Raw genomic sequence first — 230,686 nt, forward strand, 5'->3', positions numbered from 1 at the left:
CCGGCCGAGTTCAAGGCGGTCGAGTTCTACGCCTCGCACGAGGCGCTGCTGCTCGACTACGAGTCGTCCCTGACCCGCACCGACTCGCGCACCGGCCAGCTCTACGACACCTCGGGCCACATGGTCTGGGTCGGTGAGCGCACCCGGCAGATGGACGGCGCGCACATCGAGTTCGCCTCGAAGATCCGCAACCCCATCGGGATCAAGCTCGGCCCGACGACCACCGTCGACGAGGCGCTCGGCTACATCGACCGCCTCGACCCCGACCGCGAGCCCGGCCGGCTGACCTTCATCGTCCGCATGGGCGCCGACAAGGTCCGCGACAAGCTCCCCGAGCTCGTCGAGAAGGTCACCGCCTCCGGTGCCACGGTGGTGTGGGTGACCGACCCGATGCACGGGAACACCTTCGAGGCCGCCTCCGGGCACAAGACGCGCCGCTTCGACGACGTCCTGGACGAGGTCAAGGGCTTCTTCGAGGTGCACAAGGAACTCGGCACGCATCCGGGCGGCATCCACGTGGAGCTCACCGGTGACGATGTCACCGAGTGCGTCGGCGGTGGCCACGAGATCTTCGTGGACGACCTGCACCAGCGCTACGAGACGGCCTGCGACCCGCGTCTCAACCGCAGCCAGTCGCTCGACCTGGCCTTCCTCGTCGCCGAGATGTACCGCGATCAGTAGGAATCACCTTGTGTGACGCCCGTGGGGCACGGATCCATGTGATCCGTGCCCCACGGCCGTACCGGGGCTTTTACGGGAGAGGGGTCCCGGGTAAGGTTAGGTTAGCCTCACCGAGACTTCGGGACGGCGCAGCGATCGACCCGTCGGGAGGTGAACCGCATGTACGTCTGCTCCTGCTTCGGCATCACGGAGGACCAGGTCAAGCAGCATGCGGACGGCGGAGCGTGCACACCCCGCCAGATCGCCTCCGCCTGCAAGGCCGGTACCGACTGCGGCGGCTGCGTCCGCAGGATCCAGGCACTGCTCGGCCGGGGGGACTGCCCGCGCCGTGACCTCGTCGAGGGGCGTACGACGCCGACGGGCGCCCCGGCCGGTGCGCCCGTCGCCACCTTCGCCGCCGCGCCGGACGGCAGGCTCTCCGACGCCGCCTGAGGGCCCTCGCGGCCGCATCCGCGGCCCGCGCACGCAGCCCCGGCCGGATCAGCTCTCGGGCTGCTCGATCAGCTGGGCGATGTAGAGCGGCTCGCCGAGCTTCTCGACGAGTTCCAGCTGGGTGTCGAGATAGTCGATGTGGTGCTCCTCGTCCTCCAGGATGGACTCGAAGATGTTCGCCGAGGTGATGTCCCCCTTGCCGCGCATGACCTCGATTCCCCGCTTGAGGCGGTCGATCGCCTCCACCTCGACCTGGCGGTCGGCCTGGAACATCTCGGTGACCGTCTGGCCGACCCGCACGTGGAAGAGCCGCTGATAGTTGGGCAGCCCGTCGAGGAACAGGATCCGGTCGGTGAGAATCTCCGCGTGCTTCATCTCGTCGAACGACTCGGCCCGGGTGTACTTGGCGAGCTTCGTCCAGCCGAAGTTGTCCTGCATCTTCGCGTGCAGGAAGTACTGATTGATGGCAGTCAATTCGGCGGTCAGCTGTTCGTTCAGGAACTCGAGGACCTCGGGGTCGCCCTGCATCGCAGAGGCTCCTTCCACCGTGAACGGGGTACGTGTGCGCGCATCCTCGCATCGCGCCACGCAGCCGTCCAGTAAGTGCACGCTTAGTACGAGTTGCCCGAATCCGCTCTCCCCTGGTCATGACCACCCCTGCCTGTCTGTCACCATGGAGGCATGGGTCATCCGGAAAGCCGGGAACGCGGCACAGCAGAGCAGTCCGGGCTTCCGCCGGGTCAGCGGCTGCAGCGCGGCTGGCCGGTCACCCATTACGGGCCCGTGCCCAAATTCAAGCCCGACCGCTGGGAGTTCCGGGTCTTCGGGGCGACGGCCGACGGGGACAAGCACTGCTGGAATCATCAGCAATTCTCCGCGCTGCCCTTCTCGTCCGTCGAGGCGGATCTCCACTGCGTGACCAAATTCAGCATGCTCGGAGCTGAATGGGGCGGAATCCTGGCCCGCGAGATCGTGGAACTCGCTCCCCCCGCGCCTCAGGTCACCCACGTCATGGTCTGGGCGGAATACGGGTTCAGCTCGAATCTGCGGCTGGCGGACTTCACATCCGACCGAACGCTGTTCGCCACGCACAAGGACGGCGAACTGCTCACCGCGGAACACGGATTTCCGTTGCGTCTCGTGGTGCCGCACCTGTACGCCTGGAAGGGCCCCAAGTGGGTCCGCGGCATCGAGTACATGACCGCCGACCGCCGCGGGTTCTGGGAAGAGCGCGGCTACCACAACATCGGCGACCCGTGGAGCGAGCAGCGCTACTCCTACCAGGAGGAGCCAGGGGACGGCCCCGAGCTCTGACGCCCCCGCACGAGGCGCTTGCCGGGTTCACCCCGGGCGTTCCCGCCGGTCAGCGGGCGTCCCGGAGGTCCTTCAGCCGCGCCACGTCCGCCGCGTGACCTTCCTTGCCGCCGGGCGTCTCGATGATCAGCGGTACGCCCTCGGTCGCCGGGTGTGAGAACAGCTGACGGAACGGCTCGGCGCCTATGTGACCCGCGCCGATGTTCTCGTGCCGGTCCTTGTGCGCCCCCACCACGTCCTTGGAGTCGTTGGCGTGGATCAGCTTCAGCCGGCCCTCACCCACCGTCTCCACCAGCAGATCCAGGGTCTGGCGCATTCCGGTGGGACCGGTCAGGTCGTGCCCCGCCGCGTAGATGTGGCAGGTGTCCAGGCAGATCCCCAGCTTGGGGTGGGAGTCCAGGGCCTCGAAGTACGGGCCGAAGTCCCACGTCCGTGAACAGAGCGACGAGCCCTGGCCGGCGGTCGACTCCAGGAGAAGGAACGGGTCGTCGTCATGGGTCAGCTCGTCCAGCAGTGGAAGCATGTGCGTACGCACCTGGGCGAGGGCATCGGCACGCGGGCGCCCGCCGGTCGCGGACCCGGTGTGCACCACCACACCCAGGGCGCCGATCTCCCTGGCCCGCCGCAGCGAGTGACGCAGGGAAAGCACCGACCGCTCGACCGTGGCCTCCGTGTGCGAACCGAAGTTGATCAGGTACGGAGCGTGGACGTACGCGGGAACGGACTCGGCGGCGCACTCGGCACGGAACAGCTCGTCCTGCGCCGGGTTCCCGGGCGGAGTGGCCCAGCCGCGGGGGTTGGCGACGAAGACCTGCACGGTCTCGGCGGCCAGCTCGCGTGCGTAGCCGAGGCCGACCTTGGCGAGTCCGCCGGCCACGGGCACGTGACCGCCTACGGGATTGCGCATGTGCTGTCAGTCCTCGGTGCTTCTCAGAGGGTCTTGGTCCTGATGGTGATCGTGGAGCCTTCGGCGGCCTTCTCCCCGCCCTCCACCGACTGGCTCCCGACCGTGTCGCTGAACGAGAGGAGCGGGCGGTCGACCTTGACCTCGAACCCCGCCTCTTCCAGTGTGCTCCGCGCCTCGTCTACGTCCTTGCCCGTGACGTCGGGGACCGCGAGCATGCGCGGCCCCTTGGAGACCGTCAGTTCCACGGTGTCGCCCTCCGCTGCCTCCGCGCCGCTGCCGGGCGTCTGCCGCGCGATCTCGCCCTCGGCCTCGGGGGCGTGGACCCGCTCGGGCAGGACCTTCGCCTCGAGACCCGCCTCGTCCAGGGCGGCCTCGGCCTCCTCGACGCCGAGGCCCGTGACGTCGGGGACGTCGACGGGGCTGCCCTTGCTGACCACCAGCGCGACCGCGGAGTCGGGGCGCCGTTCCGTGCCCATGGCCGGGTCGGTGCGGATCACCTCACCCCGGCCGATCTCCTCGCTGAACTCCCGGGTCACCATCCCGGGCGCCAGCCCCGCCTTCTTCAGGTCGCGCCGGGCGTCACCGAGCGAGAGGCCCTCGACGTCGGGCACCTTCACGATCTCCGGGCCACGCGAGATCACGAGCTTCACCGCGTCGTTGTTCCGGATCCGCTCGCCCGAGCCGGGATCGCTGCTGACCACCTTGCCGCGCTCGATCGTGTCGCTGTAGGCACGCTGGACCCCCTTGAGGTCCAGCCCGGCGTCCGAGAGCCGCTGTTCCGCCGCACTCTGGGTCTGGCCCAGGAGGGAGGGGACCCGGGTGAACTGCCCCGAGTTGATGTACCAGACGCCCGCGCCGGCTCCCAGCACGAGCAGCAGCGCGACAAGCGCGGCGTACACCCCGCGACGGCCTCCACCGGCGAAGGGCATCCCACGCCGGACGCGTCCCTGGTCCGGCGCCACGGCAGGGGGCATCTCCAGGCGGCTGGTGTGGTGGGCGGTGCCCTGACCGGCCGGTATCACCCGGGGGATCACGCTCGTACGGTCCTCGCCGGCGTCGCGCGTCTCCGCGAGGGCCTGCGGGGGCATCGCGTCCAGCTGTTCCTCGGTGAGCGCGCCGCGCGCCTCGCGGGACAGCGCGAGGAGGGCCACCGCGTCGTGCGGACGCCCCTCGGGGTCGCGCGCGGTGGCCGCCGCCACCAGCTCGTCCAGGCCGGCGGCCAGGCCGGGGACGGCGAGCGACGGGGGCGGGACGTCCTCGTTGAGGTGCTGGTAGATGACCTGGGCGGCGGTGTCACCGGAGTGCGGCTTGCCTCCCGTGAGCATCTCGTACAGCACCACACCGCAGGCGTACACGTCGGAGCGGGTGTCGGCGGTGCCCTGCTCGATCTGCTCCGGGGCGAGGTAGGAGACCGTCCCCAGGAGCGAGCCGGTGGTGTCCGTGGCGGTGCCCACGGCGCGTACGAGGCCGAAGTCGGCGACCTTCACCCGGCCGTCGTCCCCTATCAGGACGTTCTCCGGTTTCATGTCGCGGTGGACGAAGCCCGCCCGGTGCGCGGCGCCGAGCGCGGCGAGGACCGGCTCCAGGATGTCCAGCGCGGCCCTGGGCTGCAGAGCGCCCCGCTCGCGCAGCACGTCGCGCAGGGTGCACCCCGCGACGTACTCCATCGCCAGGTAGACGTACGCGCCCTGGGCGCCCTGGTCGAACACGCCCACCACGTTCGGGTGGGCGAGCCGGGCGACGGACTTGGCCTCACGGATGAAGCGCTCGACGAACGCGGCATCGGTCGCGAGCGCCGGGTGCATCACCTTGAGGGCCAGCACACGGTCCAGGCGGGTGTCCACGGCCCGGTAGACCGTGGCCATACCGCCGACGGCGATGCGTGCGTCGATGCGATAGCGGCCGTCGAGCAGCTGCCCGACAAGGGGGTCCTGGAGGGTCGTGTCCACGGAGCGAGTCTACGAGCTGCCACGGACACCACGGATGGGCCAGGGGTCCCGGGCAGCCGTTCTGGAGCCGAGCCGTGACAGGGGCATGCACGTGTCGTGACCGGCGGGCCCCCGCGCGCGGGGATCCTCAGAAGGCGGGGCGCTCCGGATCCAGCACGGCCCGGCCGCCGACGGGGGAGGAGGCCTCGGCGAAGTGGCGGCGCGGGATGCGCCCCGCCCGGTACGCCAGGCGCCCGCCCTCCACGGCGTGCCGCATCGCCGCGGCCATCAGCTCCGGTTCCTGCGCCCGGGTCACCGCCGAGGCGAGCATCACGGCGGCGCAGCCCAGCTCCATCGCCAGGGCCGCGTCCGACGCGGTGCCCGCCCCGGCGTCCAGGATCACCGGGACCTCGGCCTGTTCGACGATCAGCTGGAAGTTGTGCGGATTGCGGATGCCGAGGCCCGAGCCGATGGGGGAGCCGAGCGGCATGATCGCCGCGCACCCCACGTCCTGGAGTCTGCGGGCCAGGACGGGGTCGTCGTTGGTGTACGGCAGGACGGTGAAGCCGTCGTCGGCCAGTGTCTCCGCAGCGTCCAGCAGCTCGATCGGATCGGGCAGCAGGGTCCGCTCGTCGGCGACCACCTCGAGCTTGATCCAGTCGGTGCCGAGCGCCTCCCTGGCCAGCCGGGCGGTGAGTACCGCTTCCCCCGCGGTGAAGCAGCCCGCGGTGTTGGGCAGGACCCGGATGGAGAGGCGCTCCAGCACGGAGAGGACGGACCCCTGCACGGTGGGGTCGAGCCGGCGCATGGCGACGGTCGTCAGCTCGGTGCCGGAGGCGATCAGGGAGCGCTCCAGCACGTCGAGGCTCGGCGCCCCGCCCGTTCCCATGATGAGCCGCGACGTGAACGTGGTGGAGCCGAGAGCGAGGAGATCGCCGGACATGGTCAGCCTCCCTGGACCGCGGTGAGCACCTCGACGCGGTCGCCCTCCGCGAGCGCGGTGGCGGCCCACGCGCCGCGCGGGACGACCGCCTCGTTGACCGCGGCGGCGACACCGGAGTGAGCCGAGGTCAGCGTCGCGACCAGGGCGTCCAGCGCGGTGCCCGCGGGGACGGTGCGGGGTTCCCCGTTGACGGAGATCGAGACCGGGACGGTGACGGGTGCGACGGCCGGGACGGCTGTGGCGCTGGGATCGTGCGAGGGCTGTGTCATGCGGGCTGCTCCTGCGGCGCGAGGGCTTCGGGGGATGCGGTCAGGGGGGAACGGCCGAAACGGTGCGGGGCGAAGGGGCGGCCCACCTCGGGCAGCTCGCCCGTGGTCAGCACATGGGCCATCACGTCGCCGGTCACGGGCGTCAGCAGCACCCCGTTGCGGTGGTGCCCGGTGGCGAGATGCAGTCCGGGCATCACGGTGGGGCCCAGCAGCGGCGCGTTGTCGGGCGAGCAGGGCCGCAGCCCGGCCCGCGTCTCCTTCAGCGGGAGTTCGGTGATGCCGGGCACCAGCTCATGGGCGTCACGCAGCAGCTCGTAGACACCTCCCGCGGTCACGGTGGTGTCCCAGCCCATCTCCTCGGTGGTGGCGCCGATCACCAGTTCACCGTCGGCACGCGGCACGAGGTAGACCTGGCTGCCGCGGACGACGGCCCGGACCGTCCTGCTGAGGAAGGGGGCGTACGCCGGAGGCACGGTCAGCCGGAGCACCTGCCCCTTGACCGGACGCACCGGCGGCACGACCGGATCGGGCAGTCCGGCGAGCCGGCCGCTGAGGCTCCCGCCGGCGAGCACGACCTGGCCGGCGGCCAGCTCCGTACCGTCCGCGAGGACCGCGCCGGTCGCACGGCCCCCCGTGGAGGAGAGGCGCTGCGCCCAGGCCCGGTGGAAGATCACCCCGGCCCTCTCGCAGGCCGTGACCAGGGCCGAGGCGAGTCTCCTCGGGTCCACCTGATGGTCGCCGTCGACCCGCAGCCCGCCGCGCACACCGGGCGCGAGCATCGGCTCCATACGCCGGCACTCGCGGCCGCTGAGCCACTCCGACTCCAGCCCCGAACGTTCCTGCAGGGCGTGCAGCTCCCGAAGATGGGCCCGGTCGTCGGAGTCCAGGGCCACCGCCAGCGTGCCGCAGGCGCGGAAGCCGGTCTGCTGCCCGCTCGCCTCCTCCAGCTCGGCCACGAACGCCGGATAGCGCGCCGCTGAGGCAAGACTCAGACCGAGCAGCATCTGCTCGCCGTAGTGGAGTTCGGTGACGGCGGCGAGCATCCCGGCGGCGACCTGCGCGGCGCCGCCGCCGGGTTCCGGGTCGGCCAGCGCGGTGCGCAGACCGCGCTGGGCCGACCGCCACGCGGTCACCAGGCCGATGATGCCGCCGCCGATGACCAGGACGTCGGAACGTCGTGCGGAGATGTGCATGGGCGTCCAGCCCCTCCCTTCGCCGGCATGACCCGGATCAGGTTCGTACGGTCGGAGGCCGGCCAGCCTCCCTCTCAGCCCGGTGCGTCCGGACTCCCGCGAGTGCCTTACGGTGGCCAGCCTAGACCCCACCGCCCGAAGCCAGTAAGGGAGCAGTACCCGTGGCCCGTTCACTCGACGGACTCGTCCTCTCGCCCGTCGCCGACCAGGCCCCGGGGCAGGTCGGCACCCGGACCCGCTTCACCTATCACGAGCGGGACGGCCGTATATGGGCCGAGTACGCGGGCGGTGACGTCGTCCGCGGACACCTCGTCGGCACCCGGCACGCCGACGTACTGGACTTCCGCTACGTCCAGTTGAAGCAGGACGGCACGACGTCCTGCGGGCACTGCGTCTCGACGGTCACGGACCTGCCCGACGGCCGGGTGCGCCTCGACGAGACGTGGGAGTGGGAGTCCCAGGAGGGCCGCGGGACGAGCGTGGTCGAGGAGCTCGCGAGCTGACGTCGTGTCAGGTGGCTAGGGTGGACGGGTGAGCGAGCAGACACAGGACCCGGCGGCGGGAGCCCCGCCACGCGACGTCGTGATCGTCGGCGCGGGCATGGCCGGCGTGCAGACGGCGGTGGCCCTGCGCGAACAGGGCTTCACCGGCGCCGTCACCCTCATCGGGGCCGAACCGCACCAGCCCTACGACCGGCCGCCCCTGTCCAAGGCGGTGCTGCTCGGCAAGGCCGAGGACTCCGCCTTCGACATCGACTTCGAGGCCCTCGACATCACCCTGCGCCTGGGGCTCGACGTGACCGGCCTGCGCGCGGCCGACCACGAGCTGGACACCCCCGAGGGCCCTGTCGCCTACGGCGCCCTCGTCCTCGCCACCGGGGCGGAACCCGTGGTACTGCCCGGCTCCGAAGGTGTGCCCGGCGTGCATCTCCTGCGCACCCTCGACGACGCCGCCCGGCTGCGGCCCGTCCTGGAGCGGCAGCACGACGTGGTGATCGTCGGAGCGGGCTGGATCGGTGCCGAGTTCGCCACCGCGGCGCGCGCGGCCGGCTGTGCGGTGACCGTCGTCGAGGCCGCCGACCGGCCCCTCGCCGGCTCCATGCCCGCCGAGGTCGCCGCCCCGATGGCCGCCTGGTACGCCGAGAGCGGAGCCGAACTCCTCACCGGGGCACGGGTCGCACGCGTGGAGCCGGGGGCCGTCCACCTCACGGACGGCCGGACCGTGCCCGCGGGGGCGGTCGTCGTCGGCATCGGCGCGCGGCCCGCCACGCGCTGGCTGACGGACTCCGGCATCGCCCTCGGGCCGGACGGCTCGGTCACCGCGGACAGCTCGCTGCGCACCTCGCTGCCCGACGTCCACGCGGTGGGCGACTGCGCATCGTTCCCTTCCGCCCGTTACGGGACCCGGCTGCTCGTGCACCACTGGGACAACGCGCTCCAGGGCCCCCGGGCGGTCGCCGCCGCCCTCGCCGACGGGGTGGCCAGGACGTACGACCCGGTGCCCTACTTCTGGTCCGAGCAGTTCGGCCGCTTCGTGCAGTACGCCGGGCACCACGCCGACGCCGACACCCTGCTGTGGCGGGGCGACCCCGCGGACCCGTCCTGGACGGTCTGCTGGCTGCGCGGGGGAGTCCTGGTCGCGGTGCTGGCCGTCAGCAGGCCGCGCGATCTGGCGCAGGGACGCAGGCTCGTCGAGGCCGGGGCCCGGATCGATCCCGTGAAGGCGGCCGACTCCTCCGTACCGCTGAAATCGGCGGCGCTCCCGGAGTAGGCGCGGCCTCGTACGCCCGGCCCGGGTACCAGCTGTCGGTCCGGGATGGCAGGCTTGTCCTTGTGACCGAGATTGACGCAAAGATCGATGCTCTCGTCCCTGCCTGGCTCCACCTTCCCGACATCGCGGAAATGCTCGATGTCGAGGTGACGCGCGTGCGGCAGCTGGTCAAGGAAGGCCAGCTCATCGCCGTACGCCGTGGTGAGAACCGGACGCTCCAGGTGCCTGCCGCCTTCATCGACGGCACCAAGGTGGTCAAGGGTCTCGCCGGGACCCTGACGCTCCTGAGGGACGACGGCTACAACGACGAAGAGATGCTGGAGTGGCTCTTCACCCCCGACCCGACCCTGCCCGGAACGCCGGCGCAGGCCCTGAGCGAGAATCGCGGTACGGAGGTGAAGCGCCGGGCCCAGGCGCTCGCCGTCTGACCGGGCGACCGTGAGTGGGGTGCGGGCCGCGACACACGCGGCCCGCACTCCGCCGTTACCGGCTCGTCCGTCCATCGACGTACCAGTGATCCATCGACGCACCGACGGGGGAATCCATCATGTCCACGCCTCGCTCCCAGCTCTCCGGCGCCCGGCTCTACCTGTGCACGGACGCCCGGAAGCGGCAGGGGGATCTCCCCGAGTTCCTCGACGCGGTGCTGTCCAGCGGGGTCGACATCGTCCAGTTGCGTGACAAGGGCATGGAGGCGGCCGAGGAGCTGGACCACCTGGCGGTGTTCGCCGACGCCTGCAAGCGCCACGGCGCTCTCCTCGCGGTGAACGACAGGGCGGACGTCGCCCACGCCATCGGCTCCGACGTACTGCACCTCGGGCAGGGTGACCTGCCGGTGCCCGCCGCCCGCGCCGTCCTGGGCGGCGGGACCGTGATCGGGCGCTCCACCCACGCGGAGGCCGAGGTCGACGCCGCCGTCGCCGAGGCGGGCGTCGACTACTTCTGCACGGGTCCCTGCTGGCCCACGCCGACCAAGCCCGGCCGGCACGCCCCGGGCCTGGGCCTCGTGCGTTACGCGGCCTCGCTCGGCACGACACGGCCGTGGTTCGCCATCGGCGGAATCGATGCCGGCAACCTGGACGAGGTCCTGGACGCCGGAGCGCGCCGCGTCGTCGTCGTGCGCGCCATCACCGAGGCGGCCGATCCGGCGGCGGCCGCCGAAGCCCTCGCACGGCGCATCAGGGAGCGCTCCAGTTGAACCGGAGGCCCGCCTTCCAGCGGGGCGGGTGACGGGCGAAGGGCAGATGTCCGAGGGGTGGACAAAATCCACCTCATTCCGGACAAATTCCTGTCTCTGGTTGGGGTACCGCCAGGCCCTGGTTAACCTCCCGGTATGGCCCTTGGTACACCTTCCACCAGGACGGATCACGCGCGCACCGTGCGTGAGCTCCTCGCGACCGGCGAGATGTCCTACTCGTTCGAGTTCTGGGCGCCCAAGACCGAGAAGGGCGAGCGGAACCTCTGGAACGCCCTGCGCCGGGTAGAGGCGGTGGGACCGAGCTTCGTCTCCGTGACGTACGGGGCCGGTGGTTCGACCCGTGCCGGGACCGTGCGGGCGACCCAGCAGATCGCCGCGGACTCCACGCTCACCCCGGTCGCCCACCTCACCGCGGTCGACCACTCGATCGCCGAACTGCGCAACATGGTGGGCCAGTACGCCGACGCCGGAATCCGCAACATCCTCGCGGTGCGCGGGGACCCGCCCGGCGACCCGGGGGGCGAGTGGGTCGAGCATCCGCAGGGCGTGCGGTACGCCGCGGATCTCGTGAGGCTCATCAAGGAGGCCGGGGACTTCTGCGTCGGCGTCGCCGCTTTCCCCGAAATGCATCCGCGCTCGTCCGACTGGGACTCCGACGTCAGGCATTTCGTCGACAAGTGCAGGGCCGGTGCCGACTACGCGATCACCCAGATGTTCTTCCATCCGGAGAGCTATCTCCAGATGCGTGACCGTGTGGTCGCCGCCGGTTGCGATACCCCGGTCATTCCCGAGGTGATGCCGCTCACCAACGTGAAACAACTGGAACGATTCGCCCAGCTCAGCAACGCCTCCCTGCCGTCCTCACTGAAAGAACGCATCCTCGCCGCGAAGGACGACCCGGCGGCTGTACGCTCCATTGGCATCGAGTTCGCCACGGAGTTCTGCGCGAAGCTGATCTCCGAGGGTGTCCCGGGGCTGCACTTCATCACGCTCAACAACTCGACGGCGACACTCGAGATCTACGAGAATCTCGGACTGCACAAGCAGTCCTGACCGGCCGTACCCGCCACCAACCGGGGCGGTGGCCGCAGGAGGGGGCGGGCGTGGGCTGGACGGTCCTCTACATCGCATTCGGCATAGTGGCGCTGTGGCTGCTGGGCGAGGTGCTGCTGCAGTACAAGGCGCGGCTGCGCTGGCGCCTGCTCGCCTTCGCGGGCTTCCTCGGTGTCGTCCTGGGTGTGCTCATCCCCTCCGTGCCGGTGATCGCCCTCGGGGCCATCGCCTTCGCGACCGGGCAGACCTATGTGACGCTCTCCTTCCGGCGCGGTTTCTCGACCGGATGGGCCATAGGCGGCAGCCCGGGCGAGAGCCGCCGCCGTCGCGGCGGGGCCGCCCAGGGCGGCGCGAAGCCCACCCTCGAGGTCTCCGGTCTGGAGTACGAAGGCACCCCGGAGCCGCAGGCGGCCCCGTCGGCGGTCTACGAGCCGCAGCCGATGCCGGACGACACCGGGCAGTACGGCGTCTACACCGACGAGCCGCGGACCGGCGGTGACCGGCAGAACCAGCACGGGCAGGACCAGCACGGCGCGCAGCCGCAGTACGCCGCCTACGACCCGTACAACGGCTACGAGCAGCCCGCCCAGGACCCGTATACCCAGGGCGGCTACGAGAGCCAGGACACCTCCCAGGGCCAGGGCACCTACGCGGGGCAGTACGACTACGGCACGGACCAGGCGGGCTACGCGGCCTACTCCGATCCGTACATCGGAACGGGCGGTGCCGCGGGAACCGGGCAGTACCCCTCGTACGACTCCTACGGCGGCGACGGCTACGACTCCTACGGCAACGCGCAGCAGCCGGCCGATCCCTATGCCGAGCAGTACGCCTCCGACACCCCGCCGGGGGGCGTGTGGGTCCCGCAGCAGCGTGAGCGTGAGCAGTACCCCCCGCTGCCTCCCGAGGCCCCCGCGCAGCCCGCCCCGTACGGGAACGGCTACGACACCGGCCAGAACGAGCAGTACCGCTACTGACCCGGCGACCGGCCGGCGCCGGACAGGCCGCGGCTCATCGGGAGCCGCGGAAGTCGTCGCCCTCCACCACGAGGCCCGCGACCAGGGCCCCCGACATCCCGGCGTGCGCCAGTCCGCCGCCGGGGTGGGACCAGCCGCCGGCCGTGTACAGGCCCGGCAGTGGGGTGCGGTTCGCGGTGTGCAGGAAGGCGCCTCCCGCTCCGGCCAGGGCCGGGGCGGGCACCGAGCCTCCCTCGGCGCCGGTGTCGGCCCAGGTCTCGGCGGGCGTGCGGATCTCGCGGTGGAGTATCCGCTCGCGCAGACCGGGGACCGCTCCGGCTGCCTGGCCGATCACCGAGTCCGCGAAGTGTTCGCGCAGCGCCGCGTCCGTCCAGTCGACGGGACCGTGCGGGGCCACCGTCACCATCAGGGTCACCGCCTCGTGCTCCTCGTCAGGGCGGGTGGACGGATCGTCGGGCCGCAGGACCGTCACCGTGGGCCGCTCGGCCGTCCGGCCGCCGAACACCGCCTCCTGCTCCGCGACGGGGTCCCCGGTGTGCACCACGGTCCGGTGCGCGGCACCGGACTCGCGGGCGCCGCGCAACGACAGCAGGACGAGGAAGCGGCCGGGCACCGGGGTCTCCGGGATCGCGCTGCGCGCCTCCTCCAGCCCCGGCACGAGCCCGGGCCCGGGCTGCGCGCCCAGGACGACATGGGCGGCCTCCTCGCTCCTGCCGTCGGCCAGCTCGACCCCCGCCGCCCTGCCGTCCTTCTCGGCGACCCGGACGGCTTCGGCGCCGAAGACGAACTCCACCTTGCGGGCCAGGCACCGCTCGTACACCGCGTCGGCCAGGGCCCGCATGCCACCGGCGACGTACCAGCTGCCGAAGGTCTCCTCCATGTACGGGAGGAGAGCGGCGGCGGCCGGGGCACGGCGGGGGTCGAGCCCGTACGACAGGGCATAGCCGTCGAGCAGCGCGGCCAGCCGGGGGTCCGTCAGCTCCCAGGCGCCGATCTCCGCCACCGTCCCCGCCACCAGGGGGGACCGCAGCAGCCTGCGCCGGCGGACCGAGGGGTAGGGGTCGCGGCCCAGCACCTTCGGGTCCTCGCGCAGCGGTTCCTCCAGCAGAGGCCTGCGCGACCGTTCCCACGCCGTCCCGGCCCGGTCCAGGAAATCCCCCCAGCGGGCCCCGGCCCCGCCCCCGAGCGCCTTGTCCAGCGCGCCGACGACCCCGGCCCTGGAGGCGTTGGGCAGCGACACCGCGGTGCCGTCGGCGAAGACGTGACGGCTCGCGGGATCCACCTGGGTGAGCGTGACGCACCGCTCCAGCGGTTCCTTGCCCGTCTTCACGAACAGGTCGCGGTAGACCGCGGGCAGGTGCAGCAGCCCGGGGCCGGTGTCGAAGACGAAGCCGTCACGGGCATACCGGCCGAGCGAGCCGCCGTAGGTCTTCGACCGCTCGTACACCGTCACCCGGTGGCCTGCCACGGAGAGCCGGGCTGCCGCCGCCATCGCGCCCACCCCGGCGCCGATCACCGCAATTCGTGCCATGTCACTGACCCTACGGGGTACCACCGACACGTCACCCAGGAGGCCGGTGCCAGCCCTCTTCCGCCGGACGCCTCTCCTCGCGGCGCTGCGCCCTGCGCCGCAGGAACCGGCGGATGCGGGAGGTGAGGAACACCAGTATCACCAGGCCGAGCAGGAGCAGGACCGCGGCGACTACGGCCGCGGCCACGGGGTTGAAGACCGCGAAGGTGATGATCCCGGCGACGCCCAGATCCTCGGCGAGGCTGACCCCGATGTTGCTGAAGGGTTCGGGCGAGGTGTTGACCGCCATCCTGGTGCCCGCCTTCACCAGGTGGCTCATCAGCGCCGTCGAGCCGCCGACGGCTCCGGCCGCGACTTCAGGCAGCGACCCGCTCTCACCGGCCAGCAGGGCCGCGACGACCGCCCCGGCCACGGGCCGCACCACCGTGTGCACCGTGTCCCAGGCCGAGTCCACGTACGGGATCTTGTCGGCGACCGCCTCGCAGAGGAAGAGCACCGCGGCGGCCACGAGCACATCGGTGCGCTGCAGCGACTCGGGCACCTCGTCGCTGAGACCGGTCGCGCCGAAGAGGCCGAGGAGGAGGATCACCGCGTAGGCGTTGATCCCGCTGGCCCAGCCACTTGTGAACACCAGGGGGAGTACGGACACGGACGCGATCGTAGCCAGCCGGACCGGCGCACGGGTGGGCCCTGCCACACAGGGCTGAGTATCCCTACCTAGGCGTCGAGATGAGTAGGGATGCGGATGGGCTCCCACCTGCGCAGACGGAAGAGTGGTGACCACGGAAGGGGCGCGGCGCCCGGACCGCCGGCACGGGGCGGCGGAACGGCACCGCACCCCGGACGCAACGGGGGCACACGGCGCGGAGCTCCGGGACCACGGGGGAACGGGGGACGGGGTCACGGGGGAGAGCTTCGCGGCGGTACGGGACGCCGGTCCGGCGGAATTCGGGGGGATCGAATTCCACCGGGCCGGCGTTCTCGCGTGGCCAGGGGCCCTGGTGGCCTGTCGGCTTCCGGGGCCTCGGTGTGCCCGCTACCGGGCCTCGGCGCCCGCTTCGGCTCAGTGCCCGCTGACGCGGCCGTGCAGCAGCAGGGACAAGGCGGAATGCACGTCGTCGATCGTCCGCTCCGGCTGGAACGCCTGCCAGTCGAGCGCCGCCACGAGCACCATGCCCACCAGGGCCGCGGCCGTCAGCTGGATGTCGATCTCCTCGCTGAGCTCCCCGCCGGCCACGCCCTCCCTGAGCACCCCCTCGACGACGGCGACCGCCTCCTGACGCAGCACCAGGAGGGTCGACTGCCAGGCGCGGTTGGTGCGCCAGAGCTCCGCGACGTACAGCTGCGTGAAAGCCGGGTAGCGGTCGATGAAGACCAGGCCCGCCCGGATCATCGCGTCCAGCGCCTCCACCCGGGTGCCGCCGCGGGCGTCCGTCCCCTCGGCGGCGATGCGCAGCGACTGGGTGAGCAGCCCGACGCCGTGGCGCAGCAGCTCCTCGAAGAGCTCGGTCTTGCTCTTGAAGTTGTAGTAGACCGTGCCCTTGGCGACCCCGGCCCGCTCGGCGATCTCGTCCACCGTGGTCGCCGAGAAGCCCTTTTCCGCGATGAGGGTGACCGCCGCCTCGTAGAGCTTCTGCCGGGTGGCCTGGCGGCGCGTGGTGCTACTGCTGTCCATGCCCCTGATTCTCACAGGTGCGGGCGCGGTCACAGACTCAGCTCCGGGTGGAGCCGGTCCAGGGTCCACACCTGTTTGCGGCGGGCGGAGAGGGCGGTCAGCGCCAGCGCGCCCGCCGTGAAGGCCAGCAGCACGGCGCAGCCCTGCCAGACCGGGCCGAGCCCGCCGCCGGTGATCAGCCGCCGCAGCCCCTCCACGACATAGGTCATCGGCAGGAAGGGGTGGATCGCCCCAAAGAACCAGGGACTGGTCTGGACGGGGTACGTGCCGCCGGCCGAGGTCAGCTGGAGCATCAGCACGGCGAGCACCAGGATCCGCCCCGCCGCGCCGAAGCGGGCGTTGAGCCACTGCACGATCGCGGCGAAGCAGCACGTGACCAGGGCCAGGAAGGCGAGCGTCCCGGCGGCGTGCGTCATCTGCAGACCGAGCCGCCAGTGCAGCACCGCCATCAGGGCGGCCACCTGGAGCAGGCCGATCGCGGCGACCGGCAGCCAGCCCGCGAAGGCGATGCGCCAGGCCGGAGCCCCGGCCGAGAGCGCCCGCCGGTTGAGCGGCTGGATGAGCATGTACGCCACCATCGCGCCCACCCAGAGGGAGAGCGGGATGAAGTAAGGGGCGAACCCGGTCCCGTAGTTGGGCGCCGCGTGCAGCGATGACGAGGCCAGCCGTACCGGGTCGGCCATCACACCGGTACGGGCGTCGCGGTCCTCCTCGTCGTAGTCGGGGATCTTCCCGACCCCGTCGTTCAGCCCCTGGGCGAGCGTCGCCGAACCGTCGCCCAGCCGGTACAGCCCGCTCTTCAGGCTCGTGGCGCCCGTCTTCAGCTTCTTCACTCCGGCGTCCAGATCTCCGGCGCCCGTTCTGGCGGTGCCCAGTCCGGTGTGGAGCGTGCCGGCACCCGTGGCGACCTTGTGCGCGCCGGTGTTGAGCTTGTCGATCCTCGCGACGGCGGACTCCAGGTCCGTGTCCAGGTGCGGTGAGCGCTTCGCGAGGGCGTCGGCCTGCTTCTCCAGAGTGGCCAGCTGCGTGCGCAGCTTGGTGAGATCGCCCTTCTGGTTCGTGACCAGGGCGTTCACGTCGTCGGCCACCGCGGCGACGTCCGCCGCCGCCGTCACCGCGCGCTTCAGCTGCGGGCAGACCCCGGGGTCGGGGACCGGCTGCTCCTCACAGCGCGTGCGGTGGACCTCGGAGAGCTCGTCGGAGGCCGTGTGGGCGGCGGCCGAGGCGGTGGGGGCCGCCGCGACCAGCAGGTCGAGGTTGTCCCGTACGGCCTTCGACGAGTCGGCGACCAGGCGTGCCGCGTCGCCGATGGCCTTGCCGTTGTCCTTCAGGAAGGGGCGTACGTCGGCTGCGGCCTTGCCGGCCTTGTCGGCGAGGAGCTGGGTGCCGTCGGCTACCTGCCGGGATCCCGTGGCCAGTTCGGCGGCGCCCTTGTCGAGCCGGGCGACGCCCTTGGAGAGTTTCCCGCTGCCCGCCTTGGCGTCCTTGAGGCCCTCCGCGAGTTCCTTGGAACCCTTCTTCGCCTTCTCGACACCGCTCCGGAGGTCGTCCGCCCCCTCGGCCGCCTTCGCGGTGGCGTCGTGCAGGCCGGAGAAGTTGATGAAGATCCGGTCCAGGAAGCCGCGCGAGGCCTTGGAAGAGGCGGCGCTGCGGACCTCGGCGAACACCGTCCTGGAGATCTGGCCGACGATGTAGTTGTTGGCGTCGTTCGTACGGACCTGGAGGGCGCCGGTCTCCGGGGTGTCCCCGGCGCTGGACGCGATCCGCTCGCTGAAGTCCGGCGGCATGGTCAGGGAGAGGTAGTACGTCCCGTCCTCGACGCCCCGTTCGGCCTCGGCGGAGCCGACCTCGTGCCAGTCGAAGACCCGGGAGTCGAGGAGCCTGCCGGAGATCTCGTCCCCGGCCGCGAGGTGCTCCCCGCCCGTGTCCGTGCCCTTGTCGTCGTTGACCAGCGCGACGGGGATGCGGTCGAGCCGCCCGTACGGGTCCCAGAACGACCAGAGGTACAGGGCTCCGTACAACAGCGGCAGCAGGAGCAGTGCGACGAGTGCGGCACGCGGCATCCGGCCCCTGCCGAACCTTCGCAGCTCAAGCGCGGCCAGCTTCGGCGATCGCATCGGCCGTCTCCTTCTCCGTGGTCGTGCGGCCGGCGGGGCCGGGGGCCCCGGCCGCCGGGCGGGTGTGGACCGTCAGGGTGTCCTCGGGTGCTTCGCTGCACACGGCCAGCACGGTGGTCCCGGCGGCGGCGAGGGCGCGCAGCAGCTCCCAGGCCTGCGAGCGTTCGGTGGGAGAGAGCTTGAGGTCGGTGTCGTCCACCGCGAGGAGCCGGGGGCGGCCCGTCAGCGCGAGGGCGACGGAAAGGCGCAGCGCCTCCAGGCGCTCCAGGTCGCGCACGGAGGTCCGTTCGGCCTTGGGGAGCGCCGCGAGGTCCAGCCCGGCGGCCTCCAGAGCGGTGTCGACCGTGGCCCGCGACGTGGCGGCGCGCGCGGCACGGGAGCGCAGCAGGGCGCGCGGCGAGGCGCCGAAACGCCGCTGCAGCAGGGCCCGTTCCCGCAGGTGCTCCGCGACGGTGAGGGAGGGGTCCAGCTCGCTGACCCCGGGAACCGGGCCGAGCGCGCTGAACCGGCGTACGGCCGCCAGCCGCCCCGGCAGACGCTCGCCGCCCACCTCGGCGTGGCCCGACGTGGCACGCATCCGGCCGGTGAGCGCGAGCAGCAGGCAGGTGCGGCCCGAGCCGGAGGGCCCCTCGACCGCAACGAGTGTTCCGGGAGCGGCGGAGAACCCGACCCCCTGGAAGGCCCAGCCGCGAGGTCCCTTCAGTCCGAAGTCCTCGGCGCTCACTGCCGCCCCGTGCGGGCCGTCCACGACCCCACCCCCCATTTTTTTGCACTGACCAGTCAGTGCAAAAAACTAGCCCGAACTTGTGCGCGAAGCAAAGTGGCAGGTCAGAGGGTGGTTCTGAGGGATTGTCAGTGGGGGGCGTCACGATGGATACAGACGGCCACAAAGCCGTCACACGACGACAGGAGGTTCGTCATGGCCAGCTCGTCCGCAGCCGCCGCCCCGCGGCGCCGCGCAGGCAGCCCTGCCCCCTCACTGACCGGTCCGGCAACCGACGTCCACCCCGTGCTGCGCCGCACCACGGCACCGCCCGCCGCCCTCGATCTCCTCGCCCAGGCCCACACCGGCCTGGAGGAGGCCGCCGAACTCGCCGTGCCCAACGAGCGCTACGCCACCGCGCACCTCGCCGCGCTGCGCACCGCCGCCGCCGTCCTCGCCGCCCGCGGCCGGCCCGAGACCGGCCGCCGCGGCAGGGAGCGGATCCGCAGCGCCTGGGAGGTGCTGCCGGACATCGCTCCCGAACTGACCGAATGGAGCGCCCTCTTCGCCTCCGGCGCGGGGCGCAGGGCCCGTGCGGAGGCCGGCATACCCGGCGCCGCCACCAGCCGGGACGCCGACGATCTGCTGCGCGACGTCGCCGTGTTCCTGCGACTGGTCGAGCGGCTGCTGGTCCTCCAGCCCGTGCTGCCGCAGCCCCGGAGGGAGGGGGCGGGCCGGCTGCGGGACAGGGAGTGACCGTCGGGGCGGTGCGAGGCAATAGGGTGGAGAGGACCCGTACCACCTGCACCGTTCACGCTCCGCCGTCCGTGGCGGCACCGCGCCGAGGAGTCAATCGCCGTGTCGGACCAGCTGCGCCCCCGCGCCTCCCTCCGTACCGCCGTGGTCTGGGAGGTTCTCAAGGACGCTCTCGAGCGCCGGGTCAAGGCGACCGGCAGGGAAACCCTGGACGTGCTGGACACGGGCGGTGGCACCGGCAATTTCGCGGTGCCCGTCGCCCGGCTCGGCCACCGGGTCACCGTGGTCGACCCCAGCCCCAACGCCCTTTTCGCGCTGGAGCGCCGTGCCGACGAGGCCGGGGTCGCCGAGCGGGTGCGTGGCGTCCAGGGCGACATCCTCGGCCTCTTCGACGTGGTGGAGCGCGACGGCTACGACGCGGTCCTCTGCCACGGCGTCCTGGAGTACGTGGACGAACCCGCCGAGGGCGTGCGGAACGCGGTCGACGCGCTCCGCCCCTCCGGCGCGCTCAGCCTGCTCGGTGCCGGCGTCGGCGGCGCCGTCCTGGCGCGGGCGCTCGCCGGACACTTCGCGGAGGCCAGGCAGGCGCTGACGGACCCGGCGGGCCGGTGGGGCGGCGGCGACCCCGTGCCCCGCAGGTTCACCGCCGGCCAGCTGACGGAACTGGTCACCGACGCGGGCGTCGAGGTGGGCGCCGTGCACGGTGTGCGGGTCTTCGCCGACCTCGTTCCCGGCGTGCTCGTGGACACCGAGCCGGGTGCCATGGAGGAGCTTCTCAAGCTGGAGGCGGCCGTAGCCGAACAGCCTGCCTTCCACGCCGTGGCGACCCAGCTGCACGTTCTGGGAGAAAAGCGCGCCTAGGCCGTGACGGGGAGCCCGCACGGGCGTGGACACGGAGTGACCGGAGCACGGCTGATCAGCAACGCAGCTGCAGACGGAGTACTGCCCAGAACACCCGATCGGGCCGCGAGCCCCGTATGATCGGGTGACACCATCCGGCATGACGGATCGGAGGTCGGGGAATCTACGCCTCAGCAGCCGAGCCGACATGGCGGTCCGGACTGGCTATGGCTAGAGGGCGGGTTTCACGGGGGCGAATCCCTGCCTATCCTGGAAGGGCCGCATACCGGTCGCCCCCGCGGCCGACGACGAGGAGGACTCCGTGCCGCTCTCGGAGCACGAGCAGCGAATGCTCGAGCAGATGGAGCGAGCGCTGTACGCCGAAGATCCCAAGTTCGCTACAGCGCTTGAGGGAAGCGGGCTGCGCAGGTACACCCGGCGACGGGTCTACCAGGCGGTGGCCGGCTTTCTGGTGGGTATCGCGCTCCTCATGGCCGGAATGGTTTTCCAGCAGACCTGGGTCAGCGTGGCGGGATTCCTCGTCATGCTGGGCTGCGCCGTGCTGGCGGTCACCGGGTGGCGCAAGGCGCCCAAGCCCGGTGAGCAGCAGCCGGCCGGGAGTGCGAGCGGGGGTGGAGGCGAACGCCGACACCCCAGGCAGCGCCGGTCGATGATGAACCGGATCGAAGAGCGGTGGCAGCGCCGCCGCGACGAACAGGGCCAGTGAGCGTTCCGCGTCCCGGCCGGTGGACACCCCCCGGCCCGTGACGCGGCGCGCGCACACCGAGAACTTGACGCTGGACCCCACGTGAGGGGCGGTCGCACTGTGCGACCGCCCCTCACGCGTTGCCGGCACACGGCCGGTACAGGACGGGACGGGACCGGCCGGTACGGGGCACCGAACCGGCATCGGCCGGGTTCCGCCGGGCTCACCGGGCCGATCCCGGGCTCACCGGGCGCTCCGGTATCACCGGGATGGATCCTCCAGGCGCCCCCGGCTCACGAGGCTCACGGGGATCAGCCGGGATCGGCTGGGCGCACCGGAATCCCCTGGCTCACCGGGCTCGGCCGTAGGAGCCGGGCGCCGGTCGCCCGGACTTCTTGCGCCCGGGGCCCGAATCGGGGGCCGGCGTGACCGGCGGCCGGCTGGGAGCCGGTGAGGCGGTGAGCCGGGGAAAGCTCGGGCGCCGGAGAGGCCGGCAGCGGGCCGAGGGCCCCGGGAGCGTGGGGGTGGGTGAGCGCGGGATCGGGCCCGCCTGTGCAGGCCCGATCCCGGCGTCAGCCCTGCTGCCGCGACAGCCTGCGCAGGCGCGCCGCCCAGCCGGCACGTCCCAGCCGGTCCGACCACCTCCGGCCGAGCTCCGCCCGACCCTCCGAAATCGCCCAGATCACCCGAACGGCGGAACGGGGGGCGAGCGTCGCACGCACCCTGCCCCAGCGGCCGGCCGAGGCCCACAGACCCGCCCGTACCTCGCGCACGTCCTGCGCCGACCCGGCGACCGCGCGGGGCTCGGGTGCGTACAGCACCTGCTCCACCGAACCCGCCAGCCGGTGGGCCGCCGAGGCCGCCGCTCCGTCGAGGCCACCCAGCCGTACGACACGGGCCGCGGCTTTGCGAGGGGTCTGCGACTCGTCGGGGACGATGCCGTGGTCCCAGGCCGTGTCGGTCAGCTCCTGCCAGGCCGCCATCACCCGTGCGGCGGCATCCGCGGAGGTGCGGCCGGAGGAGCCGAGCCGCCCGGGACCGGCCGCCGCTCCGTCGAGGCCACCCAGCCCTACGGCACCGTCCGCGGCCTGGCCCGGCCGTGCGGTGGCATCAGCGGACGTACGGCCGAAGGAGCCCAGCCGCCGGCTGCGCGCCCGCAGTCGCCAGAGCATCGGCAGCAACGGGAGCGTCAGCACCGCCAGGGCGCCCAGCACCCACAGGACCACCTCACCGACCGGTGTCCCCGGATCGGCCGAATCCGCCGCACCGGGAACCGGGGCCACACCGCACTGACCCTGCCGGCGCTCCTGCGCCGGGCACGACTCCGACGCGGAGGGAGCAGCCGTGGGCGCCACGGAGGCGCCGTCCGTGGGCACCGCGGGATCGCTCGGGTCCTGGGAGGGGACGTCCGGCCGGGTGTACGCCGGGGTGCTTCCGCGGGACGGGGTCGGCTCGAAGCGCGTCCACCCCACGCCCTCGAAGTACAGCTCGGGCCAGGCGTGCGCGTCCCGCAGCCCCACCGACACCGACCCGTCGGCCTGGACCGTGCCGGGCGTGAAGCCCACCGCGACCCGGGCCGGAATCCCAAGGGTCCTGGCCATCGCGGCCATCGTGGAGGAGAAGTGGACGCAGAAGCCCTCCTTCTCCTTCAGGAACCGCTCGATCGCCGTCGTGCCGGTCCCCGAGGTCACCGTCGTGTCGTAACGGAAGCCGCCCCCGGAGGCGAACCAGTCCTGCAGTTTCACGGCCCGCTCGTAGTCGTTGGCCGCGCCCTCCGTGACCTGGTCGGCCGTTTCCTCGACCACGTCGGGGAGCGACGCGGGGAGGCGGGTGTACTCACGGACCAGTTCCGAACGCGGTGCCATCGCCCCGCCCAGCTGCGAGGCCGTGGGCTCCACCACCAGACTGCTGACCTCGTAGCGGGCACCGCCCGTCGTCTGGCCGTCGTCACCGACGAGGGTGCGCCCCTCGGGTTCGTACCGCCAGCGGCCCTGGACGTCCACCTCGCTCGCCGGGTAGGGGAGAGGCAGATACGTCTGCTGGTACGAACGCGAGGCCGAGATGTTCGTCCGGATCTCGGTGACGGCGACATCCGTGCCCAGTCCGGCCGGCTGAGGCAGCCGGTCCGGCACATCCCTCAGCCGGCGGGTCGACGGCCTCCACTCGCCGCCGCTGAACTGGTCCAGCGCGAGGATGCGCAGATAGAAGTCCTGCGGGCTCACGGAGTTGGTGCGATACGTCATCACCTCCCGGTTCTCCGGCTGGTTGAGGTTGTTCTGGAGGGAGACCAGCGGATTCACCGCCGAGATCGTCCCTCCGCCCCCACCCCGGCCCGTCCCGCCGCCCGTGCCGCCCAGGAGCCCGCCGTCCAGCGCGGGAAGGGCGGCGGGGACGGCAAGCGCGATGCCCAGCGCCACCGCGCCGATACGCCGTCCCGTGCGGACGGGGGCGAGGGCCCGTCCTGAGCCCTCCAGGCCGGCGGCCAGACCGTTCGACGTGCGGGACACACCGCCGAAGACGCGCCCCCACTGGGACAGCCGGTCCCGGCCCTCGGCCAGCAGGAGCAGCAGGTACCCGCACGCCGCGAGCGTGAACCACAGCCACCCCGCGCCGCCCTCGGAGAGCCCGGCCGCCACCGAGTAGAGGGCGAGCAACGGCAGGCCGGCCGGTGCGGCCGTGCGGAAGGTCACCGCAAGGACGTCCACGGCGAGCCCGATGAGCAGCACCCCGCCGATCAGCATCAGACGGATGCCGTCCGTCGCAGGTGCGGGGGTGGCGTACCTGCTGACGTCGTCGGCGCCCGCGGTCAGCAGGTCGGCGAGGCGCTGGACCGCCTGCGGACCGGGCAGCAGGCCGAACAGGGCGTGCTCCCTGGCGAACGCCACCGTGAGCGTCAGGAGGGTGACGACCACCTGGAGGGAGACCGTCAGTATCCGCGCGAGGCGCATCCGGCGGGCGAGCGCGCCCACACCGGTCTGGACGGCCAGCAGGAAACCGGCCTGCAGCACCCACTTCGACGTCTCGACCAGGGGCAGCAGCGCCCCCGCCGCCAGCATCGTGGCCACGAAGGCGCACAGCGCCAGTCGGCTACGACCACTCATGACCATCCCCCGGAGAGCCCTGTCGTCGATCCGGCGCCGGAGCGCTCCTGGCCGGCCTGCTGCCAGAGCCGGGAGAGCTCGGCCCCGGGCGGCACCGGCACCGCTGTCCATCCCGCTTCCCTCAGCACCCGCAGGCGCTCGGCAGCCCGCGCCGCCGGAGCGGCGGCCCTGCCGCGCGCCCAGTCGTCGCCGTCGAGCACGAACGCGACGGCCCCGCGGCTGCGCTGCCGCATCCTGGCCGCCACGGCCATCTGCTCCTCGTCGAGATCGCCGAAGAACGCCACCAGCAGCCCTTCGTTGCTCCCCCGGAGCACGTCGTAGGCGCGGGAGATGCTTCCCCCGTCGGAGTGGTCGGCGACCGCAAGGGTGTCCATCATCAGGCCGGCCGAATCCGCGGAATCCTGGGTCGATCCCGCATAGCCCTCGGCGGTCTCGCCGGGCACGGTGCTCCCGTCGTCCGTGAGCAGCCGCACCGCGAAGCCGCGCTCCAGCATGTGGAGCAGCGCGGAGGCCGCCCCGGCCACGGCCCATTCGAAGGCCGACCCGGGCCCGGCGCCCTGATAGGCGATCCTCCGGGTGTCCAGGAGCACCGTGCACCTGGCCCGTTGCGGCTGTTCCTCCCGGCGCACCATCAGCTCGCCGTAGCGCGCGGTGGACCGCCAGTGGACCCGCCGCAGGTCGTCACCGTGACGGTAGCCGCGTGGAATGGTGTCGTCCTCGCCCGCCAGCGCCAGCGAACGCTGCCTCCCGTCGCCGTACCCGGAGGCTTCCCCGGCCAGCCGCAGCGCCGGAAGCGGCTCGGTACGGGGGACGACGACGAGGGTGTCGTAGGCGCTGAAGGAACGCGTGAGCTCGCACATGCCGAAGGGATCGCTGAGCCGCAGCTGGAGCGGCCCCAGGGGATAGCGCCCGCGCAGATCGGACCGTACCCGGTAGGACACCTCCCGGACGCCGCCCGCCTCCACCCGGTCCAGCACGAACCGGGGCCGGGGGCCCAGCACGTAGGGAACACGGTCCTGGAGCATCAGCAGGCCCGTGGGCAACCGCGAGACGTTCTCCATCCGCAGATGGACCCGCGACTCCGACCCCGCCGGCACCCGGGACGGGGACAGCCGCCGGCTGCCCGCCACCCGGTAGCGGGTGCGGTGGAGCACGATGACGCAGACCAGCGGGAGCACCGCGAGCAGCAGACCGACCCGCAGCAGATCACCCTGGCCGAGGACGTACGCGCAGACGGCCGCCGCCACCCCGGCGGCGAGGAACGACCGGCCCCGGGTAGTCAGCCCGCTCAGAGCCGCCCGCAGGCTTCCCTTGTCGTCGGCGTCGTCCACAGGGCCGGGCCCACCGGCCGTCATCACAGCCGCCGGGCGCCGGGCTGCGGGCCGTACACCGGGCCGCCGGTCCGGTGCTGGGCCGGGGCGGCAGCGCCGCCCGAGGTCGGCACCGGGGTGCGCTGGAGGATGTCGAGCACGACCTGCTCGGAGGTACGGCGGTTGAGCTGCGCCTGCGCCGTGGGCAGCAGGCGGTGCGCGAGCACCGCGACCGCGAGGGCCTGGACGTCGTCCGGCAGGGCGTAGTCACGCCCGGCGAGCGCCGCCGAGGCCTTGGCCGCACGCAGGAGATGGAGGGTCGCGCGCGGGGACGCCCCGAGTCTGAGATCCGGATGCCGGCGGGTGGCGCCCACCAGCTCCACCGCGTACCGCCGGACGGACTCGGCCACGTGGACCATGCGCACCGCCTCGATCAGCTTCACGATGTCGTGGGCGTGGGCCACCGGCTGCAGGTCGTCCAGCGGTGAGGCGCCGCCGTGCACGTCGAGCATCTGCAGTTCGGCCTCCGCGCTCGGGTACCCGATCGAGACACGGGCCATGAACCGGTCGCGCTGAGCCTCGGGCAGTGGATACGTGCCCTCCATCTCGACCGGGTTCTGCGTGGCGACGACCATGAAGGGATCGGGCAGCTCATAGGTCTGGCCGTCGATCGTGACCTGCCGTTCCTCCATCGACTCCAGCAGCGCCGACTGGGTCTTGGGCGAGGCACGGTTGATCTCGTCGCCGATAACGATCTGGGCGAAGATCGCGCCGGGCTTGAACTCGAAGTCACGCCGCTGCTGATCGAAGATCGACACCCCGGTGATGTCGGAGGGCAGCAGATCCGGTGTGAACTGGATGCGCCGCACCGAGCAGTCGATGGACCGTGCCAGCGCCTTGGCCAGCATCGTCTTGCCGACCCCGGGCACGTCCTCGATGAGGAGGTGCCCCTCGGCGAGCAGCACGGTCAGCGAGAGCCGTACGACCTCAGGCTTGCCCTCGATCACACCCTCGACCGACCTGCGCACCCGCTCCGCTGTCGTGGTCAGATCTGTGAGGCTCGCTCGATCGTCATAGGTCGTCACCCGGCCCTCCTCGGCCCCTTGTGCACGGGCCGACGCACAGAGCCGCCCGGCCCGCTCCGAAATACGGACACTCTCCGGAGGACCCGGAGAGATGTCACACCCGCATTCTTGTTGCCGTTACCGCTTCGTGTCACTCGCCTGTGGACAACTGGGGGCGATATGCCGGATGTGGTCCGTATGTCGGGGGACTTCAGGAGGCGGGGAGGATCTCCCGCAGCTTGCCGGTGGTCACGTCGAAGACGAATCCGCGGACGTCGTCCGTGTGCAGGAGGAAGGGCGACGTGCGCACGCGCTGCATCGACTGCCGGACGTCCTGGTCGGCGTCCGAGTAGGCCTCCACCGCCCAGGCCGGGCGCTGCCCGACCTCCAGCTCCAGCTCCTGCCTGAAGTCCTCGGTGAGGGACTCCATGCCGCAGTTGGTGTGGTGGATGAGGATGACGCTGCGGGTGCCGAGCGCGCGCTGACTGATGGTCAGCGATCGCAGGACGTCGTCGGTGACCACACCGCCCGCGTTGCGGATGGTGTGACAGTCGCCCAGCTCCAGGCCCAGCGCCCGGTGGAGGTCGAGGCGGGCGTCCATGCACGCGACCACGGCGACCTTCAGTACGGGTCGCGCGTCCATGCCCGGGTCGGTGAATGCCTCCGCGTAACGCGTGTTCAGGTCGACCAGACGGTCGGTGACTGTTTCTCCGGAGGGGGCGCCGGAGGGGGCGGCGGAACCGGTCTCGGCGGAAGACTGTGCAGAAGTCGACATAACCATGACGTTATCCTTCGCGATTGCTCCCGTCGGGCTGTGGAAGGGGACAAAGAACGTCAACGTGGGTTGTTGTGAGGTAACCCACAAGCCTCACACCCGGAGGGCCGACCGGGTGAGGTTCGCCGTATCGCTCAGGCGGTACGACGCGCTGCGCCGTTCGTTGATCGGGAATGGATCGGATGGCAGGGTGGACTAAAGTGACGCGAAGTTACCGACACGCCTGCACATTCCGCATTTTTTTACTTCGAGTTCCTGTGATGTGCGGCGTACATGCGGCCCGGCCCTCTCCCGCTCGTGGTCGGCCGGCGCCCCTTCCCCGGCGCCGGCGGACCTCCCCTTCCGAGCGGGCGGGGACCAGACCGCACGTGCGGCCATCACGGGACAGAGCCTGAGAGGGCGCATTGAGCCAGACCCGACACGTCCCGGTGATGCTCCAGCGATGCCTGGACCTGCTGGCCCCGGCTCTGGAGGCGACAGGCCCGCGGCCCCCCGTCGTCGTGGACTGCACCCTGGGGCTCGGCGGGCACAGCGAGGCCATGCTCGCCGCCTTCCCCGACGTCCGGCTCGTCGCCCTGGACCGCGACAAGGAGGCGCTGCGCCTCTCGGGTGAGCGCCTCGCGCCGTACGGCGACCGGGCCACTCTGGTGCACGCCGTCTACGACGAACTGCCCGAGGTCCTCGAAAGGCTCGGCATCCCCAAGGTCCAGGGCGTGCTGTTCGACCTCGGTGTCTCCTCGATGCAACTGGACGAGGCCGACCGCGGCTTCGCCTACGCCCAGGACGCGCCGCTCGACATGCGCATGGACCAGACGACCGGCATCGGCGCCGCCGAAGTCCTCAACACCTACCCGCCGGGTGAACTCGTGCGGATCCTGCGCGCCTACGGCGAGGAGAAGCAGGCCAAGCGCATCGTGTCGGCCATCGTGCGTGAGCGCGCGAAGGAACCCTTCACCAACAGCGCCCGTCTCGTCGAGCTCATCCGCGACTCCCTGCCGCAGGCCGCCAAGCGCACCGGAGGAAATCCGGCCAAGCGCACCTTCCAGGCCCTGCGCATCGAGGTCAACGGCGAACTGACCGTCCTGGAGCGGGCCATTCCGGCCGCGGTGGGCAGTCTCGCCGTGGGTGGCCGGATCGCCGTCCTCTCCTACCATTCGCTGGAGGACCGTCTCGTCAAGCAGGTCTTCGCCGCAGGCGCCGCCAACACGGCGCCGCCCGGCCTGCCCGTGGTCCCCGAGCGCTACCAGCCCCGGCTGAAGCTGCTCACCCGGGGCGCCGAACTCCCCACGGAGGAGGAGGTCGCCGAGAACCGGCGAGCCGCTCCCGCCAGGCTGCGCGGCGCCCAGCGGATCCGCGAGGAGGAGCGATGAGCGCCCCCCGCCCGCCCGGCCGGACGCCGGTGAGGACGGTGGCGACGCCGTGACCGGGACGGCCGAGCAGATGAAGGGGCGGGCCGGCCGCCTCGCACGGCTGATGCCGTCGGGGCCGAGCACCGCTGCCCGTACCCCCTTCGTCCTGCTGGTCGTGCTGCTGCTCGCCGGTGGCCTGATCTCGCTCCTCCTGCTGAACTCGGCACTCAACGAAGGATCGTTCAGGCTCAGCGAGCTGGAGCGGGAGACGACCGAGCTCACCGACGAACAGCAGGCTCTCCAGCGCGACGTGGACAGCTACTCCGAGCCCGACGCGCTGGAGCGCCGCGCCAGGGAGCTCGGCATGGTGCCCGGCGGCAGCCCCGCCTTCCTGAACCCGGACGGCACCGTCAGCGGTGTGCCGGAGCGCGCCACCGCCGCACCGTCACCCACCGCGGTCCCCGAACCGGAGGCGAGCACGGCCGGGCCCTCCTCGGCCTCCCCGTCCGGGTCCGCCTCGCCGGCCTCCGCCGCGTCCACCCCGGCGTCCTCCGCGACCATCACCCCCTCGCCCTCGACATCGCCCTCGACCAGCCCCGGCAGGTGACGCAGTGCCGTCCAAGGAACCGCCGCGCCGTCGCGTACCCGGCCCCGCGCGCCCCCGTAACGCGGCGAGCGGATCGGGACGGCCCCGGCCCGCCGGCCGTCCGGCACCGCGGCGGCCTGCCGCCGCCCGGAAGCGGCGCGGCGGATCCCCGCAGTCCATCCGCCTGGGCAGCCCCCGCCCCCGGCTCCGCCTGATCAGCCTCTGCCTGACGCTGGTGATGCTGGCGTTCGTGGTACGGCTCCTCCAGGTCCAGGCCGTCGACGCGGCCACGTACGCCGCGAAGGCCGAGAAGAACCGCTACCTGGAGTACACGATCGCGGCCGAACGCGGCGAGATCACCGACCGCAGCGGTATCGCCCTGGCCACCAGCGTCGACGCGCACGACATCACGGCCGACCCGAAGCTGTTCACTCCCGAGGACAGCAAGGCACCGGACGCCCCGCAGCAGGCGGCGGCGCTGCTCGCCCCGATCCTCGGCAAGGACGAGGCGGAGCTCGCGAAGAAGCTCTCGACCCCCAAGAGCCGCTACACGGTGCTGGCGCGCCGCCAGACCCCGCAGGTCTGGAAGCAGATCAAGGACCTCAAGTCCGTCTTCGCGGAGAAGGCCGCCGAGGACAAGGCCGCCGGGGGCCCCGGGGCCAACGTGCTGGCCGGAGTCCTCCAGGAGCCCACCACCAAGCGGGTCTACCCGAACGGCGGCCTCGCCGCCGGGATACTGGGCTTCGTCAACGCGGAGGGCAAGGGCGGCGGCGGCCTGGAAGCACAGCTGAACGGGCAGCTCCAGGGCGAGGACGGCAAGATCCGGTACGCGCAGGCCGGCGGCCGTCCCGTCCCCACGGCCGGCTCCACGGAGATCCCGGCCGTCGCGGGCACCGACGTCGAGCTGACGATCGACCGCGACATCCAGTGGGCGGCCCAGCGCGCCATCGCCGACCAGGTCGAGAAGTCCGAGGCGGACCGCGGCTACGTGGTCGTGCAGAACACCAGGACCGGCGAGGTCCTGGCCATGGCCAACGCCCCCGGCTACGACCCCAACGATCTCACACGGAGCGACACGGCGGCCCTGGGCAACGCGGCGCTCCAGGACGTGTACGAACCGGGCTCCACCAGCAAGGTCATGTCGATGGCCGCCGTGCTGGAGGAAGGGGCCGCGACGCCCGGGACGCACGTCACCGTGCCCAACCGGCTGCACCGCGGCGACCGGCTCTTCCGGGACGACATCGACCACCCCACCTGGTACCTCACGCTCAACGGCGTACTCGCCAAATCGAGCAACATCGGCACCATCCTGGCCACCGGCCAGCTCGGTAAGACCCAGGCGGAGGCCAACAAGGTCCTGCACTCCTACCTGCGCAAATTCGGCATCGGCAGCACCACGGGGCTCGACTACCCGGGCGAGTCGCCCGGCATCCTCGCCAAGCCGCAGGACTGGTCGACCTCGCAGCAGTACACGATCCCGTTCGGCCAGGGCCTCTCGCTCAACGCCATGCAGGCCGCTTCGGTCTACCAGACGATCGCCAACGGCGGGGTCCGGATCGAGCCGACCCTGGTCCGCGGCACCAAGGACGCGGACGGCAACTACAGCGCGTCCGAAGCCCCCGAACGCACCCGGGTGGTCAGCGAGAAGACCGCCAAGACCCTGGCGAAGATGCTGGAGTCGGTCGTGGACGACCGGGAGGGCACCGGGACCAAGGCCCACATCCAGGGCTACCGGGTCGCGGGCAAGACGGGCACGGCCAACCGCGTCGACCCCGTACGCGGTGTCTACAAGGGCTACACCGCCTCCTTCGCCGGTTTCGCGCCCGCGGACGATCCGCAGATCGCCGTCTACTGCGCCATCCAGAACCCCACCAAGGGCAGCTACTTCGGCGGACAGATCTGCGGCCCGATCTACAAGAAGGTCATGGAGTTCGCCCTCAAGACCCTCCAGACCCCTCCCTCCGGCAGCGCTCCCGCCCGGCTGCCGGTGTCCTTCAAGCCCGGCGAGTGACTCGGGGGAACCCTCAGTGACGACCATCACCCCTGATCCCGGGAACCGGAACGAGAAGTACCGCAACCCCGGCCCCTCACTTCGCGAGAGGCCGGGTCCGCCCGGTACGCTCACCGCCGTGCCCCACCCTGATCAGTGCCAAACCACTCAGAAGGACGCGCCTGTGAACTACCCGGGAGCGCCCCGACCGGACCGGCTCACGCCGACCTCCCTCGGAGAGCTGGCAGCCCGGCTCGGCGCAGGACCGCAGGACGCCGGTGAGGTCACCGGCATCACCCACGACTCGCGGGCCGTACGCCCCGGGGACGTGTACGCGGCCCTGCCCGGTGCCCGCTTCCACGGCGCGGACTTCGCCGCACAGGCCGCCGGCCTCGGCGCGGCCGCGATCCTCACGGACCCGGCGGGCGCCGAGCGCGCCGCCGCCACCGGCCTCCCGGTCCTCGTGACGGAGAACCCGCGCGGCCGGATGGGAGACCTCGCGGCGGAGATCTACGGACGGCCCGGCGCCGGCCTCCTCCAGATCGGCATCACCGGAACGTCCGGCAAGACCACGACGGCCTACCTCGTCGAGGGCGGCCTGCGCGGTGCCGGACGCAGCACCGGGCTGATCGGCACCGTCGAGATGCGGATCGGCGACGAGCGCATCAAGTCGGAGCGCACCACCCCCGAAGCCACCGACCTCCAGGCCCTGTTCGCCGTCATGCGCGAACGCGGCGTCGAGGCGGTCGCCATGGAGGTCTCCAGCCACGCCCTGGTGCTCGGCCGGGTCGACGGCTGCGTCTTCGACGTGGCCGTCTTCAACAACCTCAGCCCGGAGCACATGGAGTTCCACTCCGGGATGGAGGACTACTTCCAGGCCAAGGCGCAGCTGTTCACGCCGGAGCGCAGCAAGCTCGGTGTGGTCAACTTCGACGACGAGTACGGCCGCAGGCTGGTCGAGGAAGCGTCCGTCCCGGTCGTCACGTTCTCCGCGGAGGGTCACCCCGACGCCGAGTGGCGGGCCGAGGGTGTCGAGGTCGGTCCCCAGGACAGCACCTTCACCGTGGTCGGCCCCAAGGGCGAGCGGATCACCGCGAAGGCCCCCCTGCCGGGCCCCTTCAACGTGGCCAACACCCTCGCGGCGATCGTCACCCTGGCCGTCGCGGGTGTCGACCCGCAGACAGCCGCCGACGGCGTCGCGGCCGTCCCCGGCGTCCCCGGACGGCTGGAACGCGTCGACGCGGGACAGCCGTACCTCGCGGTCGTCGACTACGCGCACAAGACCGACGCCGTGGAATCCGTCCTGCGCTCCCTGCAGAAGGTCACCGAGGGCCGGGTGCACATCGTGCTCGGCTGCGGCGGTGACCGTGACACGACGAAGCGCGGCCCGATGGGCGCCGCCGCGGCCCGGCTCGCCGACACCGCCGTACTGACCTCGGACAACCCCCGCTCCGAGGACCCCCTCGCGATCCTCGCCGCCATGCTGTCCGGCGCGGCCGAGGTACCCGTCCACGAGCGCGGCGACGTGCTCGTCGACGCGGACCGGGCCGCGGCCATCGCCGCCGCGGTCGCCCGGGCCGAGCCCGGCGACACCGTGCTGGTGGCCGGAAAGGGACACGAGCAGGGCCAGGACGTCCACGGAGTGGTCCGCGCCTTCGACGACCGGAAGGTCCTGCGCGAGGCCATCGAGCGTTCCCTGGGGCGTGCGAGCACCGGGCACACCTCTCACGACCGCGTACACACCCACGAGAACAACAGTCAGGGATGACCAAGTGATCGCCCTTTCCCTCGCCGAGATCGCCGGAATCGTCGGCGGGCAGCCGTACGACGTACCGGACCAGTCCGTCACCGTCACCGGCCCCGTCGTCATCGACTCCCGGGAGGTGCGGCAGGGCTCCCTGTTCGCCGCGTTCGCGGGTGAACGGGTCGACGGCCACGACTACGCGCAGGGCGCCGTCGAGGCGGGTGCGACAGCGGTGCTGGCCGCCCGCCCCGTCGGTGTCCCGGCGATCGTCGTGGACGACGTCGTGGCGGCCCTCGGCGCCCTGGCACGCGCCGTCGTCGAGCGCCTCGGCACCGCTGTCGTCGCGCTCACCGGATCGGCGGGCAAGACGTCCACGAAGGACCTCATCGCCCAGCTGCTGGAGCGCAAGGCACCCACCGTCTGGACGCCGGGTTCCCTCAACAACGAGATCGGCCTGCCCCTCACCGCGCTGCGGGCGACGGCGGAAACCCGCCACCTGGTGCTGGAGATGGGGGCGCGCGGTATCGGCCACATCCACTACCTCGCCAACCTGACGCCACCGAGCATCGGGCTGGTCCTCAACGTGGGCAGCGCCCACATCGGGGAGTTCGGCAGCCGAGAGGCGATCGCCCAGGCCAAGGGTGAGCTCGTCGAGGTCCTCCCGGAGGACGGCGCGGCGATCCTCAACGCCGACGACCCGCTCGTGCGGGCGATGGCGTCCCGCACAAAAGCCCGGGTGCTGCTCTTCGGAGAGGCCCCGGATGCGGACGTACGGGGAGAGAACGTGCGGCTCACGGACGACGGCCGCCCCGCTTTCACGCTCCACACACCCACCGGGTGCAGCGACGTGACCTTGCGCCTGTACGGTGAGCACCACGTGTCGAACGCGCTCGCCGCGGCCGCCGTCGCCCATGAGTTGGGCATGTCCGTGACTGAGATCGCCGATGCGCTCTCCGGGGCGGGCACCCTCTCCCGCTGGCGCATGGAGGTCACCGAGCGTCCGGACGGTGTGACGGTCGTCAATGACGCCTACAACGCGAACCCCGAATCCATGAAGGCCGCACTCCGTGCGCTGGCCGCCATGGGCAAGGCCCGACGGGCAGCCGGGGGGCGCACGTGGGCGGTGCTCGGTCAGATGGCCGAGCTCGGCGACTCGTCGCTCGCCGAGCACGACGCGGTCGGACGGCTCGCCGTCCGGCTCAACGTCAGCAAGCTCGTCGCTGTCGGGGGAAGAGAAGCCTCCTGGCTGCAACTGGGCGCATATAACGAGGGTTCGTGGGGTGAGGAGTCGGTGCACGTGTCCGACGCACAGGCGGCCGTCGACCTGTTGCGCAGTGAACTGCGCCCGGGAGACGTCGTGCTGGTGAAGGCGTCCCGGTCGGTCGGCCTGGAGAAGGTCGCCCTGGCACTGCTGGAGACGACCGAGGGCGAGGTCGCCGTCCGATGAGGCAGATCCTCTTCGCGGGGGCCATAGGGCTCTTCCTGACCCTGGTCGGCACTCCGCTGCTGATCAAACTTCTGGCCCGCAAGGGCTACGGGCAGTTCATCCGGGACGACGGCCCGCGTACCCACGGCAGTAAAAAGGGCACGCCCACCATGGGCGGTATCGCCTTCATCCTGGCGACGATCATCGCGTACGTCCTGGCGAAGGTGATCACCGGCGAGGAGATGCGCTTCTCCGGCGTCCTCGTCCTGTTCCTGATGGCCGGGATGGGCCTCGTCGGCTTCCTCGACGACTACATCAAGATCGTCAAGCAGCGCTCCCTGGGCCTCCGGGCCAAGGCGAAGATGGCCGGCCAGCTGATCGTCGGCATCGCGTTCGCCGTGCTCTCGCTGCAGTTCGCCGACATCAGGGGTAACACCCCGGCGTCCACCCGGCTCTCCTTCGTCGAGGACTTCGGCTGGTCCATCGGACCGGTGCTGTTCGTCGTCTGGGCGCTGTTCATGATCCTCGCCATGTCCAACGGCGTGAACCTGACGGACGGTCTGGACGGCCTGGCCACCGGCGCGTCGGTGATGGTCTTCGGCGCGTACACCTTCATCGGGCTGTGGCAGTTCCAGGAGTCGTGCGCCAACGCGACCACCCTGACCAACCCCCAGGCGTGTTTCGAGGTACGCGACCCACTCGACCTCGCGGTCGTCGCCTCCGCGCTGATGGGCGCCTGCTTCGGCTTCCTGTGGTGGAACACCTCACCCGCGAAGATCTTCATGGGTGACACCGGTTCGCTCGCGCTCGGCGGCGCGCTCGCCGGTCTCGCGATCTGCTCACGCACCGAGTTCCTGATGGCCATCCTCGGCGGCCTCTTCGTGATGATCACCATGTCCGTGGTCATCCAGGTCGGTTCGTTCAAGATGACCGGCAAGCGGGTCTTCCGGATGGCACCGCTGCAGCACCACTTCGAACTCAAGGGCTGGTCCGAAGTCCTTGTCGTGGTCCGTTTCTGGATCATCCAGGGCATGTGCGTGATCGTCGGACTCGGCCTCTTCTACGCGGGATGGGCAGCCAAGAAGTGAGCAACGTGGACTGGCAGGGCAAGCACGTCACGGTCGCCGGGCTCGGGGTGAGCGGAATCCCCGCCGCCCGCGCCCTGCACGAGCGGGGGGCCCTCGTCACCGTCGTCAACGACGGCGACGACGAGCGCTCGCGCGCCCAGGCCGCGGAGCTGGAGGCGGACGGGATCACCGTGCGCCTCGGCGACGGGGCGACCCTGCCCGAGTCCACCGAGCTCGTCGTCACGGCTCCCGGATGGAAGCCGGACAAGCCCCTCTTCCTGGCAGCCGCCGAGGCGGGCGTCCCCGTGTGGGGCGACGTCGAGCTCGCCTGGCGGCTGCGGGGCCCCGACGCCGCACCCTGGCTCGCGGTCACCGGCACCAACGGCAAGACAACGACCGTGCGGATGCTCGCCTCGATCCTGGAGGCGGCGGGACTGCGCACGGCCGCGGTCGGCAACATCGGGGTCTCGCTGCTGGACGCCGTGCTCGGCGACGAGACGTACGACGTGCTCGCCGTCGAGCTCTCCAGCTACCAGCTGCACTGGGCCCCCTCCCTGCGCGCCCACTCCGGGGCCGTGCTCAACCTGGCCCCCGACCACCTCGACTGGCACGGTTCCATGGCCGGTTACGCCGCCGACAAGGGGCGGATCTACGAGGGCAACACCGTCGCCTGCGTCTACAACGCGCAGGACGGCGCCACGGAGGAGCTCGTACGCGAGGCCGACGTCGAGGAGGGCTGCCGGGCGATCGGCTTCACCCTCGGCGCGCCCGCGCCCTCGCAGCTCGGAGTGGTCGACGGCATCCTGGTCGACCGCGCCTTCGTGGCCGACCGGCAGAAGAACGCCCAGGAGCTCGCGGAGGTCGGCGACGTCGATCCGCCGGCCCCGCACAACATCGCCAACGCCCTGGCCGCCGCGGCGCTCGCCCGCGCCTTCGGTGTGCCGCCGGCCGCCGTGCGCGACGGGCTGCGCGCCTTCCGCCCGGACGCGCACCGCATCGAGCACATCGCCGACGTCGGCGGAGTCACGTACATCGACGACTCCAAGGCCACCAACACGCACGCCGCCGAGGCCTCCCTCGCGGCGTACGAGCCGATCGTGTGGATCGCCGGAGGCCTCGCCAAGGGCGCCACCTTCGACGAGCTCGTCAGCGGGGCCGCGAAGCGGCTGAGGGGCGTCGTGCTGATGGGCGCCGACCGGGCGCTGATCCGCGAAGCCCTGGCGCGACACGCCCCCGAGGTACCGGTGGTCGACCTCGAGCGGACCGACACTGGTGCGATGTCCGAGGCGGTCCGCGAAGCGGCCGCACTGGCAGAGCCCGGTGACACCGTTCTGCTGGCCCCGGCCTGTGCCTCGATGGACATGTTCGTCAACTACAACAAGCGGGGCGAGGCGTTCGCGGACGCGGTCCGCGGACTCTCCGGCGAGAGCGCCTGACGCTCCCGGCCTCAGCGGCGTACGGTCCCGGTGACCGGGAACGGTGACTGGGAACGGCTACCGGGAACGGTGTCCGGCCCCTGGCGGACGGCGTGCGGCACCGCCGGGGGCCCGGCGCCGGACCCCGGGCACGAGCAGTGGAGGGGACAGCGACAATGCCGGCCGACGAGAGCGCAGCCGCGCGTGGAGCCGACCGCTCACGGGCGGCCTCGGCCATCAGCGGCGCGCTCACTCCGCCCCTGTTCGCCGGACCGCTGCCCGCGGGTGCGGGAGCCGTCCCGGGGCTCGCCCTGCGGAGCCGGCCCGCGGCGGGGCCCAGGCGGCCCTCCACGCCGCGCGGAGGCGGAGCGCCGAGGGCCGGAGGAGGGCAGCGGCCCCGGCCGCGCCGGGGCGCCGGGGTGCGGCGGACCTACGAGCGTGCACGACGGGCCTGGGACCGGCCTCTGACCGCGTACTACCTGATTCTCGGGTCGAGCCTGCTGATCACCGTGCTGGGCCTCGTGATGGTCTACTCCGCCTCGATGATCAAGGCGCTGGAACTCGCCCGGCCCAGCACCTACTTCTTCCGCAAGCAGTTCATCGCGGCTGTCATCGGGGCCGCGCTGATGCTGCTGGCCTCCCGGATGCCGGTCAAACTCCACCGGGCGCTGGCCTACCCGCTGCTCATGGGCACGGTCTTCCTGATGGTCCTGGTACAGGTGCCGGGGATAGGGATGTCGGTCAACGGCAACCAGAACTGGATCTATCTGGGCGGCCCCTTCCAGCTCCAGCCGAGCGAGTTCGGCAAGCTGGCCCTCATCCTGTGGGGCGCGGACCTGCTCGCCCGCAAACAGGACAAGCGGCTGCTGACGCAGTGGAAACACATGCTCGTGCCGCTCGTGCCGGTCGCCTTCATGCTGCTCGGGCTGATCATGCTCGGCGGGGACATGGGGACCGCGATCATCCTCACAGCGATCCTCTTCGGGCTGCTCTGGCTGGCCGGCGCCCCCACCCGGCTCTTCGCCGGCGTACTCGCCTTCGCCGGTCTCATCGGTTTCGTCCTCATCAAGACCAGCCCCAACCGGATGTCCAGGCTCGCCTGCATCGGCGCCTCGGAACCCGGCCCCGGGGACTCGTGCTGGCAGGCGGTGCACGGAATCTACGCTCTCGCGTCCGGCGGATGGTTCGGTTCCGGGCTCGGCGCGAGTGTGGAAAAATGGGGGCAACTACCTGAACCGCACACCGACTTCATCTTCGCCATCACCGGGGAGGAACTGGGTCTGGCGGGGACGCTGTCGGTACTGGCCCTCTTCGCGGCTCTAGGCTATGCGGGTATCCGCGTGGCCGGACGCACGGAGGACCCCTTCGTGAGGTACGCAGCCGGAGGCGTGACCACCTGGATCACGGCGCAGGCCGTGATCAACATCGGTGCGGTGCTCGGCCTGTTGCCGATCGCCGGTGTCCCGCTTCCGCTGTTCTCCTACGGGGGTTCGGCCCTGCTGCCGACCATGTTCGCTGTCGGGCTCATGATCGCCTTCGCGCGAGAGGACCCTGCGGCGAGAGCGGCCCTGGCCATGCGGAGGCCCGGGGTCAGATGGAAGACGATGAGACGGCGCGTCACGAAGCGTCCGTCCGGAGAGCGGTGAATTTCGGTGCATGTCGTACTCGCCGGCGGGGGGACCGCCGGGCACATCGAGCCCGCGCTTGCCCTCGCAGACGCCCTGCGGAGGCAGGACCCGACCGTGGGAATCACTGCCCTCGGCACGGAACGCGGACTCGAGACCAGGCTCGTACCCGAGCGGGGGTACGACCTGGCACTGATCCCCGCCGTACCGCTGCCGCGCAAGCCCACACCCGAGCTGATCACCGTCCCGGGGCGGCTGCGCGGCACCATCAAGGCCGCCGAGCAGATCCTGGAGCGCACCAAGGCGGACTGCGTGGTCGGCTTCGGCGGCTACGTCGCGCTGCCCGGCTATCTCGCGGCCAAGCGCGCCGGTGTCCCCATCGTCGTCCATGAGGCCAACGCCCGCCCGGGCCTGGCCAACAAGATCGGATCGCGCTACGCCCACGGCGTAGCCGTCTCCACCCCGGACAGCAAGCTGCGCGGCGCCCGCTACATCGGCATCCCGCTGCGCCGCACCATCGCCACCCTCGACCGGGCCCGGGTCCGCCCCGAGGCGCGCGCCGCCTTCGGTCTCGACCCGAACCTGCCCACGCTGCTCGTCTCGGGCGGCTCGCAGGGCGCACGTCACCTCAACGAGGTGGTCACGCGGATCGCACCGCTGCTCCAGCGGTCCGGGATCCAGATCCTGCACGTGGTCGGCCCGAAGAACGAATTGCCGCGCATCGACAACATGCCCGGGATGCCGCCCTACATCCCGGTACCGTACGTGGACCGGATGGACCTCGCGTACGCCGCGGCCGACATGATGCTCTGCCGCGCGGGCGCGATGACCGTCGCCGAACTCTCCGCCGTCGGGCTCCCCGCCGCCTACGTCCCGCTGCCCATCGGCAACGGCGAACAGCGGCTCAACGCCCAGCCGGTGGTCAACGCCGGCGGCGGCCTGCTGGTGGACGACGCGGCGCTCACCCCGGAATGGGTGCAGGGCAACGTCCTTCCGGTGCTCTCGGATCCGCACCGGCTGTACGAGATGTCCCGTGCCGCCGCGGAGTTCGGGCGACGGGACGCCGACGACCTCCTCGTCGGCATGGTGTACGAGGCGATTGCCGCACGCCGCCAGGCGTGAGGCGGTGCGGACCCGGGGCGGGAGCCCCGGGTCCGGCGAAGGAGCGAGCGTGGCCGGACCGACGACTGCCCAGCGCGGTGACGCCGAACGGGCCGACACCCCGGCACGCCCTCCGCACATCGGCCCGCAGAAGAGCCGGCTGACCGGGCGCATCCGCCTGATCCTGGCCGCGGCCGGTCTGGTGCTGACCGCCGCGGCCACGGTCTGGGTGCTCTACGGCTCGTCCTGGCTGCGCCTGGAGCAGGTGACGATCACCGGCACGGGTGTCCTGACCCGGACCGAGGTGGAGGCGGCCGCGGAAGCCCCGGTCGGCGACCCGCTGATCTCCGTGGACACCGGTGCGATCGCGGACCGGTTGCGCCAGAAGTTGCCTCGTATCGACTCCGTGGATGTCGTACGGTCATGGCCGCACGGAATCGGCCTTAAAGTGACGGAACGAAAGCCCGTCCTGCTGGTCGAAAAGGGCGAAAAGTTCATTGAAGTGGACGCGAAGGGCGTGCGCTTCGCAACCGTGGACAAAGCGCCCCCGCATGTGCCGCTGCTGGAACTGACGCCGGATCGGTCGGCCAGTCTGCGCCGCTTCGGCAGTGACCGGCTGGTACGGGAAGCCGTTCGCATCGCGGGCGACATTCCGGGGAAGGTGGCCAGGGAGACCGAGTCGGTGCGGGTCACCTCGTACGACTCCGCCGTTCTCGAACTGACCCGGGGTCGCACGGTGATGTGGGGGAGCAGCGAGGAGGGGCCCGTGAAGGCGCGGGTACTCACCGCTCTCATGAAAGCGTCTCCCAAAGCGGGACACTTCGACGTGAGTGCACCCACCGCCCCTGCGGCGTCGAAGAGTTGACGCACGTTTGGCCTGGCCAGCCCCCTGGTTGGTCAGCGCTACGGGTGATCACATAGGGTGAAAAGAAAAACGGGAGGTTCGGCGTGTTCGTTGAACGCGCGCCACTTGTCGACTTAGTGTCCTGTTCGGAAGAGTCCATGAAGCAGACACACTGGTAACCCTAAACTTCAAGGTTAGGGTTTGGGTCGGCGTTCGGACCGACCCAATCGGCATCCGTCGTCGCGGCGGGACTACCGCGAAGCGACGACACGTAACTCGAGGCGAGAGGCCTTCGACGTGGCAGCACCGCAGAACTACCTCGCAGTCATCAAGGTCATCGGTGTCGGCGGCGGTGGTGTCAATGCCATCAACCGAATGATCGAGGTCGGCCTCAAGGGCGTCGAGTTCATCGCGATCAACACCGATGCGCAGGCACTGTTGATGAGCGACGCCGACGTCAAGCTCGACGTCGGCCGTGAACTCACCCGTGGCCTCGGAGCCGGGGCGAACCCGGCCGTCGGTCGCAAGGCGGCAGAGGACCACCGTGAGGAGATCGAGGAGGTCCTCAAGGGGGCCGACATGGTCTTCGTCACCGCCGGAGAAGGCGGCGGCACCGGCACCGGCGGCGCACCCGTCGTCGCCAACATCGCCCGCTCGCTGGGCGCCCTGACGATCGGTGTGGTCACCCGCCCGTTCACCTTCGAGGGCCGGCGGCGCGCGAACCAGGCGGAGGACGGCATCGCCGAGCTCCGCGAAGAGGTCGACACCCTCATCGTCATTCCCAACGACCGGCTGCTGTCCATCTCGGACCGCCAGGTCAGCGTGCTCGACGCCTTCAAGTCGGCCGACCAGGTGCTGCTCTCGGGTGTCCAGGGCATCACCGACCTCATCACGACCCCGGGTCTGATCAACCTCGACTTCGCCGACGTCAAGTCGGTCATGTCCGAGGCCGGATCGGCGCTCATGGGCATCGGCTCCGCCCGCGGCGACGACCGCGCGGTGGCGGCGGCGGAGATGGCGATCTCCTCGCCGCTCCTGGAGGCGTCCATCGACGGTGCCCGCGGTGTCCTGCTCTCCATCTCCGGTGGCAGCGACCTCGGTCTCTTCGAGATCAACGAGGCCGCGCAGCTGGTGAGCGAGGCGGCCCACCCCGAGGCGAACATCATCTTCGGCGCGGTCATCGACGACGCGCTCGGCGACGAGGTCCGGGTCACGGTCATCGCGGCGGGCTTCGACGGCGGACAGCCGCCGGCCCGCCGGGAGAACGTCCTCGGGGCAGGCGCCGGCAAGCGCGAGGAGCCGGCTCCGCCGGCCCGGCCCGCGGAGCCGGTGCGTCAGACGGGCGGGCTGGGCTCCGTGCCCCCGCGCGAGGAGCCGCAGACGCCGGCCGAGCCGGCGCCCGTGGTGAACGAGACCTCGCTGCCGCCGGTCTCCCCGCCGCACGTCCCGACGGCCCGTCCCTACCAGGACAGCCAGGCCGAAGAGCTGGACGTACCGGACTTCTTGAAGTGATAGGTCCGCAGCACGCGGCCCAGGCCGCGGAGTCTTCGGCGGGCGGCGCCCATTTCGCTTTCACCGACAGGTGGGGCGGAGTGAGCGCCGTTCCGTTCGAGGAGCTCAACCTCGGCGGCGCGGTCGGCGACGACCCCGCCGCTGTCGTCACGAACCGGGCCCGCGCGGCAGGGGCCCTCGGCCTCGACCCGGCGCGGGTCGTCTGGATGAACCAGGTGCACGGGCGTGACGTGGCCGTGGTCGAGGGTCCCTGGGGCGGCGCCTCGGAGGTCCCCGCCGTGGACGCCGTGGTGACCGCCCGGCGGGGACTTCCGCTCGCGGTCCTCACCGCCGACTGCACACCCGTACTTCTGGCCGATCCGGTGGCCGGGGTCGTCGCCGCCGCTCACGCGGGCAGGCCCGGCCTGGTCGCGGGAGTCGTCCCGGCCGCGGTCGAGGCCATGACCGCGCTCGGCGCCGAACCGGCCAGGATCGTCGCGCACACCGGCCCCGCGGTCTGCGGCCGGTGCTACGAGGTGCCGGAGCAGATGCGCGCCGAGGTCGCACGGGCCGTCCCGGCGTCGTGGTCGGAGACCAGCTGGGGAACCCCGGCGGTCGACGTCACGGCCGGGGTGCACGCCCAGCTCGACGCGCTCGGCGTCGTCGACCGGCACCGTTCGCCGTTCTGCACCCTGGAATCGGGCGATCACTTCTCGTACCGCCGCGACCGCACCACGGGTCGGCTCGCCGGATATGTCTGGTTGGACTGATGGACATGACGGATCGCAGGACTCAACTCGCCACGAATCTGGCACGGGTGGAGGAACGTATCGCTTCCGCCTGTGCTGCGGCCGGCCGCAAGCGGGAAGAGGTGACGCTCATCGTCGTCACCAAGACCTACCCCGCGAGCGACGTGCGCATTCTGCATGAACTCGGTGTGCGTCAGGTCGCGGAGAACCGCGATCAGGACGCGGCGCCAAAAGCCGCCGCATGTGCGGATCTGTCCCTCACATGGCACTTTGTCGGTCAGTTGCAGACCAACAAGGTCCGCTCCGTGGCCGGTTATGCCGGTGTGGTGCAGTCGGTGGACCGCGTGAAGCTGGTCACCGCACTCTCCGCGGCGGCGGTGCGGGGCGAGCGCGAACTCGGCTGCCTCATCCAGGTGGCGCTCGATGCCGGGAGCGGTGAGCGCGGAGACCGGGGCGGTGTCGCACCCGACGCGATCGGCGAGTTGGCCGACGCCGTCGAGGCCGCGCCGGGGCTGAGACTCGACGGCCTCATGACCGTCGCCCCTCTCGCGGGCCCTTACGCCGGCCGGCAACGGGCGGCGTTCGACCGGCTGATGGAATTCTCATCCCGCCTGCGCGGGAACCATCCGGCTGCGAACATGGTCTCTGCTGGGATGAGCGCGGATCTCGAGGACGCGGTTGCGGCCGGAGCGACACATGTACGCGTCGGTACGGCGGTACTCGGAGTCCGACCCCGGCTCGGGTAACGTCGCGAAGCAAGTCGGACCACAGCAGAAAATATGGTCATTCCCGCTCCTCGCGGGCAGGCCGGAGTGGATCTCGGGCACTTGGTGACACGAATGCCGATCCACCACAGAGCGGAGGACTCGGAGCATGGCCGGCGCGATGCGCAAGATGGCGGTCTACCTCGGCCTCGTGGAGGACGATGGGTACGACGGTCCGGGGTTCGACCCCGACGACGAATTCGAACCCGAGCCGGAGCCCGAGCGTGACCGGCGCCGGCACCAGCCCGCCCACCAGGTGGAGCGGGAAAGGGACGAACCGGTACGAGCGGTGCAGCCCCCCGCGCCCCGCGAGCCGGTTCAGCTCCCGGCGGAAAGCGGACGACCCGCCCGAATCGCACCCGTGGCATCCATCACACCTGACCGCCCGAACATGGAGAAGAACGCACCGGTGATCATGCCCAAGGTCGTGTCCGAGCGGGAGCCCTACCGGATCACCACGCTGCACCCCAGGACCTACAACGAGGCCCGTACCATCGGGGAACACTTCCGTGAGGGCACTCCGGTGATCATGAACCTCACGGAGATGGACGACACGGACGCGAAGCGACTTGTCGACTTTGCCGCGGGACTCGTCTTCGGTCTCCATGGCAGCATTGAGCGCGTGACGCAGAAGGTGTTCCTGTTGTCGCCTGCTAACGTCGATGTCACGGCGGAGGACAAGGCCCGCATCGCAGAGGGCGGGTTCTTCAACCAGAGCTGAGAACACCGGGAACGAACCCGGCCGGTAGGCCGGGCAACGAGAGCCAGGGGAGAGGGAAGCGCGGGACATGGGCGTCGCACTGGATGTGGTCTATATCGCGCTGATGTGTTTCCTCATCGTGCTGATCTTCCGGCTGGTCATGGACTATGTCTTCCAGTTCGCACGTTCATGGCAGCCAGGTAAGGCGATGGTGATCGTTCTCGAGGGCACTTACACTGTCACCGATCCACCGCTGAAGCTTCTGCGGCGGTTCATACCGCCGTTGCGTCTCGGGGGCGTGGCACTTGACCTGTCCTTCTTCGTTCTGATGATCCTCGTCTACATACTGCTCAGCCTCGTGGGCAACTTTGCGAGCAGCGTGTGAACGATACGGTCTTGCCGACTGCCGACGACTACGTAGAGGTGAAGAAGAGATGCCGCTGACCCCCGAGGACGTGCGGAACAAGCAGTTCACGACCGTCCGCCTCCGAGAAGGCTATGACGAGGACGAGGTCGATGCCTTCCTCGACGAGGTCGAATCGGAACTGACCCGTCTGCTCCGTGAGAACGAGGACCTGCGCGCCAAGCTGGCCGCCGCCACGCGTGCGGCCGCGCAGAACCAGCAGCAGCAGGGCATGCGTAAACCCCCGGAACAGCAGGACCGGCCGGGTGCCCCGGTGCCCGCCGCCATATCTGGTCCGCCGGTGCAGCAGCAGCCCCCGCAGATGGGTCCCCCCCAGCTGCCCGGTGGCGCTCCGCAGCTGCCTGCCGGTCCCAGCGGCCATGGTCCCCAGGGCGGCCACGGTCCCGGTCCGCAGGGCCCGCACGGCCCCGGCCCGATGCAGGGCGGTCCCATGGGTGGCCCGATGGGCGGTCCCATGGGTGGCCACGCTCCGCAGCAGCAGATGCAGCAGCAGCAGATGCAGCAGATGCAGCAGCCCGGTCAGGGCCCTGGTGGCGACAGCGCCGCCCGTGTCCTCTCCCTCGCCCAGCAGACCGCCGACCAGGCGATCGCGGAGGCCCGTTCCGAGGCCAACAAGATCGTCGGCGAGGCGCGCAGCCGTGCCGAGGGCCTCGAGCGTGACGCCCGTGCCAAGGCCGACGCCCTGGAGCGGGACGCGCAGGAGAAGCACCGCGTGGCGATGGGCTCGCTCGAGTCGGCCCGCGCGACGCTGGAGCGCAAGGTCGAGGACCTGCGTGGCTTCGAGCGCGAGTACCGGACCCGTCTGAAGTCCTACCTGGAGAGCCAGCTGCGTCAGCTGGAGACCCAGGCCGACGACTCGCTGGCGCCGCCGCGTACCCCCGCCGCCGCTTCGCTGCCGCCGTCGCCTTCGCTGGCTCCGGCCGGCGCGGGTGCGATGGGGCACACCATGGGCGGCAACCACGGTGGTCACGGCAGCCCGCAGATGGGCAGTGGCAACCAGTCGATGGGCGGTGGCCCGTCGTACGGCGGCGGCCAGCAGCAGATGTCGCCCGCGATGACGCAGCCGATGGCGCCGGTGAGGCCGCAGGCCCCGCAGCCGATGCAGCAGGCTCCGTCGCCGATGCGCGGCTTCCTGATCGACGAGGACGACAACTGAGCGGTGCGCGCTCGCTGAGCGCGTAGCCGTCGGCAGGCTGAGGGCCGGGCCCCGGGGATCTCCCCGGGGCCCGGCCCTTTGCATGGGCACAGCCAGGGGCGGGTGGGGTGCCCGCAGCGGTGCTCTGCGTGGGCCCCAGGGGCGGTGGGTGCACGACGGTCGCGGAGGGGGGTTGTCCTGGGAGCGCCGACCGGAGGTGGGCGGGCCGGAACGGCGAAGGGGCCCGGCCGGGACGAGGTGTCCGGCCGGGCCCCTTCGGGCGTGATCCCGCTTACCGCTCCGTCTTGCGGAGGCGGAACGTGAGGGACAGACCCTCGTCCTCGAACGGCGTGCCGTACGTGTCGTCCGCCTCACCCTGCGCGTAGTCCAGGGCCAGGACCTCGTCCGCGATCAGCGACGCGTGGGCGGTGAGGGCCTCGGCCGTCTCGGGGGACGCCGAAGTCCAGCGGACCGCGATCCGGTCCGCCACGTCCAGGCCGCTGTTCTTGCGGGCCTCCTGGATCAGCCGGATCGCGTCGCGGGCAAGCCCCGCCGCCCGCAGCTCCGGGGTGATCTCCAGGTCCAGGGCGACCGTCGCGCCGGAGTCGGACGCCACCGACCAGCCTTCGCGGGGGGTCTCCGTGATGATGACCTCGTCCGGGGCGAGGGTGATCCGCTCCCCGTCCACCTCGACCGACGCGGTGCCCTCGCGCAGCGCCAGGGACAGCGCGGCGGCGTCGGCGTTCGCGACGGCCTTGGCCACTGCCTGCACGCCCTTGCCGAAGCGCTTGCCCAGCGCGCGGAAGTTCGCCTTGGCCGTGGTGTCCACGAGTGATCCGCCGACCTCGGAGAGCGAGGCGAGGGAGGAGACGTTCAGCTCCTCAGTGATCTGGGCGCGCAGCTCCGGGCCGAGCGACTCGAAGCCGGAGGCTGCCACCAGGGCCCGCGAGAGGGGCTGGCGGGTCTTGACCCCGGACTCGGCACGTGTGGCGCGTCCGAGCTCGACCAGACGCCGTACGAGCGCCATCTGCGAGGACAGGGCCGGGTCGATGGACGCCGGGTCCGCCGTCGGCCACGACGACAGGTGCACCGACTCGGGGGCGTCGGGGCTGACCGGGACGATCAGGTCCTGCCAGACCCGCTCGGTGATGAACGGGGTCAGCGGGGCCATCAGGCGCGTGACCGTCTCCACGACCTCGTGCAGGGTGCGCAGGGCGGCCTTGTCGCCCTGCCAGAAGCGGCGGCGCGAGCGGCGCACGTACCAGTTGGACAGGTCGTCGACGAACGCCGAGAGCAGCTTGCCGGCGCGCTGCGTGTCGTAGCCCTCCAGCGCCGTCGTGACCTCGTTCACCAGGGTGCCCAGTTCGCCCAGGAGCCAGCGGTCGAGGACCGTGCGCTCGACGGGCGCCGGATCGGCCGCGGAGGGCGCCCAGTTCGACGTACGGGCGTACAGGGCCTGGAACGCCACCGTGTTCCAGTAGGTGAGGAGCGTCTTGCGGACGACCTCCTGGATCGTGCCGTGGCCCACGCGGCGCGCCGCCCACGGGGAACCGCCCGCCGCCATGAACCAGCGGACGGCGTCGGCGCCGTGCTGGTCCATCAGCGGGATCGGCTGGAGGATGTTGCCCAGGTGCTTGGACATCTTCCTGCCGTCCTCGGCGAGGATGTGGCCGAGGCACACCACGTTCTCGTAACTCGACTTGTCGAAGACGAGCGTGCCCACGGCCATCAGCGTGTAGAACCAGCCGCGGGTCTGGTCGATGGCCTCCGAGATGAACTGCGCCGGGTAGCGGCTCTCGAAGATCTCCTTGTTCTTGTACGGGTAACCCCACTGCGCGAACGGCATCGAACCCGAGTCGTACCAGGCGTCGATGACCTCCGGGACGCGGTACGCCTCCAACTGGCAGTTCTCGTGCGAGCAGGTGAACGTGATCTCGTCGATGAACGGGCGGTGCGGGTCCAGGTCCGACTGGTCGCGGCCGGTGAGCTCGGAGAGCTCGGCACGGGAACCGACACAGGTCAGGTGATCGTCCTCGCAGCGCCAGATCGGCAGCGGGGTGCCCCAGTAGCGGTTTCGGGACAGCGCCCAGTCGACGTTGTTGTTCAGCCAGTCGCCGAAGCGGCCGTTCTTCACGGACTCCGGGAACCAGTTGGTCTTCTCGTTCTCCTGGAGCAGCCGCTCCTTGACCGCCGTCGTGCGGATGTACCAGGACGGCTGCGCGTAGTACAGCAGGGCCGTGTGGCAGCGCCAGCAGTGCGGGTAGCTGTGCTCGTACGGGACGTGGCGGAAGAGCTTGCCCCGCGCCGCCAGGTCCTCGGTGAGCGCCTCGTCGGCCTTCTTGAAGAAGACGCCGCCGACCAGCGGGAGGTCCTCCTCGAAGGTGCCGTCCGGGCGGACCGGGTTCACCACCGGGAGGCCGTACGCCTTGCAGACCAGGAGGTCGTCGGCGCCGAACGCGGGGGACTGGTGGACCAGACCCGTACCGTCCTCCGTCGTGACGTACTCGGCGTTGACGACGAAGTGCGCCTCGCTCGGGAACTCGACCAGCTGGAAGGGGCGTTCGTACGTCCAGCGCTCCATGTCGCGGCCGGTGAAGGTCTCGCCGGTGAGCTCCCAGCCCTCGCCGAGCGCCTTCTCGACCAGCGGCTGCGCGACGACCAGCTTCTCCGAGCCGTCCGTCGTGACGACGTAGGTCACGTCGGGGTGCGCGGCGACGGCGGTGTTGGAGACCAGGGTCCAGGGCGTCGTCGTCCACACGAGCAGCGCGGCCTCGCCGGCCAGCGGGCCGCTCGTCAGGGGGAAGCGCACGAAGACCGAGGGGTCGACGACCGTCTCGTACCCCTGGGCGAGCTCGTGGTCCGACAGGCCGGTGCCGCAGCGGGGGCACCAGGGGGCGACACGGTGGTCCTGGACCAGCAGGTCCTTGTTGAAGATCTCCTTCAGCGACCACCACACGGAGTCCACGTACTCCGGGTCCATCGTGCGGTAGGCGTCGTCCAGGTCGACCCAGTACCCCATGCGGGTCGTGAGCTCGGTGAACGCGTCGGTGTGGCGGGTGACGGACTCGCGGCACTTCGCGTTGAACTCCGCGATGCCGTACGCCTCGATGTCCTTCTTGCCGTTGAAGCCCAGCTCCTTCTCCACCGCGAGCTCGACCGGCAGGCCGTGGCAGTCCCAGCCGGCCTTGCGGCCCACGTGGTAGCCCTGCATGGTCCGGAAGCGCGGGAAGACGTCCTTGAAGACGCGGGCCTCGATGTGGTGGGCGCCGGGCATGCCGTTGGCGGTCGGCGGGCCCTCGTAGAAGACCCACTCGGGGCGGCCCTCGGACTGCTCGAGGCTCTTGGCGAACACCTTGCTGTCCCGCCAGAAGTCGAGCACGGCGTGCTCGAGGGCGGGCAGGTCGACCTGGGCGGGTACCTGGCGGTACTGCGGCGATGTCATGTGCGGGCTTCCTCCGGCGGACGTCTTCCACTTCCGTCGGAGGGACGAGAGCCGCATCAGCTCCCGCGGTACCACCCTCCTTGGCCCCGGGCATGCGCCCGTGGCCCCCTCATTGGGGTCGCGATGCCGGGTCTAGTGGCCTTGTCCCCGTGGAACCCACGGTCCAGGGCGTTCTTCCGGCGGCTCCGGGGTGATCTTCACGGCGCGCTCGCCCCCGGGCTTCCACCGTCCCCGGGTCGCTGCGGGCTGCGTACGACGCTACTCGTCCCATCCATGCCTCTCGCTGCGGCCAGTGTACGGGCCCGTACGGGCGACGGCCGACCGGTTTGTTCGCGGGGCGGGGCTTGACCCGAATGGCCAGTCGGGACGGACGGAGTCCCGGAGAGCACGCCGAGGCGGATTACGGCGCGGGGAGCTGGGCACAACGGTTGCAGGCGCGCCACTGCCCGGCCGCGGGGAGGGGCGAACCGGCGGCGTGCCCCGTTGCCGCGAGGCTGGGGTCGATTTATCGTCCCAGCACGATTCGCGTGCAAGATCACAATATGTGAAGGGGCCGCGGCCATGGTGGCGAAGAAGACCGCCGCATCGAGAACGGCGTCCGAAGCATCCACGGCTGCGGCTGCCGAGGAGAAGGCCCACGAAGCGGCCGAGGAGCCCGGCCAGGAGACGGCTCGGGAGAAGCCGGCGAAGAAGGCGGCGAAGAAAGCGGCGAAGAAGACCGTGGCCAGGAAGAGCACGGCGAAGAAGAGCACGGCCGGAACCGACGCAGCCGAGAAGGCTTCGAGGAAGGCCACGGGGGCGGCTCAGGCCGCCGAGCAGACAGGAGCCCACACGGTGGTAGCCAAGAAGAGCGCCGCACGGTCCACGGCTGTCGGAGAGGGCACCGCGACCGCGGTGCCCCCCGCCCGGGTCGCCGCGGCGACCGCGCCGGGAGACCTCGCCGTCAGGCCCGGGGAGGACCCCTGGACCGCGGAGGAGGTCGAGGAGGCGCGGACCGAGCTGACCGGCGAGGTCACACGGCTGCGGGCCGAGCTGGAGGCGTCCGGAGAGGCGCTGGCGGGCCTGATGCGCGACTCCGGCGACGGGGCGGGCCACGACGACGCGGACACCGGTACGAAGAACATCACCCGCGAGCACGAGCTGTCCCTCGCGGCCCACGCCCAGGAGACGCTGGACCAGACCGAGCGCGCGCTCGCCCGGCTCGACGCGGGGACGTACGGGCTCTGCGAGGTCTGCGGCAAGCCGATCGGCAAGGCCAGGATGCAGGCGTTCCCCAGGGCCACGCTCTGCGTGGAGGACAAGCAGAAGCAGGAGCGCCGGGGGTAGGGCTTCCCGGCCGGGCCGCGCCGGGGCACGGGTGCCCCGGCGCCGCACCTCCCGTCCGTGCGGGCCCGTCCCGGCGGACCGGGGCCGGAGGCCCCCGATCGCCCGGGTGTGTCGTACCCTCGTCCTCAGTCAGGCACCTAGGTTGAGGGACTCACGTGGCAGAGGCGGAGCGCATCATCGGTACGCCGGACATCCCCGATGCCGAGGGGGCTGACGGAGCGGAGCCCCAGCAGCCCGCAGGAGGGTCGTCCCTGGTCGACGGCGACGGCGACGGCACGGACAGCGGCCGGGGCAGGAAGAAGGTCCTGGTCCTCCTCGTGGTGGCCGTCCTGGCCTATCTGCTGGACCTGGGCAGCAAGATGCTCGTGGTCGCGAAGCTGGAGCACGAGGAGCCGATCGAGATCATCGGCGACTGGCTGAAGTTCGACGCGATCCGCAACGCGGGTGCCGCCTTCGGGATCGGCGAGGCGTTCACCGTGATCTTCACGGTCATCGCGGCCGTCGTGATCGTCGTCATCATCCGGCTGGCCCGCAAGCTCTACAGCCTGCCCTGGGCCATCGCGCTCGGACTGCTGCTCGGCGGAGCGCTCGGCAACCTCACCGACCGCATCTTCCGCGCGCCGGGCGTCTTCGAGGGCGCGGTGGTCGACTTCATCGCCCCCAAGCACTTCGCCGTCTTCAACCTCGCCGACTCCGCGATCGTGTGCGGCGGAATCCTCATCGTGATCCTCTCCTTCAGGGGCCTGGACCCCGACGGCACCGTGCACAAGGACTAGCGGGCGCAAGGCATACTCGACAGGTGAGTACGTATCCCGAGGTCCGCACCCTGCCCGTACCCGAAGGCCTGGAGGGCGAGCGCGTCGACGCCGCCATCTCCCGTATGTTCGGTTTCTCCCGCACCAAGGCCGCAGAGCTCGCGGCCGCCGGGAAGGTCCAGGTGGACGGTGCGCTCGCCGGGAAGTCCGAGCGGGTGCACGGCGGTGCCTGGCTGGAAGTGGAGATGCCGCAGGCACCTGCTCCGGTCCAGATCGTCGCCGAACCCGTCGAAGGCATGGAGATCGTCCATGACGACGACGACATCGTCGTCATCATGAAGCCGGTCGGTGTCGCCGCCCACCCCAGCCCCGGCTGGACCGGCACGACCGTCATCGGCGGCCTCGCCGCGGCCGGCTACCGCATCTCGACGTCCGGCGCCGCCGAGCGCCAGGGCATCGTGCACCGGCTGGACGTCGGCACCTCCGGCCTCATGGTCGTTGCGAAGTCCGAGCGGGCCTACACGCTGCTCAAGGCCCAGTTCCGCGACCGGGTCGTCGTGAAGAAGTACCACGCGCTGGTGCAGGGCCACCCCGACCCGATGAGCGGCACCATCGACGCCCCCATCGGCCGTCACCCGCAGCACGACTACAAGTGGGCCGTCACCGCAGAGGGCAAGCCCTCCGTGACGCACTACGACCTCATCGAGGCCTACCGCGCGGCCAGCCTGCTCGACATCAAGCTGGAGACCGGGCGCACCCACCAGATCCGGGTGCACATGTCCGCCCACCGGCACCCCTGCGTCGGCGACCTGACCTACGGCGCCGACCCCACCATGGCCAAGCGGCTCGGCCTGACCCGGCAGTGGCTGCACGCGGTCCGGCTCGGCTTCGAGCACCCCTCCGACGGCAGCTGGGTGGAATTCGAGAGCAGCTACCCGGAGGACCTGCGCCGGGCCCTCGACACGATCGCGGCGGAGAGCCAGTGACCGCCGCGACGGCCCCGTACAGCACGCGCAGGGCCCTCGCCGAGACCGACCTCGCGGCCTGCTTCCAGGTCCGCAAGGACGTGTTCGTCGGCGAGCAGCAGGTGCCCGAGGAGATCGAGTACGACGCTCACGACGCGACGGCGGTGCACGTCCTCGCCGTGGCGGCGGACGGCTCCGCGCTGGGTACGGGACGGCTGCTGCACGGTGAGGCCGCGGCGGGGAAGACCGGTGGGGACCACACCGTCGGATCGCTCGGCCGGCTCGCGGTGACCCGCGCGGCCCGTGGCCTGGGTGTCGGGGCGGCACTGGTCCGCGCCATCGAGGACGAGGCCCGCGCGCTGGGCCTGGCCGCCGTGGACCTGCACGCGCAGACACACGCGCTCGGCTTCTACGAGCGGCTCGGCTACACGGCGTACGGCCCCGAGTTCCCGGACGCCGGCATGCCGCACCGCGCCATGCGCCGCACGCTCTGACCACGGCCCGCACGGGGGGTGCCACAGGTCCGCCGGTACCGCGTGGCACGCTGGGAGGCCTGACCGGCTGATCGACGGGCCGTCGGGCCCGGCCCGCTGCGGAAGGCACCACGTGGACCAGATGGCACTCCTGCTCCTGCTTCTCCTGGGAGCGGTGGTCACGGTGCCGCTGGGGGAGCGGCTGCGCCTCCCCGCGCCGGTGCTGATGACACTCGCCGGGGTCGCCATGGCCTTCGTGAGCTTCGTCCCGGACGTGGACATCCCGCCGGAGATCATCCTGCCCGCGCTGCTGCCGCCGCTGCTCTACGCCTCGGTGCAGCGCACCTCCTGGCGCCAGTTCGCGGCCAACAAGCGGCCGATCTTCCTGCTGGCGGTCGCCCTCGTCTTCGTCACGACCGCGGCCGTGGCCACGGTCGCGAACGCGATGGTGCCGGGTCTGCCCATCGCCGCCGCCGTGGCCCTGGGCGCGCTGGTCGCCCCGCCCGACCCGGTCGCGGCCACGGCGGTCGCGGGCTCGGTCGGACTGCCGCGCAGGCTCGTGTCGATCCTGGAGGGGGAGGGGCTGTTCAACGACGTCACGGCCATCGTGCTGTACCACGTGGCCATCGCCGCCGCCGTCAGCGGCACCTTCTCGCTCCCCCAGGCGTTCGGCCTCCTCGTCCTGTCCGCGGTCGTCGCGGTGGCCGTGGGCCTGGTGATCGGCTGGCTGACCATCAAACTGATGGGGCTGCTGGGCGACGCCACCCTCCAGGTCGGCCTGACGCTTCTGGTGCCCTTCGTCAGCTACGTCCTCGCCGAGGAGCTGATGGGCTCCGGCGTACTCGCCGTCCTCACCACCGCGCTCTTCCTCGCCGAGCACACCGCGGACGCCGACGACGTCCTGGGGCGGCTCACCGGCCGGTCGTTCTGGGAGATCGTCGACACCCTGGTGACCGGTGTCGCCTTCGGCCTCATCGGGCTGGAACTCCACAGCGTCTTCGGCACCGCCGACGGACGTGAGCTGCGTCTCGTCGGGTGGGGGCTGGCGATCGTCGCGGTCGTCGTCGGCGTACGGCTGCTGTGGCTGCTGCCGGCCACCTGGCTCGCCAAGCGGCTGCACACCCGGCGCGACTACAACGAGGAGATCCCCACCAGTTGGCGCGAGACCGTCGTCATGTGGTGGGCGGGGATGCGCGGGGTGGCCTCGGTGGCACTGGCCCTGGCGATCCCGCTGGAGACGGACGACGGGAAACCCTTCCCCGGACGGGACGAGATCATCTTCGTCGCGTTCGCCGTGATCATGGCCACGCTGGTGTTCCAGGGCCTGACCCTGCCGTGGCTCGTGCGGAAGCTCGGCGTCCGGGCGGACACGGAGGCGGAACAGGCCCTGGAACGGGAACTCGCGATCCGGGCGGCGAAGGCGGCCAAGCACCGGCTCAAGGAGATCGAGGACGCCGAGGACCTCCCCGAGGAGGTGCTGGAGCGCCTCCAGCGCGCGGCGTACGACATCGGGGCGCGGATCAGCCCCGACATGGTGGACGACGAGCGGCGTGAGGCGTACGCCCGGCGCGCCGAGCGCTTCAAGGCGTTCGCCCGGGTGCAGCGTGAGCTGCTGTCGGCCGCCCGTCACGAGGTGCTGTCGGCGCGCAGCGAGCCCGGCTCGGACCCGGAGGTCGTCGACCGGGTGCTGCGCTACCTCGACATACGCAGTCTGCGCTGAGGCCGCTGGGCCACGGCGGTTCAGCCGCGCCCGGTGCGGGGGGCCTTCTCCGGGGTCGGCACGTGGCCGTTGACGGGCCGGCCGGCGTCCGCACCCGTCAGCTCCCGCCAGTGGTCGCCCGGCGGCAGAGCGGCGGGCGAGGTCACCACCCGGGGCAGCGCGTACGGATGGTTGTCCCGGAGCCAGCCGATCATCTGCTCGCGCACGGCGCAGCGCACCGTCCAGATGTCGTCCGCGTCCTTCGCGGTGACCACCGCCCGCACCTCGATGGTGGTGGGGGTGGTGTCGGTGACGGCCAGGGACCAGTCCCGGCCGTCCCAGGCGCCGCAGTCGCCGAGGATGTCCCGCAGCCGTTCGCGCATCGCCCTGATGGGCGCCGAGTGGTCGAGCTGGAAGAAGACCGTGCCCGTCATCTGGGCCCCGCCGCGCGACCAGTTCTCGAACGGCCTGCTGGTGAAGTAGGACACCGGCATAGTGATCCGCCTCTCGTCCCAGGTCCGCACCGCGAGGAAGGTCAGGGTGATCTCCTCCACCGTGCCCCACTCCCCGTCCACGACGACGGTGTCGCCGATGCGCACCATGTCGCCGAAGGCGATCTGGAACCCGGCGAAGAGGTTCCCGAGCGTCGACTGGGCGGCGACACCGGCCACGATCCCGAGCACACCGGCCGAGGCGAGCATCGAGGTGCCGACCGTGCGCATGGCGGGGAAGGTGAGCAGCATCGCGGCGACGGCGACCGTCGCGACCACCGCGGTGACCACGCGCTGGATCAGCGTGACCTGGGTCCGGACCCGGCGCACGCGGGCGGGATCACGGGTGGAGGTGGCGTAGCGGGCGTACGAGGACTGGACGACGGTTGCGGCGACGCGGATCACGAGCCAGGCCGACGCCGCGATGAGCACCAGGGTCAGGACCTGGCCGATCGCCGCCCGGTGGTCCCGCACCACTTCGAGCCGGAGCTGTCCGAAGCTGGCCCGCAGCAGGGCGGTGCAGAGCACGACCTGCAGGGGTGGCCGGCAGCGGCGGAGCAGACCCCAGACCGGGGTCTCGTGATGGCGGCTGTCGGCGCGCCGGAGCAGCTGGTCGACCAGCCAGCCCACGGCCAGCGTGATCGCCAGGGATCCGCCCACGACCAGGAGCGGTCGCAGTGTGTTCTCCATTCCGTCGTCCTCCAAGCATCAAGGCACAGCTGGCACCATGGGCCTCATGAACATCATGCTTTTCCACTCGACCTTTGGTCTGCGGCCCGCTGTGCACGCGGCTGCCGACCGGCTGCGTGCGGCCGGGCACGAGGTGCGCGTGCCCGATCTCTTCGAGGGGCACACCTTTGACACCGTCGAGGAGGGAATGGCCTTCAAGGACCAGGTGGGCAAGGACGAACTGCTCAAGCGCGCCGTGCTTGCCGCCGCGCCCTACTCCGACCAGGGCCTCGTCTACGCAGGGTTCTCCTTCGGGGCGTCGGTGGCGCAGACCCTCGCCCTCGGGGACGCGAAGGCGCGCGGGCTGCTGCTGCTCCACGGCACCTCGGACATCGCGGAGAACGCGACGGTGGACGAACTGCCCGTGCAACTGCACGTGGCCGACCCCGACCCGTTCGAGTCGCACGACTGGCTGAACAGCTGGTACCTCCAGATGCAGCGCACGGGCGCGGACGTCGAGGTCTACCGCTATCCGGGCGCCGGACACCTGTACACCGACGCGGACCTCCCTGATTTCGACCAGGCCGCAGCCGACCTGACGTGGAAGGTCTCCCTCGGCTTCCTCGCCACGCTGTGACCACGGACGGGGGCCGCGCACCTCGGTGCGCGGCCCCCGTGGTCGTACTGCCGGGTCAGCCTGCCCGGTAGGCGGTCCAGCTGTCGCTCATGCGCTGCACCTGGCCCGCGGTGAACTGGTACATGCACGCGTCGTAGGTGTAGTCCATGAAGTTGTGGACGGGGTCCGCGCCGGCCTTGCTGGTGCAGGTGTCACGGCCGGTGGGGCACTCGTAGGCAGGGCTCTTCTCGGCCGGGGTGTCGCTGACGTAGTCGCCGTTGCCGTTACAGCCGCCCTGGAAGGTGTGGTAGAGCCCCAGCCAGTGGCCGACCTCGTGGGTGGCCGTGTCCCCCTCGTCGTAGTGGGTCGCCGCGCCGCCCGGCAGCGAGGTGTCGAGGACCACCACGCCGTCCATCGACGGGTTCGAGCGGTAGGAGCTCGGGAAGGTGGCCCAGCCCAGGAGGCCGCCGCCGAGGTTGGCGGTGTAGACGTTGAGCGCGCCGGCACCGCCCTTGCGCAACGCGGTCTTCATCGCCTTCTCGGCGCTCGACCCCGAGCTCAGGTTGTACCAGGCGGCGTTGTCCGTGTAGTCCGTGGCGGCGAGGGTGAAGCGGAAGCCGGAGTCGGTGTTCCCGGTGCCCTGACCGGCGTACGCGGCGTTGAGCACGGCGAGCTGGTTGTTGATCTGCGTCGCGGTGAGCTTGCCCGTCGTCCCGGAGTGGATCACGTGGAAGTAGACCGGGACGGTCGCTCCCGCGGCGAGCGCGGAGCCGGTCACTCTTCGGTCCGCCAGTCTCTCCTTCAGGTCCGCGTCCATGGCCTTGGCCTTGGCCGCGCTGACCTCGTTGGGCTCGGCGGCGTGGCCCGACCCGCCGGGGTGGGTCTCTCGCGCCGTCGCGCTCGTGGTGGTGGCGCACTCCTGCGAGGCCGGGGCAGCCGCCACGGCGCTCCCGGGGGCGGCGGAGAGCGGAGCCAGGGCCAGGGTTCCGGCCAGGACGGCGATGCTCAGGGCGGGGCGGCGCAGACGGTCTGATATGCGTACAAGAGCGCGCACGGTGACTCCTCGCGGACATGTGGGGGAGGTGGTTCCTCACCCGCCGCCGGGAGGTTACGTGCCCATGTCAGGTCCTGATGAGGATCGATCAGGCCCAATCAATGCTGGTGCGTATGAGGACAATGCCGAGAAAAACTTCGGCCGATCTCGGGGTTTGAGAAGAAAATGTCATGAGCAGTGCGAAATCGGCGGGCGATGTGTCCAGGTTCGGAAACGTGGACACACCGCCCTGCGTGACGGGCAGTCACCGTGGTCCCGGAGCGATCGATGGCCGGAACTGATCGGTCAGCGCACGGGTGCGTCGGCCCGTTCCGTCTTCTGCGTGCCGCTGAGTGTCCGGTACGAGCGGACCCAGGAGGAGGTCGCGTCCCTGCTCGTCTTGTCGGACACCGTGTAGTAGTCCATCTGGGAGCGCTCGGCCGTCACGTCCAGGACTCCGTAGCCGTGCGAGTCCATGTCCACCCACTTCACATGGCGGTTGGCGGCCTTGACCGCCGCCGCGGCGACCACCGAGACGGTGCGGGGAGCGACCCGAAGGATGTCGTCCAGATTGTCCGAGGTCACCGACGTCACCACGAACTCGGTAGCCGCCGACGCGGACAGCGGGTACGTCGCCGCCTTCACGGGGACGTCGTTGGCCCACGCCATGTGGATGTCGCCGGTCAGGAAGACCGTGTCGGTGATGCCCCGGTCCCGCAGATGGGAGATCAGCTCCTTGCGGTCGTCGGTGTAGCCGTCCCACTGGTCGACGTTGACCGCCAGTCCTTCCCCGGGGAGCCCCAGCAGCTCCGCGAGGGGCGCCAGCAGTTCGGCCGGGAGCGCGCCGAAGGCGACCGGCGAGATCATCACCGAGGTGCCCACCAGCTTCCAGCGGGCATCGGACGCCGCAAGTCCGGCCTTCAGCCAGTCCAGCTGTGCCCGGCCCGTGACCGAACGCTCCGGGTCGTCGACCGCTCCGTCGCCGATCGACGCCTGCTCGGAACGGAAGCTGCGGAGGTCGAGCAGGTGCAGCTCGGCCAGTCGGCCGAAGCTCAGGCGCCGGTAGACGGTGCCCTCGGTCGACGCCCGGACCGGCATCCACTCGAAGTACGCCTGCTTCGCGGCGGCCACCCGGGCGGCCCAGTCGCCCTCGGCACCGGGCGTGTGGTTCTCGGCTCCCCCCGACCAGGCGTCGTTGGCGAACTCGTGGTCGTCCCAGATCGCGATCACCGGATGCGTGGCGTGCAGGGCCTGGAGGTCGGTGTCCGTCTTGTACGTGGCGTGCCGGAGGCGGTAGTCGGCGAGTGTGGTGATCTCGTGGAGCGGGGCATGGGGGCGTACGACGGTGTCCTGCGTCGGGTAACTGCCTGACGCGTACTCGTAGATGTAGTCACCCAGGTGCAGCACGGCGTCCAGATCGGCGCGGGCCGCGAGATGGCGGTACGGGGAGAACCAGCCGGCCTCCCAGTTGGCACAGGACACCACGCCGAACCGGACCCCGGGGACGGCGGCCCCGGCGGCGGGCGCCGTGCGGGTGCGGCCGACGGGGGAGAGGGCGCTCCGGCCGCCCTCCGTACCGCCGGGTTCGGGTGCCGCCGAGAAGCGGTACCAGTACGTCGTGGCCGGGCGCAGTCCACGGACGTCGGCCTTGACCGTGTGGTCGGCTTCGGCCCGGGCGACGGCCGTGCCCCGGGCCACGACCCGGGAGAAGGCCTTGTCCTCGGCCACCTCCCAGACCACCGGCACCGGGGCGCCGATGCCCGAGCCGGGTACCGCGTCCGGTGAGGGGGTGAGGCGGGTCCACAGGAGGATGCCGTCGGGCAGCGGGTCGCCGGAGGCGACGCCGTGCAGGAAGGCCGGGCCGTCGGCGGCGCGGGCGGTGGTCGCGGCGAGCACGGGCACGGCGACCGCGGTGGCGGCGGCGGCCTTGACGACCGTGCGGCGGCTGGGTGCGGCGGAGAGGTGTCGTCTGGTCACGGCCGATCACCCTACTGGCGGGTAAAGCGAACAGGCGGGCGAACAAGGGAAGTTCGCCCGCCTGATGGCCGGATGTCGCCAGGAGTTACGTCCGTCGTCGCGGTCCGGCCGTGAGTTCTCCTGCCGGACCGCAGACGGCCATGCGCCCTCCCCGGCCGCCGCGGGTCCGTGCGCCGGACCCGCGGCCCCGCAGGAGTGGGTCAGCCCTTCAGGGCCTTGGTGATCGCCTTGTCGAACTCCGCCACGGTCATGGGGGCGTTCTCGCTGCCCTCGGCGGTCAGGGTCTTGCCGTCCATCTTCAGGGTCGGCGTGCCCTGCACCCCGCTCTTGTCGAAGGCCTTGGACATCTTGATCGCCCAGGCGTCGTACGTGCCGTCCTCGACGTCCTTCTGGAAGGCGTTGTTGCCCTTCAGCGCGTCCACCGAGTCCGCCACCTCGATCAGATAGCTGTCCTTGGCGAACTTGTCGTTCGCCTCCTCGGGGTGGTACTTCGCGGAGTACAGCGCGGCCTTGTAGTCCAGGAAGGCCTCCGGGCTCACGTTCAGCGCGGCGCCCAGCGCGCTCAGGGCGTTCTTCGAGCCCTCACCGCTGTCCGAGTTGTCGATGAAGGTCGCGCCCACGTACTTGATCTTGTACTTGCCGGCCTCGACGTCCTTGGCCACGGTCTCGCCGACCGTCTGCTCGAACGTGGCGCAGATCGGGCAGCGCGAGTCCTCGTACAGCTCCAGGGTCTTCTTGGCGCTCGACTCGCCGATCACCACGGTCGTGCCGTCGTCACCCGAGGTGTTCTTCGGCGCGGTGACGTTCTTCGCGTCCGCCGCCGCCTCCCAGGCGGAGGGCTTGTTCAGCTGCATCACGCCGTAGCTGACGCCGCCGGCGATCGCCAGCACGGCCACGACCGAGACGCCTACGACGATCTGCTTGCGTGCCTTGTCCTTCTTGGCCTGGCGCTCGCGCTCCTCGCGCAGCCGCTCGCGGGCGGCGGACTTGCTGGCCTGGCTGTTGCGCTTGCTCATGGGTGCTCCGTAATGCGTGGGACGGCTCAGGGGATTTCCGCGTACTCAGGCAGAGGTACAGGCCGGGAGCGGCGGGCCCCTGCGGCCCACGGAGTGCACCAGGAACCGGGCCGGGGCGAGCGGGTGCGGCCGCCCCGCGCGGCGGGCGCCGGACCGCGTCCCGCGCCGGGGTGCCGCCGCCACGGCGAACGCGGTCAGCAGCGGACGGAAGGCGAAGGCCGCGGCCGCGGCCAGCAGTCCCGCCAGCGCCGCCTCGCCGCGCCGCAGCCAGGCCGCGGCGAGCAGGCCGACCGTCACGTGCGCGGCCAGCAGCAGCCACGGCACAGCGGGCCCCGGTGTGGCGAGCATCGCGGCGGCGTGGTCGCCCGAGGCGGTCACCCCGGCCAGCGGGGTGCCCACCGCGGCCACACCGGAGAGCCTGTCCGCCGTACCGGCGTCGCCACCGCAGAGCACGTCCACGCCCACGGAGCGCAGCGGCCCGGCGATCGGGCCGCCCGCCGCCCCGTAACAGAGGTGCTGGCCTGTGGTGAACACCGTGTCGGCGGCCAGCTCCAGCGGGACGAGCAGCCCGGCGATCGCCCCGAATCCGCGTTCCCGGCCCGCCAGCGCGAACGCCACGGCGAAGACGGCGCCGGCCAGCAGACCGATCGCCGTCAGCGGCAGCGGGACCCGGGAGAGCAGCACATGGGAGGCGGAGGAGAGCGTGACGACGAGCGCGGTGAACAGCGCCGCGCGTACCGCTCTGATCTGCGTCCCTGATACGTCCATCGCCGGAGAGTGTGTCATGTGAACCTGTAAACGGTCCCTAAGGATGTACGACGGCCCTCACAGGCCCGGGATGCGGCCGTTGCGGAAGAGGTCGACGAAGATCTGGTGATCGGCGCGGGACCGGGCGCCGTAGCTGTGTGCGAAGTCGACCAGCAGCTCCCCGAAGCCCTCCTCGTCGGCGGCGATGGCCGCGTCGATGGCGCGCTCCGTGGAGAACGGCACCAGGGAGTGCCCGCTCTCGTCGTCCGCCGCCGAGTGCATCGTGGCCGTGGCCCGGCCGAGGTCGGCGACGACCGCCGCGATCTCCTCCGGCTCGTCGATGTCGGACCAGTTCAGGTCCACCGCGTACGGGGAGACCTCGGCGACCAGCTGACCGGCCCCGTCCAGCTCGGTCCAGCCCAGCCACGGGTCGGCGTGCGCCTGCAGGGCCCGCTGGGAGATCACCGTGCGGTGGCCCTCGTGCTGGAAGTAGTCCCGCACCGCCGCGTCGGTGATGTGCCGGGAGACGGCGGGCGTCTGCGCCTGCTTGAGGTAGATCACCACGTCGTTCTCCAGGGCGTCGCTGTTGCCCTCCAGGAGGATGTTGTACGACGGCAGGCCGGCCGACCCGATGCCGATGCCCCGGCGGCCGACGACGTCCTTCACCCGGTAGGAGTCGGGCCGGGTCAGGCTCGACTCCGGCAAGGTCTCCAGATAGCCGTCGAACGCGGCGAGCACCTTGTAGCGCGTCGCGGCGTCGAGGTCGATCGCACCGCCGTCCGCGGTGAACCTGCGCTCGAAGTCCCGGATCTCCGTCATCGAGTCCAGCAGCCCGAACCGGGTCAGCGCACGGGCGTCACGCAGCGCGCCGAGCAGCGGACCCTCCGCCGTGTCCAGCGTGAAGGGCGGCACCTCGTCGTTCTTGGCGCCCGTCGCCAGGGCGTGGATGCGCTCCCGGTACGCGGCGGCGTAGACCCGGACGAGTTCGGAGATCTGCTCGTCGCTCAGCGCCTTCGCGTAACCGATCAGGGCCACGGAGGCGGCGAAGCGCTTGAGGTCCCAGGTGAAGGGGCCGACGTAGGCCTCGTCGAAGTCGTTGACGTTGAAGACGAGCCGGCCGTTGGCGTCCATGTACGTGCCGAAGTTCTCGGCGTGCAGGTCGCCGTGGATCCACACCCTGCTCGTGCGCTCGTCCAGGTAGGCGCCGCCGTGCCGCTCGCGGTCCATGTCGGCGTAGAAGAGGCCCGCCGAGCCCCGGTAGAAGGCGAAGGCCGAGCCCGCCATCTTGCGGAACTTCACCCGGAACGCCGCGGGGTCGGCCGCCAGGAGCTGCCCGAACGCGGTGTGGAAAACGGCGAGGATCTGCTCCCCGCGCTGCTCCGCGCCGGTCTGCGTGTCCGACATCGCTGGGTGCCTCCTGGTACATGGCGTTCATGACAAAAGGGACGGGCGTCCCCGGTCTTCCAACGCGCGACCGTACCCCGGAGTGCCCGTCGTCCGTCACCTCGGCGACGTAGACTTCCACGCTGTCCCCCCAACCCGTCATCGCCCGTCCGTCACCCGGCCACCACCCCTCGCCGAGACGCCTCGCGCCACACTTTCACCGAATTCCGGAGGCACAGCGCCGTGAGCAAGCCGCCCTTCACGCACCTGCACGTCCACACCCAGTACTCGCTGCTGGACGGTGCCGCGCGGCTCAAGGACATGTTCGAGGCGGCCAACGACATGGGCATGTCGCACATCGCGATGACCGACCACGGCAACCTCCACGGCGCCTACGACTTCTTCCACTCGGCCAAGAAGGCGGGGGTGACGCCGATCATCGGGATCGAGGCGTACGTCGCCCCCGAGTCCCGCAAGCACAAGCGGAAGATCCAGTGGGGCCAGCCGCACCAGAAGCGGGACGACGTCTCGGGTTCGGGTGGCTACACCCACAAGACGATCTGGGCGGCGAACAGCACGGGGCTGCACAACCTCTTCAGGCTCTCCTCGGACGCGTACGCCGAGGGCTGGCTGCAGAAGTGGCCGCGCATGGACAAGGAGACCATCTCCCAGTGGTCCGAAGGCCTGATCGCCTCCACCGGGTGCCCCTCGGGCGAGGTGCAGACCCGGCTGAGGCTCGGCCAGTTCGACGAGGCCGTCCAGGCGGCCTCCGACTACAAGGACATCTTCGGCGAGGGCAGGTACTTCCTGGAGCTGATGGACCACGGCATCGAGATCGAGCGCCGGGTCCGTGACGGGCTCCTCGAAATCGGCAAGAAGCTGAACATCCCCCCGCTGGTGACGAACGACTCCCACTACACCTACGCCCACGAGGCGACCGCGCACGACGCCCTGCTCTGCATCCAGACCGGCAAGAACCTCTCCGACCCGGACCGCTTCCGCTTCGACGGGACGGGCTACTACCTCAAGACGACGGAGGAGATGTACGCCGTCGACTCCTCCGACGCCTGGCAGGAGGGGTGCGCCAACACCCTCCTGGTCGCGCAGCAGATCGACACCACCGGCATGTTCGAGAAGCGCGACCTGATGCCGAAGTTCGACATCCCGGAAGGCTTCACCGAGGTCACCTGGTTCCAGGAGGAGGTCCGCGCCGGGATGGAGCGCCGCTATCCCGGCGGCGTCCCCGAGGACCGGCAGAAGCAGGCCGAGTACGAGATGGACATCATCATCCAGATGGGGTTCCCGGGGTACTTCCTCGTCGTCGCCGACTTCATCATGTGGGCCAAGAACAACGGCATCGCGGTGGGCCCCGGCCGTGGGTCCGCCGCCGGATCGATCGTCGCGTACGCCATGGGCATCACCGACCTCGACCCGATCACCCACGGGCTGATCTTCGAGCGCTTCCTCAACCCCGAGCGCGTCTCCATGCCCGATGTCGACATCGACTTCGACGAGCGCAGGCGCGTCGAGGTGATCCGGTACGTGACGGAGAAGTACGGCGCCGACAAGGTCGCCATGATCGGTACCTACGGCAAGATCAAGGCCAAGAACGCCATCAAGGACTCCGCCCGTGTCCTGGGATACCCCTACGCGATGGGCGACCGCCTCACCAAGGCCATGCCCGCCGACGTGCTCGGCAAGGGCATCGACCTCAGCGGCATCACCGACCCGAAGCACCCCCGCTACAGCGAGGCGGGCGAGATCCGGGGGATGTACGAGAACGAGCCGGACGTCCGGAAGGTCATCGACACCGCCAAGGGCGTGGAGGGCCTCGTCCGGCAGATGGGCGTGCACGCCGCCGGCGTGATCATGTCCAGCGAACCCATCGTCGACCACGCCCCGGTATGGGTGCGGCACACCGACGGCGTCACGATCACGCAGTGGGACTACCCCCAGTGCGAGTCGCTCGGCCTGCTGAAGATGGACTTCCTCGGTCTGCGCAACCTGACGATCATGGACGACGCCATCAAGATGGTGAAGGCCAACAAGGGCGTCGAACTGGAGATGCTCGCCCTCCCGCTGGACGACCCCAAGACCTACGAGCTGCTCTGCCGCGGTGACACGCTCGGCGTGTTCCAGTTCGACGGCGGCCCCATGCGCTCGCTGCTGCGCCAGATGCAGCCCGACAACTTCGAGGACATCTCCGCCGTCTCGGCCCTCTACCGGCCGGGCCCGATGGGCATGAACTCGCACACGAACTACGCGGAGCGCAAGAACGGCCGCCAGGAGATCACCCCGATCCACCCGGAGCTGGAGGAGCCGCTCAAGGAGACGCTCGGCCTGACCTACGGCCTCATCGTCTACCAGGAGCAGGTCCAGAAGGCCGCCCAGATCATCGCCGGGTACTCGCTCGGCGAGGCCGACATCCTGCGCCGCGTGATGGGCAAGAAGAAGCCGGAGGAGCTGGCGAAGAACTTCGTCCTCTTCCAGGCGGGCGCCAAGAAGAACGGCTATTCCGACCAGGCCATCCAGGCGCTCTGGGACGTGCTGGTGCCCTTCGCCGGATACGCCTTCAACAAGGCGCACTCCTCGGCGTACGGCCTGGTCACCTACTGGACCGCCTACCTCAAGGCCAACTACCCCGCCGAGTACATGGCCGCCCTGCTGACCTCCGTCAAGGACGACAAGGACAAGTCGGCCGTCTACCTCAACGAGTGCCGGCGCATGGGCATCAAGGTGCTCCCGCCGAACGTCAACGAGTCCGAGTCGAACTTCGCCGCCCAGGGCGACGACGTGATCCTCTTCGGGCTCACCGCCGTCCGCAACGTCGGGCAGAACGTGGTCGACTCGATCATCAGGTGCCGCAAGGCGAAGGGGAAGTACTCCTCGTTCCCGGACTTCCTCGACAAGGTGGAAGCGGTCGTCTGCAACAAGCGCACCATCGAATCGCTCATCAAGGCCGGCGCCTTCGACGAGATGGGACACACCCGCAAGGGGCTCGTCGCCCACCACGAGCCGATGATCGACAACGTGGTGCAGGTCAAGCGCAAGGAGGCCGAGGGGCAGTTCGACCTCTTCGGCGGCATGGGCGACGAGGCGAGCGACGAGCCGGGCTTCGGCCTCGACGTGGAGTTCTCCGACATCGAGTGGGAGAAGTCCTACCTGCTCGCGCAGGAGCGCGAGATGCTCGGCCTCTACGTCTCCGACCACCCGCTCTTCGGCCTGGAACACGTCCTGTCCGACAAGTCGGACGCGGCGATCTCCCAGCTCACCGGTGGTGAGCACGCCGACGGCGCCATCGTCACCGTGGGCGGCATCATCTCCGGCCTCCAGCGCAAGATGACCAAGCAGGGCAACGCCTGGGCCATCGCGACCGTCGAGGACCTCGCGGGCTCCATCGAATGCATGTTCTTCCCGGCGACCTATCAGCTGGTCTCGACCCAGCTCGTCGAGGACACGGTCGTCTTCGTCAAGGGACGCCTCGACAAGCGCGAGGACGTGCCGCGCCTGGTCGCCATGGAGATGCAGGTCCCCGACATCTCCAACGCCGGGTCCAACGCACCCGTCGTCCTGACCATCCCCACGGTGCGGGTCACCCCGCCCATGGTCAGCAGGCTCGGCGAGGTCCTGAACAACCACCGCGGCGACACCGAGGTGCGCATCAGGCTCCAGGGGCCGCGCAAGACCACCGTGCTCCGGCTCGACCGGCACCGCGTCAAGCCCGACCCGGCCCTCTTCGGTGACCTGAAGGTGCTGCTCGGCCCGTCCTGCCTGGCCGGCTGACAGCCCGTCCTCCCCCCCCGGAACCGCGAGAGGGGCGCCCCGCCGACGGCGGGGCGCCCCTCTCGGCCTGTCGGCCCGGCGGGCCGTCAGTTGTGGCCGAAACGCTTCTGGTGCTTGCGGGCGACGTCGGCCGGGCTGCCCTGAGCCTGTGACTGGGGCTGCGTCTGCGACTCGTACGCCGTCGACTTGGCCTCCTCCGCGCCGCGCTCGGCTGCGGACGCGCGCTCGTGCTGGCTCTGCTTGCGATTCTTGTTCTTCGCCATGGTGATACCTCCTGTGGAGAGATCCGGGGGGTCCAGAACCGCTGTCAGACTCACATATCACCACAAAGGCCGCATGTTGGATCATTACCCAGTGTAGTAGGGGAGGTATCATGCGCCGTTTTCCGGATCCGCCACGCCGATGATCGAGTTCCGGACCTTAACCCCCCTGCCGTCGGGCAGACTCGAAGGAAACCCTGAGTGAGCGAACCCCGGTTCCCCGGGTGAGCGGGTCCACCCCCCATGTCCGGACCCGCTGACTCCGCTCCCGACTCCTGGAAGAGGGTGGAACGCGTGGACCGTTGCGTCGTCCTGGTGGACGCCGGCTACCTCCTGGGCGCAGCCGCGAGTCTGCTGGCCGGAGAGCCCGCCCGTTCCCGCATCACCGTGGACCACGCGGCCCTGATCCAGGGCCTGCGCGAGCGCGCCGAGGCAGACACGGAACAGCCTCTCCTGCGCATCTACTGGTTCGACGGCGCCCCCGACCGTGTACCGCAGCCCGAGCACCGCAGGCTGCGGGTCATGCCCCGGGTGACGGTTCGACTGGGCGCGCTCACCCGCAGTGACGGCCGATGGGCGCAGAAGGGCGTCGACGCGGCCATGCACGCCGAACTCACCGAACTGGCCAGGAACCGCGCCTGCTCCGACGTGGTGCTCGTGACCGGTGACGGCGATCTGCTGCCCGGCCTCATGTCCGCCAAGGAGCACGGCGTCGCCGTCCACCTCTGGGCGGTCCAGGCCGCCGACGGCGACTACAACCAGTCCGAGGACCTGGTGGCCGAGGCCGACGAACGACGGGTGCTCGACCGGGCCTGGATCACCAAGGCCGTACGGGCCAAGGAGACGGGCGGCGTGTGCGCGCCCTCGCCCGTCCCGCGCCCGGAGATCGCCGCGATCCTCTCCGCGCCGCTGCCCGAGGCGGCCCTCGCCGCCTCCGCCGAGCGCGCCTCGGAGGCCCAGGCCGCCGCGGCGCGCAACGGCACCGCCGCACCGGCCGGTGACACCGTGCGGCACCCCCAGCCCTCGCCGGGGCACAGGGGCGTCCCCACACCGAAGGACCTGGCCGCTTTGCGCGCCCCTGGCGACCGGGCCGCGCAGGCCCCCGCACCGCCGCCCGCGCCCAACGCCACCCTGCGCTGGTCCTCCGACAAGGGCTGGGTGGAGCGCGGCGGACCGCTCGGCGAGCCCGCCGAGACCGCGTCGCTGCCCACCCTCGCCCAGCTCACGAGCGCCGAGCAGCGGTGGGCGGACCGGGAGGAGGACATCACCACCGTCGGCGGCGACCCCTTCGAGGTCGGCCAGGTGTTCGCCCGGCGCTGGATGGAACGGCTGCCGGAGACCGTCCACCTGCAGAAACTGTCCACGATGTACCCCCGCATCCCGCACCGCATCGACGGCGAACTGCTGAGGTACGCGGCGCGCTTCGGCCTGCTCGCGCACAAGGACGACCAGATCGACGAGCACGACCGCTATGCCATCAGGGCGGGGTTCTGGCGTGAGATCGACGTACGGGCCGCCGCCGAGCACGCCCCCGCGGGGGAGTGAGCGGGGCGCCTCAGCCATGCCCCGGACGCAATACGGGGCATCCGACCCCGTACTCTCGTACCTCGTGAGTACGGGCACAGCACAGGCACAGACCGGGACCGGGACCGTGTGCGCGGTGCGTGATCTGGTCAAGACCTACCCCGCCGTCCGCGGCCGACGCGGCCGGCCCGCCACCCCCGAGGTGCGCGCCACTGACGGGGTCGGCCTCGACGTCCGGCGCGGCGAGATCTTCGGGCTGCTCGGACCCAACGGCGCGGGCAAGTCCACGCTCGTGCGCCAGCTCACCGGTCTGATGCGCCCCGACTCCGGAAGCGTCGAGGTGCTGGGACACGATCTCGTACGCCACCCCGAGCGGGCCTCCCGGCTCATCGGGTACCTCGGGCAGGAGTCCACCGCCCTCGACGAACTGACCGTGTCGCTCGCCGCCGAGACCACCGGGCGCCTCCGGGGCCTGCCCGTGCGGGCTGCGCGGGCCGCCCGCGACGAGGTGCTGGAGGAGCTGGGGCTCACCGACCTCGCCGGGCGCCCGCTGAAGAGACTGTCGGGCGGTCAGCGCAGGCTGGCCTGCTTCGCCGCCGCCCTGGTGGGGGAGCGTCCCGTCCTGGTGCTGGACGAGCCGACGACCGGGATGGACCCCGTCGCCCGCCGCTCCGTCTGGTCCGCCGTCGACCGCCGGCGGGCCGAGCACGGAGTGACGGTGCTGCTCGTGACCCACAACGTCATCGAGGCCGAGACGGTCCTCGACCGGGTCGCCGTCATGGAGCGCGGCAAGGTCATCGCCTGTGACACCCCGGCCGGGCTCAAGGAACGGGTCGCGGGCGAGGTCCGGGTCGAGCTGGTGTGGCGCGAGCGCGCGCCGCTGGACGTTCCCGAGGTCGCCGCGCTGCGCGCCTCCGCACAGGAGTCCGGGCGCCGTTGGGTGCTGCGGCTCGGTGCCGACGAGGCGCGGGCCGCGGTCGCCGCCGTGACCGGTGGGGCCGCGTTCTCCTCGCTGGACGACTTCACGCTGGCCACTCCCAGCCTGGAGGACGTCTATCTGGCGCTCGGCGGGGACGCGGCCCGGGCCACCGAGGGGCTGGTCAAGGCGTGATCATGAACGTGAAGGTGAACGTGTCGGAGTCGGACGGGAGCTGTGCCAGGTGACGAGCATCGTTCCCACGGAGCCGGCGCGGGTGTCCGGCACGAAACCGCGGACCCCCGCGGTACGGACCGGCCGGCCCGCCCGCACCGCCCCGGCCCCCCTCGCGCCCCGCGCCAAGCTGCTGCCCTCGATGGCCGCCGTGTACCGGGCGCAGCTGTCCCGCGCACGGGTCGCCCGGATCCCGCTGCTGTTCGTCGCGACCTTCCAGTCCGTCGGCATCATGGTGCTGATGCGCGGCGTCGTCGACGGCGGCGCGGAGGCGCGGGCCGTCGTCGCCGGGTCCAGCGTGCTGGTCGTGGCCTTCGTCGCGCTCAATCTGCTCGCCCAGTACTTCGGCCAGCTCCGGGCCGGAGGCGGGCTCGACCACTACGCCACGCTGCCGGTGCCGCCGGCCGCCGTCGTGCTGGGCGCGGCGGGGGCGTACGCCTCGTTCACCGTGCCCGGCACGATCGTCACGGCCGTGGCGGGCAGCGCCCTGTTCGGACTGCCGATGACGCACCTCTGGGTCCTGGTCGCGGTCATCCCGCTCTCCGGGGCCGCGCTCTCCGGGCTCGGCGCCGCGCTCGGCCTGCTGGCACCTAGGCAGGAAATGGCGACGCTGCTCGGGCAGCTGGGCATGTCGGCGGCGCTGCTGCTGGGTGTGCTCCCGGCCGAGCGGCTCCCCGGCCCCGTGGGGTGGGCGCGCGACCTGCTCCCCTCGACGTACGGCGTCGAGGCGCTGTCCCGCTCCTTCGGCGCCCACCCCGACTGGGCGGTCGTCGCCCTCGACCTCGCGGTGTGCGCGGCGGTCGGTGTGCTGTCGCTGGCGGTCGCCACATGGGCGTACCGCCGTGCGGCGGTCCGGTGAGGCGGTACCCGGACACGCCTGGCACGATGGCACCGTGACCGCACCGTTGACGCCGCCGCACCAGCCTCAGCCGAACGACCCCTGGCAGGGCCCGCCCGCGGGCTCGCACGCCGTGCCCGGCGATCAGCCGGGCGCGGACGAGCGGCGCGTGGAACTCCGGCAGGGCGCGGCGATCGCCGCCCTGCTGACGGTGGCGGGTGTGGGCCTCGGACTCCTCTGGCTGTGGCTCGCGCCGAGGGTGCCGCTCGTCTCCGACGACACGGCGGTCTTCCTCAAGAACAGCGAAGGCGAGGAGGCCATCGGCGCCGACGGCACCTTCGTGCTGCTCGCTCTGGCCTTCGGACTCGTCTCGGGCCTCGCCGTCTTCCTGTACCGCAGGCGCGGGGGCATCCCGCTGGTGGTCGGACTCGCTCTGGGCGGCCTGCTCGGTTCGCTGCTGGCGTGGGGGATCGGGACCTGGTTCGGACCCACGTCGGACGTGGTGGCCCACGCCAAGGAGGTCGGCAAGGGAGTCACGTTCGACGCACCGCTGGAGCTGCACGCGGTGGGGGCGGGGATGCTCGCCTGGCCCGTCGCGGCGATGATCGTGCACTTGGGGCTGACGGCCCTGTTCGGGCCGCGGGACCCCGAGCCGGAGTGGGGCATGCCGTACGGGGAGCCGTACGCGTCGCACCCCTCGCCGTCCGCCGCGGGGCCGGAGCGGCAGCAGGAACCGCGGCCGGCGGCGGAGAACGGCGGAGCGCCGGGGGAGTGGCCGAAGCGCCCGTAGCGGCGCACACCGGCCGGTCCCACGTCCTCCCCCGCGCGGCCGGTCGGGCCGGGCGGTCAGCGGTCAGGCGCGGCCGATCGGGGCCAGGGTGGCGGTCGTCAGGGCGGTGAGGTCCTCCGGGGACAGTTCGACCTCCAGGCCGCGGCGGCCCGCCGAGACACAGATCGTCGGATGGGAGCCTGCCGACGCGTCCAGCACCGTGCGCAGTCGCTTGCGCTGGCCCAACGGGGAGATTCCGCCCCGCACGTAGCCCGTGGTGCGCTCCGCGGCGGCCGGGTCCGCCATGGCGGCCCGCTTGCCGCCGACCGCCGATGCCAGCGCCTTCAGGTCCAGCGATCCCGCGACCGGCACGACCGCGACGACCAGTTCGCCGTCGACGTCGGCGACCAGGGTCTTGAACACCCGGTCCGGTGAGACGCCGAGGGCCTCGGCGGCCTCCTCGCCGTAGGACGGCGAGGACGGGTCGTGCTCGTAGGAGTGGACGGTGAACGCGGTGCCCGCCGTGGTCAGGGCGACCGTGGCCGGGGTGCCGCCGGGCTGCTGTTTCCTGGACTTCTTCGCCACCTGGCTCGTCCTCGGGTCAGTTGGGGTGCGTGGGGCCGCGGGTCAGGTCGGTCGCCGGCAGCGACGGGAGATGCCGGATCACGGCGGTCTCCTTGCGCAGAAGGGCGAGTTCCTCGCGCAGACGGGTCGCCGTGTCCGGTGCCTGGAGCAGCCGCTGCTTCGACGGGACGTCGAGCACGGCGGCCGCGGCCACCAGGTACGAGACGACGGACGGGTCGTCCGGCAGGTCCGAACTCGTCGTCAGCGAACGCTCGCTGGCCCCGGCCAGCCGCTTCTGGTAGCTGCGGAAGGCCCGCAGGACACCCTCGGCGAGAGCCCCCGCCTCGTCCGGTGGCGACGTCTGGTCCTCGGCCTTCCCCGGGTCCTCGGGCAGTTCCTCGACCTCGGCCGTCAGGAACGGGCCGCTCGCGTCGACGGAGAGGAGCCGGACGCGCGTGGTGCCCGTCGCCAGGACCTCGTAGCTGCCGTCGGCCCGCTCACGGATCTTCGCCGCGTCCGCGACGCAGCCGACCCGGTGGAAGGTCTGGATCGGATCGGGGCCGAAGCCGTCGGCCGGGGCCCGTTCGGCAGGAGGCGCGGTGGCGACCGTGTCCGGCATCCCGGTGGCCGTCGGTGCGGTCTCGCGGCCGTCGCGGATCGCGACCACCACGAAGCGGCGCGGTTCGTCCTCGTCGATCTCGATCAGCTCGCGCATCATGGCGCGATAGCGCTCCTCGAAGACGTTGAGCGGCAGCACGAGGCCGGGGAACAGCACCGCGTTCAGCGGGAAGAGGGGCAGGCGAGCGGTGGTCACAGCGGTCAAGCCTAATGGTCACGGCGCCCGGCGCGCTCCGGCCTCCCGCGCAGCGGCGTGGAAGAGGCCACCCGGAGCCGGGCGGTGGCCCGCGCATCGAGGAAACCGCCGAGTGCCTCCCCGGTCACGTGCGCCCAGGGGAAGGAGGTGGCGTACGGCCCGATCAGCCGGAACTGCTCCAGGGCGTCGGCCGAGCGGCCCCGCGCGACCAGGACGTAGGCGAGCAGGTTGCGGACCTCGGCGGGCCAGGGGTCACCGGCAGGAAAGGCCGCCGAGAGCCCGATCGCGAGGTCGGCGGCGTCGTCGATCCGGTCCCGCTGCACCGAGGTCGCCCGCGCGAGGGCCCTCTCGTCCCGCAGCAGGGCGTAGGCCGCGCGTACGGGGAGCGCCTGCACCAGGGAATCCCCGGCGGCGTCCTCGGCCGCCCGCTCGGCGAAGTCGAAGCATTCGCCGTGCGAGCCGTACCACTGCGCCGAGAGGTACCGGAGCGCGGCGACATGGCTGCCGTAGTGGTGCGGGGAGCGGCGGACGGCCTGCTCCCAGAGCGTCTCGAAGACCGTGTGCGGGGCGTGGGTGCCCCGGGCGTGGTCGAGTGCCAGCCGCCACGGCACCGGGTCACGGGGGTCCGCCTCGGCAGCCGCCGTGATCAGCGGGCCGACATCGCGCAGCAGCTCGGCGTGCGCGGGGGACTCCCAGGCGCGGCGCACCGCCAGGGCCGCCTTCACCAGCAGCGCGTCCGGGTCGCGCGGGGACGCGGCCAGCCAGCCGGTGAGCCAGCCGTCGCGGCTGCGGGCGAAGGCGACCAGCCTGCCCAGGCAGCGGTCGCGGCTCTCCCAGTCGGTGGCGTCCCGGGTCGTGGCCATGAGCTTGGCGGCCGGCTCGAAGTCCCCCAGGGCGGCCGCGACCAGTGCCGGGGAGAGCCGCTCGTCGGGGGCGTCGAGCAGCACCGCGTCGTCCGACGGCAGCCCGGCGGACAGCCCGGGGCCGTAACGGAAAGCGCGCGCGGAAGTCAGCAGGGCGCGGAGGAAAGCCATGGTGCAGACCATTGAAAAGCCCTGGTGGGGGCGGCGCCAGAGGGGCACTGTGAAGCTTCTGTAGCGAGTGGAAGGGTTGCCCTGGGCGAGGTCAAGAAAGAGCAAAGGAAGCGCTCGCGGGCGGCCGGAATCAGACCTTCCCGTCGACGGGAACCGCCCGCCCTGCCGGGCCTCGACCGGCCTTTCGAGCCAGTGGTGGCCCGGGCTCCGCGCCGAGGAGGGAGCCCTCCCGTTCAGCTGCGGCGCAGCAGCCGCGAGGCACCCGCCGCCACCGTCGTGGCCAGTATCCACCCGAGCAGGACCAGCGCCGCCGCCGTCCACTGCCAGCCGCCCTCCAGCAGCCAGTAGCCGTCCTGACCGAGATTGATCACCGGCACCAGCAGATCCAGGGCGTACAGCGCCGGGTTCCACTGCGGATGCTCGTTCCCCTTGATCGACTCCGGGTGGTACTGCGAGAACGCCACCGCCCCCGCCGCCCACAGCACCGCCATCCACACCAGGGCACGCCCCGGCCGGTAGCCGTACGCCACCGTCCAGTCCTGGAGATAGCCCCAGATCCTGCCCGCGGGCGGCAGGGTCTCGCGCCGGCGCCGCTGCTTGGCCAGCAGCACCTCGCGGGCGTCCGCGTCCTCCCCGCAGCTGCGGAGCACCGTCGCGAGGCGCTCGTACGGCTCGGGGACGTACTCCGGGGTCGCGGCCAGCACCCACTCCAGGCGCCGGGACAGCGGGAAGTGACCGTAGGGCACGAGGTTCTCGTAGACGAAGCCGCCCATCGCCAGGCCGCCCGGCCCCGGCCAGCTGGTCGACACGTCGATCAGCGTGACGACCTTCGCGCCGTTCAGCACGACCCGGCCGTCCTGGGGGCGCTCCGCGTTGAAGCGGAGCTCCGGCGTGACGATCCGGCGCAGCGACAGCTCCTCACGGCCGGCCAGGACGAATCGGGCCTTGTGCAGGTCCACCGCGTCACCGAAGCGCCCGTCGTCGAGCCGCACCGCGCCCCGGCACTCGAAGACCTGCGCACGCGTCCCGCGCGCCGGACCACCGCCACGGGCGATGCCGAACGGGGGGGTGGTGCCCTGGTTCCCCGTGTCGATGCTCACCCAGGCCTCCGTCATGTACAGCGTGCGCTCCACGCTGAGCTGCGGGGCGTTCAGCGCCCGCCGCCCGTCCGAGGCGCGCAGCCGGCTCCCGCGCAGGCTCAGCGAACCCCCGACCTTCGCCCCGCGCAGGCTCAGCTCGCCACGCGTCTCGATCATCTCGGCCTGCAGGTCCTGGGCGACCGACATCCCGTCGCCGACGAAGGCGCGCCCGCGTCTGTCGGGTCCGACGCCGAGCTGGTTGATCAGCAGATCCGTCCCGATCTGGGCGTCCGTCAACCGGATGCCGCGCTCGATCCGGCAGCGCGGCAGATGCAGGTCGCCCTCCGTGTGCAGCCGGGCCGCGTCCAGCCGCGGCACCGCGCAGCCCACCAGCCGGAGCGTCGTGAAATAGCACTCGGGCAGCACCACCTCCTGCTCGAAGCGGCAGCCGGTCAGCTCCACGTACGGCGAGACACGGCCGCCCGCCAGATCCAGCTTCCCCGTGATGCGTACGCCCCGGAGCTTCAGGGCCGCCACCCGCCCCGGCCGGGCCGGCGGCCCGCTCAGCAGCAGCCGTGCCACCGTCCTGGCCCCGACGCTGCGCTCCGGCCCCCAGATGTGCGGCGCGAAGGGATCGTCGCGCACCGGGTCGTGGGACCGCAGATCGTACGTCGTGCCGTTCCGGAAGGCCTGCCACATCCCCAGCTCCGCCGCGCTGAGCCCGTCGGGGATCTCGCCGTCGTGCGGTTCGGTCATTGCCTCACCTCCGCCCGCGCGGTCCGCCCGCGCTTCGTACAGTCGTTCTTCCCTCTGTGTGACCGTGTGAAAGCTAACGGTCAGCAGTGACAGCCGGGGCATGTATCAGCCAGTGATACGGGCGACCGGGCGCCGGAACCGGTCTGAGAGAATTGCGGTGTGATCTCTCGAATCGATCTGCGCGGCACCGCCCTCCCCGAGGGCGGCGACCTGCGCGACCTGCTGCCCCGTGCCGAGTTCGACGTGGAAGCCGCCCTGGAGACGGTGCGGCCCATCTGCGAGGACGTACGCCATCGTGGCTCCGCGGCAGTGATCGAGTGGGGAGAGAAATTCGACGGTGTGCGGGTCGAGTCGCTCCGGGTCCCCGCCGACGCGATCGCCGGGGCGCTGGAGCGCCTCGACCCCGCCGTGCGGGCGGCGCTCGAGGAGTCGATCCGCCGCGCCCGTCTCGTCCACCGCGAACAGCGCCGCGCCACCCACACCACCCAGGTCGTCCCCGGCGGCACGGTCACCGAGAAGTGGGTGCCCGTCGAGCGCGTCGGGCTCTACGTCCCCGGCGGACGCTCGGTCTACCCCTCGTCCGTCGTGATGAACGTCGTCCCGGCCCAGGAGGCGGGCGTCGAGGGCATCGCTGTCGCCTCCCCGCCGCAGAAGGAGTTCGGCGGCCTGCCGCACCCCACGATCCTCGCCGCCTGCGCCCTCCTCGGCGTCGACGAGGTGTACGCGGCGGGCGGCTCCCAGGCCGTCGCGATGTTCGCGTACGGCACCGAGGACTGCCTGCCCGTGAACCTCGTCACGGGCCCCGGCAACATCTACGTCGCCGCGGCCAAGCGCCTCCTCAAGGGCCGCGTCGGCATCGACGCCGAGGCGGGACCCACCGAGATCGCCATCCTCGCCGACGCGAGCGCCGACCCGGTGCACGTCGCCGCCGACCTGATCAGCCAGGCCGAGCACGACCCCATGGCCGCGGCCGTCCTCGTCACCGACTCCGAGGAGCTCGCCGCCGCCACCGAGGCCGAGCTGAAGCCGCAGGTCGCCGCGACCAAGCACGTCGCCGACCGGATCGAGCCCGCGCTCGCCGGGCGCCAGTCCGCGATCGTCCTGGTCAACGACCTGGAGGACGGCCTCAAGGTCGTCGACGCGTACGCCGCCGAGCACCTGGAGATCCAGACGGAGAACGCCGCCGCCGTCGCCGACCGGGTCCGCAACGCCGGAGCCGTCTTCGTCGGCCCCTGGTCGCCCGTCTCCCTCGGCGACTACTGCGCCGGCTCCAACCACGTCCTGCCCACCGGCGGCTGCGCCTGCCACTCCTCGGGCCTGTCCGTGCAGTCCTTCCTGCGCGGCATCCACATCGTCGACTACACCCGCGACGCCCTCGCCGAGGTCACCCACCACGTGGTCACCCTCGCCGAGGCGGAGGACCTCCCCGCGCACGGCGCCGCACTCAAGGCCAGGTTCGGCTGGAAGGTTCCGCAGGCGTGACGAACAGCAGCACCACCCCGAACGCGTGGGACGCGCTCCCGATCCGCGACGAGCTCCGCGGCCAGTCCCCGTACGGAGCGCCCCAGCTCGACGTCCCGGTCCGGCTGAACACCAACGAGAACCCCTACCCGCTGCCCGACGCGCTCGTCGACCGCATCGCGGAGCGGGTCCGCGAGGCCGCCCGCGACCTCAACCGCTACCCCGACCGTGACGCGGTGGAGCTCCGCACCGAGCTCGCCCGCTACCTCACCCGCACCGCGGGGCACGAGGTCGGCCCCGAGAACCTCTGGGCCGCCAACGGCTCCAACGAGGTCCTCCAGCAGCTCCTGCAGACCTTCGGCGGGCCCGGGCGCACCGCGATCGGCTTCGAGCCCTCCTACTCCATGCACGCCCTCATCGCACGCGGCACCGGCACCGGCTGGATCTCCGGACCGCGCAACGAGGACTTCACCATCGACGTGGAGGCCGCGAAGAAGGCCGTCGCCGAGCACCGGCCCGAGGTCGTCTTCATCACCTCGCCCAACAACCCCACCGGCACCGCAGTGGACGCCGAAACCGTCGTGGAGCTCTACGACGCCGCCCAGGCCGCCCGGCCGTCGATGGTCGTCGTCGACGAGGCGTACGGCGAGTTCAGTCACCACCCCTCGCTGCTCCCGCTCATCGAGGGCCGCCCCCACCTGGTGCTCTCCCGCACCATGTCCAAGGCCTTCGGCGCCGCCGGCCTGCGCCTCGGCTATCTCGCCGCGGCTCCTGCCGTCGTCGACGCGGTCCAGCTGGTGCGCCTGCCGTACCACCTCTCCTCCGTCACCCAGGCGACCGCGCTCGCCGCCCTGGAGCACACCGATACCCTTCTCGGGTACGTCGCGCAGCTCAAGAGCGAGCGCGACCGGCTGGTGGAAGGACTGCGGGAGCTCGGCTTCGCCGTCACCGACTCGGACGCCAACTTCGTCCAGTTCGGGCGCTTCGCCGACAGCCACACCGCCTGGCGGCAGATCCTCGACAGGGGCGTCCTGGTCCGGGACAACGGCGTACCGGGATGGCTGCGGGTATCCGCGGGAACCCCGGCAGAGAACGACGCGTTCCTCGATGCGGTGCGCGAACTGAAGAAGGAGCACGACGCATGACTCGCGAGGCCCGCGTAGGAAGAGTGGAGCGGACCACCAAGGAGACCTCCGTTCTCGTCGAGATCAACCTCGACGGCACCGGCAAGGTGGACGTCTCGACCGGGGTCGGTTTCTACGACCACATGCTCGACCAGCTCGGCCGCCACGGGCTCTTCGACCTCACGGTCAAGACCGAGGGCGACCTGCACATCGACTCGCACCACACCATCGAGGACACCGCCCTCGCGCTCGGCGCCGCCTTCAAGCAGGCGCTCGGCGACAAGGTCGGGATCTACCGTTTCGGCAACTGCACCGTCCCGCTGGACGAGTCGCTCGCCCAGGTCACCGTCGACCTCTCCGGCCGCCCCTACCTGGTGCACACCGAGCCGGAGAAGATGGCGCCGATGATCGGCGAGTACGACACGACGATGACCCGCCACATCCTGGAGTCCTTCGTCGCCCAGGCGCAGATCGCCCTGCACGTCCACGTCCCGTACGGCCGCAACGCCCACCACATCGTGGAGTGCCAGTTCAAGGCACTGGCCCGCGCCCTGCGGTACGCCAGTGAGCACGACCCGCGCGCAGCCGGGATCCTCCCGTCCACGAAGGGCGCCCTGTGACCGGCCTCAACACCGTTCTGATCGTCGTCGGCCTCTTCCTGGCCGGCGGCGTCTACTCCTTCTGGAAGCAGGGCATGCCCAAGGGCGTCGTCGTGCTCCTCGGGATCGGCTCCGTGATGTGCCTGGTGGCGGGCGTCATGCGGATCCAGGGACTCTGGGACTGAGGTGGCACTGTGAGTGACAAGAAAAAGATCGTCGTCTTCGACTACGGCTTCGGCAACGTGCGTTCGGCCGAGCGGGCACTCGCCCATGTCGGCGGGGACGTGGAGATCACCCGCGACTTCGACACCGCGATGAACGCCGACGGGCTGCTCGTGCCCGGCGTCGGCGCCTTCTCCGCCTGCATGGCCGGGCTGAAGCAGGCCCGCGGCGACTGGATCGTCGGCCGTCGGCTCTCCGGCGGCCGCCCCGTCCTGGGCATCTGCGTCGGGATGCAGATCCTGTTCGAGCGCGGCATCGAGCACGGCGTCGAGACGGAGGGCCTCGACGAGTGGCCCGGCACCGTCGGACCGCTGAAGGCCGACGTCGTCCCGCACATGGGCTGGAACACCGTCGAGGCCCCCGAGGGCTCCCAGCTCTTCGCGGGCCTGGACGCCGACGCCCGCTACTACTTCGTGCACTCCTACGCGGCGCACGACTGGTCCCTCGAAGTGACCAACGCCAAGATCCGTGCCCCCAAGGTCACCTGGGCCGCGCACGGAGAGCGGTTCGTGGCCGCCGTCGAGAACGGCGCGCTGTGGGCCACCCAGTTCCACCCCGAGAAGTCCGGCGATGCCGGCGCCCAGCTGCTGACCAACTGGATCGAGACGCTGTAATGCCGAAGCTTGAACTGCTCCCCGCCGTAGACGTCCGCGACGGCCAGGCCGTCCGCCTCGTCCACGGCGAATCCGGCTCCGAGACCTCCTACGGCTCCCCGCTGGAAGCGGCCCTCGCCTGGCAGAGCGCCGGCGCCGAGTGGCTCCACCTCGTCGACCTGGACGCCGCCTTCGGCACCGGCGACAACCGCGCGCTGATCGCCGAGGTGGCCGGTGCCATGGACATCAAGGTCGAGCTCTCCGGCGGCATCCGCGACGACGCCTCCCTGGAGGCCGCCCTCGCCACCGGCTGCCGCCGCGTCAACCTCGGCACCGCCGCGCTGGAAACCCCCGAGTGGGTCGCCAAGGTCATCGCCGAGCACGGCGACAAGATCGCCGTCGGCCTCGACGTCCGGGGCACCACCCTGCGCGGCCGCGGCTGGACCCGCGACGGCGGCGACCTCTACGAGACGCTCGCCCGCCTCGACTCCGAGGGCTGCGCCCGCTACGTCGTCACCGACATCGCCAAGGACGGCACGCTGGAGGGCCCCAACCTCGCCCTCCTGCGCGACGTCTGCGCCGCCACCGACCGCCCGGTCGTCGCCTCCGGCGGTGTCTCCTCGCTCGCCGACCTGCGCGCGATCTCCCTGCTCGTCCCCGAAGGCGTCGAGGGAGCCATCGTCGGCAAGGCGCTGTACGCGAAGGCGTTCACCCTCGAAGAGGCCCTCAAGGCGGTCGCCGCATGACGGACTCCGTACGCCGTGTCTCCTCGGGGGCGCCGTGGGAGGAGAAGTTCGGCTACTCCCGCGCCGTGGAACTGCCGAGCGGCCTCGTCCTGGTCTCCGGCTGCACGTCGGTGGTCAACGGCCAGGTCTCCGCGGGCAGTCCGTACGAGCAGGCCGTCGCCTCCTTCCAGGTCGCCTTCGACGCGCTGAAGCAGGTCGGGCTCGGCCGTGAGGACGTCGTCCGCACCCGGATGTACATCACGCACGCACGCGACGTCGACGACGTGGGCCGCGCCCACAAGGAGCTCTTCGACGACGTGCGCCCCGCCGCCTCCATGATCATCGTCTCCGGTTTCGTCGACCCCTCCCTGGTCGTCGAGGTCGAGGTCGAGGCCTACCGGGCAGGTGCGCGATGACGCTCGCCGTACGGGTCATCCCCTGCCTGGACGTGGACAACGGCCGCGTCGTCAAGGGCGTCAACTTCCAGAACCTGCGCGACGCGGGCGATCCCGTCGAGATGGCGAAGCTGTACGACGCCGAGGGTGCCGACGAGCTGACGTTCCTCGACATCACCGCCTCCAGCGGTGACCGGGAGACGACCTACGACGTGGTGCGCCGCACCGCCGAGCAGGTCTTCATCCCGCTCACCGTCGGCGGCGGGGTCCGCACGCCCGACGACGTCGACAAGCTGCTGCGCGCCGGCGCCGACAAGGTCGGGGTCAACACCGCCGCCATCGCCCGCCCCGAGCTCATCCGCGAGATCGCCGAACGCTTCGGGCGCCAGGTGCTCGTGCTCTCCGTCGACGCGCGGCGCACCCCCGAGGGCACCTTCGAGGTGACCACGCACGGGGGCCGCAGGGGCACCGGCATCGACGCGGTCGAGTGGGCGCACCGGGCCGCCGAGCTCGGCGCGGGGGAGATCCTCCTCAACTCGATGGACGCCGACGGCACGAAGGACGGCTACGACACCGAGATGATCAAGGCGGTACGGGCGCACGTCACCGTCCCCGTCATCGCATCGGGCGGCGCGGGCCGGCTCTCCGACTTCCCGCCCGCCATCGACGCGGGTGCCGACGCGGTGCTCGCCGCGTCCGTCTTCCACTTCGGTGACCTGCGCATCTCCGAGGTCAAGGGCGCCCTGCGCGAGGCCGGGAGGCCCGTTCGCTGACCTCGGTCAGCGAGAGAGCGGGGTGCGGACACCGGCGATCTCGCCGATGTCCGCTCGCGGGGCGCGCCGCCAGAGTGGCGCCGTCAGCACATGACGGCGCCACCCACGCGGTGCTCCCCCGAATATCCGACCGCCCCCGGGCGAAACGGTGCTTCGGCTGCCGCGGTGTGGTGCGCCACAACCGAGAGGATCCCCCCTCGTGCAGCAGCACCTCCCCTCCGGCGACGTCTCCCCGCGCCGCCACCGGATGTCCAAGAGCCGCTCCCGCACCGTCAGGCTCGCCGTCGCGGCCGCGGCGGCGACAGCGGGTCTGGTCACCGCGCTCGTCCCGGGCGGCGCTCAGGCCGCCGCCAACCCGTACGAGCGTGGTCCGGCGCCGAGCAACTCGAGCATCGAGGCACTCCGCGGTTCGTACGCGACGTCCGAGACGTCCGTGTCCTCGCTGAGCGTCCGCGGCTTCGGCGGCGGCACGATCTACTACCCGACGTCCACGTCGGACGGGACGTTCGGCGCCGTGGTCATCTCGCCGGGTTTCACCGCCTACCAGTCGAGCATCGCCTGGCTGGGCCCGCGTCTGGCCTCCCAGGGCTTCGTGGTGTTCACCATCGACACCAACACCACGGCCGACCAGCCCGCCAGCCGTGGCGACCAGCTGCTCGCCGCACTGGACTACCTCACGGGCAGCAGCTCGGTGCGCAGCCGGATCGACTCCTCCCGGCTGGGCGTGATGGGCCATTCCATGGGCGGCGGTGGCACGCTGGAGGCCGCGAAGGACCGCCCGTCGCTCCAGGCGGCGATCCCGCTGACGGGGTGGAACACGGACAAGACGTGGCCCGAGGTTAAGACCCCGACCCTGGTCATCGGCGCGGACGGTGACACGATCGCCCCCGTCGCCACGCACTCGCAGCCGTTCTACAGCTCGCTGCCGAGTTCCCTGGACAAGGCGTACCTGGAACTGCGGGGTGCCACCCACTTCACCCCGAACTCGTCGAACACGACGATCGCGAAGTACAGCATCTCGTGGCTGAAGCGCTTCATCGACAACGACACCCGCTACGAGCAGTTCCTCTGCCCGCTGCCCTCGACGAGCCTGACCATCGCCGAGTACAAGGGCAACTGCCCGCACACCTCCTGACCGGCACCACCGCCTGACCGCGAAGGGCCGGGCCGCGCCGCGCGGTCCGGCCCTTCGTGCCGCCGTGGCCGGCCGCCGGGTCGCGCGTGGTCCGGAGCGAAGACCGGCTATCTCGCCGATGTCCGCGCGGGGCACCCACCGCGACAGTGGCGGCAGGCCAGCGAAAGACGGCGCCAACCGACGCGGTGCACTCCGAAGGCCCCCGGACGACGGGGACTTGGGCCGCCGCGGCGAGGTGACGCCCCTACCGAGAGGAACCCCCGTGCAGCAGCACCTCCCCTCCGGCGACATCTCCCCGAGCCGCCACCGGCCGTCCAGGGGCCGCTCCCGCGGCGTCAGGGCCGCCCTGGCAGCCGCGGCGGCGACCGCCGGTCTGCTCACCGCGCTCGTCCCCGGCGGAGCCCAGGCCGCCGACAACCCGTACGAGCGTGGTCCGGCGCCGAGCAACTCGAGCATCGAGGCACTCCGCGGCTCCTACGCCACCTCTCAGACCTCCGTGTCCTCGCTGAGCGTCAGAGGATTCGGCGGCGGGACGATCTACTATCCGACGTCCACGTCGGACGGGACGTTCGGCGCCGTGGTCATCTCGCCGGGTTTCACCGCCTACGAGTCGAGCATCGCGTGGCTGGGTCCGCGTCTGGCGTCCCAGGGCTTCGTGGTGTTCACCATCGACACCAACACCACGCTGGACCAGCCGGCGAGCCGTGGTGACCAGCTGCTCGCGGCGCTGGACTACCTGACGGGCAGCAGCTCGGTGCGCAGCCGGGTCGACTCCTCCCGGCTGGGCGTGATGGGTCACTCCATGGGCGGCGGTGGCACGCTGGAGGCCGCGAAGGACCGTCCGTCGCTCCAGGCGGCGATCCCGCTGACGGGGTGGAACACGGACAAGACGTGGCCCGAGGTGAAGACCCCGACCCTGGTCATCGGCGCGGACGGTGACACGATCGCCCCCGTCGCCACGCACTCGCAGCCGTTCTACAGCTCGCTGCCGAGTTCCCTGGACAAGGCGTACCTGGAGCTTCGTGGTGCCACCCACTTCACCCCGAACTCGTCGAACACGACGATCGCGAAGTACAGCATCTCGTGGCTGAAGCGCTTCATCGACAACGACACCCGCTACGAGCAGTTCCTCTGCCCGCTGCCCTCGACGAGCCTGACCATCGCCGAGTACAGGGGCAACTGCCCGCACAACTCCTGACCACGGGGGGCGAGGGCCGGGCCGCGCGTACCGCGGCCCGGCCCTTCGTGCGTGACGGTCACCCCCGCGAGAGGAACTCCGCGATGGACTCGGCGAAGGCGGGATCGCGCACGGTCGTCAGATGGTCCCCCGGCAGCACGGTCAGCTCCGCCCCCGCGATCGCGGAGGCCAGCACCTGGGGGCGGGTCGCCAGCGGGTCGCTCTCACCGGTGAGCACCAGCGTGGGGACCGCTATCCGGTCCAGCGGCAGCGCGTCCCGGTGCACCGCGCGGATCTGCGCGGCCAGTGCCAGCCGGTCGCACCCCGCCGTGTCCGCCAGCACCCGGAAGGCCCGGGTCCGCTCGGGCGCGTCCGCCGCGTCCGCGGCCGTCAGTGCCGCGGACACCAGCTCCGGAGGCATCACCCGGGTGTCCAGACCCCCCACCTCCACCGCACCCGCGCCGATGCCGCCGACCACCAGACGGCTGACACGCTCGTCCTCGGCCGCCGCCAGCACCGCCACCACCGCACCCATCGAGTAACCCGCGAGATGCACCCGCTCCGCGCCCGTGCGGTCGATGAGCAGACGCACGTCACGGGCCATCAGCGACTCGCCGTAGCACGTCTCGTCGTGCGGCCGGTCCGACTCACCGTGACCGCGCGCGTCCAGGGCGTACACCCGCCGGCCGCGCGCGACCAGAGCCTCCACGACCCCGGGCCCCTCCCAGTTCAGCCGCGCGTGTGCGGCGAAGCCGTGCAGCAGCACCACCGGGGGAAGGGACGTGTCCGGGTCCCGCGACCAGTACCAGTAACGCAGGGTCAAACCGTCGTGTGTACGCAATTCATCAGTCATGCACCGACGTTACGGGCGGCGGTGGCGAGCAGCGCCGGGACTGTGCCCCGGCACAGCGCGGATGCCGTTCCGTTGGGAGCGCGCACCGCTCGGGGCCGCCCGGGAACGGGGAGCGGACGCGAGCCTTCCGACGCTGTTTACGCGGAAGTAACGTGAAAGCGTGACCCCATCGACGACCGTGCACAGTCCGCTCCGGCTGTACGGCCGCAGCGGTGAACTCGCCATCCTGGAAACCCTGTTGGGACGGCTGCGGGCAGGGGACGGCGGAGCGCTCGTGCTGACCTCGCCCCCCGGCCTCGGCCGTACCGCCCTGCTGCGGCAGACCGCCGCCGACTACCGCGCCAGACACGGCGGCCCCGTCGTGTACGCTGCCGCGGCCCGCACCGAACAACGGCTGCCCTACAGCGGGCTGCACGCCCTGCTCTGCTCGGCGCCCGGCTCGCTGCCTCTCGCCCCCGACACCGTCCTGCGCTCCGGGATCACCCCCGGCGGACTGCTCGGCCTGCTGCGGGAGCTGGGCGCCGAACAGCCGCTGCTGGTCTGCGTGGACGACGCGCACGCCTGGGACCCGGACTCCCGGGCCGCACTGGGCTTCGCCGCGCGCCGGCTCGGTGAGGGCAGCCGCGTCGCGGTGGTGATCGGCGCCGCCGACGAGACCGCCTTCGCCGGTCTCCCCGCGCTCCGCCTCGGCCCGCTCGACGACGACGCCGGGGCAGCCCTCCTGGACCGGCTCACCGGCTGCACGGCCGACATCGACCCCGTCGTACGCAGTGAACTCCTGCGCGAGGCCGCCGGGAACCCACGGCTGCTGGCCGGTCTCGTCGGCCGTCTCACCCCGGGCCAGCTCGCCGGGCGCACCGCCCTGCCGTACCCGCTGCCCGGTGCGGAGAGCGTCCTCGACGCCCACGCCGAACACCTGGACGGGCTCTCTCCCGACACCCGCACCCTGCTCCTACTGGCCGCCGCGGCGGAGGAGCACGAGCCCGACGGTGCGGGCGCCGACGCGGCACTGCTCCTGCGGGCCGGCACCCGAGCCGGACTTGCCGCCGCCCACCTGGACCGGGTCCTCTTCGCACCCGCCGGAACCGTGGGCGCCCTCCAGCGGGCGGGCAGCCGGGTCCACTTCAGCCACCCCCTGCTGCGCCGCGCGGTCCTGCACCGGGCACTGCCCGGCCGCCGCAGGGCCGTGCACGAGCTGCTCGCCGGGCTGCTCGCGGGCCCCGGCTCGCCCCCGCTGCCCGCACTGGTCCAGCGGGCCTGCGCCGCCCCCGGCCCCGACGCCGCCCTCGCCGCGCAGCTGGAGGCGGCGGCCACCGCCCCGCGCCCGCACGGCGAACGGTCCGCGGCGCTGGCCCGAGCCGCGGCGCTCTCCACCGACGACACCCTGCGCGCCGCACGCTTCACCGCCGCCGCCGAGCAGGCGCGGCTCGCCGGGGACACCGGCCGGGCCCGCGCCATGCTGGCCCGTGTCGGCCCCCATCCCGCCGGGGGCGCCGCGCCCTACGTCCGCGGCATGCTCGCCCTGCACGACGGACCGGCGGCCGACGCGCGCGAGGCGCTGCTGACCGCGGCGGAGCTCCTCGCCCCGCACGACGCCCGCCGCACCCTGGACGCGTTGTTCGGCGCCGCGGAGGCCGCCTGGGCCATGGGGGACGCCATCGCCTACCTGGACGCCATGAACCGCATCCCCGTCGCTGCGGCCGACCGCCCCATGGCGCAGTACCGGGCGGGGATGTGCGCCGTGCTCGCCGGTCACCCCGACCGTGGCCACGCCCTGCTGCGCTGCTGCCTGGACTCCGCGGACCGTGCCGAGGACGCGGGCGAACTCCTGCGGGCGGGCGCGTCCGCCCTGGTGCTCGGCGAGGTGGACGCCGCCTGCCGGGCGGGCGCCCGGGCACTGGCCGCCGTACGGACCCGGGGGCCCGAGGCCCTGCTGCCGCACGCCCTGGAACAGCTCGCCTACGCCGAACTGCGCGCCGGCCAGCACGCCAGGGCCAGGGCCCACGCGCTGGAGGGGCTGCACGCGGCCAGGCGTACAGGACAGCAGAACTCCGCCACCCATCTGCACGCCGTACTCGCGCTCGCCGCCTCCGTGGAGGGCCCCGCCGAGGCGTGCGCCGCCCACGCCGACGCGGCCCTCGCGGGCGCCGGACCGCACGGACTGGCCCAGGCGGCCATGCTCGCCACCTGGGCGGTCGCCCGCGCGGACCTCGCCGCCGGGCGGCCCGGCGAGGCCGCGGCCCGCCTCGGTCCGCTGGTCAGACCCGGCCCGGGGACAGGCCACTTCGCCACCCGGATGCTCGCCGTCCCGTGCTGGATCGAGGCGATGGTGCTCTCCGGGCGCGCGGAGGAAGGAGCCGCCGAACTCTCCGTGGCTCTCGACGAATTCGCCCTGTGGACCGCCCGGACGACCGACCCGCAGGTCCCCGCGCAGCTGGCCCGCTGCCGCGCGCTGCTCGCGCCGCCCGAGGAGGCGGCGGCGGGCTACGAGCAGGCGCTGGCGCACCACGACCGCGCGGGCGGCGACTTCGAGCGGGCCCGCACCCAGCTGCTCCACGGCCAGCTGCTGCGCCGGCTGCGCCGCACCCGCGAGGCCCGGGGCCCGCTGCGTGACGCCCTGGTCGCCTTCGAGCGCTGCTCCGCCCGCGTCTGGGCGGAGCGGGCCGGCGGGGAGCTCCGGGCGGCGGGGGAGGCGGTGGACGCCGCACCCGACCGGAGCGGCCCCGGCCCGCTGGCCGGGCTGACCCCGCAGCAGCAGAGGATCGCCCGCTGCGTCGCGGAGGGGGCGACCAACCGCGAGGTCGCGGTGCGCCTCTCGGTGAGCCCGCGCACCGTCGACCACCACCTGCGGAACGTCTTCGCCGCCCTCGGCGTCCGGTCCCGGACCGAGCTCGCGCGGCTCCTGGACCGCCCGGGCGGGACGAGGTTGCAGGACCGTGATGAGAAGAACCGCGCAGACCTCTAGGTACCGACCGGGCGGTATGCCATTCTGCGGTCGTCAGGATCGATCGGTGTGCGCCCGCCCAGCACCGGGCCGGGCACACACCGGGGCCGGCCCACCGCAGCCGGCCGATTCCCGGTGGAGGCCGCCATGCCACAGGTCGTACGTTCACGGATCAGGGCGCTGCACGGACCGCCCCCCGTAACCCCGTTGCCGCACCGCGCCCGCTCCCTCGCCGACCGCGACGCCGTGGCCGTGCTCCACCGGGCGGCGCGGGTGCTCCTGGACGCACTGCCGGAGCTCACGGACCGGCTGGTGGAGGCGCTGCGGGAGCAGGAGCCCGCCTACCGCGCCGCGATGGAGACCGAGGCCGCCGAGATCTGGCAGGAGGTCCACCACTCGCTGCGGCACAACGTCGCCTCCCTCATCCAGCCCCGGGAGTTCCGCGAGGCCGCCCACCGCACCTCCCGGTGGATCGGCGAGAGCAGGGCCGAGCAGGGCGTACCGCTCGACGCGGTCATGCACGCCTTCCGCATGGGCGGCGCGATGGTCTGGCAGGACCTGGTCGACGACACCGCCCGGCGATCCCCCGAGGACACGCGGTTGCTCGTCCACGTCGCCGCGGACGTCTGGAACTTCGTCGACGAGCACTGCGCCGTGGTGGCCGAGGCGTACCGCCAGGCCGAGCGCCGGCTCTCCTGGCGCCGCGAGAACCGCCAGCGCCTGATGACGGCTGCCCTGCTGGACGGCACCGCCCGGATCGCGGACCTGCCGGACGCCGCCGCGATGCTGGGGCTCCCCGTGCACGGCCGCTACGCCGTCCTCGCGGTCGCCGCCGCCCGGCGCGCCCCGCACGGCGCCGGCAGGCCGCCCGTGACCCTGTCCGACGACACCCCGGCGCTCTGGCACTCGGCGGGCGAGGTCGAACTGGCCATCCTCCCGCTGGGAGCGGAGCCCGGACCGGCCGACGCGGAACCACCCGCCGAAGAAGAGGCCGAGACGGCGGCCACCGCCGGTCCGGCCACCGGGCCCGCCGCCGAACTCGACTCCCTGGCAGCCGAGCTGACGGCACCTCCGGGGGCCCGGGTGGGGCTCAGCTCGGTCGTCGAAGGCCTCGCGGCCGTCGGTGACGCGCGGCGCCTGGCCGAGACCGCGCTGCGGGCCTGCCCCGCGTCCGGAGGCACCGTACTGCTGGAGGAGCACCTGCCCGCGGCGCTCGTCGTGTCGTCGCCGGGGCTCGGCACCGCACTCGCCGACCGTGTCCTCGGGCCGCTGGACCGGCTGGACCCGGCCGACCGGGACGTACTCATCGAGACGCTGACCGCCTGGCTCGACTCGGACGGCTCCGCCCAGCGGGCGGGCGCGCGCCTCTACTGCCACCGCAACACCGTGCTCAACCGGCTGCGGCGCTTCGAGCAGCTGACGGGGCGCTGCCTGACGAGGCCGTCGGACGCGGTCGAGGTCTCCCTGGCCCTCGCGGCACGGCGGCTGCTGGCGGGCTGAGCCGCACGGGGTCGGCGCGGGCCTCCCTGAACGCCGGTACTCCCGCTCCCGCCGTCCTGCCGCCGCGCGCCGTCCTGACGCGCGGCCGTAGGGCGGGCGGGGCCGGGTCCAGGGCCGTCGGGCCGCAGCCCCCGGGAAACACGGCGCGGCGCCGTGCGGGCCGGTGGGCCGGGCCGCTCCGCCGGGCCGTCCCCGCACCGGCCGCCGGACCCGGCCGCTCCGCATCCCGCACTCGCGCCGACGGCCGGGCCGGACCACACCCTTCCGCCCAACGGTCTTGTGCGCGCGCACAGTTCGGGCATCGGGGGGCTGTACCGGCGCCGCGCCCGCCCCGTACCCCCTGTGCCGCACACGCCTCAGCTGGTGCCATGGCGCGCATGTCATCAGCTGCCCCTTGTGGAGCCGTACCGGCGGAGCGAACCCGGTGAGCGGCGCGGTCGACGCCCGCTCCCTGGCCGTCGTGATCTTCCTCGCGTTCGTCGCCGTGTCCCTGCTGCTGTGCGGACTCGCCGCGGCCGACCAGGACGACCCGGAGCACTTCTACGCGGGCGGGGCCACCCTGGGCCCCGTCGGTGCCGGTCTCGCCATCGCCGGGGACTACGTCTCCGCCGCCACCCTGCTCTCCACCACCGGATCCGTCGCGCTCGCCGGCTTCGACGGCCTGCTGTTCGCCCTGGCCACGGTCGCCTCGCTCGTCCTGGTCATGCGCCTGTTCGCCGAACGCCTGCGCCGCCAGGGCGTTTTCACCATGGGCGACTTCCTCGCCGACCGGCTCGGCGACGGCTCCGTGCGCCGGGCGCTCGGAGTGGCCACCCTCGTGGTGCTGGCCCCGCTGCTGCTCGTCCAGCTCACCACCGCCGGGCGCGTCATGACCGCCATGTTCGGGCTCCCGGACGGCGCGCTCACCGGCTGCACCGTGGCCAGCGGCGCGCTCATGGTCTGCTACTCGGCCTTCGGCGGGATGCGCGGCACCGGCTACATCCAGATCCTCAAGGTGGCCGTCGTCCTGGGCGCCGTCACCCTGCTCGCGGGGCTCGTCCTCGCGCGCTTCGACTGGTCCCCGTTCGCCCTCTTCGACGCCGCCCAGGCCGGCAGCAAGGCGGGCGCCGACTACGCGCTCCCCGGGCTCCAGTTCGGGCACGGACTCGCCGGCGGGCTCGACCTGATCGGCTTCCAGCTCACCCTCGTGCTCGGCGCGGCCTGCATGCCGCACATCATGATGCGGCTGCATCCCATCCGCGACGCCTGGACCGCCCGCCGTGCCGGTGTGTGGGCCACGGTCCCCGTCGCCGTGCTGTGCGCGGGCATCGTCGTCGTCGGGCTCGGCGCCTCCGCACTCATCGGCAGGGATCTGCTGCACGCCGCCGACCCGGCGGGCGGCACCGCCCTGCTGATGGTGACCGGCGCCCTGGACCCCGGCGCCTCCGGACCGCGCGACAGCCCGCTGTTCGCCCTCGTCGCCTGCGCCGCCTTCGCCACCACCCTGGCCGCGGTCGCCGGGATCACCCTGGCCGCCGCCTCGTCCGTGGCACGCGACTTCACGCTGAAGTCCGGCGCCCAGGGCGAGGGCAAGGCCTCCGCCAGGGAGATCCGGCACGCCCGCTGGGCCGTGGCCGGGATAGGGGCGTTCGCCGTGTTCCTCTCGGCGTACACCCACGACCGCAACCCCCAGGTGCTGCTCTCCCTGTCGTTCGCGGCCGCCGCGTCCATCCTGCCGCCCGTGCTGCTGTACGCCCTGTTCAGGCCGGGCTTCGACGCCCGGGGGGTGCGGTGGACCGTGTACGGGACGCTCCCGCTCATCTGCGTCCTGATGGTGATGTCACCGGCCTTCTCCGGCACGCCTGTCGCCCTGTTCCCGGAGTGGGACTTCGCCGTCTTCCCGCTCCAGACACCGGGCCTGGTCACCATCCCCGCCGGCTTCCTGCTGGGGCTGCTCGGGTCAGGGCGTGACCCGGACGCCGCACCGGACACGCGCAACCGCCACCGGGCCCGCTGGGCTCCCGCCCGCGCGCGCGGCGGCGTCCGAGCGGCCGGCGGGGGGCGGTGACCGCGAGGCCCCGCCCCCCACCCCGGGCTACAGACCGAGCTCGGCCGTGTGCAGCCGGGCCAGCGCGTCCTTGTCGCCCTCCAGCTCCACCCGCGCCGCGTCCTGCCGTCCGGCGGCGAACAGCAGCAGCTCACCCGGCTCCCCGGTGACCGTCACCACCGGGGTGCCCTTGTGGGCCACCGCCGTCTGGCCGTCCGGCCGCCGCAGCACCAGGCCCACCGGGGCCCGGCGGCCCAGCATCCGGGCCGTCTTCTCGGTGCGCGACCACAGCACGTCGGCGAAGACCGGATCGAGGTCACGCTGCGACCAGTCCGGCTGCGCCCGGCGCACGTCCTCCGCGTGGATGTAGAACTCGACGGTGTTCGCCGCTTCGTCCAGCTGCTTGAGGCCGAAGGGCGACATACGCGGTGGACCCGTACGGATGAGCTGGATCAGTTCCTCGTACGGCTTGGCGGCGAACTCGGCCTGAACGCGCTCCAGCCGGTTCTTCAGGGCGCCCAGCACGATCCCGCCCGCGGCGTCCGCGCGGCGCTCACGCACCACGACATGGGCGGCCAGGTCACGGGTCTTCCAGCCGTTGCACAGGGTCAGGGCCTCGGGGCCCGCCGCTTCCAACAGGTCGGCGAGCAGAAGACGTTCACGCTTCGCATGGGTCGACATGCCCGCCAGCGTACGACCGGCGCCCCCGGTCCGCCCAGTGGACGCACGGCCGGACGGCGTCGCCCGGCGCGGCACAATGGGGCGCATGACCAGCACGCCCGGCCCCACGCCCGCCAGCAACCTCGACCCGGCCGTCGCCGCCCGCCTCAAGCGCGGCCCCGACGGACTGGTCCCGGCCATCGCCCAGCAGTACGACACGGGCGAGGTGCTCATGCTCGGCTGGATGGACGACGAGGCGCTGCACCGCACCCTCACCACCGGCCGCTGCACCTACTGGTCCCGCAGCCGGCAGGAGTACTGGGTCAAGGGCGACACCTCCGGCCACATCCAGCGGGTGAAGTCCGTCGCCCTCGACTGCGACGCCGACACCGTGCTGGTCAAGGTCGACCAGACGGGCGCGGCCTGCCACACGGGGGCCCGCACCTGCTTCGACGAGGACGTCCTCCCGCTCTCCGGCCCCCGGTAAGGTCACCCGCCATGGATCTCGAGACCTTCCGCAAGCTCGCCGTCGACCGGCGCGTCATCCCCGTCAGCCGCCGGCTCCTCGCGGACGGCGACACCCCGGTCGGGCTCTACCGCAAGCTCGCCGCCGAACGCCCCGGCACCTTCCTCCTCGAATCCGCCGAGAACGGCCGCACCTGGTCCCGCTACTCCTTCATCGGGGTACGCAGCGCCGCGACCCTGACCGCCCTCGACGGACAGGCCCACTGGCTCGGGACCCCGCCCGTCGGCGTGCCCGTCGACGGGGACCCGCTGCAGGCCCTGCGGGCCACGGTCGAGACCCTGCACACCCCGCGTGACCTCGTCGGCGACGACGGCCTGCCGCCGTTCACCGGCGGCATGGTCGGCTACCTCGGCTACGACGTCGTACGCCGGCTGGAGCGGATCACCGAGCACGGCGGCGACGACCTGAAGCTCCCCGAGCTCACGATGCTGCTGACCTCCGACCTCGCCGTGCTCGACCACGGCACCGGCACCGTCCTGCTGATCGCCAACGCGATCAACCACAACGACCTGGACACCGGCGTCGACGAGGCGTACACGGACGCGGTCGCCCGGCTCGACGCCATGCAGCGCGACCTCTCACGGCCGGTGGAGAACGTCCCCGCCGCCCTTCCGCCCTCCGAGCTCCCGCCCTACACCGCGCTCTGGGGCGGCCAGGCGTTCCGGGACGCCGTCGAGGACGTCAAGGAGCGGATCAGGGCGGGCGAGGCCTTCCAGGTCGTGCCCTCCCAGCGCTTCGAGACCCCGTGCACGGCGAGCGCGCTCGACGTCTACCGGGTCCTGCGCGCCACCAACCCCTCGCCGTACATGTACCTCTTCCGCTTCGACGGCTTCGACGTCGTCGGCTCCAGCCCCGAGGCGCTCGTCAAGGTCGAGGACGGCCGGGCCATGGTCCACCCGATCGCCGGCACCCGGCACCGGGGCGCCACCCCGCAGGAGGACCAGGCACTCGCCGACGAACTCCTCGCCGACCCCAAGGAACGCGCCGAGCACCTGATGCTCGTCGACCTCGGGCGCAACGACCTGGGCCGCGTCTGCGCACCCGGCAGTGTCGAGGTGGTCGACTTCATGTCGGTCGAGCGGTACTCGCACGTGATGCACATCGTCTCCACCGTCACCGGGCGGGTCGCCGAAGGCCGCACCGCCTTCGACGTCCTCACGGCGTGCTTCCCCGCGGGCACCCTCTCCGGCGCGCCCAAGCCGCGCGCCCTTCAGATCATCGAGGAGCTCGAACCCAGCCGCCGGGGCCTGTACGGAGGCTGCGTCGGCTACCTCGACTTCGCCGGGGACTCCGACACCGCCATCGCGATCCGGACCGCGCTGCTCCGCGACGGCACCGCGTACGTCCAGGCGGGCGCGGGCATCGTTGCGGACTCCGACCCCGCCGCCGAGGACACCGAGTGCCGCAACAAGGCCGCCGCGGTCCTGCGGGCCGTGCACACGGCGAACCGCCTCGGAGCGAATTGAACCGGTAGGGGATAGTGGAGTACGTGAGTGCCGTCCCCGTACCCCAGCCCCGTGCCCGAGCCGCCTCCGCGCCCGACAGCGCAGGAAGCCGCCGAAGCCTGGCCGCCGGTCTGCTCCTCGGGGCGGCCGGCGCCACCGCCGTCCTCCTCGCCTCGGGCCAGACCTGGGCCGAGGGCGTGGCAGCCGTCGGCGGCGGCACCCTGCCGCTCAGCGCCGACGGCCAGGACGTCACCGGTGTCCCCGCGGCGCTGGCCGTCGTCGGCCTGGCCGCCCTCGTCGCCGTCTTCGCCGTCCGCGGCGGAGGCCGGAAGCTGGTCGCCGGCCTGCTGGCCCTCAGCGGCCTCGGCGCCGGACTGAGCGCCTACGCGGGCGCGTCCGACAGCGCCGCGCTGGACGAGCGGGCCGCCGAGACCACCGGCAACACCTCCGCCACCATCGATGCCCTCAGCCACACCGCCTGGCCCTACGTCACCGCGGCCGGCGGCCTGCTGATCCTGCTCGCCGGCCTGCTGGCCCTGCGCTACGGCAGCCGCTGGCCCACGATGTCGGGCCGGTACGAACGCGACGGCACACCCCGCCCCCGCAAGGCCCCCCGCACCGCCCCGGACCCCGAGCGTCCCGAGGAACTGTGGAAGGCGCTGGACCGCGGCGAGGACCCGACGCGCGAGGCATGACCCCGAGCCTCATGTCCACCGGCACGTACGGGACAATGGCAGTGAGCTTTCCCAGCGACACCTTCAGCGCAACACCAACAAGGAGCAACTCATGGCGGGCAGCAGCCACGGACACACCCCGGCCGCCTGGACCGGCGTCATCATCTCCTTCATCGGCTTCTGCATCGCGGGCCTCTTCATGGTGGCGGCGAACGCGCTCGGCTTCTGGGCCGGTATCGCGGTCGTCCTCCTCGGCGGCATCGTCGGGTTCGCCATGAAGATGGCCGGCCTCGGCATGCCGAAGGAGTCCGCCGAGATGGCGGCGGCCAGGGCCCGCGCCTCAGAGGCTCAGATCACCGCCTGACCGGATGCCGGAAACCGGACGAGACGCGAGGCGCAGCCCGGACCGGGCTGCGCCTCTCCGCATGAGCGGGGACAATCGGCGCGTGGACGCCTCAGCCTCTCCCGCAGCCCCCGACCGGGCCCCCGTGCCCCACGCCCCCGGTCCCGTGCCCCCGCAGGCCCCCGCGCCGGCCTCCCGGCTGCGGAGGCTCGCGGCCCCCGCCGGGGTCATGGCCGTCGTCGTCGGAGCCTTCGGCTACGTGGCCAACGTCGACCCCAACGAGCCAGGCCACTACCCCGTGTGCCCCATGCTGCGGTTCACCGGAGTGTTCTGCCCCGGCTGCGGCGGCCTCCGCAGCGCCCATGCCTTCGCCCACGGCGATCTCGTCACCGCCCTCGGTTCCAACGCCGTCGCCGTCGTGGGCTACATCGCCTTCGCCGCCGTCTGGCTGGCCTGGGCGGTGAGCGCGAGCCGGGGCCGGCCCCTGCGCATCGCCCTCAGGCCCGTCCACTGGTGGGCCGTCGGCGCGGTGCTGCTGATCTTCTCCGTGGTGCGGAACCTGCCCTTCGGCTCCGCGCTGGCACCCTGAGTGCCCAGGTAGTGGGACGTGCGGCCGCCGGATGCGAGCCCTGGGGCCTCCTGCGGATACCATCGAGATGGCTGATCCTTGTTCCTATCACCGCTTCGGAAGGGGGCCGCTCGCGTGAGTGTGCTCGACGAGATCATTGACGGCGTTCGCGCCGACCTCGCGGAGCGGCAGGCGCGTGTCAGCCTCGACGAGCTCAAGGAACGCGCCGCGCGCGCTCCCCAGGCCAAGGACGGAGTCGCCGCCCTGCGCGGCGAGGGCGTGACCGTCATCTGCGAGGTCAAGCGCTCCAGCCCCTCCAAGGGGGCCCTTGCCGCCATCGCCGACCCGGCCGCGCTCGCCGCGGACTACGAGGCCGGCGGGGCATCCGTCATCTCGGTGCTCACCGAGGAGCGCCGCTTCGGAGGCTCGCTCGCGGACCTGGAGGCCGTCCGCGCCAAGGTCGACATCCCCGTCCTGCGCAAGGACTTCATCGTCACCTCGTACCAGCTGTGGGAGGCACGGGCCTACGGCGCCGACCTCGCCCTGCTGATCGTCGCCGCACTCGACCAGGAGGCCCTGGTCTCGCTGATCGAGCGCGCCGAGTCGATCGGCCTGACGCCGCTCGTCGAGGCGCACGACGAGGAGGAGGCGGAGCGGGCCGTGGACGCCGGAGCGAAGATCATCGGTGTCAACGCGCGCAACCTGAAGGACCTCAAGGTCGACCGTTCCACCTTCGAACGCGTAGCCCCCGAGATCCCCGACCACATCGTCAAGGTCGCCGAGTCCGGCGTCCGTGGCCCGCACGACCTCATCGCCTACGCCAACGCCGGCGCGGACGCGGTGCTCGTCGGCGAGTCCCTGGTCACCGGCCGCGACCCGAGGGCGGCCGTGGCCGACCTGGTCGCCGCCGGGGCCCACCCCGCGCTGCGGCACGGACGGGGCTGACCAGACCCGTGCCCGCCGACCGTCCCGCATCCCGCGTCCGGCCGGGCCTGCGCCCCGCCGGGGCCCGGGACCCGCACGCGCCGCTGGCGCGCGGCTGCCGCCCACGCGGCTGCCGCGCCCCCGCCCGGCGTGTGCACGGCAGGCGCGTGCGGTATGTGATCGGCGACGAGCCGGGACAGGTCAACGGCATGCGATGGCGCACGGGGTCCGCGCCGTAGCGAGCCCCGGCCGTCGTATCCCGTACAGGGAAGGTCCCCCGTCCACCAGGGGGACCCGCACGACCACCGCACCGACCGTTCACCCGGCCGGCGCGGCGCTCCGCTCATGGCGCACACGGTGAGAGCACCCGTTGCGCCGGTGGCGCACACGGTGACAACCCCCGTCGCGATCTCCAGGAGCACATCGCATGTCGTCCGACTTCTTCATCCCGGACCCCGAGGGTCTGATCCCCAGCGCCGAGGGCTACTTCGGCGCGTTCGGTGGCAAGTTCATCCCGGAGGCACTGGTCGCCGCCGTGGACGAGGTGGCCGTCGAGTACGACAAGGCCAAGGCGGACCCGGCCTTCGCCGCCGAACTCAACGCGCTCATGGTCGACTACACCGGCCGTCCCAGCGCGCTGACCGAGGTCGCGCGCTTCGCCGAGCACGCGGGCGGCGCCCGCGTCTTCCTCAAGCGTGAGGACCTCAACCACACCGGCTCGCACAAGATCAACAACGTGCTGGGCCAGGCCCTCCTGACCAAGCGCATGGGCAAGACCCGCATCATCGCGGAGACCGGCGCGGGCCAGCACGGTGTCGCCACCGCGACCGCCTGCGCGCTCTTCGGGCTCGACTGCACCATCTACATGGGTGAGATCGACACCGAGCGCCAGGCGCTCAACGTGGCGCGCATGCGGATGCTCGGCGCCGAGGTCGTCGCCGTGAAGTCCGGCTCCCGGACCCTCAAGGACGCCATCAACGAGGCCTTCCGCGACTGGGTCGCCAACGTGGACCGCACCCACTACCTCTTCGGTACGGTCGCCGGACCGCACCCCTTCCCGGCGATGGTCCGCGACTTCCACCGGGTGATCGGTGTCGAGGCCCGCCGGCAGATCCTGGAGCGCACCGGCCGGCTGCCCGACGCCGCGGTCGCCTGCGTCGGCGGCGGATCCAACGCCATCGGCCTCTTCCACGCCTTCATCCCGGACGCGAGCGTCCGGCTGATCGGCTGCGAACCGGCCGGACACGGCGTCGAGACCGGCGAACACGCCGCGACCCTGACCGCGGGCGAGCCCGGCATCCTGCACGGCTCACGCAGCTACGTCCTCCAGGACGAGGAAGGCCAGATCACCGAGCCGTACTCGATCTCGGCCGGGCTGGACTACCCGGGCATCGGCCCGGAGCACGCCTACCTCAAGGACATCGGCCGCGGCGAGTACCGGGCGGTCACCGACGACGCCGCCATGCAGGCGCTGCGGCTGCTCTCCCGCACCGAGGGGATCATCCCGGCCATCGAGAGCGCGCACGCGCTGGCCGGTGCCCTGGAGGTCGGCAGGGAACTCGGCGAGGACGGGCTGATCCTGATCAACCTGTCCGGCCGCGGTGACAAGGACATGGACACGGCGGCGCGGTACTTCGGGCTGTACGACGGTGCCGACGCGGTCGTCGAGGCCGACGTGGCCGACGGAGAGGAAGAGGTCACCAAGTGAGCGGCAACCGAGAGCTTCTCGAATCGACGCTGGCCCAGGCGGCATCCGAGGACCGGGCGGCGCTCATCGCCTACCTCCCCGGCGGCTTCCCGACCGTCGACGGCGGCATCGCCGCGGTCAAGGCGGCCGTCGCCGGCGGCGCCGACGTCATCGAGGTGGGCCTCCCGCACAGCGACCCGGTGCTCGACGGTCCGGTCATCCAGACCGCCGACGACATCGCGCTGCGCGGCGGAGTCAAGATCGCCGACATCATGCGCACGGTCCGTGAGGCCCACGAGGCGACGGGCGCGCCGATCCTCGTCATGACGTACTGGAACCCGATCGACCGCTACGGCGTCGAACGCTTCACCGCCGAGCTGGCCGAGGCGGGCGGCGCGGGGTGCATCCTGCCCGACCTGCCGGTCCAGGAATCCGGTCTGTGGAGGGAGCACGCGGAGAAGCACGGTCTCGCCACCGTCTTCGTCGTCGCCCCGAGCAGCAAGGACGCGCGTCTCGCCACCATCACGGAGGCGGGCACCGGATTCGTCTACGCCGCCTCGCTGATGGGTGTCACCGGCACCCGCGAGTCGGTCGGCGAGCAGGCCCAGGACCTCGTCCGCCGTACCCGCGCCACCTCGGACCTGCCGGTCTGCGTCGGCATCGGTGTCTCCACCGCCGAGCATGCCCGGCAGGTCGCGGGCTTCGCCGACGGGGTGATCGTCGGTTCGGCCTTCGTCAAGCGGATGCTGGACGCACCGGACGAGGCGGCCGGCCTCGCCGCGGTCCGCGCTCTGGCGGCCGAACTGGCCGAAGGCGTTCGAAAGCGCTGACAGCGCTCGTCATCCGTACGGGTGGACATGGGACCGGGGAGGCGCTCGCGCGCCTCCCCGGTTCGTTTGCGCGGTGTGAGCGAGAAGAACCAAGACCGAAGAAGAGCCGCGCGCGACCGGCTGGCCCAGCAGCGTGAGCAGGACCGGGCGCGGGACCGGCGCCGCCGCACGCTGATCGTCGCGACCGCCGTGGTGGGCGTGCTGGCCCTGGCCGCTGTGATCGGCCTGATCGCCGCCAACGCCGGGAAGGACGACCAGGACAGCGAGGCCGGACCCGCCGTCACCCCGTCCGGGGCCATGGGCGAGGACGGACTCGCCCTCCAGGTCGGGGCGGACGACGCGCCGTCCACGCTCACGATCTGGGAGGACTTCCGCTGCCCGGTCTGCGCCCAGTTCGAGAACGCCTTCCGGGACACGATCACGGAGCTGGCGGAGAGCGGACAGCTCAAGGTGCAGTACCACCTGGCGACGATCATCGACGGCAACCTCGGCGGCAGCGGATCCCTGCGCGCGGCCAACGCCGCGGCCTGCGCCCAGGACGCCGGCAAGTTCGCCCCGTACCACGACGTCCTCTACAGCAACCAGCCCGCCGAGACGGACGACGCCTTCGGCGAGAACAGCAAGCTGATCGAGCTGGCGGGCAAGGTGGACGGCCTCGACACGCCCGCCTTCCGCAGCTGTGTGGAGGACGGCACGCACGACAGCTGGGTCGAGAAGTCGAACAAGGCCTTCACCGAAGGCGGCTTCCAGGGGACCCCGACGGCACTGCTCAACGGCGATTCGATCTTCCCCAAGAAGGGGGACGAGCAGATCTCCGAGGCCAACCTCAGGAAGTGGGTCGCGGAGGCGAACAAGGGCAAGAAGCCGGGCACCGTCAGGCCCACACCGTCGGCCTCGTAGAGCGGGAGGGCCCTTCGGCGGGTGGTCCGCCGGAGGGCCTCGTTATCCAGAAGTTGCCGGACGGCTTGCCGTACGTCCCGTCCGGCAGGGTAGCGTCGACCTCGTCATGAACCTTGCCTACATTCCCAGCCCGTCGACCGGGGTGATCGAGCTCGGCCCGATCCCGCTCCGCGGCTACGCGTTCTGCATCATCATCGGTGTCTTCGTCGCCGTCTGGTTCGGCAACAAGCGCTGGATCGCCAGGGGAGGAAAAGCCGGCACCGTCGCCGACATCGCCGTCTGGGCGGTTCCCTTCGGCCTGGTCGGAGGCAGGCTCTACCACGTCATCACCGACTACCAGCTGTACTTCAGCGACGGTGAGAACTGGGTGGACGCCTTCAAGATCTGGGAGGGCGGCCTCGGCATCTGGGGCGCCATCGCGCTGGGCGCGGTCGGTGCCTGGATCGGCTGCCGCCGCCGCGGGATCCCGCTCCCGGCCTGGGCGGACGCCCTGGCACCCGGGATCGCCTTCGCCCAGGCGATCGGCCGCTGGGGCAACTGGTTCAACCAGGAGCTGTACGGCAAGCCGACGGACCTGCCCTGGGCCGTGAAGATCAGCGAGGGGGCGAACCGGGTCGAGGGCACCTACCACCCGACGTTCCTCTACGAGTCCCTCTGGTGTGTCGGTGTCGCCCTGCTCGTCATCTGGGCGGACCGCCGCTTCACGCTCGGACACGGCCGGGCCTTCGCCCTGTACGTCGCGGCGTACTGCGCAGGCCGAGGCTGGATCGAGTACCTGCGCGTCGACGAGGCGCACCACGTGCTGGGCCTCCGGCTCAACGTCTGGACCGCGATCGTCGTCTTCGTGCTGGCGGTGACCTACATCGTGATCTCGGCGAAGAAGCGCCCGGGCCGCGAGGAGGTCGTCGAGCCCGACGCGGTGCGGCCGGACGAGCAGGACGGCAAGGACTCCTCGTCCGAGGACGCACCCTCCGAGGACTCCACCGACGCCCCCGGCGCGGAAGCGACGGAGACGGAAGCGACCGAACCGGAGAGCGACGGCTCCCCGCAGAAGGCCGACAGGAGCTGACGCTCCGCAGACCGCTGAAAGGGGCCGCCGGACCGCACAGGTCCGGCGGCCCCTTTCGCGCGTGCCCGGGGCTCAGCGCCGCGCCAGCGAGAGCGTACGTTCCGCCGTCGCCACCACCGCCGCGTCGACGAACCTTCCGTCCGGCAGCGCCTGAGCCCCCGCCTCGTCGCGGGACGCCTCAAGGATCTGCTCCGCCGCCTCGACCTCCCGGGCCGTCGGGCGGAACGCCCGCTCGATGACCGGCAGCTGCCTCGGGTGGATCGCCGCCCGGCCCAGCAGGCCCAGATCCCGGCCGTGCGCGCAGGACGCACGGAGCCCGGACACATCCCGGACGTCCGTGTACACCGACATCACGGGCGGGGCGAGCCCGGCCGCCCGGGCCGCGACGACCACACGGCTGCGCGGCCAGTCGAGCCCGGCGTCGTCCCGCACCCCCAGGTCCGCCCGCAGATCCGCCTCGCCCAGAGCGATGCCCCGTACGGCGTGATGCGATCCGGCGATCGAGTACGCGTGCTCGATCGCCAGCGCCGACTCCAGCAGCGGGTACAGCGCCACACCCGGAGCCAGCGCCGCGACATGGTGCACCGACCCCGCGTGCGTGATCTTGGGCAGCCGCATCCCGGCCAGTCCCGGCAGCCCCGCCAGCGCCTTCACGTCCTCCTCGCCGTGGACCCGCACATGGACCGGCACCGCCATCGGGTCCGCCGTGACGGGATCCGCGAGGAGCTCCGCCGTCGCCGAGCGGGCGTACTCCTTGCGGTCCGGCGCGACCGCGTCCTCCAGGTCGACGATCACCACGTCCGCGCCCGCGCCGAGCGCCTTGCGGACCACGTCCGGCCGGTCCCCGGGCACGTACAGCCAGGTCAGCGCCACCGCCCCGCCGCTCACAGGGCCCCCTCGTCCCGCAGCGCCGCGATCCTCGGCGCGGAGAGGCCGAGCTCCGCCAGGATCTCCTCCGTGTCCGCCCCGTGCGGGCGGCCCGCCCAGCGGATGGCCCCCGGGGTCTCCGAGAGCCGGAAGAGCACGTTCTGCATCCGCAGCGTCCCCAGCTCGGGGTCCTCGACCTCGGTGATCGTGCCCAGCGCCCGGTACTGGGGGTCCTCCATCACCTCGCGTACGTCATGGATCGGCGCGATCGCCGCCTCCGCCTTCTCGAACGCGTCCACCGCCTCCTCCCGGGTGCGCCGGGCGATCCAGTGGCCCACGGCCTCGTCCAGTTCGTCGGCGTGCTCGGCCCGGGTCGTCCCGGCGGAGAACCACGGCTCCTCGATCAGCTCGGGACGCCCCACCAGGCGCATCACGCGCTCGGCGACCGACTGGGCGGACGTCGACACGGCCACCCAGTGCCCGTCGGCGGTGCGGTAGGTGTTGCGGGGCGCGTTGTTGCGGGAGCGGTTGCCGGTGCGCGGCTGGACGTAGCCGAGCTGGTCGTACCAGAGCGGCTGCGGCCCGAGCACGGTCAGGATCGGCTCGATGATCGCCATGTCCACCACCTGTCCGCCCCCGGTCACCTGACGTCCCGCCAGCGCCGTCATCACCGCGTACGCCGTGGCGAGGGCGGCGATCGAGTCGGCGAGACCGAAGGGCGGAAGCGTCGGCGGACCGTCCGGTTCCCCCGTGACGGCGGCGAAGCCGCTCATCGCCTCGGCGAGCGTGCCGAAGCCGGGGCGGTGCGCGTACGGGCCCGACTGGCCGAAGCCCGTGACCCGGGCCAGCACCAGACGCGGATTGGCCTCCCGCAGCTCCTCCCAGCCCAGGCCCCAGCGTTCCAGCGTGCCGGGCCGGAAGTTCTCGATGATCACATCGGTGTCCGCGGCCAGCCGCAGCAGCACGTCCCGGCCGCCCGGACTCGACAGGTCGAGGGTCAGGGTGCGCTTGTTGCGGCCGAGCAGCTTCCACCACAGGCCGATCCCGTCCTTCGCGGGGCCGTGGCCGCGTGACGGGTCGGGCTTGCGGGGGTGCTCGACCTTGATGACCTCGGCCCCGAAGTCTCCGAGCATGGTGGCCGCGAGCGGCCCGGCGAACAGTGTGGCGAGGTCCAGGACCCGCAGGCCGGCGAGCGGCGGCGGGCCCGTGGGAGCGGCTGCGGTCATGAGGCATCGATCTCACTGCGGTAGGGCATGGACGTCGAGGCACCGGGCCGCTGCACGCAGAGCGCCGCGGCGGAGGAGGCCAGGGCCACCGCCTCGGGGACGGGCCTGCCCTCGCCGAGCGCCACCGCCAGCGTGCCGACGAAGGTGTCCCCGGCTCCGGTCGTGTCGACGGCGGTGACCTCGGGGGCCGGGAAGTGCACGGGCTCGCCGCCCCGGGCCGCGTACAGGCAGCCCTTGCGGCCGAGTGTGATCACGACCTCGGGGACCTGCCGCAGCAGGAGCTGGGCCGCCGCACGGGGGTCCGTCCGTCCGGTGAGCTCCGCGGCCTCGTGCTCGTTGGGGACCAGCAGGTCGACGCAGTCCAGCAGCCCGGCGGGCAGGGGCTGTACGGGGGAGGGCGTGAGGATCGTACGCACGCCCGCGGCCTTCGCCGTCATGGCCCCTTCCGTCACGGCCGTCATGGGCAGTTCCAACTGGAGGAGCAGCAGGCCGGCCGTCGTGATGGCGGCCTTCTCGCCCGGACCGAGCGCGGTCACGCTGCCGTTCGCGCCGGGGATCACCACGATGGCGTTGGACCCCTCGTCGTCGACGACGATGTGCGCGGTGCCGCTGGGTCCGGCGGCGGTGTGCAGCAGATCCGTGTCCACGCCCGCCTGCTCCAGATTCGTGCGGAGCCGGGAGCCGTACTCGTCGGTCCCCACCGCGCCGATCATCACCACCTCGCCCCCGGCGCGGGCCGCGGCGACGGCCTGGTTGGCGCCCTTGCCGCCGGGGATCGTCCGCAGCTCCCGTCCGGTGACGGTCTCGCCGCGCCCGGGTGCCCGGGCGACGTAGGCGACGACGTCCATGTTGGTGCTGCCGAGCACCGCGATCGCTGTCATGGGCGGTGTACCTCCTGGTAGGTCAGTTCCGCGAGGGTGTCGAAGCCGATGGAGCCGAATCCGGGTACGGACGTGGCGAGGCGGTTCTTGAGCGGGGCCGTCCAGTGGTCGGGCAGCTCCGCGGTCCGGCCGGCGAGCAGGCCCGCGAGAGAGCCCGCGGTCGCACCGTTGGAGTCGGTGTCCCAGCCGCCGGAGACCGCGAGGCCGATGGAGCGGCCGAAGTCCCCGTCCGCACGGGTGAGGGCGGCGGCGAGCAGCGCGGCGTTGGGCAGCACGTGCACCCAGTGGTGGGTGGGTCCGTAGACGGAGTGGAGCCGGTCCACGACCGTGTCGAAGTCCTCCTCGGAGCGCGCCATGTCGATGCCGAGGCGCACGGCGCCCGCATACCGGGACCGGGGCGGCACCACACGCAGCCCCGCGGCCAGGCACCCGTGCGCATCCGTCTCGCCGCCCGCCGCCTCGGCCAGCGCGGCAGCGGTGAACATCGCCCCGTACACACCGTTGGCCGTGTGGGTGAGGACCGCGTCCCGGTGGGCCTGTTCCGCCGCGGCCCCCGGGTCGCCGGGGTGGGTCCAGCCGTGCACGTCCGCCCGGATCTGCGCACCGATCCACTCCCGGAACGGGTTGCGGTGACGCGCGGTGTCCGGCGGTTCGACGCCGTCCAGCAGATTGCGGTACGCGACGCGTTCGGCGGTGAACACACGGCCCGCCGGGAGTTCGTCGAGCCAGAGCCGGGCGAGGTCGGACGTGCGGAAGCCGCGTCCGTACCTCTGGAGCAACAGCACAGTGAGCAGGGGGTAGTTGAGGTCGTCGTCCTCCGGCATCCCGTCGATGTTCTCGGCGAGGGACGTGGGGGCGGAGCGGCGGTTCCACGGGTAGGCGGCGGCCAGCTCCCCCGGCAGCCCGCGGGCGGTGAACCAGGTGGTGAGCGGCCAGTTGCCGGTGGCCCGCGCCAGTGCGCGGATGCCCTCCAGCGGCAGCTTCTCGACAGGCTTGCCGAGCAGACAGCCCGCCGCCCGGCCCAGCCACGCCGCGTGCAGGCGCTCGGGCCCGAGGGAGACCGGCCGGCTACGGGGGGCGGGCCAGCGCGGGCAGGCGGCACGGATCGCGTGCAGCGCGGTCGGCTCGTCCCCGGCCAGCGGGCTCTGGAGCAGGGCGAGTTCGTCGAGCAGCCGCTCGGCGAAGGCGCGCAGCCGGCGCGGCGCGCCGGGCTCCGAGGCGCCGGCACGTTCCGGGGCAGGGGCGCCACCCGCCTCGTGCCAGCACCGCTCGATCTCCCCGGCGTCCCTGCCGTCCTGCGCGGCCTGGCGCAGCTCGTGACCCACGAGGTCCTCGGGCTGTACCCACGTCAGGCGGACGGTCACCGTTCGCCGCCCGTCAGCGCGGCGAAGGCCGCCTCGTGGGCCCGGCGCCGCGCGGTGTCCCGCACGAAGATCTCGCGCGCGACCTCCGCCAGGGCCTTCGCCGGGGCGTGCAGATCGAGGCGGCTCGCGTCGGCGACCGTCTTCACCCATCCGGCGGGGATCGCCTGCTCGCCGTGGAGCGCGCCCGCCAGCGCCCCGCTCATGGTGGCGATCGAATCGCAGTCACGCCCGTAGTTGACCGACCCGAGCACCGTGTGCCGGTAGTCGCCCCCGCCGACGAGGAGCATGCCCAGCGCGACGGGGAGCTCCTCGATGGAGTGGAGCCGGGAGGGCCGCCGGGCGCCCAGCGACGGCTCGCGGTAGTGCGGGCCCACCGTATCGAAGGGGGCGACGGCGGCACGCAGCGGAATCAGCGCGGACTCGAAGTCCGTGTAGCGGGAGGCCGCTTCGCACACCGACTCGATCGCCGAGCGGGTCCCGTCCTTGGCGAGCGCCAGAGCGGCCTCGACGACGGAGGCCGGGGTCGCGCCAGGGGTGCACGCGGCGGCCACCGCCGCGGCCAGCACCCCCGCCGCCTCACGCCCGTACGAGGACTGGTGCGCCCCCGCGACATCCAGCGCCTCCGCGTACGCCGCCTCCGGATGGGCGGCGTTCACCAGCCCGACCGGGGCCATGTACATCGCCGCCCCGCAGTTGACGACGTTCCCCGAACCCGCCTCGCGGGGGTCGGCGTGACCGTAGTGCAGCCGTGTGACGATCCACTTCTCGGCGAGGAAGATCCGCTGCAGGGGGAGCGCCTCCGCCTCCAGTTCCGGAATCCACCGGGGCCGGGACATCAGGTCCGGCACGAGGTGGTCGGCGACGGAGTACGCGTCGAGGTGGCCGCGCACCGTCTCGTACACCCGCACCAGCGCGTGGGTCATCAAGGTGTCGTCGGTGACGTGCCCGTCGCCCTTGTGGTACGGGGCGATGGGGCGCGCGGTGCGCCAGTCGTCGCCGAACCAGGGCCCGACGACGCCGGTCACCCTGCCGCCGTGGCGCTCGGCGATCTGCTCGGGTGTCCAGCCCTCGACGGGACCGCCGAGCGCGTCACCCACGGCGGCGCCCACCAGCGCTCCGGTGACGCGGTCATCCAGGGTGAGCGTCGTGGCCACATCGGACAGTTCGGATGTTTTGTGTGTCATGCCGGGATTGTCCACCCGGAGTCGCCGGTTCCGTGGCTGCGAGCAGCCCGGCGAGTTCGATGAGGTCCGTCCCCGCGAGCCGGGGCAGCGCACACCCGGCCAGCGTGCGGCAGGCCTCCCGCCAGCCCGCGGGCACGGTGGCCGCGCCGCCCAGCGCGCCGGTCAGCGCCCCCGCCAGGGCGGGCGCGGAGTCGGCGACCCGGGACAGGCAGGCCGCGGCGGGCACCGCCTGGGCGAAGGAGCCCCGTGCCGCGGTCGTCAGGGCGAGGGCCACCGGCACGGTCTCGGCCGCCGCGATCCCGTAGCTGTAGACGTGGTCCACGATCTGATGCTCCAGCACGGGCACGAGGGCGAAGGCGCCGGCCGCCTCGTCCGCGAACTCCCGCGCCAGCCGCACGGCGTGGACGGCGTTGCGGGCGATCTCGGTGCCCTCGGGCAGCCGGTCGAGCGCCGCGTTCACCACGGTGTCGACATCCGACCCGGCCAGCGCCTCGGCGATCGCGGCGGCCAGGGCGCGCGCGCCGTGCACCCCGTCACCGTCCTGGGTGTACCGGGCGTCGAACTCGGCGAGCTCGGCCGCCGCCGCCGGGTCCCCGGGGTGCACGACCGCGAGCACAGCGGCCCGCACGCAGGCCGCGTCGTCGAAGTAGTGCGGATTGTCGTGCCCGGTGGCGGGCGGGCGCAGCCCGGCGGCGAGGTTGCCGAGCCCGGCCCGTACGGAGATCCGGGCCCGCAGCGGCAGGACGGCCGACTCGACCTCGGGCGCCCGGGCGCTCGCGGCGGCCACCTTCGCGGCCAGCGCGTTCCAGGACCGGTCGATCGCGTCCCGCATCCGGTGCCCCGCGGAGAGGCCCGGCGCGTGGTCCGCCGCCGCGGACAGCACGGTGCGGGCGGCGAACGCCGCCCACTCGGCGTCGTCGGACGGCCCGAGCCGCAGCGGTTCCGGCGGCTGGTTGAGCGCGATGGGCACGGGCAGCGTCGTCGTCGCGTTCTGCTCCGCGAAGGTGTCCAGCTCCCGGGTGAGCCGCCTGGTCCACTCGGGCATCCTCGCCGCCCGGTGCCGCGCGGCGGGCCAGCCCGCGGCGTCCCCGGCCGCCAGCCCCAGCAGCAGTCCCTCGATCCTGGCGCGCCTGCCGGGCGATCCCGTCTCCCCGGCGCCCTCGGTGGCGGCCGGTGCGGCCGTGATCCTGATGGCCACGTGAGGGGTGGCGTCCGGCGCCGACGTGGACGCGCCCTGCGTGGCCCGGCGGGCGGCGCTCACCGGACACCCCGCCCCGCGCGCCGGACCGGCTCGTGCCACGCCCGGTCCCCGGGCGGCGCCGCTCCGGCACCCGGCGCACCGGAACGCCCGCCGGAACGCGACGAACCGGACGCGTCGTGCGGGGTGAGGAGCGGGGCGGACGCCTCGTGCGGGGTGAGGAGCGGGGCGGACGCGGCCACGGGTCCCGGCGCGGGCCGGGGGTCCTCGACGTCGTCCGGCGTCAGCAGTTCCGCGATGTCCAGGACGTGGTAGCCGCGCATCGACGGCAGACAGCTGCCCCGCACCGGCCCGATGGCCGCCGACCAGTCCCGGGGGATCGCCGACGCCCCGTGCAGGGCACCGGCCAGCGCCCCCGCGACGGCCGCGGTGGTGTCGGCGTCCCGGCCCATGTTCACGGCCGTGAGCACCGCCTCACGGAAATCGCCGCGCGCCGCCGTCAGGGCTCCGAAGGCGAGGCCGACCGCCTCCGGCGCGAGGTCCGTCCACGGGTAGCCGCCGATCACCACCGCCGAACGCACCGCGCGTTCCGCCGCCAGCCTGTCCGGGTACGGGCGCTGGGCGGCCGAGACCGCGCGGCGCAGCGAGCGGGCCGTCCAGGAATCCATCGGCACGACCGAGAGCGCCGCCGCGATCACGGAGGCGAGCCCCGCTCCCACCATCGCGGCGGCCACCCCCGCCGCCACCGCCTGCCCGCCGTAGATGCCCTCCCCGTCATGGCTGACCCGGCCGTCCACGGCGACCAGCCGCGCGGCCTCGGCGGGCCGCCCCGCGGCGAAGACACCGAACGGCGCCGCCCGCATCGCGAGACCGTCGCTCCACGCGTGCCGGTGCTGGGCCGAGATCGGGGCGGCGAGACCGCGCCGCAGATTCTCCAGGGTGCCGCGCTCGCTGAAGCCCGCTCCGCGGAAGGGGCCCTCGTCCAGGTCGGCGATCCAGTGGTGCCAGGCCCGTTCGACGTGCGAGACCGTGAGCGCCGAACCGTGCCTGGCCAGCAGCAGCCCGGAGAAGATCGCGTACTCCGTGTCGTCGGTCCCCGCCGGGTCGTCGCTGACGAAGCCCTCGATACGGCCCCAGCGGCGGCGGATCTCCGACGGGCGCATGTTCTCCGCCGGGGCGCCGAGCGCGTCACCCACCGCGAGCCCCAGCAACGCCCCCCGGGCCCGGTCCGCCGTACCCGCCGCCGAGCCGTCCGCCATGAGCTCCATCGTGTCGCCCCTTCGCTCCCACCCGGAATCACCGGATGTACGAGGCTTCCCCGAATCAGCGGGAGCGAGGCGCGTATTTCGTACAAATCGGCCGCCCGAGTGATGCGCACGCGGCAGGTAAGTTCGGCCTTCCTTGCTGGCGGGAGGCGTTTTTCGTGCGTACTTTCGAGGGTGCGGAGCGGGGGTGGAACATCGGGATACCGCTCCCGGAGAAGGGGAGAGCTGTGTCCATCATCGAGACCGACGCCGTACTGCACGAGGCCCACCGCGACAACCACACCCACCGTGACGTCAACGGCGGCTGGCTGCGGCCCGCGGTCTTCGGCGCCATGGACGGCCTCGTCTCCAACCTCGCCCTGATGACCGGCGTCGCCGGAGGGGCGGTCTCCCACCAGACCATCGTCATCACGGGCCTGGCCGGACTCGCGGCCGGCGCGTTCTCCATGGCCGCGGGGGAGTACACCTCGGTCGCCTCGCAGCGTGAGCTCGTCGAGGCGGAGCTCGACGTGGAGCGCCGTGAACTGCGCAAGCACCCCAAGGACGAGATGGCGGAGCTCGCCGCGCTGTACGAGTCGCGCGGCGTGGAGCCCGCGCTCGCCCAGGAGGTCGCGCGGCAGCTGTCCAAGGACCCGGAACAGGCCCTGGAGATCCACGCCCGCGAGGAACTCGGCATCGACCCCGGCGACCTGCCCTCGCCTCTCGTCGCCGCCTTCTCCTCTTTCGGCGCCTTCGCGCTCGGCGCCCTGCTCCCCGTGCTGCCCTACCTGCTCGGCGCGACCCAGCTGTGGCCCGCCGTCCTGCTCGCCCTCGCCGGCCTCTTCGGCTGCGGCGCGGTGGTCGCCAGGGTGACGGCGCGGAGCTGGTGGTTCAGCGGACTGCGCCAGCTCGTGCTCGGCGGGGCCGCCGCGGCGATCACCTACGGCCTGGGCGCGCTCTTCGGCGTGGCCGTCGGCTGACGTACTCGCCCGAACCCGGCGGCACACACGGGACTTCCAGGGCGCCGCGCGGTGTTGAACCGGTGTGACGTACGTCTTGGCGCACGTCACTGGGCGGATGGGGTAGGCGCACCTTAAAGTGAGACGCTATGCAGCGCTACACATAAGTAGCCGTTACCCGGCGGTTTCGATTCGATGACCGCTGGGCAAGAGCCGTAGACACCGCGGGCAACGACGCCTGCTCTCTGCGGTCTCCCCGGACAGTGATCCACATGGACGCGTTCGATCATGACCCACCCCCACCACGGCTTCGTGGTGTCCGCATGGTGGAACGGACTATTCGCTTTTTGAGAAGCGTTCCATCATGTAACCTGCACGAAATTTCGCAGAGGGCCAGCGTCGTCCCTCGGCACAGCACATGCCACGACGACGACGGGAGAGCCGATGCGTTCCGACGCCTGGTCGCCCATGGACGGTCGCCCCGCCCAGCAGGGGATGTACGACCCCCGTAACGAGCACGACGCCTGTGGCGTCGGGTTCGTGGCCACTCTGACCGGTGTGGCCAGCCATGAGCTGGTCGAGCAGGCGCTGACCGTACTGCGCAACCTCGAACACCGCGGCGCCACAGGATCCGAGCCCGACTCGGGTGACGGCGCCGGCATCCTCCTTCAGGTCCCGGACGCCTTCCTCCGCGAAGAGGTCTCGTTCGAACTCCCCGAGGCCGGCTCCTACGCCGTCGGCATCGCCTTCCTGCCCGCCGAGGACTCCACCGACGCGGTCAAGCAGATCGAGAAGATCGCCGCCGAGGAGGGCCTCGACGTCCTCGGCTGGCGCCAGGTGCCGGTCACACCGGACATCCTCGGCAACGGCGCCCGCGCCGTCATGCCCGAGTTCCGCCAGCTGATCGTCGCCGACGGGAACAGCACCGGCATCGCGCTGGACCGCAAGGCCTTCGTCCTGCGCAAGCGCGCCGAGCGTGAGGCCGGGGTGTACTTCCCCTCGCTCTCCGCACGCACGATCGTCTACAAGGGCATGCTCACCACCGGGCAGCTGGAGCCGTTCTTCCCGGACCTCTCCGACCGCCGCTTCGCCACCACGGTCGCGCTGGTCCACTCCCGCTTCTCGACCAACACCTTCCCGAGCTGGCCGCTCGCACACCCGTACCGTTTCGTCGCGCACAACGGCGAGATCAACACGGTCAAGGGCAACCGCAACTGGATGAAGGCCCGCGAGTCCCAGCTCGCCTCCAGCCTCTTCGGCGCGGAGAGCCTGGAGCGGATCTTCCCCGTCTGCACGCCGGACGCCTCCGACTCGGCGTCCTTCGACGAGGTCCTGGAGCTGCTCCACCTCGGTGGCCGCTCGCTGCCGCACTCGGTGCTGATGATGGTCCCCGAGGCATGGGAGAACCACGCCTCCATGGACCCGGCCCGCCGCGCCTTCTACCAGTACCACTCCACGATGATGGAGCCCTGGGACGGCCCGGCCTGCGTCACCTTCACCGACGGCACCCAGGTCGGCGCGGTCCTCGACCGCAACGGCCTGCGCCCCGGCCGCTACTGGGTCACCGACGACGGCCTCGTCGTGCTCTCCTCCGAGGTCGGCGTCCTGGACATCGACCCCTCCAAGGTCGTCCGCAAGGGCCGCCTCCAGCCCGGCAAGATGTTCCTCGTCGACACCGCCGAGCACCGCATCATCGAGGACGACGAGATCAAGGCGTCCCTGGCCGCCGAGAACCCGTACGCCGAATGGCTGGAAACCGGCGAGATCGAGCTCGAGGACCTCCCCGAGCGCGAGCACATCGTCCACACCCACGCCTCGGTCACCCGCCGCCAGCAGACCTTCGGCTACACCGAGGAAGAGCTCCGCGTCCTCCTCGCCCCGATGGCCCGCACCGCCGGCGAGCCCCTCGGCTCCATGGGCACCGACTCGCCGATCGCCGCGCTCTCCGAGCGCCCCCGGCTGCTCTTCGACTACTTCACCCAGCTCTTCGCCCAGGTCACCAACCCGCCGCTGGACGCCATCCGCGAGGAGCTCGTCACCTCGCTGCGCTCCACCCTCGGCCCCCAGGGCAACATCCTGGAGCCGACCCCCGCAGCGTGCCGCGCCGTCACGCTGCCCTTCCCGGTGATCGACAACGACGAGCTGGCCAAGCTCATACACATCAACGCCGACGGCGACATGCCGGGCATGAAGGCCGCGACCCTGTCCGGCCTCTACCGCGTCAGCGGCGGCGGCGACGCCCTCGCCGCCCGGATCGAGCAGATCACCACCGAGGTCGACGCCGCCATAGAGGACGGCGCCCGCCTCATCGTCCTGTCCGACCGGCACTCCGACGCCGAGCACGCGCCGATCCCCTCGCTGCTGCTCACCTCGGCCGTCCACCACCACCTCATCCGCACCAAGCAGCGCACCCAGGTGGGCCTGCTGGTCGAGGCCGGGGACGTCCGCGAGGTCCACCACGTCGCGCTGCTCATCGGTTACGGCGCCGCCGCCGTGAACCCCTACCTCGCGATGGAGTCCGTCGAGGACCTCGTCCGCGCCGGTACGTTCATCGAGGGCATCGAGCCCGAGCTGGCCATCCGCAACCTGATCTACGCCCTCGGCAAGGGCGTCCTGAAGGTCATGTCGAAGATGGGCATCTCGACCGTCGCCTCCTACCGCGGCGCCCAGGTCTTCGAGGCCGTCGGCCTCGACGAGGCCTTCGTCGCCACGTACTTCAACGGCACCGCCACCAAGATCGGCGGCGCCGGACTCGACGTCGTCGCCAAGGAGGTCGCCGCCCGCCACGCCAAGGCGTACCCCGCCTCCGGCATCTCCGCCTCGCACCGCGCGCTGGAGATCGGCGGCGAGTACCAGTGGCGCCGTGAGGGTGAGCCCCACCTGTTCGACCCGGAGACGGTCTTCCGCCTCCAGCACGCCACCCGCAACCGCCGGTACGACATCTTCAAGAAGTACACCGGCCGGGTCAACGAGCAGTCCGAGCGCCTCATGACGCTCCGCGGACTCTTCGGCTTCAAGAGCGGCCGCGAACCGATCTCCATCGACGAGGTCGAGTCGGTGTCGGAGATCGTCAAGCGCTTCTCCACCGGCGCCATGTCGTACGGCTCCATCTCCCAGGAGGCGCACGAGACCCTCGCCATCGCCATGAACCAGCTGGGCGGCAAGTCCAACACCGGTGAGGGCGGCGAGGACGCCGAGCGGCTCTACGACCCGGCGCGCCGCTCGTCCATCAAGCAGGTCGCCTCCGGCCGCTTCGGTGTGACCAGCGAGTACCTGGTCAACGCGGACGACATCCAGATCAAGATGGCCCAGGGCGCCAAGCCAGGCGAGGGCGGCCAGCTGCCCGGCCACAAGGTCTACCCGTGGGTCGCCAAGACCCGGCACTCCACCCCGGGTGTCGGCCTGATCTCGCCCCCGCCGCACCACGACATCTACTCCATCGAGGACCTGGCTCAGCTGATCCACGACCTCAAGAACGCCAACCCGGCGGCCCGCGTCCACGTGAAGCTGGTCTCCGAGGTCGGCGTCGGCACGGTCGCGGCCGGCGTCTCCAAGGCCCACGCGGACGTCGTCCTCATCTCCGGCCACGACGGCGGTACGGGCGCCTCCCCGCTCACCTCGCTCAAGCACGCGGGCGGCCCCTGGGAGCTCGGCCTCGCCGAGACCCAGCAGACCCTGCTGCTCAACGGCCTGCGCGACCGCATCGTCGTCCAGACCGACGGCCAGCTCAAGACCGGCCGCGACGTCGTCATCGCCGCCCTGCTGGGCGCCGAGGAGTTCGGTTTCGCGACCGCGCCGCTCGTCGTCTCCGGCTGCGTCATGATGCGCGTCTGTCACCTCGACACCTGCCCGGTCGGCATCGCCACGCAGAACCCCGTCCTGCGTGACCGCTTCTCCGGCAAGGCCGAGTACATCGTCAACTTCTTCGAGTTCATCGCAGAAGAGGTCCGCGAGATCCTCGCCGAGCTCGGCTTCCGCACGATCGAGGAGGCCGTCGGCCACGCCGAACTCCTCGACACCGACCGGGCCGTCACCCACTGGAAGGCCCAGGGCCTCGACCTCGATCCCCTCTTCCACGTGCCCGAGCTCCCCGAGGGCGCGGTGCGCCACTGCGTCAACGAGCAGGACCACGGCCTCGCCAAGGCACTCGACAACGAGCTGATCAAGCTCGCCGCCGACGCCCTGGGCGCCGACAGCGCCGAAGCCGCCCAGCCCGTCCGGGCACAGATCGCGATCCGCAACATCAACCGCACCGTCGGCACGATGCTCGGACACGAGGTCACCAAGAAGTTCGGCGGTGCGGGCCTGCCCGACGACACCATCGACATCACCTTCACCGGGTCCGCAGGCCAGTCCTTCGGCGCCTTCGTGCCGCGCGGTGTGACGCTGCGCCTGGAGGGCGACGCCAACGACTACGTCGGCAAGGGTCTCTCCGGCGGCCGCGTCATCGTCCGCCCCGACCGCGGCGCCGACCACCTCGCCGAGTACTCCACCATCGCCGGCAACACCATCGGCTACGGCGCGACCGGCGGCGAGCTGTTCCTCCGGGGCAGGACCGGCGAGCGCTTCTGCGTCCGCAACTCCGGCGCCACGGTGGTCTCGGAAGGCGTGGGCGACCACGGCTGCGAGTACATGACCGGCGGTCACGCGGTCGTACTCGGCGAGACGGGACGCAACTTCGCCGCAGGCATGTCGGGCGGCATCGCGTACGTCATCGACCTGGACCTCGACAACGTCAACACCGGCAACATCGGCGCCGTCGAGACGCTCGACGACACCGACGAGCAGTGGCTGCACGACGTCGTGCGCCGCCACCAGGAGGAGACCGGATCGACGGTCGCCGAGAAGCTGCTGGCCGACTGGGACTCCGCCGTCGCCCGCTTCAGCAAGATCATCCCGTCCACCTACAAGGCAGTGCTCGCCGCCAAGGACGCCGCTGAGCTCGCCGGTCTCTCCGAGCAGGAGACCACCGAGAAGATGATGGAGGCGGCGACCAATGGCTGACCCCAAGGGCTTCCTGACCACCGGACGCGAGGTCGCCAAGACCCGCCCCGTCGGCGAGCGTGTCAAGGACTGGAACGAGGTCTACGTTCCCGGTTCGCTGCTCCCGATCATCAGCAAGCAGGCCGGCCGCTGCATGGACTGCGGCATCCCGTTCTGCCACAACGGCTGTCCCCTCGGAAACCTCATCCCCGAGTGGAACGACTACGCCTACCGTGAGGACTGGTCGGCGGCGTCGGAGCGCCTGCACGCCACGAACAACTTCCCGGAGTTCACGGGCCGCCTGTGCCCCGCTCCGTGCGAGTCGGCGTGCGTCCTCGGCATCAACCAGCCCGCAGTCACCATCAAGAACGTCGAAGTCAGCATCATCGACAAGGCGTGGGACAGCGGCGACGTCACCCCGCAGCCGCCCGAGCGCCTCTCCGGCAAGACCGTCGCCGTCATCGGCTCGGGCCCGGCAGGTCTCGCCGCGGCCCAGCAGCTGACCAGGGCCGGTCACACCGTCGCCGTCTTCGAGCGCGCGGACCGCATCGGAGGACTCCTCCGCTACGGCATCCCCGAGTTCAAGATGGAGAAGTCGCACATCAACCGCCGCATCGAGCAGATGCGCGCGGAAGGCACCAAGTTCCGTACGGAGGTGGAGATCGGCAAGGACATCGACGCCGCCAAGCTCCGCCGCCGCTACGACGCGGTCGTCATCGCCGCCGGTGCCACCGTCTCCCGCGACCTGCCCGTCCCCGGCCGTGAGCTGAACGGCGTGCACTTCGCGATGGAGTACCTCCCGCTCGCCAACAAGGTGCAGGAGGGCGACCTGACGGTCTCCCCGATCACCGCCGAGGGCAAGCACGTCGTCGTCATCGGCGGCGGCGACACCGGCGCCGACTGCGTCGGCACCGCACACCGTCAGGGCGCGGCCTCCGTCACCCAGCTGGAGATCATGCCCCAGCCGGGCGCGGAGCGTAACGCCAACCAGCCCTGGCCGACCTTCCCGATGCTCTACAAGGTCACCTCCGCGCACGAGGAGGGCGGCGAGCGGATCTACTCCGTCTCCACCACCCACTTCGAGGGCGACGAGGACGGCAACGTCCAGTCCCTGCACCTCATCGAGGTGGAGTTCAAGGACGGCAAGCTGGAGCAGAAGGCCGGCACCGAGCGGGTCATCCCGGCCCAGCTCGTCACCCTGGCCATGGGCTTCACCGGCACCGACCAGGCCAACGGCCTCGTCCAGCAGTTCGGCCTGGAACTCGACGAGCGCGGTAACATCGCCCGCGACGAGCACTACGCGACCAACGTCGACGGCGTCTACGTCGCCGGTGACGCGGGCCGTGGCCAGTCGCTCATCGTCTGGGCCATCGCCGAGGGCCGTTCCGCGGCGCGCGGCGTGGACCGCTTCCTCACCGGGGCCAGCGCACTGCCCGCCCCGATCCGCCCGACGGACCGTTCACTGACGGTCTGATCCACGGCACACAGACGTCCCGTACAACGGCGTACGGAACTGAACGCGGCGCCCGCCTCGTCCCCGACCGGACCTGGGCGGGCGCTGCGGCGTGTCCGGGCCCGCCACGGCCCCGCGGGCTCAGCCCACCAGCGCCAGCGCGCACACGGCGGCCAGGGTGCCCGTCACCGCGAGCACCAGACCCGTCCCCATGAACCGGCCCATCGCGATCCGCGTCCCCTGCCGGCGGCACCGCTCGAACCACAGCAGCGTCGCCAGCGACGCCCACGGAGTGACGAGCGGCCCCACGTTGACGCCGATCAGCAGAGCCAGCAACTGCTGCCGGTTCCCCGCCGGCACGACCGCCTCGCCCGCCAGATACGCCGGCAGGTTGTTCAGGACGTTCGACAGCCCCGCCCCCACCGCCGCCGTCCGCAGCATCCCCACGAACCCGTCGTCCGTGCCCAGCAGCGACTCCAGCCGCTCGTGCAGCCCGTGCGCGTCGATCGCCTCGACCACCAGGAACATCCCCGGGACCAGGACCAGCAGCCGCCACGGCACCAGCGACAGCCGCAGCTCCTGTCTGCGCCGCACGGCGAACGCCACCACGACCACCGCCATCGCCGTCAGCGAAGCCGACCAGAGCGGAACGTCCGCGAGCAGGATCGCCAGCAGGAATCCCGCGCACGCCACCGCGCAGATCCGCAGCAGGACCGGATCCCCGGCCACCGGCGCGTCCGGGGACACGTACCGGTCGGCGCCCCGCCGGCCACGCCGCCAGTAGAAGACCCACAGGCACGCCGCCGTCACGGCGATCGCCGCGAGCTGGGGCAGCCACATCACCGCGGCGAGACCGGACGGCGAGAGCGCCACCCGGTCCGCCGCCAGGAGATTGGTCAGATTCGAGACGGGCAGCAGCAGACTCGCGGTGTTGGCGAGCCAGACCGTCGTCATCGCCAGCGGCACCGCGGCGATCCCCACCCGGCCGGCCAGCGTCAGCATGACCGGGGTGAGCAGCACCGCCGTGGTGTCCAGGTTCAGCGTGATCGTGGTGAGCGAGGCGAACAGCACACAGAGGCCGAAGAGCAGCGGATACCGCCCCCGCCCCGCGCGCGCCACCCAGGCCGCCACCACGTCGAAGACCTGCGCACGGCCCGTCAGTTCGGCCATCACGATCACGGTGCCGAGGAACACCAGAAGCGGCCCGACGCGCCGCATCTCCGCAGCGGCGGGCCCCGGGGGCAGCAGCCCGGTCACCACCGCGAGCAGCCCCAGGACCAGCAGGGCGCCGGCCAGCCAGTCGAGCGGGTGCAGCCGCCTGAGAAGGCCGCGCGGGCCCTCACCGCCGCCGGACCCGGGTTCCCCCACCGAGAGATCTCCTGCCATGGGGTGATGATCCCAGAAGGCGTACGTACGCCGTGGACCGGCGAGTTCGCCGTCAGACCCCCCTCGCCGGGAGCGGGACGGGCGGTGGGGGAGGACCGTGGGATACGGGACCTCAGCCGTCGGACAGGGCACGTCCCAGCAGGGGCAGCAGGCGGTCCCAGTGGCGCCGCAGCGCGGCCGGGTCGAAGGCGTCCGTGTCGGACATGGTGAAGCCGTGCACGGTGCCGGGGTAGACCTCGGAGGTGTGGTCGACGCCCGCCTTCTCCAGGGCCCGGTCGAGCTCGTCCAGGGACTCCGGCGTCATGTCGCCCTCGGCGTGGCCGAAGTGGACCTGGGCGGTCAGCCCCGCGAGGCCGCCCGGCCCGTCGGCGCCCACGGGCCCGTGGAACGCGGCGACGGCGGCCACCCGGCCGGGGTGCGCCGCGGCGGTGCGGACCGCGAGGAGCCCGCCGATGCAGTAGCCGGTCACCCCGACCGGTCCGGAACTCACCTCGGGCCGGCCGGTGAGGAAATCGAGGTAGGCGGCGGCATCGCTCAGGGTGCGCTGCGCCGTGTGCGCCTCGATCAGGGGCATCAGCCGGGCGAAGACCGTCTGCCTGGCCTCCTGACCGATGTGCTCGGGAAGCTCGATCACCGGTGCCGGGCCGTGACGGTAGAAGAGGTTGGGGACGAGCACGTGATAGCCGTGCCCCGCCAGCTCGCGGGCCATGGCCCGCAGCACGGGGCGAACCCCGAAGCCGTCCGGGTACATCAGTACCCCCGGGTGCCGCTCACCGTCGTCGGGAAAGGCGGCGAAGGCGTCGGCCCGGCCGTCCGCGGTGGGAACGTGCAGTGTCCGTGTCCGGGTGCGCATGAGATCTCCTGTCGTGGTCGACGTGCTGGACTGCGGTCAGCACGACAGGAGGCGGAGCCCGCGCGGCAGCACCGAACCCTCGGTCCCGGTCCGGGCCCGCGCAGGCCCGTACGGCGCTCAGGGGAGAGCCGGGTCACCGATCCGTGTGTGGCGCAAGGCCGTCCCGGTAGTCATCGCGCCAACGTAGTCCACCGGGCAGGGCCCGTGCCACTCTCCCCAACTGCCGCCGGAAGCGCGGGCCTTGTTCAGGCCGCACCCGTAAGGGACGCCGTCCGTACGGCGACCACGACGGCCAGCAGCACGACCAGGACCGCACCACCGGCCAGCTGGGCCGCGGACGTCCGGAGCTTCGCCGGGGCGTACGCCAGTCCGTACGTCACCAGGCCACCGGTCAGCAGCCCGCCGAGGTGGCCCTCCCACGAGGTGAACGCGGCGGAGATCACCATCCACAGCAGGAACCCGGCCAGGAAGCGGTTGACCGCCCGCATGTCACGGCCCAGACGGCGGTTGATGACGTAGAAGGACGCCGCCAGACCGAAGACGGCCCCCGAGGCGCCGACCGCTGTCGTCTCCGGCGACACCAGGTACACCAGCACCGAACCGCCCACCGCGGACAGCAGATACAGCGCCAGATACCGCGCCCGGCCGAGCTGGCCCTCCACGACCCTGCCCAGATTCCACAGCGCCAGCATGTTGAAGACGAGGTGCATCACACCGAACGACGAGTCGGGCGGCAGATGCAGGAAGGCCCCCGTCACCAGCCGGTACCACTCCCCGTCCGCCACCCCCGTCAGCTCGAAACCGGGGTAGGTCCCGCCCTCGTAGTAGTACTGCCCGCCCGCCGGGTCCACCAGCACCGCTCCGAGCATCCCGAACCGGTCCACCGTGTCGGCGCGGACCACCTCGACGACGTACGCGACGACGTTCAGCGCCATCAGCACATACGTGACCAGGGGAGTGGTGGCCGTGGGCATCGCACCGCCGAAGAGTGAGCGGGCCTGGCGCACCGAGCGCTGCCCCTCCTTCACGCACTCCACGCAGTGGTGGCCGACGGCGGCCTCACGCATGCAGTCGGGGCAGATGTAGCGGTCGCAGCGGGTGCAGCGCACATACGTCTCGTACGACGGGTGGCGGTAACACGTGGTGGCGGCGGCCTCCATGGCCGGCTCCTTCACTCGTGGACGGGCAGGAGGGGCGGCCGCTGCGGCGGCGGCAGCTCAACATAGCGAACCGCCCCGCGAAGCGGCACACCTGGGGCCGGGCCGGTGTCCTACGCTCTGAACTCCCGTCACCGCAAGGGCGCGAGCCCGCACACGGATCGGAGCCGGCATGACCGGATCACCCACGCCCGCAGGCCCGGCCATCAGTCTGCGCAAGGTCCAGGAGCAGGCGCCGGCGCTCGCGGGCCCCTACCGGAGCGCGCAGATCTCCCTGGAGAAACACGGGTTGAGCGGCGAGCGGGCCGCCGTCCACCTGGTGCTCGACTTCTCCGGCTCGATGAGGGACTACTACAAGGACGGCAGCGTCCAGGCCCTCGCCGACCGGGTGCTCGGTCTCTCGGCCCATCTGGACGACGACGGGCGGGTACCCGTCGTCTTCTTCTCCACGGACATCGACGCCGTCACCGACATAGCCCTCGACAACCACCACGGCCGCATCGACGCGATCGTGGCCGGCCTCGGGCACATGGGCAGGACCAGCTACCACCTGGCCATGGACGCCGTCATCGACCACCACCTCGACAGCGGCTCGACCGCACCCGCCCTCGTCGTCTTCCAGACGGACGGCGGCCCGAGCAGCAAACTCGCTGCGGAACGCCACCTCTGCAAGGCGGCGAAGCTGCCGCTGTTCTGGCAGTTCATCGGCTTCGGCGACAAGCGCAGCTCGCAGTTCGACTTCCTGCGCAGACTCGACGAACTGGCCGTACCGGAGAAACGCCCGATCGACAACGCCGGCTTCTTCCACGCGGGACCCGACCCCCGGGCCGTCCCGGACTCAGAGCTCTACGACCGGCTGGTCGGTGAGTTCACGCACTGGCTGGCGTCCGCCCGCGCCCAGGGGATCGCCGGATGAGCCCGCTCCGGGGGCGTGGCGGCCCGCCGCGGTGACAGGGGGGTTCGGCGACCCATCACCGTGACCCGGGTGCGGGACCGCCCCGCGGGGCGCGGGCACCAGGACACGGGACGATTCCCCGCGCCGATCCCAGGACACGCGACAAATCCCGACAGCAGATGTCCTGATCAAGGGGTTCGATGGCACCCATGACATCGAGCACCACACCCAGCACCTGGCAGGACTTCCGCGCGGCGGAGCCGGCCCTCGCCGACACCGTGCAGAAGCGGTTCCAGCTGTACAAGCACCACGTCCTCGCGACCCTGCGCAAGGACGGCTCGCCCCGGGTCACCGGCCTGGAGGTCGAGTTCCGTATGGACACCCTGTGGTTCGGCATGATGCCGAACTCCCGCAAGGCACTCGATCTGCGACGCGACCCCCGCTTCGCGATCCAGGCCAATCCAGGCCCGGACGCCGAGATGGCCGACGGGGACATCCGCGTCTCCGGCCTGGCGGTGGAGGTCACCGACCCCGCCGTACGCGCCCGTTTCGTCGAGGAGGTGACCCCGCCCGAGCCCTTCCTCCTCTTCCGCGCGGACCCCGCCGAGGTCGTCCGCACCGGGCTCGACGGCGACGACATCGTCCTGCAGGTGTGGCGCCCCGGACGGCCGCTGCGCACCCTGCGCAGGAGGGGCGACGAAAGCCCGGTCCGCGAGTCGTGACGCCCTGACCTGCGGCCACGCGGTTCCGGCGGCCCACGGCCGGGCGGACAATGGGGGAGTGCCTACCAAGAAGAAGCCCACGACGGCCTCGCGGCCGGGGCGTCGCCCCGACCTGCTGGCCGTCGCCGCAGAGGTCTTCGCCGCGCAGGGGTACGACGCCACCACCATGCGCGGGATCGCGGACGAGGCGGGGATGCTCGCCGGCAGCCTCTACCACCACTTCGATTCGAAGGAATCGATGGTGGACGAGATCCTCTCCACCTTCCTGGCCGGGCTCCGGACCGCGTACGACACCGTGCTCGGCTCCGGCCTCGGCCCGAGGGAGACGCTCGAAGCCCTGGTGGCCGAGTCCTTCCGCCAGATCGGGCGGAACCCCGCTGCCGCCGCCATCTACCGGACCGAGGCGGCCCACCTCGCCGCCCGGCCCCGCTTCCGGTACCTCGCGGAAGTGCAGCCGGTGCTCGAGGACGCCTGGCACCGCACGCTGGAGCGCGGAGCCGCCGACCGGACGCTGAGCGCCGGCCCCGACCTCAGGCTCACCGCCCGCTTCATCGGTGACGCGGTCTGGGGCGCGGCCTCCTGGTACCGGCCGGACGGCGGGCACGGCCCCGCCGACCTCGCCCGCGCGTACCTCGCCCTGCTGCTGGACGGCCTCGCTCCGCGCGCCTGACGCTTTCCGGCGCGCGGGGGTCCTCGCGTCCGGGCCCCGCGGGTCCTCCCGGCCCGGGGGCACCCGTACGGCGTAACCCGCGGGGCGGATCCGGGTGCCGTCATGGAGCGGATCAGGCCGGGCCCCGCTGCCTCACGCGCGCGGTGGCGCGGGCGCGCGTGTGGCATTCAGGTGAACCGTGCGTGCGCCGCACCGCTGCCCGCCGACGTCCGGAACGCTCGCTTCCGTCGCCCGGCGAAACCCCGGAGACCCATGGGGGAACTGCGCGGGGGGCATGCGGGAACGCGAGGGGAACCCACCGTGAACAGCCCCCGCCACCGACCACGCGGGCGGAAATCTCCGGCGCGCCGGTACGGAGTGATCTGCCGCTCCGCGAAGGAACGTGCTACGGTTGCCCAGTTGCAGTTTTGGTACCCATGAACTTTATGTGCGCCTGACGGGAACCCTCCATCAGGCGCTTTATTGTTTTCCGGCTTTCTCCGGATGGGGCTCAATGCGGCGACTTGGAATTCGTAAAGTGCGGATTTCCGGCACTGCACCTCTTTTAGGAGAATGACATGGCTACTGGAACCGTGAAGTGGTTCAACTCGGAAAAGGGCTTCGGCTTCATCGAGCAGGACGGCGGCGGCGCCGACGTCTTCGCCCACTACTCCAACATCGCCACCCAGGGCTTCCGTGAGCTCCAGGAGGGCCAGAAGGTCTCCTTCGACGTCACGCAGGGCCAGAAGGGCCCGCAGGCGGAGAACATCGTCCCGGCCTAATCTCCGGACGCGTACCTCGCAACCGGGGCCCGCACCGTCAAGGTGCGGGCCCCGGTTTGTGCTGTTTCCGGCTCGTCCGGCTCCCGTCGGCCTTTCCGCCGGGACACCTGCTCTGTGCATGCATCCTGGGGCGCACATCGAGCAGTCCGCAGCAGGCGGCAGACAACACCAAGCAATCCCAGGAATCCCCCAGGAGGGCAATTCCGTATGACCCGCTCCGAACGCCAGGACCGACCGACCCGCAACCGCCCGACCGGAGGGCGCGGAACGGACCGGCCGCAGGCGAACACCCGTGGAGCCGGCAGGGCACCCGCCCGCCGTAGGCCCGCGCCCGCGCAGGGCGGCGAATTCGCCCTGCCCGAGACCCTGACCCCCGCGCTGCCCGCCGTCGAGGCGTTCGCCGAGCTGGACATGCCCGCCGCGCTCCTGAAGACCCTCGCGGCCCAGGGCGTGACCGACCCCTTCCCCATCCAGGGCGCCACCCTGCCGAACTCGCTGGCCGGCCGGGACATCCTCGGCCGTGGCCGCACCGGCTCCGGCAAGACCCTGGCCTTCGGCCTGGCGCTGCTCGCCCGCACCGCGGGTCGCCGCTCCGAGCCGCACGCCCCGCTGGCGCTCGTCCTCGTCCCCACCCGTGAGCTCGCCCAGCAGGTCACCGACGCGCTGACCCCCTACGCCACCGCCGTGAACCTGCGCGTCGCCACCGTCGTCGGCGGCATGTCGATCGGCAGGCAGTCCGGCGCACTCCGCCGTGGCGCCGAGGTGCTCGTCGCCACCCCCGGCCGGCTGAAGGACCTCATCGAGCGCGGCGACTGCCGCCTCGACCAGGTCGCGATCACCGTCCTCGACGAGGCCGACCAGATGGCCGACATGGGCTTCATGCCGCAGGTCGTCGCGCTGCTCAAGCAGGTCGAGCCCGACGGGCAGCGGATGCTGTTCTCCGCCACCCTCGACAAGAACATCGACCGGCTGGTCAAGATGTTCCTCACCGACCCGGTCGTGCACTCGGTCGACCCGTCCGCCGGCGCCGTCACCACCATGGAGCACCACGTGCTCCACGTGGCCGACGAGACCGACAAGAAGGCCGTCGCCACCCGGATCGCCGCCCGCGACGGCCGGGTGATCATGTTCGTGGACACCAAGCGTGCCGCCGACCGCTTCGCCAAGCGCCTCCTCGCCAGCGGCGTGCGGGCAGCGGCCCTGCACGGCGGCCGGTCCCAGCCGCAGCGCAACCGCACGCTGGACCAGTTCAAGAACGGCGAGGTCACCGCGCTCGTCGCGACGAACGTCGCGGCCCGCGGCATCCACATCGACGACCTCGACCTGGTCGTCAACGTGGACCCGCCGACCGACCACAAGGACTACCTCCACCGCGGCGGGCGCACGGCGCGCGCCGGGGAGTCCGGCAGCGTCGTGACGCTCGTGCTGCCCGACGAGAAGCGCGACATGACCCGCCTGATGCAGGACGCGGGAATCGCGCCGCGCACCACCCGGATCAAGTCCAGCGACGAGGAGCTCAGCAAGATCACGGGAGCCCGTGAGCCGTCCGGAATCGCGGTCGTCATAGAGGTGCCGCAGCCCACACAGCCCAAGCCCCGTACGCGCGGCACGGGCAACGGCTCCGGCGCGGGCACCGGCGGGTCCTTCCGCTCCGGCAGCCGCGGCCGTGGACGTCTCGGCGGTACGGGCGCGGGCTCGGCCGCCGCTCCGGGCACCGGCGCGACCCGCGGCGGCGCCGGCGGCGGCACACGTGGCGGTGCCGGCGGCGGTGCGGCGCGCGGCGGCGCGGGCGCTTCAGGCCGTGCGGCCGGGGCCGGCCGCGCCGGCGGCACCGGGCGCGGCAGCGCGCCCGGGCGTGGCCGCCGGGCCGCTTAGGGCCTCTCGTCCGGATCACGCAGGGCTCGCCGAGCCCGCCCGATCCGTACGAAAAACCTGGTCCCGGGGTGTGGTGACGGCCCTCGCCCGTCACCACACCCGGCGCCCGCACCGCCGAGCCGGCCTCATGGGCCGGCCCGGCGGTGCGGGCGCCTACGCGTATCCGCCGGGGCCCGCGCCCCCGTCGTCGCCCGGCCCCTCCCCGTACATGCCCAGCGCCCGCGCCGCCGCCTCGGCCACCATCGGCGCCCCGGCCCGGGCGAGCTCACGCAGCAGCGGCGCCGCCCGCTCGGCGAACGGCCTGGGGCCCGCGCGGAACCCGAGCCGCGCCAGCACGTCCACCCCGAACACCTGCCGCAGCGGATCCTCGCTCGCCGTCCAGGCCGCGGCAGCCTGGAACGTCTCCTCGTCGCCGCGCTGCCCCAGCGTCCCCACCGCCACCAGCCAGTTGTCGATCCCCGGCCCGCCGCCCCGCAACGCCCTGACCGCCAGCTCCTCGAACGGCGCCCTCAGCCCCAGCGCGTCCTCCAGGAGCGTCGCGATCGCCCCGTGCCCCGTCTGCCGGTCCTGGGACGCGAACGGCACGCCGTCCCGCAACAGTTCGACCGTGACGGTCACCCCGCCGTCCTGCGGCGCCCGGCGCACCTCGTACGCGTGCCCCTCGTCCCCGTACAGGCTCCGCAGCGCGCTCCGCAGCTCCTGCTCCACGTCCGACGCCAGCACACGCCGGGCCTCCTCCAAGGCGGGTGCCAGGCCGCCGGCACCGTGCCGGAGCAGAGCCCGCACGGTGTGCACCGACCCCCTCCGCGCCGCGACCAGCAGCGGGACCTCACCGTGCGGGCCCGGCAGGTCCGGGTCCGCACCATGGGCGAGGAGGATCTCCACCACCCGCGCATGACCGAGGCCCGCCGCCCAGCGCAGCGCCGTGAAGCCGAACTCCTCGCTCAGATCAGGCTCGGCACCCGCCGCCAGCAGCGCCTCGACCACCTCGGCGTGACCACCGCAGGCCGCCCCGCACAACGGCAGGTCGCCCTGCTCCGGCCCGCTCGCCCGGTTCGGGTCCGCACCCGCCGCCAGCAGCAGCCGCACCGCTCCGGGAAGGTCCTGCACGGACGCCAGATACAGCGCGGTGGTCCCCTCGGCGTCGGCCGACTCCGCACAGACGCCCGTACGCAGCGCCCCGACGACGGCATTCTCACCGTCGTACAACGCCTCGAAGAGGCTGTCGGCATCACCGACCGGACGATTCGTCATACACCGACCCTACGGCCACCCGTCCGCGAACCTCCTCAGGTGTCGCACTCCAGGACCGTGCGGCACAGCCCGCACCGGGCCCGCGTTCTGCCGCGGACCGGGACCCGGACGCGCTGGTGACAGACGGGACACGTGAAGGAGACCCGCAACCCCTCCGCCCCGTTCTCGAAGGCGTACGGAAGGGACGGGTCCTGGCCCGCGCCCGTGTGGTCCCTGGCCAGCCGACGGTCCTTGGCGTAGCGGCGCCGGCCCGCCCATCCCGCGGCGGTCAGCGGCGGCCGCTGCAGATCGCGCAACGCCTCCGCCCGGCCCCTGGTGTACGCCGTGTACGCCTGAGGGCTGGTGAACCAGACGGACGGGTCCTCCCCGAACACCATCGCGCGCTTGGCGAGCACGTAGCCGAACTCCTCGGGGGTGAGGTAGCCGAGCTTCTGGCTGGAGACCGCGTCCTGACGGAAGGCGTCGAGCAGGAGCCAGCCCGCCCCGAGGTAGGCCGTCACCGTGTCGGTGAGGATCTCGTTCTCACGGGTGCCGGGGAGCTCCAACCCCAGCCGGTGCAGCAGTACATGGGTGACCTCGTGCGCGAGCGCGGCCCCGATGTCCCGCCGGTGCGTACGGAAGCGGTCGTTGAGCTCGACGAAGTACTCGGGCCCGGCCGTGAGCTCGACACTCGCGGCGTGCTCCATCCGCCGGAAGCCGACGACGACACGCGCCTGCGGCAGCCGCAGATGCCGCACCAGCGCGCCCGCCACCCGCTGCGCGCCCGGATACAGGTCGTCCACGTCGGAGAAGGCGACCTCCGCGGGGGACAGGCTCGCGGCGTAGGAGCGCACGCCCTCGGGGGAGAGGCGCCGGTACAGCGCCGTGATCGCGGACCGTACGGCGTCGAGATGCGGGAAACCGCGGACCACCGGCCCGCCCCCGCCACTTCCCTCGCTCACGTCCGACCCCCTCCGGCAGCCCTCGACGGACCTTCACTGTAGGCCGGGTCACCGGCACCGCGCGTGGACGGTGCCGGTACGGGGGCGCCGCCGGCGGCCGACCCTCAGCCCGGCTCAGCCCAGCTCCTCCCCAGGGGCGCCGTCCCCGACGGGCGCACCCGGGCCCAGCTCCACGAACAGCTCGCCCGCCGCCTCCAGCTCCAACACCCACACCTCGTTGGTTCCCTCACGGAGCACCGGCCCCGGCACGTACAGCGGACGCCGGTGCCCCACCGACCAGTAGCGGCCCAGGCAGAATCCGTTCACCCACACGAACCCCCGGGTCCAGCCCGGCAGTTCCAGACCCGCATGCCCCGTCCCCGCCACGTCCGCCACCTCGAAGGACCCCCGGAACAGGCCCGCCGGCCCCACCTCCCCGGCATCCTCGAACACCACCCGGTCCACCGCCCCCGGCACCTCGAACGCGTCCAGACGCAGCGCCCGCGCCCGCACCCCGTGCAGGAACTGCCGCTCGTGCAGCACCCCGCCCGTGACGCCCTTCGGCTCACCCAGCCGCGGACCGTAATTGACCCGGCCCAGCGACTCCACCCACAACTCCACCTCGGCGGGCCCCGCGACCGGCTCCTCCAGCGTGTGGTCCTCCTCCGTGAGCACCCCCGCACGCACCCCGTCCACATACACCACAGCCCGGTCCCGCAGCCCCGAGACACCCAGCGGATACGCCTGCCGCGGCCCCGGCACACCCACCCGGTAACGCACCACACCACGATCCACACCCAGGTCCTCGAAGGTGGGCGGCACCCCCGACTCCGCCGTCTCCGGATCGCCCAGCGCCTCCAGCACGTCCCCCGGCGACGCACCCCGCGTCAACTCCACCCGCACCCGTCCACGCAGCCCCACCGGCTCCGCCGGCAGCTCCGGCAGCGGGCCCTCCCCGTACTCGGCCAGCACCTCACGGAACAGCCAGAACTTCTCCGTGGCCCGCCCGTACTCGTCGACCGGCGCACCGTAGTCGTACGACGTCACCGTCGGCAGCAACGCCCCGTCCTGCAGCGGACCCGAACGGTTCGCCCCCGACCACCCGGCGAAATTCGTCCCCCCGTGCGCCATGTACACATTCACCGACGCACCGCACTCCAGGATCTCCCGCAGCTCCGCCGCCGCCCCCGCGGGATCCCGCACCACCCGCTCACCACCCCAGTGCTCGAACCAGCCGCACCAGAACTCCATGCACATCAAAGGACCATGCGCCCTGTGCCGGCGCAGCACCCCGAACGCCTCCCGCGCCCCCGAACCGAAATTCGCCGTGGCCGGCAGGCCCGGAACCGAACCCCCCGTCAGCATGTGGTCCTCCGGACCGTCCGACGTGAACAGCGGCACCGTCACCCCGCACCGCCGCAACAGGTCCGCCAGCTCCTCCAGATGGACCCCGTCCGAGCCGTAACTCCCGTACTCGTTCTCCACCTGCACCATGAGCACCGGCCCGCCCCCCGTGACCTGCCGGTCCACCACCTGCGGCAGCAGCTCCCCGAACCACCGCCCCACCGCCGCCCCGTACCCCGCGTCCCTCGTCCGCACCCGCCGCCCGAACCGCCCCGTCACCCACGCGGGCAGCCCGCCGTTCTCCCACTCGGCACAGATGTACGGCCCCGGGCGCACGATCGCCCACAGCCCCGCCCGGTGCGCCGCGTCCAGGAAACGGCCCAGCGCCCCCACATCCCGGAACTCACCCGGCCTCGGCTCGTGCAGATTCCACGGCACATACGTCTCCACACAGTTCAGCCCCATCGCCCGCAGCATCGACAACCGGTGCCCCCACTGCGCCTCGTGCACCCGGAAGTAGTGCAAAGCCCCCGACAGCAGCCGCACCGGCCGCCCGTCGAGCAGGAAGTGGTCGTCCTCCACGCGGAAGTCAGTCATCGTGCTCGTACGCTCCTGAGTGCGAGATCCCCTACCGGCCCTCAGCATCACCCCCGGGCACACCCCGGTCCATGGAGAAAGATCGCCGACAGTTGGACGCAACGCCCCACGAGGAGGCGAAGCCGGTGCACCACACCTGGATGCGCTTCTTCACCCCCAGCCCCCGCCACCACCGCCTCGGCCTCGCCTGCCTCGGCGTCGGCCTCCAGCACGGCGCCCTGCCCACCGTCGGCCCCCGCACCCTCGACCACCACACAGCCGTCCTCGTCAACACCGGCAGCGGCTGGATCACCACCGGTGACGGCCGCCGCACCGCCGTCACCGCACCCAGCCTCATCTGGCTCACCCCCGGCACCCCCCACCACTACGGCGCCGACCCCACCGGCTGGGACGAGAGCTTCGTCGACTTCACGGGCCCCGCCACCGCCACCTACACCGAACTCGGCTACATCGAACCCGACCGCCCCCTCGTCCCCCTCACCGACACCGCGGGCCCCCGCGCCGCCATCAGCCGCATCGTCCGCGCCGCACGCCACGACAACCCCCTCCTCGAAGTCGAAGCAGGCGCCGCACTCCACGAACTCCTCGTCGCCCTGCGCCGCGCACGCGCCGACACCGGGCCCGACGGCACACCCGTACTCCAGGCCCTCGCCCGAGACGCCCTCCAGCCCCTCACCGTCGCCGAACACGCCGCACGCCACGGCATGACCCCCGCCGAACTTCGCGCCGCCGTGAAACGCGCCACCGGACACACCCCCAAGGACTACCTGCTGAACATCCGGCTCAGCCACGCCAAGGAACTGCTCGCCGCCACCGACCTGCCGGTCGCCGCCGTCGCCCGCCGCGTCGGCTACGACGACCCCGCCTACTTCTCCCGCCTCTTCGCCCGCCGCGTCGGCACCCCGCCCGTACGCTTCCGCGACCGCCAGGGACGCAGCACCCCCGACGGCCGGCCCGACCCGGCCCCCTGACCACGCGCCCCGGCACCCCCGCGCCCCCGCCTCTGACCACGCGCCGCCCCCGCCGGCCTCGCACCCCCGGACCCGGCCCCCGCACCCACCCGCGACCAGGCCACCACCCGGCCGTCTAAGCTCGCTGACCATGACCACGAGCGACATCGACGCCTACGCCACCGCCGAGCTGAACCGACTACGCGAAAGCATCGACAACATCGACGCCGCAGTCGTCCACATGCTCGCCGAGCGCTTCAAGGCGACCCAGCAGGTCGGCCACCTCAAGGCCGAACACCACCTGCCGCCCGCCGACCCGGCCCGCGAAGCCCGCCAGATCGCCCGGCTGCGGCAGCTCGCCGAGAGCGCCAAGCTCGACCCCGCCTTCGCCGAGAAGCTCCTGAACTTCATCGTCGCCGAAGTCATCCGCCACCACGAGCGCATCGCCGAGGAGACAGCGGGCCCCGACGCCTGACCCCGACCGGCCGCGTGCGGCACCCCCGCCGCAGGCGGCCGGCACCCCGCGCACCCCCCGGACACACCGGGGCGCAGCAGGCCCGCACCGCCCGTCAGCCCTGCGAGAACCCCACTGCACAGGCCCCCGGCCGTACGGCAGCATGGGCGCCATGTCCGTACTGACGCGCAACGAAGCGCAGACCCGCGCCCAGCTCCTCGACGTACACCGCTACACGGTCGACCTCGACCTCACCACGGGTGAGGAGACCTTCGACTCCCGGACCGCCATCCGGTTCACCGCCCACGAGGCCGGAGACACCTTCGTCGAGATCAAGCCGGAAACCCTGCGCGCCCTCAGCCTCGACGGACAGCCGCTGGACCCCGCACGCCTCGACGGGAACCGCTACCCCCTCGACCGCCTCACCGAAGGCCCCCACGAACTCACCGTCGACGCCACCATGCGCTACTCCCGCACCGGCGAAGGCATGCACCGCTTCACCGACCCCGCCGACGGCGAGACCTACGTCTACACCCAGCTCTTCATGGACGACGTCCAGCGCGTCTTCGCCGCCTTCGACCAGCCCGACCTCAAATCGGTCTTCGACATCACCGTCACCGCCCCCACCGGCTGGACGGTCCTCGGCAACGGAACCACCACCCAGGCCACCGACGGCCACTGGACCATCGCCCCCACCCCACCCATCTCCACCTACCTCGTCGCCGTCGCCGCCGGACCCTGGCACTCCGTCACCACCCACCACGCAGGACTGCCCTTCGGCATCCACTGCCGCCGCTCCCTCGCCCCCCACCTCGACGCCGACGCCGACGAGATCCTCGGCATCACCCGCGCCTGCTACGACCGCTACCACGAGAAGTTCGACGAGCCCTACCCCTTCGACTCCTACGACCAGGCATTCGTCCCCGAATTCAACGCCGGCGCCATGGAGAACCCCGGACTCGTCACCTTCCGCGACGAATTCATCTACCGCTCCGCCGTCACCGACACCGAGCGCCAGACCCGCGCCATGGTCATCGCCCACGAGATGGCCCACATGTGGTTCGGCGACCTCGTCACCCTCACCTGGTGGGACGACATCTGGCTCAACGAGTCCTTCGCCGAGTACATGGGCTACCAGACCCTCACCGAAGCCACCCGCTTCACCGACACCTGGACCGACTTCGGCGTCGCCCGCAAGGGCTGGGGCTACGACGCCGACCAGCGCCCCACCACCCACCCCGTCGCCCCCGACCCCGACTCCGTCCCCGACACCGCCTCCGCCCTCCTCAACTTCGACGGCATCTCCTACGCCAAGGGCGCCTCCGCCCTGCGCCAGCTCGTCGCCTGGCTCGGCGAGAAGGACTTCCTCGCCGGAATCAACACCCACTTCACCCGCCACAAGTTCGCCAACGCCACCCTCGCCGACTTCATCGACAGCCTCGCCACCGCCACCGACCGCGACGTCCACACCTGGGCCACCAGCTGGCTCCGCACCACCGGCATCGACACCCTCACCGCCCACGTCGAGAACACCGGCAACAGCTGGAACCTCACCGTCGACCGCACCGGCAACCGCCCCCACCGCATCACCGTCGGCACCTACGACCACAGCCTCGACACCCAGACAGGCACCGAACAACTCGTCCTGCGCGACCGCTTCGAACTCGACATCCCCCAGGACGGCACCCCCTCCACCCACCTCGGCCTCCGCCCCGACCTCGTCGTCCTCAACGACAACGACCTCACCTACGCCAAGATCCGCCTCGACACCCCGTCCTGGGACACCGCCCTCACCCACCTCTCCGGCATCCCCGACGCCCTCACCCGCGCCCTCCTCTGGAACACCGCCCGCGACATGGTCCGCGACGGCGAACTCCACCCCGCCACCTACCTCACCGCCGCCCGCACCCACCTCCCGTACGAGACCGACCTCGCCCTCGTCCAAGGCGTCCTCGGCTTCGCAGCCACCCACATCACCGACCGCTACCTCGCCCCCCAGGACCGCCCCACCGCCCTCGCCACCCTCACCTCCCTCTGCCGCGACCTCCTGCGCCGCACCGAAGGCCTCACCGCCAAGGACTGGGAACCCAACCACGACGGCACCCCGCCCGGCAGCCCCGACCCCGGCCTCCGCCTCACCGCCGTACGCCACTTCATCGACGCCGCCACCCAGCCCGACGGCATCCAGGACTGGCTCACCGAAGGCACCGTCCCCGGCGGACCCGAACTCGACCCCGAACTCCGCTGGCGCATCCTCACCCGCCTCGCCGTCCTCGGCGCCACCGACGAAGCCGCCATCGCCCAGGAACTCGGCAACGACCCCAGCGCCACCGGACAGGAAGGCGCCGCCCGCTGCCGCGCCGCCCTCCCCACCCCCGAAGCCAAAGAAGCCGCCTGGCAGGCCATGTTCACCGAGGACACCCTGTCCAACTACCTCTTCACCGCCACCGCCCAAGGCTTCTGGCAACCCGAACAGAGCGACCTCCTGAACGACTACGTCGCCCGCTACTACCCCGACGCCACCGCCCTCGCCGCCCGCCGTGGACCCGCCATGGCCGAAGCCGCCGGACGCTACGCCTTCCCCGCCCACGCCATCGACACCGACAGCCTCCGGCTCGGCACCGCCACCCTCGACGACCCCGACCTCACCCCCGCACTCCGCCGCAAACTCACCGACCAGCTCGACGACCTGCGCCGCGCACTCGCCGTACGCGAAGCCCACTGACCCACACACCGCACCACCCCTGTGCCCGGCCCCTTCGACAGAAAGGCCGGGCACAGTCATGCGAGCAACGAACGCCTATACCAGCCCCACCGCCGCCCACCCACCCGCACCGCACAGCAGTACCCCTTTCGGGTTCAGATCGTTGGGCTCTTCGGCCGCCCCCTCCGAAATCCGGACAAGCTGACCCCACCGCCCCCGCCCACCCGAAGGACCACACCACCCATGCCCATCCCACCCCTCGCCGGAGGCACCGCAGGCCCCGCCCACCTGCGCCCCCTCCTCGACACCGTCCTCGAAGCCCTCCACGACGGAGCCACCCGCCGCAACGGCCCCCTCCCCGCCGGCGGCCCCCACACCGTCACCCACCACCTCCACCACACCACCGGCCCCCTCATCCCCGACCACGGAACCGGCGCCCACCACGCCCTGCGCACCCTCGTCACCGCCCTCGCCGAAGGCGCCGCAGACCCCGCACACCCCCACTGCGCCGCCCACCTCCACACCCCACCCCTCGCCCTCGCCGCAGCAGCCGACCTCGCCGCCTCCGCCCTCAACCCCTCCATGGACTCCTGGGACCAGGCCCCCGCCGCCTCCGCCCTCGAAACCACCCTCACCACCGCACTCGCCGCCGAGATCTACCCCCACACCCCCCACCCCGACGCCCTCGTCACCACCGGCGGCACCGAAGCCAACCAACTCGCCCTCCTCCTCGCCCGCGAACGCCACGGCCCCGTACAGACCATCTGCGCCGCCAACGCCCACCACAGCATCACCCGCGCCGCCTGGCTCCTCGGCCTCCCACAACCCGTCGTCATCCCCGCCCCCACCGGCGTCATGGACCTCACCGCACTCCGCGACGCCCTCCTCCGCAACGACGGCCCCCTCCTCGTCACCGCCACCGCAGGCACCACCGACACCGGCCAGATCGACCCCCTCACCGACATCGCCGACCTCACCACCACCCACGGCGCCGAACTCCACATCGACGCCGCCTACGGCGGACCCCTCCTCTTCAGCCCCACCCACCGCCACGCCCTGCGCAGCCTCCACCGCGCCCACAGCGTCACCCTCGACCTGCACAAACTCGGCTGGCAACCCGCCTCAGCAGGCATCCTCGCCGTACCCCACCACCACGACCTCGACCCCCTCCACCACCACGCCCCCTACCTCAACGCCGACGACGACACCGACGCCGGACTCCCCGACCTCCTCGGCCGCTCCCTGCGCACCACCCGACGCCCCGACGCCCTCAAGATCGCCGTCACCCTCCAGGCACTCGGCCGCGACGGACTCGCCGACCTCATCGACCGCACCATCACCACCGCCCACCAACTCGCCGACCTCATCGACGAACACCCCGCACTCGAGCTCTACGCCCGCCCCACCATCAGCACCGTCCTCTTCCGCCCCACCCACACCGACGACACCACCGTCGCCACCATCCGCCGCACCCTCCTCGAACAAGGCCACGCCGTCCTCGGCCGCGCCCGCACCCACGACCGCCTCTGGCTCAAAGCCACCCTCCTCAACCCCCACACCACCCCCGACGACCTCCAGCAGCTCCTCACCCACGTCACCCACGCCCACACCCACGCCACCACGGAAGGCAGCACCCCCCGATGACCGACCGGACCACCCCCGAAGGCGACCGGACCCACGACCTCATCGGCATCGGACTCGGCCCCTTCAACCTCTCCCTCGCAGCCCTCGCCCACGGCCTCCCCACCACCCCCGGCCACGCCCTCACCACCGCCTTCTACGAACAACGCCCCGCCTTCCACTGGCACCCCGGCCTCCTCATCGACGGCGCCACCCTCCAAGTCCCCTTCCTCGCCGACCTCACCACCCTCGCCGACCCCACCAGCCCCTGGACCTTCCTCAACTACCTCCGTACCCGAGACCGCCTCTACCCCTTCTACTTCGCCGAGCAGTTCCACATCCAACGAGCCGAATACGACGCCTACTGCCGCTGGGTCAGCGAACAACTCCCCACCATCCACTTCAACCACCAGATCGACGCCATCCACTGGAACACCGACCGCGGCCTCTACGAAGTCGACTACACCCGCCTCCGCCCCGACGGAGAAACCGAAGCACTCGGCCGCACCCACACCCGCCACATCGCCCTCGGCGTCGGCACCGCACCCTTCATCCCCGAACCCCTGCGCCCCCTCGCACAAGCCCCCGGCGTCCCCGTCATCCACAGCGCCGACTACCTCCACCACCGCGACGAACTCCTCGAAGCCGGCCACATCACCGTCATCGGCTCAGGCCAGTCCGGCGCCGAAATCTTCCTCGACCTCCTCCGCGCCCGCCCCCGCGGAGCCGAGAAGATCCACTGGCTCGCCCGCACCCAGGCCTTCGCACCCATGGAGTACTCAAAACTCGGCCTCGAACACTTCACCCCCGACTACACCCACTACTTCCACGCACTCCCCGAACACGTACGCGACAACCTCGTCCCCCAGCAGTGGCAACTCCACAAAGGCATCGACACCGACACCATCTCCGCCATCCACGACGAGCTCTACCGGCGCACCCTCCACGGCGGCTGGCCGGACGCCACCCTCACCCCCGGAGTCAGCGTCCGCACCGCAGGCCGCCTCTCAGGCGCCGGCACCCGCATCGAACTCCACCTCGAACACACCCAGCAGGCCACCCGCACCCGCCTCACCACCGACGCCGTCGTCCTCGCCACCGGCTACCGCGAACGCCCCCTCGACACCCTCCTCACCGGCATCGCCCCCCACATCCGCCGCGACACCCAAGGACGCCCCCGCATCCACACCGACTTCCGCCTCGACCTCGACCCCACCCTCACCGGCAACATCTACGTCCAGAACGCCGAACGCCACACCCACGGAGTCGGCGCCCCCGACCTCGGACTCGCCGCCTGGCGCAGCGCCACCATCCTCAACAACCTCACCGGCACCACCCCCTACCCCCTCCCACAACGCACCGCCTTCACCACCTTCGGCCTCACCCCCCACACAGCGCCCACCGTCCCCGGACAGGGCAACCCGTTCACGCACCTCGCACAAGGCCACTGAGCACCTCCAGGGCGAGGAAACCGACGGCGGAGGGAAGGAACACGGAGAGCCATGACCGCAGCGCTCTCCGCGGCCGAGGGCGCCCGAGCCGGATCCTCCAGACCCGAAAGACCCCAGGGCGAAAGGCATGTCGATGACCGACCCCAGGTGCCATGACGCCCACCATGATCATCACCGCAGCCCCCGCAGCCCCCGCAGCCCCCGCAGCCCCCGCAGCCGACTCCACTCCCACCGGAGTCCTGGCACTCCTCGCCGCGCTCGGAATCGCAGCCATCTGGTACGGAGGAAGGTGGGCATTCGACATCCGTGGCGCCACAGGCGCCACGCTCGCACGCAGACGGGCCGCTCTGGACGTCAAGGCGCAGCAGACCGGAAACCTCGGCCTCACCCAGACCGACGGCATCGGCCATTTTTCTTCAGATGCTTGGGAACCATCATCACCACGGGAGGAGTCATCCTGCTGGCGCTCAGCGCGATCCTGGCAACCACCTGAACTCCGCCGCCCCACCGGGAACACAGAAGCGGCCGCTCCCCCGAAGGGGAACGGCCGCCCCACACCGGCCGGCGGAACAGCGGACCGCGTACCGGTCAGAACACCGGCACACCCTCCCGCGTCAGACGCCAGTCCACCGACGCGAACTCCGCCGGATCAACCGTCCCCTTCGCCTCGACCCAACCGATGATCGTGTTCCGGATCTCATCCGAATTCGCCCACAACTGCTTCGCCCCCGGCACATGCGGGAAGTTACCCCCACCACTCGCCCGGTAATTGTTCACCGCGAACACGAACCGCGCCGCCGGATCCACCGGCGCACCCTCGAACGACAACCCCACGATCCGCGAACCCACCGGCTTCGCGACATCGATCTCGTACGTCACCCCCGACACCACGTCATAGTTGTAATCCGGAATACCCTCCGCATTCGTCAGCTTCGACGTGTCCACCGGCGCCCCCGCAGCCGTCTGCACGTAATACCGCGCCGAGTACTCCAGATAATCCTTCAACTGCGCACCCGTCAGCAGCCGCGCCTCCAGCGTGTTCTCGAACGGATACAGACCCGCCGCATCCTTGATCGTCACCTCACCCGCGGGAATCGCCGCCGTACGCGAGAAACACGCCGCCTGCGACAGCACCGGCAACGCCGCGTACTCCCCGCCCGCCAGCGCCGCCTTCACCGTCTCCGCCTGCACCACGTTGATCAGATCGATGACCGGCTCGTCCTTCCACGGCGCATCCACCGTCGACATCGCCGACACCGACGTCCCGATCACCTGGTTCACATACGCCACGACCTTCGTGTGCTCGTCACCGAGCAACGACGTGATCCGCGGGTCCTCCTCCACGGTGTTCGAGTTCAGCACCGAAGCGCCGACCTTCTCGACCACCCAACGGCCCTTCTCCCACACCAGATCGAAATCGAACAGCGTCAGCCGCTGCCCCCACTTCAACGGCTCCGACAGAACGACCTGCTTCCCCGTCTCCTTGTTCGTCACGAAGTACTCGGGAATCTCCGAATGCGCGTGACCCACCAGAATCGCGTCGATCCCCGGCACCTGCTCCGCCACCAGTCCCGCCGCGTTCTCGACGTACGGCAACTGATCCCCGTACGACGACGTACCCGACGAACCCGAATGCGCCGAAACGATCACCACATCCGCACCCATCGAACGAAGCTTCGGCACCCACTTCGCCGCCTGCTCCTCAAGACCCGGGAACACCATCTTCCCGCCCACATTCGCCTTGTCCCAGATCGCGATACCCGGATTCGTCAGCCCCAGCACCGCCACCCGCACATCACGGCCGTGCGGCGTCCGCAACCGCTTGATCACATACGGAGCGAACGCCGGCCGCAACGTCTTCGCATCCAGCGCATTCGCACCCAGCAGCGGGAAATCACACTGCTCCTCGAACTTCCGCAGCACCGGAATCCCGTAATTGAACTCATGGTTCCCGAGCGCTGCCGCGTCATAGCCGATCTTGTTCATCGCCTGCGCCATAGGATGCACCGGACCACGCTTCGCCGTGATCGGATCGATCTTCGCGTAGTAGTACGACAACTGAGTGCCCTGGATCGTGTCCCCGGCGTCGATCAGCAGCGTGTTGCGGCGCCCCCGGTCCTCCCGGATCTGATCCACCAGCGTCGAGATCTTCGCCAGCCCGACATCGTTGTGCGCCTTGTCGTCGAACTCCTTGTCCGTGAAGTAGTCCCAGTTGAAGACGTTCCCGTGCAGGTCCGTCGTCCCCATCACGGTGAACGAGTACCGCTTCGCCGGACGGCCGTGACCGTGCCCCCGCGACTCCGAGGCCGCCGCCGGCCCGGCACCGACCCCTCCGGCCAGCGCCACACCCGCACCGGCGACAGCCGAACGGCCCAGAAACGTCCTACGGTTCAACGGCATCCTTGACTCCTCGTTCGTACGAACAACGCGCGTAGATTCTGGCCCAGCCACCACCACCCGCAACACCCCGGGCAGGTTGCGATCTGATGACCAGCGACAACCGCGCACCCGGCCCGGCGCAGCCCGTACACGCTCATCGGAGCACCCCGCCGCACAATTCAACACTTGGCAATAACCCTTAACCCAAAGGCCGTTGCGCAGTCATGCAGAGACAAATACCTACCCACAGGTAAGGTCTAGGCTCGAACCATGCGCCGAGCGAAAATCGTTTGTACCCTGGGACCCGCAACCGACACATACGACCAGATCAAGGCACTGGTCGAAGCGGGAATGGACATCGCCCGCTTCAACCTCAGCCACGGCACCTACGCCGAACACGAAGAGCGCTACCACCGCGTCCGTAAAGCGTCCGAGGAAACCGGCCGCAGTGTAGGAATCCTCGCCGACCTTCAAGGCCCGAAGATCCGCCTCGGCCGCTTCGCCGAAGGCCCCGTACTCCTTGAACGCGGCGACGACTTCACCATCACCGTCGAACCCATGGAAGGCGACCGCCACACCTGCGGCACCACCTACGACGGCCTCGCCGCCGACGTCACCGCAGGCGAACGCATCCTCATCGACGACGGCCGCGTAACCCTCGAAGTCACCCAGGTCGACGGACCCCGCGTCCACACCACCGTCATCGAAGGCGGCATGGTCTCCGACCACAAGGGACTCAACCTCCCCGGAGTCGCCGTCTCCGTCCCCGCACTCTCCGAGAAGGACATCGAAGACCTCCGCTGGGCCCTGCGCACCGGCGCCGACATCATCGCCCTCTCCTTCGTGCGCACCGGACGCGACATCGACGACGTCCACCGCATCATGAAGGAGGAGAACCGTCACCTCCCGGTCATCGCCAAGGTCGAGAAGCCCCAGGCCGTCGACAACATCGACGACATCGTCGCCGCCTTCGACGGCATCATGGTCGCCCGCGGCGACCTCGGCGTCGAAATGCCCCTGGAACAGGTCCCGATCGTCCAGAAGCGCGCCATCAAGCTGGCCAAGCGCAACGCCAAGCCGGTCATCGTCGCCACACAGATGCTCGACTCGATGATCGACAACTCCCGGCCCACGCGCGCCGAGGCCTCCGACGTCGCCAACGCCGTCATCGACGGCACGGACGCGGTGATGCTCTCCGGCGAGACGAGCGTCGGCAAATACCCCGTCGAGACCGTCCGCACCATGGCCCGCATCGTCGAGGCGGCCGAGGAGGACATCCTCGCCAAGGGCCTGCCGCCCCTCACCGACCGCAACAAGCCGCGCACCCAGGGCGGCGCGGTCGCCCGCGCGGCGGCCGAGATGGGCGACTTCCTCGGCGCCAAGTTCCTGGTGGCCTTCACCCAGAGCGGCGACACCGTCAAGCGCCTCTCCCGCTACCGCTCCCCGATCCCGCTCCTCGCCTTCACCCCGGACACGGCCACCCGCGCGCAGCTGAACCTCACGTGGGGCGTCGAGACGTTCCTCGGGCCGCACGTGGACTCGACGGACGCGATGGTGGCCCAGGTGGACGAGGAGTTGCTGAGGATCGGCCGGTGCCAGAAGGGCGACGTCGTGGTCATCACGGCAGGCTCACCGCCCGGGGTCGCCGGCTCGACGAACCTGGTACGGGTGCACCACATCGGCGAGGACGACAGCCCGAAGTAGACAACGGTCGTCAGTACTTCGGCCCGACGTGAGCGTCCATGAGGGCCACGGACGCCCGTCGGGCTACGGAGATGTTCAACGGAGTGCTGCCGCGAGCGAGGGTGGTCCACTCGACACCTACGGCGGTGAGCGTGTTGCTGAAGAGCTTGCGGATGTCGTCAGACTTGTTGGTGAAGAAGTACCGGGGGTATTCGTACCGTTTTCGCTCGCCTCGGATGAGTCGAGTGGTCCAGTTGATGACCCGGCAGCCGTCGGAGTGGATGAGACCGCGGATGAACTCCCACGGGTGGGCGTCCACGATCTGCTGTTGCCACGGTTCGAGCGTGATCGTGCGGTTGTGCTTCTTGCCCGGCCCGTGCTGAGGGAAGAAGCAGGGCCAGTGCTTGCTGAAGCTCGTGACGTACTGACATCCCTGACTCTGCACTCGGCAGACTTTGTTGGCCGGCCGCGCGCGCTGTACGGCGTCGACGCAGGCGTCGATGAGCCCCGGCCAGGCGTCGGCGCACGCGATGCGGAGTGAGTAGACGCCCCGCTTGCCGGGGCTGATGCAGCCGTCACCGAGATACAGGCCGAGCAGGTAGGAGTACGCGCCAGGGTCATCGGGGAGTCTCGGGGTGCTGCTGCACCGAGGGCACTCCGCGCCTCGGTCATAACCGAGAGGCTCTATTCGTTGCAGCCAGGAACGGATGGCAGCTCGGGAGATCCCGGTCTGCTTGCTCACGGAGTTCTGGCTGAAGCCTTGAGTGACGAGCGCCAGAGCCTGCTTGCGCGTATCGAGGTCGTACACGGTGTCGACCCTGGCGCACGAAGCTGGCGCGGAGGCAGACTCGCGAAAGGCAATCACACGATCTCGTGGATTGAGACCAAGTTGCTGCAGCCTTGGAAAGTAAGGAAAAGTGCCCCAGGTGGGATTCGAACCCACACTGTCCGCTGTTTGAGAGCGGCCTCTCTAACCAGTTGGAGTACTGGGGCCTTAGAAAGTAAGGGCATCGCCTGCCCTGCGTAGTGTCACCATATCGTAGCTAGGTAGGCTCGTGGGAGCTGTACCTGCCCTGGAACAAGGAGCCCCCGTGACCACGCCCGAGTCGCCCCAGCCCGTAGACGCCGTCGACGACGACAAGTCGCACGTCCCGCCGCTGACGACCCGCGTCGTCATCGCCGAGGACGAGGCGCTGATCCGCCTCGACCTCAAGGAGATGCTGGAGGAAGAGGGCTACTCCGTCGTCGGCGAGGCCGGGGACGGGCAGCAGGCCGTGGAGCTGGCGCGGGAGCACCGCCCCGACCTCGTGATTCTCGATGTGAAGATGCCGGTCCTCGACGGGATCTCCGCCGCCGAGAAGATCACCGAGGAGTCCATCGCCCCGGTCCTGATGCTGACGGCGTTCTCGCAGCGCGACCTGGTGGAGCGGGCCCGGGACGCCGGTGCGATGGCGTATCTGGTGAAGCCGTTCAGCAAGAGCGACGTGGTCCCGGCCATCGAGATGGCCGTGTCCCGGTTCGCCGAGCTGAAGGCGCTGGAGAACGAGATCGCGGACCTGTCGCAGCGGCTGGAGACCCGGAAGCTGGTGGACCGGGCGAAGAGCATCCTCCAGACGGATTACGGGCTCTCCGAGCCGGCCGCGTTCCGCTGGATCCAGAAGACGTCGATGGACCGCCGGATGTCCATGCAGCAGCTGGCCGAGGCGCTGATCGAGGACGCCGAGGAGAAGAAGAAGGCCGCCGAGTAGGCGCCACGCGGACGACGAGAAGGGCCTGCCCCCGGAGGTGTCCGGGGGCAGGCCCTTCTCGTGTGCCCGGGTGCTCAGTCCTCGCCGAGGTAGGCCTTGCGGACCGACTCGTCGTGGAGCAGGTCGGCGCCCGTGCCGGAGAGGACGACCTTGCCGACCTCCATGACGTGGCCCTGGTCCGCGAGGGAGAGGGCCGCCTGGGCGTTCTGCTCGACGAGCAGGATCGTGGTGCCCGACGCCTTGAGCTCGACGATGGTCTCCATGATCTTCTGCATCATGATCGGTGAGAGACCCATGGAGGGCTCGTCGAGCATGAGCAGCTTGGGCTGGGACATGAGTGCGCGTCCCATGGCGAGCATCTGCTGCTCGCCTCCGGAGAGGGTTCCGGCGGCCTGCTTTCGTCGTTCCCCGAGGATGGGGAAGAGGTCGTAGGCGCGCTGGATGTCCTTCTCGATGCCTGCCTTGTCGCTGCGGAGGTAGGCGCCGAGGAGGAGGTTCTCGGCGATCGTCAGCCGGGGGAAGATGTGGCGTCCCTCGGGGGAGTGGGCGATGCCCAGGGAGACGATCTTGTGTGCCGGGATGCCGGTGAGCGGCTGGCCCTCGAAGAGGATGCGGCCGCCGGAGGGCTTGAGGAGTCCGGAGAGGGTGCGCAGGGTGGTGGTCTTGCCCGCACCGTTGGTGCCGATGAGGGTGACGACCTGGCCGGCCTCGACGGTGAAGGAGATGCCCTTGACGGCTTCGATCTTGCCGTAGGCGACGCGGAGGTCTTCGACCTCGAGCAGTGCGGTCATCGGGTGTCCTCCTCCTCGGTGGTGGTGGTGTCGGTGGTGGCCGGGGTGTCCTTCTTGCCGGCGCCGGTGCTCGTGCCCGCTGCGGAGGCTTCGGCGGCTTCGACCTCGGCGGCCTCCTCGGCGCCGGGGGCGCCTTCGAAGGGGGTGCCGAGGTAGGCGGCGACGACGCGTTCGTCGCCCTGGACGACGGGGGCGGTGCCCTCGACGAGTTTCTCGCCCTGGACGAGTACGGCGACGCGGTCGCAGAGGTTGAAGATGAACCGCATGTCGTGCTCGATGACGAGTACGGCGATGCCCTGGTCCCGGATGGCGAAGATGAGTTCTTCGGTGACGCGGGTTTCCTGGGGGTTCATGCCGGCGGTGGGCTCGTCCAGGAGGAGGAGGCCGGGGTCGCTGGCGAGGGCGCGGGCGATCTCCAGCTTGCGCTGGTCTCCGTAGGGGAGGTTGCGCGCGAGGTGGTCGGCCTTGTCGGCGAGACCGATGAACTCCAGGAGTTCCATGGAGCGTTCGCGGCTGGCGTTCTCCGCCTTCTTGTAGCCGGGCAGACGCAGGAGGGCGGACCAGAGGCCTTCCTTGGTCCTGGTGTGGCGTCCGACGAGGACGTTCTCCAGGACGGTCATGTTGGCGAAGAGGCGGATGTTCTGGAAGGTGCGGGCGATGCCTGCCTGGGTGACGAGGTGGGGCTTGGGCGGCAGGACGGTGCCCTTGTAGCTGACCTTGCCCTCGGTGGGGACGTAGAGGCCGGTGAGGCAGTTGAAGAAGGTGGTCTTGCCGGCGCCGTTGGGTCCGATGAGGCCGACGATCTCGCCCGCGTTGACGGTGAGATTGACGTCGCGTACGGCGGTGAGGCCGCCGAAGCGCATGGTGACGCCGCTGGCGTCGAGGACCGTGGTGCCGGTGGTGGGTGTGTCTGTCTTGGTCATGGTGGTCACGCCCCCGCCTTCGTGGTGCCGGCGGCCGTGTCGGTGAGTGGTGTGTCCGGTGGTACGTCGAGCTGGCCGGTCTCGTGGAATTCGAGCTGCTTCCTGCGGTCGGCGACGAGGCCTTCGGGGCGGAAGCGCATGAGCAGGATGAGGGCGATTCCGAAGAGGAAGAGCTGGTAGTCCTGCATGAACTGGAGCTTGGCCGGGATGAGGTAGAGCAGTGCGGCGCCGACGAGGGGTCCGCTGAGGGTTCCCATGCCGCCGAGGATGACGGCGGCGAGGAGGAAGGCGGAGTTCGGGGGTACGGAGCCGGCGAACTGGTACTGCTCGGGGGTGACCGTGTAGGAGACGTGTGCCTGCACGGTTCCGGCGAGGCCGGCCAGGGTGGCGCCGAGGGCGAAGGCGAGCAGCTTGAGCCGGAAGGCGTTGATGCCCATGGCGGTGGCGGCGGTCTCGTCCTCGCGGATGGCGACCCAGGCGCGGCCGATGCGGGATTCTCCGGAGCGTCGGAAGACGAGGACGACGACGGCGGTGAAGAGGAGCATCAGCAGGTAGTAGTTGGCGGACCTGCCGAGGGTGATGCCGCCGATGTCGTGGCTGATCCCGAAGTCGAAGCCGAGGAGCTTGAGGTCCGGGATGCTGGGGATGCCCTGGGAGCCGTTGGTGAGGTCGGGGCCGCTGACGCCGTTGAGGGCGTTGACGGTGAGCCGGAAGATCTCTCCGAAGCCGAGGGTGACGATGGCGAGGTAGTCGCCGCGGAGCCGGAGTGTCGGGGCGCCGATGACGACGCCGAAGACGAGTGAGGCTGCGGCGCCGGTGAGGACGGCGGCCCAGAAGGGGAACTGGACGCCGACGGGGGAGAGGGGGCTGCCGGAGACGAGTGCGGCGGCGTAGGCGCCGACGCCGAGGAAGGCGACGTATCCGAGGTCGAGGAGGCCGGCGAGGCCGACGACGACGTTCAGGCCGAGTGCGACGGTCGCGAAGATGAGGATGTTGGCGCCGATGAGGGCGTATTCCTCGTTCTGCTGGGTGAAGGGGAAGCAGAAGGCTGCGACGAGTGCGGCGCACAGGGTGACGTTGCGGTGCTTGGCGGTCAGCGTGGTGACGCGGGCGATGAGGCCGGCGCGGGTGAGTGCGGTGAAGCCGAAGGCGACGGCGATGACGTAGCCGATGAAGAGTTCGGCGTATTCGGTGTCGATGCCGTAGACGAAGACTTCGAGCGCGACGCCGAAGGCTCCGGCGATGATGAGGATCTCGGCCCAGGAGGGGAGTGCCTTGGCGCGGGCGGGTGCCGGGGCGCGGAGGCTGCCGAGGAAGCGCTTGAGTGCGTTGGTGCCGGTGGTGTCGTCCAGGGGCAGGTCGTTGGGGAGTCCGAGGGAGGCGACGGCGGCGACGAGTGCGCCGACGAGGCTGATCCAGGCGCCGGGCTCCAGTTCGATCGCGCCGAGGAGGTTGCCGTTGTCGTCCTTGGTGAGGATGACGGCGATGACGGTGTAGGCGGTGGTGACGAGGGTTCCGAGGGCGAGCAGCCGGGTGGGGCTGTTGGTGCCGCCGGGGGTGAGCCAGCGCAGGCCCTTGATGCCGTAGCCGGAGAGGGCGAAGAGCAGGGTGAGTGCTGCGCTGATGAGGGTGAGGACCTGGAGGCCGCCGGGGTAGCCGGTGACGGTGAGGTCGCCGGGGAAGGTGTCGGTGTAGGTCCAGGCGAGGAAGGTGCCGATGAGGGCGAGTGCGGCGCCGGTGGTGGTGGCGGCGCGGGCTGCTGTGGTGGGCAGCGGGAGGGTGGCGGTGTTCGCGGTGGGGGTCGTGGTGGTCATCGGTATCACGCCCTGTCCGCGACGCGTTCGCCCAGCAGGCCTTGCGGGCGTATGAGGAGGACGAGGATGAGGAGTACGAAGGCCCAGACGTCCTTCCAGGCGCCGCCTCCGAAGAGTTCCATGCCGGGTACTTCGCTCATGTAGCCGGTGGCGAGGGCTTCGGCGACGCCGAGGACGACTCCGCCGAGCATGGCGCCGTAGATGTTGCCGATGCCGCCGAGTACGGCGGCGGTGAAGGCTTTGAGGCCCATGATGAAGCCCATGCGGAAGCCGATCTGGCCGTTCTTGAGCCCGTAGGCGACGGCGGCGACGGCGGCGAACGCGGCACCGATGGCGAAGGCCATGACGATGATGCGGTCGGTGTTGATGCCCATGAGCTTGGCGGTGTCGGGGTCCTGCGAGGTGGCCTGCATGCCGCGGCCGGCTCGTGTCTTGGAGACGAAGAGGCCGAGGGCGAGCATGCAGACGGGGGCGGCGATGAGGACGAAGAGGTCGCCGCGCTGGATGTGGGCGCCGAAGATGTCGATCGCTTCGCCCTTGAACTGGGGGAAGGAGCGGTCCTTGGTGGCGTCGGGGTACCACATCCATACGGCCTGCTGGAGTGCGAGGGAGAGGCCGATGGCGGTGATGAGGGGGGCTAGGCGTGGTGCCGTGCGCAGGGGCCGGTAGGCGAAGCGTTCGGCGGCGACGCTGACGGCGACGGAGCAGATGACTCCGCCGGCGATCATGAGGGGTATCGCAGCGAGCAGGGAGAGTCCGGACGGAAGCCCGAGGTAGACCGTGAGGGCTCCGAAGCCCCCGATCATGAAGATCTCGCCGTGTGCGAAGTTGATGAGCTGGATGATTCCGTAGACCATCGTGTAGCCGATCGCGATGAGACCGTACATCGCGCCGAGGATGAGTCCATTGGCCAGCTGTTGCGGCAGTTCGTTCACCGCAGGGCCTCCGTGGAGTGGTTCGGATATGGCACCGCGCGGGAGCGCTCGTAGCGCTCCCGCGCGGGTGGTTTGCGTGCGCTGTGGCTGTGGTGGGTCCTTGCGGACCTACTTGACGGCCTCGCTGAGCTTGGAGACCCACTTGCCGCCGGTGACCTGGTAGGCGGTCATGAGGGTGTTGGTGGTGTCGCCGTACTCGTCGAAGGCGACGGGGCCGGTGACGCCTTCGAAGCTGACCTTGGCCATGGCGTCGAGGACCTTGGCGCGGGCGTCGTCGGGGAGCTTGCCGTCGTTCTCGGCGACGACTGCCTTGACGGCCTCGATGATCGCCCAGGTGGCGTCGTAGGTGCCGCCGCCGTAGGCCTCGTAGGCGTCCTTGTAGCCGGCGGTCTTGTAGTCGGCGATGAACTTCTTCGCGGAGTCGAGCTCTTCGACGGGCTTGCCGACGGAGGTGGCGATGTCGCCTTCGGCCTTCTTGTTGAGCTTGATGAAGTCGGCGCTGTACATGCCGTCGCCGCCCATGAGGGGGATCTTGACGCTATCCTTGAGCTGCTGGCTCAGGGGTGCGCCGGCGGGGTACTCGCCGCCGTAGTAGACGGCCTTGGCGCCGGAGCTCTTGACCTTGGTGACGACGGAGTTGAAGTCGCGGTCGTCGGGGTTGATGTGGTCGGTTCCGACGATCTTTCCGCCGAGCTCGGTGAAGGTGGTCTTGAAGGAGGCGGCGAGGCCGGCGCCGTAGGGCTTCTGGTCGTCGATGAGGTAGACGTCCTTGACCTTGGCGGTCTTGAAGAGGTAGTTCGCGGCGAAGGCGCCCTGGATGGCGTCGGTGGTGGCGGTGCGGAAGTAGGCCGCGTAGGGGCGCTTCTTGTCGCCGGTCTTCCAGTTGTTGCCCTGGGTCAGCTCGGTGCCGGTGTTGGCGGGGGAGACCTGGGTGAGCTTGGCGTCGGTGAAGGGCTTCTGCATCGACTGGGCGACGCCGGAGTTCAGCGGGCCGACGACGCCGAGGAGGTCCTTGTTGCCGATGAACTTCTGGGCGTTCTGCTGGCCGACGGAGGGCTGGGCCTGGTCGTCGAGCGCCTGGAGTTCGAATTTGATGCCGGGGACGGTCTTGTCCTTGTTGGCGGTCTTGACGGCGAGGTCGGCGGAGTTCTTGATGCCGAGGCCGAGGGCGGAGAGGTCGCCGGTCAGGGGTGCGTCGACACCGATGACGACGGTCTGGGTGTCGCCACTGCCGCTGCCCTTGGAGTCGTCGTCGCGCGAGCCGCAGGCGGTGAGCGTGAGTGCGCCTGTGGTGAGCACTGTGGTGAGGATGAGCAAAGAACGGTGTCGCACGAAAGGTCCTTTCCCTGGCGCGGCCTCCTCTGCTGAGGTGCCGTGACGTTCGCCGGGCCGTACTGGTCTGAGGGCCGTGCAGTGGACGCGCCCGGCGGCGCGGTGACTGGCCGTGACTCTAAGGGCAGGTGAGGGGGTGCGGGACGGGTCGGCTGATGATGTGACTGTCTTGTTATGCCGTGGGGAAGGCTTCGTGGTCACTGTGTGGACATGTACGGCTTTTCGTCCGGGGGAGAAGTGACCGCATGGTGAGAACGCGCAGCTCTGCTAAGGGGCTTGGGGCGATCTTGGTGCTGTCGCGCGAATCGGGGCGGAAGGGGCGCGGCGGGCGGTCGCGGGGTGGGTCGGGGTGTGGCGGGCGGGCTTTTACGTGTATTGCACACATGTTACGCAGTGTTACATCCGCGGGATGTGTTTGACATGCGGCGCGTGCGGCGTAGCTGTTGAAGTGGGTCAAGGAACAGCTCTGCCGGGCAGGGGTGTTGACCGTGCGTGTTCGGCAACTTCCCGGAAATCTTCCGGATATGGGTCTGCCCGGTCCGGTATGCGGTGTGCATTCCGGCCGGGCAGAGGGGTGTTGGGCGTGCGGTGTCAGTCCGTGGCGGGGCGAGGTGCGTCGCGCAGCAGGCAGGTGAGGCGGGCGGTGCAGACCCGCTTGTCGTGCTCGTCGGTGATGACGATCTCGTACGTGGCGGTGGAGCGGCCCCGGTGGACGGGGGTGGCGACGCCGGTGACGAGTCCGTTGCGGGCGCCCCGGTGGTGGGTGCAGTTCAGGTCGACGCCCACGGCGATCTTGGTGGCGCCGCCGTGGAGCATGCTGCCGACGGAGCCGAGGGTCTCGGCGAGGACGGCGGAGGCGCCGCCGTGGAGCAGTCCGTAGGGCTGGGTGTTGCCCTCGACCGGCATGGTGCCCACGACGCGGTCGGCGGAGGCCTCGACGATCCTGACGCCCATGCGCTCGCCGAGGTGCCCGGCGGAGAAGAGTGCCGGGAGGTCGACGCCGAGTGCGGCGTACTCGTCGATGATCTCCTGGGGGAACGTGGGTGCGGTGTGCTCGCCCATGGGGTCCGGCTCCGATCGTGTGCGGTGGTTCGTTGCTGTGTGCACTGTTCTTATCAGACGGCTGAGCAAACGCTTAGGGGTCTGCGTGGGGACCGTGCGGACCGGACGCGGGACCGGGCGGGCTCAGGCGGTCTCGAAGCGGACGACGACCGACTTGCTGGCCGGGGTGTTGCTGGTGTCGGCGGTGGCGTCGAGGGGGACGAGCACGTTGGTCTCCGGGTAGTACGCGGCGGCGCACCCCCGGGCGGTGGGGTAGTGCACGACGCGGAAGCCCGGGGCGCGGCGTTCGACGCCGTCCTTCCATTCGCTGACGAGGTCGGTGTAGGCGCCGTCGGCGAGGCCGAGGGCCCGGGCGTCCTCGGGGTTGACCATGACGATGCGGCGGCCGCCCTTGATGCCGCGGTAGCGGTCGTCGAGGCCGTAGATGGTGGTGTTGTACTGGTCGTGGGAGCGCATGGTCTGGAGCAGCAGCCGGCCTTCGGGGAGGGCGGGGTACTCGACAGGGGCGGCGGTGAAGTTGGCCTTGCCGGTGGCGGTGGGGAAGCGTCGTTCGTCGCGGGGGGCGTGGGGGAGGGTGAAGCCGCCGGGCCGCGCGACGCGGTCGTTGAAGTCCTCGAAGCCGGGCACGACGCGGGAGATGCGGTCGCGGATCGTCCCGTAGTCCTTCTCGAACTCCTCCCAGGGGGTGGTGGAGGCGGGTCCGAGGACGGCGCGGGCCATGCGGGCGACGATCGCGGGTTCGGAGATGAGGTGGGGGCTCGCGGGGGTGAGGTTGCCGCGTGAGGAGTGGACCATGCCCATGGAGTCCTCGACGGTGACGAACTGCTTCTGACCGCCCTGGACGTCCTTGTCGGTGCGGCCGAGCGTGGGCAGGATCAGGGCGCGGGTGCCGGTGACGGCGTGCGAGCGGTTGAGTTTGGTCGAGACGTGGACGGTGAGCCGGGCGCGGCGCATCGCGGCTTCGGTGACGGCGGTGTCGGGGGTGGCGCCGACGAAGTTGCCGCCCATGGCGAAGAAGACCTTGGCTTCGCCGTCGCGCAGTGCCTGGATGGACCGTACGACGTCGTAGCCGTGGTGGCGGGGCGAGGTGATGCCGAATTCCCGGTCGAGGGCGTCGAGGAAGGCGGGGGCGGGCCGTTCGAAGATGCCCATGGTGCGGTCGCCCTGGACGTTGGAGTGGCCGCGGACGGGGCAGACGCCGGCGCCGGGGCGGCCGATGTTGCCGCGCAGGAGGAGGAGGTTGACGACTTCGCGGATGGTCGGCACGGAGTGCTTGTGCTGGGTGAGGCCCATGGCCCAGCAGACGATGGTGCGTCGCGAGGCGAGGATCATGGCGAGCGCCTCCTCGATGGCGGCGCGGTCGAGGCCGGTCGCGGTGAGGGTCTCGTCCCAGTCGGCGGCGCGTGCGGCTTCGGCGAATTCCTCGTACCCGTGGGTGTGCTCGGCGACGAAGCCGGTGTCGACGGCTCCGGCCTCGATGATCATTTTGTTGAGCAGCCGGAAGAGCGCCTGGTCGCCGCCGATGCGGATCTGGAGGAAGAGGTCGGTGAGGGCGGCGCCCCTGAGCATGCCCCGGGCGGTCTGCGGGTTCTTGAACCGTTCGAGGCCGGCCTCGGGCAGCGGGTTCACCGAGATGATCTTCGCTCCGGCGGACTTGGCCTGTTCGAGGGCCGAGAGCATCCGGGGGTGGTTGGTGCCGGGGTTCTGTCCGGCGACGATGATCAGGTCGGCCTGGTGGAGGTCTTCGAGGCTGACGCTGCCCTTGCCGATCCCGATGGTCTCGGTGAGGGCCGAGCCGGACGACTCGTGGCACATGTTGGAGCAGTCGGGCAGGTTGTTGGTGCCGAACTCCCGGGCGAAGAGCTGGAGGAGGAACGCGGCCTCGTTGCTGGTGCGCCCTGAGGTGTAGAAGAGGGCCTCGTCGGGGGAGGCGAGCGCGGTGAGCTCCTCGGCGATGATCTCGAAGGCGCGCTCCCATGTCACGGCCTGGTACCGGTCGGCGCCCTCGGGCAGATACACGGGTTGCGTGATGCGTCCCTGCTGGCCGAGCCAGTAGCCGCTGCGGGTGGCCAGATCGGCGACGGGGTGGGCGGCGAAGAAGTCGGGGGTGACGCGTCGCAGGGTCGCCTCCTCGGCGACGGCCTTGGCGCCGTTCTCGCAGAATTCCGCGGTGTGCCGCTTGTCGCCCTCGGGCCAGGCGCAGCCGGGGCAGTCGAAGCCGTCCTTCTGGTTGACCTTGAGGAGGGTCTGCGCGGTGCGGCGTACGCCCATCTGCTGCTGGGCGATGCGCAGGGTGTGGGCGACGGCGGACAGTCCGGCGGCGGCGTGCTGGGCCGCGTCGGTCCGCGGCGCGTCCTGGACCGGGTCACCGGTCGGGGGCTTGGTGGCCATGGTGCTCCCCTTCGAGCCTTCGTGCGCCTTCACTGTGTCGGTGGCGCGCTGCTTCCTGCCGGCGCGCACCGTCCTTCTCCGTCCCGCCGTCCTTGCGGCGACGCGGCGGTCCTGCCCCGGTACGCCGCTCCGTTCGGCGCCGCACCGTCGTTCGATCCTGTCATGCACGCGCGCGGGGAGGTGGCGCGGGAAACCCGGAGGAAGGGGTGTGGGCCCCGCGGGTGTGGTGGGCGCCGGGTCGGGTGCGGTGGCGGCCGGTCCGGATTGTCAGCGGTCCGTGGCAGGATCGGGGGCGTGGCTGAGACGGCATCGAAGAAGACGGCAGACAACCGACCGCGCCTGCTCCTCATGGACGGGCACTCCCTGGCGTACCGGGCGTTCTTCGCCCTGCCCGCGGAGAATTTCACGACGGCGACGGGGCAGCCGACGAATGCTGTGTACGGCTTCATGTCGATGCTGGCGAACACGCTGCGCGACGAGGCGCCCACGCATTTCGCGGTCGCGTTCGACGTGTCCCGCAAGACGTGGCGTGCGCAGGAGTTTCCCGAGTACAAGGCGAACCGCTCCAAGACCCCCGACGAGTTCAAGGGGCAGGTCGAGCTGATCGGCGAGCTGCTGGACGCGATGCACGCGGACCGGTTCGCGGTGGACGGCTTCGAGGCGGACGACGTCATCGCGACGCTGGCCACGCAGGCCGAGGCGGCGGGCTTCGAGGTGCTGATCGTCACGGGTGACCGGGATTCGTTCCAGCTGATCACGGACAACGTCACGGTGCTCTACCCGACGAAGGGCGTCTCGGAGCTGACGCGCTTCACCCCGGAGAAGGTCCAGGAGAAGTACGGCCTCACGCCCGGCCAGTATCCGGACTTCGCGGCGCTGCGCGGTGACCCGTCGGACAACCTTCCGGGCATCCCCGGTGTGGGTGAGAAGACGGCGGCGAAGTGGATCAACCAGTTCGGTTCGTTCGCCGAGCTGGTCGAGCGGGCCGACGAGGTCAAGGGCAAGGCCGGGCAGAACTTCCGGGACCACCTCGACGCGGTGAAGATGAACCGTGTGCTGACCGAGATGGTCCGTGACGTGGAGCTGCCGAAGGCCCCGGCCGACCTCGAGCGCGCTCCGTACGACCGCACGGCGGTCACCGGTGTGCTGGACATCCTGGAGATCCGCAACCCGAGCCTGCGTGAGCGGCTGCTCGCCGTCGACCCGGGGGCGGCCGAGGCCGGCCCCCCGGAGCCGGCGGCCGGGATCGAGCTGGACGGTGCGGTGCTGGGACACGGCGAGGTCGCGCCGTGGCTGGAGGCGCACGGCGGTCAGCCGCTCGGTGTGATGAGCGTCGACACCTGGTCGCTGGGCACCGGCTCGGTCACGGAGGTCGCGCTCGCCGCCGCGGACGGTTCGGCGGCCTGGCTGGATCCGGCCGAGCTCGACGAGGCCGACGAGCGGGCGTTCGCCGCCTGGCTCGCGGATCCCGAGCGGCCCAAGGTCCTCCACAACGCCAAGAACGCCCTGCGGGTCTTCCCCGAGCAGGGCTGGCGGCTGGAGGGCATCACCATGGACACGGCGCTCGCCGCCTATCTCGTGAAGCCGGGCCGCCGCTCCTTCGCCCTGGACGCGCTGGCCGTGGAGTATCTCGGCCGCGAGCTGGCACCCGCCGCCTCGACCGACGGACAGCTGGCGTTCGGCGCCGACGACCGCGCCGAGGCCGACGCGCTGATGGCGCAGGCCCGCGCCGTCCTGGACCTCGGGGACGCGTTCACGACGCGCCTGAAGGAGGTCGGCGCCACCGAGCTGCTGCACGACATGGAACTCCCCACGTCCATCATGCTGGCCCGGCTGGAGCGGCACGGCATCGCCGCCGACCGGGCGCATCTGGAGGGCATGGAGCAGCAGTTCGCCGGTGCGGTGCAGCAGGCGGTGAAGGAGGCGCACGCCGCGGTGGGCCGTGAGTTCAACCTCGGCTCGCCCAAGCAGCTCCAGGAGGTCCTCTTCGGCGAGCTGGCCCTGCCGAAGACGAAGAAGACGAAGACGGGCTGGACCACCGACGCGGACGCGCTGGCCTGGCTCGCCGCGCAGACCGAGCACGAGCTGCCGGTCATCATGCTGCGCCACCGGGAACAGGCGAAGCTGCGGGTCACGGTCGAGGGCCTGATCAAGACGATCGGTGCGGACGGCCGTATCCACACCACGTTCAACCAGACGGTCGCGGCGACGGGCCGGCTCTCCTCCACCGACCCCAACCTGCAGAACATCCCCGTCCGTACGGACGAGGGGCGGGCGATCCGCCGGGGCTTCGTCGTCGGCGAGGGCTTCGAGACGCTGATGACGGCCGACTACAGCCAGATCGAGCTCCGGGTGATGGCCCACCTCTCCGAGGACGCCGGTCTGATCGAGGCGTTCACCTCCGGGGAGGACCTGCACACCACGGTCGCCTCGCAGGTGTTCGGCGTCGAGAAGACGGCCGTGGACGCGGAGATGCGCCGCAAGATCAAGGCGATGTCCTACGGACTGGCCTACGGGCTGTCCGCGTTCGGCCTCTCCCAGCAACTGAACATCGAGGCAGGCGAGGCCCGAGGGCTGATGGACACCTACTTCCTGCGGTTCGGCGGGGTGCGCGACTACCTGCACCGGGTCGTGGAGGAGGCCAGGGCCACCGGGTACACGGAGACGATCCTCGGCCGCCGCCGCTACCTCCCGGACCTGAACAGCGACAACCGCCAGCGCCGGGAGGCCGCCGAGCGGATGGCGCTCAACGCCCCGATCCAGGGGACGGCGGCCGACATCGTGAAGGTCGCCATGCTGCACGTGGACCGGGCGCTGACGGAGGCGCGGCTCTCCTCGCGCATGCTGCTCCAGGTCCACGACGAAATCGTCCTGGAGATCGCGAAGGGTGAGCGGGAGCAGGTCGAGGAGATCCTGCGCCGCGAGATGTCCACCGCGGTCGAGCTCCGTGCGCCGCTGGACGTCTCGGTCGGCGTCGGCACGGACTGGGAGACGGCCGCGCACTGATGCCGCGGCCCCGGGACGCCGTCAGCCGGCGTCCCGGCCCGCGGGGCGGCTGCGCGCGGCCTCCGCCTCCGGTCCCTCCGCCGGACGGGGGCCCGCCGGTTTCCGCCACAGCCTCATCCACACCCCGTAGAGCACCAGACCCGCCGCCAGGCCCGCCCCGGCGCCGAAGCACGCGGTCGGGACGATGTCGAGGGGCGTGTCCAGCTCCCCGAAGTAGGCGTACCAGCGGGCGCACCGGTGGACGACGCCCAGCAGGACGCACAGCGCGAGGAACGCGCCCGCCCACCGGCGTTCCGCCCGGCCGAGCACCGGGACGCCCGCCGGTGCAGGCGCGGGATCGGTACGCCGCAGCCCGGTGTACGTGAACCACGCCAGGACCGTCAGGGCCACGGCCGAACTGCCGTACTGGACGAGCTGGAACACCGGGAATCCGCCGGCGGACCGGTTGAGTACGGGCAGCAGCTCCGTGCCCCACCGGTCGTGGTGGGTGAAGGCGTCCCAGACGACATGGGTGCCCGAGCCGATCACGGCGGACAGGGCGAACCACCCGGCCTCGGACAGGGTGAGGCCACCGGGCTCCCTGCGCCGCCCCCGTACGAAGGTGTGGACGCGGCCCTGCGCCGCCCGGGGCAGCAGAGCGACCAGCGGTTCGCGCAGCATCAGCCAGAGTGCCACCAGGGCCCCGGTGATGAGGAGATCGACGGTGAACACTCCCCAAACGGCATGGGTCACCGCCCCGAACTCCATCCCGCCCGGGATGACGGTATCGGCGTAATAGGTGACATCAGGGGCGAACGACCCGGCGACCAGGGCGGATGCGACGAGCGGACCGCGGCCCTTGCCGGACCGGCGGATACCCGGGAGCACGGCTGCGGCATGGCTGAGCGTGAACGGCATGGCGGCAAGTATGCGTGAGCCCGTGTCATCCGCCGGGAGATCCTGGTGACTTGCGGGGCGAGAAGCTGAAGAATCGGTGAGAAGCGGGCAAGGGGCAGTGTGCGGGCGGCGGGAGTTGCCGTAGGGTCGCCTGAGTCCTCGCGCTGGGGAGCGCGAACAGCCGTCGACGGGGAGGGACCGACACGTATGGCAGCGCAATTCGGCCGCAGACTTCGCAGGGGGGCCACCACCACGGCGGTGGCGGCGGCTGCCGTGGCGGCCCTGTCCGCCTCGCAGGCGCCCGCCGTCTCGCAGCCCGACAGTGCCGGTGACCAGACCGCGGCCGGCGCGGCCCCGGCCGGTGACGGCGCGGCCACCGGCAACTCGCCCTACTACACGGACCTGCCGCCGCTCACCACGCCCAACAAGCCCGGTACGTCCGTGAATCTGCCCGTGACAGGCAGTGCCGAAGCGGGCATACCCGCCTCGATCCTGGCCGCTTACAAGAAGGCGGAGCGGGACGTCGCGGGCACCGACGCCGCGTGTCGGCTGCCCTGGCAGCTCCTGGCGGCCATCGGCAAGGTCGAGTCCGGTCAGGCACGCGGCGGCAAGGTCGACGCGAACGGCACCACGTTCTCCCCGATCCTGGGCCCCGCCCTCAACGGCCAGGGCTTCGCGCTGATCAAGGACACCGACGACGGGGCGTACGACGGCGACGCGACCCACGACCGCGCGGTCGGCCCCATGCAGTTCATCCCGTCCACCTGGGCCACCTGGGGCCAGGACGGCAACGGCGACGGACGCAAGAACCCGAACAACATCTACGACGCGGCGCTGGCCGCCGGCCGCTACCTCTGCGCCGGGACCCGCGATCTGTCACTCGCCGCGGACCTGGACCGGGCGGTCCTGAGCTACAACCACTCGACGGAGTACCTGCGCACGGTCCGCTCCTGGTTCGACTTCTACAACCGGGGCACCCACGAGGTTCCCGACGGCACGGGCGTCCTCCCGGTGGGCACGGACAGCGGAAACACCTCCCCCTCGCCCAGCCCTTCACCCGGGTCCACGACGCCGAGCCCCGACCCGACGCCGTCCAGCCCCGGTGGGAGCCCGACTCCGGCCCCCGACCCCAAGCCGACGCCCCCCGCCACGCCGAAGCCGCCGACGACCAAGCCCACGCCGTCGCCGTCCCAGACGTTCGGAAGCCTCGAGAACGCGGGCACCGGGATTCTCAGCGCCACGGCGGGCGACGCGTTCGCCGAGCGCGTCACGGTGCGGGCGCGGAACATGCTGGGCGCCGCACTCCCCGGGACGTCGGTGACCTTCACCGTCGTCGGCGACACGGACACCCGTTTCGCGGGCGGGAAGAGCACCGTCACGCTGAGGACCGGCGCGAAAGGCACCGTCACCGCGCCGGTGCTGACGGCCGGTGGGAAGCCGGGCACCTTCCGGGTGACGGCCGTCGCCGGCACCACCGTGCCGCGCGCCCTCAGCTTCTCGGCGAAGGTCGTCGCCCGCGTCGCGGACACGGTCACCCGCACCGACGACAAGGTCCTGACGGCCACGCCCGGCGCCGAGTTCGCCGACCGGGTCGAGGTCCGCACGACGTACAAGGGCACGGGTGTCGCCGACACCGCCGTCACCGCGACGATGATGACCGACGCGGAGACACCCGCCGAGAACGACAAGGGACCGTACTTCAAGGACGCGAACGGCGAACCCGTCCGCACCCTGCAGCTGAAGACCGGGGACGACGGGCTGCTGACGCTCCCGGAGATCTTCGCCGACGACACCGAGGGCACCTTCACGCTGCGGCTCACGACCGCGAGCGGTGCCACGCTGACCGTCGAGCTGAAGGTCGAGGCGGCCGAGGCCTGACGTGCACCGCCCGGCTCCCTCGGGGGCCGGGCACCACGGCGAGACCTCGCAAGGACGACGGGGCCACCGTTCCGAGGACGACGCAGGGCAGCTCCAGCGCCCTCACCGTCGGGACGGTGGCCCCCGCCGTGTCACCGGGACGTGCCCGGCCGGCCGCGTGATCGGAACGGCCGCCCCGGCCGGCTCACCGGGACGCGCCGCCCCGGTCGCGTCGCAGCCGCGCGGAGGTGAAGCGGGTCGCCTCCACCGTCGCCGGGTCCTCGGGCCACGGGTGCTTCGGGTAGCGGCCCCGCAGCTCCGCCCGTACGTCCCGGTAGCCGTCCCGCCAGAACGACGCCAGGTCCGCCGTCACCGCGGCGGGCCGTCCTGCGGGCGACAGCAGGTGCACGAGGACCGGCACCCCGGCCACCCGTGGGGTCTCGCGCAGCCCGAAGAGCTCCTGGAGCTTCACCGCCAGTACGGGCTGCTCCCCGCCGTACTCCAGCCGGACCCTGGACCCGCTCGGCACCTCGATCCGCTCCGGGGCCAGCTCGTCCAGCCGGGCGGCGTCGCCCGTCGTCCACGGCAGCAGCCGCCGCACCGCCTGCGCGGCATCGATCCGGCCCAGGTCCGACCGGCGCCGGGACCGCGACAGCTCGGGCTCCAGCCATTCGTCGGCCCGTGCCAGCAGCGCGACGTCCGAGACATCGGGCCATGGCTCCCCGCGCACCCGGTGCAGGAACGCGAGCCGCAGCCGCAGCTGCTCACCGTCCCGGGTCCACCGCAGCAGCCCCGTCCCCTCGCGGCGCAGTCCCTCCAGGAGCGCCCCGCGTACCAGGTCCGGCGCCGGCGCGCGCAAGGCGCGGGCCGAGAGCTCGACGGCGCCGAGGCGTTCCACGGAGCGGGCCACCACGTCTCCGTCGGCCCAGCGCACCTCCTCGCCCGAGAACAGCAGGTGCCCGGCCGCCAGCCGTGCCGTGCCCTCGTCGACGACCGCCGCGAGCCGCACCCGGGCCGACGCGGCGTGCGCGGGCCGGTCGGCGACCGCCACGGCAAGCCAGGGCGCGCTGCGCAGACGCGAGCCGCCCCCGAGCTCCGCGCCCGTGCCGGACGCCATCAGGAACGCCCCCTCACCCCGGGCCCGGGCCACCCGCTCCGGGAACGCCAGGGCCGCCACGAGCCCCACCGCCGCGTCGTCCGGCCCGAGAGCCGTGTCCACGGAGGCGGACGCCGTGCCCGCGGCGGAGGGAACCGTGCCCGCGGCGGAGGACGCCGTGTCCGCCGAGGAGCCGGGGAACCGCGAGAGGCGCCGCACCTCCTGCCGCCACCGCGCCGCGTAACCGTCCCCGCCGCGCCGCGCCGTGCGCAGGGCGTGCGCCAGGTCGTCCCCGTACTCCCGGGGCGGCTCCTCGCTCAGCAGCGCCACCACCTCCGCCGCCCGGCGCCCGCCCACCTCCTCCGCGCCGTCCAGGAGGGCGCGCGCCAGCCGGGGGTGCAGGCCGAGGCGGGACATCCGCACCCCCCGGCTCGTGGCGTGGCCCGCCGCGTCCACCGCACCGACCGCTTCCAGCACCTCCCGTGCCGCGCCCATGGCCCCGGCGGGCGGCGCGTCCAGCAGCGCGAGCCCCGTGGCCCCGGGATCGCCCCAGCAGGCCGCCTGCAGCGCGAACGCGGCCAGGTCGGCCACCTTGATCTCGGGGGAGGGGAACGCGGCCAGCCGGCCGTCCTCGGCCTCCTCCCAGCAGCGGTACACCGCGCCCGGGGCCTCGCGCCCCGCACGGCCCGCCCGCTGGCGCCCCGCCGCCCGGGACGCCCGCACGGTCGTCAGCGCGCTCAGCCCCCGCGCGTGATCGGTCCGCGGTTCCCTGGCGAGCCCCGCGTCCACGACGACGCGTACGCCGGGCACCGTCAGCGACGACTCGGCGACGGAGGTCGCCAGGACCACCCGGCGCCCCTTCGAGGAACCGGCCAGGACCGCGTCCTGCACGGCCGCCGGTGCCCGCCCGTGCACCTGGAGGACCTCGGCGTCCACGCCCGCGAGCTGCCCCGCCACCCGACCGATCTCGCCCACCCCGGGCAGGAAGCACAGCACGTCACCGTCCCGCTCGGCGAGCGCCCGGCGCACCACGGCGGCCACATGCGTCAGCAGGGCCGGGTCCACCCGCATCCCGTGCGGCGGCCTCACCGGGCCCGCCGGCGGCGCCCACACCACCTCGACCGGATGCGAGACGCCCTGTGCCTCCACCACGGGAGCGTCGCCCAGCAGCCGGGCCCAGCCCTCGGCGTCGGTGGTCGCCGATGCCGCGACCAGGCGCAGCTCGGGCCGGATCGTCTCCCGTACGTCGAGAAGGAACGCGGCGGCCGTGTCCGCGTCGAGGTGCCGCTCGTGGCACTCGTCGATGACCACCACGTCGACACCGGCCTGCTCCTGGTCGCGCTGGAGCCGCTGGAGCAGCACCCCGGTGGTCACGACCTCCACCATCGTGTCGGGGCCCACGACACGCTCGCCGCGCACCGTGAACCCGACCCGGCCCCCCGGTGCCTCGCCCAGCAGCCACGCCATCCGCCGCGCGGCGGCCCGCGCGGCGATGCGCCGGGGCTCGGCCACGAGGACCCGGCGCAGGGGACCGCCTCCGGTCAGCCCGGCGAGCACCAGGGGTACGAGTGTCGTCTTGCCGGTCCCCGGCGGCGCGCAGAGCACCGCGGCCCCCCGCGCGTCGAGCGCGCGCTCGAGGGCGGGCACGGCGGTGCGGACGGGCAGCTGGTCGAGCGCGTCGGTACGGATCACGCCCCCAGTCTCGTACGCCGCCTCCGCACCGCGGGCGGCCGGTGCCCGTGCGCGTGGCTATGCGCCGTCGCCGCCGTCCCGCTCGCAGACGAAGATCGCGGTCCCCGGGATGAGATGGCCGCGCAGCGGGGACCAGCCGCCCCACTCCTGGTCGTTCCAGTCCGGCCACTCCGGCTCGACGAGGTCGACGAGCCGGAAGCCGCCCGCCACCACGTCCCGTACCCGGTCACCGAGCGTCCTGTGGTGCTCCACGTACACGGCGTCACCGTACTCGTCCTGTTCCACGTACGGCACGCGGTCGAAGTACGAGGCGGCGACCGAGAGGCCTTCGGGCCCCGGTTCGTCGGGGAAGGCCCAGCGGATCGGGTGGGTCACCGAGAAGACCCAGCGGCCCCCCGGCCGCAGCACCCGGCGCACCTCGCGGAAGACCTGGACGGGGTCGGCGACGAAGGGCACCGCGCCGTAGGCGGAGCAGGCCAGGTCGAAGGAGCCGTCCTGGAAGGGGAGGCGCCCGGCGTCGGCCTCCACCAGGGGCACGCCGCCCCCGATGCGCAGCGCGTGCTGGAGCTGGCGGTGGGAGAGGTCCAGGGCCACCGGGCGGGCGCCCTGCGCGGCGAGCCAGCGTGAGCACTGGGCGGCGCCGGCGCCGATCTCCAGGACGTCCAGGCCCTTCAGGCCGGCTGCGGGGCCCAGCAGGGCGGCCTCGGCCTCGTCGAGCCCCTCGGGGCCCCAGACGAAGCGGTCGTCCCCGAGGAACGTGCCGTGGTCGTTCTGGTACTCGTCGGCGTTGCGGTCCCACCAGCCGCGGCTGGCCCGGCTGCTCTCCGCGGTGTCGGCCTCGCGGCGGGTCGCCTCGGGTTCGGACTCGGACTCGTGGATCTCTTGGCTCATCGTGCCCGTCATTGTAGTTTGCCTTCACCCGCCTCGCGCGGGTGCCTTCCCGGGCCGTACGGGTGAGTACGCTCGTGTGCGCGCAACACACCGCTGTGACCGATGTGGCCTCGGTGAACGTGAGTTGTGCCGGGAATGGGGTGTTGTGCCCCGGGTGTGCGCCTTCGCGCATTGACCCTGTCCGGCTGCCCCCGTATGCTACAAGTTGCGCTGCGAGCCTGCGCGCTTCAGACCTAGCAGGCCGCGCTCGCGTCTGTTGCATGTCCCCTCGGTTGTCGAGGCGCCCTTCCGGATCATCGGGTCGGTGCTTTCCAGGCTGTCCGGCTTCTGCAGAGGCGATACGGGTTCTCGGCGTAGCAGTACCTACGACTCACTGTCCGTACCGGAGCCCTTTCCCACATGACGAGCAGCACCGAGACCACCGCCACCACTCCGCAGGTTGCGGTCAACGACATCGGCGACGCGGACGCGTTCCTCGCGGCGATCGACGAGACGATCAAGTACTTCAACGACGGCGACATCGTTGACGGTGTCATCGTCAAGGTTGACCGGGACGAGGTTCTCCTCGACATCGGTTACAAGACCGAAGGTGTCATCCCGAGCCGCGAGCTCTCGATCAAGCACGACGTCGACCCGAACGAGGTCGTCAAGGTCGGTGACGAGATCGAGGCCCTGGTTCTCCAGAAGGAGGACAAGGAAGGCCGCCTGATCCTCTCGAAGAAGCGCGCTCAGTACGAGCGTGCCTGGGGCACCATCGAGAAGATCAAGGAAGAAGACGGCATCGTCACCGGTACCGTCATCGAGGTCGTCAAGGGTGGTCTCATCCTCGACATCGGCCTCCGTGGCTTCCTCCCGGCGTCGCTCGTCGAGATGCGTCGTGTCCGCGACCTCCAGCCCTACGTGGGCAAGGAGCTCGAGGCCAAGATCATCGAGCTGGACAAGAACCGCAACAACGTGGTCCTGTCCCGCCGTGCCTGGCTCGAGCAGACCCAGTCCGAGGTGCGCCAGACGTTCCTCACGACCCTGCAGAAGGGTCAGGTCCGCTCCGGCGTCGTCTCCTCGATCGTCAACTTCGGTGCCTTCGTGGACCTGGGTGGCGTCGACGGTCTCGTGCACGTCTCCGAGCTCTCCTGGAAGCACATCGACCACCCCTCCGAGGTTGTCGAGGTCGGCCAGGAAGTCACCGTCGAGGTCCTCGACGTGGACATGGACCGCGAGCGCGTCTCCCTGTCGCTCAAGGCGACGCAGGAAGACCCGTGGCAGCAGTTCGCCCGCACGCACCAGATCGGGCAGGTCGTTCCCGGTAAGGTCACCAAGCTCGTTCCCTTCGGTGCGTTCGTGCGCGTCGACGAGGGCATCGAGGGTCTGGTCCACATCTCCGAGCTGGCCGAGCGCCACGTGGAGATCCCGGAGCAGGTCGTCCAGGTAAACGACGAGATCTTCGTCAAGGTCATCGACATCGACCTCGAGCGCCGTCGCATCAGCCTCTCGCTGAAGCAGGCCAACGAGGCCTTCGGTGGCGACCCGGCTTCGGTCGAGTTCGACCCGACCCTGTACGGCATGGCCGCGTCCTACGACGACCAGGGCAACTACATCTACCCCGAGGGCTTCGACCCCGAGACCAACGACTGGCTCGAGGGCTTCGAGGCGCAGCGCGAGGTCTGGGAGACCCAGTACGCCGAGGCGCAGCAGCGCTTCGAGCAGCACCAGGCCCAGGTCATCAAGTCCCGCGAGGCCGACGAGGCTGCCGCTGCCGAGGGTGCTGCCGCCCCGGCCGGCGCTGCCCCGGCTGCCTCCGGTGGCAGCGGTGGCGGTTCGTACTCCTCGGAGTCCGCGGACAACTCCGGCGCCCTGGCGTCGGACGAGGCCCTGGCTGCCCTGCGCGAGAAGCTGGCGGGCGGCCAGAGCTGACGCTCGGCTTCCAGCCGCTCATCAGGCGTAGAGCTGTAGAGCTGTAGGTGAGGCCCGTCCCCTCCGGGGGGCGGGCCTCACTCGTACCCGGACGGCGATCAGGGCGTGACGGGGATGTTCGTCAGGCCCTTTCCGCCGGTGACCGTGTTGCTCGCGTACACGGTGGTGGGGCAGTCCGCGCTCCGGTTCGTGACGTTGACGGCGAGCTGCCCGCCGCCGGTGGCGCCGGTCAGGTCCGAGGCGTTCCCGCGGAAGACGGTGCCGCAGCCCCAGCCGCTCTGCTGCGTGTGCGTCTCGTATCCGTTGTTGGTGGTACGCACGCCCTGGTTGTTCTCCACCAGGACGTCGTTGCCCTTCACGTCGACCCAGGAGTCGTCGTAGTTGGCGCCGGTCAGCCCGCCGCCGTCGAAGGTGTTGCCGATGATCTGCGCTCCGGTGGTGCCTTCCTTGATGTCGACGTTCTCGCCGCCGACCCCCGGGCCGATGGTGTTGCCGATGATCTTCGCCCTGTCACTGCGGTCGGTCAGGTTGCCCGCCGAGCCGACGTAGACGCCCTCACCCATCCCGCGCCCGTCATGCCCCGTGTCGTGGATCCAGGAGTTCATGAGCGTCCCGTCCCGGCTCGACGCGCGGAAGTGGATGCCCTCCATGTCGAGGTCGTGCACGGTCACCGAGTCGATGACGACCCCGTCCGCCGCGTCGGTCACGATCCCCTTCTGGCCGCCGGTGACCGTGACGCCCCGGACCGTCCAGTAGTCCGCGCCGTTCAGGTGGAGGCCGTAGCCACCGCCCGCCGTCAGGACCGCCCGTGAGGAGCCGGTGAGGGTGATGCGCGCGGCCGAGGTGGCCGGGACGGTCGCCTTGAAGTTGCCGGTGTACGTGCCGTCGGCGAGCCGGATCGTGTCACCGGGAGCGGCGGCGGAAAGCGCCGCCTTGAGCTGCGCCGCCGTTCCGACCTCGATGACCGCCGCCTGCGCCGCTCCGGCCGTGGCGGCGGGCAGGAAGCCCGTGGCGAGCGCGGCCGTCATCAGGGCGGGGATCAGTGTGCGGGTGCGCATGGGGGTGCCTTCCCGTCGGAGGGGTTCCAGGAGTTCTCGTACGTGAACGCAGACCGAGGCTCTGAAGCTGCCCGTGACGGTAGGGACGGGTAGTGGGCATGTCAAGGTCTGGACCAATGGGCCGGTCCGATGGGCTCCGGGTCCTCGAGTTCAGGGCCGACGGGTCGTCCACCGGGAGCGGAAGAGGAAACGTGTGCGATACACGAGTTACTGACGCCCCGTAACACGCCCTTGTCAGGATCCGGCGCAACATCAGGATCAGCAGGGGAGCTTGGGAATGTCTCACGTCTCGAATGCCTCACGCGTCGCACAGACCCCTCCCGCGTCGGCAGGTGCCAGCCGTCGCAGCTTTCTGCGCAGTGTGGGCATCACCGGTGGCGCGGGCGCGATGTTCGCCACCATGGGCGCACTCGGCCTCGCCCCCACCGCCCAGGCCGCCGGCCGGGAACCCGCCTTCCGGGCGCCGAGCCCGGGCGACTTCTCGCTGAAGGGAAGAGCCGCGGCGAAGGTGGTCATCGTCGGGGGCGGCATAGCCGGCCTCGCGGCGGCGTACGAACTGGGCAAGGCGGGCTACGACTGTACGGTCCTGGAGGCCAGGGGCCGCACCGGCGGGCGCAACTTCACCGTCCGGGGCGGTGATTCGACCACCGACACCTACGGCAACGAGCAGACCGCCCGCTTCAGCGAAGGCCAGTACATGAACGCGGGGCCCGGCCGGATCCCGCAGTGGATGGTCACCCTCGACTACTGCCGTGAACTCGGCGTACCCGTGGAGGTGTTCACCAACGAGAACGCCAATGCCTACCTCTTCAACGAGAAGGCCGGCATGAAGGCCCCGGTGCGTTACCGCACCGCCAAGGCCGACATGTACGGCTACGTCGCCGAGCTCCTGGCCAAGGCCGGCGACAAGGGCGCACTCGACCGGGAGATCACCGCCGAGGACCAGGAGCGGCTGCTGGAATTCCTCAAGGACTTCGGTGACATCGGCGACACGCTCGACTACACCGGCAGTTCCCGGCGCGGATACCGCGTCGACCCCGCCGCCGCGGGCACCCCGGGCGAGGAGCTCGGCTCCGTACCCACCGCGTCGGAGGTCTTCGCGAGCGGCGTCGGACGCTACTTCTCCTTCGAGTTCGAGTACGACCAGGCCATGCTGATGTTCCAGCCCGTCGGCGGCATGGACCGGATACCCGCGGCCCTCACCCGCGCGGTCGGCGAGCGCAGGGTCCTCACCGGAGCGGCCGTCACCGACATCACCGACACCGCCCACGGCGTCACCGTCACCTACACGAGGTCCGGCCGTACCCGCCGTATCGAAGCGGACTACTGCATCGCCGCCCTGCCGCCCAACATCCTGGCCAAGACCCGGCACAACCTCGGTCAGGCGGTGCAGAGCGCCCTGGAGGCCTGCAGGCCGTCGTCGGCCGGCAAGATCGCGCTGGAGTACCGCAGCCGCTGGTGGGAGACCGACCACCGGATCTTCGGCGGGATCACCGAGACGGACATGGATCTCTCCCACATCTGGTACCCGTCCTACGGCCACCTCAGCGAGCGCGGCACCCTCATCGGCTACTACAACACCGGCTCCAACGCCGACGCGTACGCCGTCCTCCCGCCGCGCGAGAGGGAGGCGCGGGCGGTGGCCCAGGGCGTGAAGATCCACGGCGCCAAGTACCGCACGGAACTCGCCGCGTCCTTCTCCCACCACTGGCGCCAGACCCCGTACGTGGAGGCCGCCTGGCACTCCCTGTCCGGCGGGCCCGACGCCGCGGCCTTCGCGCCGCTCAACAGCGGTGCCGGGCATGTGTACTTCGCGGGTGACTACCTCAGCCACACCGATGCCTGGCAGCACGGAGCTTTCACCTCCGCGCGGAAGGCGGTGACAGCCCTGCACAGCCGCGTCCTCGCGTAACCGGACGTGAAGCGGCGCGGTCGGGAATGCCGTGGCCGGGCAGGGTGTTCTTGTCGGGGAACACGAGGAGGAGCGGTAACCGTGCCTGAACCGCAGAGTTTGTACGAATGGGAGCCGAAGGGCCTGGCCGTCGTCGACATGGCGCTCGCCCAGGAGTCGGCCGGCCTGGTCATGCTCTACCACTTCGACGGATACATCGACGCGGGTGAGACCGGCGAGCAGATCGTCGACGGCCTGCTCGAGACGCTGCCGCACCAGATCGTCGCCCGCTTCGACCACGACCGGCTCGTCGACTACCGGGCGCGCCGCCCGTTGCTGACCTTCAAGCGCGACCGGTGGACGTCGTTCGAGGCGCCCACTCTGGACGTACGGGTCGTACAGGACGCCACCGGCGCACCCTTCCTGCTCCTGTCCGGGCCGGAGCCCGACGTGGAGTGGGAGAGGTTCGCCGCCGCCGTGGAGCAGATCGTCGAGCGGCTCGGTGTCCGCCTCTCGGTCAACTTCCACGGCATCCCGATGGGCGTCCCGCACACCCGCCCGGTCGGCGTCACCCCGCACGGCAATCGCACCGACCTCATGCCCGGCCACCGCAGCCCCTTTGACGAGGCGCAGGTCCCGGGCTCGGCCGAGGCCCTCGTGGAGTACCGGCTGATGGAGGCCGGGCACGACGTCCTCGGTGTCGCCGCCCATGTGCCGCACTACGTCGCCCGCTCCGCCTACCCGGACGCCGCGCTGACCGCCCTGGAGGCGGTCACGGCGGCGACCGGACTGGTCCTGCCGAGCCTCGCGCACACCCTGCGTACGGAAGCGCACCGGACCCAGACGGAGATCGACCGTCAGATCGGCCAGGGCGACGAGGAACTCGTCGCACTCGTCGAAGGTCTGGAGCACCAGTACGACGCGGTCGCGGGGTCCGAGACGCGGGGCAACCTCGTCGCGGAGCCGGTCGACCTGCCGTCGGCGGACGAGATCGGCAGGGAATTCGAACGCTTCCTCGCGGAACGCGAGGGCGACTCCTGAGCGTGCCTCCGGCCCCTCCCCGGCCGGAGGCTAGGCTCGGCGCATGCTGAAAGTGGGCCTGACCGGCGGGATCGGCGCCGGCAAGAGCGAAGTGTCACGGCTGCTCGCACGCTACGGAGCCGTACTGATCGACGCGGACCGGATCGCGCGCGAGGTCGTGGAGCCCGGCACCCCCGGGCTCACCGCCGTCGTCGAGGCCTTCGGTCCGGACATCCTCAACACCGACGGTTCCCTGGACCGCTCGGCGCTCGGCGAGATCGTCTTCGCCGACTCCGCGCGCCTGGCCACGCTCAACGGCATCGTGCACCCGCTGGTGGGCGCGCGTTCCGCCGAGCTGGAGCGGGCGGCCGGACCCGGCGCGATCGTCGTCCACGACGTCCCGCTGCTCACCGAGAACGGCCTCGCCCCCCTCTACGACCTGGTCGTCGTCGTGGACGCGAGCCCCGGCACCCAGCTCGACCGGCTCGTCCGGCTGCGCGGCATGACGGAATCCGACGCCCGCGCCAGGATGGCGGTCCAGGCCACCCGGGAGGAGCGGCTGGCCGTCGCCGACCTCGTCGTCGACAACGACGGGCCGCTGGAGAACCTGGAACCGCAGGTCCACAAGCTCTGGTCGGAGCTCACCACACGCGCGGCGGCCGGCTGACCCTGTTCGCGGCCCGGCCTGATCCCGTCCCCCGGCCGGGCCCGTTCCCGGCCGGGAGGCTTTGCCGGCTGCCCCCGCCCGTCCCCGGCCGGCGGAATACGGGCACCCGGCCTGATGTTGAAGAGCGGAAGGCGAGGGGAAGGATAGAGCCGTGCCCGAGAGGAACCCGGAAACGCATGTCATCGACTTCCGTGCGGCGGAGCAGTTGCTCGCCGCGCGGGACCCGCGGGGTGCGGTGAAGCTGCTCGACTCGGTGATCGCCGCACACCCGGAGAACACCGCTGCCCGCCTGCTGCGGGCCCGCGCCTTCTTCGCCGCCGCCCAACTGCGCCCGGCCGAGCTCGAATTCGAGCTGGTCCTGGAGCGCGAGCCGGACAACGCCTTCGCGCACTTCGCCCTGGCCCGCACGTTCCAGCGCGCCGGTCGCCCCGAGCAGGCCACCCGCCACTTCCGGCTGGCCGCAGCGCTCGACCCGAACCCGGAGTACCTGCGGGCGGCCCGCTTCGACGACCGCCCCTGAAGGCGGCGGCCGTCGCGGCGGCCTCAGCGGTCGCGCCTGCCCGGCTGCCCGCCCCGGTCCGGCTCGTACGGGGGGATGTCCCTGCCGGGCTGGTAGTGCGGGCCCTGGCGGATGTGGCGGAGGACGAGGCAGAAGTCCGTCACCGTGACCGCCAGCAGCACCCCGCAGGCCGTCGCCCAGCCCGGACGGCCGGCCCACAGGAAAGCCGTCAGGCCGAACACCGCCCAGAGCATGCCCCATACACTCAGTGAGAGTCGCATCCGCAGGGGACTGCGCGCGGTGGACGGTTCACTTCCGGTACGCATCACCATCGCCTCCTCTCCAGCATGAACCAGCGGCGCGGTGTTCGGAAACAGATGCGGACGCGGGGAGCGGACCGTGACGACGACGGGGCAGGGGCACACGATGAGGGGCAGCACGTCATGGGGCGCGGACATCGCCCGCCGGTCCAGGGTGCGGGGTGCGCTGCTGGGTGGCGCGGTGGGTGACGCGCTGGGAAATCCGGTCGAGTTCCTCTCCCTCGACGGTATCCGCCGCGCCCACGGGCAGAGCGGTCTCCGGGGGCCCGTGGCCGACCCCGAAGGGGTCGTCGGGCGGATCACGGACGACACCCAGATGACGCTCTTCACGGTCGAAGGGCTGATCAGGGCCCATGCCCGGGCGGCGTCGAAGGGTATCGGGGGAGCGGAGGCCGAGATCGTCCGCAACGCCTACCTGCGCTGGCTCGACACCCAGAATTACCCCTCCCCGCCGGTGCGTGGCGGCGATGACCGCGTACGGACGGGATGGCTCAGGCAGCAGCCCTGGCTGTACGCGCGCCGGGCACCCGGCAACGCCTGTCTCACGGGACTGGCAGCCGGTCACGCCCTTGACCCCGGCGCCCCGCTCGGGCGGCCCGGTCCCGTCAACCCGCACTCCAAGGGCTGCGGGACCGTCATGAGGTCGGCCCCCTTCGGACTGCTCGGCGAGGACGCGGAGACGGGCTTCCAGCTGGCGGCCAGGTGCGCGCTGATCACCCACGGCCACCCGACGGGCGCGTACGCGGCCGGGGCGCTGGCCGCGATCGTCACACATCTCCTGGAAGGCGACTCCCCGGCCGGAGCCGTCCTGCGCGCCATGCACCTGCTGGCACGCCACCACGGCCACGAGGAGACGTCGGCCGCGCTGCGTGCGGCGGTCGACCTCGCGGCGCAAGGGCTGCCGACCGCCGAGCGTGTCGAGTCGCTCGGCGCCGGCTGGGTCGCCGAGGAGGCGCTCGCCATCGCTGTGTACTGCGCGCTCGTGTTCCCGCGAGCCGAGGACGTGGCCGAAGCGCTGCTGCTCTCCGTCAACCACTCGGGGGACAGTGACTCCACCGGTTCGGTCTGCGGCAATCTGCTCGGCGCCCGCCACGGCGACGTGGCTCTGCCGGCCTCGTGGCTGGCCGTCGTGGAGGGCCGCTCCGTGATCACCGAACTCGCCGACGACCTCTGCATGGAGTCCGACCGTCGGGTGGCCTGGCCGGAAGGCCGCTATCCGCATTTCTGAGCGGAACGCCGGGCCCCGGCGGCACGTTCAGCCGGGTATGAGCCTGATACGCGAGGGACACACAGGGACGGGGCCCGGCTCGATCACACCGGACGGCTGCGCTGTCGAGCTGTACGCGCGTCTGTCCGCCGGCACCGAACCGGAGGTCATCCGGTCGGCCGTGACGCCCGGTGCGAGCGTGCTCGAACTGGGCTGCGGGGCAGGCCGGGTGACCCATCCGCTGGTCGGGCTCGGCTTCGTGGTGACCGCGGTGGACGAGTCGGCGCAGATGCTGGAGCGGGTGCGGGGCGCGCGCACCGTACGGAGCCCGATCGAGACGCTGGACCTGGGCGACGAGCGGTTCGACGCGGTCGTGCTCGGGTCGTTCCTGGTGCACACGAGCGACCACCGGGTCAGGGAGGGGCTGCTCAGGACCTGCCGCAGGTATGTGAAGGACGACGGCGTCGTACTCGTCCAGCGGGAGGGCGCCGACTACCACAGCGACCTCCCCCGGGAGCGGGAGGACCGGGCGGCGGGGTGCACGATACGCATCCTGTCGGCAGAACCCCTCAGCGACGGGGTGGACGAGGTGCGCGCGGAGTACGTCTTCGAGGACGCCCGCTGGACCCAGACCTTCCGCTCGCGCGCGCTCTCGGTCGAGCGGTTCGAGGCCTGCCTGGAGGAAGCCGGTCTCGCGGTCGACCGCTACCTCACGCCGGACGGCATGTGGGTGCTCGCCCGCCCGGGCAGGCTCTGAACGCGCCCGAGGACATCGGGGGCCCGAGGCCCGGCGGGAGCGGACGGCGGAGCTGTTCGCGCTGCCGCGCGGACGCGGCCGGCCGGGCCGCTCCGGTCAGTGGACGAACCGGTAGCTGCGCCAGGGCAGCGCGCGCGCCGCGTTGGCGTCGGAGAACGTGGTGGACACGTAGGCGGTGCTGCGCCCGGAGCAGTCGCGGGTGGGGTACAGGATGATGTCGATGAGGGTGCGGTTGTCGATCGCGTGTGCCCCGGCGGGGGTCATCTTGTGGCAGCCCTTCACCGACGGGCTGTGCACGGTGACGACCTTCTCCCCTTCCGTCGTGTAGGAGACCGGCCCCACCGCCGTGCGCCCGAGGCCGGAGCAGCCGGTGGCGACCAGGGTGAGCAGGACGGCGCCTGCGGCGACGCCGGTGCGGCGGCGGAGAACGGTGGGGGGCGCGGTCACGGACATGGGTGGGGTCCTCGTCTGCTCGTCCGGCTCATCGGTACGTCACAGGGACGTGCTGGCGCTGGCCACCCTGCCCGTTTCCCCCTGGGCCGGCACCTGGGGCGCGGCCGGCCGTGGCCAAGGGCACCCGGACAGAGGTTCGAAGGTGCGCGAATGGGGCATATCGTGGTAATAGACGCATGACGAGTGGGTGCGGGAACGCACTCCCGGACGCAGGGGGCCGTGATGGTCCAGGAGCTGGTAATCGCGCTGGTGGCGGTGATCGCGGGCTGCGTGGCGTATGCCATGGCCGCGGCTCGGGTGGTCAAGCAGTACGAGCGGGGCGTGGTGCTCAGGCTCGGCCGGCTGCACGATCAGGTGCGCCCCCCTGGTTTCACCATGATCGTCCCGGGGGTCGACCGGCTCCGTAAGGTCAACATGCAGATCGTGACGATGCCGGTTCCGGCCCAGGACGGGATCACGCGGGACAACGTGACGGTGCGGGTGGACGCCGTCATCTACTTCAAGGTGGTGGACGCCGCGAGCGCCGTGATCCAGGTGGAGGACTACCGGTTCGCGGTGTCCCAGATGGCGCAGACCTCCCTGCGGTCGATCATCGGCAAGAGCGACCTGGACGATCTGCTGTCCGATCGCGAGAAGCTCAACCAGGGGCTGGAGCTGATGATCGACAGCCCGGCGGTGGGCTGGGGCGTGCAGATCGACCGCGTGGAGATCAAGGACGTCTCGCTGCCGGAGACGATGAAGCGCTCCATGGCCCGCCAGGCCGAGGCCGACCGTGAGCGGCGTGCCAGGGTCATCAACGCCGACGCGGAGCTGCAGGCCTCGAAGAAGCTGGCCCAGGCGGCTCAGCAGATGTCCACCCAGCCGGCGGCGCTCCAGCTCCGTCTGCTGCAGACGGTGGTCGCGGTCGCGGCGGAGAAGAACTCCACGCTGGTGCTCCCCTTCCCCGTGGAACTGCTCCGCTTCCTGGAGCGAGCCCAGCAGGGACAGCAGCCGCCCGGTGTCTCCGGGGCGCAGCAGGGTGCCGGGCCGGCCGCCGGGGAGCAGGGCGCTCCGGAGCGGGACGGCACGGTGGAGCCCGGTGCCGAGCGGCTCGGCCAGGACCGGCCCCTTGCCGGGCAGGACGTGCCGGACCGGTTCATGACGGAGCAGCCTCTCGCGGGGCCCGGTCCGGGCCCGGCGCCGGAGTTCGGCCCGGACGCGTTGCCCGCGTACGAGCCCGAGCCGGAGCTGCCCCCCGAGCGGCGCCGCTCCGAGCCCTTCACCCGCCACTGACCCGCTTGCCGTCCCGGCCCGGCCGTGGACACCCCCGCGACGTCACCGCCCCACCCGCCGGCCGCCGATGGCCCGACCCGTCTGCCCCTCCACGTCGCATGCGCGGGCGGTACCTTCGCATCGCCCGCCCGGGGTGACACCTCTCACGTCGCCCGCGTACGCGGCCGGGGCGGCCCCACGTCCCACGCGCCGACCCGCACCTTCACGTCGTCCGCACCCGCCGGACACGGCCGTCGCGGGCACTGTCACACCCCCCGCCTAGACTCACGAGAGCAGGCGAAACGGCACTCGACCGAGGCGGAGAGGGGTGGGGGACATGGTGCGGCAGGCGCAGGACGTAGCCGGGGACCGGCTGCTCCGGTGCGCTGCGGTGTTCCTGCCGGGTGCGCTTCCCCGCGACGGCCGGATCGCCTTCTGGGACCCGGACGGCAACGCCGGTATCAGCGGTTCCGGCACGGCGTTCCCCGACGAGGACGGACCCGCCTACCCCGTCGGCGAGCTCACGGTCGTCGGGTGGCAAGGTGCCGTAGGCGCCGGTGCCGGCTCCCGCACAGTGCCCTGCGCGACGCTCCCCGTCGAGGACGCGGTGCCCCTGCTCGCCCGCGCCCGGCACCGCGCGTCCGCCCACCCCGCCACCCGTGCCTGGGGCGCGGCCGCACTGCACGCCCTCACCCTCGTGGCGCGCGGCAGACTGCTTCCCGGTCTGACGGCGGACGACCACGACGCCTGGCGCGCCGGGCCGCGCGACGCCGAGGACGTCGCCCACCTGAGGGCGATCGCCGCCTCGATGCCGCCCGAAGGACACGCGGTCCCGGTCGGCGGCGCACCCCTGCGGGTGCCCGAGCCCCGCGCGCTGATCAGCGCCTTCCTCGACGCCGTCGCCGACACCCTGCCCCGTACACCCGCCGCCGCGCACGCGATGGGAGCGCCGTTCGCCGCCCGCGAGCCTCAGCGGCTGCCGGAGGCCCGGGCCTGGGCCGTCGAGGTGGCCGCCGGTCTCGACGCAGGGGTGCGCGTCTCGCTGCGCCTCGACCTGTCGGCCTACGCCCTCTTCGACGCCTCCGGCGACGGCGCGCAGCAGCCCGGGACGAAGGACGCGCAGGGCGCCCCGGCAGCCTCGCGCCATGCCGCCGCCGCCATCACCCAGGTGCACAGCCTGGCCGATCCGACGTACGTCACCGACGCGGCCACGCTGTGGAACGGCGAGGCCGGTGAGCCGTTCGGACCGAGGGCACGGATCGACGCCGTGCTCGCACTGCGCCGCGCCGCCCGCGTCTGGCCGCCCCTGGAGCGGCTGCTGGACCAGCCCGTCCCCGACGTCCTCGCCGTCACCGAGGACGAGCTCTACGAACTGATCGGCGAGGCCGGGGCGCGGCTCGCGGCGGCCGGGGTCGCGGTCCACTGGCCGCGCGAGCTCGCCCGCTCGCTCACCGCGGCGGCCGTCGTCCGGCCGGCGCCCGGTTCGGCCACCGACGGCACCTCGTTCTTCGACGCCGAGCACCTCTTCGCGTTCGACTGGCAGCTCTCCCTCGGCGACGACCGGCTCACCGAGGCGGAGATGGACACCCTCGCCGAGGCGCACCGCCCGGTGGTGCGGCTGCGCGACCAGTGGGTCGTCGTCGACCCGGCGCTCGTCCGCAAGGCGCGCAAGCGGGAGCTCGGGCTCCTGGACCCCGTCGACGCGCTCGCCGTCGCCCTGACCGGCACCGCCGAGGTCGACGGCGAGCAGGTGGAGGCCGTGCCGGCCGGGGCGCTCGCCACCCTCCGCACGCGCCTTCTGGACGAGCACGCCACGCTCCCCGCGCCACCCGGTCTCGATGCCACCCTCCGCGACTACCAGCTCCGCGGCCTGGCCTGGCTCGACCGGATGACCTCCCTCGGGCTCGGGGGCTGTCTCGCCGACGACATGGGGCTTGGCAAGACGATCACCGTCATCGCGCTGCACCTGCACCGTGCCCACGCCGCCCCCACCCTCGTCGTCTGCCCCGCCTCCCTCCTCGGCAACTGGCACCGGGAGATCAACCGTTTCGCGCCCGGAGTCCCGGTCCGCCGCTTCCACGGCACCGACCGCAGCCTCACCGGCGCGGACGCGGGATTCGTCCTCACGACGTACGGCACGATGCGCTCCAGCGCGGAGCAACTCGCCGCGCACACCTGGGGACTGGTCGTCGCCGACGAGGCGCAGCACGTGAAGAATCCGCACTCCTCCACGGCCAGGGCGCTGCGCACCATTCCCTCCCCCGCCCGGGTCGCCCTGACCGGCACCCCCGTGGAGAACAACCTCTCCGAGCTCTGGGCCCTGCTCGACTGGACCACCCCCGGGCTGCTCGGCCCGCTCAAGGCCTTCCGCGCCCGGCACGCCCGCATCGTGGAGAACACCGGCACGGCCGCGGGCCTGGGCAACGAGGAAGCGGTCGAGCGGCTGTCCCGGCTGGTCCGCCCCTTCCTGCTGCGCCGCAAGAAGTCCGACCCGGGCATCGCGCCGGAGCTGCCGCCGAAGACGGAGACCGACCACCCCGTCTTCCTCACCCGCGAGCAGGCCACGCTCTACGAGGCGGCCGTCCGCGAGACCATGGCGTTCATCGAGCAGTCCGAGGGCATCGCCAGGCGAGGGCTGATCATGAAGCTGCTGGGCTCGCTCAAGCAGATCTGCAACCACCCCGCGCAGTATCTGAAGGAGGAGCCGACGCGGCTCACGGGCCGCTCGGGCAAGCTCGCCCTGCTCGACGAGCTCCTCGACACCATCCTCTCCGAGGACGGCTCCGTCCTGATCTTCACCCAGTACGTCTCGATGGCCCGGCTCCTCTCCGCCCACCTCGCCTCCCGCTCCATCCCCTCCCAGCTGCTCCACGGCGGCACGCCGGTCGCGGAGCGGGAGCGGATGGTGGACCGGTTCCAGTCCGGCGAGGCCCCCGTCTTCCTGCTCTCCCTCAAGGCCGCAGGCACGGGGCTCAACCTCACCCGGGCCGCCCATGTCATCCACTACGACCGGTGGTGGAACCCGGCGGTCGAGGAGCAGGCCACCGATCGCGCGTACCGCATCGGCCAGACCCAGCCCGTGCAGGTGCACCGGCTGATCGCCGAGGGCACCGTCGAGGACCGGATCAGTGAACTGCTGGCCTCCAAGCGAGTCCTCGCCGACGCGGTGCTCGGTTCCGGCGAGGCCGCCCTGACCGAGCTCAGCGACCGTGACCTGGCCGATCTCGTCTCGCTCCGGAGGGCGGCATGAGCCCCGGCGCGGGCCCCGCCGCCCGCCCGGGCCCCGACGACCTGCGGCGTTCGTTCGAGGCGGTGCCCGCCCGTGCCCCCGAGGCCGACGGCCCCTTCGCCGACAGCTGGTGGGGCCGGGCCTGGGTGGACGCCCTGGAGTCCCTGTCGATGGACGAGGGGCGCCTCGAACGCGGGCGCACCTATGCCGACGGCGGCCATGTCGCGGGGATCACCGTCACCCCCGGCCGGGTCATCGCCTACGTCCACGGGAGCCGCCCCCGCCCCTACCGGGCGGAGCTCCGTCTCCGTACGTTCTCGGCGTCGGACTGGGACACCTTCCTGGACGCCGTCGCCGCCCGGCCCGGGCACCTGTCCTCGCTGCTGGACAAGGAGATGCCGCACTCGCTGGTCGACACGGCGGGCGAGACCGGCATCCGGCTGCTGCCCACCGCCGGTGACCTGGACCCGGACTGCTCCTGCCCGGACCGTGGCTGGCCCTGCAAGCATGTCGCCGCCCTCTGCTACCAGACGGCGCGGCTGCTCGACAGCGACCCCTTCGTCCTCCTGCTGATGCGCGGCCGGGGCGAGCGCGAACTCCTCGACGAACTGGGCCGCCGCAACGCCGAGCACTCCGCCCGGGAACGCCCTGAGGCGCCCGCCATGCCCTCGGTCCCGGCCACCGAGGCTCTCACCGACCGCTTCCTGCCCCCGCTGCCCGCGCCCCTCCCCGTCCCGCCGTACGCCGGTGAGCCGCCCACATACCCCGAGCTGCCCGGTGCGCGCGACCCGCTCGGCCTGGACCACCTCGCAGCGGACGCCGCCATCCGCGCCCACACCCTCCTCACCACCGGGGACGACCCGCTCGCCGGGCTCAGCACCTGGCAGGACGCCGTACGCATCGCCGCGTCCCGGCCCACCGCGGGGCTCACCGCCACGACCAGGGCCCTCTACCGCGAGCTGGCCTTCGCCACCGGCCGCAGCACCACCGACCTGGCCCGAGCCGTGGCGGCCTGGCGTCAGGGCGGCGCGCAGGGCCTGGAGGTCCTGGAGCATCCGTGGGACCCGCCCGCCGGCCCCTTCGACCGGGCCCGCCCCGCCCTGGCCGCCGCGGACCTCCCGCGCTTCCAGCCCTGGCGCAACCATCTGACCGATGCGCGAGGCACGCTGCAGCTCCGCTTCGGCCGTGACAGCCGGTGGTACGGCTATGAATCCGACCCCGGCGAGGACGACTGGTGGCCCCGGGGCGCGCCCGATCCCGACCCGGTGACCGCGCTCACCGCACTGCGGCGCTGACGGACCGCCGCGGTACGGGCTCCGAGGGGGCGGACGACGGGGGGCCGGTCTCAGAAGTCGGCGAGGGTGCGCTCGTCCAGCCGTGCCACCGAGTCCTGGGCGAAGGCCTTCTCGTACGCCGCGCGGACACGTTCGACCTGGGGGTCCCGCGTCCGGGCCTCGGAAGCCGGGTACAGCAGGATCAGCTCGTACGAACGCTCCCGCTCGATCACCCCGTGGGAGTCGCGCCACTGGCCCCGGCCCTCCTGCACCGTGAGCCCGTCCGGGAAGGCCGGAGTGACCTGGCGGTCGATGAACGACCGGAACTGACGCGCGGTCACGTCGGGACCGCCGTCGGGGCGCTCGGTGCCGAAGAAGAGGCGCGTCTCGACGTACGCCGTCCCCCGCACGGCCGTGGCGGAGGGAGTCCCGTCACCGAGGGTGGCGTAGGCGATCGGCGCCCCGCCGGCCAGCACGGCGCAGGTCGCCACGGCGGCCGTGAGCGCGGTGCGCCGCGCCGAACGCCTCGGATACGGCTCGGGTTCTGTACACGGACGCTGCACGTGGGTCTCCCCGCTCGCTCGGATGCCGGCCGGCGCCCACCGTGGCACGGAAGGCCCGTGACGGCATGGCGGGACATCCGGTTCGCGGCCGAACCACCCGTACCGGTGAGCGGTCAGGTGACGGGGCCGGGCAGGGACACCCCGCGCCCCGCGAAGAAACGCTCGAAGACGGGCACCGGAAGCGTGGCCGCTCGCGTTCCGGCCGTCGTACCCGAGGGGTTGTGGAAGTGCACCCCGTCCCCGTCCGCGGTGCGGGAGGTGAGCAGCACCAGATGGCCGCCCCGGCCGGGAGCTGGGCGGTCGGGGTGCCGGATCCCGTAGTGCACCGAGGCCATCACCGTCCGGCCCTCGTCCAGCAGGCCGAGGACCCCGGCGGGGGTGAGTTCCCGGTGGACGACGGCGTCCAGGCCGTGGACCTCGGATACGTAACGGGCGAAGGGCGCGTAGACCAGCCCCCTGATCACCCCGCCGGCGTCCTCGGTGTACGCGTCGTACTCCGCCGCGCCGTCCCGCAGGGCGAAGAGGGACGGCGCGGCGGTGCCGAGCGCCATCCGCAGACACGTCATCCCGCACAGGTGCCCCGCCCAGCGCGCGTACTCCGCGGCGGAGGTGGCGCCCGAGTCCGCCCAGCGCGGGTCTTCGGCCGGATCGAGCCCACCCTCCACGATCGCTCCCACCAGATCCGGCGAGGCGAACTGGGTGTGGACGGGGAGGTGGCAGGTCCGGCAGGTCACTGGCGGTATCCGTCCAGGAAGCGGCCGATGCGGCTGATCGCCGCGTCCAGGTCGTCGGCGTGCGGCAGGGTCAGGATGCGGAAGTGGTCCGGGCGCGGCCAGTTGAAGCCCGTGCCCTGCACCACCTGGATCTTCTCCCGCAGCAGCAGGTCCAGGACGAAGCGTTCGTCGTCGGCGATCGCGTGCACCTTCGGGTCGATGCGCGGGAAGGCGTACAGCGCGCCCTTCGGCTTGACGCACGAAACTCCGGGGATCTCGTTCAGGCGTTCCCAGGCCCGGTTGCGCTGCTCGTGGAGCCTGCCGCCCGGGGCGGTGAGCTCGCGGATGGACTGCCGGCCGCCGAGGGCCGCCTGGATCGCGTACTGGGCGGGGGCGTTGGGGCACAGCCGCATGGAGGCGAGCATGGTGAGCCCCTCCAGGTAGCTGCGGGCGTGCTGCCGCGGCCCCGACACCACCATCCATCCCGAGCGGAATCCCGCCACCCGGTACGTCTTGGACAGCCCGCTGAAGGTGAGGCACAGCAGGTCCGGAGCCAGTACGCCCACGCTGTGGTGCTCGGCGTCGTCGTACAGGATCTGGTCGTAGATCTCGTCGGCGAACACCATCAGGCCGTGCCTGCGGGCCAGGTCGAGCATGCCGTCGAGCACCTCGCGGGAGTAGACCGCGCCCGTCGGGTTGTTCGGGTTGATGATCACCATGGCGCGGGTGCGGTCGGTGATCTTGGAGGCCATGTCGGCGAGGTCCGGATTCCAGTCCGCCCCCTCGTCGCAGGTGTAGTGCACGGCCTTCCCGCCCGCGAGCGTCGTCACGGCGGTCCACAGGGGGTAGTCGGGGCTCGGGATCAGGATCTCGTCCCCGTCCTCCAGAAGGCCCTGCACCGCCATGGAGATCAGCTCGGAGACCCCGTTGCCCAGGAAGACGTCGTCGACGTCGACCTCGGTCATCCCCATCGCCTGGTAGCGCTGGGCGACGGCGCGGCGCGCCGAGAGGATGCCGCGCGAGTCGGTGTAGCCGTGCGCCTGCGGGAGCATCCGGATCATGTCCTGGACGATCTCCTCCGGTGCCTCGAAGCCGAAGAGCGCCGGATTGCCCGTGTTGAGACGGAGCACGCTGTGCCCCGCTTCCTCGAGGGCGTTGGCCTGCTCGATGACCGGGCCCCGGATCTCGTAACAGACCTCGTTGAGCTTGCTGGACTGCCGGAACTCCATGCGGTGCCTCCCCGACGCGAATTGCGATACTTGGTTTTACCAAGCTCGGGCTTGGAAAGTCCAACAACATGTCTAGACTGCGTCGCATGCCACGTCAGCAGCCCACCCGTCCAGCCCGCCGCAGGAGCTATGACCAGTTCTGCGCCACCGCCCGCGCCCTCGACTCCGTGGGGGACCGCTGGACACTGCTGATCGTCCGTGAACTGCTGGCAGGGCCCCGCCGTTACACGGACCTGCACGCGGATCTGCCCGGAGTCAGCACGGACGTGCTGGCGTCCCGGCTCAAGGACATGGAGCAGGGCGGCCTGGCCGTGCGCCGCCGGCTGCCGCCTCCCGCCGCCGCCTCGGTCTACGAACTGACCGAGCGCGGCCGGGGGCTGCTCCCCGTCCTCACGGCGCTCGCCCACTGGGGTGCGCCCGCCCTCGCCGAACGCCGACCCACGGACGCGGTCAGGGCCCACTGGTTCGCCCTGCCGCTGCTGCGCGCCCTGGACGGCCTCACCGGTGCCGGAGTGATCGAAGTCAGGCTGGCCGAGGGTCAGTTCCACCTCCGCACGGGCACCGAGGCCACCGCCGGTGAGGTGTACGGCTACGGGCCGTCCGGCCACCCCGACGCGTGCCTCGTGCTCGGCACGGAAGCGGCACTCGCCCTCGCGCGCGGCGAGGTCACCCTCGCCGAGGCGGTCGAGGCCGGCCTTGTGGACGTGCTGGGGGAGGGGCCGCTCGCCGAGGAACTCCGCGCGGGCCGACCGTCGTGTCAGTGAGGTGACTCGGACAACTCGTCGGTAGCTTGAGGGCGTTCATCGGTCCCGGGTGCTGAGGGAGTCCTTCATGAGGTTCGGCGGCATGGTCGGCGCGAAGAGCGGCGGGCGCGGGAGGAACGGGAAGGGCGCGGCGCGGCACGGAGTGCTGCGCAAGGCGGGGCTCGTGGGCGCCTGTGTGGCCGCGCTGGGGCTGGTGCCCGCGGCGGCGGTCGCCACGCCCGGCAGCGGGGTGAGCGGCACCGTCGTCGCCGTCGGCACCTCCGCGGGCAAACTCAAGATCAAGCCCCCGAACGGTCCTACGGACGTGACCTTCCGGGAGATCACGGTGCAGCCCGGCGGGTCAACCGGCTGGCACACGCACAGAGGGCAGCTGATCGCCGTGGTCAAGGCCGGGACGCTCACCCGCACGCTCGACGACTGCTCGGTCGAGGTGACTCCCGCCGGGACGTCCTTCGTCGAACCGGCCGGGAGCAACCACCGGCACATCGGGCGCAACCTCGGGGCGGAACCCGTGGTCCTGTGGGTGACCTATCTGCTCCCCGAGGGCAGCGAACTCTCCGACGACGCCGACGCGGCGGACTGCCCGGCGGCGAAGTAGACCAGAGACCAGGTCAGTTGGCGGGCGTCTCGCCGTACGCGCCGAAGCCCGCCACCACCAGGCCGTCACGGAAGGTCAGCACCTCGCTCACCCGGCCGCCGATCTGGTTGAGGTAGTCGATCACCAGCGCGTCGACGCTCGCCCGTACGTCCATCACCTCGAACCTCAGGTCCGGGATCCGCTCCAGGCCCGCCGCCCAGTACGCGCGCAGGGCCTCCTTGCCGTGCACGGTTCCGGCGGAGTCGCCCGTCAGCCGGGCGATCATGGGCGAACTGAAGGTCACGTCCTCGTGGTAGTGCGCGAGGACGCGGTCCAGGTCGTGGGAGTTCCAGTCGTCCTGCCACTGGGCGGCGAACCGGCGGGCGAAAGCGAGATCCATACGCATCATGATGACGCGGGGCGATGATGGATGTGTGCACTTTGAACCCATCACCTGGGATCGGCTGGCCCGCGCCCTCGCCGTCCATGTCGACGGACTCGAACCGGCTGACGGCGGGCCCTGGCTGAAGGTCGGCGTGGACGGCGCTCCCGCCGCCCGCCCCGAAGAGCCCGCCGCGCAGCTCGCCGAGGCGCTGCGGGCCCGCGGGCGCCCCGTCCTCACCGTCTCCACGGGCGGTTTCCTGCGCCCGGCCAGCCTCCGCTACGAGTACGGCAGACACGACCCGGACTCGTACGCCGACAGCTGGTTCGACACCAATGCGCTGTGGCGCGAGGTGTTCCGCCCGCTGGAGGCCGGCGGCAGTGGACGCGTGCTGCCCGATCTGTGGAACCCCGTGACGGACCGGGCCACCCGCAGCCCGTACCAGGACCTGCCCCGGGGCGGCGTACTGATCCTCCACGGACCGCTGCTCCTCGGCCACTGGTTCCCCTTCGACCTCGGCATCCATCTGAGCCTCTCCCCGGGTGCGCTGCGGCGGCGTACGCAGGAGAGCGAGCGGTGGACGCTGCCCGCCTTCGCGCGCTACGAGGACGAGGTCGGGCCCGCGGGACGCGCGGACACGGTGATCCGTGCCGACGACCCGCGCCACCCGGCCTGGACCGGGCTGGGCGCCGCCGGCGACCGTACGGGCGAGTGAGGGGCCGGCGGCCCGGTCATGCGGGGCGGCCCCCGACCGTCGTGACCGCCTCCGCCCCCGCCCGGCAGCCCGCGGCTGCGGCTGCCACTTCGTCGGCGCCGGCGGCCAGAGCGGCGAGGAAACCTCCGGTGAAGGCGTCCCCCGCCCCCGTCGAGTCGACCGGCGCCCGCACCACGGCCGCCGGCACCCGCGCGGTCACCGTGCCGCCGGCCGCCAGCAGGACGCCCCGGCCCCCGAGCGTGACGGCCACCCGGCCGACGTGGCGGCTCAGCTTGACCGCCGCGTCCGCGGGCTCCGGAAGCCCCGTCAGTTCGCGTGCCTCATCGGCGTTGGGCAGCAGCAGATCCACGCCCTCGACCAGATCGAGGAACGCCCCGGCGCCCAGCCCGGCGAGGAAGCCGGCCGAGGCCGGGTCCACGCTCACCGGCACCCCCCGCCGCCGCGCCTCCCGCAGCGCGAGCGCCGCCGTCGCCCGGCTCGTTCCGGCGAAGAGGAGGTAGCCGGACAGATGGAGCCGGGCCACACCGTCGAGCAGCGAGGGTTCCCAGTCGCCGGGGGAGAGGCGCAGGACCGCCCCGCTGTCGGTGAGGAAGGTGCGCTCCGCCGACGGGTCGACCAGCGCCACGACCGTGCCGGTCGGGACCTCTTTGTCGACGGCCAGCACCGGACGCACCCCCGCCCGCAGCAGCGCGTCCCGGTGCCAGTGGGCCGACTCCGCCCCCGCCCTGGCGAGAAGCCGTACGTCCCGCCAGCCCGAACGCACGGCCCAGCACGCCACGTTGGCCCCCGAGCCGCCCGGCAGCGTGGTGATCCGGGCGGGCGTGTCCGTGCCGTGGAGCGGTGCCGAGCCGTGCCGGACGACGACATCGGTGACCACCTCCCCGACCACGAGCAGGGCGCCCCCGTTCACCGGGACGCCGCGACGGCGATCCGCGCGGCCAGCTCCACGTTCCCGCGTACGGCGGCGAGATTGGCCTCCAGGGACGCACCCCCGGTCTCCGTCATCAGGTACTCCAGGAGGAACGGCGTGACGGCCTGACCCGTGACCCCGCGCTCCCGGCAGGCGGCCAGGGCGCCGGCGAGCACCCGGCCGTGCACGGCGGGGTCCAACTGCTCCTCCTCCGCCACCGGATTGGCGACGATCAGTGCGGCGGGCGGGCCGCCCAGCTCCTCCCGCGCCCGCATCACGTCGGCCACCTCCTGCGGGGTGCGCACGGTCCAGTCGACCGGTTCGCCCGAACTGCGCAGATAGAAGCCGGGGAAGCGCTCCGTGCCGTAGCCGAGCACCCCGACCCCGAGCGTCTCCAGGCGCTGAAGCGTGGCGGGCACGTCCAGGATCGACTTCACGCCCGCGCACACCACCGTGATCCCGGTGCGTGCCAGCAGACGCAGGTCGGCGGACTCGTCCTGCGTCTGCGTCCACTCCCGGTGTACGCCGCCGAGGCCGCCGGTCGCGAAGACGCCGAGCCCGGCACTCGCCGCGAGGAACGCCGTCGCGGACACGGTGGTCGCCCCGCTCGCCCCGAGCGCGAGGGCGGGCGCGAGATCGCGGTGGCCGAGCTTCCGCACGGCCGGCTCCCCGGCGACCCGCTGCAACTGATCCGGGGTCAGGCCCACGTGGGCCCTGCCGTCCAGCACCGCGACGGTCGCGGGGACCGCGCCCGCCTTCCGGGCGATCTCCTCGAGTTCCTGGGCGACCTGGAGGTTGCGGGGGCGAGGGAGGCCGTGGGCGATGATCGTCGACTCCAGGGCCACGACGGGCCGCCGCCCCGCGAGAGCCTCCCGTACCTCCTCGGAGAGCTGGGGCGCGTGGCGGCCGGATTCCTGCGACAGGGGTGCTGGATTCTGAGGCATGCCCCATCCCTGTCGCGGCCACCGGGGCCGCAAACCAGGACCCGGAGCCTTTCGCCGGGGACCGGTTGGGGCGCGGCGGGAAACGGGTCCGGGAGCAGCGTCGGGAGCCCGGCAGCCGGGATCGTACGGCCGAGACCCACCGCACGTGTCCCGGCCCGGCTCTCCGTGTTCCGGGCGGCGGACGACGAACGGTCGAAACCGCACCCCCGGCTCGTCCGGGACGAGCGGTCTCGCGCACCGGGGAACTGGGGCCCGGGACGTCGATCCGGAGCCCCGCGCCGCCACGGGTTCCGGACGGGACGGTCCCGGAAGCATCGGAAGGACGCGGGAGTCCTTCACCATGGTGCGATGGATCATCACTTCGTAGGCATCCCGGAGTTGACCTCCGCCCCGCGCGTCGCTGTCGTCGTCGACGTCATGCGCGCCTTCACCGTGGCCGCCTGGGCCTTCTCGCGTGGCGTGGAGAAGATAGTCCTGGCCTCCACCGAGCGCGAGGCACTCGCCCTGAAGGGGAGCCGGCCGGGCTGGCTGGCGCTGAAGGACGGGGAGCCGGCTGCGGGCTTCGACGCGGTGAACTCACCCGCCCTGCTCAGGTCGTGCGACTTCACGGGCCGCACGCTGGTGCAGAAGACGACGGCGGGGACCGTGGGCGCGCTGGCCGTCGCCGACGCACCGCTGGTCCTGTGCGCGAGCTTCGTGGTGGCCGGCCCGACCGCGCGGTACCTGCGGGCCGACGGTGGCGGCCCCGTGACATTCGTCGTCACCGGGGAGGACGGCCGGGCCGACGAGGACCTGGCCTGCGACCAGTCCAGGGGGAGCGAGAACTCCCGCAGCCCGCCGGCGAAGTACGCGGCGAGCTGGCCGGCCGGCCCGGCCAGCCGCGCGGAGTGCGGTGCCTCCACGAGCTCCGCGCCCAGGCGCGTCCGCAGCTGCCCGAGCGCCCGGTCCCGGGCCCGGGGGTGCGCGTGGAAGGCCACGGTCACCAGGCCCGCGCGGGTGGCGGCGAGCAGCAGGGGGCCGATGTCGCTCGGCACGACCGACCATTCCACGACCTGCTCGCCGCTCTCCATGCCACCACCGTACGACCGGCCGCCGACAACGCCCCCCGGCCTGCGGTTCAGCGGGTGGCGTCGCGGATCACGTCGGGGTAGTTCGTGATGATGCCGTCGACGCCGAAACCGGCCACCTTCACCGCGTCGGCCGCGGCGTTCACCGTCCAGGTGTTCACCCGGAGCGGCTTGCCGTGGGCGCCCTTCAGCTTCTGCACCGCCGCGACGTAGTCGCCGTCGATCGACGTGTACGCCGGATTGATCTGGTCGGTGAACTTCGCGTAGGACGGCAGATCGGCCACCGCCGGGGTGCCCAGGAAGCCCGTGACGACGTCCGGACGCCGGGCGTGGACAGTTTTCACACTCTCTGCACCGAAGCTCTGGATGATCAGCCGCTGCTTGACGTGAACGCGGTCCAGCCAGCCCTCTTCGCGCAGGACGCGCAGGGTCTCCTTCTCGATACCCGGGTAGGTCTCCGGGCTCTTGATCTCCAGCAGAAGCTTCTGGTGGTTGCGCTCGACGCGGTGCAGGTACTGCGCCAGCGTCGGCACCCTGGCACCGGCGAAGCGGTCGCCGAACCAGCTGCCCGCGTCCAGCTTCGCGATCTCCGCCGCGGTGAAGTCCTTGACCGCCCAGGGTGCCCGGCCGGGGAAGACTTCCTCGGCGTCGGTGGTCCTGCTCAGCGTGGTGTCGTGCACGACGACCAGCACGCCGTCCTTGGTGAGCTGCACGTCGTTCTCCACCCAAGCGATGCCGAGGTCGTCGGCCGCGTCCACGGCCGCCAGGGTGTTCTCCGGGGCGTAGGCGGAGGCTCCGCGGTGGGCGTAGACCGCCGGGCCGTCCTGCGCGCCGGAGGCCTGCGCCTGGGTGGCGGGCAGGACGACGCAGGCGCCGAGCAGGCCGGCGACGGCGGCGGAGGCGGTTGCTGTGCGTACGGACACGTGTGCTCCTCGCATCGGTGCAATGACAGGAAGAGACTCTCAGCCGCTGCCCAACGGACGGCGGGACGACGGTGACCATGGTGTGAACGGATTGTCGGGTATCCGGGCCCGCCCCGCTCGGGGAGCGGATAAAATGCCTTTCTTATGTTTGCTTGCCGGGCCTTGCCCTTTAGGGTCACCCCCGAACCCGGGCCACCGCGAAGGGCGTACCAGGATGCAGGGCACAGTTGACGGATTCACCTACGGTCTCGTGACGCCGGTCGCCGCGTTCCTCATGGCCTGCCTCGGCGCTGCGCTCGGTCTGCGCTGCACCAACCGGTCCCTGCGCACCCGGGGGGTGTCCAGAGCGGGCTGGCTGGCCCTGGGGGCGACCTCCATCGGTTCCGGCATCTGGACGATGCACTTCATCGCGATGCTGGGCTTCAGCGTCCGCGAGGCCCCGGTCAGCTACGACCGGCCACTCACCTTCGCCAGCCTCGCCGTGGCGATCGTGATGGTGGGGATCGGCATCTTCCTCGTCGGCTACCGCGGTGCCACCCCCATGGCGCTGGTCACGGGCGGGACGATCACCGGCCTGGGTGTCGCCTCCATGCACTACCTGGGCATGGCCGGAATGAGCTTCGAGGGGCTGTTCGAATACGACACGCTCACCGTCGCGCTCTCCGTCGTCATCGCCGTCGTGGCCGCCACCGCCGCGCTGTGGGCGACCGTCTCCATCGACGGCTTCCTCCCCAGCCTCGGCGCGAGCGTGGTCATGGGCGTGGCGGTGAGCGGGATGCACTACACCGGGATGGCCGCGCTCCAGGTGCACCTGCATCCCGACGCGGTGCCCGCACCGCCCGGCGACGCGCCCGTCTCGCTGCTCCTCCCGATGATGATCGGGCCGGGCTGCTTCCTGCTCCTCGCCGCCGTGGTCGTGATGATCGACCCGCTCGTGGTGACCGCCAGCGCCGCGGGTCCCGCGCGGCCGGCCGGCCGCGTCCCGGGCCGCGGCGGAAGGGTGACGGCCATCCCCGTGCAGCACCGGCGCAGGCCCTACGAAGCGGTCTCCCCTCGCGAGTACCGGCAGCAGCGGAACCGCTGATCACCGGCCGTTGTCAGTGGGGGGTCGTACGGTGGTTGCATGCGGCCCGTTTCGAAGATCGAACGTTCGGTGGCGCCTTTCGAGGTCGTCAGTCCCTACCAGCCCAGCGGTGACCAGCCCGCGGCCATCGCCGAGCTGGAGCGGCGTATCCGCGCCGGCGAGAAGGACGTCGTCCTGCTCGGCGCGACCGGCACCGGAAAGTCGGCGACGACCGCCTGGATGATCGAGAAGCTGCAGCGCCCCACCCTGGTGATGGCGCCGAACAAGACGCTGGCCGCCCAGCTGGCCAACGAGTTCCGCGAGCTCCTCCCGAACAACGCCGTGGAGTACTTCGTCTCGTACTACGACTACTACCAGCCCGAGGCGTACGTCCCGCAGTCGGACACCTACATCGAGAAGGACTCCTCGATCAACGAGGAGGTCGAGCGGCTGCGGCACTCGGCGACGAACTCCCTGCTCACCCGGCGTGACGTCGTCGTGGTCGCCTCCGTCTCCTGCATCTACGGCCTGGGTACACCGCAGGAGTACGTCGACCGCATGGTCCAGCTCAAGGTCGGCGACGAGATCGACCGGGACCAGTTGCTGCGCCGCTTCGTCGAGATGCAGTACACCCGCAACGACCTGGCGTTCACCCGCGGCACCTTCCGGGTGCGCGGCGACACCATCGAGATCTTCCCGGTCTACGAGGAGCTCGCCGTCCGCATCGAGATGTTCGGCGACGAGATCGAGGCCCTCTCCACGCTCCACCCGCTCACCGGCGAGATCATCAGCGAGGACTCCTCGCTCCACGTCTTCCCCGCCAGCCACTACGTCGCGGGCCCGGAGCGCATGGAGAAGGCCGTCGGTCGTATCGAGCGGGAGCTGGAGCAGCGCCTTGCCGAGCTGGAGAAGCAGGGCAAGATGCTGGAGGCCCAGCGGCTGCGCATGCGCACGACGTACGACATCGAGATGCTCCGCCAGATCGGCACCTGCTCGGGCGTCGAGAACTACTCGATGCACTTCGACGACCGCGACCCCGGAACAGCCCCCCACACCCTCCTCGACTACTTCCCCGAGGACTTCCTCCTCGTCCTGGACGAGTCGCACGTCACGGTGCCGCAGATCGGCGCGATGTACGAGGGCGACGCCTCACGGAAGCGGACCCTCGTGGACCACGGCTTCCGGCTGCCTTCCGCCCTGGACAACCGCCCGCTGAAGTGGGAGGAGTTCCTCGGCAGGATCGGGCAGACGGTCTACCTCTCCGCCACCCCCGGGAAGTACGAGATGTCCCGTGGTGACGGCTTCGTCGAGCAGATCATCCGGCCCACCGGGCTCGTCGACCCCGAGGTCGTCGTCAAGCCCACCGAGGGCCAGATCGACGACCTGGTGCACGAGATCCGCAAGCGGACCGAGAGGGACGAGCGCGTCCTCGTCACCACCCTCACCAAGAAGATGTCCGAGGACCTCACGGACTACTTCCTCGAGCTCGGCATCCAGGTCCGCTACCTCCACAGCGACGTGGACACCCTGCGCCGCATCGAGCTGCTGCGCGAGCTGCGTTCCGGGGAGTACGACGTCCTGGTCGGCATCAACCTCCTGCGTGAGGGCCTCGACCTCCCCGAGGTCTCCCTGGTGGCCATCCTCGACGCGGACAAGCAGGGCTTCCTGCGCTCGGGCACCTCGCTGATCCAGACGATCGGGCGTGCCGCCCGTAACGTCTCGGGACAGGTCCACATGTACGCCGACAAGGTCACCCCGGCCATGGCGCAGGCCATCGACGAGACCAACCGCCGCCGCGAGAAGCAGATCGCCTACAACACCGAGCGAGGCGTCGACCCCCAGCCGCTCCGCAAGAAGATCAACGACATCGTCGCCTCCATCGCGCGGGAGGAGGTCGACACCGAGCAGCTGCTCGGCACCGGCTACCGGCAGACCAAGGGAGGCAAGGGAGCCAAGGCGCCGGTGCCCACGCTGGGTGCGCAGACCCCGGCCGGCCGCAAGGACAAGGGCCGCAAGGCCGAAGGCGCGGTGGTCACCGACCGCCCCGCGACGGAACTCGCGGGGATCATCGAGGAGATGACGGACCGCATGCGGGCGGCGGCTGCCGACCTGCAGTTCGAGGTCGCCGCCCGGCTCCGTGACGAGGTCGGGGAGTTGAAGAAGGAGCTGCGTCAGATGAGGGAAGCGGGGCTGGCCTGACCGGTGGGACCCGCAGTGTTGCAGGAACGACACAAAAACGGTCCATCACTGCTGCTCGCCGCCGGGGACTGCGTAGGGTGCGGGGAACCGCACATCGACTGCTGCGGGGCAAGCGGAGAGGGGACAGCGCGTGACGGTCAACATGACCAAGGGCCAGGCCATCAGCCTGCAGAAGAGCGACGGGGGGACCCTGACCGCGGTACGGATGGGGCTCGGCTGGCAGGCGGCCCCGCGCCGCGGGCTGTTCGGCTCGCGTACGCGGGAGATCGACCTGGACGCCTCGGCGGTTCTCTTCGCCGACAAGCAGCCCGTGGACGTCGTGTTCTTCCGCCACCTCGTCAGCGACGACGGCTCGGTCAAGCACACCGGTGACAACCTCGTCGGAGGCGCGGGCTCGGGCGGCGACGACGAGGCGATCCTGGTCGACCTCCAGCGGGTCCCGGTCCACATCGACCAGATCGTCTTCACGGTGAACTCCTTCACCGGGCAGACGTTCCAGGAGGTGCAGAACGCCTTCTGCCGCATCGTCGACGAGACCAACGGCCAGGAGCTCGCCCGCTACACGCTGGACGGCGGCGGCCAGTACACGGCGCAGATCATGGCCAAGGTGCACCGCGCGGGCAACGGCTGGCAGATGACCGCCCTGGGCAACCCGGCCAACGGCCGGACCTTCCAGGACCTGATGCCGGCGATCCTGCCGCACCTGTAGGCGAGGCGCGGGCTACACCAGGCCCGCGGATCCGTACGAGCAGCTCCCGGAGGCACCGCCGCCGGGAGCTGCGCCCATGGCAGGGCTCCACACCGAACGTCGAGGGGACAGGGCAATGACGGCCGAGCTGGTCCGGGGGCAGAACCACACCTTGCCCCAGACCCGACTGGAGATCAGGGTGTCGGCGGGCTCACCGGTCGTGGCCGGGGCCACGCTCGGGGACGAGCGGGGCACGGTCCGTGGCGCCGAGTGGATCGCCCACCCCGGATCGCACCGGCTGCCCGGCCTGGAGGTCTCCCGTCAGGCCGCGGCCGACCACCGGCTGGCCGTGGACCTCGACGCCCTGCCCGACGCGGTGCACCGCGTCACCGTGCTCCTCGCCCTCCCGACGGGAGCCGGGCGGCCGGTCAGGTTCGGCGCGGTCGCCGCACCCTTCGTCGCCGTCACCGGACTCGACGGCACCGAGATCGCCACATTCACCCTGACGGGCCTGGACACCGAGTCCGCCGTGTCGGCGCTGGAGCTCTACCGGCGCCAGGGCGTCTGGAAGGTCCGCGCCGTGGGCCAGGGGTACGCCTCCGGGCTCGCCGAGATGCTCGCCGACCAGGGCGTGGCGGAGGCGGCGGAGCTGGCCGCCTCGATACAGCAGGCCGTCGCCTCCGGGCTCGCGCGCTCCGTGGCGCCCCCGCCGCCCCGCGCCCCCGACGGCGAGCGGGTCCGCCACCCGGCGGGCCCCGCGCCGTCCGGAGGCGCCGGACAGCCGCCCGGCCGCCCGGCGCCCGAGCCACTGGGCGACAGCACGCCTCAGCCCCCGGCCACCGCGCCGGGCGGTCCCATCGACTACGCGCACCCCCGGCGCCAGACCTCGGCCCCGCCCCCGCCGCCTCCCGCCGCACCGCCCTCCGCGCCGGGGCAGCCCGCGCAGCCCGTCGCGGGCGACGCCACGGGCTGGTCCATGGACGAGCGCCTCTACAACCAGGTCTGGGACATGTTCCAGGATCTCGCGCGGGCGGTCGCGGCCTACCGCAGCGCCGTCGACTTCGCCGAGTCCCGGATGGACCAGGAGCTCGACCGGGCCCTCTCCGACCCCCGCAGCCGCATCGGAGGCACGGGCGACCGTGTCCGCGAGGAGGCCAGGGCCAAGCGTGACGATCTGACCGCCAGGGCCCGCGAGGTGCTGGACCGGGATCTCGCCCAGCTGGCCGCCGAGTCCGCGGTGGTGGAGCCCGCCCTCCCCGCCTCCTACGCGGGCTGGGACAACCCCGTCTGGCACGGGTACCGCGTCCCGATGGAGATCCCCATGGCGCTGCGCATCGGCGACCTCCATCTCCCCGAGCGCACCGACCTGCGCATCCCGCTGCTGGTGCGCCTGCCCCTGGAGCGCGGGATCTGGGTCGACAGCGGACGTACGGCCTCGGAGGCCGCCGCGGCGACGGACGGGGACCAGCTGCGCAGGCTGGCCATGGAGACCGCGGTCGCCCTGGCCGCCCGGCTGCTCGCGGTCTACCCGGCGAACGAGTTCTCGGTGCACGTCATCGACCCGGCCGGCTCCGCCGCCGCCGCGCTCTCACCCCTGGTGAACTCCGGGGCCCTGTCGGGGCCGCCCGCCGCCGGGGCCGCCGGTGTGTCCTCGGTCCTCGCCCACCTCACCCGGCGCGTCGACCTGGTGCAGATGGCGCTCCGGGCGGGGGCCGCGGACTCGCTTCCTCCGGACCTCGACCCGGGCGAGCAGCTGCTGATCGTCAACGACTTCCCACACGGCTTCGACGACCGGGCCGTCACCCAGCTGCGCTATCTGGCCGACGAAGGTCCCTCGGTAGGTGTGCACCTGCTGATGGTCGCCGACCGGGAGGAAGCCCGCGCCTACGGCCCGGTCCTCGACCCCCTGTGGCGCTCCCTGCTGCGGATCACCCCCGTCGCCGACGACCACCTCGCCGACCCGTGGGTGGGACATGCCTGGACGTACGAGCCGCTGAGGGCGCCGCAGGGGAGCCGGGTCCTGGAAGAGGTCCTGGCGCTGGTGGCAGCTGCCCGGCGCGCCGGCTACCGCTGAGGGGGACGACGGCGGGTCACTACGCTGCATCCAGCCTCTGAGCAGGCGCTTTGATCACGCCTTGGCGAGGACTTTACCGTTTCTTGGTGCTTCATGTACTGTTCTTGGTGCGGAGGGGAGTACTCCCGATCGCGGCGTTCCCGTCAGTACGGACTGTGACCGGTCCCGGGGCGTCGGCCCGGCACGCAAGCCCGCGTGTCTCGGGTGGAAGAGACCTCCGGCAGCGACGACGCTGATCTATAGCCGTAGCGAACTGCCGGAGGCGCAGTGGACGTTTCATGGACTCTCTGGACGCTGACCATTCTCGGTCTCGTCGCCCTCATCGCCGTCGACTTCTTCATCGGGCGCAAGCCTCATGACGTGTCGACCAAGGAAGCCGGAATCTGGACCATCATCTGGATCGCGCTGGCCGTCCTCTTCGGACTCGGCCTGCTGGTCTTCGGTGAGAGCCAGGCATCAGGCGAATTCTTCGCCGGCTTCATCACCGAGAAGTCGCTCAGTGTCGACAACCTCTTCGTCTTCGTCCTGATCATGGCGAAGTTCTCGGTGCCCTCCCACCTCCAGCAGCGGGTGCTGCTCGTCGGTGTACTGATCGCCCTGGTGCTGCGTGCCATCTTCATCGCAGCCGGAGCCGCGGTCATCGCCAACTTCTCGTGGGTCTTCTACATCTTCGGCGCGTTCCTGATCTACACCGCCTGGAAGCTGATCCAGGAGGCCAGGGCCGGCGAGGAGGAAGAGGAGTTCGAGGAGAACCGCCTCCTGAAGTCGATCGAGCACCGGTTCGGTGTCGCCGACAGGTACCACGGGACGAAGCTCTTCATCCGGAACAACGGCAAGCGCGTGCTGACTCCGCTCATGGTGGTCATGCTCGCCATCGGCACCACGGACGTGCTGTTCGCGCTGGACTCGATCCCGGCGATCTTCGGCCTGACGCAGGACCCGTACATCGTCTTCACCGCCAACGCCTTCGCCCTGATGGGCCTGCGTCAGCTGTACTTCCTCATCGGCGGTCTGCTGAAGAAGCTGGTCCACCTCAGCTACGGGCTCTCGGTGATCCTCGGATTCATCGGCGTCAAGCTGGTGCTGCACGCCCTGCACGAGTCCGGGGTGCACGTCCCGGAGATCTCCATCCCGTTCTCCCTCTCCGTCATCTGCGGCGTCCTGGTGATCACCACGATCACCAGCCTCATCGCCACCAGGAAGAAGGACGCGGTGGAGGGCGCGGAGACGGACGAGCAGAAGGACGACAGCGAGCACGTCGGCGCGGAGAAGTAGCGCCGCACGGACAAGCCGACGGCCGGGGCCCCGCGGGGGCACCCGGCCGTCGGGCTTTCACCGGCTCACCAGCCGCGTTCGCGCCACTCGGGCAGATGGGGACGCTCGGCACCGAGCGTGGTGTCGTGACCGTGGCCCGGGTAGACCCACGTCTCGTCCGGCAGCCGGTCGAAGAGCTTGGTCTCCACGTCGTGCAGCAGGCTCGCGAAGGCCTCCGGGTCCTTGTTCGTGTTGCCCACGCCGCCGGGGAAGAGGCAGTCCCCGGTGAACAGGTGCGGGGCCCCGTGCGGGTCGTCGTAGACCAGGGCGATGGAGCCCGGGGTGTGGCCGGTCAGATGCCTGGCGGTCAGGGTGACCTGCCCCACCCGGATCGTGCCGCCGTCCTCGACGAGCTCGTCGGTCGGTACGGGAATGCCCTCGGCGTCGTAGCGCCCGGCGTAGGTCCGCGCGCCGGTGGCGGCCACCACCTCGCCGAGTGCCTGCCAGTGGTCACCGTGCCGGTGCGTCGTGACGACGGACGCGATGCCGTCCTCGCCGATCAGCCGCAGCAGGGTCGCCGCCTCCGCCGCCGCGTCGATCAGCAGCTGCTCGCCGGTGGCCCGGCAACGCAGCAGGTACGCGTTGTTGTTCATCGAACCGACGGCGACCTTGGAGATCATCAGATCCGTCAGCTCGTGCACATCCGCAGCTCCGCCGACCTTGACCGTTCCGCTGTACGTCATGTGACGCAGCCTATAGCGGGGGCAGCGCGGGAAGGCTGCCGCCGTCGACGGTGAGCGCGGAGCCGTCACGGCGCCCGCAGAGCCAGCCGAGGATGCCGGGGGCCGTGCCCCGGACGGTGACCGGAGGGCCGTCCGAGCCCCCGCCCGTGGTCCAGATACGGCCGTCCTCGGTGACGGCGGTCGTGGGCGGGACGTCGGGGTGCCCGGCGAAACGTTCGGCCAGGAAGTCGTTCTCCCGGGTCACGAACTCGTCCGGCAGGTCCTCCAGCCCGTACCCGATCCCCAGGTCGACGTGGTGGAGCTCGATCTCGACCCAGCGGCGGAAGGGAATCCGGGCGGCGGAATCCGTCACGCCGTTGCGCAGGGTGACCGTGCGGGACCGGTCGCCCGGCTCCGAGGCGGCCGCGAGGAAAGCCGCCCCGCTCGTGCGCAGGTCGGCGAGCTGCTCGGCCAGGGGCCTCGGCGCATCACGCGCGATCTCGTGGTCCCGGGTTTCGCTGCTCGCGTACATGGGCCGCCCCCGGAGAACATTTACGAGGGCGTCGGCGTTACGTGACAGGTGGGCGAGAACATGGCCGCGGCTCCAGCCCGGCAGGAGCGACGGCTCGATGACCGAGCCGTCGTCGAATTCGCCCATGGCGCTGAGCAGTCGATCGGTCGCTTCACGTACAGCTTCCAGGTCGCGCGCATGATCAGTCATGGCTCGAGCGTAGCTCTCACCACTCGTTCGGGTGATGCGGTCTGCGGTCGTCCGTAAATCGAATGCGCGTGCTATACGCTCGGAGTCGAAAGCTTCGTACATCGCTGTGGCGCCCCCCCATACCCTGGGAGAGGGGCTCAGTTCTCCCACTTCTCTCCAGAAAGGTGCGGACCGGCGTGGCCGACCGTCTCATCGTCCGTGGCGCGCGCGAGCACAACCTGAAGAACGTCTCGCTCGATCTCCCCCGTGACTCCCTCATCGTCTTCACCGGGCTCTCCGGATCGGGCAAGTCCTCGCTCGCGTTCGACACGATCTTCGCCGAGGGGCAGCGGCGCTACGTGGAGTCGCTCTCCTCGTACGCCCGGCAGTTCCTCGGCCAGATGGACAAGCCGGACGTGGACTTCATCGAAGGCCTCTCGCCCGCCGTCTCCATCGACCAGAAGTCGACCTCGCGCAACCCGCGCTCGACGGTCGGCACCATCACCGAGGTCTACGACTACCTCCGGCTGCTCTTCGCCAGGATCGGCAAGCCGCACTGTCCCGAGTGCGCCAGGCCCATCTCGCGGCAGTCGCCGCAGGCCATCGTGGACAAGGTCCTGAACCTTCCCGAGGGCAGCCGTTTCCAGGTGCTCTCGCCGCTGGTGCGCGAGCGCAAGGGAGAGTTCGTCGACCTCTTCGGCGACCTCCAGACCAAGGGCTACAGCAGGGCCCGGGTCGACGGCGAGACGATCCAGCTCTCCGAGCCCCCGAAGCTGAAGAAGCAGGAGAAGCACACCATCGAGGTGGTCATCGACCGCCTCACGGTGAAGGACAGTGCCAAGCGCCGGCTGACCGACTCCGTAGAGACCGCCCTCGGCCTCTCCGGCGGCATGGTCGTGCTCGACTTCGTCGACCTCGACGCGGACGACCCCGAGCGTGAGCGGATGTTCTCCGAGCACCTCTACTGTCCGTACGACGACCTCTCCTTCGAGGAGCTGGAGCCCCGCTCCTTCTCCTTCAACTCCCCCTTCGGCGCCTGTCCCGACTGCACGGGCATCGGCACGCGGATGGAGGTCGACCCGGAGCTGATCGTCCCGGACGAGGACAAGTCCCTCGACGAGGGCGCGATCCACCCGTGGTCGCACGGCCACACCAAGGAGTACTTCGGGCGCCAGATCTCGGCGCTCGCGGATGCCCTCGGCTTCCGCACGGACATCCCCTGGGCGGGACTGCCGCAGCGCGCCAAGAAGGCGCTGCTCCACGGCCACAAGATCCAGACCGAGGTGCGCTACCGCAACAGGTACGGCCGCGAGCGCGCCTACACCACCCCCCGTTTCGAAGGGGCGGCCCAGTACATCAAGCGGCGCCACTCCGAGGCCGAGAGCGACTCCAGCAGGGAGCGCTTCGAGGGTTACATGCGTGAGGTGGACTGCCCGACCTGTGAGGGCACCCGCCTCAAGCCGCTGGTGCTCGCGGTGACGGTGATGGAGAAGTCCATCGCCGAGGTCGCCGCGATGTCGATCAGCGAATGCGCCGAGTTCCTCGGCCGTCTCAAGCTCAACGCCCGCGACAAGAAGATCGCCGAGCGGGTCCTCAAGGAGGTCAACGAGCGGCTGCGGTTCCTCGTCGACGTCGGTCTCGACTACCTCTCGCTGAACCGGGCCGCCGGCACCCTCTCCGGCGGCGAGGCCCAGCGCATCCGGCTCGCCACCCAGATCGGCTCAGGCCTCGTCGGCGTGCTGTACGTCCTGGACGAGCCGTCCATCGGCCTGCACCAGCGTGACAACCACCGGCTGATCGAGACCCTGGTCCGGCTCCGGGACATGGGGAACACCCTCATCGTCGTCGAGCACGACGAGGACACCATCAAGGTCGCCGACTGGGTCGTCGACATCGGCCCCGGCGCCGGTGAGCATGGCGGCAAGGTCGTCCACTCCGGTTCGCTGGAGGAACTCCTGGCCAACGAGGAGTCGGTCACCGGGCAGTACCTCTCGGGCGCGAGGGCGATCGAGTTGCCGGAGATCCGGCGTCCGGTCGACCCGAAGCGCCTGCTCACGGTGCACGGCGCACGGGAGAACAACCTCCAGGACATCGACGTCTCCTTCCCGCTCGGTGTGCTCACCGCCGTCACGGGCGTCTCCGGCTCGGGCAAGTCGACCCTGGTCAACGACATCCTCTACACCCACCTGGCGCGGGAGCTCAACGGCGCCAAGTCGGTCCCGGGACGGCACACCAGGGTCGACGGGGACGACCTGGTCGACAAGGTCGTGCATGTCGACCAGTCGCCGATCGGCCGTACGCCGCGGTCCAACCCGGCCACGTACACCGGGGTCTTCGACCACGTCCGAAAGCTGTTCGCCGAGACGATGGAGGCGAAGGTGCGCGGCTATCTGCCGGGCCGCTTCTCCTTCAACGTCAAGGGCGGACGCTGCGAGAACTGCTCGGGCGACGGCACGATCAAGATCGAGATGAACTTCCTGCCCGACGTGTACGTCCCGTGCGAGGTCTGCCACGGTGCGCGCTACAACCGGGAGACGCTGGAGGTCCACTACAAGGGCAAGTCCATCGCCGAGGTGCTCGACATGCCGATCGAGGAGGGCCTCGAGTTCTTCGAGGCCGTCCCGACGATCGCCCGTCACCTCCGCACCCTCAACGAGGTGGGTCTCGGGTACGTCAGGCTCGGTCAGTCCGCGCCCACGCTCTCGGGTGGCGAGGCGCAGCGCGTGAAGCTGGCGAGCGAGCTGCAGAAGCGCTCCACCGGGCGCACGGTCTACGTCCTGGACGAGCCGACGACCGGTCTGCACTTCGAGGACATCAGCAAGCTCATCACGGTGCTCTCGGGCCTCGTCGACAAGGGCAACACGGTGATCGTCATCGAGCACAACCTCGATGTCGTCAAGACCGCCGACTGGGTCGTCGACATGGGCCCGGAGGGCGGCAGCGGGGGCGGTCTCGTCGTCGCCGAGGGCACCCCGGAGCACATCGCCTCGGTGCCCGCCAGCCACACCGGGAAGTTCCTCCAGGAGATCCTGGGCGCGGAGCGGATCGATGAGGCCGTGGTGCCGGCGGCCCGTAAGGGACGCAAGGCGCCCGCGAAGAAGGCTGTGGCCGCGAAGGCCACGACGGCCCGCAGGACGGCCACGGCCAGGACGGCCAAGAAGGCGGCTGCCGAGAAGCCCGCTCCGAAGAAGGCCGCCCGCGCGCGGAAGGGCTGACATCGCGGGACGGGGCGGTCCCCGGTGCCCCGGGGACCGCCCCGGTGCCGGGGACCGCCCCGGCGCCGCGCCTCCGGGGGCCGGGGGCCGGTGGAGGTACAGGCGTTCTCCGTCGGTATCGTCGGGTCTGTCGCCCATGCCTCCAGATGCGGCCCGTGTCCGGTCTCCGGGCACCCGGTGCTCCGTACGGTGCGGGCGGCCCCATGTCCCCCCGACCCGTGGAGACCGCATGTCCGGCCTGCCCGCCGCCCGCCGCACCGTACTGAAGGGCGCCGCTCTCGCCGGTGCCGCCGGGCTGGGAGCGGCAGCCTGCTCGACCGATTCGAAGCTCGGTCACGCGCAGACGCCCACCCCCACCGCGCCCGTGGAGCTCGGCTCCCCGGACGAGGTGCCCGTCGGCGGGGCGAAGCTCTACCGGGAGCAGCGGGTCGTCGTGAGCTGTCCCGCCGCCGGGAAGTACAAGGCGTTCAGCGCCCAGTGCACCCACGCGGGCTGCCTCCTGGACAAGGTCGAGGGCACCGAGGGCAACTGCCCCTGCCACGGCAGCCGCTTCGACATGACCACCGGCAAGGCGCTGCGGGGGCCTGCCACCGTGCCGCTGCCCTCCGTCGAGGTGCGGGTCGAGGGCGGAAAGCTCGTCGCCGGTCCCGAGGCCTGACCGGAAGCCTGCCGGGCCCCCGGGTCTGACCGGAAGCCTGCCGGGGGCTCCTGGTTCCCCGGGAGATGCCGGTCTGTCACCGCCCGCAAGTAGGGTGTGAGACATGGCAGACCCCTCCAGCTACCGCCCCAAGCCGGGACAGATCCCCGACTCCCCGGGGGTCTACAAATTCCGCGACGAGCACCGCCGGGTGATCTACGTCGGGAAGGCCAAGAACCTGCGCCAACGCCTGGCCAACTACTTCCAGGACCTGGCCGGCCTGCACCCGCGTACACGCACGATGGTCACCACGGCCGCCTCGGTCGAGTGGACCGTGGTCTCCACGGAGGTCGAGGCGCTCCAGCTGGAGTACACCTGGATCAAGGAGTTCGACCCCCGGTTCAACGTCAAGTACCGCGACGACAAGAGCTATCCCTACCTCGCGGTGACGCTCAACGAGGACTTCCCGCGCGTCCAGGTCATGCGCGGGGCCAAGAAGAAGGGTGTCCGCTACTTCGGCCCGTACGGCCACGCCTGGGCGATCCGCGAGACGGTCGACCTGATGCTCCGCGTCTTCCCGGTGCGCACCTGCTCCGCCGGGGTCTTCAAGAACGCCGAGCGGACCGGGCGGCCCTGCCTCCTCGGCTACATCGGCAAGTGCTCGGCCCCCTGCGTCGGGCGGGTCACCCCTGAGGAACACCGGGATCTGGCCGAGGACTTCTGCGACTTCATGGCCGGCCGCACCGGGACGTACATCCGCCGCCTGGAGAAGGACATGATGCAGGCGGCCGAGGAGATGGAGTACGAGCGGGCGGCCCGGCTGCGTGACGACGCGGAGGCGCTGAAGCGCGCCATGGAGAAGAGCGCCGTCGTCCTCGCCGACGCCACGGACGCCGACCTCATCGCCGTCGCCGAGGACGAGCTGGAAGCGGCGGTCCAGATCTTCCACGTCCGGGGCGGACGGGTACGGGGCCAGCGCGGCTGGGTCACCGACAAGGTCGAGGCGGTCGACACGGCGGGCCTGGTCGAGCACGCGCTCCAGCAGCTGTACGGGGAGGAGTCGGGTGACTCCGTGCCCAAGGAGGTGCTGGTCCCGGCCCTCCCCGAGGACCCGGAGGCCGTCTCCCAGTGGCTCGCGGGACGCAGGGGCTCCCAGGTCAGCCTCCGCATTCCGCAGCGGGGCGACAAGAAGGACCTGATGGGCACGGTCCAGCGCAATGCCCAGCAGGCGCTGGGGCTGCACAAGACCAAGCGGGCCTCCGACCTCACGACCCGCTCCCGCGCCCTGGAGGAGATCGCCGAGGCGCTCGGCCTCGACACGGCGCCGCTGCGCGTCGAGTGCTTCGACATCTCGCACCTCCAGGGCGACGACGTGGTCGCGTCGATGGTCGTCTTCGAGGACGGTCTCGCGCGCAAGAGCGAATACCGCCGCTTCCAGATCAAGGGCTTCGAGGGCCAGGACGACGTCCGCTCGATGCACGAGGTCATCGGCCGCCGCTTCAAGCGCTACCTCCAGGAGAAGGAGCGCACCGGGGAGTGGGAGGACACCCCGGCCCCCACCGGACCGGTACCAGCTCCCGCGGACGGTGCGCAGGCCCCCACGGGCGCCGTACCGGCCCTCACCGGACCGGTAGCGGCTCCCACCGCCCCGGTACCCGCTCGCGCAGACGGTGCGCCGGACCCCGCAGGCGCCGTACCGGCATCCCAGGGAGAGCCCGCTCCTGGGGCGGCGGCCCCGGCGCCGGGTGACACCGCTCCCGTGCGGGAGGAGCCGCGCGAGGACGACGGCCGGCCCAAGCGCTTCGCCTACCCGCCCCAGCTCGTCGTCGTCGACGGCGGGCAGCCCCAGGTCGCCGCCGCCAAGCGGGCCCTGGACGAGCTGGGCATCGACGACATCGCCGTCTGCGGTCTGGCCAAGCGGCTGGAAGAGGTCTGGCTGCCCGATGACGACGACCCGGTGGTCCTGCCCCGCTCCAGCGAGGGCCTCTACCTCCTCCAGAGGATCCGCGACGAGGCCCACCGCTTCGCCATCACCTACCAGCGGGCCAAGCGGGCCAAGCGCATCCGCAGCAGCCCGCTGGACGAGGTCTCCGGCCTCGGTGAGACCCGCAAGCAGGCGCTGATCAAGCATTTCGGCTCCGTCAAGAAGCTGCGGCAGGCGACAATCGACCAGATCTGCGAGGTGCCGGGGATAGGGCGCAGGACCGCGGAGTCGGTGGCCGCCGCCCTCGCCGCGGCGGCCCCGGCCGCGCCTGCCGTGAACACCGCCACAGGAGAGATCATTGAAGAGGACGACGGGGGCAGCAGGACATGACCGAGCACGCGCATGAGCACCAGGACGAACGCGGCCGAGCAGACGGAGCAGCACACGTGAGTACGGGAAGCACCACGGAGAAGGCCGAGGCGACCGCCCCCGCCATCCCCGAGCTGGTGATCATCTCGGGAATGTCGGGCGCCGGGCGCAGCACGGCCGCCAAGTGTCTGGAAGACCTCGGCTGGTTCGTCGTCGACAACCTGCCGCCCGCCCTGATCCCCACGATGGTCGAGCTCGGGGCCCGGTCCCAGGGCAACGTCGCCCGCATCGCCGTCGTCGTCGACGTACGGGGCCGTCGTTTCTTCGACAATCTCAGGGAGTCCCTCGCGGACCTGGAGGCCAAGCACGTCACCCGGCGCATCGTCTTCCTGGAGTCCTCCGACGACGCCCTCGTACGCCGTTTCGAATCGGTTCGCCGGCCGCATCCGCTCCAGGGCGACGGCCGCATCGTCGACGGCATCGCGGCCGAGCGCGACCTGCTGCGTGAGCTGCGCGGCGACGCCGACCTGGTCATCGACACCTCCAGCCTCAACGTCCACGAGCTGCGGGCCAAGATGGACGCCCAGTTCGCCGGGGACGAGGAGCCCGAGCTGCGGGCGACGGTGATGTCGTTCGGCTTCAAGTACGGCCTCCCGGTCGACGCCGACCTCGTCGTCGACTGCCGTTTCCTGCCCAATCCGCACTGGGTCCCCGAGCTCCGCCCCTTCACCGGACTCAACGAGGAGGTGTCCGACTACGTCTTCGACCAGCCGGGCGCCAAGGAGTTCCTCAACCAGTACACGGAGCTCCTCCAGCTCATCGCCGCCGGCTACCGCCGCGAGGGCAAGCGCTACGTGACGATCGCCGTCGGCTGCACCGGCGGCAAGCACCGCTCCGTCGCGATGTCGGAGAAGCTGGCCGCACGGCTGGCCACCGAAGGGATCGAGACCGTCCTCGTCCACCGGGACATGGGGCGAGAGTGACCAGTCGCAACATGCGTCTGCGACGGCTGAGCAGAGCCACGGCCGCGCTCTCCGGCCGCAATCGTGGCGCGCCCAAGGTCGTCGCCCTCGGCGGCGGCATGGGTCTGTCGGCGTCGTTGACGGCGCTGCGCCGGATCACGGGGGACCTCACCGCCGTGGTCACCGTCGCCGACGACGGCGGCTCCAGCGGCCGGCTCCGCGAGGAGCTCGGAGTGCTGCCGCCCGGCGACCTGCGCAAGGCGCTCGCCGCGCTCTGCGGGGACGACGAATGGGGCCGGACCTGGGCCCAGGTCATCCAGCACCGCTTCGAGTCCAAGGGGGATCTGCACGAACACGCGGTGGGCAACCTGCTCATCGTGGCCCTCTGGGAGCAGCTGGGGGACCACGTCCAGGCGCTGGACCTGGTCGGCAAGCTGCTCGGGGCGCACGGCAGGGTGCTGCCGATGTCCGCCGTGCCCCTGGAGCTCCAGGCGCTGGTGCGGGGACACGACCCCGAGCGGCCCGAGGAGATCGTGACGGTGCGCGGGCAGGCCACGGTGGCGCTGACCCCGGGGGAGGTGCAGTCGGTCCACGTCGTGCCCGCCGACCCACCCGCGGTCCCCGAGGCCGTGGCCGCCGTCCTCGACGCCGATTGGGTGGTTCTGGGTCCGGGGTCCTGGTTCTCCTCCGTGATTCCGCATCTACTGGTGCCCGAGCTGCTCGACGCACTGGTGACCACGAAGGCCCGTAAGGTCCTCTCGCTGAACCTCGCACCACAGCCCGGTGAAACAGATGGCTTCTCACCGCAGCGTCATTTGGAGGTTTTGGGGCGACACGCCCCTAAACTCGCCATGGACGTGGTGCTGGCCGACGAGGCCGCCGTGCCTGACCGCGAGTCCCTCGCCGACGCCGCCCAGCGGCTCGGAGCCGCGGTCGAGCTGGCCCCCGTGGCCTCACCCGACGGCGTTCCGATTCATGATCCGGAGCTGTTGGCCGCCGCGTACGACCGTATTTTTCGGATGCATGGAAGGATCGGCCCATGGCGATGACGCCAGCGGTGAAGGACGAAATCTCTCGGCTTCCCGTGACCCGGACCTGCTGCAGAAAGGCAGAGGTCTCGGCGATTCTCCGGTTCGCGGGCGGGCTGCACCTGGTGAGCGGCCGGATCGTGATCGAGGCCGAGCTGGACACGGCGATGGCGGCGCGCCGCCTCAAGCGGGACATCCTGGAGATCTTCGGGCACAGCTCAGAGCTGATCGTGATGGCTCCCGGCGGACTGCGCCGGGGTTCCCGGTACGTCGTGCGGGTGGTGGCCGGCGGCGACCAGCTGGCGCGCCAGACGGGCCTGGTGGACGGCCGGGGCCGCCCCATCCGTGGGCTGCCCCCGCAGGTGGTCTCGGGGGCCACCTGCGACGCCGAGGCGGCCTGGCGTGGCGCGTTCCTGGCGCACGGTTCGCTCACCGAGCCGGGCCGCTCCTCCTCGCTGGAGGTGACCTGCCCCGGTCCGGAGGCCGCGCTCGCTCTGGTCGGTGCCGCACGCAGGCTCTCCATCGCCGCCAAGGCCCGCGAGGTGCGGGGGGTGGACCGTGTGGTCGTCCGTGACGGCGACGCGATCGGGGCCCTGCTGACCCGCCTCGGCGCGCACGAGTCGGTGCTGGCCTGGGAGGAGCGCCGCATGCGGCGGGAGGTCCGGGCCACAGCCAACCGCCTCGCCAACTTCGACGACGCCAACCTCCGCCGCTCCGCACGCGCTGCCGTGGCCGCGGGAGCCCGTGTGGGGCGCGCGCTGGAGATCCTGGGCGAGGAGGTCCCGGAGCACCTCGCGGCGGCCGGACGGCTGCGCATGGAGCACAAGCAGGCATCCCTGGAGGAGCTGGGCGCGCTCGCCGATCCGCCGCTGACCAAGGACGCCGTCGCGGGCCGCATCCGCCGCCTGCTGGCCATGGCCGACAAGCGGGCCCAGGATCTCGGTGTCCCGGGTACGGAATCGACCCTCAGCGAGGAAATGGCCGACGGCCTCGTGGGCTGAGCACCGCGGCAGGCCCCGGCCCGCCCTCGGGTGCGGCCGGGGCCCGGACGGTGCCGGGGCATGAGCAGGGCCGATCGGGGGTATTTCCCCGCCGTCGCAGGATCCATTCCGAATTCCGCGGAGTGTTTTCCGGTAAAGGGCGAGCGCATCGGTGCCGGATTGGCCGGGCGCGGGTCCGTCGCATTGACCGACCGATCTCCCGCCGGATTGACCGACCGCCGTCCGTCGCTTTGACTGAGCGCCACCCCGCACGATTGAGCGGTTCGGGGTGCGGCAGTTACGGGCCACGCGCCGCCCGAAAGAGTGCGGCCCCGCCGCAATATCGATTGAGTACTGCTCCGCCCAATTGAGCGTCGGTTCCGGGCGTGGCATTCACCGGTGCGGGGCCTCCGGTGGGGCGCGGGCGGGCGGAGGTCGTATCGGTGACTCCTCGTGACACCGATGCCGACGGCCTTGCCCATGTGCCATGCCCGTGCAAGAAGTTGGGTCCGGGCGGGGGGTGACGCTCGGTGACCGCAGGTGCGGCAACGGCCGGCCTCGCCGGCCCGCTCGCACGGAATCCAGCACTCCTACTCGGGAGTAAGTAGATCTCCCTTCACGCCGCCCCTCTCGATGTCACCCCGGGGCCTTCGGAGAGGTAGGGTCGGAGGCGGTCGGGGACATCCCTATAAAACTCGCCGGCATCGAAACCGGCGTTCCTAACGAGGAGATCGGTTCGTGACGATCCGCGTAGGCATCAACGGCTTTGGCCGCATCGGTCGTAACTACTTCCGCGCGCTGCTGGAGCAGGGTGCGGACATCGAGATCGTGGCTGTCAACGACCTGGGTGACACTGCGACCACGGCCCACCTGCTGAAGTACGACACCATTCTGGGTCGTCTCAAAGCAGAGGTGAGCCACACCGCCGACACCATCACCGTCGACGGTCACACCATCAAGGTGCTCTCCGAGCGCAACCCGGCCGACATCCCCTGGGGTGAGCTGGGCGTCGACATCGTCATCGAGTCGACCGGCATCTTCACCAAGAAGGCCGACGCCGAGAAGCACATCGCCGGTGGCGCCAAGAAGGTCCTCATCTCGGCTCCGGCCAAGGACGAGGACATCACGATCGTGATGGGCGTCAACCAGGACAAGTACGACGCGGCCAACCACCACGTCATCTCCAACGCCTCCTGCACCACCAACTGTGTGGCGCCGATGGCCAAGGTTCTGGACGAGAACTTCGGCATCGTCAAGGGCCTGATGACGACGGTCCACGCGTACACGAACGACCAGCGCATCCTGGACTTCCCGCACTCGGACCTGCGTCGCGCCCGCGCCGCCGCCGAGAACATCATCCCGACCACGACGGGCGCCGCCAAGGCGACCGCCCTGGTCCTCCCGCAGCTCAAGGGCAAGCTCGACGGCATCGCGATGCGCGTCCCGGTCCCGACCGGCTCCGCCACCGACCTCGTCGTGACGCTGCAGCGCGAGGTCACCAAGGACGAGGTCAACGCCGCGTTCAAGAAGGCCTCCGACGACGGCGACCTCAAGGGCTTCCTGACGTACACCGAGGACCCGATCGTGTCCTCGGACATCGTCGGCGACCCGTCGTCCTGCACCTTCGACTCCTCCCTGACCATGGTCCAGGAGGGCAACTCGGTGAAGATCCTCGGCTGGTACGACAACGAGTGGGGCTACTCCAACCGCCTCGTCGACCTGACCGTCTTCGTCGGCGGCCAGCTCTGATCCTAGGATCGGCAGGCATCCAGGTGTGATGTGAGGGGCTCGGACGGCGCGACGCGGCGCCGTTCGAGCCCCCTTGCATGCTCATCCGTCCTTCCAAGGAGTATGGGAACAGATGAAGACCATCGACGAACTTCTCGCCGAAGGGGTCGCGGGCAAGCGGGTATTCGTCCGCGCCGACCTCAATGTGCCGCTGGACGGCACCACGATCACCGATGACGGCCGCATCCGCGCCGTCAGCCCGACCGTCGCCCAGCTCGCCGCAGCCGGCGCGCGGGTCGTCGTCGCCTCGCACCTCGGCCGCCCCAAGGGCGCCCCGGACCCGGCGTTCTCGCTGGCCCCCGCCGCCGCCCGCCTGGGCGAGCTGCTCGGCACCGAGGTCGCCTTCGCGACCGACACCGTCGGTGACTCCGCCCGTGCCACGGTCGACGCTCTCACCGACGGCCAGGTCGCCGTCATCGAGAACCTCCGCTTCAACGCCGGCGAGACGTCGAAGGACGACGCCGAGCGCGGCGCCTTCGCCGACCAGCTCGCGCGGCTCGCCGACGTGTACGTGGGCGACGGCTTCGGTGCCGTCCACCGCAAGCACGCCTCGGTCTTCGACCTCCCGGCCCGGCTGCCGCACGCGGCCGGTGGCCTGATCGCCACCGAGGTCGGCGTCCTCAAGAAGCTCACCGAGGACGTCGCGCGCCCCTACGCCGTGGTCCTCGGCGGCGCCAAGGTCTCTGACAAGCTCGGGGTCATCGACCACCTGCTGGAGAAGGCCGACCGCATCCTCATCGGCGGCGGCATGGCGTACACCTTCCTCAAGGCCAAGGGCCTCGAGGTCGGGACCTCGCTGCTCCAGGAGGACCAGGTCCCCGCCGTCCAGGGTTACCTCAAGCGGGCCGAGGAGCTCGGCGTGGAGTTCGTGCTCCCCGTCGACGTCCTGGTCGCGGGCGAGTTCCCGGACCTGAAGACCAAGGCCCCGGCTCACCCCACCACGGTCGCCGCCGACGCCATCCCGGCCGACCAGGAGGGCCTGGACATCGGCCCCGAGACCCGCAAGCTGTACGCGGCGAAGCTCGCCGACGCGGCCACCGTCTTCTGGAACGGCCCGATGGGCGTCTTCGAGCACCCCGACTACGCCGAGGGCACCAAGGCGGTCGCCCAGGCCCTCGTCGACGCCCCGGCCTTCAGCGTCGTCGGCGGCGGGGACTCCGCAGCCGCCGTCCGTATCCTCGGCTTCGACGAAAATGCTTTCGGCCACATCTCGACCGGTGGCGGCGCCAGCCTCGAATACCTCGAGGGCAAGACGCTTCCCGGACTCGCCGCACTGGAGGACTGACCCTCAATGACCACCCGCACCCCGCTCATGGCGGGCAACTGGAAGATGAACCTCAACCACCTCGAGGCCATCGCGCACGTCCAGAAGCTCGCCTTCGCCCTGGCCGACAAGGACTACGACGCCGTCGAGGTCGCCGTCCTGCCGCCCTTCACCGACCTGCGCTCCGTGCAGACGCTGGTCGACGGCGACAAGCTGAAGATCAAGTACGGCGCCCAGGACGTCTCCGCCCAGGACTCCGGCGCGTACACCGGCGAGATCTCGGGCTCCATGCTCGCCAAGCTGAAGTGCACGTACGTCGCCGTCGGCCACAGCGAGCGCCGCCAGTACCACGGCGAGAACGACGAGATCTGCAACGCCAAGGTGAAGGCCGCGTACAAGCACGGCCTGACCCCGATCCTCTGCGTCGGCGAGGGCCTGGACATCCGCAAGGCCGGTGACCAGGTCTCCTACACGCTGGCGCAGCTCGACGGCGCCCTGAAGGACATCCCGGCCGAGCAGGCCGAGTCCATCGTCATCGCGTACGAGCCGGTCTGGGCCATCGGTACCGGCGAGGTCGCCACCCCCGAGGACGCACAGGAGGTCTGCGGCGCGATCCGCCGCCGGCTCGCCGAGCTGTACTCGCAGGAGCTGGCCGACGCCGTCCGTATCCAGTACGGCGGCTCCGTGAAGTCCGGCAATGTCGGGGCCATCATGGCGCAGCCCGATGTGGACGGTGCCCTGATCGGCGGCGCCGCTCTCGACGCCGACGAGTTCGTCAAGATCGTCCGCTTCCGCGACCAGTGAGTATGCGGTAGCGCCGATCCGTCGTACCCTTGCGGGGGCCGAGGGGGTAATACCCTCAGGCCCCCGCTGTTCGTACATGCAGTCCTATGAATTCCGGAAAGTAGGGACCAGCCGTGGTTTTGGCGTTCGAGATCGCCCTGATCGTCTTCAGCCTGCTGCTGATGCTGCTGGTGCTGATGCACAAGGGAAAGGGCGGCGGCCTTTCCGACATGTTCGGTGGCGGAATGCAGTCCTCCGTCGGCGGCTCGTCGGTCGCCGAGCGGAACCTCGACCGCATCACCGTCGTGGTCGGTCTGGCCTGGTTCGCGTGCATTGTCGTCCTTGCACTGCTCATCAAGCTGGACAGCTGACCCGTCGTCCGCGATTCCTGGTGAGGGTGTAACTCCTTTCACTGGACGCGCGTTGGGCCTTACGTAGACTGGGGCATCTTCGAGCACCATCACGCAGGGAGTTACGACCGTGGCAAGTGGCAACGCGATCCGGGGAAGCCGGGTCGGAGCGGGGCCGATGGGGGAGGCCGAGCGGGGCGAGTCAGCACCGCGCCTCCGCATCTCCTTCTGGTGCTCGAACGGGCACGAGACGCAGCCGAGCTTCGCCCATGACGCGCAGGTACCGGAGACCTGGGACTGCCCGCGCTGCGGTTTCCCGGCCGGGCAGGACCAGGACAACCCGCCGGACCCGCCGCGCACCGAGCCGTACAAGACGCACCTCGCGTACGTACGCGAACGGCGCAGCGACGCCGACGGGGAAGCGATCCTCGCCGAAGCCCTCGCGAAACTCCGCGGCGAAATCTAGTCGTTCACCGGCCGGTCACCCCTCGGGTGCCCGGCCGGAATCCGTTTGTCGCCTCCGGAGCCTGCCATTGCTCCGCCGCACCCTCCCGATCAATTAGGTTGGAGGGGCAGCGGGGAAGGTTGCAGGTACGAGAAGAAGTGGGCGATTTCCGGGATGAACGCACAAAGCCGAACCAAGCTCAATCAGACCCCCGAGTGGGCGGCTCTCGGCAAGCACCGTGAGGAGTTCGGCGACACCCATCTGCGCCGGCTGTTCGCGGACGCGCCTGACCGCGGTACGGCGTACACCCTCAGGGTCGGTGACCTTCACATCGACTACTCCAAGCACCTGGTCACCGGCGAGACGTTGCGCCTGCTGAGGGACCTCGCCGCCGCGACGGGAGTGGCCGAGCTGCGGGACGCGATGTTCCGGGGCGAGAAGATCAACACCACCGAGGACCGAGCCGTCCTGCACACCGCGCTCCGCGCCCCGCGCGACGCCGTGATCGAGGTCGACGGCGAGAACGTGGTGCCGGCCGTGCACGCCGTCCTCGACAGGATGGCCGCCTTCGCCGACCGCGTCCGGGCGGGCGAGTGGACCGGCCACACGGGCAAGCCGGTCAAGAACATCGTGAACATCGGCATCGGCGGTTCCGACCTCGGGCCCGCCATGGCCTACGAGGTGCTGCGCTCCTTCACGGACCGCTCGCTCACCGTCCGCTTCGTGTCGAACGTCGACGGCGCCGACCTCCACGAGGCCGTCCGTGACCTCGACCCGGCCGAGACCCTGTTCATCGTCGCGTCCAAGACCTTCACGACGATCGAGACCATCACCAACGCCACCTCCGCCCGCGACTGGCTGCTCACCGAGCTGAGGGCCGGTCAGGAAGCCGTCGCCAAGCACTTCGTGGCGCTGTCGACCAACGCGGACAAGGTCACGGACTTCGGTATCGACACGGCCAACATGTTCGAGTTCTGGGACTGGGTCGGCGGCCGGTACTCCTACGACTCGGCGATCGGCCTCTCGCTGATGATCGCCATCGGCCCGGAGCGCTTCCGCGAGATGCTCGACGGCTTCCACCTCGTCGACGAGCACTTCCGCACCGCGCCCGCCGAGGAGAACGCGCCGCTGCTGCTGGGGCTGCTGGGCGTCTGGTACGGCCACTTCTTCGACGCCCAGTCGCACGCCGTACTGCCGTACAGCCACTATCTGTCCAAGTTCACGGCGTACTTGCAGCAGCTGGACATGGAGTCCAACGGCAAGTCCGTGGACCGGCAGGGGGATCCGGTCGAATGGCAGACCGGACCGGTCGTCTGGGGCACCCCCGGCACCAACGGGCAGCACGCCTATTACCAGCTGATCCACCAGGGCACCAAGGTCATCCCGGCCGACTTCATCGGCTTCGCGGCGCCGGTGCAGGACCTGCTGCCCGGCCTGATCGCCCAGCACGACCTGCTGATGGCCAACTTCTTCGCCCAGACCCAGGCGCTCGCCTTCGGCAAGACGCCGGAGGAGGTCCGCGCCGAGGGCGTGCCGGAGGAGCTCGTGCCGCACAAGACGTTCCTCGGCAACCACCCGACGACCACGATCCTCGCGGACCGGCTCACCCCCTCGGTGCTCGGCCAGCTGATCGCGCTCTACGAGCACAAGGTCTTCGTCCAGGGCGCCGTGTGGAACATCGACTCCTTCGACCAGTGGGGCGTCGAGCTGGGCAAGGTCCTCGCCAAGAAGATCGAGCCGGTCCTGACCGAGGGCACGGGCGGCGAGCAGCTGGACAGCTCCACCGCCGCGCTGGTCTCGGCGTACCGCTCGCTGCGGGGCCGCTGAGCCCATGGCGGAGGGGGAGGGGGCGATACGGCTCAGGCCGCCGCGCGACAGGCTGGATCCGCGGGCCGTCGGCTGGTGGAGAGCCCAGTGGCTGCTGCTGACCGCGGCGCCGGTGGCGGTCCTGGGCATCCTGGGGGCGTTCATCGCTCAGGCGAGGTTCTGGCTGCTGGTGCCGGCCGCCGTCCTCGCGGGTGCCGGCCTGCTGTGCGCCGCCCTCTTCCCCTTCTGGTGGTACCGCACCCACCGCTGGGAGGTCACCGATGACGCGGTCTACGTGAGCACCGGGGTCCTCCTGCGGGAGTGGCGGATCGCGCCGATGTCCCGCATCCAGACCGTGGACACCGTCCGGGGCCCCCTGGAACAGCTCTTCGGGCTGGCCACGGTCACCGTCACCACCGCGTCCGCCAAAGGCGCCGTGCGCATCGAGGGACTTGCCCACGAGGCCGCGGCCTCGCTCGCCGAGCGGCTGGCCCGCATCACCCAGGACACCCCCGGGGACGCCACGTGAGCACGGCTGCCGGAGCCGACCCCGGCTGGCGCCGGCTCCACTTCCGTACGATCCTGGTCACCGCGCTGGTCACGGCGGGGGTCGCCGCGGGCGCCGCCGTGCCGGTCACGGTCGCGCTGTCCGGCCGCCTCGGGTACGCGAGGGCCATCGGCTGGGAGCTGGCGGGGGCGGCGCTGCTGATCGGCTGCGCCGCCGCAGGGGACTACGTGCGCTGGCGGCGCACCCGGTACCGGATCGGCACCGAGCGCGTCGATCTGCACACCGGGCTCCTCCTGGTGAAGCGCCGCTCGCTGGCCCGCGAGCGGATCCGCAGCGTCGATCTCACCGCTCACCCGCTGCTGCGGGTCCTCGGGCTGGTCACGGTGCGCATCGGCACCGGGGAGCAGGGCGGTGACTCCACCCTGGAGCTCGATCCCGTCACCCGCGCGGAGGGCGAGCGGCTGCGCCGAGAACTGCTCGACCGTGGAGCCCCGCGGACCCCCGGGACGCACCGGGAGGGCGAGCTCGCCACGCTCGACCCCCGCTGGATCCGCTACGCCCCCGTGTCCTTCGTCGCGCCCATGCTCGGCGGCGCCGCCGCGGGCGGTGTCCTCCAGGTCAGCGAGTGGGTCGGCGCCCAGGGGGAGGTCATCGACTGGGTCGCCGACCGCTTCCGGGACACCCCGCTGCTCTGGGCGATCGCCGTGCTGGTCCTGGCCGCCCTCGTCGCCGGTGTGGTCGGCGCACTCGGGCTCTGGATCGAGATGTGGTGGAACTACCGGCTGGAACGCGAACCGGGCGGCACCCTCCGGGTCCGGCGAGGACTGTTCACCTCGCGTTCCCTGTCCGTCGAGGAGCGCCGGCTGCGCGGGGTGGACCTGGTGGAGCCGCTGGGCGTACGGCTGGTGGGCGCGGCCCGGGTGGACGCGATCACCACCGGCCTGACCAAGGACGAGGAGTCGCGGAGCGGCGACCACAACACCCTGCTGCCGGCCGCGCCCCGCGCCGTGGCCGACGCCATCGCGGCCGAGGTCCTGCGGGAGCCCGGCGCCCCGACCGGTGCCGCGCTCACGGCCCACCCCCGCGCCGCCCGTGGCCGGCGGCTGCGCCGTGCCGTGGCCGTGGCGCTCGTGCCCGTGCTGGTCCAGGCCGTCCTCGGGGTTCTGCTGACACCCGTACTGCTGTGGACCGCGCTCGCCTGCGGCGTGCTGTTCCTGCCGCTCTCCGTGCTCCTGGGCCTCGACGCGTACCGGTCGCTGGGCCACACGCTCAGCGGCGGTTATCTGGTCACTCGCTCCGGGACGGTCCGGCGTTCCACGGCGGCCCTCCAGCGGGCCGGGGTGATCGGGTGGACGGTGAAGCAGTCCTGGTTCCAGCGAAGGGCCGGGCTGCTGAGCGTCACCGCCACGACGGCGGCCGGAGGCGGCGCCTACACGGCGCGCGACACGGACGCGTCCGAGGGTCTCGCCTTCGCGTCCGAGGCCGTCCCGGGGCTGCTGGAACCGTTCCTGGACCGCGGCTGAGCGGCTCGGGCGCGCCCTTGGCCCGGCTCCTGCCGCCTCGTGCGGGCTGCCGGCTCGTACCGGGCCCGCGGTGTCAGCGGGCGAGCAGCGTGGTGGCGCCGAAGGCCGGGATGCCGGCCGGTGGGGGAGCGTCCCGTGCCGCCGGAGCGGGATGCCCGGCGGCCAGCACGTAGAGCGGGACGTGACCGGTGTTGTCCAGGCCGCAGCGGCCGGCGAGCTCGGAGTCCCTGAAGGCGCCGGTCTGGGCAGGGCCGAGGCCGAGGGCCGTCGCGGTCAGGGCGAAGGTCTGCCCCAGGTGCCCGGCGTCCAGCAGGCAGACGCGGTATGCGCGGGGCGTCGGGTACTTCGCGCTCATCCGCTCCAGCCGCGCTGCGAGGACGACCAGGAAGGCGGGCCGTGCCGCCCACTCCTGATCGGCACAGAGACGGGCGGCCTCCGCGGGCGTGAAGCCCTCGGAGAGCAAGGCGAGACCGTGCCGCAGGCCGTCGTAGTGATACCAGCCAGGGTCGAGGCCCTCGACGTCCAGGACGCCCACGTACGCGTCGATCTCCTGACGGGAGCCGCCCTGCGGACTGGTGCGCCGGTACAGGGCGCCCCGCCCGCAGTCGATGAAGTCGACCGGTCCGAAGACCACGGACAGCAGAGCGGCCAGGGTCTCCGCCGGCACCGGCCCGCCGGTGAAGTCGCGGTGGGTGCGGCGCTCGTACAGCACCTGCTCGAACGGCGTCCCGAGCCCCGCCGGTCTGCGAGGGAGCAGGAGGAGGGGCGCTCGCGGATGGTCCGTGAACAGGGGAGGCGGTAGGGGTGCGGGCGCGGCCCCGGCCGGCTCCACGGCCTGCGTGGTGCTCCCCGGATGCGCGCCCGGCTCTCCGGATGCGACGAGGGACAGCGGATTCCCGGCTTCGACGACGGCCGGCGGGTTCCCGGCGGACGCGGGGCTCGGGGGCCCTGCGGCGTCCGGGGGGTCGTACACGTCCTGCGTGGCGTAGTGGAAGAACGACGCCTCGGGCATCCATGAACCCCATCGCGCCGCGATCTCCTCGTCCCGGTGTGCGGCTGCGCCGCCGTGCTCCAGGAGGGCCCCGCTCCGCACCAGCGTCTCGACGGCCTCCTCGACGGTGTCCCGGGTCAGATGGCCGAGCTCTCCGGCCGCCTCGGCGGCAGTGCCCCAGTCCTCGAAGGCGGCGAGGACCTCTGCGGCTGCCGGGTGCAGCGCCGTGGGGGTGCCGTGCGGGTGGGGGTGGACGACGAACGCGCCGTCATGCCAGTAGCAGGTCAGGCAACGGGAGCGGCGTAGACGCAAGGTGACTCCTCGGTACACGGGCGGCTGGAGGGAAGGAAGGCCGGGACATACGTGTGGGGCCGGGCAGGGGAGTGCCCGGCCCCACACGCGCGGTCACGCCTGGCGGTAGGCCCACGTCCAGTTCCAGGTGGAACCCTGACCGGCCGCGGGGCGGTCGGCCCGGACGGCGAAGCGGTGCTTCATCTCGATCCTGCGCATTATTCGACACCTCCTTTCGGGAACTCTCGTGCATGTGTCGCCGCGACGACTCCTCAATGACGCACCACGGAATTCCGACATGCAAGAGGCGCAATCGTCGATCACTCTTTCGTGGCGAAATCCTTGGCCCCGGATTCTCATTCGAGTTGCATTCGTGGGGAGTGTTGTCACGCACTGTCAACTCGTTTCGTATACCGGCGGGAGGGGTGATCGGCGCGTGCCCGTCCATATTCGAACGGCGTCGATCCCAGACGGGCAGGGTGGTCACGGAAGGTGCGAGTGGCACATCGCCGCTGTTCAGAGCGTTGTGTGGCGATCGCTTACCAATTTCTTTCAGTCTTTTTTCGGCTACCTGTCGGTGCGGATGAAGCTCTACCGGAGGTGTCATAGCGTGCGGTCATCGACGCTCGACGAGCAAACGCACTCCCGCTGTCCGGTCGGAGGCATGCGCACCGCTCCAACGGAATGCATTCCCGTGTGAAGGCATCCGGATGAACAAACCCGTTCCTTGTGCGGAGGGCGTCGGACCGCCGATTTATCAAAGGGGAAGCATGACCGTATTCTCGTCCAGCGAAATGGCGTCCGACGTGTTCGGCCGGCTCTTCGACGTGCTGCTGGAGGACGAGCAGTTCGTGGAGAAGGCGCGCAGGGAAGCGCTCTCGGTGCAGCTGGTGCACAGCAAGCCCGACTGCCGGATCTTCGTCTCGTCCGAGGGCGTCGTCCACGGGGAGCCGCCGTCCAAGGCCGCCATCACCCTCAAGATGTCCTGCGACACCGCGCACGCCCTGTGGATGGGCCGCCTGCTGGTGCCCGCCGCCATCGCGACCGGCAAGGTCCGGATCCGCGGCCGCATCGCCAAGGTGCTGGAACTCGTGCCGATGCTCCAGCCCGCCTTCGACAGCTATCCGGCGATCGCCGCGGAGTCGGGCGTCGGTGCCTGACCTTGCTGACCTTCCGAGACATCCCGACGACACCGACCAGGAAACCGAGGAACCCATGACCGTCGACGTACCGGCAGACCTCAGCCCAGAGCTCAACTTCGACACCTTGCCCCCGGAGGTACGGCAACTCAAGGAGGACGCCAGGCGGTTCGCGCAGGAGACCGTCAAACCTCTGGTCCAGCAGCTCGACCAGGCGCCGGCGGAGGACTTCGACTGGGACGTGATGCGCCGCGGCCACGAGATCGGCCTGACCCGGGCCGCCGTCCCCACCGACTACGGCGGCCTCGGCCTCGGGATGCTCGGGGTCGCCACCGCCCTGGAGGAAGTGGCGGCCGTGTGCCCCGGCACCGCGCTTGTCTTCGGTGCCACCATGCTCGGCCAGGCACCGCTCCTCCTCTCGGGCGACCCCCGCCTCCAGGCGCGGTACCTCCCGCTCTTCTCCGGCGACGAGCCGGTGCTCGCCTGCAACGCCGTCACGGAGGAGGACGCCGGGTGCGATCTGATCATCCCGGCCAACGCTCCGCACGCACGTAACGTCATGACCGCACGCCGGGACGGCGACCAGTACGTACTCACCGGCAAGAAGCGGTTCATCACCAACGCACGCTTCGCGGCCTTCGCCTCCGTGTTCGCGAACATGGAGGGCAGCCCGGGCGCCACCGGACTCACCTCCTTCATCGTGCCCCTGAACCTGCCCGGCGTCGTACGCGGCCCGGTCGCCGACAAGATGGGCTACCGGGCCTGCCTGGGAAGCGAGTTGGAGTTCGACGAGGTACGGGTGCCCGCCGAGAACATGATCGGCGGCGAGGGCGAGGGCATGCCCATCAACATGGCGCAGAGCAACATGGCCCGCGCCGCGGTCGCCGGCATCTCCACCGGGGTGGCCCGCGGCGCCCTCGAACAGGCCGTGGCCTGGGCGGGGGAACGGGTACAGGGCGGTGAACTGCTGCGCCGTCACCAGTTCACCGCGGCGAAGCTGGCAGACATGACCGCGAAGGTGGACGCGGCGCGCCTGCTGTACCTGCACGCGGCGAACACCGTGGACACCCAGCTTCCCCCGCCCGCCTACGAGCCCGCCGTGGCCAAGCTGTTCGCCGACCGCGCCGCCGTCGACGTCGCCGACGCCGCGCTCTCCCTCGTCGGCGCCCGGGGCTACCTCCGCTCGTACGGCGTGGAGAAGATGCTCCGCGACGCCTACGGCACCCGGATCTACGAGGGCACCCCCGAGGTGCTGGCACTCACGATCACCGAGAGCCTCTACGCCGAGGACGACGCCGAATGAACACCGCATTCCCGCGCGCGGGCGGTGACGGGCACGCCCGCACCACCATCCCGACCTCCGCGGACCCCTCGGGCTCCCGCGCCCTGCGCTACGTCGCCGACATCATCGAGCTGCACGAGCGGCTCAGCTACCGGCAGCTCCCGGCGGAGATCTCCGGCACCCCGCTGTACCACGCGGAGGACGTCCACAGCGGTCTGATCACCCTCACCGTACGGGACAGCCAGATCCCCGCCCGCTACCTCCGGGGGATCCTCGGCTTCCGGCTCGCCCAGTACCTGCGGCTCAGCTGGATCTCGGCCGACCTCGTCTACCGGACGGCCGCGTACCACGAACCGCTGCCCCGCCCGGGCCAGATGGAGAGCATCCACACGGTGACCCTCTGCTCGCGCACCGGGAGGATCCGGGGTTACGTCGGGCTGAGCTGTTCCGCCGACCCGGTCAGTCTCCCCCTCGACTCGCCCCGGCGCGCCCTGTTCCCGACCGAGGCCGCCCACGGTATCGACCTGCTCGGGCAGTACGCGCGTCTCGGGCTCGGGACCCACCAGGTCTTCGAGCTCAAACGCTTCCTGCGTGACCAGTCGATGCCCCTCGGCATCCAGCACGACCGGGTGCCGTGGCACCTCATGCTCGGCATGGGCGAGGCGATGATCCAGCTCGACGACGCGATCCGCCTCGTGCTCGGCGACGCCAAGGAACACGTGGCCCTGCGCCACCTGCGTCTGGCCGGTTTCGACCTGCACGTCGTCGAGGACACGTCCCCGAGCCTGCCCTCGTCGGACCCGCTGGCGCCCATCTACCATCAGGGCGTCCTCGCCAAGCCCTTCGTCGCGCCGGTGCCCGAGGACCTGCCCTGGTACCGCGACGTCGTCCGCTCCTACATGGACGGCAGCAGCGACCTGACCTCGTACCACGAGATGGTGGCCCGGCTCGCCGGGCGCAGGCAGGCGAACGGCGGCTCCATGATCCCCCGCCAGCGTGGGGGTGCCGCATGACCCTGGAACACCTGGGCCGTACGCCGGCCGAAGGGGAATCGGGACCCCACAGTCTCTTCTACGACGAACTGGTCACCCGGAACGCGGGCGTCGTGTCGGCGGGGGAGCAGTCGGCGCTGCGCCATGCCACGATCCTGGTGGCGGGCTGCGGGTCGATCGGTGGCGCGGCCGTGGAGCCGTTGACGCGGCTCGGGGTACAGCGCTTCGTCGTGGCGGACCCGGGGACCTTCGAACTGAACAACCTCAACCGCCAGAGCGCCGTCGCCGCCGACATCGAGCAGAACAAGGCCGCCGGCGCGGCGGAACGCATCATGTCGATCAACCCGCACGCCCGGGTCACCGTGTTCACCGAAGGGGTGACCGCGTCGACGGTGCAGCGCCTCACCGCGCCGAGCCAGCTCGTCATCGACGGGGTGGACGTCACCACCCTCGACGGATGGCGCGCCAAACACCTGCTGCACCGCGTGGCCGTCCAGCGGAGGCTACCCCTCATCACCGGCTGGGACATGGCCGGAACCCAGTACGTGCGCTGCTACGACTACCGCCGCCTGCGCGAACCCTTCGACGGGGCGATCACCGTCGAGGACATCGAGAGGGTGGACACCTGGGAACTCCTGCGGCGGGCGGTGCCGTTGCACAGGGTCCCCGCCGAGATGCTGGCGGAGATCCGGGCCAACCACACGCGCACGGACTACAGCTTCCCGCAGGTCGCCTACACCGCGACGGCGTTCGGCGTACTGAGCTCGCACATGGCGGTGCGTGTGCTGGCGGGCAGGCGCGTGCGTCAGGAGATCGGTCTGGACGTGCACCAGCTGGCCCGGCCGCTTGGTGAGCGCTGGCTGACCCGGCTGCGGTGGCCCTTCGAACTGGCAGCCCTGGTGCCGCCGATGATCCGCGTCATGCGCGGCACGGGCGCGCGCTGAACCGACCGGGCACGCCTCACCGGCGCGCACCGAACCGACCGCGCACGGCTCACCGGCGGCGGTCTCGCGGCTCCCCTCCCGCGAGGCCGCCGCCGGTGTCAGGTTCGCGGCCCATCCACCAGGAAAAGGCAATCATGCATGTCTCCAAGCGGAACGTCCTGTGGACGTTCCTGTGCTGTGGCCTGGGCGTGGCCATGGTCTCCCTCGACAACCTGGTCGTCATCACCGCTCTGCCCGCGATCCGGGAGAGCCTCGGCGGCGACATCCAGCAACTCGAGTGGACCGTCAACGCCTACACCCTCACCTACGCCGTCCTCATGCTTCCCGGTGCCGCCCTGGGCGACCGGTTCGGGCGGAGGCGGATGTTCGTCGTGGGACTCGGCGTCTTCACCGCCGCGTCGGCAGCGGCGGCGCTCGCCCCCGGCATCGGCGCCCTCATCGCGGCCCGTGCCCTGCAAGGACTCGGCGCCGCCGCTCTGATGCCCCTCAACCTGACCCTGCTCACCGCCGTGGCCCCGGCGGCCCGCCGCGGCGCCGTCCTCGGCGCGCTCAGCGCAGTGGAGGGCCTGGCCATCGCGATGGGGCCGCTCGTCGGCGGGGTGATGGTGGAGCACCTGACCTGGCAGTGGATCTTCTGGATCAACGTGCCGATCGGGCTGGTCCTGCTGCCGCTCGGCCGATGGAAGCTCGCCGAGAGCCGCGGCCCCAACTCCCGCCTGGACCTGATCGGGACCGTGCTGGCCGGCGTCGGTCTGTTCGGCATCGTCTTCGGCCTCATCCAGGGCCCCACGGACGGCTGGACCAGTCCCCTCGTCCTGACCGCGCTGGCCGGCGGCGCCCTCGTCCTGGTTGCGTTCGTCGCCTGGGAACTCCGCACGGACATGCCCATGTTCCCGATGCGGCTGTTCCGCCACCGGACCTTCAGCGGGATGAACGCCGCGGGGCTGCTGATGTTCGCCGGCATGTTCGGCTCGGTCTTCCTGCTCACCCAGTTCTTCCAGGGCCCGCGCGGCTACTCCCCGATGGAGGCGGGGCTGCGCATCCTGCCCTGGACCGCGGTACCGATCTTCGTCGCGCCGCTGGTCGGGTTCCTCTCCGACCGGATCGGCAGCCGGGTCATCGTCGCGATCGGTCTGACCTTCCAGGCCTGCGGGCTCGGCTGGATCGCCTCCCGTGTGTCGCCGGACGTGGACTACGTCTCCCTGATCCCGGCCCTGGTCATGTGCGGGCTCGGCATGACCTTCTACTTCTCCCCGACCGCGAACCTGGTGATGAGCTCGGTCGACGCCCAGGACCGGGGGATGGCCTCGGGCGCGGTCAACTCGCTGCGGGAGCTGGGCGGTGTCCTCGGAGTCGCCGTACTGGCTTCCGTGTTCACCGCGCACGGCGAACTCACCACGCCGGACGGGTTCACCGGCGGCATGGTCCCCGCCCTGTGGACCGGTGCGTGCCTCATCGCCGTCGGCGCGCTCGCCGTCCTGACGACGCCGCGACGGCCGGGCACGGGCCGGGCCGCCGGAAGGGACGCGGGCCTGAAGATCTCCGGCGCCGAGAGCGCCCAGGCCTGACGCCGGCGCGCCGAAGCCTGACGCCGACGCCGGCGTCACCGAAAGCCCCGACCACCAAGGCGTTCTTCCACGCTCAGCACGAAGGGAGAGACCGATCACCGCATCTGTCCGCGTTCTGCTCGTCGACGACCGTGCCATCACCCGGACCGGCATCCGGGCCATCCTCGACCAGGATCAGGGCATCGAGGTGGCCGGTGAAGCCGCCGACGCCGCCGAGGCCGAGCGGGAGGTGCTGCGCCTCGGGCCCGCGGTGGTGCTCGCCGACGCACAGTCGCCCGGTCTCGACGTCGTCGGATTGGTCAGGGCACTGGCCACACGCCACGGGGACTCGATGCCGGCGGTCCTGCTGACCGCCCAGGGCACCGACGGCACCGCGAGAGAAGCCCTGCGCGCCGGCGCCACGGGAGTGGTGCTGAGCAGCGCCACACCGGAACAGCTGGTGGCCGCCGTCCACATGGTCGCGGCGGGGTACGCCGTCCACGTCGCCCCCGGACTCCGGCACGGCGACGCCGGCCAGGAGCCCTGGCCGGTGACGGTCCCCCGCCCGGGGGCGGGCGCGGACCGCGCACGTGCGGATCTGCTGACCCGACGCGAGCGAGAAGTGCTGCAACTCCTCGCCCACGGCCTCAGCAACGCCGAGATGGCCGCCGAACTCGTGGTGAGCGAGAGCACCGTCAAGTCCCACGTGCAGAACCTGCTCGACAAGCTGCACCTGCGCAACCGGGTGCATGCCGTGATCTACGCACACCGGACGGGCCTGGTGTCCACCGCCTGCGGTTGCTCCGGCCAGCCGAGGGCCGCAGCGGCGTGAGTGCGGGCGAGGACCGCGTGTATTCCGGCCGGAGCAGCGCGAGCCGGCCCCGACCGCGTGACTCCGGCCGGAGCGGTGTGAGTCGGCCAGGGGGCCGCGTGAGTACCGTTCGATGACCGCGTGGGTACGGCCGAAGCCCACCCACCCGTGGAGCCCCTGCCGGACCGGCGTCCGGCAGGGGCTCCACGGTCAGCCCAGCGCTTCCAGCAGGTAACCGCGCCTGCTGGCGGTGCGGAGCCGCAGTCCCAGGGGCAGGAGACGGCGCCGGATCCGCATCACGTGCAGGTCCAGGGCGTTCCGGCTTGCCGTGCTGCCCCGCGTGCTCAGGAGCGTGAGCAGCTCGTCTCGGGCCACCAGGCTGCCGAAACGCTGCACCAGGGGCCGTAACAGGTACATCTCGGTCGGGGACACGGGCACCACGCGGCTGCCGTACCTGAGCAGTCCGTCATGGTCCAGCGCCGGAACGTCGTGCGACGAGGCCCTGGCACGCAGCGCGGAGATGCGTGCGGCGAAGTCCTCCCGCGTGATCGGGGACCGGACCCAGTCCTCCCGCACGTCCGTCGACACGGGTGGCGTCGCCCCGTTCTCGATCACGAGGAGGCGGAGGACGCCCTTGTGCCGGAAGTGCTCCAGCTTCGACGCTTCGAGGGGCCAGCGGACTACTTGAACCTGTTCCTCGGCCGAGGACGGGTGAGGCCTTTTGGTGTGCGGCACGAATCTCCCTTTCCGGTTTTTGCATGAGAACGGGAATGCCGGAGCCCCTGGCCTCATAGTGCATTGCTTTATTTTTGAAGTGCACGGGGCCAAGGTGCGGGGAACTGTTCTCTGCAGCCTCTTTCTTTACTATGCAGCATTCCTGAGCGTGGTGGCAATAAGCAATAATCGAAGGCATAGTACGACAAGTCAGAAAGAATTTGATCATGGTGCTGAGCTCGGCATACTGTACGCGCAAAGGGGGTGAAGTGCTCTCTTCGCCGTTTGATTCTGCGCCCCCTGCGCCCCCCTGACAGGAGAGACTCCGCTAAAAGGGGGAGTCGATAATTCGACAGAACAGCCGAGGCGGGGAGGGGGTGCTGTCGCTTAGCTTGAGTTGCGGTTGCGGCGAGAGGAATCTGCAGCCGGTAACTCGTCTCTGTCTTGTGGCATTCTGTGCGCCCGTCCGGGGTCTACGGCATTTTCAAGCCACACGCGGTGCAAAGGAATGGGGAGCTGGTATGTGTGTGACTGTGGAAACGAATGCATTTCAGGGCGGGGAGGAGAGTGGCCGGGGAGGTGGCCGGGACGGCACAACCGGTCCGGGTCCGGAGGCCCTGGGGGACACGGACGCCGTCACGCGCCCAGCAGCGCACGACGAGCCGGCCCAGGTGGCGGGCGCCCTCGATCTGATGCTCGCCGTGGCACGGCTCACCGTCGCGGGACTCAGCAGGCGCGCATGGTCGGCCGAGGGTGCGGGCGAGAGGGGCCGTCGTGCGGCGTACGGACGGTGAGACCGCGCGTCGCCGCGGCGGGCCGGTGAACGACGTACTGGTGACGGGCATGGGGGCCACGACCCCGCTCGGCGCCGATGTCCCAGGCACCTGGAACGGGCTGCTGGCGGGCCGGTCCGGCATCACGCCGATCGCCGCCCCCTGGGTCACACAGCTGCCGGTCCACATCGCCGGCACCATGCTCCAGGACCCCTACGCCGAGGTGGACCGCGTACAGCGGCGACGGCTGGACCGGAGCCAGGCTGCGGCGCTGGTCGCGGCCAGGGAGGCATGGTCCGACGCGGGGCCGCCCGAGGTCGAACCCGAACGACTGGCCGTCGTCGTGGGCACCGGCATCGGCGGAGCGCTGACCATACTGGACCAGCACGACCGGATGGGGGAGCGGGGACAGCGCGCGGTGTCCCCCTACACCGTCCCCAGGCTCATGCCCAACGGCCCTTCGGCGGTGGTGAGTCTGCTGCTCGGGGCGCGGGCGGGAACCCATGCCCCGACCAGCGCCTGCGCCTCGGGTGCCGAGGCGATCGCCGTCGGGGCCCTGCTCATCCGCGCAGGCCGCGCCGATGTGGTCGTGGCCGGAGGCACGGACGCCTGCATCCATCCGCTGTCGCTCGGCGCCTTCGCGCAGATGCGCGCGCTGTCACTGCGCAACGACGCCCCCGAGCAGGCCTCCCGGCCGTTCGACCGGCAGCGGGACGGCTTCGTGATGTCCGAGGGTGCGGGAATGGTCGTCCTGGAGCGTGGCGACTTCGCGCGGGCGCGCGGCGCCCGTGTGCACGCGGCGCTGGCCGGGGCCGGTGTCACGTCCGACGCCCACGACATCACGCTGCCCGACTCCGCGGGGCAGGCACGCGCCATCGAGGAGGCCCTGCGCGACGCGGGGCTGACGGGCGGTGACATCGGGCACGTCAACGCACACGCGACCGGGACGCCGCAGGGGGACGTCGCCGAGTCCCGGGCGCTGACAGCCGCCGTGGGGAATCATCCGGTGGTCACCGCCGCCAAGTCCGCCACCGGCCATCTCCTCGGCGCCTCGGGAGCCCTGGAGGCGATCCTCACGGTGCTCGCTCTCACGGAGTCGATCGTGCCCCCGGTGCGCAACCTCGAGAAGCCGGGCGACGGCATCGAACTGGACCTGGTGACCGGTGCCCCTCGCACGATCGGCGCCACCGCGGCGTTGTCGACGTCCTTCGGCTTCGGCGGCCACAACGTGGTGCTGACCTTCACTCGTGACTGAGCTCCCGGCGGGCGCGCCGCCCGCCCCGCCCCGGAGCCGTGGACCGGGGGATGCGGCCGCATCACCAGCGGGCAGCCGCCCGCCCTCGCACCGCGACGAGGTGGCCGGCGACCTCGTCAGGATGCGTGAGCTGGGGATAGTGGCCGGCCGACGCGATCTCGGTGACCGGAAGTCCGGTCGGCTCGGCCAGGGGGTCCCGCGCCCCGACGACGAGTTCCACGGGCACCTCGACACGCGACAGGGCACTCCGAAGAGCATCGCGCCGGCCGTAGGCCGAGCGCAGTGCCGCGACGACCCTGACCGCCGCGCCCGAACGCCGCAGGTCCGCCACCGGGCCCTCCAGGTAACCGTCGTGCGGCAGTCCGAGCGATCCCGCCAGCCGTTCGGCGGTCATCCGGCGCAGTACCGGCACGGCGAGAGGGGAGCGCATCAGCCATGAGGACGGCGGCTGGAGGAAGGCCGGGGAGACGAGGACCAGTGCCCCCACCCGCCCGGGATGCCTGAGCGCGTAACGCAGGGCCGGTCCGCAGGAGTAGGAGTGCGCGACCAGGACCGGCCGGCTGCTGAGCGGCTCCAGGAAGGCCGCCAGCCAGTCGTCGTGGGACTGCCGGGCGGGCGCCGACCGTCCGAACCCCGGCAGATCGGCGGACAGGGAGGAGTCGTCCACCCGGTCGGCCACCCCCGACCAGGAGTCCGCGTCGACGGGAAGGCCATGCAGGAAGACGTAGCCCGGCCGCTCCCGGTCGCCGATCACCCACGTCCTGTCCTCACCCACCTGCTGGAATCCGTACGGCGAGCGGGGTGCCCGGACCCGGCCGAAGCGCGCGGCCACCAGATCGTCGGTCCATCCGCGCAGGGCGTCGCCCACGGGAGGCATCTCCAGATCGCAGGACGCGGCGAACTTGCGTGCGGGCGAGGTGTCGTACCGGTCGGTGGAGAGGAAGGAGAGCGTCTCGGGGTCAGCCTTGGTGAGGGCACGGGGCAGCCGCTTCAGGAGCTGCACGGGAACGAAGCGGCGCGGAGCCCGTAAGCCCATGTGCCCGGCGAGCAGTGAGACGAGCTGCGGCAGCGGGGGTGTGGTGTCGTCGAGCACCCAGTAGGTGTTGCCCGCGCTCTCCTCGTGCTCGGGAAGGGAGGCCAGGAACCGGACGAAGTAGTCGAGTTCGACGACGGGCAGGAAGATGTCCGGGCCGCCGGGCAGCGCGGCGAGAGTGCCCCGCCACAGCTCCTCGACCAGGTCCGCCAGGCCGACGTACTGTCCCGGGCCGATCACCGTGCTGGGGTTGGCGACGGTCAGCGGCACGCCCAGCTCACGGGCCCGGGCGCGTGCCGTCGCGTCCCCCTCGCGCTTGGATGCCTCGTAGGCGCCGTCCCGCCGGTAGTCCGGGGAGTCGGCGTCGGCCGCGGCCATGCGATAGCCGCTGATGTGCACCACCCGGCGCAGGTGCGGGCGGGCCGCGGCCCACTCGATCACATGCGCGGCGCCGTCCACGTTGACCGCCCTGGCTTCGGCCGGGTCGATGCCGAAGGCGAAGCGCGCCGCCGTGTTGTAGACGTCGCGCACGTCCTCCACACCCTCCTCCGGCAGGCCGAGTCCGGGGCGGGTGATGTCGGCGTGGACGACGGTCAGCCGGCCGGTGTCCACCCGCTGTTCCGCGAGCCATCGCGTCAGCCGGTCGCCGCTGCCGTGCACGGCGGCGGCGACGTCCTGGCCGCGGCGCAGGAGTTCCACCACCAGGGAGCGGCCGATGAAACCACCGGCACCGAGGACGACCGAGTTCGCGGGCATGCCATCTCCTTGCGGCCGGGCACGAGGTGACGTGTTGCGTCGGATGACGGAGCGGGCGGGAGGGCCCGCGCACGACCTCTGTCACCGTACCGGCAATCTCACTCTCCGTGAACAGTTATGGGCATGGAGTCACCCGAAAGCGCGTCGTACCGGCGGTGACAGCACATCAGCTCGCGTCCCGTCAGCACCGAGAGGCGCCCGTCCGAGCGGCGCCCGTCCGTGAGAAGCCCGTCCGTGAGAAATCCCCACCCGGGAGGCACCTCCATGCAGATCCCTCATCTCCGCCGCACCGTCCGCGCCCATCCGGCAGACCGGGAGCACCGGCCCCGGCGTCGGCCCCGGCGTCGGTCGCGCCGGCCGGCCGTGACGATACTCCTCGGCCTCCTGCTCCTCCTCGCAGCGGTCTCCGCTCCGGACGGCAGGCCCCTGCGCACCGCCTACTCCGGAGGAGAGGCCGATGCCGGACACTCCCGCTGGGAGCGCGCCTTCGTCGCATCCGTCGACCATCCCGACGCGCCGCCCCCCGGCGCCGATGACTGGAGCTGCGAACCGGGCGCGCGCCACCCCAGGCCCGTCGTCCTCGTGCACGGCACGTACGAGAACGCCTTCAGCAACTGGAGTGCTCTGGCGCCCCGTCTCAGGGCCGAGGGCTACTGCGTCTTCGCCGGCAACTTCGGAGCCCCGCGAGGCGACGTGGTCAAGGGCCGTGCGGCCGTCCCCCGGTCCGCCGCCGAGCTCGCCCGCTTCGTCGACCGGGTCCTCGACCGGACCGGAGCCCGCCAGGTCGATCTGGTCGGCCACTCCCAGGGTGGCGGCATCCTGCCGCGCTACTACCTGAAGTTCGCGGGCGGTACGGAACCCGGCGACCCTGATCGCAACAAGGTCCACCATCTGATCGGCATCGCGCCCGCCAATCACGGAAGCACCGTCTCAGGGCTCGCCACTCTCGCCCGGCGGCTGCACATCCTCGCCCCGGCAGCGGAATTCGGTGGTCAGGCCCTGGCCGACCAGACGATCGGCTCGGCGGTCAACCGGCGGCTCGACGCCGGCGGCGACACCATGCCCGGCGTGCGGTACACGACCGTGGTCACCCGGCGGGACAGGATCGTCACTCCCTACGAGCGCCAGTACCTCAGCCCCGCCCCCTCCGGCGGTCCGGTCACCAACATCACCGTCCAGGACGTGTGCCCAGGGAACCGGGCCGGGCACATGGGCAGCCCGTACGACTCTGTCGTCCTGCGACTGGTGAGCAACGCCCTCGACCCCGCAGCCGCGCGGCGGCCCGACTGCGCCGACGCGCCCGGGAAGCGGAGCTGAGGCTCGCCCTCCAGGCGGACGGTGACCTCCAGGGCGTTCCCGGCCACCGGTCACGGTGTGGGTGGACACGCTGTCCTGCCGGGGCCGCCGGCCCCGGCACGGCAGGAGGCCCTGCCTCCGCTCCGGGGAGCGAGGCAGGGCCTCCGTGTGTGTCGCCTACGCCGAAGCCGGCGGATACAGCGCGCGCGGCAGCCGGGAAGCCGCCGCGGCGTCCAGCAGCCACAGCGTGCGGCTGCGGCCGTACGCCCCGGCGGCCGGGGCCTGGATCTCCCCCGCACCGGAGAGGGCGATCTCCGCCGCCTCCGCCTTGTCCTCACCCGCGGCCAGCAGCCACACCTCTCGCGCCGCGCGGATGGCGGGCAGCGTGAGGGTGACCCGGGTCGGAGGCGGCTTGGGGGCGCCGTGCACACCGACGACGGTGCGCTCGGTCTCCCGCACCGCGGGCAGCTCCGGGAAGAGCGACGCGACGTGGGTGTCCGGGCCGACGCCCAGCATCAGCACGTCGAACGTCGGCACGGGCCCGTGGTCCTCCGGGCCCGCCGCGGCGGCCAGTTCCGCCGCGTACCCGGCGGCCGCGGCATCCGCGTCGTCCCCGTACGGACCGTCCGACGCCGGCATCGCGTGGACCCGTGAGGGGTCCACTTCCACCTTGTCCAGCAGGGCCTCGCGGGCCTGCGTGACATTGCGTTCCGGATCGCCGTCGGGCAGGAACCGCTCGTCGCCCCACCACAGATCGAGCCGTGACCAGTCGATCGCGTCCCGCGCGGGCGAGGACGCGAGCGCGGCCAGCAGGCCGTTGCCGTTGCGCCCGCCGGTGAGCACCACCGATGCCGAGCCACGGGCGGCCTGGGCGTCCACGATCTTCGTGATCAGCCGGGCCGCCGCGGCCTGGGCCATCAGCTCCTTGTCGCGGTGCACGACGAGCTGCGGAGCACTCACTTCGACGCCGCCTTCTTGGCCGCCGCCTTCTTCGCGGCGGGTGCGGCCGCACCCGCCGGCTCGGGCCGCTTCTGACCCGTTCCGACCGACGAGGGTTCCGTGGGCCCGCCGAGGCGCTCCACGCCGAACTTCACCGTGGCCTCGTAGATGTTGTCCGGGTCCAGACGGCGCAGCTCCTCGGCGAGGAGCTCGGCGGTCTCCCGCCGCTTGAGCGCCACCGCGCGGTCCGGCTGTCCGGCCATGCAGAGCGTGGCCAGCGAGCCGTCGGGGCGGTCGAGAACGATCGTGCCGTTCTTCGTCTCCATCCGGACGGCCGTCAGACCGGGGCCGCCCGAGAGGGTGCGCTCGACCGGTACGCCGAGCCGGTCCGCGAGCCACATGGCCAGCAGTTCGCAGCTCGGGTTGTCGGACTCGCCCTCCACCGTCGCCGAGACGACCTGCGCCGGCTGCTGGTCGAGCGCCGCCGCCAGCATCGAGCGCCACGGCGTGATGCGCGTCCAGGCCAGGTCGGTGTCGCCCGGCCGGTACGTCGCCGCGCGCACCGCCAGCTCGTCGAGCGGGTGCTCGGCGGAGTAGGTGTCGGTGATGCGGCGCTGGGCCAGCGCGCCCAGAGGGTCCCTGGCCGGATCGGCCGGGGCGTCCTCGGGCCACCAGACCACGACCGGGGCGTCCGGCAGCAGCAGCGGCAGGACGACCGACTGGGCGTGGTTGGCCAGCTCACCGTGCAGACGCAGCACGACGGTCTCGCCCGATCCCGCGTCGGAACCGACCCGGATCTCGGCGTCGAGCCGTGCGTCGCGCCGTGCGCGCGGCGACTTGCTGACCCGCTTGATCACGGCGATGATCCGCGACGGGTGTTCGCGGGAGGACTCGCTCGCCGCGCGCAGCGCGTCGTAGGCGTTCTCCTCGTCGGTGACGACGACGAGCGTGAGCACCATGCCGATGGCGGGCGTGCCGATGGACCTGCGTGCCGACACCAGGGCTTGGTTGATCTTGCTGGACGTGGTTTCCGTGAGATCGATCTTCATGGCCGGCGCCAGCTCCGTCCGTCGCGTGCGAGCATCTCGTCCGCCTCGGCGGGGCCCCAGGTTCCGGCCGCGTACTGGGCGGGCTTGCCGTGCTTGTCCCAGTACTCCTCGATCGGGTCGAGGATGTTCCAGGAGAGCTCGACCTCCTGGTGGCGTGGGAAGAGGTTGGCGTCGCCGAGCAGGACATCGAGGATGAGCCGCTCGTACGCCTCCGGGCTGGACTCGGTGAAGGACTCGCCGTAGGCGAAGTCCATCGTGACGTCCCGTACCTCCATGGACGTCCCCGGGACCTTGGAGCCGAACCGGACCGTGACCCCTTCGTCCGGCTGCACCCGGATGACCAGGGCGTTGCCGCCGAGCTCCTCCGTCGCGCCGGACTCGAAGGGCAGATAGGGGGCGCGCTTGAAGACGACCGCGATCTCCGTGACCCGGCGGCCGAGGCGCTTGCCGGTGCGGAGGTAGAACGGCACGCCCGCCCAACGGCGGTTGTTGATCGTCAGCTTGATCGCGGCGAAGGTGTCGGTCTTCGACTTGGGGTCGATGCCGTCCTCCTCCAGGTAGCCGAGCGCTTCCTGACCGCCCTGCCAGGCGTGCGCGTACTGGCCGCGCACCGTGTGCTTGCCCAGGTCCTCGGGCAGCTCCACCGCCGTGAGCACCTTGAGCTTCTCGGCGACCAGCGCCTTGGGGTGGAAGGAGCCGGGCTCCTCCATCGCCGTGAGCGCCAGCAGCTGGAGCAGGTGGTTCTGGATGACGTCGCGGGCCGCGCCGATGCCGTCGTAGTAACCGGCCCGGCCGCCGATGCCGATGTCCTCGGCCATCGTGATCTGGACGTGGTCGACGTACGACCTGTTCCAGATCGGCTCCCACATCGTGTTGGCGAAGCGCAGGGCCAGGATGTTCTGGACCGTCTCCTTGCCGAGGTAGTGGTCGATGCGGAAGACCTCGTTCGGCGGGAAGACGTCGTGCACGAGCTGGTTCAGCTCCTGCGCGCTCTCCAGGTCGTGGCCGAACGGCTTCTCGATGACGGCCCGGCGCCAGGAGCCTTCCTTCTGGTCGGCCAGCCCGTGCTTCTTGAGCTGCTGGACGACCTTGGGGAAGAACTTCGGCGGCACGGAGAGGTAGAAGGCGAAGTTGCCCCCCGTTCCCTGCGCCTTGTCGAGCTCCTCGATCGTGTTCTTGAGGGTGTCGAACGCCTCGTCGTCGTCGAAGTTGCCCTGGACGAAACGCATGCCCTGGCTGAGCTGCTGCCAGACCTCCTCGCGGAAGGGGGTCCGGGCATGCTCCTTGACGGCGTCGTGGACGACCTGGGCGAAGTCCTCGTCCTCCCAGTCGCGGCGCGCGAAGCCGATGAGCGAGAAGCCCGGCGGCAGCAGGCCGCGATTGGCCAGGTCATAGACGGCGGGCATCAGCTTTTTACGGGACAAATCGCCCGTGACGCCAAAGATCACCAGGCCCGACGGCCCCGCGATACGCGGGAGCCGTCGGTCCTGAGCGTCACGGAGCGGGTTGGCTCCGGGAACACCAGACAAGGTGGTCAGCCCTCCGAAGGAGCGAGGCGCTTGAGCTCGGCCTCGGTCGAGTTGAGCAGGTCGATCCAGGCGGCCTCGAACTTCTCGACGCCCTCGTCCTCCAGCAGCTGGACGACGTCGTCGTAGCTGACCCCGAGCTCCTTGATCGCGGCGAGGTCGGCGCGGGCCTGGTCGTAACGTCCGGCAACGGTGTTGCCGGAGATCTCGCCGTGGTCGGCCACGGCTTCCAGCGTCGCCTCCGGCATGGTGTTCACCGTGTTGGGGGCGACGAGGTCGTCGACGTACAGGGTGTCCTTGAGGGACGGGTCCTTGACGCCGGTGGAGGCCCACAGCGGGCGCTGCTTGTTGGCCTGCGCCTTGTCCAGGGCGGCCCAGCGGTCGCCGCCGAAGACCTCCTCGTACGCCTCGTACGCCAGGCGGGCGTTGGCCAGGGCGGACTTGCCCTTGGCGGCCTTCGCCGCGTCGCTGCCGACGGCGTCCAGGCGCTTGTCGATCTCGGTGTCCACGCGGGACACGAAGAAGGAGGCCACCGAGTGGATCTTGGAGAGGTCGAGGCCGGCGGCCTTCGCCTTCTCCAGGCCCGCCAGGTAGGCGTCCATGACCTCGCGGTAGCGCTCCAGCGAGAAGATCAGCGTGACGTTGACGCTGATGCCCTTGCCGATGACCTCGGTGATCGCCGGCAGGCCGGCCTTGGTCGCCGGGATCTTGATGAGCGTGTTCGGCCGGTCCACCAGCCAGGCCAGCTGCTTGGCCTCGGCGACGGTGGCCGCGGTGTGGTGGGCCAGACGCGGGTCGACCTCGATGGAGACCCGGCCGTCCTGGCCGTCGGTGGCGTCGAAGACCGGACGCAGGATGTCGGCGGCGTCACGGACGTCCGCCGTCGTGATCATGCGGATGGCCTCGTCGACCGTGACCTTGCGGGTGGCGAGGTCCGTGAGCTGCTGGTCGTAACCGTGGCCCTGCGAGATCGCCTTCTGGAAGATCGACGGGTTGGTCGTGACACCCACGACGTGACTCTGGTCGATCAGCTCGGCGAGATTGCCGGAGGTGATCCGAGTGCGGGACAGGTCGTCGAGCCAGATCGCCACGCCCTCGTCGGAGAGGCGCTTGAGTGCGTCTGTCATGAGAATTACATCTCCTACTTGTCGTATGTCCGCGTCAGCGCGCAGCGGCGGCGAGAGATTCCCGGGCGGCTTCCGCGACGTGTGCGGCGGTGAAGCCGAACTCGCGGAAGAGGACCTTGGCGTCGGCGGAGGCACCGAAGTGCTCCAGCGAGACGATCCGGCCCGCGTCGCCCACGTACCGGTACCAGGTCAGGCCGATGCCCGCCTCCACGGCGACCCTGGCCTTCACGGCGGGCGGCAGCACGCTGTCCTTGTACGCCTGGTCCTGCTCCTCGAACCACTCGACACACGGCATCGAGACCACACGGGTCGGAACGCCGGCCGCCTGGAGCTCGTCGCGGGCCTCGACGGCCAGCTGGACCTCGGAACCGGTGGCGATGAGAACGGCCTTCGGCTCGCCGCCCTCGGCGTCGAAGAGCACATAGCCGCCCTTGGCCGCGTCCTCGTTCGCCGGGTAGGTGGGAACGCCCTGGCGAGTGAGCGCCAGACCGTGCGGAGCGCTCTTGCCGAAGTCCTTCTTGCCGCGCTTGAGGATCTCGCGCCACGCGATGGCCGTCTCGTTGGCATCGCCCGGACGGACGACGTTGAGGCCCGGGATGGCGCGCAGCGAGGCGAGGTGCTCGACCGGCTGGTGCGTCGGGCCGTCCTCGCCGAGACCGATCGAGTCGTGCGTCCAGACGTAGGTGACCGGCAGGTGCATCAGGGCCGACAGCCGGACGGCGTTGCGCATGTAGTCGGAGAACACCAGGAAGGTGCCGCCGTAGATGCGGGTGTTGCCGTGCAGCGCGATGCCGTTCATGGCCGCGGCCATGGAGTGCTCGCGGATGCCGAAGTGGATCGTCCGGCCGTACGGGTCGGCCTCGGGCAGCGGGTTGCCGACGGGGAGGAACGACGAGGTCTTGTCGATCGTGGTGTTGTTCGAGCCGGCCAGGTCGGCGGAGCCGCCCCACAGCTCGGGGATGACACCGCCGAGAGCCTGGAGGACCTTGCCGGACGCGGCACGCGTGGCGACGCCGTGCCCGGCCTCGAAGACCGGGAGGTGGTCCTCCCAGCCCGCGGGCAGCTCGCCCGCGGCGATGCGGTCGAAGTCCGCGGCGCGCTCCGGGTTCGCGGTGCGCCACGCGGCGAAGGACTTCTCCCACTCGGCCTTGGCCTCGCGGCCGCGGTCCAGGGCCTCACGGGTGTGCGCGATGACCTCGTCGGAGACCTCGAAGGTCTTCTCCGGGTCGAACCCGAGCACCCGCTTGGTGGCCGCGATCTCGTCGTCGCCGAGCGCCGAGCCGTGCGCGGCCTCGGTGTTCTGGGCGTTCGGGGCGGGCCAGGCGATGATGGAGCGGGCCGCGATGAAGGACGGGCGCTCCGTCTCGGCCTTGGCGGCCTGCAGCGCGCGGTACAGACCCTCGGGGTCCAGGTCGCCGCTGGGCAGCTGGTCCACGCGCTGGACGTGCCAGCCGTAGGACTCGTAACGCTTCAGGGTGTCCTCGGAGACCGCGGTCTCCGTGTCGCCCTCGATCGAGATGTGGTTGTCGTCCCACAGCAGCACCAGGTTGCCGAGCTTCTGGTGACCGGCCAGCGAGGACGCCTCGGCGGAGATGCCCTCCTGGAGGCAGCCGTCCCCGGCGACGACCCAGACCATGTGGTCGAACGGGGAGGTGCCGGGGGCCGCCTGCGGGTCGAAGAGACCACGCTCGTAGCGGGCGGCCATCGCCATGCCCACGGCGTTGGCGACACCCTGGCCCAGCGGGCCCGTCGTCGTCTCGACACCGGTGGTGTGGCCGTACTCGGGGTGACCCGGGGTCTTCGAGCCCCAGGTGCGGAAGGCCTTGAGGTCGTCCAGCTCCAGGCCGTACCCGGCGAGGTAGAGCTGGATGTACAGCGTCAGGCTGGAGTGGCCCGCGGAGAGTACGAACCGGTCCCGGCCGGTCCAGTCGGCGTCGGCCGGATCGTGCCGCATCACCTTCTGGAAGAGGGTGTACGCGGCGGGAGCCAGGCTCATCGCCGTACCCGGGTGGCCGTTTCCGACCTTCTGTACGGCGTCCGCGGCGAGGACGCGGACGGTGTCCACGGCCCGCTGGTCCAATTCGGTCCACTGGAGGTCTGTGGTGGTCGGCTTGGTGCTCACCCTGAGTCAGGGCTCCTCTCCACTGTTCGTAAACCGGTGACTGGTTACCGCACCGGGCATTGTCGAGCCTACCCCC

The 230,686-nt window shown here is 71.5% G+C and carries 194 protein-coding genes, 1 tRNA gene, 2 pseudogenes and 1 riboswitch (1 of these 198 only partly in view); of the genes and pseudogenes, 121 read left to right on the forward strand and 76 right to left on the reverse strand.

Going from position 1 to position 230,686, the window contains the following annotated elements; translation table 11 throughout:
* Positions 1-681 carry the 3' portion of a class II 3-deoxy-7-phosphoheptulonate synthase gene (locus ABZY45_RS04275; RefSeq protein WP_356735917.1) on the forward strand. The gene continues 666 nt to the left of window position 1, outside the view, so 681 of the gene's 1,347 nt are visible here — the last part of the coding sequence; its start codon lies beyond the left edge, outside the window; the stop codon is at positions 679-681.
* 159 nt (positions 682-840) lie between these two features.
* Positions 841-1,113 (forward strand): (2Fe-2S)-binding protein, encoded by a 273-nt coding sequence (locus ABZY45_RS04280; RefSeq protein ID WP_356735919.1) that lies wholly within the window; start codon positions 841-843, stop codon positions 1,111-1,113.
* A gap of 48 nt (positions 1,114-1,161) precedes the next feature.
* Here the strand turns inward: ABZY45_RS04280 and bfr are convergent, their stop codons facing one another.
* Positions 1,162-1,641, reverse strand: coding sequence for a bacterioferritin (gene bfr, locus ABZY45_RS04285; RefSeq protein ID WP_007451289.1), 480 nt, complete (start codon positions 1,639-1,641; stop codon positions 1,162-1,164).
* A 153-nt stretch (positions 1,642-1,794) separates the two neighbouring features.
* On the opposite strand from bfr, the gene ABZY45_RS04290 reads away from it, so the two are divergent.
* The gene (locus ABZY45_RS04290) at positions 1,795-2,427 is read left to right on the forward strand and encodes a sulfite oxidase-like oxidoreductase (RefSeq protein WP_356735921.1); all 633 of its coding nucleotides are present in this window, start codon (positions 1,795-1,797) and stop codon (positions 2,425-2,427) included.
* Between the two features lie 49 nt (positions 2,428-2,476).
* Here the strand turns inward: ABZY45_RS04290 and ABZY45_RS04295 are convergent, their stop codons facing one another.
* The 5 genes from ABZY45_RS04295 to thiO all read right to left on the reverse strand — a co-directional run bounded on the left by ABZY45_RS04295 (position 2,477) and on the right by thiO (position 7,667).
* Positions 2,477-3,334, reverse strand: coding sequence for a deoxyribonuclease IV (locus ABZY45_RS04295; protein ID WP_356735923.1), 858 nt, complete (start codon positions 3,332-3,334; stop codon positions 2,477-2,479).
* A gap of 23 nt (positions 3,335-3,357) precedes the next feature.
* Complete coding sequence (gene pknB, locus ABZY45_RS04300; RefSeq protein WP_356735925.1) at positions 3,358-5,283, reverse strand: Stk1 family PASTA domain-containing Ser/Thr kinase; 1,926 nt, start codon at positions 5,281-5,283, stop codon at positions 3,358-3,360.
* Positions 5,284-5,410: 127 nt separating this feature from the next.
* Positions 5,411-6,205, reverse strand: a complete 795-nt coding sequence (locus ABZY45_RS04305) for a thiazole synthase (protein ID WP_356735927.1) — start codon at positions 6,203-6,205, stop codon at positions 5,411-5,413.
* A 2-nt stretch (positions 6,206-6,207) separates the two neighbouring features.
* The gene (gene thiS / locus ABZY45_RS04310) at positions 6,208-6,474 is read right to left on the reverse strand and encodes a sulfur carrier protein ThiS (protein ID WP_356735929.1); all 267 of its coding nucleotides are present in this window, start codon (positions 6,472-6,474) and stop codon (positions 6,208-6,210) included.
* The gene (thiO, locus tag ABZY45_RS04315; protein WP_356735931.1) at positions 6,471-7,667 is read right to left on the reverse strand and encodes a glycine oxidase ThiO; all 1,197 of its coding nucleotides are present in this window, start codon (positions 7,665-7,667) and stop codon (positions 6,471-6,473) included. Before thiO ends, thiS begins: the two co-directional genes overlap by 4 nt.
* Positions 7,665-7,777: riboswitch (TPP riboswitch) on the reverse strand. It overlaps the preceding gene by 3 nt.
* A 51-nt stretch (positions 7,778-7,828) precedes the next feature.
* Here thiO and ABZY45_RS04320 point away from each other — a divergent pair.
* From ABZY45_RS04320 to ABZY45_RS04345, 6 genes are all read left to right on the forward strand, one after another.
* Complete coding sequence (locus ABZY45_RS04320) at positions 7,829-8,170, forward strand: hypothetical protein (protein ID WP_356735933.1); 342 nt, start codon at positions 7,829-7,831, stop codon at positions 8,168-8,170.
* Between the two features lie 28 nt (positions 8,171-8,198).
* Positions 8,199-9,437 (forward strand): FAD-dependent oxidoreductase, encoded by a 1,239-nt coding sequence (locus ABZY45_RS04325; RefSeq protein WP_356735935.1) that lies wholly within the window; start codon positions 8,199-8,201, stop codon positions 9,435-9,437.
* A 62-nt stretch (positions 9,438-9,499) separates the two neighbouring features.
* Entirely contained in the window at positions 9,500-9,865 is a 366-nt protein-coding gene (locus tag ABZY45_RS04330; protein ID WP_145802125.1) for an Rv2175c family DNA-binding protein, read from the forward strand.
* Positions 9,866-9,984: 119 nt separating this feature from the next.
* Positions 9,985-10,635 carry a thiamine phosphate synthase gene (thiE, locus tag ABZY45_RS04335; protein ID WP_356735937.1) on the forward strand — a complete coding sequence of 217 codons (651 nt, stop codon included), beginning with the start codon at positions 9,985-9,987 and terminating at the stop codon, positions 10,633-10,635.
* Positions 10,636-10,770: 135 nt separating this feature from the next.
* Positions 10,771-11,688 (forward strand): methylenetetrahydrofolate reductase [NAD(P)H], encoded by a 918-nt coding sequence (gene metF / locus ABZY45_RS04340; protein ID WP_356735939.1) that lies wholly within the window; start codon positions 10,771-10,773, stop codon positions 11,686-11,688.
* Positions 11,689-11,738: 50 nt separating this feature from the next.
* Positions 11,739-12,665: a hypothetical protein gene (locus ABZY45_RS04345; protein ID WP_356735941.1), complete on the forward strand. Its 927-nt coding sequence runs from the start codon at positions 11,739-11,741 to the stop codon at positions 12,663-12,665.
* Between the two features lie 34 nt (positions 12,666-12,699).
* On the opposite strand, the gene ABZY45_RS04350 is transcribed toward ABZY45_RS04345, so the two are convergent.
* The 5 genes from ABZY45_RS04350 to ABZY45_RS04370 all read right to left on the reverse strand — a co-directional run bounded on the left by ABZY45_RS04350 (position 12,700) and on the right by ABZY45_RS04370 (position 18,736).
* Positions 12,700-14,196 (reverse strand): NAD(P)/FAD-dependent oxidoreductase, encoded by a 1,497-nt coding sequence (locus tag ABZY45_RS04350; protein ID WP_356735943.1) that lies wholly within the window; start codon positions 14,194-14,196, stop codon positions 12,700-12,702.
* Positions 14,197-14,227: 31 nt separating this feature from the next.
* Positions 14,228-14,845, reverse strand: a complete 618-nt coding sequence (locus ABZY45_RS04355) for a DUF4126 domain-containing protein (protein WP_356735945.1) — start codon at positions 14,843-14,845, stop codon at positions 14,228-14,230.
* 414 nt (positions 14,846-15,259) lie between these two features.
* Positions 15,260-15,871 carry a TetR/AcrR family transcriptional regulator gene (locus ABZY45_RS04360; RefSeq protein WP_356735947.1) on the reverse strand — a complete coding sequence of 204 codons (612 nt, stop codon included), beginning with the start codon at positions 15,869-15,871 and terminating at the stop codon, positions 15,260-15,262.
* Between the two features lie 29 nt (positions 15,872-15,900).
* The gene (locus ABZY45_RS04365) at positions 15,901-17,988 is read right to left on the reverse strand and encodes a YhgE/Pip domain-containing protein (RefSeq protein WP_356735949.1); all 2,088 of its coding nucleotides are present in this window, start codon (positions 17,986-17,988) and stop codon (positions 15,901-15,903) included.
* Entirely contained in the window at positions 17,960-18,736 is a 777-nt protein-coding gene (locus tag ABZY45_RS04370) for an ATP-binding cassette domain-containing protein (RefSeq protein WP_356735951.1), read from the reverse strand. The genes ABZY45_RS04365 and ABZY45_RS04370 overlap by 29 nt, the downstream gene beginning before the upstream one ends.
* Positions 18,737-18,907: 171 nt before the next feature.
* On the opposite strand from ABZY45_RS04370, the gene ABZY45_RS04375 reads away from it, so the two are divergent.
* The 3 genes from ABZY45_RS04375 to ABZY45_RS04385 all read left to right on the forward strand — a co-directional run bounded on the left by ABZY45_RS04375 (position 18,908) and on the right by ABZY45_RS04385 (position 21,014).
* The gene (locus tag ABZY45_RS04375) at positions 18,908-19,447 is read left to right on the forward strand and encodes an SAV_6107 family HEPN domain-containing protein (protein WP_356735953.1); all 540 of its coding nucleotides are present in this window, start codon (positions 18,908-18,910) and stop codon (positions 19,445-19,447) included.
* Between the two features lie 102 nt (positions 19,448-19,549).
* Entirely contained in the window at positions 19,550-20,308 is a 759-nt protein-coding gene (locus tag ABZY45_RS04380) for a methyltransferase (protein WP_356735955.1), read from the forward strand.
* Positions 20,309-20,609: 301 nt separating this feature from the next.
* Entirely contained in the window at positions 20,610-21,014 is a 405-nt protein-coding gene (locus ABZY45_RS04385) for a DUF3040 domain-containing protein (RefSeq protein ID WP_145802148.1), read from the forward strand.
* Positions 21,015-21,565: 551 nt separating this feature from the next.
* Here ABZY45_RS04385 and ABZY45_RS04390 read toward each other — a convergent pair.
* The 4 genes from ABZY45_RS04390 to ABZY45_RS04405 all read right to left on the reverse strand — a co-directional run bounded on the left by ABZY45_RS04390 (position 21,566) and on the right by ABZY45_RS04405 (position 27,243).
* The gene (locus ABZY45_RS04390) at positions 21,566-24,094 is read right to left on the reverse strand and encodes a DUF3488 and transglutaminase-like domain-containing protein (RefSeq protein ID WP_356735957.1); all 2,529 of its coding nucleotides are present in this window, start codon (positions 24,092-24,094) and stop codon (positions 21,566-21,568) included.
* Positions 24,091-25,449 carry a DUF58 domain-containing protein gene (locus tag ABZY45_RS04395; RefSeq protein WP_356735959.1) on the reverse strand — a complete coding sequence of 453 codons (1,359 nt, stop codon included), beginning with the start codon at positions 25,447-25,449 and terminating at the stop codon, positions 24,091-24,093. Before ABZY45_RS04395 ends, ABZY45_RS04390 begins: the two co-directional genes overlap by 4 nt.
* On the reverse strand, positions 25,449-26,489 hold the full coding sequence (locus ABZY45_RS04400) for a MoxR family ATPase (RefSeq protein WP_356735961.1): 1,041 nt from the start codon (positions 26,487-26,489) through the stop codon (positions 25,449-25,451). The genes ABZY45_RS04395 and ABZY45_RS04400 overlap by 1 nt, the downstream gene beginning before the upstream one ends.
* Positions 26,490-26,679: 190 nt before the next feature.
* Positions 26,680-27,243 (reverse strand): carbonic anhydrase, encoded by a 564-nt coding sequence (locus tag ABZY45_RS04405; RefSeq protein WP_356735963.1) that lies wholly within the window; start codon positions 27,241-27,243, stop codon positions 26,680-26,682.
* A 404-nt stretch (positions 27,244-27,647) separates the two neighbouring features.
* On the opposite strand from ABZY45_RS04405, the gene rsmH reads away from it, so the two are divergent.
* The 16 genes from rsmH (at position 27,648) to ABZY45_RS04485 (ending at position 45,674) form a co-directional block, all read left to right on the forward strand.
* Entirely contained in the window at positions 27,648-28,613 is a 966-nt protein-coding gene (gene rsmH, locus ABZY45_RS04410) for a 16S rRNA (cytosine(1402)-N(4))-methyltransferase RsmH (RefSeq protein ID WP_356735965.1), read from the forward strand.
* 49 nt (positions 28,614-28,662) lie between these two features.
* Positions 28,663-29,199 (forward strand): septum formation initiator family protein, encoded by a 537-nt coding sequence (locus tag ABZY45_RS04415; protein WP_356735967.1) that lies wholly within the window; start codon positions 28,663-28,665, stop codon positions 29,197-29,199.
* Positions 29,200-29,203: 4 nt separating this feature from the next.
* Positions 29,204-31,189: a penicillin-binding protein 2 gene (locus ABZY45_RS04420; RefSeq protein ID WP_356735969.1), complete on the forward strand. Its 1,986-nt coding sequence runs from the start codon at positions 29,204-29,206 to the stop codon at positions 31,187-31,189.
* 163 nt (positions 31,190-31,352) lie between these two features.
* Positions 31,353-32,936 (forward strand): UDP-N-acetylmuramoyl-L-alanyl-D-glutamate--2,6-diaminopimelate ligase, encoded by a 1,584-nt coding sequence (locus ABZY45_RS04425; protein WP_356735971.1) that lies wholly within the window; start codon positions 31,353-31,355, stop codon positions 32,934-32,936.
* Positions 32,937-32,940: 4 nt separating this feature from the next.
* Entirely contained in the window at positions 32,941-34,359 is a 1,419-nt protein-coding gene (gene murF / locus ABZY45_RS04430; RefSeq protein WP_356735973.1) for a UDP-N-acetylmuramoyl-tripeptide--D-alanyl-D-alanine ligase, read from the forward strand.
* Positions 34,356-35,426: a phospho-N-acetylmuramoyl-pentapeptide-transferase gene (mraY, locus tag ABZY45_RS04435; protein WP_203185676.1), complete on the forward strand. Its 1,071-nt coding sequence runs from the start codon at positions 34,356-34,358 to the stop codon at positions 35,424-35,426. Before murF ends, mraY begins: the two co-directional genes overlap by 4 nt.
* Entirely contained in the window at positions 35,408-36,841 is a 1,434-nt protein-coding gene (gene murD, locus ABZY45_RS04440; protein ID WP_356735976.1) for a UDP-N-acetylmuramoyl-L-alanine--D-glutamate ligase, read from the forward strand. Before mraY ends, murD begins: the two co-directional genes overlap by 19 nt.
* A 155-nt stretch (positions 36,842-36,996) precedes the next feature.
* On the forward strand, positions 36,997-38,466 hold the full coding sequence (gene ftsW, locus ABZY45_RS04445; RefSeq protein WP_356735978.1) for a putative lipid II flippase FtsW: 1,470 nt from the start codon (positions 36,997-36,999) through the stop codon (positions 38,464-38,466).
* Positions 38,467-38,472: 6 nt separating this feature from the next.
* On the forward strand, positions 38,473-39,567 hold the full coding sequence (gene murG / locus ABZY45_RS04450) for an undecaprenyldiphospho-muramoylpentapeptide beta-N-acetylglucosaminyltransferase (RefSeq protein WP_145802162.1): 1,095 nt from the start codon (positions 38,473-38,475) through the stop codon (positions 39,565-39,567).
* Between the two features lie 49 nt (positions 39,568-39,616).
* Positions 39,617-40,411 (forward strand): FtsQ-type POTRA domain-containing protein, encoded by a 795-nt coding sequence (locus ABZY45_RS04455; RefSeq protein ID WP_356735980.1) that lies wholly within the window; start codon positions 39,617-39,619, stop codon positions 40,409-40,411.
* A gap of 276 nt (positions 40,412-40,687) precedes the next feature.
* Positions 40,688-41,902, forward strand: coding sequence for a cell division protein FtsZ (gene ftsZ / locus ABZY45_RS04460; protein WP_356735982.1), 1,215 nt, complete (start codon positions 40,688-40,690; stop codon positions 41,900-41,902).
* Positions 41,899-42,651, forward strand: coding sequence for a peptidoglycan editing factor PgeF (gene pgeF / locus ABZY45_RS04465; protein WP_356735984.1), 753 nt, complete (start codon positions 41,899-41,901; stop codon positions 42,649-42,651). The genes ftsZ and pgeF overlap by 4 nt, the downstream gene beginning before the upstream one ends.
* A gap of 5 nt (positions 42,652-42,656) precedes the next feature.
* Entirely contained in the window at positions 42,657-43,376 is a 720-nt protein-coding gene (locus tag ABZY45_RS04470) for a YggS family pyridoxal phosphate-dependent enzyme (protein ID WP_356735986.1), read from the forward strand.
* Positions 43,377-43,503: 127 nt separating this feature from the next.
* Positions 43,504-44,115, forward strand: a complete 612-nt coding sequence (sepF, locus tag ABZY45_RS04475) for a cell division protein SepF (RefSeq protein WP_145802169.1) — start codon at positions 43,504-43,506, stop codon at positions 44,113-44,115.
* 67 nt (positions 44,116-44,182) lie between these two features.
* Positions 44,183-44,479 (forward strand): YggT family protein, encoded by a 297-nt coding sequence (locus tag ABZY45_RS04480; protein WP_356735989.1) that lies wholly within the window; start codon positions 44,183-44,185, stop codon positions 44,477-44,479.
* A gap of 49 nt (positions 44,480-44,528) precedes the next feature.
* The gene (locus ABZY45_RS04485; RefSeq protein ID WP_356735991.1) at positions 44,529-45,674 is read left to right on the forward strand and encodes a DivIVA domain-containing protein; all 1,146 of its coding nucleotides are present in this window, start codon (positions 44,529-44,531) and stop codon (positions 45,672-45,674) included.
* Positions 45,675-45,945: 271 nt separating this feature from the next.
* Here ABZY45_RS04485 and ileS read toward each other — a convergent pair whose 3' ends face one another.
* On the reverse strand, positions 45,946-49,095 hold the full coding sequence (ileS, locus tag ABZY45_RS04490) for an isoleucine--tRNA ligase (protein ID WP_356735993.1): 3,150 nt from the start codon (positions 49,093-49,095) through the stop codon (positions 45,946-45,948).
* A 561-nt stretch (positions 49,096-49,656) separates the two neighbouring features.
* Between ileS and ABZY45_RS04495 the strand changes: the two genes are divergently transcribed.
* From ABZY45_RS04495 to ABZY45_RS04515, 5 genes are all read left to right on the forward strand, one after another.
* Positions 49,657-50,421: a TraR/DksA C4-type zinc finger protein gene (locus ABZY45_RS04495; protein WP_356735995.1), complete on the forward strand. Its 765-nt coding sequence runs from the start codon at positions 49,657-49,659 to the stop codon at positions 50,419-50,421.
* A gap of 155 nt (positions 50,422-50,576) precedes the next feature.
* A complete protein-coding gene (lspA, locus tag ABZY45_RS04500) occupies positions 50,577-51,197 on the forward strand; it encodes a signal peptidase II (protein WP_356735997.1) in 621 nt (206 codons plus the stop codon).
* 23 nt (positions 51,198-51,220) lie between these two features.
* Entirely contained in the window at positions 51,221-52,162 is a 942-nt protein-coding gene (locus ABZY45_RS04505; protein WP_356735999.1) for an RluA family pseudouridine synthase, read from the forward strand.
* The gene (locus tag ABZY45_RS04510; RefSeq protein ID WP_356736001.1) at positions 52,159-52,635 is read left to right on the forward strand and encodes a GNAT family N-acetyltransferase; all 477 of its coding nucleotides are present in this window, start codon (positions 52,159-52,161) and stop codon (positions 52,633-52,635) included. The genes ABZY45_RS04505 and ABZY45_RS04510 overlap by 4 nt, the downstream gene beginning before the upstream one ends.
* Before the next feature lie 112 nt (positions 52,636-52,747).
* Positions 52,748-54,334 carry a Na+/H+ antiporter gene (locus tag ABZY45_RS04515; protein ID WP_356736003.1) on the forward strand — a complete coding sequence of 529 codons (1,587 nt, stop codon included), beginning with the start codon at positions 52,748-52,750 and terminating at the stop codon, positions 54,332-54,334.
* A gap of 20 nt (positions 54,335-54,354) precedes the next feature.
* Here ABZY45_RS04515 and ABZY45_RS04520 read toward each other — a convergent pair whose 3' ends face one another.
* On the reverse strand, positions 54,355-55,494 hold the full coding sequence (locus ABZY45_RS04520) for a mechanosensitive ion channel domain-containing protein (protein ID WP_356736005.1): 1,140 nt from the start codon (positions 55,492-55,494) through the stop codon (positions 54,355-54,357).
* A gap of 37 nt (positions 55,495-55,531) precedes the next feature.
* Here ABZY45_RS04520 and ABZY45_RS04525 point away from each other — a divergent pair, with 37 nt between their 5' ends.
* Positions 55,532-56,110: a dienelactone hydrolase family protein gene (locus tag ABZY45_RS04525; RefSeq protein WP_356736007.1), complete on the forward strand. Its 579-nt coding sequence runs from the start codon at positions 55,532-55,534 to the stop codon at positions 56,108-56,110.
* Between the two features lie 55 nt (positions 56,111-56,165).
* On the opposite strand, the gene ABZY45_RS04530 is transcribed toward ABZY45_RS04525, so the two are convergent.
* The 5 genes from ABZY45_RS04530 to ABZY45_RS04550 all read right to left on the reverse strand — a co-directional run bounded on the left by ABZY45_RS04530 (position 56,166) and on the right by ABZY45_RS04550 (position 62,266).
* Positions 56,166-57,143 (reverse strand): zinc metalloprotease, encoded by a 978-nt coding sequence (locus tag ABZY45_RS04530; RefSeq protein ID WP_356736009.1) that lies wholly within the window; start codon positions 57,141-57,143, stop codon positions 56,166-56,168.
* A gap of 285 nt (positions 57,144-57,428) precedes the next feature.
* Entirely contained in the window at positions 57,429-59,099 is a 1,671-nt protein-coding gene (locus ABZY45_RS04535; protein WP_356736011.1) for an alkaline phosphatase D family protein, read from the reverse strand.
* Positions 59,100-59,299: 200 nt separating this feature from the next.
* Complete coding sequence (locus ABZY45_RS04540) at positions 59,300-60,115, reverse strand: DsbA family protein (protein WP_356736013.1); 816 nt, start codon at positions 60,113-60,115, stop codon at positions 59,300-59,302.
* A gap of 45 nt (positions 60,116-60,160) precedes the next feature.
* Positions 60,161-60,883: a hypothetical protein gene (locus ABZY45_RS04545; RefSeq protein ID WP_356736015.1), complete on the reverse strand. Its 723-nt coding sequence runs from the start codon at positions 60,881-60,883 to the stop codon at positions 60,161-60,163.
* 57 nt (positions 60,884-60,940) lie between these two features.
* A complete protein-coding gene (locus tag ABZY45_RS04550) occupies positions 60,941-62,266 on the reverse strand; it encodes a DUF2252 domain-containing protein (protein WP_356736017.1) in 1,326 nt (441 codons plus the stop codon).
* Between the two features lie 222 nt (positions 62,267-62,488).
* On the opposite strand from ABZY45_RS04550, the gene dnaE reads away from it, so the two are divergent.
* Positions 62,489-66,028 carry a DNA polymerase III subunit alpha gene (gene dnaE / locus ABZY45_RS04555; protein WP_356736019.1) on the forward strand — a complete coding sequence of 1,180 codons (3,540 nt, stop codon included), beginning with the start codon at positions 62,489-62,491 and terminating at the stop codon, positions 66,026-66,028.
* A gap of 86 nt (positions 66,029-66,114) precedes the next feature.
* Here dnaE and ABZY45_RS04560 read toward each other — a convergent pair whose 3' ends face one another.
* The gene (locus tag ABZY45_RS04560; RefSeq protein ID WP_356736021.1) at positions 66,115-66,291 is read right to left on the reverse strand and encodes a hypothetical protein; all 177 of its coding nucleotides are present in this window, start codon (positions 66,289-66,291) and stop codon (positions 66,115-66,117) included.
* A gap of 282 nt (positions 66,292-66,573) precedes the next feature.
* Here ABZY45_RS04560 and ABZY45_RS04565 point away from each other — a divergent pair, with 282 nt between their 5' ends.
* From ABZY45_RS04565 to ABZY45_RS04580, 4 genes are all read left to right on the forward strand, one after another.
* Complete coding sequence (locus tag ABZY45_RS04565) at positions 66,574-67,833, forward strand: NYN domain-containing protein (RefSeq protein WP_356736585.1); 1,260 nt, start codon at positions 66,574-66,576, stop codon at positions 67,831-67,833.
* A gap of 106 nt (positions 67,834-67,939) precedes the next feature.
* Positions 67,940-68,923 carry an ABC transporter ATP-binding protein gene (locus tag ABZY45_RS04570; protein WP_356736587.1) on the forward strand — a complete coding sequence of 328 codons (984 nt, stop codon included), beginning with the start codon at positions 67,940-67,942 and terminating at the stop codon, positions 68,921-68,923.
* Positions 68,924-69,104: 181 nt separating this feature from the next.
* Positions 69,105-69,821, forward strand: coding sequence for an ABC transporter permease (locus ABZY45_RS04575; protein WP_356736589.1), 717 nt, complete (start codon positions 69,105-69,107; stop codon positions 69,819-69,821).
* Between the two features lie 34 nt (positions 69,822-69,855).
* Positions 69,856-70,590, forward strand: a complete 735-nt coding sequence (locus ABZY45_RS04580) for an ABC transporter permease (RefSeq protein WP_356736023.1) — start codon at positions 69,856-69,858, stop codon at positions 70,588-70,590.
* Between the two features lie 63 nt (positions 70,591-70,653).
* Here the strand turns inward: ABZY45_RS04580 and ybaK are convergent, their stop codons facing one another.
* The 4 genes from ybaK to ABZY45_RS04600 all read right to left on the reverse strand — a co-directional run bounded on the left by ybaK (position 70,654) and on the right by ABZY45_RS04600 (position 74,816).
* Positions 70,654-71,154 carry a Cys-tRNA(Pro) deacylase gene (gene ybaK / locus ABZY45_RS04585; protein WP_356736025.1) on the reverse strand — a complete coding sequence of 167 codons (501 nt, stop codon included), beginning with the start codon at positions 71,152-71,154 and terminating at the stop codon, positions 70,654-70,656.
* A gap of 16 nt (positions 71,155-71,170) precedes the next feature.
* Positions 71,171-71,947 carry an LON peptidase substrate-binding domain-containing protein gene (locus ABZY45_RS04590; protein WP_356736027.1) on the reverse strand — a complete coding sequence of 259 codons (777 nt, stop codon included), beginning with the start codon at positions 71,945-71,947 and terminating at the stop codon, positions 71,171-71,173.
* 11 nt (positions 71,948-71,958) lie between these two features.
* Positions 71,959-72,993 (reverse strand): hypothetical protein, encoded by a 1,035-nt coding sequence (locus ABZY45_RS04595; RefSeq protein ID WP_356736591.1) that lies wholly within the window; start codon positions 72,991-72,993, stop codon positions 71,959-71,961.
* A 221-nt stretch (positions 72,994-73,214) separates the two neighbouring features.
* Positions 73,215-74,816, reverse strand: coding sequence for an oxidoreductase (locus tag ABZY45_RS04600; RefSeq protein WP_356736029.1), 1,602 nt, complete (start codon positions 74,814-74,816; stop codon positions 73,215-73,217).
* A gap of 159 nt (positions 74,817-74,975) precedes the next feature.
* Here ABZY45_RS04600 and hisD point away from each other — a divergent pair, with 159 nt between their 5' ends.
* The 10 genes from hisD to ABZY45_RS04650 all read left to right on the forward strand — a co-directional run bounded on the left by hisD (position 74,976) and on the right by ABZY45_RS04650 (position 83,041).
* Positions 74,976-76,298, forward strand: coding sequence for a histidinol dehydrogenase (gene hisD, locus ABZY45_RS04605; RefSeq protein ID WP_356736031.1), 1,323 nt, complete (start codon positions 74,976-74,978; stop codon positions 76,296-76,298).
* Positions 76,295-77,422, forward strand: a complete 1,128-nt coding sequence (locus tag ABZY45_RS04610) for a histidinol-phosphate transaminase (protein ID WP_356736033.1) — start codon at positions 76,295-76,297, stop codon at positions 77,420-77,422. The genes hisD and ABZY45_RS04610 overlap by 4 nt, the downstream gene beginning before the upstream one ends.
* The gene (gene hisB / locus ABZY45_RS04615) at positions 77,419-78,021 is read left to right on the forward strand and encodes an imidazoleglycerol-phosphate dehydratase HisB (RefSeq protein ID WP_356736035.1); all 603 of its coding nucleotides are present in this window, start codon (positions 77,419-77,421) and stop codon (positions 78,019-78,021) included. The genes ABZY45_RS04610 and hisB overlap by 4 nt, the downstream gene beginning before the upstream one ends.
* Complete coding sequence (locus tag ABZY45_RS04620; RefSeq protein ID WP_028440214.1) at positions 78,018-78,185, forward strand: hypothetical protein; 168 nt, start codon at positions 78,018-78,020, stop codon at positions 78,183-78,185. Before hisB ends, ABZY45_RS04620 begins: the two co-directional genes overlap by 4 nt.
* Positions 78,186-78,194: 9 nt before the next feature.
* Positions 78,195-78,836: an imidazole glycerol phosphate synthase subunit HisH gene (gene hisH / locus ABZY45_RS04625; protein ID WP_356736038.1), complete on the forward strand. Its 642-nt coding sequence runs from the start codon at positions 78,195-78,197 to the stop codon at positions 78,834-78,836.
* Positions 78,836-79,561 carry a bifunctional 1-(5-phosphoribosyl)-5-((5-phosphoribosylamino)methylideneamino)imidazole-4-carboxamide isomerase/phosphoribosylanthranilate isomerase PriA gene (gene priA / locus ABZY45_RS04630; RefSeq protein ID WP_356736040.1) on the forward strand — a complete coding sequence of 242 codons (726 nt, stop codon included), beginning with the start codon at positions 78,836-78,838 and terminating at the stop codon, positions 79,559-79,561. Before hisH ends, priA begins: the two co-directional genes overlap by 1 nt.
* A complete protein-coding gene (locus ABZY45_RS04635) occupies positions 79,558-79,956 on the forward strand; it encodes a RidA family protein (RefSeq protein ID WP_356736042.1) in 399 nt (132 codons plus the stop codon). The genes priA and ABZY45_RS04635 overlap by 4 nt, the downstream gene beginning before the upstream one ends.
* Entirely contained in the window at positions 79,953-80,708 is a 756-nt protein-coding gene (hisF, locus tag ABZY45_RS04640; protein ID WP_356736044.1) for an imidazole glycerol phosphate synthase subunit HisF, read from the forward strand. The genes ABZY45_RS04635 and hisF overlap by 4 nt, the downstream gene beginning before the upstream one ends.
* A 199-nt stretch (positions 80,709-80,907) precedes the next feature.
* Positions 80,908-81,843, forward strand: a complete 936-nt coding sequence (locus ABZY45_RS04645; protein ID WP_356736046.1) for an alpha/beta hydrolase — start codon at positions 80,908-80,910, stop codon at positions 81,841-81,843.
* A 262-nt stretch (positions 81,844-82,105) separates the two neighbouring features.
* Positions 82,106-83,041, forward strand: a complete 936-nt coding sequence (locus ABZY45_RS04650) for a dienelactone hydrolase family protein (RefSeq protein WP_356736048.1) — start codon at positions 82,106-82,108, stop codon at positions 83,039-83,041.
* A gap of 58 nt (positions 83,042-83,099) precedes the next feature.
* Here ABZY45_RS04650 and ABZY45_RS04655 read toward each other — a convergent pair whose 3' ends face one another.
* Positions 83,100-83,873: an alpha/beta hydrolase gene (locus ABZY45_RS04655; protein ID WP_356736050.1), complete on the reverse strand. Its 774-nt coding sequence runs from the start codon at positions 83,871-83,873 to the stop codon at positions 83,100-83,102.
* A 160-nt stretch (positions 83,874-84,033) separates the two neighbouring features.
* Between ABZY45_RS04655 and ABZY45_RS04660 the strand changes: the two genes are divergently transcribed.
* From ABZY45_RS04660 to ABZY45_RS04670, 3 genes are all read left to right on the forward strand, one after another.
* Positions 84,034-86,838 carry a LuxR family transcriptional regulator gene (locus ABZY45_RS04660; protein WP_356736052.1) on the forward strand — a complete coding sequence of 935 codons (2,805 nt, stop codon included), beginning with the start codon at positions 84,034-84,036 and terminating at the stop codon, positions 86,836-86,838.
* 126 nt (positions 86,839-86,964) lie between these two features.
* Positions 86,965-88,317, forward strand: coding sequence for a helix-turn-helix domain-containing protein (locus ABZY45_RS04665; RefSeq protein WP_356736054.1), 1,353 nt, complete (start codon positions 86,965-86,967; stop codon positions 88,315-88,317).
* Between the two features lie 424 nt (positions 88,318-88,741).
* The gene (locus ABZY45_RS04670) at positions 88,742-90,364 is read left to right on the forward strand and encodes a cation acetate symporter (protein WP_356736056.1); all 1,623 of its coding nucleotides are present in this window, start codon (positions 88,742-88,744) and stop codon (positions 90,362-90,364) included.
* Positions 90,365-90,391: 27 nt separating this feature from the next.
* On the opposite strand, the gene ABZY45_RS04675 is transcribed toward ABZY45_RS04670, so the two are convergent.
* The gene (locus ABZY45_RS04675) at positions 90,392-91,024 is read right to left on the reverse strand and encodes a TIGR03085 family metal-binding protein (protein ID WP_356736058.1); all 633 of its coding nucleotides are present in this window, start codon (positions 91,022-91,024) and stop codon (positions 90,392-90,394) included.
* Positions 91,025-91,109: 85 nt separating this feature from the next.
* Here ABZY45_RS04675 and hisI point away from each other — a divergent pair, with 85 nt between their 5' ends.
* From hisI to lgt, 11 genes are all read left to right on the forward strand, one after another.
* Positions 91,110-91,490, forward strand: coding sequence for a phosphoribosyl-AMP cyclohydrolase (hisI, locus tag ABZY45_RS04680; RefSeq protein ID WP_145802224.1), 381 nt, complete (start codon positions 91,110-91,112; stop codon positions 91,488-91,490).
* Between the two features lie 11 nt (positions 91,491-91,501).
* Positions 91,502-92,995, forward strand: a complete 1,494-nt coding sequence (locus tag ABZY45_RS04685) for an anthranilate synthase component I (protein ID WP_356736061.1) — start codon at positions 91,502-91,504, stop codon at positions 92,993-92,995.
* Between the two features lie 14 nt (positions 92,996-93,009).
* The gene (locus ABZY45_RS04690; protein ID WP_356736063.1) at positions 93,010-93,669 is read left to right on the forward strand and encodes a TIGR02234 family membrane protein; all 660 of its coding nucleotides are present in this window, start codon (positions 93,010-93,012) and stop codon (positions 93,667-93,669) included.
* A 91-nt stretch (positions 93,670-93,760) separates the two neighbouring features.
* Positions 93,761-94,012 (forward strand): HGxxPAAW family protein, encoded by a 252-nt coding sequence (locus tag ABZY45_RS04695; protein WP_356736065.1) that lies wholly within the window; start codon positions 93,761-93,763, stop codon positions 94,010-94,012.
* 82 nt (positions 94,013-94,094) lie between these two features.
* Positions 94,095-94,580 carry a DUF2752 domain-containing protein gene (locus ABZY45_RS04700; protein WP_356736067.1) on the forward strand — a complete coding sequence of 162 codons (486 nt, stop codon included), beginning with the start codon at positions 94,095-94,097 and terminating at the stop codon, positions 94,578-94,580.
* A 114-nt stretch (positions 94,581-94,694) separates the two neighbouring features.
* Positions 94,695-95,504 carry an indole-3-glycerol phosphate synthase TrpC gene (trpC, locus tag ABZY45_RS04705; RefSeq protein ID WP_014045367.1) on the forward strand — a complete coding sequence of 270 codons (810 nt, stop codon included), beginning with the start codon at positions 94,695-94,697 and terminating at the stop codon, positions 95,502-95,504.
* A gap of 47 nt (positions 95,505-95,551) precedes the next feature.
* The gene (locus ABZY45_RS04710; RefSeq protein ID WP_356736593.1) at positions 95,552-95,722 is read left to right on the forward strand and encodes a tryptophan synthase subunit(beta); all 171 of its coding nucleotides are present in this window, start codon (positions 95,552-95,554) and stop codon (positions 95,720-95,722) included.
* Positions 95,723-95,910: 188 nt separating this feature from the next.
* The gene (gene trpB, locus ABZY45_RS04715; RefSeq protein WP_356736071.1) at positions 95,911-97,191 is read left to right on the forward strand and encodes a tryptophan synthase subunit beta; all 1,281 of its coding nucleotides are present in this window, start codon (positions 95,911-95,913) and stop codon (positions 97,189-97,191) included.
* Positions 97,188-98,000 (forward strand): tryptophan synthase subunit alpha, encoded by an 813-nt coding sequence (gene trpA / locus ABZY45_RS04720; protein WP_356736073.1) that lies wholly within the window; start codon positions 97,188-97,190, stop codon positions 97,998-98,000. The genes trpB and trpA overlap by 4 nt, the downstream gene beginning before the upstream one ends.
* Before the next feature lie 75 nt (positions 98,001-98,075).
* Positions 98,076-98,900: a thioredoxin domain-containing protein gene (locus tag ABZY45_RS04725; protein ID WP_356736075.1), complete on the forward strand. Its 825-nt coding sequence runs from the start codon at positions 98,076-98,078 to the stop codon at positions 98,898-98,900.
* Positions 98,901-99,006: 106 nt separating this feature from the next.
* Entirely contained in the window at positions 99,007-99,969 is a 963-nt protein-coding gene (lgt, locus tag ABZY45_RS04730; RefSeq protein WP_356736077.1) for a prolipoprotein diacylglyceryl transferase, read from the forward strand.
* Between the two features lie 72 nt (positions 99,970-100,041).
* On the opposite strand, the gene ABZY45_RS04735 is transcribed toward lgt, so the two are convergent.
* The 7 genes from ABZY45_RS04735 to ABZY45_RS04765 form a co-directional block, all read right to left on the reverse strand.
* Positions 100,042-100,857: a CoA ester lyase gene (locus ABZY45_RS04735; RefSeq protein WP_356736079.1), complete on the reverse strand. Its 816-nt coding sequence runs from the start codon at positions 100,855-100,857 to the stop codon at positions 100,042-100,044.
* The gene (locus ABZY45_RS04740) at positions 100,854-102,062 is read right to left on the reverse strand and encodes a CoA transferase (protein ID WP_356736081.1); all 1,209 of its coding nucleotides are present in this window, start codon (positions 102,060-102,062) and stop codon (positions 100,854-100,856) included. Before ABZY45_RS04740 ends, ABZY45_RS04735 begins: the two co-directional genes overlap by 4 nt.
* On the reverse strand, positions 102,059-102,943 hold the full coding sequence (gene rbsK / locus ABZY45_RS04745; protein WP_356736083.1) for a ribokinase: 885 nt from the start codon (positions 102,941-102,943) through the stop codon (positions 102,059-102,061). Before rbsK ends, ABZY45_RS04740 begins: the two co-directional genes overlap by 4 nt.
* Positions 102,940-104,307 (reverse strand): ADP-ribosylglycohydrolase family protein, encoded by a 1,368-nt coding sequence (locus ABZY45_RS04750; protein ID WP_356736085.1) that lies wholly within the window; start codon positions 104,305-104,307, stop codon positions 102,940-102,942. The genes rbsK and ABZY45_RS04750 overlap by 4 nt, the downstream gene beginning before the upstream one ends.
* Positions 104,304-105,491, reverse strand: coding sequence for an ADP-ribosylglycohydrolase family protein (locus ABZY45_RS04755; protein WP_356736087.1), 1,188 nt, complete (start codon positions 105,489-105,491; stop codon positions 104,304-104,306). Before ABZY45_RS04755 ends, ABZY45_RS04750 begins: the two co-directional genes overlap by 4 nt.
* Positions 105,436-106,683, reverse strand: a complete 1,248-nt coding sequence (locus ABZY45_RS04760) for an ADP-ribosylglycohydrolase family protein (RefSeq protein ID WP_356736595.1) — start codon at positions 106,681-106,683, stop codon at positions 105,436-105,438. The genes ABZY45_RS04755 and ABZY45_RS04760 overlap by 56 nt, the downstream gene beginning before the upstream one ends.
* A 65-nt stretch (positions 106,684-106,748) precedes the next feature.
* The gene (locus ABZY45_RS04765; protein WP_356736089.1) at positions 106,749-107,957 is read right to left on the reverse strand and encodes an ADP-ribosylglycohydrolase family protein; all 1,209 of its coding nucleotides are present in this window, start codon (positions 107,955-107,957) and stop codon (positions 106,749-106,751) included.
* Positions 107,958-108,181: 224 nt separating this feature from the next.
* Here ABZY45_RS04765 and ABZY45_RS04770 point away from each other — a divergent pair, with 224 nt between their 5' ends.
* The 3 genes from ABZY45_RS04770 (at position 108,182) to ABZY45_RS04780 (ending at position 115,349) form a co-directional block, all read left to right on the forward strand.
* Positions 108,182-108,913 carry a VIT1/CCC1 transporter family protein gene (locus ABZY45_RS04770; protein WP_356736091.1) on the forward strand — a complete coding sequence of 244 codons (732 nt, stop codon included), beginning with the start codon at positions 108,182-108,184 and terminating at the stop codon, positions 108,911-108,913.
* 423 nt (positions 108,914-109,336) lie between these two features.
* The gene (gene gltB, locus ABZY45_RS04775) at positions 109,337-113,896 is read left to right on the forward strand and encodes a glutamate synthase large subunit (RefSeq protein ID WP_356736093.1); all 4,560 of its coding nucleotides are present in this window, start codon (positions 109,337-109,339) and stop codon (positions 113,894-113,896) included.
* Positions 113,889-115,349 carry a glutamate synthase subunit beta gene (locus ABZY45_RS04780; protein WP_356736095.1) on the forward strand — a complete coding sequence of 487 codons (1,461 nt, stop codon included), beginning with the start codon at positions 113,889-113,891 and terminating at the stop codon, positions 115,347-115,349. Before gltB ends, ABZY45_RS04780 begins: the two co-directional genes overlap by 8 nt.
* Before the next feature lie 120 nt (positions 115,350-115,469).
* Here ABZY45_RS04780 and ABZY45_RS04785 read toward each other — a convergent pair whose 3' ends face one another.
* From ABZY45_RS04785 to ABZY45_RS04795, 3 genes are all read right to left on the reverse strand, one after another.
* Positions 115,470-116,714, reverse strand: coding sequence for an SLC13 family permease (locus ABZY45_RS04785; RefSeq protein ID WP_356736097.1), 1,245 nt, complete (start codon positions 116,712-116,714; stop codon positions 115,470-115,472).
* A 112-nt stretch (positions 116,715-116,826) separates the two neighbouring features.
* The gene (locus tag ABZY45_RS04790) at positions 116,827-117,567 is read right to left on the reverse strand and encodes a dienelactone hydrolase family protein (protein ID WP_356736099.1); all 741 of its coding nucleotides are present in this window, start codon (positions 117,565-117,567) and stop codon (positions 116,827-116,829) included.
* Between the two features lie 245 nt (positions 117,568-117,812).
* Positions 117,813-118,727: a rhomboid family intramembrane serine protease gene (locus ABZY45_RS04795; protein ID WP_356736101.1), complete on the reverse strand. Its 915-nt coding sequence runs from the start codon at positions 118,725-118,727 to the stop codon at positions 117,813-117,815.
* 169 nt (positions 118,728-118,896) lie between these two features.
* Here ABZY45_RS04795 and ABZY45_RS04800 point away from each other — a divergent pair, with 169 nt between their 5' ends.
* The 5 genes from ABZY45_RS04800 to ABZY45_RS04820 all read left to right on the forward strand — a co-directional run bounded on the left by ABZY45_RS04800 (position 118,897) and on the right by ABZY45_RS04820 (position 123,647).
* Positions 118,897-119,640, forward strand: a complete 744-nt coding sequence (locus tag ABZY45_RS04800; protein ID WP_356736103.1) for a VWA domain-containing protein — start codon at positions 118,897-118,899, stop codon at positions 119,638-119,640.
* Between the two features lie 179 nt (positions 119,641-119,819).
* The gene (locus ABZY45_RS04805; protein WP_356736105.1) at positions 119,820-120,341 is read left to right on the forward strand and encodes a pyridoxamine 5'-phosphate oxidase family protein; all 522 of its coding nucleotides are present in this window, start codon (positions 119,820-119,822) and stop codon (positions 120,339-120,341) included.
* A gap of 58 nt (positions 120,342-120,399) precedes the next feature.
* On the forward strand, positions 120,400-121,011 hold the full coding sequence (locus ABZY45_RS04810) for a TetR/AcrR family transcriptional regulator (RefSeq protein ID WP_356736107.1): 612 nt from the start codon (positions 120,400-120,402) through the stop codon (positions 121,009-121,011).
* Positions 121,012-121,568: 557 nt separating this feature from the next.
* Positions 121,569-121,772: a cold-shock protein gene (locus tag ABZY45_RS04815; protein ID WP_015607926.1), complete on the forward strand. Its 204-nt coding sequence runs from the start codon at positions 121,569-121,571 to the stop codon at positions 121,770-121,772.
* 207 nt (positions 121,773-121,979) lie between these two features.
* Positions 121,980-123,647: a DEAD/DEAH box helicase gene (locus ABZY45_RS04820; RefSeq protein WP_356736109.1), complete on the forward strand. Its 1,668-nt coding sequence runs from the start codon at positions 121,980-121,982 to the stop codon at positions 123,645-123,647.
* 153 nt (positions 123,648-123,800) lie between these two features.
* On the opposite strand, the gene ABZY45_RS04825 is transcribed toward ABZY45_RS04820, so the two are convergent.
* The 3 genes from ABZY45_RS04825 to ABZY45_RS04835 all read right to left on the reverse strand — a co-directional run bounded on the left by ABZY45_RS04825 (position 123,801) and on the right by ABZY45_RS04835 (position 127,762).
* On the reverse strand, positions 123,801-124,901 hold the full coding sequence (locus ABZY45_RS04825) for an ankyrin repeat domain-containing protein (protein WP_356736111.1): 1,101 nt from the start codon (positions 124,899-124,901) through the stop codon (positions 123,801-123,803).
* Positions 124,902-124,936: 35 nt separating this feature from the next.
* Positions 124,937-125,842, reverse strand: coding sequence for a hypothetical protein (locus ABZY45_RS04830; RefSeq protein ID WP_356736113.1), 906 nt, complete (start codon positions 125,840-125,842; stop codon positions 124,937-124,939).
* Positions 125,843-125,956: 114 nt separating this feature from the next.
* A complete protein-coding gene (locus ABZY45_RS04835; protein ID WP_356736115.1) occupies positions 125,957-127,762 on the reverse strand; it encodes a beta-galactosidase family protein in 1,806 nt (601 codons plus the stop codon).
* A 125-nt stretch (positions 127,763-127,887) separates the two neighbouring features.
* Between ABZY45_RS04835 and ABZY45_RS04840 the strand changes: the two genes are divergently transcribed.
* The 5 genes from ABZY45_RS04840 to ABZY45_RS04860 all read left to right on the forward strand — a co-directional run bounded on the left by ABZY45_RS04840 (position 127,888) and on the right by ABZY45_RS04860 (position 134,941).
* Positions 127,888-128,733 (forward strand): AraC family transcriptional regulator, encoded by an 846-nt coding sequence (locus tag ABZY45_RS04840; RefSeq protein WP_356736597.1) that lies wholly within the window; start codon positions 127,888-127,890, stop codon positions 128,731-128,733.
* A 130-nt stretch (positions 128,734-128,863) separates the two neighbouring features.
* Complete coding sequence (locus ABZY45_RS04845; protein WP_145802271.1) at positions 128,864-129,187, forward strand: chorismate mutase; 324 nt, start codon at positions 128,864-128,866, stop codon at positions 129,185-129,187.
* Positions 129,188-129,338: 151 nt separating this feature from the next.
* Complete coding sequence (gene pepN / locus ABZY45_RS04850) at positions 129,339-131,891, forward strand: aminopeptidase N (RefSeq protein WP_356736118.1); 2,553 nt, start codon at positions 129,339-129,341, stop codon at positions 131,889-131,891.
* 222 nt (positions 131,892-132,113) lie between these two features.
* Positions 132,114-133,514, forward strand: a complete 1,401-nt coding sequence (locus ABZY45_RS04855; protein WP_356736120.1) for an aminotransferase class V-fold PLP-dependent enzyme — start codon at positions 132,114-132,116, stop codon at positions 133,512-133,514.
* On the forward strand, positions 133,511-134,941 hold the full coding sequence (locus ABZY45_RS04860; RefSeq protein WP_356736122.1) for a SidA/IucD/PvdA family monooxygenase: 1,431 nt from the start codon (positions 133,511-133,513) through the stop codon (positions 134,939-134,941). The genes ABZY45_RS04855 and ABZY45_RS04860 overlap by 4 nt, the downstream gene beginning before the upstream one ends.
* 588 nt (positions 134,942-135,529) lie before the next feature.
* On the opposite strand, the gene ABZY45_RS04865 is transcribed toward ABZY45_RS04860, so the two are convergent.
* On the reverse strand, positions 135,530-137,341 hold the full coding sequence (locus ABZY45_RS04865) for a 5'-nucleotidase C-terminal domain-containing protein (protein WP_356736124.1): 1,812 nt from the start codon (positions 137,339-137,341) through the stop codon (positions 135,530-135,532).
* Between the two features lie 249 nt (positions 137,342-137,590).
* On the opposite strand from ABZY45_RS04865, the gene pyk reads away from it, so the two are divergent.
* Positions 137,591-139,024, forward strand: a complete 1,434-nt coding sequence (pyk, locus tag ABZY45_RS04870) for a pyruvate kinase (protein ID WP_356736126.1) — start codon at positions 137,591-137,593, stop codon at positions 139,022-139,024.
* 10 nt (positions 139,025-139,034) lie between these two features.
* On the opposite strand, the gene ABZY45_RS04875 is transcribed toward pyk, so the two are convergent.
* Together ABZY45_RS04875 and ABZY45_RS04880 are read right to left on the reverse strand one after the other, a co-directional pair.
* Positions 139,035-139,811 (reverse strand): transcriptional regulator, encoded by a 777-nt coding sequence (locus ABZY45_RS04875; RefSeq protein ID WP_356736128.1) that lies wholly within the window; start codon positions 139,809-139,811, stop codon positions 139,035-139,037.
* Positions 139,812-139,921: 110 nt separating this feature from the next.
* A tRNA-Leu gene (locus tag ABZY45_RS04880) sits at positions 139,922-139,996 on the reverse strand.
* Positions 139,997-140,094: 98 nt separating this feature from the next.
* Between ABZY45_RS04880 and ABZY45_RS04885 the strand changes: the two genes are divergently transcribed.
* Positions 140,095-140,751, forward strand: a complete 657-nt coding sequence (locus ABZY45_RS04885) for a response regulator (protein ID WP_145802285.1) — start codon at positions 140,095-140,097, stop codon at positions 140,749-140,751.
* Between the two features lie 74 nt (positions 140,752-140,825).
* Here the strand turns inward: ABZY45_RS04885 and ABZY45_RS04890 are convergent, their stop codons facing one another.
* The 7 genes from ABZY45_RS04890 to ABZY45_RS04920 all read right to left on the reverse strand — a co-directional run bounded on the left by ABZY45_RS04890 (position 140,826) and on the right by ABZY45_RS04920 (position 149,999).
* Positions 140,826-141,542: an ABC transporter ATP-binding protein gene (locus ABZY45_RS04890; RefSeq protein ID WP_356736130.1), complete on the reverse strand. Its 717-nt coding sequence runs from the start codon at positions 141,540-141,542 to the stop codon at positions 140,826-140,828.
* On the reverse strand, positions 141,539-142,465 hold the full coding sequence (locus ABZY45_RS04895) for an ABC transporter ATP-binding protein (RefSeq protein WP_356736132.1): 927 nt from the start codon (positions 142,463-142,465) through the stop codon (positions 141,539-141,541). The genes ABZY45_RS04890 and ABZY45_RS04895 overlap by 4 nt, the downstream gene beginning before the upstream one ends.
* Before the next feature lie 5 nt (positions 142,466-142,470).
* Positions 142,471-144,279, reverse strand: a complete 1,809-nt coding sequence (locus ABZY45_RS04900; protein WP_356736134.1) for a branched-chain amino acid ABC transporter permease — start codon at positions 144,277-144,279, stop codon at positions 142,471-142,473.
* A gap of 5 nt (positions 144,280-144,284) precedes the next feature.
* A complete protein-coding gene (locus ABZY45_RS04905) occupies positions 144,285-145,214 on the reverse strand; it encodes a branched-chain amino acid ABC transporter permease (RefSeq protein WP_356736136.1) in 930 nt (309 codons plus the stop codon).
* A gap of 108 nt (positions 145,215-145,322) precedes the next feature.
* On the reverse strand, positions 145,323-146,531 hold the full coding sequence (locus ABZY45_RS04910; protein ID WP_356736599.1) for a branched-chain amino acid ABC transporter substrate-binding protein: 1,209 nt from the start codon (positions 146,529-146,531) through the stop codon (positions 145,323-145,325).
* A gap of 606 nt (positions 146,532-147,137) precedes the next feature.
* Positions 147,138-147,608: a hotdog fold thioesterase gene (locus tag ABZY45_RS04915; protein WP_356736138.1), complete on the reverse strand. Its 471-nt coding sequence runs from the start codon at positions 147,606-147,608 to the stop codon at positions 147,138-147,140.
* 123 nt (positions 147,609-147,731) lie between these two features.
* A complete protein-coding gene (locus ABZY45_RS04920; RefSeq protein ID WP_356736140.1) occupies positions 147,732-149,999 on the reverse strand; it encodes an FdhF/YdeP family oxidoreductase in 2,268 nt (755 codons plus the stop codon).
* A 294-nt stretch (positions 150,000-150,293) separates the two neighbouring features.
* Here ABZY45_RS04920 and polA point away from each other — a divergent pair, with 294 nt between their 5' ends.
* Positions 150,294-153,005, forward strand: a complete 2,712-nt coding sequence (gene polA / locus ABZY45_RS04925) for a DNA polymerase I (RefSeq protein WP_356736142.1) — start codon at positions 150,294-150,296, stop codon at positions 153,003-153,005.
* Positions 153,006-153,026: 21 nt separating this feature from the next.
* On the opposite strand, the gene ABZY45_RS04930 is transcribed toward polA, so the two are convergent.
* Positions 153,027-153,902, reverse strand: coding sequence for a DUF4184 family protein (locus ABZY45_RS04930; RefSeq protein WP_356736144.1), 876 nt, complete (start codon positions 153,900-153,902; stop codon positions 153,027-153,029).
* Positions 153,903-154,088: 186 nt separating this feature from the next.
* Here ABZY45_RS04930 and ABZY45_RS04935 point away from each other — a divergent pair, with 186 nt between their 5' ends.
* Positions 154,089-155,759 carry a lytic transglycosylase domain-containing protein gene (locus ABZY45_RS04935; protein ID WP_356736146.1) on the forward strand — a complete coding sequence of 557 codons (1,671 nt, stop codon included), beginning with the start codon at positions 154,089-154,091 and terminating at the stop codon, positions 155,757-155,759.
* Positions 155,760-155,943: 184 nt separating this feature from the next.
* On the opposite strand, the gene hrpB is transcribed toward ABZY45_RS04935, so the two are convergent.
* Both hrpB and ABZY45_RS04945 read right to left on the reverse strand, forming a co-directional pair.
* A complete protein-coding gene (hrpB, locus tag ABZY45_RS04940; RefSeq protein WP_356736148.1) occupies positions 155,944-158,526 on the reverse strand; it encodes an ATP-dependent helicase HrpB in 2,583 nt (860 codons plus the stop codon).
* A 57-nt stretch (positions 158,527-158,583) separates the two neighbouring features.
* Positions 158,584-159,417 carry a class I SAM-dependent methyltransferase gene (locus ABZY45_RS04945; protein ID WP_356736150.1) on the reverse strand — a complete coding sequence of 278 codons (834 nt, stop codon included), beginning with the start codon at positions 159,415-159,417 and terminating at the stop codon, positions 158,584-158,586.
* A 399-nt stretch (positions 159,418-159,816) separates the two neighbouring features.
* Between ABZY45_RS04945 and rpsA the strand changes: the two genes are divergently transcribed.
* On the forward strand, positions 159,817-161,328 hold the full coding sequence (rpsA, locus tag ABZY45_RS04950; RefSeq protein WP_014156844.1) for a 30S ribosomal protein S1: 1,512 nt from the start codon (positions 159,817-159,819) through the stop codon (positions 161,326-161,328).
* Between the two features lie 98 nt (positions 161,329-161,426).
* Here the strand turns inward: rpsA and ABZY45_RS04955 are convergent, their stop codons facing one another.
* Positions 161,427-162,386 carry a right-handed parallel beta-helix repeat-containing protein gene (locus ABZY45_RS04955; protein ID WP_356736152.1) on the reverse strand — a complete coding sequence of 320 codons (960 nt, stop codon included), beginning with the start codon at positions 162,384-162,386 and terminating at the stop codon, positions 161,427-161,429.
* A gap of 388 nt (positions 162,387-162,774) precedes the next feature.
* Between ABZY45_RS04955 and ABZY45_RS04960 the strand changes: the two genes are divergently transcribed.
* The 4 genes from ABZY45_RS04960 to ABZY45_RS04975 all read left to right on the forward strand — a co-directional run bounded on the left by ABZY45_RS04960 (position 162,775) and on the right by ABZY45_RS04975 (position 166,484).
* A complete protein-coding gene (locus ABZY45_RS04960) occupies positions 162,775-164,298 on the forward strand; it encodes an FAD-dependent oxidoreductase (protein ID WP_356736601.1) in 1,524 nt (507 codons plus the stop codon).
* A gap of 81 nt (positions 164,299-164,379) precedes the next feature.
* On the forward strand, positions 164,380-165,318 hold the full coding sequence (locus tag ABZY45_RS04965) for a PAC2 family protein (RefSeq protein ID WP_356736154.1): 939 nt from the start codon (positions 164,380-164,382) through the stop codon (positions 165,316-165,318).
* A 43-nt stretch (positions 165,319-165,361) separates the two neighbouring features.
* Positions 165,362-165,964: a dephospho-CoA kinase gene (gene coaE / locus ABZY45_RS04970; protein ID WP_356736156.1), complete on the forward strand. Its 603-nt coding sequence runs from the start codon at positions 165,362-165,364 to the stop codon at positions 165,962-165,964.
* Positions 165,965-166,115: 151 nt separating this feature from the next.
* Complete coding sequence (locus ABZY45_RS04975) at positions 166,116-166,484, forward strand: tetratricopeptide repeat protein (protein ID WP_145802325.1); 369 nt, start codon at positions 166,116-166,118, stop codon at positions 166,482-166,484.
* 23 nt (positions 166,485-166,507) lie between these two features.
* On the opposite strand, the gene ABZY45_RS04980 is transcribed toward ABZY45_RS04975, so the two are convergent.
* Positions 166,508-166,789 carry a DUF6343 family protein gene (locus ABZY45_RS04980; RefSeq protein WP_356736159.1) on the reverse strand — a complete coding sequence of 94 codons (282 nt, stop codon included), beginning with the start codon at positions 166,787-166,789 and terminating at the stop codon, positions 166,508-166,510.
* 100 nt (positions 166,790-166,889) lie between these two features.
* Here ABZY45_RS04980 and ABZY45_RS04985 point away from each other — a divergent pair, with 100 nt between their 5' ends.
* A complete protein-coding gene (locus ABZY45_RS04985; RefSeq protein WP_356736603.1) occupies positions 166,890-168,011 on the forward strand; it encodes an ADP-ribosylglycohydrolase family protein in 1,122 nt (373 codons plus the stop codon).
* A 37-nt stretch (positions 168,012-168,048) separates the two neighbouring features.
* Positions 168,049-168,747 (forward strand): class I SAM-dependent methyltransferase, encoded by a 699-nt coding sequence (locus ABZY45_RS04990; protein ID WP_356736161.1) that lies wholly within the window; start codon positions 168,049-168,051, stop codon positions 168,745-168,747.
* A gap of 96 nt (positions 168,748-168,843) precedes the next feature.
* Here the strand turns inward: ABZY45_RS04990 and ABZY45_RS04995 are convergent, their stop codons facing one another.
* Positions 168,844-169,200 carry a hypothetical protein gene (locus ABZY45_RS04995; protein ID WP_356736163.1) on the reverse strand — a complete coding sequence of 119 codons (357 nt, stop codon included), beginning with the start codon at positions 169,198-169,200 and terminating at the stop codon, positions 168,844-168,846.
* Positions 169,201-169,422: 222 nt separating this feature from the next.
* Here ABZY45_RS04995 and ABZY45_RS05000 point away from each other — a divergent pair, with 222 nt between their 5' ends.
* The 3 genes from ABZY45_RS05000 (at position 169,423) to ABZY45_RS05010 (ending at position 174,975) form a co-directional block, all read left to right on the forward strand.
* On the forward strand, positions 169,423-170,472 hold the full coding sequence (locus tag ABZY45_RS05000) for a slipin family protein (RefSeq protein ID WP_356736605.1): 1,050 nt from the start codon (positions 169,423-169,425) through the stop codon (positions 170,470-170,472).
* A gap of 316 nt (positions 170,473-170,788) precedes the next feature.
* Complete coding sequence (locus tag ABZY45_RS05005) at positions 170,789-173,701, forward strand: SNF2-related protein (RefSeq protein ID WP_356736166.1); 2,913 nt, start codon at positions 170,789-170,791, stop codon at positions 173,699-173,701.
* Complete coding sequence (locus ABZY45_RS05010) at positions 173,698-174,975, forward strand: SWIM zinc finger family protein (protein ID WP_356736168.1); 1,278 nt, start codon at positions 173,698-173,700, stop codon at positions 174,973-174,975. The genes ABZY45_RS05005 and ABZY45_RS05010 overlap by 4 nt, the downstream gene beginning before the upstream one ends.
* A 50-nt stretch (positions 174,976-175,025) precedes the next feature.
* Here ABZY45_RS05010 and ABZY45_RS05015 read toward each other — a convergent pair whose 3' ends face one another.
* The 3 genes from ABZY45_RS05015 to ABZY45_RS05025 all read right to left on the reverse strand — a co-directional run bounded on the left by ABZY45_RS05015 (position 175,026) and on the right by ABZY45_RS05025 (position 177,459).
* A complete protein-coding gene (locus tag ABZY45_RS05015) occupies positions 175,026-175,517 on the reverse strand; it encodes a DUF3574 domain-containing protein (protein ID WP_356736170.1) in 492 nt (163 codons plus the stop codon).
* A 113-nt stretch (positions 175,518-175,630) separates the two neighbouring features.
* Positions 175,631-176,251 carry a peptidase gene (locus ABZY45_RS05020; protein WP_356736172.1) on the reverse strand — a complete coding sequence of 207 codons (621 nt, stop codon included), beginning with the start codon at positions 176,249-176,251 and terminating at the stop codon, positions 175,631-175,633.
* Positions 176,248-177,459 carry a pyridoxal phosphate-dependent aminotransferase gene (locus ABZY45_RS05025; RefSeq protein WP_356736174.1) on the reverse strand — a complete coding sequence of 404 codons (1,212 nt, stop codon included), beginning with the start codon at positions 177,457-177,459 and terminating at the stop codon, positions 176,248-176,250. Before ABZY45_RS05025 ends, ABZY45_RS05020 begins: the two co-directional genes overlap by 4 nt.
* 68 nt (positions 177,460-177,527) lie before the next feature.
* Here ABZY45_RS05025 and ABZY45_RS05030 point away from each other — a divergent pair, with 68 nt between their 5' ends.
* Both ABZY45_RS05030 and ABZY45_RS05035 read left to right on the forward strand, forming a co-directional pair.
* Positions 177,528-178,223 (forward strand): helix-turn-helix domain-containing protein, encoded by a 696-nt coding sequence (locus ABZY45_RS05030; protein WP_356736176.1) that lies wholly within the window; start codon positions 177,528-177,530, stop codon positions 178,221-178,223.
* 67 nt (positions 178,224-178,290) lie between these two features.
* Complete coding sequence (locus ABZY45_RS05035; RefSeq protein ID WP_356736178.1) at positions 178,291-178,821, forward strand: cupin domain-containing protein; 531 nt, start codon at positions 178,291-178,293, stop codon at positions 178,819-178,821.
* Positions 178,822-178,834: 13 nt separating this feature from the next.
* Here ABZY45_RS05035 and ABZY45_RS05040 read toward each other — a convergent pair whose 3' ends face one another.
* On the reverse strand, positions 178,835-179,200 hold the full coding sequence (locus tag ABZY45_RS05040; protein ID WP_356736180.1) for a nuclear transport factor 2 family protein: 366 nt from the start codon (positions 179,198-179,200) through the stop codon (positions 178,835-178,837).
* Positions 179,201-179,234: 34 nt separating this feature from the next.
* On the opposite strand from ABZY45_RS05040, the gene ABZY45_RS05045 reads away from it, so the two are divergent.
* Positions 179,235-179,897 carry a uridine kinase gene (locus ABZY45_RS05045; protein ID WP_356736182.1) on the forward strand — a complete coding sequence of 221 codons (663 nt, stop codon included), beginning with the start codon at positions 179,235-179,237 and terminating at the stop codon, positions 179,895-179,897.
* 16 nt (positions 179,898-179,913) lie between these two features.
* Here the strand turns inward: ABZY45_RS05045 and ABZY45_RS05050 are convergent, their stop codons facing one another.
* Positions 179,914-180,807, reverse strand: a complete 894-nt coding sequence (locus tag ABZY45_RS05050; protein ID WP_356736184.1) for a PfkB family carbohydrate kinase — start codon at positions 180,805-180,807, stop codon at positions 179,914-179,916.
* Entirely contained in the window at positions 180,804-181,751 is a 948-nt protein-coding gene (locus ABZY45_RS05055) for a pseudouridine-5'-phosphate glycosidase (protein WP_356736186.1), read from the reverse strand. Before ABZY45_RS05055 ends, ABZY45_RS05050 begins: the two co-directional genes overlap by 4 nt.
* Before the next feature lie 348 nt (positions 181,752-182,099).
* Here ABZY45_RS05055 and ABZY45_RS05060 point away from each other — a divergent pair.
* Positions 182,100-182,552 (forward strand): annotated as a pseudogene (locus ABZY45_RS05060) (2-phosphosulfolactate phosphatase); the annotation flags it as partial.
* Here the strand turns inward: ABZY45_RS05060 and ABZY45_RS05065 are convergent.
* Positions 182,552-182,821: pseudogene (locus ABZY45_RS05065) on the reverse strand (cysteine methyltransferase); the annotation flags it as partial. The pseudogenes ABZY45_RS05060 and ABZY45_RS05065 sit on opposite strands and share 1 nt — an antisense overlap.
* Before the next feature lie 47 nt (positions 182,822-182,868).
* A complete protein-coding gene (locus ABZY45_RS05070; protein ID WP_356736188.1) occupies positions 182,869-183,741 on the reverse strand; it encodes a glycerophosphodiester phosphodiesterase family protein in 873 nt (290 codons plus the stop codon).
* Positions 183,742-183,955: 214 nt separating this feature from the next.
* On the opposite strand from ABZY45_RS05070, the gene ABZY45_RS05075 reads away from it, so the two are divergent.
* The 5 genes from ABZY45_RS05075 (at position 183,956) to ABZY45_RS05095 (ending at position 191,040) form a co-directional block, all read left to right on the forward strand.
* The gene (locus tag ABZY45_RS05075) at positions 183,956-184,825 is read left to right on the forward strand and encodes an MHYT domain-containing protein (RefSeq protein ID WP_356736190.1); all 870 of its coding nucleotides are present in this window, start codon (positions 183,956-183,958) and stop codon (positions 184,823-184,825) included.
* A gap of 39 nt (positions 184,826-184,864) precedes the next feature.
* Positions 184,865-187,003 carry an excinuclease ABC subunit UvrB gene (gene uvrB, locus ABZY45_RS05080; RefSeq protein WP_356736192.1) on the forward strand — a complete coding sequence of 713 codons (2,139 nt, stop codon included), beginning with the start codon at positions 184,865-184,867 and terminating at the stop codon, positions 187,001-187,003.
* A 130-nt stretch (positions 187,004-187,133) separates the two neighbouring features.
* Entirely contained in the window at positions 187,134-187,712 is a 579-nt protein-coding gene (locus ABZY45_RS05085) for a TerD family protein (RefSeq protein WP_124718298.1), read from the forward strand.
* A gap of 115 nt (positions 187,713-187,827) precedes the next feature.
* A complete protein-coding gene (locus ABZY45_RS05090) occupies positions 187,828-189,765 on the forward strand; it encodes a TerD family protein (protein ID WP_356736195.1) in 1,938 nt (645 codons plus the stop codon).
* A gap of 267 nt (positions 189,766-190,032) precedes the next feature.
* Positions 190,033-191,040 carry a TerC family protein gene (locus ABZY45_RS05095; protein WP_356736197.1) on the forward strand — a complete coding sequence of 336 codons (1,008 nt, stop codon included), beginning with the start codon at positions 190,033-190,035 and terminating at the stop codon, positions 191,038-191,040.
* 65 nt (positions 191,041-191,105) lie between these two features.
* Here the strand turns inward: ABZY45_RS05095 and ABZY45_RS05100 are convergent, their stop codons facing one another.
* Both ABZY45_RS05100 and ABZY45_RS05105 read right to left on the reverse strand, forming a co-directional pair.
* Positions 191,106-191,762 (reverse strand): MBL fold metallo-hydrolase, encoded by a 657-nt coding sequence (locus ABZY45_RS05100; RefSeq protein WP_356736199.1) that lies wholly within the window; start codon positions 191,760-191,762, stop codon positions 191,106-191,108.
* 10 nt (positions 191,763-191,772) lie between these two features.
* Complete coding sequence (locus tag ABZY45_RS05105; RefSeq protein ID WP_356736201.1) at positions 191,773-192,462, reverse strand: maleylpyruvate isomerase family mycothiol-dependent enzyme; 690 nt, start codon at positions 192,460-192,462, stop codon at positions 191,773-191,775.
* Between the two features lie 176 nt (positions 192,463-192,638).
* On the opposite strand from ABZY45_RS05105, the gene uvrA reads away from it, so the two are divergent.
* The 14 genes from uvrA (at position 192,639) to ABZY45_RS05175 (ending at position 210,023) form a co-directional block, all read left to right on the forward strand.
* Positions 192,639-195,656 (forward strand): excinuclease ABC subunit UvrA, encoded by a 3,018-nt coding sequence (gene uvrA / locus ABZY45_RS05110; RefSeq protein ID WP_356736203.1) that lies wholly within the window; start codon positions 192,639-192,641, stop codon positions 195,654-195,656.
* Positions 195,657-195,885: 229 nt separating this feature from the next.
* Positions 195,886-196,314, forward strand: a complete 429-nt coding sequence (locus tag ABZY45_RS05115; protein ID WP_356736205.1) for a Rieske (2Fe-2S) protein — start codon at positions 195,886-195,888, stop codon at positions 196,312-196,314.
* A 103-nt stretch (positions 196,315-196,417) separates the two neighbouring features.
* A complete protein-coding gene (uvrC, locus tag ABZY45_RS05120; RefSeq protein ID WP_356736207.1) occupies positions 196,418-198,607 on the forward strand; it encodes an excinuclease ABC subunit UvrC in 2,190 nt (729 codons plus the stop codon).
* The gene (gene rapZ, locus ABZY45_RS05125; RefSeq protein ID WP_356736209.1) at positions 198,604-199,569 is read left to right on the forward strand and encodes an RNase adapter RapZ; all 966 of its coding nucleotides are present in this window, start codon (positions 198,604-198,606) and stop codon (positions 199,567-199,569) included. The genes uvrC and rapZ overlap by 4 nt, the downstream gene beginning before the upstream one ends.
* Complete coding sequence (gene yvcK / locus ABZY45_RS05130) at positions 199,566-200,597, forward strand: uridine diphosphate-N-acetylglucosamine-binding protein YvcK (RefSeq protein ID WP_356736211.1); 1,032 nt, start codon at positions 199,566-199,568, stop codon at positions 200,595-200,597. Before rapZ ends, yvcK begins: the two co-directional genes overlap by 4 nt.
* Positions 200,588-201,577, forward strand: a complete 990-nt coding sequence (gene whiA / locus ABZY45_RS05135) for a DNA-binding protein WhiA (RefSeq protein WP_356736213.1) — start codon at positions 200,588-200,590, stop codon at positions 201,575-201,577. The genes yvcK and whiA overlap by 10 nt, the downstream gene beginning before the upstream one ends.
* Positions 201,578-202,294: 717 nt before the next feature.
* Entirely contained in the window at positions 202,295-203,305 is a 1,011-nt protein-coding gene (gap, locus tag ABZY45_RS05140) for a type I glyceraldehyde-3-phosphate dehydrogenase (protein WP_033303126.1), read from the forward strand.
* Positions 203,306-203,417: 112 nt separating this feature from the next.
* Complete coding sequence (locus ABZY45_RS05145; protein ID WP_356736216.1) at positions 203,418-204,629, forward strand: phosphoglycerate kinase; 1,212 nt, start codon at positions 203,418-203,420, stop codon at positions 204,627-204,629.
* Between the two features lie 6 nt (positions 204,630-204,635).
* Positions 204,636-205,412 (forward strand): triose-phosphate isomerase, encoded by a 777-nt coding sequence (gene tpiA, locus ABZY45_RS05150; protein ID WP_356736218.1) that lies wholly within the window; start codon positions 204,636-204,638, stop codon positions 205,410-205,412.
* Between the two features lie 113 nt (positions 205,413-205,525).
* Entirely contained in the window at positions 205,526-205,762 is a 237-nt protein-coding gene (secG, locus tag ABZY45_RS05155) for a preprotein translocase subunit SecG (RefSeq protein ID WP_014156893.1), read from the forward strand.
* 109 nt (positions 205,763-205,871) lie between these two features.
* Positions 205,872-206,207 carry an RNA polymerase-binding protein RbpA gene (locus tag ABZY45_RS05160; RefSeq protein ID WP_073747820.1) on the forward strand — a complete coding sequence of 112 codons (336 nt, stop codon included), beginning with the start codon at positions 205,872-205,874 and terminating at the stop codon, positions 206,205-206,207.
* Positions 206,208-206,360: 153 nt separating this feature from the next.
* On the forward strand, positions 206,361-208,013 hold the full coding sequence (gene pgi, locus ABZY45_RS05165) for a glucose-6-phosphate isomerase (protein ID WP_356736221.1): 1,653 nt from the start codon (positions 206,361-206,363) through the stop codon (positions 208,011-208,013).
* Positions 208,014-208,017: 4 nt separating this feature from the next.
* Positions 208,018-208,521: a PH domain-containing protein gene (locus ABZY45_RS05170; protein WP_356736223.1), complete on the forward strand. Its 504-nt coding sequence runs from the start codon at positions 208,018-208,020 to the stop codon at positions 208,519-208,521.
* The gene (locus ABZY45_RS05175) at positions 208,518-210,023 is read left to right on the forward strand and encodes a PH domain-containing protein (RefSeq protein ID WP_356736225.1); all 1,506 of its coding nucleotides are present in this window, start codon (positions 208,518-208,520) and stop codon (positions 210,021-210,023) included. The genes ABZY45_RS05170 and ABZY45_RS05175 overlap by 4 nt, the downstream gene beginning before the upstream one ends.
* A 73-nt stretch (positions 210,024-210,096) precedes the next feature.
* Here the strand turns inward: ABZY45_RS05175 and ABZY45_RS05180 are convergent, their stop codons facing one another.
* Positions 210,097-211,326, reverse strand: a complete 1,230-nt coding sequence (locus ABZY45_RS05180; protein ID WP_356736227.1) for a SagB/ThcOx family dehydrogenase — start codon at positions 211,324-211,326, stop codon at positions 210,097-210,099.
* A gap of 749 nt (positions 211,327-212,075) precedes the next feature.
* On the opposite strand from ABZY45_RS05180, the gene ABZY45_RS05185 reads away from it, so the two are divergent.
* The 6 genes from ABZY45_RS05185 (at position 212,076) to ABZY45_RS05210 (ending at position 218,041) form a co-directional block, all read left to right on the forward strand.
* Entirely contained in the window at positions 212,076-212,465 is a 390-nt protein-coding gene (locus tag ABZY45_RS05185) for a hypothetical protein (protein WP_356736229.1), read from the forward strand.
* Between the two features lie 55 nt (positions 212,466-212,520).
* On the forward strand, positions 212,521-213,747 hold the full coding sequence (locus ABZY45_RS05190) for an acyl-CoA dehydrogenase family protein (protein ID WP_356736231.1): 1,227 nt from the start codon (positions 212,521-212,523) through the stop codon (positions 213,745-213,747).
* Positions 213,744-214,739 (forward strand): hypothetical protein, encoded by a 996-nt coding sequence (locus ABZY45_RS05195; protein ID WP_356736233.1) that lies wholly within the window; start codon positions 213,744-213,746, stop codon positions 214,737-214,739. The genes ABZY45_RS05190 and ABZY45_RS05195 overlap by 4 nt, the downstream gene beginning before the upstream one ends.
* Complete coding sequence (locus ABZY45_RS05200) at positions 214,736-215,662, forward strand: ThiF family adenylyltransferase (protein ID WP_356736235.1); 927 nt, start codon at positions 214,736-214,738, stop codon at positions 215,660-215,662. The genes ABZY45_RS05195 and ABZY45_RS05200 overlap by 4 nt, the downstream gene beginning before the upstream one ends.
* Positions 215,663-215,796: 134 nt before the next feature.
* A complete protein-coding gene (locus tag ABZY45_RS05205; RefSeq protein WP_356736237.1) occupies positions 215,797-217,230 on the forward strand; it encodes an MFS transporter in 1,434 nt (477 codons plus the stop codon).
* A gap of 115 nt (positions 217,231-217,345) precedes the next feature.
* The gene (locus tag ABZY45_RS05210) at positions 217,346-218,041 is read left to right on the forward strand and encodes a response regulator transcription factor (protein ID WP_356736606.1); all 696 of its coding nucleotides are present in this window, start codon (positions 217,346-217,348) and stop codon (positions 218,039-218,041) included.
* A gap of 189 nt (positions 218,042-218,230) precedes the next feature.
* Here the strand turns inward: ABZY45_RS05210 and ABZY45_RS05215 are convergent, their stop codons facing one another.
* Entirely contained in the window at positions 218,231-218,755 is a 525-nt protein-coding gene (locus ABZY45_RS05215) for a winged helix-turn-helix domain-containing protein (protein ID WP_356736239.1), read from the reverse strand.
* A gap of 753 nt (positions 218,756-219,508) precedes the next feature.
* Between ABZY45_RS05215 and ABZY45_RS05220 the strand changes: the two genes are divergently transcribed.
* On the forward strand, positions 219,509-220,762 hold the full coding sequence (locus tag ABZY45_RS05220; protein WP_356736241.1) for a beta-ketoacyl-[acyl-carrier-protein] synthase family protein: 1,254 nt from the start codon (positions 219,509-219,511) through the stop codon (positions 220,760-220,762).
* Between the two features lie 61 nt (positions 220,763-220,823).
* On the opposite strand, the gene ABZY45_RS05225 is transcribed toward ABZY45_RS05220, so the two are convergent.
* Complete coding sequence (locus tag ABZY45_RS05225) at positions 220,824-222,551, reverse strand: alpha/beta fold hydrolase (protein WP_356736243.1); 1,728 nt, start codon at positions 222,549-222,551, stop codon at positions 220,824-220,826.
* A 363-nt stretch (positions 222,552-222,914) separates the two neighbouring features.
* Here ABZY45_RS05225 and ABZY45_RS05230 point away from each other — a divergent pair, with 363 nt between their 5' ends.
* Positions 222,915-223,868 (forward strand): alpha/beta fold hydrolase, encoded by a 954-nt coding sequence (locus tag ABZY45_RS05230; RefSeq protein ID WP_356736245.1) that lies wholly within the window; start codon positions 222,915-222,917, stop codon positions 223,866-223,868.
* Between the two features lie 156 nt (positions 223,869-224,024).
* Here ABZY45_RS05230 and pgl read toward each other — a convergent pair whose 3' ends face one another.
* The 5 genes from pgl to tkt are packed head-to-tail and all read right to left on the reverse strand — an operon-like array spanning position 224,025 to position 230,610.
* Complete coding sequence (gene pgl / locus ABZY45_RS05235) at positions 224,025-224,807, reverse strand: 6-phosphogluconolactonase (protein ID WP_356736247.1); 783 nt, start codon at positions 224,805-224,807, stop codon at positions 224,025-224,027.
* Positions 224,804-225,835, reverse strand: coding sequence for a glucose-6-phosphate dehydrogenase assembly protein OpcA (gene opcA / locus ABZY45_RS05240; RefSeq protein WP_356736249.1), 1,032 nt, complete (start codon positions 225,833-225,835; stop codon positions 224,804-224,806). Before opcA ends, pgl begins: the two co-directional genes overlap by 4 nt.
* A complete protein-coding gene (zwf, locus tag ABZY45_RS05245; protein WP_356736251.1) occupies positions 225,832-227,364 on the reverse strand; it encodes a glucose-6-phosphate dehydrogenase in 1,533 nt (510 codons plus the stop codon). Before zwf ends, opcA begins: the two co-directional genes overlap by 4 nt.
* Before the next feature lie 5 nt (positions 227,365-227,369).
* Positions 227,370-228,488, reverse strand: a complete 1,119-nt coding sequence (gene tal / locus ABZY45_RS05250) for a transaldolase (RefSeq protein WP_356736253.1) — start codon at positions 228,486-228,488, stop codon at positions 227,370-227,372.
* A gap of 34 nt (positions 228,489-228,522) precedes the next feature.
* Complete coding sequence (gene tkt, locus ABZY45_RS05255) at positions 228,523-230,610, reverse strand: transketolase (RefSeq protein WP_356736255.1); 2,088 nt, start codon at positions 230,608-230,610, stop codon at positions 228,523-228,525.
* Positions 230,611-230,686 lie beyond the last annotated feature (76 nt).

The sequence above is a fragment of the Streptomyces sp. NPDC006516 genome (assembly GCF_040611875.1).
Lineage (GTDB): Bacteria > Actinomycetota > Actinomycetes > Streptomycetales > Streptomycetaceae > Streptomyces.

Bases quoted from the DNA above. Each gene is read 5' to 3' on its own strand.
- ABZY45_RS04820 (WP_356736109.1), top strand. From the start codon at position 121,980: ATGACCCGCTCCGAACGCCAGGACCGACCGACCCGCAACCGCCCGACC.
- ABZY45_RS04575 (WP_356736589.1), top strand. From the start codon at position 69,105: ATGGCCGCCGTGTACCGGGCGCAGCTGTCCCGCGCACGGGTCGCCCGG.
- ABZY45_RS04595 (WP_356736591.1), bottom strand. From the start codon at position 72,993: ATGGTCTGCACCATGGCTTTCCTCCGCGCCCTGCTGACTTCCGCGCGC.
- ABZY45_RS05010 (WP_356736168.1), top strand. From the start codon at position 173,698: ATGAGCCCCGGCGCGGGCCCCGCCGCCCGCCCGGGCCCCGACGACCTG.
- ABZY45_RS05030 (WP_356736176.1), top strand. From the start codon at position 177,528: ATGTCTAGACTGCGTCGCATGCCACGTCAGCAGCCCACCCGTCCAGCC.
- ABZY45_RS04295 (WP_356735923.1), bottom strand. From the start codon at position 3,334: ATGCGCAATCCCGTAGGCGGTCACGTGCCCGTGGCCGGCGGACTCGCC.
- ABZY45_RS05040 (WP_356736180.1), bottom strand. From the start codon at position 179,200: ATGGATCTCGCTTTCGCCCGCCGGTTCGCCGCCCAGTGGCAGGACGAC.
- ABZY45_RS04790 (WP_356736099.1), bottom strand. From the start codon at position 117,567: ATGCGCACCCGGACACGGACACTGCACGTTCCCACCGCGGACGGCCGG.
- ABZY45_RS04290 (WP_356735921.1), top strand. From the start codon at position 1,795: ATGGGTCATCCGGAAAGCCGGGAACGCGGCACAGCAGAGCAGTCCGGG.
- ABZY45_RS05225 (WP_356736243.1), bottom strand. From the start codon at position 222,551: ATGCCCGCGAACTCGGTCGTCCTCGGTGCCGGTGGTTTCATCGGCCGC.
- priA (WP_356736040.1), top strand. From the start codon at position 78,836: ATGCCGAAGCTTGAACTGCTCCCCGCCGTAGACGTCCGCGACGGCCAG.
- ftsW (WP_356735978.1), top strand. From the start codon at position 36,997: ATGCCGGCCGACGAGAGCGCAGCCGCGCGTGGAGCCGACCGCTCACGG.
- ABZY45_RS05005 (WP_356736166.1), top strand. From the start codon at position 170,789: ATGGTGCGGCAGGCGCAGGACGTAGCCGGGGACCGGCTGCTCCGGTGC.
- ABZY45_RS04765 (WP_356736089.1), bottom strand. From the start codon at position 107,957: ATGGAGCTCATGGCGGACGGCTCGGCGGCGGGTACGGCGGACCGGGCC.
- trpB (WP_356736071.1), top strand. From the start codon at position 95,911: ATGTCGTCCGACTTCTTCATCCCGGACCCCGAGGGTCTGATCCCCAGC.
- ABZY45_RS04395 (WP_356735959.1), bottom strand. From the start codon at position 25,449: ATGACGGCCGGTGGGCCCGGCCCTGTGGACGACGCCGACGACAAGGGA.
- ABZY45_RS04845 (WP_145802271.1), top strand. From the start codon at position 128,864: ATGACCACGAGCGACATCGACGCCTACGCCACCGCCGAGCTGAACCGA.
- pgi (WP_356736221.1), top strand. From the start codon at position 206,361: ATGAACGCACAAAGCCGAACCAAGCTCAATCAGACCCCCGAGTGGGCG.
- pepN (WP_356736118.1), top strand. From the start codon at position 129,339: ATGTCCGTACTGACGCGCAACGAAGCGCAGACCCGCGCCCAGCTCCTC.
- thiE (WP_356735937.1), top strand. From the start codon at position 9,985: ATGTCCACGCCTCGCTCCCAGCTCTCCGGCGCCCGGCTCTACCTGTGC.
- ABZY45_RS04890 (WP_356736130.1), bottom strand. From the start codon at position 141,542: ATGACCGCACTGCTCGAGGTCGAAGACCTCCGCGTCGCCTACGGCAAG.
- ABZY45_RS04305 (WP_356735927.1), bottom strand. From the start codon at position 6,205: ATGTCCGGCGATCTCCTCGCTCTCGGCTCCACCACGTTCACGTCGCGG.
- hisF (WP_356736044.1), top strand. From the start codon at position 79,953: ATGACGCTCGCCGTACGGGTCATCCCCTGCCTGGACGTGGACAACGGC.
- ABZY45_RS04560 (WP_356736021.1), bottom strand. From the start codon at position 66,291: ATGGCGAAGAACAAGAATCGCAAGCAGAGCCAGCACGAGCGCGCGTCC.
- whiA (WP_356736213.1), top strand. From the start codon at position 200,588: ATGGCGATGACGCCAGCGGTGAAGGACGAAATCTCTCGGCTTCCCGTG.
- uvrC (WP_356736207.1), top strand. From the start codon at position 196,418: ATGGCAGACCCCTCCAGCTACCGCCCCAAGCCGGGACAGATCCCCGAC.
- ABZY45_RS04685 (WP_356736061.1), top strand. From the start codon at position 91,502: ATGGATCTCGAGACCTTCCGCAAGCTCGCCGTCGACCGGCGCGTCATC.
- sepF (WP_145802169.1), top strand. From the start codon at position 43,504: ATGGCCGGCGCGATGCGCAAGATGGCGGTCTACCTCGGCCTCGTGGAG.
- ileS (WP_356735993.1), bottom strand. From the start codon at position 49,095: ATGACATCGCCGCAGTACCGCCAGGTACCCGCCCAGGTCGACCTGCCC.
- ABZY45_RS04915 (WP_356736138.1), bottom strand. From the start codon at position 147,608: ATGGGCGAGCACACCGCACCCACGTTCCCCCAGGAGATCATCGACGAG.
- ABZY45_RS04350 (WP_356735943.1), bottom strand. From the start codon at position 14,196: ATGGCACGAATTGCGGTGATCGGCGCCGGGGTGGGCGCGATGGCGGCG.
- ABZY45_RS04895 (WP_356736132.1), bottom strand. From the start codon at position 142,465: ATGACCAAGACAGACACACCCACCACCGGCACCACGGTCCTCGACGCC.
- ABZY45_RS04550 (WP_356736017.1), bottom strand. From the start codon at position 62,266: ATGTCGGACACGCAGACCGGCGCGGAGCAGCGCGGGGAGCAGATCCTC.
- ABZY45_RS04930 (WP_356736144.1), bottom strand. From the start codon at position 153,902: ATGCCGTTCACGCTCAGCCATGCCGCAGCCGTGCTCCCGGGTATCCGC.
- ABZY45_RS05075 (WP_356736190.1), top strand. From the start codon at position 183,956: ATGCAGGGCACAGTTGACGGATTCACCTACGGTCTCGTGACGCCGGTC.
- ABZY45_RS04800 (WP_356736103.1), top strand. From the start codon at position 118,897: ATGACCGGATCACCCACGCCCGCAGGCCCGGCCATCAGTCTGCGCAAG.
- opcA (WP_356736249.1), bottom strand. From the start codon at position 225,835: ATGAAGATCGATCTCACGGAAACCACGTCCAGCAAGATCAACCAAGCC.
- ABZY45_RS04935 (WP_356736146.1), top strand. From the start codon at position 154,089: ATGGCAGCGCAATTCGGCCGCAGACTTCGCAGGGGGGCCACCACCACG.
- ABZY45_RS04900 (WP_356736134.1), bottom strand. From the start codon at position 144,279: ATGACCACCACGACCCCCACCGCGAACACCGCCACCCTCCCGCTGCCC.
- ABZY45_RS04540 (WP_356736013.1), bottom strand. From the start codon at position 60,115: ATGAGCAAGCGCAACAGCCAGGCCAGCAAGTCCGCCGCCCGCGAGCGG.
- ABZY45_RS05195 (WP_356736233.1), top strand. From the start codon at position 213,744: ATGAACACCGCATTCCCGCGCGCGGGCGGTGACGGGCACGCCCGCACC.
- ABZY45_RS04675 (WP_356736058.1), bottom strand. From the start codon at position 91,024: ATGTCGACCCATGCGAAGCGTGAACGTCTTCTGCTCGCCGACCTGTTG.
- pyk (WP_356736126.1), top strand. From the start codon at position 137,591: ATGCGCCGAGCGAAAATCGTTTGTACCCTGGGACCCGCAACCGACACA.
- ABZY45_RS04815 (WP_015607926.1), top strand. From the start codon at position 121,569: ATGGCTACTGGAACCGTGAAGTGGTTCAACTCGGAAAAGGGCTTCGGC.
- ABZY45_RS05145 (WP_356736216.1), top strand. From the start codon at position 203,418: ATGAAGACCATCGACGAACTTCTCGCCGAAGGGGTCGCGGGCAAGCGG.
- ABZY45_RS05100 (WP_356736199.1), bottom strand. From the start codon at position 191,762: ATGACGTACAGCGGAACGGTCAAGGTCGGCGGAGCTGCGGATGTGCAC.
- ABZY45_RS05200 (WP_356736235.1), top strand. From the start codon at position 214,736: ATGACCCTGGAACACCTGGGCCGTACGCCGGCCGAAGGGGAATCGGGA.
- ABZY45_RS04865 (WP_356736124.1), bottom strand. From the start codon at position 137,341: ATGCCGTTGAACCGTAGGACGTTTCTGGGCCGTTCGGCTGTCGCCGGT.
- ABZY45_RS04805 (WP_356736105.1), top strand. From the start codon at position 119,820: ATGGCACCCATGACATCGAGCACCACACCCAGCACCTGGCAGGACTTC.
- ABZY45_RS04955 (WP_356736152.1), bottom strand. From the start codon at position 162,386: ATGCGCACCCGCACACTGATCCCCGCCCTGATGACGGCCGCGCTCGCC.
- ABZY45_RS04755 (WP_356736087.1), bottom strand. From the start codon at position 105,491: ATGACACACAAAACATCCGAACTGTCCGATGTGGCCACGACGCTCACC.
- ABZY45_RS04480 (WP_356735989.1), top strand. From the start codon at position 44,183: ATGGGCGTCGCACTGGATGTGGTCTATATCGCGCTGATGTGTTTCCTC.
- hisI (WP_145802224.1), top strand. From the start codon at position 91,110: ATGACCAGCACGCCCGGCCCCACGCCCGCCAGCAACCTCGACCCGGCC.
- metF (WP_356735939.1), top strand. From the start codon at position 10,771: ATGGCCCTTGGTACACCTTCCACCAGGACGGATCACGCGCGCACCGTG.
- rapZ (WP_356736209.1), top strand. From the start codon at position 198,604: ATGACCGAGCACGCGCATGAGCACCAGGACGAACGCGGCCGAGCAGAC.
- rbsK (WP_356736083.1), bottom strand. From the start codon at position 102,943: ATGACAGCGATCGCGGTGCTCGGCAGCACCAACATGGACGTCGTCGCC.
- thiO (WP_356735931.1), bottom strand. From the start codon at position 7,667: ATGCACATCTCCGCACGACGTTCCGACGTCCTGGTCATCGGCGGCGGC.
- tpiA (WP_356736218.1), top strand. From the start codon at position 204,636: ATGACCACCCGCACCCCGCTCATGGCGGGCAACTGGAAGATGAACCTC.
- ABZY45_RS05090 (WP_356736195.1), top strand. From the start codon at position 187,828: ATGACGGCCGAGCTGGTCCGGGGGCAGAACCACACCTTGCCCCAGACC.
- ABZY45_RS04960 (WP_356736601.1), top strand. From the start codon at position 162,775: ATGTTCGCCACCATGGGCGCACTCGGCCTCGCCCCCACCGCCCAGGCC.
- ABZY45_RS04655 (WP_356736050.1), bottom strand. From the start codon at position 83,873: ATGACTGATGAATTGCGTACACACGACGGTTTGACCCTGCGTTACTGG.
- ABZY45_RS04545 (WP_356736015.1), bottom strand. From the start codon at position 60,883: ATGGACGTATCAGGGACGCAGATCAGAGCGGTACGCGCGGCGCTGTTC.
- ABZY45_RS04780 (WP_356736095.1), top strand. From the start codon at position 113,889: ATGGCTGACCCCAAGGGCTTCCTGACCACCGGACGCGAGGTCGCCAAG.
- gltB (WP_356736093.1), top strand. From the start codon at position 109,337: ATGCGTTCCGACGCCTGGTCGCCCATGGACGGTCGCCCCGCCCAGCAG.
- murD (WP_356735976.1), top strand. From the start codon at position 35,408: ATGGGCAGCCAAGAAGTGAGCAACGTGGACTGGCAGGGCAAGCACGTC.
- ABZY45_RS04785 (WP_356736097.1), bottom strand. From the start codon at position 116,714: ATGGCAGGAGATCTCTCGGTGGGGGAACCCGGGTCCGGCGGCGGTGAG.
- uvrB (WP_356736192.1), top strand. From the start codon at position 184,865: ATGCGGCCCGTTTCGAAGATCGAACGTTCGGTGGCGCCTTTCGAGGTC.
- ABZY45_RS05115 (WP_356736205.1), top strand. From the start codon at position 195,886: ATGTCCGGCCTGCCCGCCGCCCGCCGCACCGTACTGAAGGGCGCCGCT.
- tal (WP_356736253.1), bottom strand. From the start codon at position 228,488: ATGACAGACGCACTCAAGCGCCTCTCCGACGAGGGCGTGGCGATCTGG.
- ABZY45_RS05205 (WP_356736237.1), top strand. From the start codon at position 215,797: ATGCATGTCTCCAAGCGGAACGTCCTGTGGACGTTCCTGTGCTGTGGC.
- ABZY45_RS04855 (WP_356736120.1), top strand. From the start codon at position 132,114: ATGCCCATCCCACCCCTCGCCGGAGGCACCGCAGGCCCCGCCCACCTG.
- ABZY45_RS05000 (WP_356736605.1), top strand. From the start codon at position 169,423: ATGGTCCAGGAGCTGGTAATCGCGCTGGTGGCGGTGATCGCGGGCTGC.
- mraY (WP_203185676.1), top strand. From the start codon at position 34,356: ATGAGGCAGATCCTCTTCGCGGGGGCCATAGGGCTCTTCCTGACCCTG.
- ABZY45_RS04495 (WP_356735995.1), top strand. From the start codon at position 49,657: ATGGTGGCGAAGAAGACCGCCGCATCGAGAACGGCGTCCGAAGCATCC.
- ABZY45_RS04740 (WP_356736081.1), bottom strand. From the start codon at position 102,062: ATGACCGCAGCCGCTCCCACGGGCCCGCCGCCGCTCGCCGGCCTGCGG.
- ABZY45_RS04600 (WP_356736029.1), bottom strand. From the start codon at position 74,816: ATGACCGAACCGCACGACGGCGAGATCCCCGACGGGCTCAGCGCGGCG.
- hisB (WP_356736035.1), top strand. From the start codon at position 77,419: ATGACTCGCGAGGCCCGCGTAGGAAGAGTGGAGCGGACCACCAAGGAG.
- ABZY45_RS05170 (WP_356736223.1), top strand. From the start codon at position 208,018: ATGGCGGAGGGGGAGGGGGCGATACGGCTCAGGCCGCCGCGCGACAGG.
- ABZY45_RS04835 (WP_356736115.1), bottom strand. From the start codon at position 127,762: ATGACTGACTTCCGCGTGGAGGACGACCACTTCCTGCTCGACGGGCGG.
- ABZY45_RS04485 (WP_356735991.1), top strand. From the start codon at position 44,529: ATGCCGCTGACCCCCGAGGACGTGCGGAACAAGCAGTTCACGACCGTC.
- ABZY45_RS04280 (WP_356735919.1), top strand. From the start codon at position 841: ATGTACGTCTGCTCCTGCTTCGGCATCACGGAGGACCAGGTCAAGCAG.
- ABZY45_RS04405 (WP_356735963.1), bottom strand. From the start codon at position 27,243: ATGTCGACTTCTGCACAGTCTTCCGCCGAGACCGGTTCCGCCGCCCCC.
- ABZY45_RS04980 (WP_356736159.1), bottom strand. From the start codon at position 166,789: ATGCGTACCGGAAGTGAACCGTCCACCGCGCGCAGTCCCCTGCGGATG.
- ABZY45_RS05105 (WP_356736201.1), bottom strand. From the start codon at position 192,462: ATGACTGATCATGCGCGCGACCTGGAAGCTGTACGTGAAGCGACCGAT.
- thiS (WP_356735929.1), bottom strand. From the start codon at position 6,474: ATGACACAGCCCTCGCACGATCCCAGCGCCACAGCCGTCCCGGCCGTC.
- coaE (WP_356736156.1), top strand. From the start codon at position 165,362: ATGCTGAAAGTGGGCCTGACCGGCGGGATCGGCGCCGGCAAGAGCGAA.
- ABZY45_RS05185 (WP_356736229.1), top strand. From the start codon at position 212,076: ATGACCGTATTCTCGTCCAGCGAAATGGCGTCCGACGTGTTCGGCCGG.
- ABZY45_RS04695 (WP_356736065.1), top strand. From the start codon at position 93,761: ATGGCGGGCAGCAGCCACGGACACACCCCGGCCGCCTGGACCGGCGTC.
- ABZY45_RS04990 (WP_356736161.1), top strand. From the start codon at position 168,049: ATGAGCCTGATACGCGAGGGACACACAGGGACGGGGCCCGGCTCGATC.
- ABZY45_RS04985 (WP_356736603.1), top strand. From the start codon at position 166,890: ATGAGGGGCAGCACGTCATGGGGCGCGGACATCGCCCGCCGGTCCAGG.
- ABZY45_RS04525 (WP_356736007.1), top strand. From the start codon at position 55,532: ATGGGCCTCATGAACATCATGCTTTTCCACTCGACCTTTGGTCTGCGG.
- ABZY45_RS04665 (WP_356736054.1), top strand. From the start codon at position 86,965: ATGCCACAGGTCGTACGTTCACGGATCAGGGCGCTGCACGGACCGCCC.
- lgt (WP_356736077.1), top strand. From the start codon at position 99,007: ATGAACCTTGCCTACATTCCCAGCCCGTCGACCGGGGTGATCGAGCTC.
- ABZY45_RS04390 (WP_356735957.1), bottom strand. From the start codon at position 24,094: ATGAGTGGTCGTAGCCGACTGGCGCTGTGCGCCTTCGTGGCCACGATG.
- ABZY45_RS05035 (WP_356736178.1), top strand. From the start codon at position 178,291: ATGAGGTTCGGCGGCATGGTCGGCGCGAAGAGCGGCGGGCGCGGGAGG.
- ABZY45_RS04520 (WP_356736005.1), bottom strand. From the start codon at position 55,494: ATGGAGAACACACTGCGACCGCTCCTGGTCGTGGGCGGATCCCTGGCG.
- ABZY45_RS04945 (WP_356736150.1), bottom strand. From the start codon at position 159,417: ATGAGCCAAGAGATCCACGAGTCCGAGTCCGAACCCGAGGCGACCCGC.
- ABZY45_RS04795 (WP_356736101.1), bottom strand. From the start codon at position 118,727: ATGGAGGCCGCCGCCACCACGTGTTACCGCCACCCGTCGTACGAGACG.
- ABZY45_RS04375 (WP_356735953.1), top strand. From the start codon at position 18,908: ATGGCCAGCTCGTCCGCAGCCGCCGCCCCGCGGCGCCGCGCAGGCAGC.
- ABZY45_RS04635 (WP_356736042.1), top strand. From the start codon at position 79,558: ATGACGGACTCCGTACGCCGTGTCTCCTCGGGGGCGCCGTGGGAGGAG.
- ABZY45_RS04365 (WP_356735949.1), bottom strand. From the start codon at position 17,988: ATGCGATCGCCGAAGCTGGCCGCGCTTGAGCTGCGAAGGTTCGGCAGG.
- rpsA (WP_014156844.1), top strand. From the start codon at position 159,817: ATGACGAGCAGCACCGAGACCACCGCCACCACTCCGCAGGTTGCGGTC.
- ABZY45_RS05055 (WP_356736186.1), bottom strand. From the start codon at position 181,751: ATGCCTCAGAATCCAGCACCCCTGTCGCAGGAATCCGGCCGCCACGCG.
- ABZY45_RS04860 (WP_356736122.1), top strand. From the start codon at position 133,511: ATGACCGACCGGACCACCCCCGAAGGCGACCGGACCCACGACCTCATC.
- ABZY45_RS04825 (WP_356736111.1), bottom strand. From the start codon at position 124,901: ATGACGAATCGTCCGGTCGGTGATGCCGACAGCCTCTTCGAGGCGTTG.
- ABZY45_RS04920 (WP_356736140.1), bottom strand. From the start codon at position 149,999: ATGGCCACCAAGCCCCCGACCGGTGACCCGGTCCAGGACGCGCCGCGG.
- ABZY45_RS04360 (WP_356735947.1), bottom strand. From the start codon at position 15,871: ATGGACAGCAGTAGCACCACGCGCCGCCAGGCCACCCGGCAGAAGCTC.
- ABZY45_RS05190 (WP_356736231.1), top strand. From the start codon at position 212,521: ATGACCGTCGACGTACCGGCAGACCTCAGCCCAGAGCTCAACTTCGAC.
- ABZY45_RS04470 (WP_356735986.1), top strand. From the start codon at position 42,657: ATGACGGATCGCAGGACTCAACTCGCCACGAATCTGGCACGGGTGGAG.
- ABZY45_RS05025 (WP_356736174.1), bottom strand. From the start codon at position 177,459: ATGGAGTTCCGGCAGTCCAGCAAGCTCAACGAGGTCTGTTACGAGATC.
- ABZY45_RS04995 (WP_356736163.1), bottom strand. From the start codon at position 169,200: ATGTCCGTGACCGCGCCCCCCACCGTTCTCCGCCGCCGCACCGGCGTC.
- bfr (WP_007451289.1), bottom strand. From the start codon at position 1,641: ATGCAGGGCGACCCCGAGGTCCTCGAGTTCCTGAACGAACAGCTGACC.